Below are 194752 nucleotides of genomic sequence, written 5' to 3'. Positions count from 1 at the left end.
ACCGTCTCGACGGTCAGCTCATGGTCGTCCTCGACGTCGATCGCGTCCTCGAGCTTGCGCCCGAGATGATGGCGGCCTGATACGGCGGCATCGCCGCCGACGATCAATTGGAAGTGTCCCTCACAGGGGACAGGAAGCAGAGGCTCACATGCGAACTTGTCTTGTCGTTGATGATTCCAGCGTCATCCGCAAGGTTGCGCGCCGGATCCTGGAAGGCCTCGACTTCCAGATTCTCGAAGCCGAGGACGGTGAGAAGGCCCTGGAGGCCTGCAAGCGCGGACTGCCCGACGCTGTGCTGCTCGACTGGAACATGCCGGTCATGGACGGCTACGAGTTCCTCGGTCATCTGCGCCGCATGCCGGGTGGCGACCAGCCCAAGGTGGTGTTCTGCACCACCGAGAACGACGTCGCGCACATCGCGCGCGCGCTGCACGCCGGCGCCAACGAATACATCATGAAGCCCTTCGACAAGGACATCGTGACCGCGAAGTTCCAGGAAGTCGGCTTGATCTGACAAACACCGGAGGCTGGACGGCTCCTTCAGCGTTTGTTGTCAACTAAACCGTTTCAGTCTGAGTTGGTGAGTAATGAGTGTGGCGTTCGCAGGAAATTCGATCATGAGCCCGTCGCGTGAGGCCGGGCCGCTACGGGTGATGATCGTCGACGACTCCGTCGTCATACGCGGTCTGATCTCGCGCTGGATCGGAGCCGAGCACGACATGGAGGTCGCGGCGTCGCTGCGCACCGGGCTCGAGGCGGTTAACCAGCTCGAGCGCATCAACCCCGACGTCGCCGTGCTCGATATCGAAATGCCCGAGCTCGACGGCATCTCGGCGCTGCCGAAACTGCTGGCGAAGAAGCGCGATCTCGTCATCATCATGGCTTCGACGCTGACCCGCCGCAATGCGGAGATCAGCTTCAAAGCGCTGTCGCTCGGCGCGGCCGACTATATTCCCAAACCGGAATCGACGCGCGAGACATCGGCCGCCGATATCTTCCATCACGATCTGATCCAGAAGATCCGCCATCTCGGCGCGCGGCTGCGCCGGAAGCCGGCCGTAGCGAGCCCGCCGCTCGCGCCCGCGAGCCCTGCTGTGCCGGCCGCACGGACACCGGTTGTTGCGCGGCCTGCCGCGCCCGCACCGGCTCCGGCCGCGGCCGCCCCTTCGGGTTCGCTCTCCACACGTCCGTTCTCGACCCAGGCGCCGAAGGTGCTGCTGATCGGCTCATCGACCGGCGGCCCGCAGGCGCTGATGGCGCTCGTCACCGAGCTCGGCCCGGTGATTGATCGCTTCCCGGTGCTGATCACCCAGCACATGCCGCCGACCTTCACCACCATTCTCGCCGAACACCTGGCGCGTTCGAGCCGCAAGCCGGCGGCCGAGGCGGTCGATGGCGAGCCGGTGAAGCCGGGCCGCATCTATCTCGCGCCCGGCGGCAAGCACATGCGCGTCGTGCGCAGCGGCGCGGATGCAGCGATCGCGCTCGACGACGGTCCCGCCGTCAATTTCTGCAAGCCCGCGGTCGATCCGCTCTTCACCTCCGCCATCGATGTCTGGCACGGCAACATTCTCTCCGTAATCCTGACCGGCATGGGCTCGGACGGCATGCGCGGCGGCAAGGACATCGTCGCGGCCGGCGGCAGCGTGATCGCGCAGGATGAAGCGTCCAGCGTCGTCTGGGGCATGCCCGGTGCGGCCGCCCACGCCGGCATCTGCGCGGCGATCCTGCCGCTCAACCAGATCGGCGCCAAGGTCAACCGCCTGTTCGCGGGAGACCGCACGTGACGCCGGCGGACTACGACTATCTGCGCAAATTCCTGAAAGAACGCTCCGGTCTCGATCTCTCGCCCGACAAGCAATATCTGGTCGAGAGCCGCTTGCTGCCGCTGGCCCGCAAGGCCTGCCTTGCCGGCATTCCCGATCTCGTTCTCAAGATCAGGAACGGCGACGGCCGCCTTGCCACCGATGTGGTCGAGGCCATGACCACCAACGAGACGTTCTTCTTCCGCGACAAGATTCCGTTCGATCATCTGCGCGACAGCATCGTGCCCGGCCTGATCCAGGCCCGCGCCGCGCGCAAGTCGCTGCGCATCTGGTCAGCGGCCTCATCGACGGGGCAGGAGCCGTATTCGATCGCGATGTGCCTGAAGGAGATGGGCGCGGCACTCGCAGGCTGGCGCATCGAGATTGTCGCGACCGACCTCTCGCAGGAAGTGCTTGAGAAGTGCAAGGCCGGCGTCTACAGCCAGTTCGAGGTGCAGCGCGGCCTGCCGATCCAGCTGCTGATGAAATACTTCACGCAAGCGAGCGACGTCTGGCAGCTCAATGCCGATGTCCGTGCCATGGTGCAATTTCGCCAGCTCAATCTGTTGCAGGATTTCTCCCATCTCGGCACGTTCGACGTGATCTTCTGTCGCAACGTGCTGATCTATTTCGATCAGGACACCAAGGCCATGATTTTCGAGCGCATGGCGAAGGGTCTGGAAGCCGACGGCACGCTGCTGCTGGGTGCCGCCGAATCCGTCGTCGGCATCACCGATGCATTCCGTCCCGTGTCCGATCGTCGTGGGCTCTACCAGCTCAATCCGGCGCGGTCTGGTCGCCCGATGGGCGGCTTGATGCCGCAGCCGCTGAAGATCGCCGCGGCGCGGTGAACTCTCCTCGTCATTCCGGGGCCGCGCGTAAGCGCGGAGCCCGGCATCCATGACCACAAGCCATCGTACCGGGCACGCGGTTGGACGTGGGGCCGTTCGATCCGCCTGTGGTCATGGATTCGGGTGTCTCACAAAATCGCATGCGGCAGAAACCGCGAGCTGTTGCCCGTGATCGGGCTCTCGTCCTCGCGGATCGAAAGTCCGCACGGCTCGTGGTTCACCAGCCAGCTCCCGATCACCGGATAGACGCCGGAAAAATTCGGCAGCGGCGACAGCGCCTGCCGGATAAAGCCTTCGGCGCCGTAGGGACCTTCGTGCTCGTCGAGTGACATTCCGGCATACACCAGCGTGACATTGGCGCCTTCGCGCGACAGCAGCGGCTTGCTGACATAGGAGCTGCCGAGCCCGGCGGCGCGCGGATCGTCCTCGAAATAGGCCGGCAGCAGATTGGGATGGTTTGGAAACATCTCCCAGAGCAGGGGCAGAATGCCCTTGTTGGAAAGCACCGCCTTCCATGGCGGTTCGATCCAGCGCGTCGGCGCGCCCTTGAGCTTCGCCCCGAAGGCGTCGTGGAACATCCACTCCCAGGGATAGAGCTTGAAGACCAGCTCCATGTCGCGGTCATCGAGATCGACGAAACCGCCTGCCTCGTCGCGCCAGCCGATATCTTCAATGTCGAGCAGCGTCGTGGAGAGGCCCGCCTGGCGCGCAGTGTCTTCGAGATAAGCGAGCGTGCCGGCGTCTTCCTCGTTGGCGGTGGTGCCGGTGAGGTGCAGATGCTTGTTCGAGGCAATGTCCTTCCACGCCGCGATCAGCCGCTCGTGGATCGAGTTGAACTGGTCGGCGCGCGCCGGGATGATACGCCGCTCGATCGCCTGCTCGAGCCAGGTCCATTGAAACACGGCGGCCTCGAAGATCGAGGTCGGCGTATCAGCATTGTATTCGAGCAGCTTTGCGGGACCGGCGCCGTCGAATTTCAGGTCGAGCCGGCCATAGAGGCTGCGGTCGTCGCGCTCCCAGCTCTCGGCGATGAGGCCCCAAAATGCTTCCGGAATCTTGAGCCGCCGCAAATGGCGCTCCTCGCCGATCACGCGGCCGGCAAGCTCGAGGCACATCGCATCGATCTCGCCGGTCGGTGTCTCGATGTCGCGCTCGATCTCGGAGAGCGTGAAGGCATAGTAGGCGCGCTCGTCCCAATAGCGCTCGCCGTTGATGGTGTGGAAGGCGAAACCGCATTGTTCGGCGGTCTGTTGCCAGTCGTCGCGCTCGGGACAAAGGATGCGTTGCATGTGTCAGCCGCCGCCGTGTCCGTGACCGCCGCCATGGCCTTGGCCGGGATGGCCGCCATGCATGCGATGCAGCGTGCCGCCGAAGCCGCCATAGCTCGGCCGGCAATAGGGCTTGCCGTCGATGCCGGGAACGGCTTCGAGGCCGGAGCCGCAGGGCCGCTCGCGGTTCACAAATCCCATCGAGACGGCACCGGCCGCCGCGCTTCCCATCAGCGTGAGCATGACCCTTCGCGAGCGCTTCATGTTGTGTCCTCCCGCGCGATTTAGAGCAGTGGTTACTTAAAGCAGGCTCGCGCGCGGCGTTGAATTCAAAACCGCGCGTGTCAGCTGCCGCCCGAGAAGGCATGCGCGAACGAGCCGAAGCCGCCGCGCGTGACGCCGCCGGAGCCTGCATCGGACGAGCCTCCCGAAGAAGAATGACTGGAGGAGTCGCTGCTGTAGAAGCCCGATCGCGACGACCAGTGCGAGCCGCTGCCCGAAGAACCGCTGCTGCAATTTGTGTTGGTCTGCGCTGTCGCCCCGGCGACCGCCGCCCCGGGAGGCGTGGGGTCGCAGTTGCCCCGCGGCACCAGCGTGAAGGCGGTGGTGCCGACCGCGATCGTCCCCATCACCAGCAGCGCGACATGACCCGAGCGCTTGACCGGCTCCCGCGGCGGTAGCGGCAAGTCCGCTGGCAGGCGCGGACGGCGCTTGCCGAACTCCTGGCTGGGAGGTTTGCTGGCCATGTCAGTTCGCCACCATGTCAGTAAATCATGCAGGCGGCGTTGAGCAGCCCCGCGGCGAGCGAGGACAACCCGAGCCAGATGGCAGGCGCCAGCTCGCCGGCGGCGATCCGCCCCGACAGGTTGGGTACCGGGATCTTGACGATGTAGAACACGGCGACCTGCACGATCAGTGCGATGAAAGCCCAGACCATGCAGTCCAGCACGTTGGCCGAATGGGCGATCGCGCTGAACAGCGGCGCCACGAAGCCGAGCAGGCTGAGCCCGAGCGCGATCGCCGCGGCAGGGTCGTTGTCCCGGATCAGCTGGAACTCGTTGTGCGGCGTGATCCGCGTGTAGACGAACAGATATGCCACTATCGCGATCAGCCCGGTGCAGAAATAGACCAGGAAGGCGGGCAGGCCGGCGAGCGATTGCAGGATCATGAGGAGAGGTCCGACGGTTGCGCCGCGAATTCTGGCACGATCGCTTGGTCGCGACACCGGGCGAGCAGGTTCGATCCCCAGAAAGAACCGGCACCGCTTGCGCCCGGGCACCGCACAAAAATTCGGGCCGCATGAGACATGCTTCACAAATGCGTCTCGAGGTTGTGTGTGATAGTCTGAGCCATTGTTTTGCCGCCGCCCGTCAATTTTGATCGGCCGCGCTCATTCGAGGGATGCTTCGTTCAGATCAAGAATTTTGTTGAGTGAGGCTCAAAATGCCCGTTGCCGAATACGAAGATTTCGAGCTCGAGATCGGCTCCGATCTGCCCGTGGGTGGCGGCCCTCAGCAATATTACGGCCGTGTCGTCAGGTCGCCGGCCGGCGAGGCGCCGAAGAGCCAGGTGAAGTTCTGGTTCTCCGCGCCCGGTGAACTGGCCAAGCTGCGCGGCGAACTTGAAAACGCCGTCCTCGAGATCGACGACAAGAAAAGCCAGGGCCCGACCACGCGCGGCGAGCAGGTGCTGCAGGATTTTGGCCGCGGCGTGTTTCGCAGCATCTTCATCGACGTGCCGTCGATCCAGCGGATCTATGAGCGCAGCAAGGGCGCGGCGCAGGATCTGAGGATCAAGCTGCGCATCGAGGCCGCCGACCTCGCCGGCCTGCCCTGGGAATATCTCTACGACGAAGACGACATGCCCCGCTTCGTCGGCCTGACGCGCCCCATCGTGCGCTATCTCGAGACCGCCGGCGGCGTCGGCCGAATGGGCGTCAAGGGACCGTTGCGCATTCTCGGCATGATCGCCGATCCCTCGACCAGCGAATGGCCGAAGCTCAACGTCGTCAAGGAGCGCGACCGCATCAACAAGGGCATCGATGCGCTCCAGCACGCAGGCAAGGTGGATTTCCAGTGGGTCCCCGGCGGGACCGGCAAAGACCTGATGAAGAAGCTGCTGGAAGGCGAGTGGCATATCTTCCACTTCATCGGACATGGCGGGGTCGAGGAAGCCTTGCCCGGCGCGGGGGCATCCGGCTTCGTGGTCATGGTCGACGAGGACGGCAAGCCGGTGAAGAAATTCGCCTCCGACCTGGCGATGATGCTGACGGGAGCGCGGCGCAGCCTGCGCCTGATCGTGCTCAATTGCTGCGAGAGCGCCAGGATCAATGTCGGCGACCGCTTCGGCAATCCGGCGATCGGCTTGATGAAGACCGGATGGCTGCCCGCCGTGGTGGCGATGCAGTTTCCGATCACCGACAATGCCGCGATCTCGATGTCGGAGGGGTTTTACGCCGCGCTTGCGCGCAACCGGCCGATCGACGATGCGGTGACGCTCGCGCGCAAATTCATCCAGGAGAAGTCTCGCGTCGAGTGGGGCATTCCGGTCCTCTACATGCGCTCGCCCGACGGCCGCATCTTCGACGTCGAAGCACCGCAGCCGCAGGCGGCCCCGCCAGAGGCGGCGCGGCCCTCGAAGGAGATGCTGCAGCAGCGCCGCGATGAGTTCATGGAGGCGCTGCTGATTGCCCCGACGACGATCGAGGCGCTGGAGGACCTGACCCGGCGCGGACAGGAGCTTCACGGTCTCCTGGCCGACGATGCCGAGCTCTCGGCCCAGCTCGCAAAGGTCTATTTCGACCTCGGCACGCTCCAGCACAAGCAGAAGCAGATATCGAAGGCCGCGGCGAGCTTCGCCTACATGCTCAAGCTCGACCCTGCGAAGCCGGAATATTTCGTGCGAAGAGCCAATTTCAACGTGACGGTCGGTCTCTACGAGAATGCACTGAGCGACATCACCGAAGCGATCAAGCTGAAGCCGAAGAACCCGGAGTTCTACTGGATCAAAGGCGTCGTCAGCATGACCGCCGCCGGCACCGACGACAAGCGCGGCTATGTCGAGGAGGCGATCAAGGCGTTCGGCACGGCGATCGCGGGCAATGAGAGCGAGCCGAAATATCTGGTGTCGCGCGCCAATGCCTATGCCCTGATCAAGGACGTGGTGAAGGCCCAGAACGATATGGACAGCGCGATTGCGCTGGCCCCCGACAACATCGATCTCCTGGTTCAGAAGGCCAAGATGGTCGCCCAGGCTGCCTGATTTCACGCGGGTTGCCGGATGCGGTGTTGTCCGGCGCGCCTTTCAACAGCGAACCCTAGCAATAGGAGTTCATCGTGCAGATCGCTCATGTCGTCGATCCCTTGAATGCGATCTTCGAGTCCTTCGGTGGACCGCTTCTGGTCGTGCTGTTCTACTGGTTCCGCTTCCATACGATGAAAGGCACGCGCTCGTTCACGACGCGGCCGCTCTTCCTGTTCGGCCTCGCCGTCTTCATCACGCCGTTCCTGGTGATCTACGCCATTCTGCCCGACAAATTGTCGCCGCTCGCCTCGGTCTGGCTCTTGATGTTCGTCTGGCTCATTCCGGTGGCGCCGAAAGCGTGGCGCAAATTCTGCCAGGAACTGGCCGGCATTCCCGTCGGCGCGCTCGCGCTGCGCGAGGCGCTGGCCGCAGCACCGTTCCAGGTCGGTCCGGACGACATGCCGGGCCTGCAGCGCAAGCTGTCCAGGGTCGGCTACCAGATCGACGATTTCCGCGCCACGCAATCGACCGCGATCCAGTCGCGCTTCCTCAAGATTTCCGCGCTGATGCTTCACCTGGAGCGCTGGGCCTGCAAGCATGAGGGCTTCATGGAGCGCAACTCCGATCTCTATGCGGAGCTGCTTGCGGTCTATGACGCGCTCTGCTTCCGCACCGTCCGCGTGCTCAAGAGCAGCACCGAGATCTACGGTGCGATCATGGAGGACAGCCATGTCGAGCCTGACGACTGGCAGGCGCTCGACAAGCTCTCGACCCGCCACACCGTGGTCAGCCAGCTTCAGCTCGCCGCCCAGACCGCGGCCGGATGCATGCTCGAGGATCTGCGTAAGGACATGGATGCGCTGCTCAACAATCTGCTGCTGTTCGCCGCGCGCGCAGCGCTCGCCGGCGAATGGACGTTTGCCCGCAGCCGGCAGCGGCTTGGCGCGATCGGCTTCACGCTGGAGCCGGCTCCGCCTGGCATCGCGAAATTCGTCGCGGTTGCGGCGGGCTTCGGCTTCGTCTGGTGCCTGGCCTGGCTGCTCGGGTCGGGCAAGATCGTGCACATGCCCGGAGACCAGGATGTCGGCATGATGCGGACGCTGCTGATGACGCCGCTCTATCTCATCGTGAATTTCTGGCTGGTGTATTATTTCAAGCGGCAATACGCCTTCGCGAACGAGACCATCTTCGGCCGGCTGCCCGTCGGCTTCATTCTGACGGTCGGCCTCTGGGGCGCGCTGATCCTCTTCCCTGTCCAGGCCGCGTTCGACTTCTACCAGTTTCCGCAAAGGCCCTATCTCGACGTCGTCCTGCGCGAGCTGCCGGTCCTGATCTTCCCCTGGGGGATCGCCGCGATGGCGGCGCTGCTGGTGCAGGATTCGACCTGGGGCAAGCGGTCGCGCAAGACGCGGCGGATGCGCGATGGACTCGTGTTCGGCGGCGGCATGACGGTGCTGCTGTGGGTGCTGCTTGCGATCCACCGGGTCAGCCCGATGCCGGTGATGGAGGTCGTCGACAACGTCTCCGGCTGGACCTTCGTCTGGTCCTTCGTGCTGCCGACCTTCGGCTTCGGCTTCACCATCGGCTACGCCTTCATGGTCTGGCTGCGCGAGGCCGCCTCGCGCGTTCCGGTCAGGAGGCCTGATATGCCAAGTCCTGTGCTCGCGAGCGCCTGACCGAGCCGCAAAAACAAAACCCCTGAATTCCGTCGCAAATATCGCTGCGGACTGTGAACGCGTTCACACGAAAATCCGTAATCGTCGTTAAGGTGAATTGCAACCTATGGTGTTTGCCGCGCGGCGAGGCCGCCGCAGCGTCTCCGGTCATTTCTCAGGCATCGCCCCTGAAGTCTTCGAGGAGAACGACGATGAGGTCATCCGTCAAGATCGCGCTCGGTTGCTGTTGGCTTCTGCTTGGTACCATTCCTGTTGCGGCACAACCGGCGCCCAATCCGGCGATAAATGCGCCGGATCAGCTCGCCTGGCAGTTCTTCATCCAGGTGAATACGCGCGCCGGCGGCAACAATGCGCTATTCGAGACCTGGGCCAGCGACAGCGATACGTTCAAGGTGAACCCGCAATTCCCGACGACGGCGGTGCCGCTCCAGCTGCATGAACCGGCGGTGCCGGAGCTCGGCCGCTTCGCCCTGCAGCGGGCCGGCAAGCTGCTTCCGGCGATTCCGCCCGGCAAGGGTGTGCTGGAGGAATCCCGTCGCAACAAGGACTCGTTCGATTTCATCGTCCAGAACAACCTGTACAAGATATCCGGCCTCCGCGCCGCGTTCGGCAAGACCATCACGTTCCCGGTCGGCGCGATGGAGGTGAAGGCGAACTGGCAGCTGGTGACGGACATTCCCTCCTTCACCAACGGCAAGGTCGCGGTCGGCGACGTGCCAAAATTGTACCACGTCAACACCGGCGCGGACGGCAAGCAATATGCCTTCGTGTCCATGCACATCATCTCCAAGGCAGTGCCGAACTGGACCTGGGCCACCTTCGAGCACAAGTTCAACCCCGGGCGCTGCGACATCATCGGCTGCCGGGACTCGTTCGGCGCGCAGACCAGCCCGGTAGCGCCCAATCAGCAGCCGGGCCAAGGTTACCCTGATTGCGCGAAGACGCCGGCGCTGTCGGCAATGATCGCATCCGCCGACTGGGATCCGGCATTTGCCAATTATTGTCTGAAAGGATCGCAGACCGATTTCACCGATGCCACAGGGCTCGACATTCGCCTCGGCAATTCGGTGACCGAGGACGGTTTCGTCGATCAATCCTCCTGCATCACTTGTCATGGCCGCGCCGCCTGGGACAGCAAGGGTGCGCCGACCAGCGGCGCGGGATTTGACGACAATGGCGCCCCGCTCGGACCGATCCAGCCGAGCTGGTACTGGAGCTTCTCCAGCCAGCCGCCGATCTTCCAGGGCATGAGCGGGCTGTCGCAGATCGCGACCTCGGCGGACTTCGTTTGGTCGATTCCGTTCTGCGCGCTCGACGACACCCAGAACCCGCCGAAGCTCAATCGCAACTGCAAGGGCAAATGATCGACCGGGTGGTGTGGTGACCATGCAAAGGGTCGAGCTCGCCGGCAGCTATCGCGCCCCTCCGCCGGACGCGATCCATGTTGGCGAGGTCGATCCCGACGAATGTATCGTGCTGACGGTCTATCTCAAGCGGCGCACGCCCGACACATTCCAGCCGGGCAGCGCCGGGGACCTTGCCCGGCTGTCGAAACCGATCACGCGACAGGCTCTCGCGGCGCAACGTCGCCGGACCCACGGCCGAGCCGCCGCTCGCATCAAGAAGCTGGCGGCGCAGTTTCACGTCACTGTCCTCAATATCGACCTGTTACAGCGCATCGTCACGCTGGAGGCGACCGCGCGGCTGCTGACCGACATTCTCGGCGCCACATTGCGCATCTATGATGACGGCCGGTGCCGTTTCCGCACGCGGGTGGGTCCGTTGCTTGTGCCAAAGGAAATCGCTCCTTGGACGCGGGCAATCCTCGGTTTCGAGGACCGGCCGCTGTTCAGGCCGGTGCCGCGGCTGCGCGCGCTGGCGGGCGTTGGGGTCGGTGCCGGGCTCTGGCCGACGGAGGTCGCCGCACAGTACGGAATTCCACTCGACCGCGCCGTCTCGAAAATCTGCGTCGGCATCATCGCGCTTGGCGGCGGCTATCTCAAGACCGATCTTGACCAGGCGCTGACGGCGATGGGACGGGAGGCGCCTGTGGTGATCGATCGGGCCGTTAACATCGAGCCGGCCGTGCCTGGCGGCGCGGCTGCACCTCTGACCGGCAGCAATCAGTTCGGCCACGATGCAGTCGCGGACGAGGAGATCGCGCTCGATCTTCAGATCATCGCAAGCTTGTTGCCGAAAGCGCGCGTCGTCGTCTACTTCGCCGGCAACAATATCCGGAACCTGGTCGGTGCGATAAGCCAGGCGATCTTCGATCATGTCAACCGACCCCAGGTGCTGTCGGTTAGCTGGGGCAGCGCGGAGCTGTTCTGGAGCCCTTCGGCGCGCGACGCGATGCAGGGCGTGCTGGCGGACGCCAAGCGATTGAACGTCACGGTGCTGTTCGCTGCCGGCGACCAACTCGCGACTGGCGGACTGAATGACGGCAAGGCGCATGTCTGGTTTCCCGCTTCGAGCCCGTACGCATTGGGTTGCGGTGGCACACAGCCTGCGGACGGCGGGGGAGCTGCGGCCGGTGAGGTGGTCTGGAGGGACGGCAGCAGCGGTACCGGCGGCGGGATCAGCGACGTCTTCCCGGTGCCGGCCTATCAAGCCGGCCTCGCACTGCCGCCGTCGGTCAATGACGGTGCGCTGCGCCGTGGCGTTCCCGACGTCGCCGCCGCTGCGGCGGGCAACCCGGGCTACAAGGTCGTGCTCAACGGCGCCGTGGTGATCAAGGACGGCACCAGCGCGGTCGCGCCGCTCTGGGCGGGGCTGATCGCGATTGCCAATGCCGGACGCGACACTCCGCTCGGCTTCGTCAATTCCGCGCTCTATGCCAACGCGACACTGTTCAAGCCGATTGAGCAGGGCAACAATCGTGTCGACGGCACCGGCTACGATGCCGGACGCGGCTGGAACGCCTGCACCGGACTGGGCGTGCCGAAGGCCGCTGAGCTCATCGCTGCTCTGACCGCCGCTCCGGTTGCCGTAGCCTAGTCAAAAACGAAAACCCCGCCGATGCGGCGGGGTCGAGGCTGGGAGGAGCGAGCCCCCAGGGCTCGCGACGTAAAACCGATCAGGCGGGGATGCGCTCTTCGTGCTCGTGCGGCTCGCGCAGCACGTAGCCGCGGCCCCACACGGTCTCGATGAAGTTGCGGCCCTCGGAGGCGTTGGCGAGCTTCTTGCGGAGCTTGCAAATGAAGACGTCGATGATCTTCAGCTCGGGCTCGTCCATGCCGCCATAGAGGTGGTTGAGGAACATTTCCTTGGTGAGGGTGGTACCCTTGCGGAGCGAAAGCAGCTCCAGCATCTGGTACTCCTTGCCGGTCAGGTGCACGCGCTGGCCGCCGACTTCGACCGTCTTGGTGTCGAGGTTGACGACGAGGTCGCCGGTCTGGATGACCGACTGGGCGTGCCCCTTGGAGCGGCGCACGATCGCGTGGATGCGGGCAACCAGCTCGTCCTTGTGGAAGGGTTTGGTCATGTAGTCGTCGGCGCCGACGCCGAGACCCTTGACCTTGTCCTCGATGCCGGCGAGGCCGGAGAGGATCAGGATCGGTGTCTTGATCTTGGAGACCCGAAGCTGCTTGAGCACGTCGTAACCGGACATGTCGGGCAGGTTAAGGTCGAGAAGGATAATGTCGTAATCGTATAATTTACCGAGATCGACGCCTTCTTCCCCCAAATCGGTCGTGTAGACATTGAAGCTCTCAGACTTCAGCATCAGCTCGATCGACTGCGCGACGGCGCTGTCATCTTCAATCAGCAAAACGCGCATGCCAGTTCCCCATAGTCGCCGCTCCTGGGCGTCAGGTCGGCCGCATTCGCGGCACTCAACAAAACGCCTTTGAACAACTGATTCGGATCCTGACAACAGATGGTTAACAAATCCTGATTCTGGAACGCAAGTCCCCCCGGTGCAATTTTTGTCGAATCGCCCTAAGGTCTTGCGCGAGAAGCAGCTTTCGTTATCCGGCTCCGTTCAAGTTCCACTTTAAGAGACGGGTCTAACCGACTCCCGCGACTCAGCCTTCTTCTGAAGGGGAGCCACGCTCAGTCACAAAGACAGTGACGCAATGATTAATGATGCGGGTAAACACCGAGTTAAGCGCCGTTCAGAAATATGGCGAAATTTAAGGGTTTCCCCGTGAGGGCCCGGATATCGAAGGCGAGCCACCTTGATGAAGGCTATCGCGAAGGCGCGCTCTTGATGAAGGCTGCTCCATGAAAGCCCTTGCCGAACAGATCGGCGATATCGACGGCATCAATATCTATGGCCGCGTGGTCGGGGTTCGCGGGCTGATGGTCGAGGTGGCCGGACCCATTCACGCGATGTCGGTCGGCGCCCGCCTCGTGATCGAGACTGGCGCCAACCGTTCCATCCCTTGTGAGGTGATCGGCTTCTCCGGCAGCAATGCGGTGGTGATGCCGTTCGCCGGCCTCGACGGCGTGCGCCGCGGCTGCAAGGCCGTCATCGCCAACGCAGCCAATCTGGTGCGTCCGTCGCCGGCATGGCTCGGCCGCGTCGTCAATGCGCTGGGCGAGCCGATCGACGGCAAGGGGCCGCTGCCGCAGGGCGCTTCCCCGATGCCGTACCGCAACTCGCCGCCGCCGGCGCATTCGCGCCGGCGCGTGGGCGCACCGCTCGATCTCGGCGTGCGCGCCATGAACACCTTCCTCACCTGCTGCCGCGGCCAGCGCATGGGCATCTTCGCCGGCTCCGGCGTCGGCAAGTCGGTGCTGCTGTCGATGCTCGCGCGCAATGTCGATGCCGCAATCAGCGTCATCGGGCTGATCGGCGAACGGGGCCGCGAGGTGCAGGAATTCCTGCAGGACGACCTCGGCGAGGAGGGCCTCGCGCGCTCCGTCGTGGTGGTCGCAACCTCCGACGAGCCGGCGCTGATGCGGCGGCAGGCCGCGTATCTGACGCTCGCCGTCTCCGAATATTTTCGCGACGAGGGCCAGGACGTGCTCTGCCTGATGGACTCCGTGACGCGCTTTGCCATGGCCCAGCGCGAGATCGGCCTGTCCGCCGGCGAGCCGCCGACCGCCAAGGGCTACACGCCGACCGTCTTCACCGAGCTGCCGAAGCTGCTCGAGCGCGCCGGCCCGGGCCTCGGGGACGGCGCCATCACCGCGATCTTCACGGTGCTGGTCGACGGCGACGACCACAACGAGCCGATCGCGGACGCCGTCCGCGGCATCCTCGATGGCCACATTGTGATGCAGCGCTCGATCGCCGAGCGCGGGCGCTACCCCGCCATCAACATCCTCAAATCGGTCTCCCGCACCATGCCGAAATCGGCCGACCCGCAGTTCTGGCCTGTGATCCAGAAGGCGCGGGCGGTGATGGCGACCTACGCCGACATGGAAGAGCTGATCCGGCTTGGCGCCTACCGGGCGGGCTCCAGCCCCGAGGTCGACGAGGCGATCCGCCTGCACGAGCCGCTGGAAGCGTTCCTGCGCCAGCGCAAGGACGAAAATGCCTCGCTGGCCGACGGCTACCGCCAGTTGGCGCAAATCCTCGATAATTTGGAAACGGAACGCTAACTTTGTCCCGTCATCATCCGTTCCCACAGAGTAGCAGAGCCGGTCTTGGCCCCGACAGGGCCAATGGGGAGACCGGTGCAGTCCCGATGTGTGTATGTCTTGCAGCCAAGGGACTTCTGGGGAGTACGAGTCGATGAAGTCACGTGATACCCTCATCCGCCTGAAGAAGTTTCAGGTCGACGAGAAGCGCCGCCGGGTCGCCCAGATCGAGTCCATGATCGCCGACTTTCAGCGGATGTCGACCGATCTCGATCGCGAGATCCAGACCGAGCAGGACCGCGCCGGGATCAACGATCCCGCGCATTTCGCCTATCCGACCTATGCCAAGGCCGCCATCCAGCGTCGCGAGAACCTGACCCGCTCGGCCGACGAGCTGAAGGGCCAGCTCGAGGACGCCAAGGCCGCGCTCGGCGAGGCCTTTGAAGAGCTGAAGAAGGTCGAGCTGCTGGACGAGCGTGACCAGGCCCGCGAGCGCGCCGAGGAAAACGCCCGTGAGCAGGCCGATCTCGACAGCATCGGCCTGATGCGTTCCCGGATCGGCGCCGTCGCGTAAGCGGCGGTCCGCGCCCAAGCCCGAGAATTTGCGAACCCGGACCCGCAAGGTCCGGGTTTTTGCGTGTCCTGTCCACAGCGTGGCGCGCCGCCTCTTGGTGACGGGCTTGGCCGCGCGCTATGGTGGTGGAGTGACGCGGTCCGCGCGGGATCCGACGGAGGCTTGCGCGTTGGGGGGGCTGAATGCTGACGCCAGCAGAGCTGGTCGGGCTGATTGAGGCGGTGGCGAGGCGCGATTCTGCCGCGTTCGAGCGCCTCTACGCCGCCACGCGCGCGAAACTCTATGGCGTCGTGCTCCGTATCTTGCGCCGACAGGATCTCGCAGAGGAGGTCATTCAGGAGACCTACGTCAAGATCTGGAACAGTGCCGGCCAGTTCAATTCGCAACTGTCCTCGCCGATTACGTGGATGGCCTCGATCGCGCGCAACCGCGCCATCGATATCGTGCGCAGGAAGACCGAAGCCTCGATCGAAGAGGAACCGCAGGCGATGGAAGTCGCCGCCGAAAGTCCCGATCCCCTGGCGCGCCGGGAGATGTCCGAGGAGCTGAAGCGGCTCCTGGAATGTATTGGCCGGCTCGAGCCGGACCGTCAGCGGCTGGTGCTTCTCGCCTATTACAACGGTTGGAGCCGCGAGCAATTGGCGGAGAAATTCGCAGCGCCCGTCAACACGGTGAAGACGTGGCTGCGGCGCAGCATGCTGGATATCCGGGAGTGCCTCGGACTTTAGAGGATGATGAGAGTGCCACGACCCAGAGCGGCAACGGCAGTCCACCTCTCCCCGTCGGGGAGAGGTGAAGGACAGTGATGGCCTACAGCGAGGACCATATCGCGCTCGCCGCGGAATATGCGCTCGGCACACTCGATGCCGACGAGCGTGCACAGGTCGCGACCATGATGGCGGTGGACCAGGAGTTCGCCGCGATCGTGCAGGCCTGGCAATTCCGGCTCGGCGCCCTCAACCAGATGGTCGGCACGATCGAGCCGCGGCCGATCGTGTGGGAGAACATCAAGCGCGAGATCGCGCAGAGGGTATCGACGCAAGAATCACAGCAAGAATCGCAGCAGGATTCGCAGCAAGGCACGATCGAGGCGCCGCCGGTGCTGGTGGATGCGCCGCCACCGCCATTGCCGGAGCTCTCGTCATCGGAGCTTTCAACTCAAGAGCCTTCATCTCCCGAGCCGCCAACGCAGCAAGCTGCCGCGCCGGACGTGCAGCCGCCGGCACCGACCGACTCCGATGTCATTCCTGACATCGCGCCGCAATTCATTCCGCAGACCCACGCGCCCGACCCGCGCATTGCGCCGGTGACGCAGGTGCCGGTCGTCGGCGACACCAGGGTGATCTATCTCGAGGGCCGCGTGAAGCGCTGGCGCACGATCGCCTCCGCGGTGGGCGCGCTGGCAGCCGCGCTGCTGGTGACGCTGTCGCTGCAGATCCTCTCGCCCGATGCGCTGCCGGGCGCGCTGCGCCCCCCACCGCGCATCCAGACCGTCGAGGTCAAGACACCGCAGGCGCCGTCGTCCTTGCCCGCGCAATATGTCGCGCTGCTGCAGGGCCAGAGCGGTGGACCCGCCTTCATCCTCACCATCGATGGCGCGACCAAGAACTTCACGGTGCGCAAGGTCGGCGCGACGCCGGAGCCGGGCAAGAGCTTCGAGCTCTGGCTGATCTCCGACAAGCTGCCGCGCCCGCGTTCGCTGGGTGTGATCGGCAACGGCGACTTCACCGCACGTCCGGTGCTCGCGGGCTACGACGCCGACGTCGTCAACAGCGCGACCTACGCCGTCACCGTCGAGCCCTCGGGCGGTTCGCCCAGCGGCCAGCCGACCTCGGCGCCGGTGTTCTCAGGCAAGCTGATCGAGACCGTGCCGCCGTCGCAGCCGCAGGCTCCCGCCAAGAAGTAGCGCCGCCTGCAAACGCTAGCTGTCATCGCCCGCGAAGGCGGGCGATCCAGTATTCCAGAGACGGCGGTGATAGAACCGATGAGCCGCGGCGTACTGGATACCCCGTCTGCGCGGGGTATGACCGTGGTCGCTCTTGCGCGAGCTTGCGCGATGTCGCCACGGTCCATATGTGCCGTCGCAATCCGACAAGTCCCGCCAAATCCGCATCCGATTTGAACCTCCGTCCATTCCGCGGCGTCAAATGCCCGGAATTTGCAGTCGGCACGGCCGATCAAGGGTGCCGGGAAGGGGCTAGAAACCAGATGGATGCAGCCAAGCCGCCGGGCATTCTTATCCACCAATATACAGGCCTGCCGCAGGGGCCGGCGTTCGAGCATTGGCGCGACCGGGCTCTGGGGGCCTGTGGTCTCGAGATCGGGCCGAGCCATGGCGACAGCATCGATTGCCGGTTGCAGGTCAGCGTGGTCGACAATATCACGCTCGGCATTCCCGAAGGCGCCTCCGCGCAATATTCGCGCACGCAGAGTGGCCTCGCCGACGGCAGCGACGATCTCGTGCTGATCGCAGCCCATGCCGGCCTCGTCAACGTCAGGCAGAACGGCCATGCCGTCGAGCTCGCGCCGGCGCAGATGGTGCTTGCCGACATGAGCATCACCGGCAGCGTCGGTCACACCGACGAGAACCGCTTCACCACCATCCGCATGCCGCGCCGCGCGCTGCTCGACATCAATCCGCGCGCCGAGGACAAGCTGTCGCAGGTGCTGTCCGACGGCGCCGTCGCCGAGACCATCTTTCGCTATCACGCGCTTGCCGCCCATCAGGCGCCGCATCTCGACGCCGTCGGCCAGCGCCTGACCGCGCAGCACATGGTCGATCTCGTCGGTCTGTTGCTCGGCACCGACGCCGAGCACGCCGCGCTCGCGCGTGGCCGCGGCCATGCGGCGGCCCGTCTCGATCTCATGCGCGCCGACGTGATGGCCGCCCTCGGCCGCAACGATCTCTGCCTGTCCGAGGTTGCGACCCGCTCGGGCCTCAGCCCGCGCCAGGCGCAGCGGCTGTTCGAGCAGGCCGGCACCACCTTCACCGAATTCGTGCTGGAGCAGCGTCTGCTGCTGGCGCGAAAGCTGCTCGCCGATCCCCGCGCGCGTGCGCGCAAGATCAGCGACATCGCGCATTCCTCGGGCTTTTCGGATTTGTCCTATTTCAACCGCGCCTTCCGCAAACGCTTTGGCGCGACGCCGTCGGAACTGCGCGAGGCCTGAGCGCCTGCGGCGGCCCCGCTGCCGCATTTGGTCGATCCGTCCGGATGAGCTATATCTGCCCGCGCGGGGCGGATCAGCGGATCGCCGGAAGCAGCGAAGTCAACGGAGATGGCGCGTATCGTCGTGCTTGGCGCCGGGTTTGCGGGCCTGTGGGCGGCCATCGGCGCCGCGCGCATGCGAGAGGCAATCGGTGAGGCCGGCCGCGACATCGAGATCCTCCTCATCGACCGCAATCCCTATCACAACATCCGCGTGCGCAATTACGAGGTCGATCTCCGCGAGGTCGCGTTGCCGCTGGCGCAGCTGCTCGATCCTGTCGGCGTCACGCACCGCATCGCCGAGGTCGAAGCCATCGATCCCGTACGCCGCGAAATCTCGCTGGTCACGAGCAGCAGTGAGGAGACGCTGGGCTACGACCGCCTCGTGCTTGCGCTCGGCAGCGAAGTGATGCGCCCCGATATTCCGGGCCTCGCCGCGCATGCCTTCGACGTCGACAGCTATGCTGCCGCGCTTCGCCTCGAGGGTCATCTCACCTCGCTCGGACGCAGCGCGCCGTCGCCGGGACGGTCGACGGTCGTGGTGGTCGGCGCCGGCTTTACCGGCATCGAGGTTGCCGCCGAAATGCCGGAACGCTTGATGCGCGCCGGCATCACCGGCAGCCGCCGCATCATCCTGGTCGATCCCAATCCCGCGATCGGCACGACCATCGGCGACCACGCACGTCCCGTCATCGAGACCGCCTTGTCGTCGCTCGAGGTCGAGACGCGGCTTGGCGTGCGTGTTGTATCGGTCGAGGCTGCAGGCGTTCGCCTGAGCTCGGGCGAGTTCATCCCGGCGCAGACGGTGATCTGGTGCGCCGGCATGCGCGCGAGCCGGCTCGCCGAAAATTTCCCGGGCGCGCGTGATCGCCTCGGCCGCCTCCTGGTCGATCCCTTCATGCGGGTCGCTGATGTGCCCGGCATCTTCGCCGCCGGCGACGTCGCCTCCAGCGTGATCGACGGCCTGCATCCGACCGTGATGTCCTGCCAGTTCGCCCGTCCCATGGGCCGTTTTGCCGGCCACAATGTGGTGGCCGATCTCGTCGGTCAGCCGCTGCTGCCGCTGCGGATCGACTGGTACGTCACCGTGCTGGATCTCGGCGATTGGGGCGCGCTCTACACCGAAGGCTGGGATCGCGAAGTGCGGACGACCGGCCAGGCCGCCAAAGCAACCAAGCAAACCATCAACCGCAAGCGCATCTATCCGCCGCTATCAGGCAGCAAGGACGAGCTCTTCGCCGCGGCCGCGCCAACGGTGCAGGCGCCGCCGCCGACTTATGAGGCGCGGCGGAATTGAATGAGGCCTGCATCTGCCGCCCTCAAGGTGACACCACCATCTCCCTGCGGCATTCATCGCAGCGCGCGCTCGTCCCGACGATCTCGCAAGTCATATCGTTCGACCCGATATTGCGGCGACATTTGGGGCAGCAATATCCTGAGGTCCCCCGCTCGAAGTCGTACACCGGCCCTACATAGGCACAGATCATGTGATGAAAGATCGGAAAGTGGTGCAGACCTTTGGCGCCACAGGCCGGACACACGATCTGGTTGCCTTCAATCTGCATGCCTTGCCGTTAATACGACAAACACATCTTTGCCGACGGTCGGATCGATCAGACGTTCATTGGGGATGTACCAATCGACAAACGTATCGGTCGGGCCGAGGATTCGGCGATCGAAGTGCCTGCCGTCAAGGACTGGCCGACATGCGCGATGCCGGTCGAGACAACGCCAGCCGTGGGCGCAAAGACCTTCGATTCCGCCACTTCGGCCTCGTGGGAGACCACGGCTTTGCCGGCAGAGGCGCGCTCGCGCAAAACCTCCATGCGGAACGTCACCGTTGCCGAGGTCATCAAGATCAATCGTCTCGATCCCCACGTACCCGATCCGGTCGAAAGCCGGCGCCGCGCAGCGGGACGCGTGGTGCGCTTCGCCTATGCGATGATCGTGTTCGCTGTCGTCGCATTCTTCGTCGTCTATTCGGCGCACCCTTTGTCTATCTCGGCGGACCCGGCATCGTCACGTCGCCGCGCCAGCTCGTGTAGCTGCCTTATACCGTGCTGGGCCCTGGCCAGCGACCAGAACAGCTTGTGCCGGTGGATTATATCGTGACCATGAAGAACCGGGATAGTAAGGTGGAGACCGGAAGGCAATGAAGGCAATAATGCCGATTTCCGCAAACGACATCGGGGTGCCGCAATCAGAAACAAGCACGTCATAATCTGAGGGCTTGCGAGGGTGGGAACCACAGCCTCCCTTGCTTGTGGCGAGCGAAGTGAGAATTAAGCCAAGGAGGAAGGAAATGAAGGGATCAATCGCCCCATTTGCTGTTGCTTCTGGCCTTGCTGTCTTAGCAGCAGCACAAATCCTGTCGAGCGCGGCACCGCAGGCCGCCGAAATGCAAATGAAGCCTCCAGTCAATGTAGGAGACATTAAGTGGGGCGCCGCTCCACCGAACATCCCGCCCGGCGCGCAGCTCGCCGTCATCGCTGGTGATCCCGGCAAGGAGGGGCTGTTCACCTTACGGCTCAAGATGCCAGCCAACTATAAAGTCCCGGCCCATAATCATCCCACCGACGAGTTCGTGACGGTGATCTCAGGTGACTTCCGAGCTGGTCTCGGCGACAAGCTCGATATGGAGAAGGGGCAGTCCCTCAAGGCCGGAGCTTTCGTCGAAATGCCAGCAGGCATGAACCACTATGCCTGGACCACTGAAGAGACCGTGGTTCAGATCGCTGGACCTGGGCCGTTCGCCATCAACTACGTCAACCCTGCCGATGACCCGAGCAAACAGGCCACCAAATAGCGGCTGAGCGAGAAGCAAACATCAATAAACTCTGATGGCCGGGTCGCCACATTCTATCTCAGCTTCGCGTCGAATAGGCGATGTCTGCCAGTCAACGAGTACGCGACAAGGCCCCGACGATGTTGCATCGTCGGGGCCCTTCAAGATCATCGGGCCGGTTACATCCGCCATGCCTTACGATCCTTGACGTCGTCGACGCTCCATCCTCGCCTGGACAAATTGCCGCAAGACATCCATGGCTTTGCTCCGCCACGCCTCCAGCTCGCCGGCATATTTCGACAATTTCCCGCGAAACTCTTCCCCGTCAATGTAGCGAGCAAGGAGTCGCTGCGCATAGGCGGTGAGCGCAAGATCGCGATGGCGGCACAACTCGGCGTTTGCATCGTCTAAAATTTCATTTGGCTCCGCGCTTCACGGCTAATCGCCAAAATTTCCGTCTTCACCCGGCCGAACGCCGTGGTCGCGGGGGATGACAGCGTCACTTGGAGAACAATCTGCCGCCTCATACTCCGTCATTGCGAGCGCAGCGAAGCAATATGGCGCACAAGCACCGCAAATACGCGACACATCCCAGACATGAGAAAGCGCCCGTGGGGGCGGGCGCTTTCTGTAGTCGACTTGGGGTTGGGGTCGTCTACATATCCACGTGGCGACTTTGGGGGGCTGGTAAAGAGCCGCGTGAATTCCTTAAAACTCAAAATCTCCTTAGCGAACGAGCGATGCGTTCGAGCTGGTGATCACGACCGGCTTGCCGGCCTTGATGACGCGAGCAGTCTGTGTGAGGCCTTCATCCGAACCCGAGCGCGCCGAGATGCCGAAACCCGCAACTGCGATGCCGGCGACGAGCGCCACGGCCACCACCTTCAGGTGGGTCGAGCGATCCGCGCTGTAGATCGAGTGGTTCATGGAAGCCTCCTGCCGCCATCTACCCGAAGTAGTCGCCGACCCCTGCAGGCAGGTTCATACTTCCGGTGCCCAACAACCTAGTATGGGCGGGATTCGTTCCCAAGAGGCCATCACAAGAGCGTGATAGGACGTGAAAGATCGCGATCAAAAGCAGTTCTTGATCGGTCGATTTGGCAATTATTTCAACGGTATAATTTGCTCGAAAGGCGCCTTTTCAGCCTTTGGTCGACAAGGCGCCAGGAACTCAAAAACCATTTGCCTGTGGCCGAAAAACACACGGCTTCTTAAGACAAATCAGATGCTTCCGACCGTTTTCAACCTCGCCCTGGGGTGGATTTCGGCCTGCGACAGAACCGTCGTTTGGGCCCGGAACCGCTCGACCAGGGAGCGGACGAAGGGACGAATTGCCGCAGAGGTCACCAGTACCGGCGCCTCGCCTTCGCGGGCGGCGCGCTCGAAGGCCTCGCGCACGGCGGTCATGAATTCCGACAGTTTTGAGGGCTGCATCGCGAGGCTGCGCTCCTCGCCCTGGCCGATGATGGATTCGGCGAACGCCTGCTCCCATTTTGCCGACAGCGCGATCAGCGGCAGGTAGCCGGCATAGGAGGTGTTTTGCGCGCAGATCTGCCGGGCGAGGCGGGCGCGGACATGTTCGACCATGGTCGCGGGGTTGCGCGAGAAGGCGAGCGAATCGGCGATCCCCTCGAGGATGGTCGAGAGGTCGCGGATCGAGATGCGCTCGGCCAGCAGCAGCTGCAGCACGCGCTGGATGCCGGAGACGGTGACCTGTCCGGGCACGATGTCCTTGACCAGCTCGCTCTGCTCCTTCGGCAGCTCCTTGAGCAGTTTTTGCACCTCGCCGTAGGACAGAAGGTCCGACATGTTGGCCTTGAGCAGCTCGGTGAGATGGGTCGAGAGCACGGTGGCGGCGTCGACGACGGTATAGCCCTTGAGCGAAGCCTCCTCCTTGAGGCTGGCGTCGACCCAGGTCGCGGGCAGGCCGAAGGTCGGCTCGGTGGTGTGGATGCCGGGCACCTGCACCTGGCTGCCGCCGGGATCCATCACCATGAACTGGCTCGGCCAGATCTTGCCGGTGCCGGCGTCGACCTCCTTGATCTTGATGATGTAGGTGTTGGCCTCGAGCTGGACGTTGTCGAGAATGCGCACCGCCGGCATCACGAAGCCCATCTCGATCGCGAGCGAACGGCGCAGCGCCTTGATCTGCTCGGTGAGGCGGTCGGTGCCGTCGGGGCCGTTGACGAGAGGCAAGAGCGCGTAGCCGAGCTCGATCTTGAGGTCGTCGATCTTGAGCGCCGCCGAGATCGGCTCCTCCGCGGCCGCAGCGCCCGGTGCGCCGGGCTGACCGGCCGCAGGCGCGGCCTTGGCAACGGCTTCGGCCTTGGCCGTCGCACGGTTGCGGTTACGCGCCGTCCAGGCCAGCGCGCCGGCGCCGGCGCCGAGCGCGAGGAAGGGGAGGGTCGGAATGCCCGGCAGCGCCGCCAGGACCAGCATCACCGCCGAGGACATTGCGAGGGCCTGCGGATAGCCGGAGAACTGCTTCATCAGCGCCTTGTCGGCAGCGCCCGAGACGCCGGCCTTGGAGACGAGCAGGCCGGCCGCGGTCGAGACGATCAGCGCCGGCACCTGGGTGACGAGGCCGTCGCCGACCGTCAGCAGCGTGTAGCTGCGCCCGGCATCGGCAAAGGACAGGCCCTGCTGCGCCACGCCGATGATCATGCCGCCGACCACGTTGATGAAGACGATCAGGAGGCCGGCGATGGCATCGCCGCGGACGAATTTCGAGGCACCGTCCATGGCGCCGAAGAAGCCGCTCTCGTCCTCCAGCGCCTTGCGGCGCTCCTTGGCGACCTTTTCGTCGATCAGGCCGGCGGACAGGTCGGCGTCGATCGCCATCTGCTTGCCGGGCATGGCGTCGAGGTGGAAGCGCGCCGCCACTTCGGCGATACGGCCCGAACCCTTGGTGATGACGACGAAATTGACGATGATCAGAATGGCGAAGACGATGATGCCGATGACGAAATTGCCGCCCATCACGAAGCTGCCGAAGGCTTCGATGACGTGACCGGCCGCATCCGTGCCCTCGTGCCCGTGCGACAGGATCAGGCGGGTCGAGGCCATGTTGAGCGACAGCCGCAGCATGGTCGAGATCAGCAGGATGGTCGGGAAGGCGGAGAATTCCAGCGGCGCCTGGATGAACAGCGAGGTCATCAGGATCAGGATCGACAGCGTGATCGAGATCGCCACGAACAGGTCCAGCACGATCGCGGGCAGCGGCAGGATCAGCACCACCAGAATGGTGAGGATGCCGAGCGCGAGCGCAATGTCGCCGCGCTTGAGGATGGTGACGATGTCGGAGAGGGAGGGGATCCCGGGCTTTGCGCCGCCTACGCCCTGACCCGCGGTGACGTCGACCATGGTAGCTGCCTCCCCGCGCGACTGCCGTCCGCGCGCCCCAAACGCCTGCGCAGCGGCCGAAGGGCCGCCGGTCCGAAAGTGAGGCACCGCACTGGCGTCCACGGGAGCTCCCGTCTTACGCGGCTGACGACACTCGACTTCACCCGGCAATTCTTGCCGGGTGTATGGTTAGCAAAGGGTTAACGAAGGGGGCCGGGGAGGTCGGGCCGGGGGTATTTCGGGGGCTCGGCCGTCATTCCGGGGAGCCCGAAGGGCGAGCCCGGAATCCATTGTGCGGCGGAGTTGGTGGATGAACGGATTCCGCGCTCGCGCAAAGCGCGCCCCGGAATGACCAAGGATCCTACTTCGCCTTTTCCATCTTCGTCACCGTGTACCCCGCCGCCGCCTCCTCGGCTTCGAAGGTCACCTTGTCGCCGACTTTCACCTGCTTGAGCATGCCGGGATCCTTGACGCGGTAGACCATGGTCATGGGCTCGTCCATGCCGAGGTTTTTCGCAGGGCCATGCTTGAGCGTGATCTTGCCGGCGCCTTCGTCGATTTTCTTGACCTCACCGCTGATGGAAGCGGCTTGCGCCAGCGCGCTGATGGTCAGGCCCAGCGCCAGGGCAAGCGCTGCGGCGGTGGTGCGGATGATTGGCTTCATCGATGTCTCCATTGTCTTCATTTCACGGTGACGTGGCCGACCATGCCGTAATCGCGATGGTCGGGGATCAGGCACGAAAATTCAAAGGTGCCTGATTTGGTGAACTTCCAGACGATCTCGGCCGTCTTGTTCGGCGCGAGCCGCACGCCGTTGGGATCGTCGTGCTCCATGTGCGGGTGTTTCTTCATCACCTCGGCATGGGCAAGATTTTCCTTAGGTGTGGCGAGCAGGAATTCGTGATCTTCCCTGCCGACATTGCGCAGCACGAAGCGAATCTGCTCGCCGCGCTTCACCTCGATCTTCGACGGTTCGTAGGACATCTCGCTCATCGCGATCTCGATGGTGCGCGCCGGCTTGCCGGGATCGCCGGGCTCGCCGGCCGAGAAGCCGTGATGGCCGTGCCCCTCATGCGCAAGGGCGGGCGCGATTGAAAGCGTGGCCAGCGCCAGGACGATGCCGATTGTTCTTGTCATTGTAGTCTCCGGTTGGTGGTTGATCGAAACGCGTGGGTTACATCTTCATCTTCGGCATCGGCGCTGCGGGTTGCCGTGCGGGCTCCGCCGCGGGCGAGGCGACCTCATAGGCGACGGTGCCTTGCGGGAATTGATAGGGGCCGGGATCGCGGTAATCGTCGCGCGCGAGGCCCTCGCGGATCTTCATCACCGTGAACATGCCGCCCATCTCGATCGGGCCGAACTGGCCGGAGCCGGTCATCATCGGCAGGGTGTTGTCGGGCGAGGGCATCTCCATGTTGCCCATCGCCATGCCGGTAGAACCCATCGCCATGCTGTCGGGCGCGAGCTTGCCGACCGCCTTGGCGAGATCCTTCCGCGACACGCCGATGAGGGTGCGCACCTCGTGTCCCATCGCATTCATGGTGTGGTGCGATTTGTGGCAGTGAAACGCCCAGTCGCCGGGATTGTCGGCGAGCACGTCGAACACGCGGACGGCGCCGACCGGGACATCGGTGGTCGTCTCGGGAATCTGCGCCGTCTCGGGAATCCAGCCGCCGTCCGTGCAGGTCACAGCAAAGCTGTGGCCGTGCAGATGGATCGGATGGTTGGTCATGCTGAGATTGCCGATGCGCACGCGCACCTTGTCGCCGAGCCGCACCGGCAGCGGATCAATCCCCGGAAACACCCGCGAATTCCAGGTCCACATGTTGAAATCGGTCATCTCGTTGACCTGCGGCAGATAGCTGCCGGGATCGACGCGATAGGTGCTCATCACGAAGACGAAGTCGCGATCGACGGGCCGGAAGTTCGGATCGCGCGGATGCACGACGACCATGCCCATCATGCCCATCGCCATCTGCACCATCTCGTCGGAATGCGGGTGATACATGAAGGTCCCGCTCTTCCTCATCTCGAACTCGTAGACGAAGGTTTTGCCGGGCTCGATATGCGGCTGATTCAGTCCCCCGACGCCATCCATGCCGCTCGGCACGATCATGCCGTGCCAGTGCACGGTGGTGTATTCGGGCAGTTTGTTGGTGACGAAGATGCGGACCTTGTCGCCCTCGACCGCTTCGATCGTCGGCCCCGGCGACTGGCCATTGTAGCCCCACAGGTTCACCTTCATGCCCTCGGCGAACTCGCGCACCACGGGCTCGGCGACGAGATGGAATTCCTTCCAGTCGCCGTTCATGCGGAACGGCAGCGACCAGCCGTTCAAGGTGATCACGGGGCGATAGTCCGGGCCGCTGATCGGGTGCAGCGGCGGCTGCATCACCACCTTGTCCATGGTCGGTGCTTCCGGAATCGATGCGGCCTGGACGCGGCCGCTGATGGCCGACGCGCCGGCAAGGGCAGCGCTGCCCAGAAATCCTCTGCGGGAAAACATGCTGGCCTCCATCTCAGTGGTCGCCGTCGGCAGATGCTGCCGCGGCGATGGTGGTCGAAGTGTCGCCGCCGGAAGCAGGTGCGCCGCCGCCATTTACGGCCGTTTGCAGGTCGGACTGGGCGAGGAAGAATCTTTGTCTGGCATCGATGGCACCGCGCAGCGACGCCAGGCGCTGTCGTGCCTCGGTCAACAGTGCGAAGATGTCGACCTGCATGCTGGAGAAGCGCAGCTGCATCTCCTCGGTGATGATTTTTCGCAAGGGCAGAATCTCGCGCTGGAAGTGGCTGGCGATGTCGTACGTGGACCGATAGGCGCGATAGGCATCGCGCGCCTCCGAGCGAACGTTCACGGCACGCTCGGTCAGGCGGTTGAAGGCGAGATTGTAGGTCTCCGCCGCCTGTCGCACGCGCACCTCGCCGCCGTCGAAGATCGGGATCTGGAATTGAACGTCGAAGCCGCGTTCGCGGAACGGTGCGCCCTCCGGATCCTGGGTGCGGCGGGAGATGCCGGCGAGATCGAGCAGCGTGACGAAGCGGGTTGCCTCGGTCAGGTTCAACGACTTCGCCAGCGCGGTCAGTTCGAGCCGCGCGATCTGCAAATCGATGCGATGGGCGACGGCATCGGCCTCGATCGATGGCAAGGCCTGCGGCCGTCGCGGCAGCGGTGGCAATGCGTTGGGCAGACGGAAGTCGAGGCCGTCGTCCCACAGCCCCATCAGGCGTGCAAGTCGTTCGCGCGTGCTGGTCGCGGCCTGTCGCGCGGTCGCGAGATCGGCGGTGGTCTCGGCGTAGAACACCTGTTCGCGGGCCTGGTCGAGCTTGTTGATCGAGCCCGTTTCGCCGAGCTTGACGGCGAGCTGGGCCGTTGATTCCGCCGTAGCCTTCGCATCCGTCAGCAGCGCCACGAGCTCGTTGCAGGTGACCGCGCGGACATAGGCGCGCCGCACGTCGGCGGCGAGCCGCAACGTTGCCAATGCCGCGCGCAATTGCGCCTGGCGAAAGCGATCCCGCGCGATCTCGGATCGGAACGGCAGTGTTGCGAGGGCGAGGATGTCGCCGACAACCTGGCGTTCGATTTCGTTCGCGCCATCGCCTGAGATGCGCGAGATCGAAAACACCGGATTGGGCGGCAAGCTTTGCTCGACCAGCTCGGTCTCGGCCAGCGCCAGCTCGTTATAGGCGGCTTGCAGCCCCTTGTTGTTGAGCAGCGCGACCTGCACGGCGGTCTCGATGGTCAGCGGGCGCGCCAGCAGCCGGCGGACGGTCGCATCGACGGCCTCGGCGCCTTCGGCTGATCGGACGAAGGCGACGTCCTTATTAATGGTCTGGCTGGTGAGGTCCGAGACCGTCGTCATGCCGCCGTCCGGCGAGAACGCCATGCAGCCGGCAAGACTTATTGATGAGAGTCCGAACGCGGTGAGCATGCGCAAGCCCCGCGCGAGACGATGTGCCATGGCGCGTCCCTACCGGTCTTGCTTCGGTTGCGGCGTCACGGCGTCGTTGCGTTGCCGCCATGGTGCAGGTGTCGCGGGCCGCAGGGTGGTATAGGGCGCGATGGTCGAGCGATAGCCCACGCGTGCCACCTTCGCCGCCGGATCGGCGGGCTCCGCACTGGCCACGTGCGTGGTGGCTGGCATGCAGCCGGACAGCGCCAGCGTAACCACGGCCAGCAGCGGCCAATTCAATAGAAAGAGTCGCCCACCCACCGCAGATGCGGCGGCAGACTTCGCCCCGAAAAGCGCAAGCATGATTCATCCCTGATCTGGAAACCACAGGTTCGCGCGCGCAAACGCGCGCTCGGACCGACGTCGTTGCGTCAGATCAGGCGATGGGGGGACGGTAGTGCCGGGGCGGCGCCGTGCTGTGCAGGCTGGCCACGATCTCCGGCGCGCAGGTCGACGTCGGCTGGACCGGCGTGGCAACGCTGGGCAGATCGGCTGGCAATGCGCTGACGCACATCATCGCGCAGCATGGGCCCACCGTTCCCTTGCCGTCATGGTGATGCGGAGCGGGTGCGTCCTTGGCCGCAATTTGGTGATGCGCGTGGGTTCCCGCGTGTTCATGAGAGGAATCCCCATGCAGATGGCTCGCCATCTGAACCGGCACGAGGTCGGTGAGGAGCGCGTCATCGAGGCATGGCGCGGGACCGCTACCCAAAGCGAGGCTTGCCGCCGGCGCGAGCACGCAGAACAAATAGGCGAGAGCGATGATCCGCCCCACCTTCATTCGTACCGATCGCGTCAACCGCAGCAACATCCGCCGATAGGCTCCTCGCGCGGCAATGTTGCACACGCTGATTGCAAACTAATGGCAAAAGGCGATTTCGCCAAGCTCCTTCTTACCGCAGCGCACCGCGCATGCCCAATATATCGCCACGTTGCTTGACCATGTGGCGATCCGCGGGCGATGGTCCGGCCGTGCACGCGCCAAATCATCCCGAACAAAGACAAGACTCATTCAGCCCTGATTCCCGTCAGGCCTGGATACGGCTCGTCGTTGCGCTGCTGATCGGCTCGATCGGCAGCGTCGGCATGTGGGCCGTGGTCGTCGTGATTCCCGTCGTGCAGGCCGAATTCGCCGCAACGCGCGGCGCAGTGTCGCTGGCTTTCACGCTGATGATGTTCGGCTTCGGGCTCGGCGGCGTCATCGCCGGCAAGATCACGGACCGGTTCGGCATCGTGCCGGCGATGGCGATCAGCATCGGCTTTCTCGGCGTCGCAAATACGCTCGCGGGACTCTCGATCCAGCTCTGGCAGTTCGTCGCCGCCTATTTCCTGATCGGGCTCGGCACGTCGGCGACTTTCGCGCCGCTGATGGCGGAGGCCTCGCACTGGTTCGAGCGCTATCGCGGCCTCGCCGTGACCATCGTCGCGAGCGGCAATTACGTCGCCGGCACCATATGGCCACCGCTGGTCAACGCGGGCATGGAGACGATCGGCTGGCGCTACACGCATGTCGCCATTGCCCTGATCTGCGCGACCTTGATGACGACGCTGGTGCTGGTTTTGCGCGCGCGGATGGGCGACGACAAAGTCCGCAATCACGCCAACGCGCCGCCGCCGCGTGTCGATCTGAAACTCTCGACCAACACGCTGACGGCGCTGCTCTCGATCGCCAGCATCTCCTGCTGCGTCGCCATGGCGATGCCGCAGGTGCATATCGTCGCCTATTGCGGCGATCTCGGTTACGGCGTGGCGCGGGGCGCCGAGATGCTCTCCCTGATGATGGCCTGCGGCATCGTCAGCCGCATTGGCTCGGGCTACCTCGCCGACAAGATCGGCGGCATCCGTACGCTGTTGCTCGGATCGCTGGCGCAAGGCTTTGCGCTGGTGTTCTATCTGTTCTTCGACAGCCTCACCTCGCTCTATCTGATCTCCGCGATGTTTGGCCTGTTTCAGGGCGGCATCGTGCCGAGCTATGCCATCATCGTGCGCGAGGCGATGCCGGCGAGCGAAGCCGCAACTCGCGTCGGCATCGTGATTTTCGCCTCCGTGTTCGGCATGTCCTTCGGCGGCTGGGTGTCCGGCATCATCTTCGATGCCACCGGCTCCTACGCCGCGGCGTTTGCCAACGGCGTGGCATGGAATGCCCTCAATGTCGGCATCGTCTTGACGCTGCTGATCCGTTCGCGGATGAATTCTGTCAGGTCAGGACCGACCCTCGCAACTTAGACCGCCTGTCCCGCCTTCAGCAGTGAGCAGCCGGTGATCTTGTAGCTGCCGTCAGCCTGCTGCTCGAGCGTGTAGAGCGCTTCCCAGGCTTCGCCATTGGCATCGATGATGTGAACGCGCTGGGCAACCGAGCTGCCCTCGGTCTTGACGTCGCCGAACTCAAAACTCTTGTGGCGGTAGACCGGCGCGTAGCCGTTCCGCACCATCGACATGAAGATGTCGGGTGCAGGGAAGATCTGCTTGATCGCCGGCGCGGCGTAGGAATAGGCGGCCGTCGCGTCGTCATGGACGAAGGCCTGCTCCTGGGCGCGGATCACGCCTTGCGCCGCCGAGACATCGTCGGCGCGCGCGGCAAAGGGGCTGAAGACAATAGCGAGGGCGACGACCAAGGCTGCGATGCGCATGACAGGCTCCGCGTTGATATGCCGGCGATGCTGATCCTAGCATGACCATTGGCAAATACGGGCGAACTATCGTGTCCGTTTCACCGCCGCCTTCGCCGGCTTGGCTGTGCGCGCTTTGGCCTTTGCGGCGGGCTGCATGCGCAGTCCGTCCACAAACACGTCGAGCATCCGCAGCACCGAGGATTGCCAGCCGGGCTGGTCGTGCATGTAGCACATGCCGAAGAACGCGCGCAGCAAATCCTCGGGACTGATGTCGGCGCGCATCGCGCCGGCCGTGGCTGCGCGATCAAGCAGCGAGGCGATCGCCTTGGTCAGGCGCTCGAAGGAGAAGGCATGCAGTTCGGATCCGCTCTGCACGGCGAGTGCCAGCGCTGCCACCATGCCTTTCTTGGTGGCAACGAATTCGACACCTGAGCGCAGCCAGCGCCTGAGCGCGTCGACCGGATCCTTGGCGTTCTTCAGCTGTTCGGCAAGCTCGCTGAGCTGCTCGACCTCGCGCCGGTACACCGCCTCGAACAGATCCTCTCGCGTCGGGAAATGCCGGTAGAGCGTGCCGATGCCGACGCCCGCGCGCTTGGCCACGGCCTCGAGGCTTGCTTCGGGGCCGCCTGCGCTGAACACGAGCTTGGCCGCCTCGAGCACACGCTCGCGGTTGCGCACGGCATCGGCGCGGGGCTTTCGGGTCTGGTCGGTATGGTCGTCCATATCAGGCAATGTAGATCACGAATTGGTTAGGTTGAACCCCGAGCCTGCTGCATGGCGTTGTCAGTGCACGGCCTTTTTGACGAATTTCAATATTTTCTGAGGGGGCCCTTGTTAAACGGAGGGTGCCTCCGTATCTTCGCGGGGTGTCGGCTCGGAACATGTCCGCGCTGGCGCGATATCGACAGTGGTCACGGCGGTGACGCGCTGCGCGATGACTCATGTCCATATCTGATCGGAGCCCTGTATGAACCACTCCATCAGCCTCACCGTGAACGGTGCACGGCGCGACTTCGTCCTCGACGATCCCCGCGTCACGCTGCTCGATCTCCTGCGTGAGCGCCTCCATCTCACCGGAACCAAGAAGGGCTGCGACCGCGGCCAGTGCGGCGCTTGCACCATCCTCGTCGACGGCAAGCGCATCAATTCCTGCCTCGCGCTCGCCATCAGCCATGACGGCGCCGACATCCTCACCATCGAAGGTCTCGCACGTGGCGGCCAGCTTCATCCCGTCCAGGCCGCTTTCATCGCCCATGACGGATTCCAGTGCGGCTTCTGCACGCCCGGTCAGATCATGAGTGCGATCGGCATGATGCAGGAGGCGCAGGCCGGCAATGACCCCGAACGCATTCGTGAGTGCATGAGCGGCAATCTCTGCCGTTGCGGTGCCTATGCCGGCATCGTCGATGCCGTGCTCGAGGCGCAGGCCGGTGCCGACGAAACCAACCAGAGGCGTTCCGCATGAAACAGTTCGATTATGTCAGGCCCGCCACGGTCACTGAAGCCGTCGCCGCCGCCGCCCAGCCGGGCGCAATCTATCTTGCCGCCGGCACCAATCTGCTCGATTTGATGAAGGGCAATGTCACCCGCCCGGATCGCCTGGTCGACGTCACCCATCTCGACGGGCTCGATGGAATCGAGCGTCTCGCGGATGGATCGTTGCGGATCGGTGCGCTCGTCAGCAATGCCGATCTTGCGCATGACGTGGAGTTCGCGAAGGCCTATCCGGCCGTCGCGGAAGCGCTGCTCTCCGGCGCGTCCGCGCAATTGCGTAACGCCGCGACCGTGGGCGGCAACCTCCTGCAGAGAACCCGCTGCGCGTATTTCTATGACACCGCCAGCCGCTGCAACAAGCGCGAGGCCGGCTCCGGCTGCGACGCCCGCGACGGCGAGAACCGGTCCCATGCCGTGCTTGGCTGGAGCGACCGCTGCATCGCGACGCACCCCTCGGATTTCTGCGTGCCGCTGCTCGCGCTCGACGCCATTGTCGAGATCGAAGGCAAGAACGGTCGTCGCGAGATCGCGCTCGATGAATTGCACCGCCTGCCGGGCAATACGCCGGAGAATGAATCCGCGCTCGAGCCTGGCGACCTCATCATCGCAGTGCGTCTGCCGCCCGCCGCGCGCGGGTTTGCCGCGCATGCGCGCTATCTCAAGGTCCGCGAGCGGACGTCCTACGCGTTCGCCATTGTCTCGGCCGCCGCGGCGCTGCGGATCGAGAACGGCAAAATCGCGGAGGCACGGCTTGCGCTCGGCGGTGTCGCCGCAAAGCCGTGGCGCGCCCGGGCTGCGGAAGATGTCCTCAAAGGCGTCGCGCCCACCGCAGATGCCTTCCAGAAAGCCGCCTGGCGCGCGCTCACCGACGCAAAGCCGTCCGGCGACAACGCCTACAAGATCGAGCTGGCGCGCCGCATCGTCGGGCGCGCGCTGACCCTTGCCGCAGCCGGGACGCCCGCGCGCATCCCCGCGCTGCCGGCCTCCCCCTTTGCTTCGACCTCTGGAGCCATTCATGCCTGAGCTCAATCTCACCAGCGCTCCCGCCCATCTTCGTCATGGCTCGAGCATCGGCCAGCCGCTGACCCGCCGCGATGGCGTGCTCAAGGTCAAGGGACAGGCAACCTACGCCGCCGACAATCATCCGCCCGGCATGCTGTTCGCGGTGATGGCCGTGTCCAGCATCGCGCATGGCCGCGTGATTTCGCTCGATGTTGCCGCTGCCAAGCGTCATCCCGGCGTGGTCGATGTCATGACGCCGGGTCACAAGCCTGAGCTTGCGATCGATCCTGAAATCAAGACCAATCCGTTCGTGTTCCGGATGGAGGTGCTGCAGAGCAACGAGGTCCGCTACGCCAACCAGCCCATCGCCGTCGTGATCGCCGAGACGCTCGAGGCGGCGACCGAAGGCGCGGTGCTGCTGGCGCCCCGCTATGAGACGCTGCCCGCGCTGGTCGGCCTTGATGCGGGCAAGAGTTACGTGCCACCCGTCGTCGGTGTCGGCAATCCCTCGCAGATTCATCACGGCGATGTCGCGGCAGGCCTTGCTGCCGCCGACAAGCAGATCGATGCGACTTACGAGACGCCGGCGCAATATCACAACGCCATGGAGCCGCATGCGATTGTGGCTCACTGGAACGGCGACCATCTTCAGATCGACATGCCAACTCAGGGGCTCATGCTGTCGCTTGCCCGCGTCGCCGAGCTGTTCGGCCTTGCGCCCGACAAGATCCACATCCGCAGCCCCTTCCTCGGTGGTGGGTTCGGCTCGAAGGGACTGATGGCTGGCCCCCCGGTGCTCGGCATCATGGCGGCCAAGTTGGTCGGAAGACCGGTCAAGCTGGTGCTGCGCCGTGAACAGATGTATGGCCCGGTCGGCCATCGTGCGCCGACGCGTCAGCGCTTGCGCATCGGCGCCGACGCCGAAGGGCGCCTGACTGCGCTCGATCATCACGCGCGGACCGTGTCGAGCACGTTCGACGATTTCTACGAGCCGGCTGCCGATGCCTCGCATACGCTCTATGCGAGCCCGGCGATCCGTACCTCGCATGACGCCGTGCGTGTCAACACCGGCACGCCCCTGTTCATGCGCGCGCCGGGCGAAGCGACCGGTTCGATCGCGTTGGAAAGCGCGATCGACGAGATGGCCTGGGCCTGCGGCATGGACCCGCTCGCCTTCCGCCTGAAGAACTATGCGGAGGTCGAGCCGATCACTGGAAAGCCGTTTTCCTCGAAAGCGCTGCGGGCCTGCTACGATCAGGGCGCGGCGCGTTTCGGCTGGGCGAAGCGCACGCTGCAGCCGCGACAGATGCGTGACGATGCCGGACTGCTGGTCGGCTGGGGCATGGGCACCGCGACGTTCCCCGCGCTGATGTTCCAGGCTGAAGCGCGTGCGGCGATCCGTCGTGACGGCACTGGCGCGATGGAGATCGGCGCGCATGACATGGGGCAGGGCGCCTGGACGGCACTGGCCCAGATCGCGGCCGATGCGGTCGGCCTCGATATCGACCGCGTCACGTTCAAGGCCGGCACGTCCGATCTGCCCGATGCCGGCATTGCCGGCGGCTCGGCGCATACGGCGACGGCGGGAGCTGCGATCCACAGCGCCGGCGCGGCCGTCATCGCCAAGCTTGCCGATCTTGCCACCAATGACGAACGATCGCCGCTGTTCGGTGCCGGCAATACCGGCGTGATTGCGCGCGATGGCCGCCTGATCCGGCGTGACGACGAGAGCCGCAGCGAGAGCTACACCGAGATCCTGGCGCGCGCCGGTATCGCCGAGGTCGAGGCGCGCGGCACTGGCGCGCCGAATCCGGCGGCGATGGAGGAATATGCCATGCACGCCCATGGCGCGGTGTTCGCCGAGGTGAGGGTCGATCCCGAGCTCGGCCAGATCCGTGTCACCCGCATGGTCGGCGCCTTCGCGGCAGGTCGCATCGTCAATCCGCATCTGGTGAAGAGCCAGCTGTTCGGCGGCATGATCTGGGGCATGTCCTTCGCGCTGCACGAGGAGGCCATCACCGACCGCCGCACTGGCCGCATCATGAATGCCGATCTCGGCGAGTACCACATTCCGGTGAATGCCGACGTGCCGCCGCTCGATGTGATCACGGTCGAGGAGCACGATCCGCATGTCAATGCGCTCGGCATCAAGGGTGTCGGCGAGATCGGCATCACCGGCAGCGCCGGCGCCGTCGCCAACGCCGTCTGGCATGCGACCGGTGTGCGGGCGCGACGTTTCCCGATCAGGATCGAGGAGCTGCTGACGCAGCGCTGAGGTCCGACAAATAGATGCTGCCGCAAGGCGCGATGATGATTCACCGGAATTTCATCGCGCCTTAGCGGATCTCGCTCGTCGGCTTGTCGATGTCTTCGGACGGTTTTGCCGGAAACAGCCGTGCCGTCGAGGAGATCGTGGTGTTGCGCTTGCATTTCGGCTCGTCGTCAGCGTTGTCGCTGTTGCCCTCCCGCTTCCTCGCGAAATCGTCGTCGAGCCGGTTGACAACGAGCATGCCATGGTCGCGCTCGAGCGTATCAGGGTTCTTGCGCTGCTCGCTCGAGCGGAACGTGCCGCCCTTGATGTCGCCGCTGATCTCGTAGTCGCAGCCGCCTTTCCAGTCGGCCTGCGACCATTTCCAGCCCTGGGCGTCGACCGAACCGTCCTTGTCCACGGTGATCCTGATGACGGCGTTATAGGCGAGCCAGGTGCCGGCGAGGCCCACGCGCTTGTCATCAAAGCCTTCGAGCAGCGCGATGCGTTCGCGCTGCAAGCCGTTGAGACGGTCGCGCCCGAACACAGTATAATGCATCGCCGACGTCCGCTTCTCCCATGCGGGATGCAGGAATTCGGGATATTGCAGAGCTTGGGCACCCACCCAGTGGCGCTGGTCATCCGTCAGCCCGCGTCGCGTTGCATCGTCCAGCCGCGGCAAGAGCGCTTTCCATGCGCGGTTGAGCCGCTGGTCGTTCGCGGCCAGATCCGGGTCGGCACAGATTTCCTCGTCGGTCGCCGTTTCAGGCCGGATGCAATCGAAGGTCGGCATCACGAAGGCGGTATCGGTCTTATCGGTCCCATTCTGCTTGGCGCTCGCGAAATAGGTACCGGTAACCTGGCCAAGGCGATCGCAATCCGGATCGTTGGAGAACGACCATTGCTCCTCGGTTGCCAGGACCACCACGCGGAGCGTGTCGCCCTGGCGCCGCAATTTGATCGATACCGGACCGGCGGGTTTCGGGCCGGGCTCGGACGGTTGTGTCGGGACTGTGACGCCTGCGAGCCAGCCGTCTGCACCCGGCTTGAGATTAGCCTTGAGCGTACAGTGCCAATGCTTGTCGCTGCCATAGTCGGAGTTCAGCTCCGCAGCGAGACGATAGCTGCCGGTCTCGGTCGCCGTCACGGTGAGGCCACCAAAGGCGTTGGCCCAGGCGCCGGTCAGGCCGCTGCGACCGAAGCCGCGAGCGAGGTCATCCAGCGCGGTCGCGCGCTGGCGCAGCACGTCGGTCAGGTTCTGCCGCAGCTCGGCCTCGTCGGCGTCCTCGACGGTATAGGCGGCTTCCTGGATCATCTCGTTGAACCAGACTTGGTCGCGCTTGAACAGCGCCCGAACGTTTGCCGGCGCCTTTCCGACCGCCGCCGCAAACGATGCGTCGATTGCGGCTGCAAGCTTGTCGTAGCCGTAAGCCTTGCAAAACTTGCTTGCGCCGCCCTCGATCTTGCTGCCGTCGGAGTTTTTCGCGCAGAACGTCATCGTCAGCGGCCCGCTGCTGCTGGCGCGCATGAAATCGTCCATCGCGTCGGCGAGGGCGGGGCTGAGCAACGCGGCTGCAAGCAGCGCGAGGCGGACAGGCCGGGACATGGGCGGCTCTTGGGCAGCTCTTGGGCGGCTCTTGGTCGAAGCAGGTTCGGATCTGCTCCTTGGTCGCCGCTTGCGTCGTTCCGGTTCAGGACGCCGCACGATGTCGCGTCCGCCCCGGTGGCCGGATCAGTTCATCATCCGGCGGAGCGCCTTGATCTGCTCTCTCTGCTCTTGGATGTATTTCTCGATGGCCGCCCGCAGCTCCCGTGAATGGAGCTTTCTTGTATCGCGCTGAACTTCGTCGAGCGCAGCTTCTGCATTGGCGAGGGTGGTCTTCATCGTGCGCTCCGTTACGAAGCGGCCCCGGAGTGCCTAGGAGTCCGGGGCCATAACCTCAACACCTTTGCGCGAGGCTGCTCGGCTACATCTCGTAATATATAGGAGGCCGGCCCGCAGAAATTGAGCTGGCTCAAGTACCGTAAGATGCCGGTGCTCCGTATGATTGCGGATGTCGCGATCGCCCTTCAGAACGTCGGCGGCGTGCAGGCCGAAATCACCTCGCACGGCTTGCCGCCGACACAGCGGAAGCGGTGCGGACGGCGGCTTTCGAAATAGTCTTCGACGGTGACGTTAGGTTTGCGGCGCCTGCGTGCAGCGGGCGCCGCGTTTCGTCCAATCAGGCGGCTGGCCGCTCAAGCAGATAGGTCTTGGCAATCTTCCTTTGGTTCGCGGTGATCGCCAGCGCATCGAGGGTCTTCGCAAACCGTGTTGCGATTTTCCGTGCTGCCGCATCCTTTCCATGCAATTCATCAAACCATTCAGCTTTGCCGACGGTGCCGCGCAAATCCAGATGCGTGAAGACGGCGTTGTACTTCGATGCGAGCGCCTTTAACCGGGTATTATATGCATCGATCATCAATCGAACGATCGCTTGGCAAAGTCCCGCATTGAAAGTCGGATCAAGGCCCCTAGATTGCATCGGCGACCCTAGCCAGGGACCTTGAGGACGAGGAATCACGTAATCGTAGCCGTGCATGATGATCTTCTTGCTGGCATGCCGCGCAGCCATTGGCAGGATCAAGCCGGTTTCGATATTGGATACGACGATATCGAGATTATCGAAGAAGGATTGCCTGACATAGTACGGAGCGTCGGTTGGCTTGGCGTGATCAACGTCAAAGAGGTTCAAGAACGACGCTAGGCTGCCATTGCCCAAGATATCATTGCCACCCGCGGAGAAGAGCTGCAGTTCGTAGCCCGAATCGACATACGGCCAAAACTCTCCAGCCAGCAGCATTTCATCGAGCGTGTCGCCCCAATGAGCCAAGTTCGTTATCGAGTAGCCCCACTCCTGAAGATAATCAATGCAAGTCCTCGGAAAGGGAAATACGTGGGGCAAGCGGAACCAGGAGTCGCCCTCGGCCACGATCGGACGCTTCGTCGGTGCTCCTTTCCTCGCCTTTTTTCCTCTGCCGGGCGAGGGAATGTGGCGGACGAGCTGATCAGCGTCGCGTGCCAGCGACTCGACATTTTTGAGGTCGACATTGTCGGGATTGATGTAGGTATTGAAGTCGAACGGCCGATGAGGGTTCGGTTCGACCAAGAAATAGTCCCGGGCGTCCTGGGGCGTAAGTCTTTGTGATTGGATCTTCTCAACCAATTGAGAAAACGAAATGCGCTTTGTCATTCGAACATTCTCCTTCCCTGCGGGAATATAGCTCTACGGGGCAGCGGGAAGCCGCAGTGAGCGACTTCCTTTTGGAGCAGATCTCTTCTCCGTAGCTGTCACCGGGCGCACGCAGTCGAGGCTCGGCACGATGGACGACGCCTCGGCCTTGTCGGCCACGTCGGACCTGCCGCTCGCGAATACGTGCCGGTGATCTGCCACAGATGGACGACTGTTTAGATGCCCCTGCCGGAACCGCAGGGGCATCTAAGCGGCTCGATGGGGCTCATTTCATTCCGGCGAAAGCTGCCTCCAGCTTCTTGGTAGCGTCAGCCGAGATAGTGGTTTCGACGTAAGCGTAGGCTGGCTCCGCAGCCATCTTCCGGACGGTGGTGACCGGGTGATCGAAGCCAAGTTGGGTCAATTCATCGACCGTAAATATCCCAATCGATACGTGCTGGCGATAGATGTCGACACATTCTCCAACGTGGATAGGACCGATATTCGCGTCGATGCAAAGCCGCAGTACCATGTCAAATTCGATCGAGTGACTGGTGCGGTTGAAGTTTGCCAAGCAGGCTTTCGCCGCGAACACGTAGTACCGCGCCTCTACGCAACTGTTCCCCATCGGGATACGCTGTCGATTTCCAGCGATTTCGATTTCTAGGAAAAGATCACTTCCCTCGGCAATGACCCTAATACAGGCCCTTGCCTCGAGGCATTTGTCTCCGTCGAAGGGAATGTGGATGCACCACTTCTTGCCAGCGCACGCTTCCCAGATCGTAGTCATTGCTCGTTTCTCCACCGTTAGTGCCACCTCAGCGTGGCGCGAACGAAGGATGGCGTCGGTGGCGTGAGGCCCCCGTCAGGCTTACGTCAAGGATTCGTGAAAAGAGACTGGCGTGTAGCTTGATAGTTGAGCAGCGGAGCGGTTCGCGAACGTCGTGGTCTGAGCCGACATCCGTCGGGCAACCCGAATGCATCTCGCGTCACCCGATAGATGTCTTCTTGGTGGTCAGGTCCACCAATATTCCCAATGTGACTGGTTCTCAATTCGTGCATTGAAGCTTTGCCCAAGGCAACCTTCAAGACGCGCCAAGAACGCGGCGATCGCTGCGGGCAGTGCGGCGCCGAGAGTCGCCAAAGCAGCGACGATGGCCGCCAGCAGGCCCGCGGCAATGGCCTCTTCGATGCACGATCGGATGCGTGCTTCATCCGGCCCCGTGACGATCAGCGTGAGATCATGACGGAGCTTTTTCATTTCGACGTGTGGCAAGGGGTCGAATTTGACGCGTCCAGTCGGCTGGAAACTGTCATCATATGAGCCCAAGTGTCGTTGCACGATCACCGTGGCCGGAGCTAGGGTCTTGGACGCGATTCCAGCCAACTCAACGGCCTTGTCCGTCAGCTTGGCCTCGATGTGATTGTTGCGAGCATGGACTCGGATACCGACGCACCAGCTCGGCTTATGCTCGATCGCGTGAGCGGATACTGGGAGGACGACCTGACCGACAATGCCGGTTGGTTCGTCCCCGATCAAGTCGAAGTCCCAGAAACCGTCCTTAGGCGGCACGATGTAGTAGCGTTGCATGAGGCGGACATGGGTCCATCCCGTGGTCGGAACCCGTCCGGTCGCCGCGATCGAAATCAGTGGCTCGAACGGAGCTGGCAGCTTCAGAATATGGGCATGGACAGCGTCGACATCGCTAACGAGGGCCATTTTAGTCTCCATCATGATCGGCTGCGATGTTGCAGCCGCGACGGAGCGTGGAGTACTGGTGTGAGATCAGCGTCAGGAAATCGCCAACCGGCCGTGAAAAAGGAACTATGCGGGAGCGTAGAAGAAGAGATCGTATTTCTCTGACTCGAATCGATCCCCTTGATCCTGTTCACACCGGATATCGCCGCCGGACCGGCGAGACCTGCGGGGCAGGTACGATAACCTCGCCCAGGCGCGCCCGATCGGCCGTGGCCACCGGACTACCCTGCGGCGCCGTGACCGAGCTTGCGGCCAACTGCTCGGCAAGCTGTCGAACCACCTGAGGGGCGGCGACACTCGTTCCTCGCATGAGCGCAGTCGATCCGCTGAAGGTACCCGCGGCGACCACCCCCCAATGAGCATCGCCTTCATCGCCGATGGCGGCGCAATCGGGGCCGGCTCTCAGTTTGGTCGGACCGCTTGAGGTGTAGTCCGCAGGCGGGTATCCGTCGGTCGCCTCTGCGGCGCCGACCACCACAACGTGATCGGGGCCGTCGGCCGAGGACGTCGCGATCGACGACAGTGTGTCGCGGTAGACGATGGGGCAGTCCGCGGCGTGCTGCCGATAATCGCCGGTCTGCGTGTCGCGGGCATAAGCTTGCGGATGATCAAGCCGCGATTGACGCCCGCGGCGCGGGTAGCCGAAGGGCGTGTCGTCCCGCTGAACGTAAAAATGTACCGCGAGAGTTTGACGCGAGCGATTCATGATCGAAATGCCCCATCTGCCCGAAGGCGCCAGATCCCTGGCGTCGTCGTTGCGGACCGTTGGATTGATCGCCAGCAGAATTCGCTCGCGTGTGCCGGGGCCCGTTCCTGTCACTAGATAATAAATTCCCGCGATCGGCCGGCCTTCGCTGGCAAGTTCGCTAACCCGGTTGGCCTTCGGGCGGATCTTGACCGGAGGAAAGCCGCCCGGCGGCGTCAGCTTGATTTCGACGGAGCAGTGTTTTGGCGCCGCGCTGCCCCCGTCGATCCATATTTCCAGGAAATTTGCCGTCTTGTCGTCCGGAAGGACGACCCAATCCAGAGACTGCGCCTCGGCGCTTGCGAGTGTCATGCTGGCGGTCAGGCGCGCCCGATAGTTGTTGCCGGCCGGAACGACCAGACGGGTCGGCGCGACGTGCTTGCTTCGATGGTGAACCAGAGCAAGGAGCGTTCGCTCCAGCAGCAGCGTTCCATCCTTCGGACCCGCCGAGAGCCCATAACTGAAGTTGATGACGAGCGGAACAGGCGCCTTCTGGTCGATACCGAACTGGTCCGCCCAGGCCATGATCATTCTGACCCCCTGCAGCACGTAGCTTCCCATCGTGACACCCGAAGTGTCGATGGTCGCGGCAGACGGCAATTGGACGGCGAAGATCGGTTGGTCCTTGTGCTCGCCACCGGCTGCAAGATCCAGCACGTGCGTGCCATGTGTAACCTGGGATGCCAAGGCGTTATACTGGTTGGCAGCAAAATCTGTGGCTCCGATTTCTCGATAGATGTCATCGTCTCTGTCGTGAGCTGCAAGAAGATCGTTTATCGACTGCCCGTCAAGCCGCTGCCCGAAGAGCACACCGTTATCGCGGTCCCGCCGACGCTCGGTCTCCTGCAACCAGATCGCCGCGATTCGAGAACCATGTCGCGAACTGCGGAACCGGTCGTGAGCGAATGCAATTCCATCGTCGACGATACCAATTGCGACGGTCTTGTTCGTCACGATGGGATGGGGAAAGGTCAGGGGCTGCGCGACCTCATTGCGGTCGTTGAAGCTCAGTCCAACAACGGGCGGTCCGGCAAAAATGGTTTCATAGAAGTCGTACTTACGATAGTCGCCGTTGTCGTAAATGAAGGGTTCGAGCCGATAGATGAAGAATTGCGCTTCGATGCTGTCGATGGGGCTGCCGGACCTGATTCTGCGGGCGAGCACGGCCCTCTCATCGTCCGACATGCGTATGGTGAGGGTGCCTGCCGAAACTTTGTCTTCGGGTTGTCGGCCCTCATCGACTGCGCTCTCAAGCTTGCCGAGGGCCGGCAGGTAATCGTCGCCGTTCGGGACCAGTTGGATCAACACCGGACACCAGATCTCGCCTGTCGACTTTCGCGTCCGATATTCCCAATCGAGGTAGGAATCGGGACGCTTACAGATTGCTTCTTGCCAGAGGGCAGTCATCGTGCGGCCTTCGGACGCGGATTGATCATCAGCGTGCATTCGGCGATTGCTTCATCCCAAAGGCGGCGCAGAAGGCCGGACTCTTCCATGCTGACAGCAGTTCCCTCTTTGATCGTCGGCTCTGGTTTCTGGGTAACTTCCTTGCTCTTGAAGTAGTCCATCTTCAGGACGCGCTCGTACGAGAAATCGCCGTCGAACCCGCGTCCGTCGAACGTTCGTGGCCGAACCTTGGCCGTACGGAAGCGGGCAACGAAAAATTCGGCCAGCGTCCGGCCGAGTACCATTCCGGCGACACTGTCGACCGGGAAGTGGACGCCTGCAACGGTACGATTTATCGCGATCCGCTCCGCGATCCGCATGAGCTGAACGAAGACGGGATCGGTTTCCGATGGCTCGGTCGTGCTTGCCTGGGTAATCAGATCGTAGAACACGAAAGCGGCCGCGAAAGATTCGCATGAATGGCCGCTTGGCAGTGAACCGTGTCCGGGCGTCGAGATCATTGGCTGGATTTGAGGTGAGTATTCGACCGGCCGCCGACAGGCGAGTGCGTGCTTGATCCTCATCTCGATCACGCCGGTGACGCCGAGCACGAGCTTGAGCACTTCTGCGGTTCTCCGCATCCGATCGGGATAAAGGAAGCCGACAGATCCAAGGAAGCCCAGAATGTTGGTCTGCTCGGCCACGATTTCGCCGCTCCGCTCAGATCTGAGCGCTGCGTAATTGTTGACGTAGTTCAGCTGTGCCGCAAAATCTACGTCACGAGGCCTAAGCAGATGAATCAGGGACTTGCTGGCAGCATCCCGGCGGCTCCGATACTCGACGGCAACCGACTCCTTGCCGCTGTCGTCGTAATAGATTCCCGCCAACATCTCTGCCTGCAGCGTCTTCAGTCGAACGGGAGCTGACCAAAGGTCAAGGGCCGAGCTATCCGTGGCGTAGTTCGGAGGCGGGCTCTCGACCTTTTGCCAGGCCCCGACCACGCCTTCACGGCAGGTGATCAAAGCGCGGGCGGTGAAGGCCGAAGTTGGACGAAGGGATTCGCCGCTCTCGCCACTTTCTCCGCTTTCTCCGCTTTCGCCGCTCTCACCGCTTTCCCCGCTCTCGCCACTTAGCCAAGCCATTGCTACCGTCCTCCCTCAGGTGCTTAACCTAGCCTGATGTTCGATTTGCAGTTGACAGGGGTCAAGATGCGCATGGTCAAATTAACGTCCTTTCACGCCGATTTCACGTTGACAGCTTCACCCGCTAAGGTTTCACTAGTACAAGTTGTAGGGAATTGTTTGATCCAGGACTTTTTCGAGCGGGAGGGGTCCCGCCAATCATCGTCGGGCGACCAACGTGGACTCGGGCGGAAAGCTTCGTATTCAAGTAGTCGGTCCATTTCGTGTTCGTGGCGTGGACGGCACCGACCGTACACCTCGGGGACGGAAGGCATGCGCTTTGATGGCGATGCTTGCGCTATCTCCCGACTTCAAGCGAACGCGAGTCTGGTTGCAAGACCGACTATGGGGCAGCCGTGGCGCTGAGCAGGGTGCAGGTAGCCTTCGTCAGAGCTTGTCTGAGATTCGCCGATCCCTGGGCCGTGACCACTCCGTTCTGGTGACTGACCGCTACGTCCTGTCGCTGGAGCGCACGCTTTTCGATCTAGATATCGAACCATCGATGACGATAGCCCCAGGACGCGAGTTGCTCGAGGGGTTGGATATCGGCGAGGAAGGGTTCGAGGATTGGCTGAGGCTCCAGCGTCAAACGATCAACACAGTGCGTGGGCCCCCGGAGTGTTCATCAAGCGGACCATCGCCCCTAGGTCCCGCTGCGCCGCCGCAAAGCTGCCGTCCGCGCGTCGTCCTGATCGGCGGTGAGCGCCCCAGCGATGCGGGCGCCTCGCCAGTTGCCGACAGCCTGATCGATTCTATCGCCAAAAGCATTTCCGAGCTCGGTGCAGCCGACATATTCGATTGTCGTACCAACGTGCCCAGAGAAGGGGCGGTCGAGCCCTGGACGGACGGGGCGGCGCTGTCGCTGCGGTCTGACATATTCACATCTCCTGCACGACAGACCTTGCGATTGGCGTTGCTCCAGCTGCCCGCCAACGCCCTCGCGTGGTCCTCCTCACTGCAATTTGCGACAAAAGAGGGACTTGATCTAAGTGACCCGCGTGTGATGCTCTGCATCAACCAAGTGACCAACGTCGCGATTGATCATTTCGTGAAGATGTGTGGCGCAAGCTCAGACCGCGTGGCAGCGTCGGCCCTGTGTCACTCTGGAATTCTTCATCTCTTTCGGCTAGGCAAGCTGAATTTCGATGCGGCAGACCGGTTGTTTGCGAGCGCGTTTGCGGTCGAACAACGAGGAATTTTCTTGGCTTGGCGCGCCTATTTGAGAACCTTTCTCCTTGCGGAAAGGCAATTCACTTGCCGACAGACAATCGAGGCGGAGGCGCTCGAATTCATCCATCGTGCATTGGAGCTCGATCCTCACAATTCGTACGTAGCTGCTCTGAGCGCCCACGTTCATGCAATGATGCGTCGATCCTATGTGGCAGCCTATGAGTTGGCTGAACGCAGTTTGCAGCTCAACCATGCCAATCCAATTGGATGGGCCTGCCTAGGAATTGCGAAGAGCTATCTCGGGAAGACCAAGGAGGGTTATGAAGATACGCTGTTGGCGCGGTCGATTGCAGGATCGGCCCCGTTCCGATATCAGCTCGATGCTCTCAGCAGCATCGCCGGGACGATCGCCGGCGATCTTCGCTCAGCGATCGATCTGGCGGAGGCGAGCCATGCCCTTGCGCCAACCTTCGCGCCGCCGCTCCGGTACCTCTCGGCGCTTTACGCCCACGATGGTCGCTATGAACTTTCCTCCGAGATGGTGCAGAAGCTGCGGACTACCGAGCCGGATTTTTCTTACGACAAGCTGCGCGACAAGGGCTATCCCGCAGCTGGCCTTCATCGCACCTCCATCATTCAATCCTTGCCGAGGAAGCAGCTCTAGTGCGGGTAGAATGATCGCCCTTCAGAACGTCGGCGGCGTGCAGGCCGAAATCACCTCGCACGGCTTGCCGCCGACACAGCGGAAGCGGTGCGGGCGGCGGCTTTCGAAATAATAGGCATCGCCGGGATTGAGGATGCGCCGCTCGTCCTCGACGGTGACTTCGAGCTTGCCTGAGATCACGATGCCGCCTTCCTCGCCGTCATGGACGAGGTGCACGCGTCCGGTGTCGCTGCCGGGCTCGTAGCACTCCTTCAGGATTTGCAGGCTGCGGCCGAACAGATTGTCGCCGACTTGCCGATACGAGATCGGCTTCTTGCCGACCTCGGTGAGCTCGTCGCCGCGGTAGAAGATCTTGCGCCTGGACTCCGGCTCCAGCGCGAAGAACTCGGCAAGCCCCATCGGGATGCCGTCGAGGATGCGCTTGAGCGCCCCGACCGACGGGTTCATCTGGTTGGATTCGATCAGCGAGATGGTCGAATTGGTGACGCCCGCGCGCTTTGCCAGCGCGCGCTGCGACAGCTTGTGGCGCGCCCGGATGAATCGCAGCCGTCCACCGATGTCGACGCTCATGCCTCTGGCCCTGTTTCAGGTGTTGCGGATCGCGCAAATATGGACCGGCTGCCCCAGGGAAATCAATGGCTTGCAGCTCACCAGAAAAGGACTTGTTGCGCTATCGAAGCCGTGGCTCTGCTATGCCGTCAGCAAAGGAGCGTGGCCCGTGACCCTTCATCAGATTCCGAACACTATCAAGACCGACTCGTTCTGGATGCCGTTCACGGCCAACCGTCAGTTCAAGAAGGCGCCGCGGCTGTTCTCCTCGGCCGAGGGCATGCACTACACCACCGTCGACGGCCGCAAGGTGATCGACGGCTCCGCCGGCCTCTGGTGCGTCAATGCCGGCCACGGCCGCAAGCAGATCGCCGCCGCGGTCGAGCGGCAGCTGATGACGCTCGATTTCGCTCCGACCTTCCAGATGGGCCATCCGCTGGCGTTCGACTTCGCCGAGCGTCTCGCCGAGATCGCCCCTGATGGCCTCGACCGGGTCTTCTTCACCAACTCCGGCTCTGAATCGGTCGACACCGCGCTGAAGATCGCGCTCGCCTATCATCGTGCCACCGGTCAGTCGAGCCGTACACGTCTCATCGGCCGCGAGCGCGGCTATCATGGCGTCGGCTTCGGTGGCATGTCGGTCGGCGGCATGGTCGCCAACCGCCGCGCCTTCGCCACGCATCTGCCGGGCGTCGACCATATCCGCCACACCCATGATCTGTCCCGCAACGCCTTCGCCAAGGATCAGCCCGAGCACGGCGCCGAGCTCGCCGACGATCTCGAGCGCCTCGTCGGCCTGCATGGCGCCGAGACCATCGCCGCCGTCATCGTCGAGCCGGTGCCGGGCTCGACTGCGGTGCTGCCGCCGCCGAAGGGCTATCTGCAACGCCTGCGCGAGATCTGCGACAAGCACGGCATCCTCCTGATCTTCGACGAGGTCATCACCGGCTTCGGCCGCCTGGGCACGCCGTTCGCCGCCAATTTCTTCGGCGTCACGCCGGACCTGATGACGACGGCCAAGGGCATCACCAACGGCACCATTCCCTGCGGCGCGGTGTTCGCCAGCCGCAAGGTCCATGACGGGTTGATGGTCGGCCCCGAGAACCAGATGGAGCTGTTCCACGGCTACACTTATTCCGCGCATCCGACCGCCTGCGCGGCCGGCATCGCGACGCTCGACATCTACAAGGACGAGGGCCTGCTGACGCGCGGTGCCTCGATGGCCGAATACTGGCGCGATGCGCTGCATCAGCTCAAGGGTCTGCCGAACGTCGTCGATATCAGAAATTGCGGCCTGATGGGCGCGGTCGAACTGGCACCGCGCGACGGCGTCGTCGGCGCACGCGGCTACGACGTCATGGTCGACTGCTTCAACACCGGCCTTTACCTGCGCATGAGCGGCGACAGCTTCGCGATGTCGCCTCCGCTCATCGTCGAGAAGAGCCACATCGACCAGATCGTCTCGATCCTCGGCGACGCCATCAAGAAGGTGGCCTGATAATTGCTCTTACAGCGGCGAGCGTGATGCCGCGGAGTTTGACCAAGCGTGAAAGTTCTGATCCTCGGCAGCGGTGTCATCGGTGTCACCTCTGCCTACTACCTCGCCCATGCCGGCCACGAGGTGACGGTCGTCGACCGTCAGCCCGAGCCGGCGCTGGAGACCTCGTTTGCCAACGCCGGCGAAGTGTCGCCCGGCTACTCCTCGCCATGGGCAGGCCCCGGCGTGCCGGTGAAGGCGGTCAAGTGGCTTCTGATGAAGCACGGCCCGCTGGTGATCCGGCCGAAGCTCGATCCGGTCATGTGGGTCTGGCTGCTCAAGATGCTGCGCAACTGCACCAGCGCGCGCTACGCGGTCAACAAGAGCCGGATGATCCCGATCGCGGAATACAGCCGCGATTCCTTGCGTGATCTCCGCCGGGACATCGGCATCCAATATGACGAGCGCTCGAAAGGCACCCTGCAGCTGTTCCGCTACCAGGCGCAGCTCGATGGCACCGGCGAGGACGTCGCCGTGCTCAAGCAGTACGGCGTGCCTTACGAAACGCTGAGCCGCGAAGGCTGCATCGCGGTCGAGCCGGCGCTTGCGGGCGTGAAGGAGAAATTCGTCGGCGGCCTTCGCCTGCCGCAGGACGAGACCGGCGACTGCCACATGTTCACGCAGGCACTGGCCAAGCACGCGCAGGCCCTCGGCGTTCGCTTCCTGTTCAACACCGGCATCGACCGCATCGTCACCGACGGCGCGCGCGTCAGCGGCGTTGCGACCAGCGCCGGGATGCTGCAAGCCGACGCTTACGTGCTCGCGCTCGGCAGCTATTCGTCGCGCATGGCAGCGCCGCTCGGCATTTCACTGCCGGTCTATCCGGTGAAGGGCTATTCGATCACTGTTCCGATCAAGGACGCCTCCGGCGCGCCGGAATCGACCGTGATGGACGAGAGCTACAAGGTCGCGATCACGCGCCTCGGCAACCGCATCCGCGTCGGCGGCACCGCCGAGATCTCGGGTTTCTCGACCAAGCTCTACGGCGCTCGTCGCGCCACGCTCGATCACTCCCTGACCGATCTGTTCCCGCGCGGCGGCGATCTCTCCAGGGCGACGTTCTGGAGCGGCCTGCGCCCGATGACGCCGGACGGCCCGCCGGTCATCGGCCCGACCAAGTATGCCAACCTCCACCTCAACACCGGCCATGGCACGCTTGGCTGGACCATGTCCTGCGGCTCCGGCCGCGTGCTCGCGGACATGCTGTCGGGCAAGAAGCCGGAAGTGGATGTGAGCGCGCTGACGGTGGATCGGTATCAGCATAGGTTCGGGTAAGACTCTATCCCTCGTCATTGCGAGGAGCTCTTGCGACGAAGCAATCCAGACTGTCTCCGCGGTGAGAATCTGGATTGCTTCGCTTCGCTCGCAATGACGGGGGAGAGAGCCTACGCCCCCGTCACGCAATTCACCCACAGCACGACGCTCTTCGCATCCCGCGCCGGATTGGAAAACCGGTGCGGCCTGCGGCTCGCAAAGCGAAAACTGTCGCCCGTCTTCAGCGACCACGTCTGGCTGTCCACCGTGAGCATCATCTCGCCCTCCAGCACGAGGCCCGCTTCCTCGCCGTCATGGGTGTAGAGCTCGTCGCCTGTCGAGCCGCCGGGCTCCAGATGCACGAGGAATAGGTTGAGCTTGTTGTCGGCGCTGGCCGGGCTCAGCAATTGCTTGGATACGCCGGTGCGCCAGAGCTTCAGCTCGGGCCGCTGCAGCCCTCGCGTGACGACCTGATCGGATGTGCCGTCGGCGCTGGGGCTGGCGCCGAACAAGGCGGCGATGCCGACGCCGAGCACGTCGGCAAGTGTCGCCAGCACGCGCAAGGACGGCGATGAGAGACCGCGCTCGATCTGGCTGAGGAAGCCGATCGACAGATCGGTGCGCGCCGCGACCGTTTCGAGCGAAAATTGCCTGGCACGGCGGAGATCGCGGATGCGACGGCCGACCGCGACGTCCATTGCGGGCTCCGTCGGCTTCGCGGTAGCCTTCCTGACCCTCTTCGCCGGCTTTGCCGCGGCCGGTTTGCGCATTCTTTTGCCACCGCTCACGTCAAACCGCTTCCTTCATGTGCATGAAAACCGCTTGCATCATCAGCGAAAGTGTGACCAAATTTTCATATTGGTGAAAATAGGCCGAAACGGCTTGGCCCGCAACGTCTGATCCACGACATGCGCGAGCGCCGCCATCGGTCGGGACCCAAGGGGGATGCGATGAAGCGTTTTGGTCTGGCCGCGGTCGCGGCGCTCGCAATGGCAGCGGTGACGCCGGTCTCGGCGCAGCAGGTGCTGAAGGTCGGTTCGACGCCGACGGGCATTCCCTTCACCTTCCTCGACACCAAGACCAATTCCATTCAGGGCATCATGGTCGATCTCGTCACCGAAGTGGGCAAGGATGCCGGCTTCAACGTGCAGATCGAGCCGATGCAGTTCTCGGCGCTGATCCCGTCGCTGACCTCGAGCAAGATCGACATCATCGCGGCCGCGATGTTCATCACGGCGCCGCGCAAGGAGGTCGTCGATTTCTCCGACCCGATCTACACCTATGGCGAGGGATTGGTCGTGCCGAAGAGCGACACCAAATCCTATGCCACGCAGGATGATCTGAAGGGCGAGACTGTGGGCGCCCAGGTCGGCACCGCCTTCGTCGATGCGTTGAAGAAGTCCGGCCTGTTCGCCGAGGTGAAGGCCTACGACACCATCCCCGACATCCTGCGCGATGTGAACACCGGCCGCCTCAAGGCCGGCTACGCCGACTATCCGATCCTGGCCTACAATCTGAAGCAGGGTGGGTTCCCCGAGGTGCGTCTCGTCGACGGCTACAAGCCCGTCACGGTCGGCTCGGTCGGCATCGGCGTCCGCAAGGGCGACACCGAGTTGCTCGGCAAGATCAACGCCTCGCTGGCGAAGCTCAAGGCCAACGGCACCATCGACAAGATCCTCGAAAAATGGGGCCAGAAGGCGCAGGGCTGATAGAGCGCTCATAGGGCTGCACGATGAAAGGCTTCTGGCACGACGCCGCCGAGTTCTTCCCGATCCTGATGAACGGCGTCGCGCTGACGGTTATCGTCACGATCGGCTCGCTGCTGCTCTCGACGGTGCTCGGCCTGATCTGGGCGATGATGCGGGTCTCCGGCATAAGAGCGCTGTCGATGCTCAGCGCCAGCCTGATCAACGTGATCCGCGGCATCCCGATCATCGTGTTGCTGTTCTACCTCTACTTCGTGATGCCCGATCTCGGCGTCACGCTGTCGGCCTTGCAGGCTGCCATCCTTGGCCTCGGCATTGCATACTCGGCCTACCAGGCCGAAAACTTCCGCGCCGGCATCGAAGCCATCGACAAGGGCCAGATCGAGGCCGCGCAGTCGATCGGCATGGGTTGGTGGCTGACCATGCGCCGTGTGGTGCTGCCGCAGGCCGTGCGCATCGTGCTGCCGCCCTACGGTAACGTCATGATCATGATGCTGAAGGATTCCTCGCAGGCCTCGACCATCACGGTCGCTGAGCTTGCCCTGCAAGGCAAGCTGATCGCGTCCTCGACCTTCAAGAACACCAGCGTGTTCACGCTGGTCGCATTGATGTATCTCACCATGAGCATCCCGCTGATCCTGCTGGTCCGCCACTTCGAGAAGCGGGCGGGCAAGAAATGATCGAGCTGAGCGACGTCCACAAGAGTTTCGGCAAGGTCGAGGTGCTCAAGGGCATCACGGCGAAGGTCGAGAAGGGCGAGGTGGTTTGCATCGTCGGCCCGTCGGGTTCGGGCAAGTCCACCATCCTGCGCTGTATCAACGGGCTGGAAAGCTACGATCGCGGCGAGATCAACGTCGAAGGCCTGAAAGTCGACCGCGACGCGCCGTCGATCGTCAACATCCGCACCCAGGTCTCGATGGTGTTTCAGCGCTTCAACCTGTTCCCGCATCGGACGGTGCTGGAGAACGTGGTCGAGGGGCCGCTGTTCGTGAAGAAGGAGCCGCGCACTGCGGTGACCGAGCGCGGTCGCGCGCTGCTGGCGCAAGTGGGCCTCGCCGAGAAAGCTGACGCGCATCCGCCGCAACTCTCCGGCGGCCAGCAGCAGCGCGTGGCGATCGCTCGTGCGCTCGCGATGCAGCCGAAGGCGATCCTGTTCGATGAGCCCACCTCGGCGCTCGACCCGGAATTGGTCGGCGACGTCCTCGGCGTGATGCGCAAGCTCGCTGATGACGGCATGACCATGGTCGTGGTCACCCACGAAATGGGCTTTGCCCGCGACGTTGCCGATCGTGTGCTGTTCATCGACGGCGGCATTATCGTCGAGCAGGGGCCGGCGAAAACGCTGCTCAACCAGCCCCAGCATCCGCGCACGCAGGACTTTTTGCGCCGCGTGCTGCATCCGCTCTGACCGGACTTTTACAATGACACGCCTGCCTCTGCCGCCATCGCTCTATGCCGACACGGCCGTCGCGCCGGTTGCGACGCCGGCGCTCGATACGGACAGGAGCGTTTCCGTTGCGATCGTCGGCGGCGGCTACACCGGTCTGTCGACGGCGCTGCATCTGGCCGAGCAGGGCGTCGAGGCGCTGGTGCTGGAGGCACAGGAGCCGGGCTGGGGTGCGTCCGGCAACAATGGCGGCCACACCAATCCCGGCCTGAAGCACGACCCCGATCAGATCGAGGCCGATTTCGGCCCCTCGCTCGGCCGCCGCATGATCGCGTTCTCCTACGGCTCGCCGAACTTCACCCACGATCTGATCCGCCGCTACCAAATCCCTTGCGAGGCGCGCCAGAACGGCACGCTGCGCGCGGCCTACAACGAGGCCAGCGCCGCCGCGATCGAAAAGACCGCGCAGCAGTGCGTCCGCCGCGGCATGCCGGTGTCATATCTGAACCGCGAGCAGTTGCGCGAGATGACCGGTACGGATCGCTACATCGGCGCGATGCTCGATACGCGCGGCGGCGACCTGCATCCGCTCAGCTACGCCCGCGGTCTCGCGCGCGCGGCAATTTCCGCTGGCGCCAAGGTCCATGGCGAAACTCCGGCGCTATCGCTCCGTCGCGACGGCGCGCGCTGGCGCATCGAGACTCCGCGCGCGGTCGTGCATGCGGAGAAGGTGCTGCTCGCAACCAACGGCTTCACCGACGATCTCTGGCCCGCACTCCGCCGCACCATCGTGCCGGTGTTTTCCTCGATCGCGGCGACTGCTCCACTCTCTGACGAGATCGCCCGCTCGATCATGCCGACGCGGCCCGTGCTCTACGAGAGCGGCCACATCACCGTCTATTACCGCATCGACCAGCAGAACCGCCTGCTGATGGGTGGTCGCGGCCCGATGCGCTGGATCAAGTCGCCAACTGATGTCGCCTATCTCATGCGCTACGCCGAGCGGCTATGGCCGCAGCTCAAGGGCGTGGCCTGGACGCACGGCTGGAACAGCCGGCTCGCCATCACCGCGGATCATTATCCGCATGTGCATGAGCCGGCGGAAGGCATCTTGATCTCGCTCGGTTGCAACGGTCGCGGCGTCGCGCTCTCGACCGCGATGGGCGCGCAGCTTGCGCGCCGGCTGATCGGCGGCGCCAAGGCCGAGATCGACATGCCAATATCAGGCATTAAGCCGATCCCGATGCACGCGTTCTGGCCGGTCGGCGTGACCACGGCGGTGATTGCCGGTCGGGTGCGAGACCGGCTGGGCATTTGAAAAAAGGCGCCGCCTCGTTACGGGCGGCGCCTCGCAAGAACTGCAGATCGTGTCAGCAGCGGCCCTGTTTCCAGAGGCCGGGCGGGCAACCGTGCCCGCGCCAGCCGACCTTGCGCCCGTGTGACCATCCCGGCGGTGTGCCGTAGTATCCATGGGCCATGGCGAACGAGCCGTGTCCATGACCGTGGCCACCTTTGGCATAGGCAGCTTGGGTCAAGCCTGCCGCCAGAATCAGCGACAGGGCAATTGCGAGCATCTTCATAACGATAGTCCCTCCTCTTGAACGAACGCATTTGTCCATTCAAGGAACGGACACCGCCAAGCTAAGTTCCTGGCAAATGTGGAGGAGTCGTGACGCTCAGGATTCGGCGACCGCATCGGCCCAGGGCTGGAAGATCTCGACCGCGCCGGAATTGATATCGCCATCGCGCATCACCACGCTCGGGAAGGCGAACTTCATCGGCAGGGTCTGCACCGGCGCCTCCCTGTAATCGAAGCGCGCGGCGAGCGCTTTGCGCACATCGGCCGGCAGCCTGATGTCGCCGAGCACGATCGCACCTTCGCTGCAATCGATGCGGGGCTGGTGGATGGCGGCATCGAGGTCCATGCCAAAATCCATCGCAAAGGACACGAGCTGCAGGACGGAAGGCAGGATGCGGCGGCCACCGGAGGCACCGACCGCGAGGCGTTTGCCATCCGGGGTCTCGGCAATCACAGGGGTGTAGTTGGTGAGGCAGCGCTTGCCGGGAGCAAGCGAATTGGTGGTGCCTGGCGTCGGATCGAACCACATGATGCCGTTGTTCATGGGAATGCCGCTCTGCGGTGTCACATATTTCGAGCCGAACGAGGACAGCAGTGTCTGCGTCACTGCGGCGATGTTGCCGTCGCGGTCGACCGCGGAGAAATGCGTGGTGCAGGCCGGCGCGAGATACTCGGCGCCGAGCGCGCGCCTGCCGTCGACATCGCCCATGTCCTTGAGTCGCTCGCGATAGGCCGCCTGCAGAGCCACTGCATACTCGCTGTAGGCAGCGGCGTCGGGCGTGCCCGCCGGCTTCAGATTCTCCTGCAACAGGCGCAGCGCATGCGCCATTGTCGGCCCGGCGGTGAGCTCCGGCGACGCCAGCACCTTGCCGCCGCGATAGGGGATCGCCAGCGGCTCGCGCAGCTGGGCGCGGAACGCGGCGAGATCCTCTGCAGACAGCGAGCCGCCATCGGCCTTGATGTCGGACGCGATGCTCCTGGCGAGGTCGCCCTGATAGAAGTCTCGTGGCCCGGCCTCGGCGAGGTGCAACAGCGTCGCCTTCAACTTGTCCTGCGGCAGTCGCGTCTCGGCCTCGATGCTCCAGGGCGGGCTTGGGGGCAGGCCGTCCTTCAGGAAGGCGGCCGCGCTTGCCGGATAGCGCCGCAGATCTGCCGCCGCGCCCGCGATCGTCAGTGTCGTCCACCAGTCGACCAGCAGGCCTTCACCGGCCAGTGCGGCTGCCGGAGCAACCAGGTCCTTCCACGGCATCCTGGCGTAGCGTCGGTGTGCCTCCTCCATGCCGGCGACGACACCCGGCACGGCGATCGCGGCGGGACCGTGAACGTTGCGATCGTCCTTCACCCGCGGCCACGGAAACAGGTCGGTCGCGAGGCGGTCCCCAACGATGGGATAATCCGAGGCGCGCAGGCTTTGCGGCGCGCTCATGCCGTAGTCGATCACCTCATAGCGATTTTCCTTGGCGCGGTAGAGCACCATCGCGCCGCCGCCGCCGACGCCGCTATTCCAGGGTTCCAGCACGTTCAGTGCGAAGGTCGTGGCCACGATCGCGTCGACGCAGTCGCCGCCTGCCGCCAGCACCTGCGCTCCCACCTCAGCCGCCCGCCGCGACTGCGAAGCCACAATGCCGACCTTGGACGTCACGGCGGGTTTGCGGAAGGTTTGGTTGAGGCTGAACTGATGAGGCATGATGTCGTCTTCCGATGGGCGAAGCTCGCCGAGAATGGCACATCGCCATCGGCGGAAACATCTGCTGCGAGACGCAACATGGCAGGTGTGAAACAGGCGCAGGATGGCACGATCAGCATTTTGACGCTGCGTCTTACGGTTCTCCAAAAACGTGGATGGCCGGGACAAGCCCGGCCATGACGAAAGATACAAATGTCTGAAAAATGCGGTAAGCGCCGCCTCAGCGCATGCGGTCCAGCCGGCTGGCCTGATATTTGGCGCGCCATTTTGGGCCAGGCCCGCGCATGTAATGCAGCTCCGGGCGGTAGGGATTGCCGGCGACCCGGATCAGGGTCTGCCATTTGGTGGCGACGAAGGTGAGCGGCTGGCGGAGCAGGGTACGAACAGCATGGCATCACCTCAATGCGGCTTGCCGAGCATGGCGGTGAAGGGGAGATCGAAAATCTCTTCGCCGTCATCGTCGCTGATATGGATCACCCAATCGCGCCAGTCCTCGGCGCCTGGCGTCTCGATCATGGAGCGCATGATCTGGGCAGCACGATCGCGCGCTTCGGTCAGATTGGCGACGGCAGCGCCGTAGCGGTCGATCAGCGTGCCCTCGGTGTTGGAGCAGTGAAAGTAGACCTGGACCATAAGCGCCTCCTGTAGAGAGCGATTGGGACGGCAAAACGATACCACCCCAAGCATTCCCAAAATATTCGGGTTGAACCCGGTAAGGGAATTTACGGAGGTTGGTCGCCACGAAGATCGTTACAGGTTTAATCACAGGCGGGTGATGGCTGGACGGCCCCTGCACGACATGGAACAACCCTCAGCCGAAAATCGGGGGAGGCCGCTGTGAATCATCTCACTTTGCAGAATGGACGCCGAGGCTTGTGCGCAGCTGCCGCCGTCACCGCGGTCTTGCTCGGCCTTGCCTTGCCAGCGGCGTCCGATCAGTTGCGGAAAAGCGGCTATGCGGTCGGACCAGAGACCTGCGGCAGCGGCGATTTCGCCTTCCCAAGAGTCCAGATCGACATGAAGGCTGGCTTCTGCGCTGGCCTCGTCGGCAGCGAGGAAGACCATCTGAAATTTCCGCGGTCGATCATCCAGGTGCCCGGCCGCGAGCTGTTCGTGGTGGCCGACATGGGCGGCTGGGGCCACACCGACGGCCGGCTGCTGCTGCTCGATCCTCACGCCGCCAGCGGCCATCGCTTCAAGGAGCTGCTGACCGGGGTCGAATATCCGTTCGGCCTCGTGATCGGGCCGGACAAGAAGCTCTACGCCTCGACCGCCGAGACGATCTTCCGCTTCGATCCGCTCGCCGATGATCCGCGCAGCACGGTCGAGACCATTATCCGCCACATGCCGGGCCGCCGCATCACGCTGCCTGACGGGACGAAGCTCGAGGAGGCTGCGCATCCGCTCAAGCAGTTCGTCTTCGACAAGAACGGGCGGCTGTTCGTCAATGTCGGTGCCCACAGCGATGATTGCATTGCGCCGGCGCCGATCACGAAGCCTTGCGTACCGGCTGAAGGCGCTTCCGCCATGGCGGCACTCTGGCTGTTCACGCCACCGTCAGGCGGCGTCTTCCTGGCCTTGAAGCCTGGCGATCCCGATCCCGCTCACACGATCTACGCGCGCGGCTTGCGCAACTCGCTGGCGCTGGCACTGCACCCGAACTTCCCCGATGCCGGCTACGCCTTCCTGCAAGGCGAGAATGGTCGGGACCTGCCCGATATCTTCAAGCCGAACGAGGAGATCAACGCGATCGAGCAGGGAAGGCATTATGGCTGGCCCTATTGTTACGATTTGTCGACGCCTAGTCCCGAGTTCAAGCTCGTGCTGCAATCCGGCGTCTACAAATCGCTCTGTACGGCGAGCGCGCTCTACAAGCAGCCCTTCTCGCTGCTGCCGCCACACGGTGCGCCGCTCGCGATGCTGTACTATCACGGTGCCAGGTTCCCCGAGTTGGAAGGGAAGTTGCTGATCGGGCTCCACGGCTACCGCCCGACCGGCAGCCGCGTGCTGATCTACGACGTCGACGATCACGGCTTTCCAAAGCCTGCTCCGCCGCCGGTGCGCTACCACGTCAGCTGCGCGGCCGATCCGACCCACAATTTTCAGACCGACGCCGGCGACGTCGCCGCTGCGCCTTTCGACGAACTGATCGCCGGCTGGCACCGCGTCAACGGTGCGCGGCCGCAAGGCGCGCCAGTTGGCATGACGGTCGCGGAGGACGGTGCGATCTGGCTGGTCGAGGACAAGAACCAGACCATCATCCGCATCGATCGCGCCGCCGGCGATCCGCCGTCGCCACTACCCTGCGACGTCAGAAGCCAGGTGTTGATCGATCAGCTCGCCGCCTTCGTCGCCAAGGATCCGCAGAACAAGCTACGGCTCACCACGCTGCGCAAGAACCTCGTTGAAAAGCACTGCGTCGGCTGCCACTCCGATTTCGGCCTCAACGCAGGGCAGTCGGACGCGGACAAGGATGCGACCGTGCTGAGGTTCATGCTGTCGCAGGATGGCTGGATCTATCCGGGCGATCCCGCCTCCGGCAGATTGCGCACGCGCCTGCGCGGCATCGGCGCGGAGAAGCTGATGCCGCCCGGCGGCGAGAGTCTGCCGAAGACCGAGCCGGGTTACGCGGCCTTGCTGACCACAGCGGATCTGCTCGTTGCCAAGATGGTTCCGGGAACGCCGATGCGCATCAAGCTCGGCCTGCCGCAGCGCAAATTCTTCAGCAAGGCGAACAAGGAATGCGGCGAAATACCGGCTGCCAAGGTCGTCGTCGTGACACAAAGGAACGCTGTAGACAAACCCGGCTTCAGCCGGTTCTTCCGGCCGGCTGATCCCTATCTGAATGGTGAGTGCAGCGACGACGATGGCTATTACATCCGGCAGGACTTTCTGGTGCCTGTGCAGTAGCATTCTGCTTGTCGTTGCAACGCCGCTCATCGCGGCCGAGACGAAGCTGTTCGAAAGCGTGCAGGTCACGCCTTCAGGTGAATATACGCACGGTATCGAGGGCCCCGCCGCCGATCTGGATGGCGATCTCTTCGTCGTCAATTTCGGCAAGCCCGGCACCATCGGCCGATTGCGCGCGGGCGCTGCGGCGTCCGAAGCTTTCGTGGAACTTCCCGAGGGAAGCGTCGGCAACGCGATCCGCTTCGATCGCAATGGCACGATGTTCATCGCCGACTTCAAGAAGCACAACATCTTTGCGATCCCGAAGGGCGGAACCGAGCCGGCCGTCTGGTTTCACTCCGACGAGATGAACCAGCCCAACGACATCACCATCGCACGCGACGGCACGATCTATGCGAGCGATCCGAACTGGAGGGGACGGGAAGGCCACATCTGGCGCATTGCCAAAGCCGCCGATGGCGTGGTGCAGGGACAGATCATGTCGGCGCCGCGCGCGATGGGCACCACCAACGGCATTGATCTCAGCCCCGACGGCAAGACGCTCTATGTCGGTGAGTCCAGCAACGGCCAGGTCTGGTCCTACAGTATCCGGGGCAGCGAGCTCACCGATGCGAAGCTGGTCAAGACATTCCAGCCCGACACCATCGACGGTCTGCGCACCGACGTCGCCGGCCGCCTTTACGTCGCGCGCATTCTCAAGGGCACGATCGCGCTGATGAAGCCGAGTGGTGTGGTCGAGCGCGAGATCACGCTGAAAGCGAAAGAGCCGACCAATCTCGCTTTCGGCGGCAGCGACGGCAAGACCGTCTTCGTCACCCAGCGCCAGGGCGGCTTCATTGAATCCTTCCGCACCGATCAGCAGGGCAGGGAATATTGTCTTCAGCGCGGGCGCTGCTGAACTTCGCGGGCGATCTGCTGCTGGCGCAGAGCGGTGCGGCATAGGCCGGCATTCTTCTTGCTTGCATCTAGCCGCCGCAGCGATCAAAAAACTCTGTGGCACTATCAAAGCGTTTTCGAGCGAAGTGGATACCGGTTCGCGTCAAGAAAACGCGTCAATTCAAAAAGCCGCTGAAGAGCACGGAGTGTTGAGTGAAAGCCGTCCATACCGAACTGCACCGCAGCCACGATCCGCAATTCTTCCTGGTTCGCGGCGTCGTCAAGCGCACCACCGAGCAGCCCGAGCGCGCCGATCGCCTGCTCAAGGGCTTGAAGGACGGCAAGCATCAGCTGGTCGAGCCGACCGAATTCGGCCAGGGCCCGCGGGCGCGCATTCATAGCCCGGAATATCTGTCGTTCCTGAACGAAGCCTGGGACGCCTGGACGGCGCTCGGCGATTCCGGTCCGGAGATGATCGGCAACGTTCATCCCGTACGCCACGCCGCTACCTATCCGGCCCACATCGTCGGCAAGCTCGGCTGGCACACCGCCGACACCGCAGCTCCAATTGGGCCGGGCACATGGGCCGCGGCCTGCGCGGCGACGGATGTCGCTGTCACCGCGGCGCAGATGGTGATGGACGGCGAAGATGCTGTTTACGCGCTCTGCCGTCCGCCCGGCCATCACGCCTATCGCGATATGGCCGGCGGCTTCTGCTTCCTCAACAACAGCGCGATCGCGGCCGCGCATCTGCGGTTGAAGCACGAGCGCGTCGTGATCCTCGACGTCGACGTCCACCACGGCAACGGCACGCAAGGCATCTTCTACGCGCGGCCGGATGTCTACACGGTTTCGATCCACGCCGATCCGGTCGCCTACTATCCCTATGTGTGGGGCTATGCGCATGAGCGCGGCGAGGGCGCCGGCCTCGGCGCCAATCTCAACATTCCCCTGCCGATCGGCACAGGCGACGATGGCTACCTCAGGGCGATGGAGAGCGCGCGCAAGGCGATCGAATCCTTTGCGCCGGGCGCAATCGTGATCGCGCTCGGCCTCGATGCCTCCGAGCACGATCCGCTGAAGGGGCTTGCCGTGACCACGCCCGGTTTCCGCCGCATCGGCCAGGCCATCGCGAGGCTGGGCCTGCCGACGGTGTTCGTGCAGGAGGGCGGCTATCTCTCGGATATCCTTGGCGCCAACCTGACCTCGGTGCTTGCGGGATTCGAAGAGGTGCGGTGATTTTCGCTGGATGGACCGTCGTTCTCCGTCATTGCGAGCGAAGCGAAACAATCCAGACTGCCTCTACGGAAAGATCCCGGATTGCTTCGCTTCGCTCGCAGTGACGATGCGGATGCAGTGTTGATCAGTAGTCAAAACATGCCGCTCGCCTTCAGCGCCTTGCAAACATGCTGCATCTCGGCCTCGTCAGCGACCGTGTCGAGCATGACAGTGGTCAGCCCCTTCGCCGCAAACTCCTTCAGCTGGGCGCCGATCTCGGCGTAGCTGCCGACGAGATAAGGACAGTCGGCCTGGAATGTGAGGTAGGGCAGCAGCCAATAGCCATTTTCGGCGAGCTCCCCGCTTTGCCCCTCGTACAATCGCCGCTTCCAGACCGAATCGGAATTTTCGACCGTGAGCGCGAGCAGTTCGCGATCATCAGGGTTGTCGCGGAAACGAGCCTTCGCCGCCTGCCGCGCTTCGTCGGCGCTTTCGCGTGCGAAAATGCCAAAGTTCATGCCTGATGCGCCGAGGCCGCGATCGAGATCGGGCGGCAGCATCTGCATCCTGATGCAGCCGGTCTCCTCGGCGACGCGCCTGGCTGGGTCGGATTGCCCCGCGATCAGAAATTCCGGCATCAGCTCGGCGGGCAGGCGCGGCCGCAGTTGCAGATTACTGGCGCAATAGAATCGGCCGTCGACATTCACCGGGCGGGGGCTCGAGAGCAGCTGGCGCATCAAGGTGACGAACTCGCCGAGCCGGACATAGCGGTCGGCGTGAGACTGCTCGTCGCCCAGCCCCCGCAGATCGCTGATCGCGGTCCCCGTGATCATGTTGAGATAGACCTTGCGGCCGTAGAGCTGCGCAAAGGACGAGACGAACTTCGCCGCCGTGAACGGATGCATGTAGACCGGATTGACCGCGATGAGCGGCGAGGATCGCGTCGTCGCGGCGAGGATGTGCTGGGCCATCGCCCAGGGCTCGACGAACACGTCGTTGCCTTCGAACAGCAGAATACCTTCGAAGCCGTTGCGGTCGGCGAAATCAGCCACCCGCATCAGCTCGCCGACGTATTTTTCGGGATCGCGGTTGCGCGAGATCGCCGGAAAGACGCGCAGCCGCGTCGGCATCATTCCGCCGCTTCCTGGAGTGGCCAGGCGTTGCAAGTGATGCGCAGGCCGCCGGCCGCGCGCGAGCCGTCGGCGATCGCAAGGCGATGCGAGGGCGATGGCGAGCACAGCGAGAAGCGCCAGCCCGCAGGGTCGTCGGCAATATCGGGCTTGAAGCTGATCTTGATCGCCTCCCGCGACACCTGCATCGCGAACGCATCCAGCGGCAGATTGAGCCCGAAACCTCTGGCCTTCAGATAGGCTTCCTTCAGCGTCCAATAGTCGAAGAAGCGCTCGATCGCGGCGGGTTCCGGCAGCGTGCGCAGCGTCTCCACCTCTTCCGGCGCAAAGAAGCGAAGCGCGGTCGACAGCGGTGCGACGCGCCGCGACACGGTCTCGACATCGACGCCGACGGTCTCATGCTTCGATACGACGCAGGCGACGCAGCCATCGGCATGGGACAGGCTGAAATGCAGCGGCGTCGCGGGCGCCGCGACAAAGGGTCGCCCGTAGCGGCCGGTCGAAAACGACCAGTCGGTCGGTTCGACCTCAGGGGCCGCACGCGTCAACGCGAGGCGCAGCATCGCATGCGCGAAGACATATTGCCGCTGATGCCGTTCAAACTTGAAGCGGTCGGCGCGTATCTGCTCGTCGACCGAGAGCAACCCTCGGCACACATCCACTGCACCGGGCGTATCGATGCTCTCGATCAATCCGATAAACAGTTCAATTCCGTCGTCTGCCATCAATTGGGCCCATAGCGTCAGGGGGAGGCCAAATCCGGCCCTGACTGAAGGATCAACCGAACAGGAAGCAACTCGGCGGACCATTTCTAGCGGTCCACCCAGGCAAATTCTTGTCAATCGCTGGCCGGTTTGCAGGAGCAAGCTTGTGCGAGACCTCAACCCGACAGGCGAGCGGCTCAAATCGAAAATGATACGTGAAGATCCGCGCGGCGTCCCGGCCGCCGAATCTTATTTCTTCTTCTTGGCCTTCTTCGCGCCACCCAGCGTCGCAAGGCTGGCATCGACGTCCTTCAGGGCGGACTGAAGTTTTTTCTTCTCGCCCGTCAGCAGCTTTAACAGGGCCTTGCGGTCCTTGTCGCTGAGCGAGGTGCCTTTGGTAAATTTGATAAAACCCATAATGACACTCCCCCGGTTGAAAATATCGTCCAAATCAAAACGCGAGAATAATCTTGCGCGCTGCAGCCGAATAATCAAGATGCAACTTGTGTCTTCACAGCTTTGACGAGTGAACTCGTGTTCGCCTGTCCTGTGCGGCTGGTCATGCCGCCCTGCGGGCGAGCAAGCGCTCTAGCGGCGTGTTTGGCCGGAGGATGGCAGCCTCAAGCAGCGCGACGAGATCCTCCATCCATGCGCCGACCGTGGCGCCGTCGAGCAGATCGTCTTTATAATTGCACGAACCTGTCATCCCGGTTGGGCGCTCCTTCAGCATCAGCGATAGCCAGGTCTGGTCGACCGGCAGCACCGGCTGGCCTTCCCGCGCGACGTTGCCGATCGATTGCACCGTGACATCAGGCAGGTCGAGCGGCTGGCGCAGCGGGTTTTGCAGCGTGAAATAGACCTGAAGCAGCGAAGCCGGGTCGATGCCCTCCTGCTCCAGATGGTCGGCCAGGATGTTGAACGGCAGCTCCTGCCGCGCATGCGCGTCGAGCACGCTCTGGCGCACCCGGGCCAAGGCCTGGGCGAACGACAGATCCGGCGTGATTCGGCTGCGGACGATCACGGTGTTTTCGAACGGGCCTATGATGCGGTCGGTGTCCGGCTGGGCGCGGTTGGCCATCGCGGTGGCGACCGAAATGTCGGTGCGCCCGGTCCGCGCCAGCAGCAGGGCCTTCAGGCCGGTGAGCAGACACATGAACAGCGTGCTGTTGCGCTGGCGCGCATAGAAGGTGAGACCGGCGACGAGATCATGCTCTAGGCTGAGCGGATGATGGCCGGTCGACGCGCCCGCGCGCGCTTCGCCGTCAAACACGGGGGCTGCACCGCGCAGATTGTCGGCCCAGTCGGCGGCCTGCCGGCGGGCCGCCGCAGTTCCGCACCACCAGCGCTGCCAGCGCGCGACGCTGGAAAACGCCAGCGGCGTCCCCGGCAGGGGCGGCGACGGATGGCCCGACAGCGCGGCAAAGCGGCCCGACAATTCCTCGAACAGCACGCCGATCGACCAGCCATCCGCGATGGCATGGTGCAGCGTCAGCAGCAGGACGTGATCCTCGGCATGAAGGCGCAGCAGGCGCGCCCGCAGCAGCGGTGCCCGCGCGGTGTTAACGGGGGTATAGGTCTCCTGCGCGATCAGGAGCTCGATCTTCCTGAGCTCGAGCGCCTTGCGCCGCTGATTGTCGTGGGGTCGCCCGTCACCGATGGTTTCGACGGTCAGGACCGGACCGAGCGTGGCTGGCGCGATGACTTGGCTGACCGGCTGCTCGCCATTCCAACCGAATGCCGTCCGCAAGGATTCGTGGCGACGCATGATGTCGTCAATGGCTTGCGCCAAGGTGAGCGGATCGACCGGGCCTTCGAGGTGGAACGCGAAGGGCAGGTTGAACAGCGGCAGATCGGGCAGGTTCCGCTCGATCCGCATCATCTGGTCCTGCGCGATCGACAGCGTGGGAGGAGCGCTTTCGGCCAGGCGTGGAACGCCGGCCGCAGGCTTTTGCGGTGCCGTGGCCACGGCCTCGTCGACCCGCCGGGCGAGCTCCGCGATCGTCGGTGCCTCGAAGATGGTCTTGATCGGCAGCGATACGCCAAGCGCTCGGGCGATGCGCGCCATCGCTTGCCCGGCCAGCAGCGAATGGCCGCCGAGGTCGAAGAAATTGTCGGTGACACCAAGGCTCTCGACCTTCAGCAGATCGATCCAGATGTCGGACAGGACCTTTTCCGTGAAGCGCCGGGCCGGCACGGTCATCTCAGTCGCGGCGCTCTCCTGTTGCGGAGGCGCCAGCACGGCGGAGCGATCGAGCTTGCCATGGGCGTTGAGCGGGACCTGATCCCGGAACAGGAACGCCGACGGGATTGCATGAACAGGCAGCCGGCTTTTGAGAAAATCGCGCAACTCGCTGGCGCTGATCTTGTTGCCGGCTTTGGCAACGACGTGGGCGATCAGCCTGACATCGCCATTGGCATCGTGCCGCGGCTCGACGATGCCGGCCCGCACGCTTGGGTGGTCGGCCAGCGCAGTCTCGATCTCCTTGAGCTCGATGCGATAACCACGGACCTTGACCTGAAGGTCGGCGCGGCCGAGGCATTCGATCGTCCCGTCGGCGCGGCGCCTGGCAAGGTCGCCGGTGCGATAGAGCCGGCCGCCTTTCCCTCGCGCGAACGGATCGGGGGTGAAGCGCAGCCGGCTCTGCGCGGGATCGTTGACATAGCCACGGCCGACGCCGGCGCCGCCGATGCAGAGTTCGCCGACCACGCCGATCGGCTGCGGCTCCAGATCCGGATCGAGCACGTAAAGCTGGGTGTTGGGCAGGGGCGCGCCGACCGGGACATTGGTGGTCGCAGCATCGGGTGCATGATTCAACCGGTGCAGCGAGACGTCGTCTGAGCATTCCGAGGCGCCATAGGCATTGATCAGCGGCACCTTCGGGCAGCGGGCGAACCAGGCGCGGCAGAGATCGACCGGCAGCGGCTCGCCGGTCGAGATCAATAGTCGCAACTTCGCAAAAGCGCGCAGCATCGGCGCCTCGTCCATGCGTTCGAGGATCACGCGAAGCAGCGAGGGCACGATCTCCAGCACCGTGATGCCTTCGCGCTCGATCTCCCCGGCCAGCAGCATCGGATCCTGCACGATCAAATGGCCGCAGACATGGACCCGCGCGCCAACCATGGGACCGGCGAGGAACTGCCAGACCGAAATGACAAAGCTCTGCGGCGCGGTCTGCGCGATCACGTCCGTGGCCGTAAGGCCGAGCTCATCGATGAGCGAGGCGAGATGGTTCGACAGCCCGCGCTGTTCGATCATGACGCCTTTCGGTGCGCCGGAGGAGCCGGACGTATAGATGAGATAGGCCAGTCTCGAATCCGCCCGCCGCGCAGGGCGGCCCGGCTCGCTCGATTCGCCTGCGATTATATCGTCGAGTACGGCGACCCGGATGCGTGCGACCAGCGGTTCGAGTAGCGCGTCGACCACGGCGGACTGCGCGGGTCCCGTCAGCAGCAGGTTTGCGCAGCTCGAGCCGAGGATGGTTGCGAGCCTCGCCGGTGGCTGCTCGGGATCGAGGTTCAGGAACGCTGCGCCCACACGCTGCACCGCGATCATCGCTGCGAGCAGGTCCGGTCCGCGATCCGCCAATAGCGCGACCACGGTCTCCGCACCGGCGCCTTCGCTGGCAAGCCAGCGCGCGATCGCCTGGCTGCGGTGCGCTAGTTCGCGATAGCTCCGGGACTGATGTCCATCTGAAATCGCGACGGCATTCGGCGCCTTTTTCGCCTGCCGCTCGAACCATTCGCAGACATTTCCGCGCGCTGCGAAATTGGCTGGCCGGCCCTTCGTCAGCAATCGCCGGCGCTGCGCGGCCGTCAGCAGCGGCAGGCGCGAGATGCGCTGCTCGGGACTGGTGATGGCGGCCTTGAGCAAGGTCTTGAGCTGATCCGCCATGGCCTCGATCGTCGCCGCATCGAACAGATCGGTGGCGTATTCGAAGAAGCCGGTGAAGCGGCCCTCGGCCTCGACCAGCTCGAGCGTGATGTCGAAGCGTGCGACTTGCGGATCGATCTCCAACCGCCGCGTCGACAGGCCGGGAAAGCGCGCGGTCTCGATCGATGCGTTCTGCAGGATGAACATGATCCGGAACAGCGGATTGCCGTCGCTCCTGCGCGTGATCTGCAAGGCACGCAGCACTTCCTCGATCGGAAGGTCCTGGTTGCGGTAGGCATCGAGCGTGGCCTGACGCACCCGGCGCAGCAGCTCGCCGAAGGTCGGGTCGCCGCTGAAATCGTTGCGCAGGATCAGCGTGTTGGCAAACAGCCCGATCAGGCGCTCGCTCTCGATCTGGTTGCGATTCGCGATCAGCGAACCCGTCGCGACATCCTCGTGCCCGGTGTGCCGGAACAGCAGACACTGAAACACCGCGAGCAGCGCCATGTAAGGCGTCACGCCCTGGTCCCGGCTCAGCGAGCGGATGTCGGCGGAAAGGGCCTTTGAGAATTCGAAATAATGACGGGCGCCGTGGCCGCTCCAGAGCTCCGGCCGTGGCAGATCGGTCCGCAGCGGCAGCGTGGTGACGCCGTCGAGCTGGGTCCGCCAATAGTCGAGCTGCTCCCTCGCGGCCGGGGTCTGCGCCCAGCTCTGCTGCCAGCGCGCGAAGTCGCGATATTGAAAGCTGGGCGAGGCGAACGCCGTCACACTTCCCTTGCGCGCGGCAGAATATCCGGCGGCAAGTGCCTCCCAGAGCAGCCGTTGCGACCAACCATCGGTGACGAGGTGATGGACATTGACCACCAGCGCGTGGCTGGATTTGTTGAAAGAGAGCAGCGTGACCTTCAGCGGCGGCTCACCGGCAAGATCAAATTCGTACTGCGCAAGCTTGAGCGCCTCGCGCCTGACGACCGCAACCTGCCTCTCAGCAGGGCAGGGCTCGAGCTTGATCCGCTCGAACTGTGGCGATGCCTGAAGCACGCGCTGCACGGGCTCGCCCTCGCGTTCGACGAAGATCGAACGCAGCGCTTCATGACGTCTGCAGATCGCGTTGAGGCTTGCCTGAAGCGCGGCAATATCGACCTCGCCCTTCAGCAGCGCGACCTCGACCACGTTATAATTGTAGCGCGTCGGGTCGAGCCTTGAGAGCACGTACATCCGCTGCTGCTGGAACGACAGCGGCGCGTCCGTTTCGGAAGCCTCCCGGCGCCAGGCCGGCAACGTCGCATCGCGGTGCGCCGTGGTCTCGATCCGGGCGGCAAGAGCACCGACCGTGGCGCAATCGAAGATGTCCTCGAAGGAGAAGTCGGCGTTGAAGCGTTCGCGCAGGCGGGACCGCATCTGCGTGACCGCGAGCGAATCTGCGCCGAGCGCAAAGACGTCCTGGTCGATGCCGACCTGCGGAAGCTCGAGCAGACCGGCCCAGATTCCGGCGAGCTGGGTCTCCAGCTCGTTGCGCGGCAGATGCGTTTCGTCATCGTCATGGGGGGCTGAAATCAGCTCGGCCAGCGCGTTGCGCTTGACCTTGCCGCTGGCGCCCTTCGGCAGCGCGGCCACATTGCGGATCAGGCTCGGCACCTTGTAGGCGGCGAGCCGCTTGCGTGCGAATTGGCGCAGCTGGTCTGATGTCGTCTCGGCGTTGTCCCTGAGCACCACGACGGCGGCGACATTCTCGCCGAGCGTGGCATGGGGAACGGCGAACACGCCGGCTTCCAGCACCGCCGGGTGGGCCAGCAGCACCTCCTCCACCTCCAGCGGCGAGATCTTCTGGCCGCCGCGGTTGATGACGTCCTTGATGCGGCCGACGATGAACAGATAGCCGTCGGCGTCGAGATAGCCGAGGTCGCCGGTCCTGAACCAGCCATCGCGGAACGCGGCCTGCGTCGCCGCTTCGTCATTACAATAGCCGCGGCTCATGTTGGGCCCGCGCAGCATGATCTCGCCATGCTGGCCGTGCGCCAGCGGGCGGCCCGTTTCGTCCATGATCGCGATCTCGGGGCCGGCGGCGCGGCCGACCGAACCGATCTTACGCAGCTCGAACGGATTGGCGGCAATCTGCGAGGCCGCTTCCGTCATGCCGTAGGTTTCCAGCACGGGGACGCCGAACATCGCCTCCAGCCCGTTCAGGATCGCGGGTGCAAGCGAGGACGAGGCCGAGCGGATCACCCGCAGCGACGACGACCGGACGCGCTCCGGGCTCGCTTCCGCGGCGGTGAGCAATGCGCGATGAATGGTCGGCACGGCCGTGTACCAGGTCGGTTGCAGGTCCCGCATCCAGCCGAAAAAGGACGGTGCGTCGAAACCGCCTGTTACGATCACGCTGGAGCCCGCAGCGAGTGCGGTCAGGAGGCCGGAGATCAGGCCGTGGGCATGAAACAGCGGCAGGACGTTGAGCAGGCGATCATGCGGCGCGAGCGAAAGCACCCGGCCGGCATTCTGCGCGGAGAGACACACATTGCGGTGCGTCAGCGGCACCATCTTCGGGCGCGCGGCCGTGCCCGATGTCAGCAGGATGAAGGCGTCGTCCTCCGCGCGAGCGGTGCCGTCGGCACAGGCTGGCCCGATCGTTGGGCCCACGAACTTGCAGCCGCCGAGATCCGTCTCCGGTCCCGGCACGAAATCGATCACCGCGATATCAAGTGCTCTGGCGACGTCGCGGCTCGGCGAGTTCATGTCGGCCCGTGTGACGAGTGCCGTGAGCTTCAATTCGCTGAAATAACGTTGCAGCTCGTCCGCGGTGAAGTCGGGATTGACGGGGACGCAGGCGCAGGTCGATGCCACCGCGATCAGCGCCAATGCACTGTCGGCCCCGCGCGGCAGTGCGACGGCGATTCGGACGGCAGGTGTAATGCCGAGCCCGCGCAGCGTGCGGACGCGATGCGCAATCGAGGTGCCGAGCGCGCCGTAGGTCAGAGGAGGCCGGCCGGGCGCGAGCAGGGCGGGCGCCGCCGGCATCGCGCGCGCGTGAAAAGCGAGAAGGCTGCCGATATCGGCAAGGTTCTCGGTTTCAACGCCCGCGCCGGCTGGTCTATCTCCCGGCTCGGATGCAATCTCCGACAATGCCATTCCCTTTTGATCCGATTGGGCTATTCTTCCCTGGAGTTTGGGAACGCGTCCAGTCTGAGGTGAAGTTTTGGCCCCAAAATCTGTGGTTGAGGGACCTTAAGCCCTTTGGCGGAGGGAGTGTAGGGCGGGATCACCATGCTGGAGAATGAGCCGGGGACTGAAGTCGGGTTGAAGCGTTGGCTCGAAGGCATCGGTCTCGGTCACTATACCGATCTGTTCGCGCAGCACCGCCTCGATCTCGACGTCATCGGCGACCTGACCGAGGCGGATCTTGCCGAGCTCGGGTTACCGCTTGGCGATCGCAAACGGTTGCAGCGGGCAATGGCCGCGCTGTTCAAGGCGGAGACGGTGGAGGCTCCGGCTCCCCCGGCGCGTCCGCCGGCCCGCACCGAGGTTGGCGCCGAGCGTCGCCAGCTCACCACCATGTTCTGCGACATGGTGGATTCCACGGTGCTCTCGGCCCAGTTCGATCCGGAAGACGTGCGCGACATGATCGCCAGCTTTCGCGAAACCTGCGTTCGCGTCGTCAAGCATTATGAAGGCTTTGCCGCCCGCTTCGTCGGCGACGGCATTCTGGTCTATTTCGGCTATCCGACCGCACATGAGGACGATGCCGAGCGCGCGGTGCGCGCCGGGCTCGAGATCGTGCGGGTGCTGTCGACCGCGCGCGCGATCGAGCCGCTCGGCGCGCTCAGCCACGCGCCCGCGGTCCGCATCGGGATCGCGACCGGCCTCGTGGTGGTCGGTGACCTCGTCGGCCAGGGCACCGAAGAGCGCGACTCCGCCGTCGGCGAGACCGTCAATCTCGCCGCGCGTCTGCAGGCGCTGGCGCCTCCCAACGGCGTGGTGATCTCCGCCTCGACGCAGTCGCTGCTGAAGGGCAAGTTCGATTACCGCGATCTCGGCGCCCAAACGTTGAAAGGCATCTCGGAAAAAACCCAGGCCTGGCACGTCGTGCGCGCCACGCGCGTGGAGACCCGCTTCGCCGCCGCGATGGGCGCGCGGCTGACCCCTCTGGTCAACCGCGAAGAGGAAATCGCGCTGCTGATGGCGCGCTGGCAGCAGGTCAAGGACGGCGACGGCCAGGTCGTCGTCAAGTTCGGCGAGCCTGGGATCGGCAAGTCGCGCATCATCCAGGAGATATTTGAGCGGATCGCAGGTGACCGGCACGGGCATGTCGCGTTCCAGTGCTCGCCCTATTACACCTCCACTGCGTTCTATCCCTTCGTCGAGCAGCTCAAATTCTCGCTCAGTCTCGATCGCGAGGATGCCTCCGCGCTGTCGCTGGCGAGCCTGGAGAATGCGATCGCCGCAGCCCACGGCGATATCGAGCAGGTGGCACCGCTGTTCGCCGCGCTGCTGTCGATCCCGACTGGTGGGCGCTATCCGCCGCTGGACCTGTCGCCGCAGCAACACAAGGACGCGACCGTCGCGGCGCTGGTCAATCACTTCCTGGGACTCGCGCGCGAGATGCCGCTGGTGATGGCCTTTGAGGATCTGCACTGGATCGATCCGACGTCCCGCGAGGTGGTCGATTTGCTGGTCGACCAGGTGCAGAACCGGCCGATCCTGGCCATCATCACGGCGCGTTCCGAATTCCAGCCGAGCTGGAACGCGCATTCGCACATCACAACGCTGGTGCTGAACCGGCTGAGCCGGCCGCTGCGCACCACGCTGGTCGAGCGCGTTGCCGGCAGAGAGCTTCCCAAGGAGGTCGTCGAGGAGATCATCGTCAAGACCGACGGCGTGCCGCTGTTCCTTGAGGAATTGACCAAGACGGTTCTCGAATCCAACCTCCTGACCGAGCGGCACGGGCGCTACGTGCTGTCGGGTCCGTGGCGGCAGCTCGCGATCCCGGCGACCTTGACGGACTCGCTGATGGCCCGTCTCGACCGGATGGGGCCGTTCAAGCGGATTGCACAGATCGGCGCCACCATCGGCCGCGAATTCTCCTACGAGACCCTGCACGCGGTCGCCAACACGCCGGCGGAGCAGATCGAGGCGGCGCTGACCCATCTGGAGGAGGCCGGCCTGATCATGCGCCGGGGACATCCGCCAGACGCGGTTTACTCCTTCAAGCACGTGATGATCCAGAATGCGGCGCATGCCAGCCTGTTGCATAGTGAGCGGCGCAAGCTGCATGCCAGCATCGCCCAGGTCCTTGCCGAGATGTATCCGGAGAAGACCGATCGCGAGCCGGAGCTGCTGGCCCACCATCTGACCGAGTCCGGACAGAGCGAGGGCGCGGCGAGCTTCTGGCTCAAGGCCGGCAAGCAGGCGGCAAAGAGCGGCGCCAATCTCGAGGCCATCGGCCATCTTCGCCGGGGCTTGAGCGTCGTGCAGGCCAACGCACGCATGCAGGGCGCCGACGAGGTGGAGCTCGAGCTGCGGATCGCGCTCGGCAACGCACTGATCGCCGCCAAGGGCTACGCCGTGCAGGAGGTCGAGGAGAATTACATCCGCGCCCTCGAGCTTGGCCAGCAACTCGGCGACGACGAAAAGGCCTTTGCGGCCACGCGCGGGCTATGGGTGTGCCATTTCATCCGCGCCGACCTGACCCGCGCGCATGATCTCAGTGTCGAGCTGCTGAAATTCGCCAAGCGCGAGCGGTTGAACGAGGACGCGGCGCAGCAGACCGGCTACCTGATCGAGGCGCACCGCTCGATCGCGATGACCATGCTCTATCGCGGGCGCTTCGCCGCCGCGCAACATCATCTGCATCGCTGCATCGATCTCTACAGTCCCGAGCTGCATTCCGACCTGATGGAGCGCCACGGCACCGATCCTGGCGTCGTCTCGCTGTCCTATCTCGGCTATCTGCTCTGGTTCCTGGGCCAGCCGGACGCGGCGCGCCAGCACAGCGAGCAGGCGATTGCGCTCGCGGAGAAGATCCGCCATCCGTTTTCGCTCGCCTTCGCGCTCGTGTTCGGCGCCTATCTCTGCCAGCATCTGCGCGATATCGAAGGGACGCGCGATCACGCCAACCGCGCCATGATCATCGCCACCGAGCACAATTTCCTGCACTGGAAGCAGCAGGCCGCGATTCTGCGCGGCTGGGCGCTGGCCCAGCTCGGCGACCTCGACGAAGGCATCAGCCAGATGCGCTTCGGCCTCGACGAGTATGAGGCGATGGATTCCTGGCTCGCCGGCTGCTGGTTCCGTTGCCTGCTCGCGGAGGCCTATGCCAAGGTCGGCATGCGCGATGCCGCCTTGCGCGCGCTGGACGGTGCGCTTGCGACCGCAAGGCGCACCGGCGATCATTCCTACCTCGCCGAGGTGTACCGCCTGCAGGGCGAGATCACCTTGTCGGATGGAAATCCGGCCTCGGTGCAGGAGGCGGAAGATCTGTTCGAGCTGTCGCTGGAGACGGCGCGCAAGCAGGGCGCGTTGTCCTGGGAGCTCAGAACCGCCGTGAGCCTCGCGCGGCTGTCGCACGCATCGGGCAAGCGCGAGCACGCAAGCCTTCTGCTCGTGCCGATCGTCGGCAAATTCAACGAGGGCTTCCTGACGCCCGACCTGAAGCTGGCCATGCAGCTGGTGCACGAGCTCGGCGGCGATACACCGGCTCGTCCGCAGGCTAATCCGGTGAAATGAGCGATCTGTCCGCCGCGCGGGCGCGCTTCGTCGAGCTGATCGCGAAGCGCGAGCGGATTGCTTCGTCGCGCCTGCTTGCGGCGCTCGCGGCGGTGCCGCGTGAAAATTTTCTGGCGAAGGGCCCCTGGCGCGTCAAGAGCGGGGCGGCGCGCAACTACCGGCTGACGCCCAGCGCCGATCCCGTTCATCTCTACGATAACGTGCTCGTCGCCATCGACGCGCGCCGCAAGCTCGACACCGGGCTGCCGAGCCTGTGGGCCCATTTCATCGATGTGCTCGACATCCGAGCGAAGGACCGTGTGATCCAGATTGGTTGCGGGCTCGGCTATTTCTCGGCGATCCTGTCGGAGATCGTGGGGGCGAAAGGACAGGTGCGCGCAATCGAATGCAACGCGCTGCTCGCGGCGCGCGCTGCGAATTACCTGCGCGCCTATCACAATGTCGAGGTCATCTACGACGACGGCTGTTGCGATATCGGCGAGCCGGCCGACGTCATCATCGTGCATGCCGGCTTCTCGCATCCGCATCCGCTCTGGCTTGCATTGCTTCGCCCGCGCGGCCGGCTGCTGGTGCCGCTGACGCAGCGCGACCGTGAAGGCGCCGCACTCAAAATCTCGCGCCGGGGCAAGGGGTTCGTCGCCGAAGCGGTACAGCAGATCCGGATCTTTCCAGGCTACGGTCGCGGGGTGACCGCGCTCGACGACCGAGTCGCCGACTGGTGGCAACGCGCATCCGCCCTGGCGCCGCTGCGCTTTCGCGGGATCGAGCAGGGACTGCCGTCGGATGGCTAACGAAGGGTCGAGGCGTTCACGCGCCAGTCCTCACACGTCCTTCGTGAACTTGCTGATGACATCCATGAACGGCTTGGGCTTGAACTCGCCGTCGAGCGGCAATGGCCGGTTCGGCTGCTTGTCCGGTCGTTTGACGTAGCCGTTGATCCAGCTGTAGCGATCGGAAATGCCCCAGGTCAGGACCGAGCGCACGGGGCCGCTGCTCGCGATCGCCGTCAGGAGATCGTCGACGCGCTTGGCGACGATGGCGTCGCGCTGCGAAGGACTTCCGGTCAGCTTCTGATCGTCGACGTCGAGCTCGGTGACGAAGACCTCGAGGCCCCATGAGCGGATGTCGGTGACGAATTCGGCAAGCCCGTGGGTGTCAATCTCGAGCTCGGCATGCAGATGCGATTGCAGCCCGACCGCGTGCAGCGGCACGCCTTGATCCAGCAGCTCCATGATGAGGTTGCGGTAGGCCGCGCGCTTGGCGATGAACGAATCCTTCGCCGACTCGATATCGTATTCGTTGATCGCGAGCTTGACGTAGGGATCGGCGGCGGCTGCGGTGCGGAACGCCAGCGGAATCCAGCGGTCGCCGAGATGCTGCGTCCAGAAGGTGTCGCGCCGGTCCTTGACGTCCCTGGGATTGTCGGGGATCGGCTCGTTGACGACGTCCCACGAGGTCAGCTTGTCCTTGTAATAGGACACGACGGTCGAGATGTGATCGACATAGGCGCGCTCGACGCCCTTCGAATCCTTGATCCGCTTGGTCCAGTCAGGAATGTCGTGATACCAGGCGAGCGTATGGCCGCGCATGGTCAAATCGTTCTTCTGTGCAAAGTCCAGAATTGCGTCGGCGCGTTCGAAGGCGAAGGTGTGCGCGTCCGGTCGCAGCACCGGCCATTTCAGCTCGAGCACCGGCACCACCTGCGTGCAATAGGTGCTGATGGCCTCGCCCAGCCGTGGATCTGACTGCAAATCCCAGAGCGTGGCCGCCGCGCCATAGCCCTGATGACGCCGGGCAAGTTTCGACGCCGGCAGCGCCGCGGACGTCGATGCGCCCGCCGCGAGCGTTGCGGCGCCGCCGAGGATAAATTCGCGTCTGTCGAGCTTGATCACGTGGGCAGCCCTTTCGGAACCAACGCGCCATCGTACCAAGCGGCGCCGTGCAACGCCGCGGTTTCCTGTTGTTGGGTTAATTGCCGCGAATGTTTGGCTCAGCGCGCGTGGCGCTGCATCACCGCTTCGGCGATGTCGTAATAGTGCAGCGCGCCCTTTTCGAGCGTGAGGTTGTCCATAACATAGTCGCGAGGCGCGAAGCCGCCCGCGCTCACCCGCGACCAGAAGCCGCTCCAGCCGGAGATGAAGCCATCGGCATCGATAAATGTGCTGCCGCAGCGTGCGTCGAAATAGGGCACGGAGGACACGCCGCCTTCGTATCTCACCCTGTCCGGGAAATATTCCGGATCCTGCCACGGGCCGCCACGATCCCAGGCGAATACGGGCACGCCGCTGGACAGCGCCTGCTGGCAGGCGATGCCCTGGCTCTCGTGTTCGCAGAGGAAGACCATGCTGCGGCAGCGCGCCAGCGCTGCCTTGTAGTCGTCTTCCTTGTAATGGCCGTAGCGGATCACCTCGACCGTGCGACCGCTCGCTTCGAGATGCGATCTTATCGGTTCGATCAGCTCGCTGTCGTAGCGGTCATGTTCCCAGCGAACCTTGTCGTAGAGCAGCACGTCGAGGCTTTTTTGCGCGGCCGGCGTTGGCGTCCACAAATCGGTTTCGATGCCGACCGGCCACACCTGGACGTCAGGCCAGTAGGGCCGGCACATCTGCGCATACCAGTCGCAGGGCACCAGGATCGTGTTCTCGTGAACAACCTTCAGACGCTCGGGCGCGTCAACAGGATGATTGTACATGACGACGCCGAGCAGCAGCGGGTTCTTCCATGCGAACCAGTCGAGCACGAACGGACGCCCGAGAATGCAGGCGAGCTCCTCCGGGTGCTTGCGGATGTAGCTGTAGTCGTTGACGCGATAAGGAATTCCGACCCGGTCGAGCCCGGCGCAGAGATTGAGGAAAACGCGCCGCTGGCCGCTGATCCAGGATTTTCCGAGCAGCATCCGCCGCACCAGCGGCCGGACGTGGCGGTCGCCCGGAAACCAGCGGTCGTCACGCTCCTCGAAGAACAAATTGAGCGTCATCCGCTCGCCCCCGTCCCCGGGGGATGCCGGGACCAGGGACGCGCTCGTCCCGGCATGGGGCAGGGCGTTCGGGTTGGCCCCTATGCGTTCGACAACGTCCATCTTAGCCACGTCCACACATTAACCAAACGTCGGGCGACGTCTTTAAAATCATGGTTTCCTTTCGGTGATCGCGGCGGCGCGTTCAAGGACAGGGCAAATTTAACGCTAACGCGCGAAAGCGGTGGGGCCATCCCATCCGGCGGCCGATTTGCAGACTTAAATGACTATCTTGGGGGATGCTGCGGCGCAGCCCGATCACCAAGCCTTTGTTCGCCAAGTCTTCGTTCACCACGCCAAGGTCCAACTGAATAACGGCCGCTCGATTTCAAGGCCGCCGGTCCCGTGCACGCATGCTGAACCGCCATTTCTCCATCTACCTCGTCAGCTACCTCCTGTCTGCTGCGATGGGTTTTTTCGCGGTCACCGCCTACACGCGGCTGCTGACGCCGGCGGAGTATGGCGTCTATGTCGTCGGCATGAGCATGGCCGGCATTCTGGGCGCGATCTTCTTCGCCTGGATCAAGCTGTCGGTGTCGCGCTATCAGGCGATGTCGGCGGACGTGGATTTTCGCGGCACGGCGATGGCTGGCTTTGCGCTGACCGTCCTTGCCATGTGCGCGGCGACCCCCCTGGTATTCCTGTTCCGTAGCGATGTCAGTGTCGAGCTGGTGCTCGCCAGCATGTTCGTCGCGATCATGTCGAACGGGTTCGACGTCGGCCAGGAGTTCGAACGCGCCAAGTTTCGGCCCTTTCGGTTCGCGGCGATCTCGATGGTACGCAGCGTGGCGAGCGTCGGATTTGGCCTGCTCGGGATCTGGCTTGGCTGGGGCGGCATGGGCCTGCTCGCCGCCTTTGGCCTCGGCTCGCTGACCGGGGTCATCCTTAACCTCGTCAGCGATCGCGCCAGGGTCGCAAGCTTTTCGCGCAGCCAGTTCATGCAGCTGGTGCGCTACGGCCTGCCGTTGACGCTGGCCGGACTTTCCGTCGCGGTCTACTCGGCCAGCGACCGGCTCATCGTCGCCTATCTGCTCGGCAAGGATTCCGCCGGCATTTTCGGTGTCGCCGCCGACCTGCCGCGCCAGTTCATGGTCATGATCGCCACCAGCGTTGCCGCGGCCACCGTGCCAATGGTGTTCCGCTCGCTGTCGGAGAGCGGCACGACGCGGGAGCGGCTGACCGAGAGCCTCGAGCTGCTGCTGGTCGTCGTCGCCCCCGTCGCGGTCTGGCTTGCGCTTGCCGCCGATCAGGTCACGGGCACGCTGGTCGGTGTCGATTTTCGCGGCGGCGTGGCCGCGCTGCTGCCGACGCTCGTGCTCGCCCGCTTCTTCGGCATTGCCAATCAATTCTACGTCCAGCTCAGCTTCCAACTCGCCGAACGCCCTTTCATGCTGGCGGCACAGTCGTTTCTCACGCTGGTGGTGAGCGTGGCGCTGATGTTCGCAATGGTTGCGGGTTACGGCATCTACGGCGCTGCGCTGGCGACGCTCGCAACCGAGGTGATCGGCTTCGTCGTCGCCGTCGTGCTGATGCACCGTGCCCATCCCGTGCCGTTCGACGTCGTCAGCCTGGCCGGCGTCGCCGCTTCCGCCGCCGCGATGGCAGCTGCGATCCTCCTCGCGCGGTCGCAGGTCCATGGCAACGGTATCGCGGCGCTGATCATCGTGAGCGTTGCGGGCGGCCTCGCCTACGTCGCCGTCGCGTGGCTTCTCAATGTCGCGAATGTGCGGACGCTGTCGCTGCGCGTCCTGCGGACGTTCAACCGCAAAGCGCTGGGCGTCTAAGCCGCCGAAGGTCACGAACCGGTCACGCGGAACGGCTGCGGCTTGCGCATACGCATCTGAATTCTACGCCACATCTCGCGCCTGACAATCCATGTATCGTCTCACGTCCTCCAGCCACGGTGAAGCGACGATGGCACCATCAGGCCCTCTCAGCGGCATCCGCGTCCTCGATCTGACCAGCGTGCTGTTCGGTCCCTATGCCGCGCAAATGCTCGGCGATTGGGGCGCCGACGTGATCAAGATCGAGCCGCTCACCGGCGACATCTGGCGCTACGCCGGCCTGTTCCGGAATCGCGGCATGAGCGGCCAGTTCATGGCGGTCAACCGCAACAAGCGCAGCCTCGCGCTCGATCTGAAGCATCCTGATGGCAAGGCGGTGCTGGCGAAGCTGGTCCCGACGGTCGACGCGCTCGTCACCAATGTGCGCCCGGCCGCAATGGCCCGGCTTGGCTTCGGTTACGCCGACTGCGCAAAGCTCAATCCGGGGCTGATCTATGCGGCCGCGACCGGCTTCGGCCAGGACGGCCCGTGGGCGGCGCGCCCGGCCTTCGATGAAATCATCCAGGCGGCCTCGGGCCTCGCATCGTCGATCGGATCGGACGATGAGCCGCAATTCGTCCCGAGTCTGATCGGCGACAAGATCTGCGCGATGGCGATGGTCGGCGCGGTCTCGGCAGCGCTGTTTCGCCGCGAGCGCACCGGGCAGGGGCAGATGGTCGAGGTGCCGATGCTGGAGACGATCGCGGGCTTCAACAGCATCGAGATGCTGGGCGGGCATGCGTTCGATCCGCCGATCGGCCCGACCGGCTACAAGCGCATGAAGAACCGCCGTCCGGTGAAGACCAAAGACGGCTGGCTGACGATGCTGCCCTATTCGGGGGAGAATTGGTGCGCCTTCTTCGAGGCCGTCGGCCGCCCCGAACTGATCGAGGAGCTCGGTGTGCGCGATCCCGTGCTGCGCTCGCAGAACATCGACAAGGTCTACGACCGCATGAGCGAGATCGGGCCGACCCGCACCACCGCGGAGTGGGAGGAGCTATTGCTGCGGCTCGACGTGCCGCACACCGCTTTCGCCAGGTTGACCGAGATCGGCGAGCAGCCGCATCTTAAGGCGGTCGGCTTGTTTGCCGATATCGATCACCCGACGGAAGGTCGCATCCGCCAGGCGCGTCCTGCGACAAAATTTTCCGAGAGCCCGGCCGGCATCCATCGCATGGCGCCGCGGCTTGGCGAGCATTCGCGTGAAGTGTTGCGCGAGGCCGGCATGAGCGACGCCGAGATCGAGACCCTCGTCGCGGACAAGGCCGTCGGCGCGCCGTAACGCGGCGCACCATGATGACGTTTCGCTTGATGGCTTGCCGCTGGCAGATGCCGTCACAGTGGCCAGTCCGCGATCTTCTGTGATTCTGGTCACATCCGGTCGGACTGCTTCCCAGGGCGGACATTGGGTCGGGGCGGTCACCGCCATCGCCAGCTCCGGGCCAGCCTCGGCCGCGGACCGCCCTTCCGCCCGCACGGACCCTCGTATAAGAGGGTTTCGTCGCCGGAACGGACCGAATAATGCCGGAAACGGAACAGATGGTGGCTGCGAAATCTTAATCCGAAGATCGCAATCTGACGGATCATCGATGCAAGTGCGGACAGGCAACCGGGGAATGGCATGAAAGACCTGATGACGACGGCGCAATCCAATCGAGCGGCGCGACGTTGGGGGGCTCCCGGAATCGTGATGTTCGCTCTAGCGCTGGCGCTGGCCGCCCCGGGCCAGGCGCTGGCCGCCAAGCAGCCGCGCCAGACCGTTGAGGCGGTGGCGCCGCGCGAAGCGGGCGAGCCGATCATGGCGATCGTGTCGATCAAGAGCCAGCAGGTGACGTTCTACGATTCCGAGGGCTGGATCCTGCGCGCGCCGGTCTCGACCGGCACGACGGGACGCGAGACGCCGGCCGGCGTCTTCGCCGTCATCGAGAAGGACAGGGATCACCACTCGACCATGTATGACGATGCCTGGATGCCGAACATGCAGCGCATCACCTGGAACGGCATCGCGCTGCATGGCGGACCGCTGCCCGGCTACGCGGCCTCGCATGGCTGCGTGCGCATGCCCTTCGATTTCGCCGAACGCTTGTTCGACAAGACCAATATCGGCATGCGGGTGATCATCTCGCCGAACGACGCTGCCCCGGTCGATTTCTCGCATCCCTCGCTGTTCGTGCCGAGCAAGGAGGCCATCGCGGCGGCCCCGGCGCGTGCGGACAAACTCCTCCTGGAGGAGGAGGAGGCCGTCAGGGCAGCCGATGAAGCCAAGAAGGCCGCCGCGGCTGCGGCGAAGGAGGCGCAATCGTTGCCGGCCACGCTGCGCAAGCTCGAGCAGCAGAAGGCGCGCGCCGACGCGGAGAACGCCTATGCCGACAAGCTGGTTGCCAATGCCAAGAACGACCAGGCCAAGGCAAAGGCCGACGAGCTGAAGCAGAAGGCCGCCACCAAGGCCGCTGATGCCGCAACCCAGCTCGACGCCGCAAAGGCCGCGGCACAGCCGAAGCGCGACGCGGTTGCCGCGACCAAGGAGGCGGCCAAGGTCGCCGCGGCCAAAAAGGTCGAGGCTGTGAAGGCTGCGACCGACGCCAAGCTCGCGATGGAGCCGGTCTCGGTCTATATCAGCCGCGCCACGCAGAAGCTCTATGTTCGGCGCAACACCCACAAGCCCGCGCCGGATGGCGGCGGTGAGGTGTTCGATACCAGCATCGAGGTTCCCGTCACCATCCGCAATCCCGACCAGCCGATCGGCACGCACATCTTCACGGCAATGGCGAGGAGCGGCGCGGGCCTGCGCTGGAGCGTCGTCAGCATCGACGAGGGCGACGACGCCAAGGACGCGCTCGACCGCATCACGATCCCGCAGGACGTGTGGGATCGCATCGCGCCGACCGCGTTGCCGCGGTCCTCGATCATCATCTCGGACGAGCCCTTGAGCGCCGAGACCAACTACCGCACCGAGTTCGTCGCGGTCCTGAGCAATCATCCGCAAGGCGGCTTCATCACCCGCAAGCCGACCGCGCCGCCGGTGGAGATGGCCAGTGACGACGGCTGGGGCGGCAACGGCTTCTTCTTCTTTGGGCAGCGCGATCCCTACGCGCAGCCGGTCAATCCGCGCCGCCGCGCCGGCCAGTACCAGTATTATCAGCCGGCACAGCCGATGCCGATGCAGCGGAGTCTTTGGTAAGGGCAAGGCTGAAGCATAGCTGCCCCGGTATCACGGCCGGGCCGTGATCACCAGCGCCTGAATCTTTGCTTCGACCGGTCCCGAGCCGTGGCGTTTCCGGATCGCTTCGGCGACCGCGTCGGTCGCGGCCTGAAGCCTGCTCGCATCCCTGGCCTCGATCTCGCCGCGCAGCGGCGTTCCCTGGCAATACGCGATCGCGACATATTCGGCCGATGGCGCGCGGCTCATCGCCGTCAGGGTTTCGATCGATATGTCCCTGAAGCCTGCGCGCTCGAGATCGGCCTTGATGATCGCCTTGTCGTGATAGCCGTGCGGCGTCCGCGCCAAGAACAGCGGCGGATCGTCGGGGAACACCTTGCCGAGCGTGGCGGTCGCCTCATCCGCGAACACATTGTCCGCGATACGGTCCCACACGTTGAACAGATAGGTGCCGCCAGGCTTCAACACCCGCCTCGCCTCGGCGTAGCCCTTGCTCCGGTCCGGAAAAAACATGGCGCCGAACTGGCAGAAGACTACGTCGAACGCGGCGTCGTCGAAGGGCAGCGTCAGCGCATCGGCCTGACGCCAGGTCATGCGGGGATCGTCACCCTGACGCTGCCTGGCGACCGCGAGCATCGGCTCGTTGAGGTCGGTCGCGACATAGCGGACATCCGAAGGCAGCAGCGCCGCCACGGCCCGTGTCACCGCGCCGGTGCCCGCGGCGATCTCGAGCAGGTCCGAGGGCGACAGCGCGGCGATGCGCCTGGCCAGGTCGTCGGCATAGACGGAGAAGATCAGCGGGACCAGATATTCGTCATAGAGCTTGGGGACCGAGCCGGCGAAAACCTTGTCAGTTGCAGACATGCTTGCCTCTCTGAAGGTTGGACCGTCGCGGGCACGATAGCACGGTTCGAGACGGCAATCCGAAGATCGTGGCCACTTGCGAGCTCGGGCGTCCGCCTCGACGCCGAGGCGTGAAACGACTAATGATGCGTGGGTGATCTCCTGCTGGACGCCTGCACGCATGAAAACCACGCTGCTGAAACCGGAAGACTACACCCGTGCGCCCTGGAAGAACGGCGGCGGCATCTTTACCGATATCGCCGATGCGCATCGGCCCGGCACGGTGGTGAAGAACTGGGACAGCCTGCTGTGGCGCTTTGCCTCGACGCCGATCGTCGCGCCCGGGCCGTTCTCGCACATGCCAGGCATCGACCGGCTGCAGATGGTGATCGGCGGGCGCGGGCTGGTGCTGAAAGCCGAGGGACAGGAGTTCGACGAGCGCGAGCCGTTCACGACCGTTCGCTTCACCGGCGAGATGGAGATCGTGACCGAGCTCGAGGCCGGCCCGGTCGAGGTCGTCAATCTGATGGCGCGGCGCGGTGCGGCGGAGATCGCGCTGGTGGCGCTGAAGGAGCCCGGCGAGCGGTCGTTGCCCGACGGCACGCATCTGGTGTACGCATTATCAGGCGATTGCGGCATTCGGATCAGTAGCGAGGAGTTTCTCGTTCCCGGCGGCTGCACGCTGAAAATCGAGCTGGCCGAGGCGTCCAGGCTGATATTCGTTTCGGGACTTGCCGTGCTGGGATCGATTCGGCTCACCGGCTAGGCCGCGGTCGTGCGAATGCGCACAATCCGTGCAACTGGCTAGGTTGACGCAGCCAATCCGGAGCACGATATGTGCCAGCATGAAGACCGCCGCTGAAGGCCAGAATATGGACGCGTCAGACAAGATTCCCGCTGCCACGCTGGCCGACGGTGTCGTCGATTGGCTAACCACGGGGACGCATAACGAGCGCTTCATCGACAACATTTTTGCCGAGATGTGCATCCGCGTCCAGCAAGCGGGCATTCCGCTGAAGCGGTCGACGCTTCACGTGCTGATCCAGCACCCGCAATGGCTGGGGGCGCGTTTCATGTGGGCCGACGGCATGCGTGAGGCCGAGATCGCACGGGTCGATTTCGACGTGCGGGAGCGCTCCGAATATATCGGCAGTCCCGCCAACGAGATGCAGAACGGCGCAACTGAAGTGCGCGAAAATCTCGAACGGGATCCGACGCTCGGCCGCAAGCACGCACTCTACGACGAGATGCGCTCGAAGGGCCTGACGGACTATGTCGCCTGGCCGCTCTATCACACGCTTGGCAAGCGCCATCTCGTCACCTTTGCTACAGACCGCCGCGGCGGCTTCGAGGACGCGCACATTGCGGCCCTGAAGAAGCTGTTGCCGGTGCTGGCGCTGGTCAGCGAAATCCGCATCAAGAACCGCCTGGCGCGCACGCTGCTGGAGACCTATGTGGGCTCCCATGCCGGCGAGCTGATCCTCGCCGGCGCCACGCGCCGCGGCACCGGCACGACGGTGCGCGCCGCGATCATGATCTGCGACCTCAGGGATTTCACAAAAATCTCCGATAACTGGCCGCGCGACGACGTCATCGATCTGCTCAACGATTATTTCGACGCGATGTCGGACCCGATCGCCAAGCATGGCGGTGAGATCCTGAAATTCATCGGCGATGGCCTGCTCGCGATCTTCCCGCTCAGCCAGCCCAACGCCTGCGCCAATCTCCTGCGCGCCGTCACCGAAGCCCGGCAGGCGATGGCTGCCCTGAACGCGCGCAACAACGGCACCGGTCGCGCGCCGCTGAATTACGGCATCGGCGTCCATGTCGGCGACGTCATGTACGGCAACATCGGCTCGAAAAGCCGGCTCGACTTCACCGTGATCGGCCCCGCCGTCAACATGGCCTCGCGCCTCGAGGCGCTCACCAAGCAGATCGGCAAGAAGGTGCTGCTGTCGCGCGACTTCGCCGAGCTGGTCGATCGCGAATTCGAGCTGGAGCGTGTCGGCAAGCATGTCGTGCGCGGCTTCAGCGACCCGATCGAGCTGTTCGCGTTTGAACCGGCCGCGGGGACCTAAACCGCGCCACGCGAGCGCGCGCTGTTGCCAAGGCGCGGGCGTCGAATTACGCTTCAGGTCCGCCACATCAGTTCAGCATCAGCCGCGTCGTCATGCCCAAGTTCCTTCGCGTCGGCCTGCATCAGTCGAACGTATCGGGGTACACGTCGAAGGCGTGGTGCGTGCGGCGGGTCGGCTCGGTGGTGTTCCTGAAATGGGGCGCCGTCGAAGTGCAGGGCGCCGGCAAGAGCCGCAAGGTTTACTGGACGCGCCTGCCGCAGGAGAAAACGATCCGCTGCCGCACGGCGCAGCGCGCCCAGGACTACACCAGATCCGCCATCGCACGGCGGCGCAGCCATGACTATGAACCTCTCAGTGGTGCCATTGGCGTCAGGAGAAATTCCGCCAACGGCAGCGCCGAGCTCAAGCAGGCGCTCGCGACGATCCTGATCGTCGACATCGTCGGCTCCACGGCAAAGGCCGCAAAGCTCGGCGATGCGCGCTGGACCAAGGTGATGGGCCTCTACTATGCCGCGGTCCGCAACCAGCTGAAGTCGTGCCGCGGCAAGGAGGTGGTGACAACAGGCGATGGCGTGCTGGCAACCTTCAAGACGCCGGCCGCTGCCATCAGCTGCGCGACCGCGATCCAGAAAGCCGTGCGCACGCTGGGCCTCGAGATCAGGGTCGGCCTGCACGCCGGCGAATATACGATCAGCGGCGGTGAGATGGTGGGGCTAGCCTTCCACATCGGCACCCGCATCGCCGCCAAGGCCCGCGCCGGCGAAGTGCTGGTCTCGAGCGCGGTGAAGGACCTGCTCGCGGCGCAATCCCAGATCCGCCTCAGGGATCACGGCAGCCACCAGCTCAAGGGCGTCCCGGCTCGGTGGCGGCTTTATCGGGTGGAGGGCTAACCGCGAAGATGCTTCCGCTCTGCCGGGCCCGCCACGCAGCGATTTTTCCTTCCAGCTCTCGCCGAACGCTGTCCACCACGCTGGCCCAGTCGTCCCGCTTTGGCTGCCTGAACAGCCGCATCGACCGATACCACGGGCTGTCGTCGCGATTGAGCAGCCAGCGCCAATCCGGGTTGAAGGGCAGCATGGTCCAGACCGGTGCGCCAAGCGCCCCAGTGAGGTGAACGACGCTGGTGTCGACCGAGATCACCAGGTCGAGGCAGGACACCAGCGCCGCGGTCTCGCTGAAATCGGTAAGCTGCTCGGTCAGGTCGACAATATCGGAGCGCTCGGCGAGGAAGGCGCGATCCGCATCGCGGATGCCCTTCTGCAGGGAGACGAACTGGACGTCGCAATCCAGCAGCGGCACGAGCGCGCGCAGTGCGATCGACCGATTGTGATCGTTCTTGTGACCGGAGTCTCCCGACCAGACCAGACCGACGCGAAAGCGGGTGCGGGGGCCGAGCCGGCTCTCCCACGACTCCACACGCGCTGGCGGCGGTGCCGGAAGATAGCCGTCCGCGAACGGAATCGTATCGGGGCGCGTCCCGAACGCCAGCGGCAGGCTACCGAGCGGGCAGTGCAGGTCGAACGCCAGCGACGGCGTCGACGACCGGTCGATACAATCTGCGACGCCGCTGATCCCGGCCAGCAGCGGCCGGACTGCAGGCTTGACCTCCAGAATCACCCGAGCCCCGAGAGCGGCCACCATGGGCGCGTAACGCGCAAACTGGATGGAATCGCCCAGGGCCTCGTCGGCATGAAGCAGGATGGTCCTGCCCTCGAGCGGGTGGTCGCCAAGCCAGCGTGCTTGCGAAAAGCCGCGCTCCGCAAGGCCCAAGGAGGGCGCTTTCCAGCGGGCCTCGCGTCCCAGCCAGCCCCGCTCGAAATCTCCAGTCAGCATCTGCAGCAGCGCGAGATTCCAGATCGTGTCCGCATTGTCAGGGGCGACGGCGAGCGATCGGTGAAACGTCGCGAGCGCATCATCCAGCAAGTGCAGGCTCCACAGCGCCCGCGCTTTTTCGTTGAGTGCCGCGGAAAAGTCAGGACGAAGCGCGAGCGCGCGACCGAAGCTTGCGAAAGCCTGGTCCATCCGGCCCAGTCTCGCATGTAGCGTGCCGAGATTCTTGTGCGTCTCGGCCTCAAGGGGGTTGAGCGCGATCGACCGCTCGAAGTCCGCCTGCGCCTCCGCGAACCGGCCGAGCCGCTGCAGGCAAAGCCCGCGCGTCTGATACAGAGGTGCGACATCGGGATTGAGCTTGTCGAATGCGTTGAAGCATTCCAGGGCTTCGGTGTAGCGGCCGAGCTTGAACAGCGCTTGGCCCTGCTTTGCGGCCTCCAGGCTCTTAGCGGTCACCAGATGCTGCGACGCGACTTGTGGAGATTGCCTGGCCGCGGCCCGGCGCTCTTGGCGGTTCATGAGCTGACCAGAAATGGATACGAGGTCCCGTCGTACTATTTTCTGGTGCCAGGCTGGTGCGAGGCTGGCGCAGCCTGACAGGCTCGCGCAACGAAAGAGGCCGCCTTCGCGGCGGCCTCAGTTCTGTTGTTACCAGCGACCGGGACCGACGCCGATCGTGACGCCCGGCCCGTCATATCCGCCGTCGTAATAGCCGCGGTCATAATAGCCGCGATCATAATAGGTGCGGGCCGGTGCCTGATAGTAGCCGTAGCTGTCGCGCCACCTTGCGTGGCGGTGACGGCAATTTCCAACGCCGGCCATCAACTGGCCACCACTCATGGCGGGCCCTTCGGCTCCGACCGCGTTGTTGCCTGAGCTGGTGCAGGGACCCGGGCCTTGCGCGAAGCTCGGGGTCGCCATCGCAGTCACCGCGATGGTCGCGGCAATCACGGCAATGCTTGGAACGATCTTCATGTCTGTCCTCCAGTTTCGAGACGGATCAACGACGCGTAGCTGCCGACGTTCCCTGCGATGCGGCGATGCGAGGGATGCGAAACATGGGAGCCTTTCGTCTTCGCTGCCGGGCGGTTCCAGCTCAGTCCAAAATCCTGCGCGACGTCAGCCTGGTGGGGTTCCGTACGGATCGCGTTCGGCCAGGAACTGGCTGATGGCGTCGAAGGCCTGCATGCGGTTCTTTTCGAGCAGCACCATATGGGTGCCCTCGCCGATTTCCACCCATCGCCGATACGGCGCCCGTTTCAGCGAGCCGAAGAAATCCTGCATCGTGGCCGTGGTGACGTCGCGGTCCCATTCGGCGTGAACCAGGAGCACGGGGACGCGAATGTCGCTCGCGTCGTAGAACGCCTTGCCGGCGCCCCAGTAGTCGCGGATATCCTGGATCGGGCCATTGACCGCGCGCATCATGCGGGGGCGCTCGGTGTTGCCTTGCGGATCTGACGCGAGCGAGACTTCCGCCCAGCGCTCGAACCAGCCCTGCGGAATTAGGCTCGCGCGCGCCTCTTCCGGCGCCGCGGCGAGCCAGCGTTCCCTGAAATCGAGCACGGCGACCTTGCGGTAGCCACCGAGCGCGCCGCCGGAATCAATCGGGGCAGGGCTGTTCAGCAGCCACAGCGGCGCCACCAGCGCCAGCCGCACGACCTTATCGTTGTTGCCCGCGGTATAGGCCCCCGCCACCGAGCCGCCCCAGGACATGGCGACGAGATTGAGGCGCGGCAGGCCGCGGTGCGCGAGGATATGGTCGACCGCGCTGGCGAGGTCGCGTACCGCGACATCGGTGCGAACGAGCGGCGCGGAGTCCTGCGCCGGCGCGTTCATTTCCGGCGGCCGGGTCGATCCGCCATAGCCGCGCACGTCGAGTGCGAACACATCAAAGCCCTGCGCGGCGAGATGATCCATGAAGGAGCGGCCACCGAGCGGCACGTCGAACAGACTGGCCGACGAATAGGTCGCGCCATGGACCATCAAAATGGTCCGCTCGGCGGAGAAAGTCTTTTGCGCAGCGGCGCGCTTGTTGCGCAGGTGAAGCGAAATCCCTACTGTGTCGCTCGGGACAGTGAAATCCTCGACCACGAGGTCGGGCCTGTATCCATGTGCAGGAATGATCTGGTCCATCGTCATTCTCCTTCTGTCAGAGGAATTGCCAGGCGAAGCGCTCGCCGCTGCGCGTAATGCGCCCGGTGGAGGACTGCGCGAAATGGGTGGTGAAGACGGTTGCGCCGCTCTCGGCGGCGTCCTCCAGCACGAATTTGCGCGAGCGAAGTGCTGCGTCGGGGAATTCGCAGAAGCAGGAATTGAGCGAGGGCTCATAGACCTGGAGCGGGTGATGCATCACGTCGCCCGCGAACAGGCCTTGCTCGCCGCGAGAGACGAGGCGGATGGAGGCGTGGTCGACACTATGGCCCGGCGTCGGGATCAACGAAATTCCCTCCAGGACCTCGCCCCCGTCGACGGTGACGAGCCGTGCCAGGCCGGCATCGATCACCGGCCGTACGCTATCGTCATAGACGCGGTCGGCGGGCTTGCGCAGGGCAGGGCCCAAGGCTGGATTCGTCGCTGGTTCCTCGCCATTGGCCAGGCTCTCGCCATAGGCCTGCTCGATGCGCGAGAAGATGTAGGTCGCGTTGGGAAACGTGGGCAGCCAGCGGCCGTCGATAAGGCGCGTGTTCCAGCCGACGTGATCAGCATGGACATGGGTGAGGAGCACATAGTCGACCTCCTCGGGCCTGACGCCGGCAGCTTGCAGCCGCGCGAGGAAGGGCTCGTTGAGCCGGTGCAGCGGCGGAATGTCGGGCCTGTTCTTGTCGTTGCCGGTCGCCGTATCGATCAGGATGGTGTGGCGCGGTGTCTTGACCAGCCAGCTGTGGATGCTCTGGATGAACGTGCCGGTCGCAGCATCGAACGAGCCGGCCTCGAGCCGGGCGCGCTGGCGCTGCAGCGCCTCCGGGTCCGCGCCCGGATAGAGCATGTCGAACTGAAAGGCCGCGAGCGACAGTTCGTCGATCCGGGTGATGGTGGCATCGCCGACGCGATAAATCTTCGTCTCCTTCGTCACTGAGCGTCCTCCGCTTCCGTCGGCGCCGGATCCGGCGAGATTGCCGAGATCCCGGACCTGCCGCCGTGGGCGGTGAGGTACGCGCCTGACTCCGCGTCCGGGAGGGCCGTGGGCTCGATACGTCTTATCGATGCCGGTGATATCAGGGCCTTGCGGCGGGCTGCTTTTCATGCCCGCGTGAAGGCCTTAACCTCTCTCGGTGCGGCTCATGCGGCCGCGATTTTCTTCCCTTGAACGGAGGTGCCGCGATGGCGGATGTCGAACGCGGTCCGGGCCGGCCGGCCGACGATGCCGACCTCGCCGAGATCGACCTCGGCCTGTTGCTCGCGCTGGAGGCGCTGCTGCGCGAGCGCAACGTCACCCGTGCGGCATTACGGCTGAACATCGGGCAGCCGGCGTTGTCGGCCCGGCTGAACCGGTTGCGGCAGGTGTTCGACGATCCGCTGTTCGCGCCGGCGGCGGCGGGACGGGGCGTGGTGCCGACAACGCGAGCCCTGGAGCTGCAGACGGAACTCGCCGAAGTACTCGGCAGGTTGCGCCGCATGGTGGAAGGGCCGGCCGCCTTCGACCCGGCGCGGGACCAGCGCACCTTTGTCGTTGCCATTCACGAGAACCCGGCGGTGACACTGGCGCCGGGTTTCGTCGCTCAATTGACCGCGATGGCGCCCCGCACGCGGCTCGCCCTCGTTCATCCCACGCCCGACATCGTCGATCGCCTTGAACGCGGCGAGATCGATATCCTGGTCACGGGGCCCGGCGGGACCAGCGGCGAACTGATGCAGCGTCCGCTGTTCGAGGACAGCTTCCTGACCGCGCAGCGCAAGGGCCACCCGCGCGGCACAGACGCGCTCGATCTCGACGCGTTTTGCGCATGCGATCATCTGCTGATCTCCGCAGATGGCGGCGGCTTTGCGGGCCTGGTCGACGACGCGCTATCGGCGCTCGGCCGCAGCAGACGTGTCGCGGTCTCGATCCAGACTTATGCGCTTGCCCCTGTCATCCTCGCGCACAGCGATTGCATCTGCACCCTGCCGCGGCGATTCCTGATGCGCTTCGCCCACGAGCTCGATCTGGCGCCGCCACCGCTCGAACTGCCGCCCGCCCGCATCGTCGCGCTCTGGCACCCGCGCAACCAGGAGGACGCAGGCCACGCCTGGTTGCGCGATCGCCTCTACCAGGCGGCTGCCGCGACGTGATGCCCCTAATCAATCTCAAGGTCCAGCAAGCGCGCGAATTGCTGCCCGGCATGCATGTCGCGTTCCTGCATCCAGCCTTGCGGATGCGGGCGCGGATAGGAAATCTTGATCACGTGCAGATTGTCGACCGGGATGCGTTTGACCAGGTCGGGATTGGTGCCGAACAAGCGCGCAAATGTCTGCGGTGACAGCGCCGGCGTATCGCGATAGCGCCTGAAATTCTCCTCGCCATCGAAGAAAAGGTCGACCGTCACCCAAAATGGCCCGGCGTTCTTGGAGCGGACGTGGCGACAGATGTCGCTGAGCTTAGGCATGGAGTGTCCCCTTGTTCGCATCCGCCGGGTCGATGCTCACGCTGCGCACGAGCTCGAAGGCGTCGCTTGTTCGCACGACGTGGTTGAGAACGAACTCATACACCTGGCCGCGCGGAATTTCGGCTGGCGTAAACGGGAACGCATAGCTCGGCATCTCGATGCCCGGGCGCAGCGGCGTGTGGAAGAAATAGGGGTTACACGCCTTCGCCATCCGGTTGGCGAGGTCTTGCGTCGGCGCCGTGACCACGAACATCACGCCGACATCGCGCGGCGGGACCGTGTCCCGCGGCACCGGTCGGCCGGACGTGCCGTTCCACCCATAGATGCGCAGCGACACATCGAAGCGAGCAGCTTCGTCACCAAAGGTCTTTCTGATGCGCCCCGTCAGTGTCTTCAGCATGAGATCGTGGAATTCGTCGAGATTGGCGAGCACCTCCGGATCTTCGATGCCGATCAGCATGATGGTCTGGAAATCACCGCCGCGGGCGCCTTCGAGCTTCATGGTGTAGGGTTTCGGCGTCCAGCGCGAGCCGGTGACGCGGGTGATGCGGTTATCGACCCAGCGATAGTCCGCATCCCGGGCATCAAGCACGCCGCCGGGCTCGGTCAGCGTGAAAGGGTCGCTGTTTTCGTACAAGAGGTGCGCGGACACGGTCTCCGGCGAACACTGGTTGTCGATATCGAGCGGCTCGATCTCGAACGCGTCGCGGCCGACCCGCATCAGCACGCCGCCGAGCCCGGGATTGACCGTACATTGACCGCCGCATTCGGCGATCTTGGCGGCGTGCCAGGCTTGCGCGACGCCGGCGCCGCGCATCAGGGGAACCGCGGCGAGCACCGCCGTGTCGGTCGTGCGTCCGCCGAGCACGATGTCTGCGCCGGCCTCCAGCGCTGCGATGTACGGCTCGGGCCCCATCAATGCGACAATATGCTCGCAGGATTTCAGGTCGGCATCGCTGACCGGGCCCAGCGGCGGCAACGGCGTGATCTCTCCTTTGTCGTTCTTCCTGACGAGATCGTCCGCCTTCTGCTCGCTATAGAGACAAACGATCTTCGGGGCGATGCCGAGCTCGGCCGCCACTTCGAGCGCAATGTCCCGGGTCCAATCGACGCCGCTGTCGGTGCCGCTGGTGCCGCAGCTCCCGACTAGCAATGGAATTTTCGCCGCATAGGCTTCCGCCATCAGGATCTGCAGGTCGCGTTTGATGGATTCGCGGTTCATCTTCGATACGCCGCGCGCCAGGTAGGCCGGTCCGCTATCGGTCGATCCGGAGTCCACCGCGATGGCGCTGGCGCCGCGGTGGAGGCCGTACTGGATTTGCGTGCGATTGACGCCGGCGCCCAGCATTCCTGTCGGGACGATGACGCTCACCGCGTCGGACGGCTTTACACTCTCGGTCATGTACCTGATCACCTCTTGCCACAATTGAAGTTGCGCTAGCGCGCAATGTCTTCAAGCGAACGTCCGCGTGTCCGCGGACCGTAGATGCCAATCGAGCCCATCACCACGAACATGCTGAGCGAGATGGACAGGAAGACCCATTGTGCGCCGAAGTCCCTGAGAAGAAACGCGATGATGAAGCTCGTAAACACCGTCGACAGGCGACTGAATGAGTAGACGAAGCCGACCGCGCGGGCTCGCACCTCGGTTGGATAGAGCTCGGCCTGGTAGGGGTGGTAGGCATACGACATCAGTGTGTTGGCGCCGACGATCAGCGTACCGCACAGGATCAGCAGCGAGGGAACCGTCAGCATGGCAAAGATCAGGCCGAGCACGGCGGTGGCGCCTGAAGCGACGACGATCTGCCATTTGCGCTCGTAGCGTTCGGCGACGGTAAAGCCCCATAGCACAGCCCAGAGCGGATAGGCCACCGCAATCACGGCGGAGTAGAGCAGGCTCCTGGTGATCGAGTGCCCTTGCGCAGCGAGCAATGTCGGCAGCCAGTTGGTGAAGCCGAAGAAGCCGATCGTCTGAAAGAAATTGAACGCCATCAGCATGATGGTGCGCTGCCGATAAGGCGGCTGCCAGATTTCCGCAAAGCTTGCGCGACGCGAGACGTCGACAATTTCAGGCGCAGGCGCCGGCAGCGCATGGCCAAGGTCCTGCTCGAGCTGCCGTTCGATTTCGCTGACGATCCGATCGGCGGCCTCTATGTTGCCATGCTGCGCAAGCCAACGCGGTGACTCCGGCAGATTGACGCGCAACCACCACACGAAGGCAGCGCCACCTGCGCCGATCAGGACAACCCAGCGCCAGCTCGCAACGCCAAGGGGATCGAGCGGAATCAGCAAATAGGAAACGAACGCAACCAGCGGGAGCGCAAGATAGGCGATCGCGTGCATGATCGCCGCCGCCTTGCCGCGCATCTGCTTCGGCACGATTTCGACGAGGTAGGCATCGATGGTGACCAGCTCGACTCCCAATCCAATTCCGGCGAGCAGGCGGCACGCGAGGATGCCGTTTGCGGTCGATTGCAGCGCCATCACCAGCGTCGCGATGCTGTAGCCGACCAGCGCCCACAGGAAGATCGTCTTGCGGCCGAAGCGATCGGCGACCGAGGCAAACCCGATCGCGCCGATGAACAATCCCAGGAAGGTTGAAGACGCAAACGCGGCCTGGTCCGGCAGGCCGAACAATCCTTTGGCGCCTTCCGAGAAGATGCCTGATCGCACCAGGCCGGTTGGGACGTAGGCGGTCTGATAGAGGTCGTAGACTTCGAACATTCCCGCCAACGAGATCAGGGCTGCGAGGCGCCATGTGTGCCTGTTCTCCGGCAGCCGATCGATCCGCGCGGTGATCGCCGCGGCGTGCGCATGCGGCAACGGCTCGGCTGGCCGATCGGCGATAGCCGTGATGCTCACTTGAACTCCCCTGCAGAAATGACGTTTTTCCCCCATCAGATTGAATACAATAAGACAGATTGTCAACAATATCTCATATTGGCAACAATTTGTTGGCCCATGACTGTAATTCTGGTAGTCTTTGCAGGAGACAATTCCGGATCAGAATCATGACGTTACAGCCAGCCAGCGGCGCGCTCGTCGACCAGATCGTCGCCCGCCTCGAACAGGCGATCCTCACCGGCGAGCTGGCGCAGGGGCAGAAGCTTTCGGAGCAGGCCCTGTCCGACCGGTTCGGCGTCAGCCGGGGTCCGCTCAGAGAGGCGATCCGCACCCTCGAGGGGCGCCAGCTGCTCGAACGCACGCCGTTCTCTGGCGTCCGCGTCGTGCAATTGTCGCTCGACGATCTGGAGCAACTGCTCTCCACGCGCGAAGCGCTCGAGGGCATGGCGAGCCGGCAAGCCGCCGAGAACATGACGCTGCACGAGACACGGCAGCTGCGCGCTTGTCTCGCCGCGTATGAGGACAGCTTTCGTCGCGAAGGCGTGGGCGGCGTGTTCCGTGTCCGCAGCGTCGGCGACGATTTGCACATGCTGATCGTGCGCGGCAGTCGCAACCGCTGGCTCATCGACATCGTCTGCAACGAGCTCTATCCGTTGCTGCAGATCTGCAGGTTTCAGAGCACGACGGTGACTCTACGAACCCCGCAGCGGATCGAGGCCGTGCGTCGCGAACATGAAGCGATCATCGTCGCGATCGAGCGCCGCGATGCCGATGCGGCAGAAGCCGCAATGCGCGCCCATCTCGTCGCCTCGCGGACGATTCTGATGGCGCAGTTGCGCGGCGAGCCGCCCGCGACCGCCGCAGCCGGAGCTTGAGGCGCAGGCGCGGCGTCAGAGGACGACGTCGCGGTTGACGTTCTTGTAGAGCAGATAGACCGCGTGATTGAGCCCGGTGGGATAGAATTGCTGGGGACAGAACGATCCCATCCAAATGAAATCATCAACCCAGATTTCGTGCCAGCTGCCGCCAAGATAATAGAGGCCTTGCCCCTCCAGCATGAACAATCCGTGCTCCATGATGTGCGTTTCCACTGCCGGGAAGCAGACGCCGGGCTGGAAAAACATCAGGTTCATCTCGAAGTCGAACCTCAGATCGCCCGTTGGCAGCAGGTGCTTGAACCCGCGACCCTGCAATCCGGTATGGTTCGTCATCGGCATGGATTGCTGCTGGCCGATGATCGCCGTTGGGGCGGCAATGCCTTCGGCTTCCTCATAGCGTTTCTTGACGGCGATGATGCGCGCCGGCGCAGTGGGACGACACGTCATCGCAAATGACAGGCCGGGCGGTACATAGACAAACGCCCCCGCTCCGAGCGGCACTGTGGAGTCGGAGCCGATGGTCACGTCCACTTCGCCTGCCACGACATAGAAGAAGTGCTGCAGATCCACACAGATCGGCCGGGCTGTACCTCCCGCCGGTTCGATTTCCAGCACGAACTGAACAAAGCCGGCGCCGAGCGATGGTGCCGCCAGAAAGCGCACGACTGTCGATCTCCAGGCCGGAAGCCTGCTGACCAACACACCTTCCGGAGGGATGAACGCGAAGTTGCGGCCGACAACGCCGCGATTGTGGCCGATCGCTCCGGGAGGAACGACACCGGGTTGGCCGGGCAAATCGGTGGGGTGCATATGATGTCCTCGATCAATTCGCGGGAGTCCGATTCAATGGAAAGCCCTAACGAGAGGCGCCCCCCGGTTTCGGAAACATATGGCGGACGCTGGAGCCGGCTTCGCGTTGCAGCCAGTTTCGGACAGTCATCATCACGGGGTCCTTGCGGCGAACGCGCGAATGCAGAAGGTACCAGCCCGTCCCTCGCATCAACGGGGGGAAAGACAGCGGAGCAATCAGCCGGCCGAGGTCGAGCTCCGACGTCACCAGACTGGGATCGATCAGTGCAAATCCAAGACCGTTCATGGCGGCATGCGCGGACAACACGCTGCTGGCGAAATGCAGCATGCGTTGCGGTTGTTCGCCATGCAGTCCGACCATCGCAAACCAGGCGGCCCAATCCTGCGCCGTGTCGTCGGTGGAGATCAGGGTCTCGGTGAGCAAATGGGCCGGTTCGATAAGCCGTCGCTGCGCGGCGAGGTAGGCCGGACTACACATCGGTATCAGCCGGTCGGCGAACAGGAAATGGGCGTTCAGTCGCGGCCATTCGCCTCGGCCGTGGGCAATCGCCGCGTCGGGAGCACCCTCGCGCAAAAGATCCGGCAGATCGGTTTGGGTGAGCAACTTGATGGTCAACTCCGGCTGCTCACGATGGAAGCGGGCAAAGCGCGGCAGCAGCCAGCCGGTGGCGAAAGCCGTCGGCGCATTCAATGCGAATGTCGCGCGCGGGCGCTCCGACAGCAGCCGGGCGGTTCCGCTTTCGAGCGTATCGAAGGCTTCGGACACCACGGGCAGCCAGGTCCGGCCAAACTCCGTCAGTTCGAGCGACTGCGGGTAGCGATCGAACAGCTTGCGGCCGATCTGGGCCTCCACTGCCTTGACGTGCCGGCTGACCGCCCCCGGCGTCACCGCCAGCTCATCTGCGGCAAGCGCAAAGTTGACGTGACGAGCAGCCGCCTCGAAAGCGCGCACCGCGTTGAGCGGCGGCAGACGGCGGCGGGCCGGAGGTTCGCGTTTCGACAGACGTGACACCGGCTGACCTGCCCTTTCACCCGCTTCGGTGCCGTTTCGAAGCGGAGTCCATGAGGCTTAGTTTTTATCATGCTCAGCCGTAAAACAAGTGGTTTGCCGAAAAAACGCTGAGGACGATAGGTTCATCGGGTCGATGCTGCGGCCTGATGAGCTCGCATCATGGGCCAACGATGCAAATCGGCCGGGAGGCGACCGAACACTGATCAGTCCTGTGATAGATGATGCTTCGCTCCAGAGCTGCAGCGAAGTATCTGGCAACAAAAGAGGTCCTCCGTGGGATTGCGCCATTTTGTGCTGTCAGCCGCTCTTTCACTTGTCGGTCTCCCCGGCGCTTCTGCGACCGCGCACGCTGAAGACCGCGTGCTGAAAGTCTCGTTGCAGACCGAACTTCAGGTTCTCGATCCGATCATCACCACAATCAATGCGACGCGCGTGTTCGCGTACCTCGTTTTTGACGAGCTCGTGGCGATCGACAGCGAAGGCCACTATAAGCCGCAAATGCTCTCCGGCTGGGAGGTCAGCTCCGACCGCCTGACCTACACCTTCCATCTCCGTGACGGGCTGAAGTTCAGTGACGGCGCGCCCGTGACATCGGAGGATTGTGTCGCCTCGATCGAGCGCTGGGCCAAGCGCGAGGGCTTCGGTGCCCAACTGATGGATGCCGCGGACCGATTCACGGTCGTCGATTCCAAGACGTTCGAGTTGAAGCTCAAGCGGCCGTTCGCCTTCGTCATCGAGGCCCTTGGCAAGCCCGGCCATCAGATACCCGTCATGATGCCGGCACGCTTGGCCCGCCTGGACGCGAACACCGCGGTGCCGGAGGTTGTCGGCTCAGGGCCTTTCATTTTCCTGAAGGATGAATGGCGCCCGGGCGTCAAGGCGGTCTTCGCACGCAATCCTGGCTATGTACCCCGCTCCGAGCCGGCAGATGGTCTTTCCGGCGGAAAGGTCGTGAACTTTGACCGCATCGAGCTCTTGAGCATCCCTGATCAATCGACGCGTGCCGCGGCCCTGCAAAAGGGCGAGGTCGACCTGCTTGAGGTCGTGCCGTACGACTACATCGATGTGCTGCGCAAGAATCCGAAGGTGACGATCGGCAAGCAGCCCGCGATCGCCCAGAACATGATCGCCATCAATGTCGACCATGCGCAGCCGCCGTTCGACAATCCGCTTGTTCGCCGAGCATTACAGGCTGCGGTCGAACAGAAGGACGTCATGGCTGGTCTTGGACTGCCGGCCGACATGTACCGCACCTGCTATTCAATCTACATGTGCGGCAACGAGGGAAGTTCGGATGCCGGCACGGAATATTCCCGCGACATCGGGCCGGAGGCTGCCCAGAAGCTCCTGAAAGAGGCCGGCTACAAGGGCGAGCCCGTGGTGTTTCTGCATGCGGGAACATCCGCCATTCTCAATCCGGTCGGCTCCGTGCTGGCCGACCAGTTGAAGCAGGCGGGCTTCAACGTCGATCTGCGGACATCGGACTACGCGACGGTTGCGGCGCGACGCCTGAAGAAGGCGCCGGTGGCGGAGGGCGGCTGGAGCGTGACCCCGCTGGTGATGGCGGGTATCGATCTGGTCAATCCGCTCGCGCAGCAGATGGTGTCGTTGAATTGCCTGGAGAACAATCCCGGCTGGTATTGCGATCCGGCGATGAACAAGCTGCTGAAGGCGTATTCCCAAGCGTCGAGTCCTCCCGAGAGCAAGACATATCGCGACGAGATCCAGGCTGCCTTCCACTACAACGTCAACTACGTTCTGGCCGGACAATTTGCGACACCTCCGGCCTACCGTTCGGATCTCAAGGGCATGATCCCGTTCAGCTTCCCGGTGTTCTGGAATGTTCGCCGCGAGTAGCAGGAAGGTACGACGCAATCCGACTGTCGTCGTCCTGCGTCTTGCTCGGGAGCAACGGTGACATGAAGCCCAGGATTCTCTATCAGTTGACCAGTCCCATGCACCGTACCCTCGGGGTCGAGGAGATCGAGCGGCGCCGAGTATATTTGTCGGAGGCCGCCGCGTCCGATGTCGTCATTGACGTCTGGCCGCTCGCCGACGGGCCGTCGGCGGTGGAGTCCAACGCCGATGCGGCCCTGGTTGTGCCCGAGCTTCTCCGTGCTGTTCCGAAATGGATCGCAGAGAGCTACGACGCCGTCGTCATCGGCTGCTTCAGCGACCCCGGTATTGCCGCCATTCGCGACCTCGCCGATATTCCCGTCATCGGGCCCGGCGGCAGCGCGATGCACCTGGCGGCTCAATTCGGCGAACGTTTCGCTGTGCTGTCGTCCGATCCCACGCCCAAAGGGCTGCCCGCGCGCCTTCGTTCTCTTGGGCTTGCCGACCTCTTCGTCTCCGAACGCATGGTCGGCTGTTCGGTGCTCGACCTCGTCCGGAGACCGGATGAAGCCTTCAATGGAATTTTGGCAGCAGCACGCGCCTGTGTCGACGACGGCGCAGACATTCTCGTCATGGGCTGCACGGGGATGGGGTTCACACCGCGACTGACGGAACGTCTGCAGGATCGCGTCGGCGTGCCCGTCGTCAATTCCGTCCTCGCCGGTCTCAAAATCGCTGAAGCAGCCGTCCGCCTGAATCTTCGCCCTGCCAAAATCTCCGGGAGCAACCGATGACCAGCGCCGTGCTCGCCGATGAGCTCGAACAGTTGAAGGCCGCAGCGCTTGCCTATGAGGCGCGACATCTTCCGATTCCGGACTTGGTGCTTCCGCCCGGCATGCGGATGGCGGTGAACTTCACGCTGGATTTCGATGCCATGCTGGCCCGCCGGCTTGCGAATGAGCCGCCGATGCAGCTCGCCAAAGGGGAGTTCGGCGGCCGCATCGGGATTTGGCGCCTGTTGGAGATGTATGAAGCGCACGACATCAAGGTCACGGTCTTCACGCCGGGGCGCATTTGCGAGCTCTATCCACAAGCCCTGCGCCGCGCGGCCAGAGCCGGGCACGAAATCGCCGATCACATGTGGGAGCATCACGTTCCCAAGGACAAGGCGCTCGAGGAGGACCATCTGCTCAAGACCGTCGCCGCGCTTGAGCGCGTCGCCGGCCGCCGTCCCGTTGGAACCCGCAGCGAGCACAGCCCCGCGCTGCTGCGGCGGGAGGGCTTCATCTACAATTCCTCGACCTCCTGCACCTACACACCGCTCTATCAGGGCGACGAGAACGGGATGAACAGGATGGTGCAGCTGCCGGTGCACTTTGCTGTCGATGACGCGATGTATTTCAGCGCGAATTGGGCTGGCAGCAAGACCGCCGCGCAAAGGCTGCTCGATCCGGATGAAGTGTTCGAGATGTGGCGAAGTGCCTTCTGGCACCAGTACAGGCTGGGCGGCTATCTCAACTTCATGCTGCACCCATTCGTGTCGGGCCGTGCCTCCAGAGTCGATATGCTGGAGCGCCTGATCGTCGAGATGAAGAAGCTTCCAGGCGTGTGGTTCCCGACCTGCGAGGATCTGGCGCGGCACGTGCTCGCCCGGCATCCAGCCTGAAAATCGACGACAGCCCCGTCAGGACCAGCTCAATGCCGTGGAAGCAGAACTACACGATCTCGGACGAAATCGGGATGAAGGATTCGGAAGTCCGCTGGCCGGACGGCAAGCGTTGTTGCTTCAGCGTGGTCGTCGATCTCAGTCCTGCCTCGACACCTTCAGGGATTACCGCCGCTGATATCACGCATCCGACCTCGCTGTTCGGTATCACGGTCGGGCTGCAGAACATCATGCGGCTGCTGCGGCGATATGGTCTGCGCGCGACCTTCGTCGTCCCCGCCGTGATGGCGGAGATCTATCCCGACCGCATCAAGTCCGTCCGCGACGACGGGCACGAGATCGCCGCCGGAGGATGGAAGCACGAGGATGTCAGCGTGTTGAGCGTGGACGAGGAGAGAGAACGGATCGCGCTGACGACATCGACGCTGGAGCGGGTCCTCGGACGCCGGCCGAAGGGATGGTTTTCCCTGCCTCGGCAGCAGGACGCGTTCGCCGTCGGCAGCGTCGGCGGCGCGACGATGGGTCTGTTGATTGATGCCGGTTACGGCTACATGGGCAACGGGCTCGCGGACGATGCTCCGCACTATTGGGTCGCGGACTTCGTGCAGCGCAAGGCTCTGCTGACGCTGCCATACCATTACAGCTGCGACGATCAGTTCTTTCTGATGTTTCCGACGGAAGGCACAGGCCTTGATCGGGTCAATGCGCTGAAGCGAAACTGGCTTCGCGAGTTCGAGGCCCAGTATCGACGCGGTCGGTACTTCTCGATGACGCTGCATCCGAAAGGGAGCGGCTGGGGACACCACGCCGAGGCGCTCGAAGAGGTGCTTGCATACATCGCGAGTTTTCCTGGCGTATGGAATGCTACGGGAGCGGAATGTGCGGATTACTGGTCCGCGACCTATCCCGCGGACACCCATCTTCGCCTCTCGGCTTCGATCTGGCGGGACTATGAGGGCAGCCTGAGCTGACTCCTCGCGAATATTGATGCGGGCGTTGTAATTATTTTGCGGGAGCATGATGCCGAACCAAACACAGTCAACCGAAGCGGAATCGATTCTCGCCGGCCTGCGTCGCTGGGTCGAGATCGAAACGCCAACCGGTGACGTCGACAACATGGCGCGACTGCTCGACGTGGTTGCCGCAGACTTTGTACAACTCGGCGCCAGCCTGGAGCGAATTCCGGGGACCGATGGGATGGGCGACCATCTGCTGGTCCGGCTGCCGTGGGGGCGCGGGCGGGGCATCCTCTCCGTTTCGCATCTCGACACCGTGTGCCCGCCGGGTGCGGTCGCCATGCGTCGCGACGGCGATCGCTTTCATGGACCCGGCATCGCAGACATGAAGGCGGGCGGCTTTCTGGCATTCAAGGCCGCTCAACACATAGCCGGCTTGGTCCATCAGCCGCACCTTCCGCTGACGCTTCTCTACACCTCGGACGAGGAGATCGGTTCTCCGACCTCTCGCCGCATCATCGAGCGGCTGGCGCGGGAATCCCGCTACGCGCTGATCGCCGAGCCGGCCCGTAAGGATGAGGTCATCACCTTCCGCAAAGGCCGTGCGAAATACCGTCTCGACGTCCAGGGCCGGGAAGCGCATGCCGGCTCGGCTCACGCGAGCGGCCGCAGCGCCATCTCGGAGCTTGCTCGCCAGGTCGTGGAGCTTGACAAATTGACCGACTATTCCATGGGGACGACGGTCAATGTCGGGGAGATCGGGGGCGGGACAGCGTTGAATGTCGTCGCGGGCCGCGCCTTCTGCACCATCGATGTCCGCTTCTCCTCTGCCGAAGCGGGTCGATTAGTCGATGAGACGATCTTGTCCGTCGGGCCGATCGGCAGCGACGTCACGGTCACGCCCAGTGGGGAAATCGAAAAGCCCTGCCTCGAACGGACTGCAGGTGGATTGGAGCTGTTCTCGCTCGCAAAGTCCATCGCGCGCGAGCAGGATATCGACCTCGTCGAAATCTCGAGCGGCGGTGGCAGCGACGGCAATTTCACCTCGGCTGTTGGCACCCCGACCCTGGATGGCCTTGGTGCGATCGGCAATGAGTGGCACTCGCCGAACGAATATGTTGTGGTGTCCGCGCTTCCACGCCGCGCCGAGCTGTTGCGGCGAATGATCACGGAGCTTGGATCATAGATGAGCAGCGTAGCGTGCTCAGCTCGACATCAGTGCGCGCGCGGCGCGGGCGAGGCGGCGGCTGACGGTCTTCTGCCGCAGCGCCTCCGTCCAGTCGAACATGCTTGAATTGATATCATAGTCGCCGCGCTGGGCGTCCGGGATCGCACCGGCCACGATACGTGCGATCAGTTGCGGCAATTCCCGATAGAAAGCCTCGGTGCGATACGGCGGATGCAGCGAGTAAAGCCCGGCGCCCGAACCGAGAAAGTCGATGCGGGAAAGCCCGTTGCGCATCATGGCCGCGGAGATGATCTCCTCCGCCGGCATCGTCAGCGGCGACTGGTGAAACAGTCTTGCCCGGATCCGGCGCTTGAGATTCGGTCGCACCAGCTCCAGCGCTATCGACGCATCGAACTTGTTCTGATCGAGCACGAAGATCCGCGTGCTCACGGTGCGAAAACGGTAAGCCGGGTAGGCGGCGGCGAGCCGCTCGGGCGGCTGGATCCCGGTCAGTCCGGGGAACCCGCCATGCAGATCGCCGAGCGTGCCGTCAGCGCGGGGCGGACCGGGAAGCGGTCCGGCGAACAGTGCACCCGGCGTTGCCGTGAGCCAGCCGATCGCTTCCTCCAGCCAGACCTGGCTGCCGCCGCCGAACAGCATGTCGCTGTCCATGTGCACCACATAATCCGCATTCGCCTGCAACAGACCGTAGAAATAGGCATGGAACGGTCCGCCATCGAAGGCCTTTTCCGGATAGTCGCTGGACGTGGAGAAATAGCGCTGCCGCACGGCCGCGAGCGCCGCCGGCGAATAGTCGACCTCGGCGACCTCCGCCTTCGGCGACTTCCGCGCGATCGCCTCCAGCGATGCGAACAGGCGCCGGCGGCTCTCCTCGTAGGCGCTGCCGGCATAGCGGCCGCTCTTGCTCTGCCTGGTGTCGACGGTGAAGACGATACGATCGACCTGATCGCCCCACACGTCGAGCTGATGTGGAAGTGTGTGGACCGCATGGCGCACGTCCAGCGGATGCAAATTGATCTGAAGCGCGGATCTGACCTGCATCTCATCTCTCCTTGCCGGTGAACGGGCCGGTCACGTCCAAGAGCAGCCCGCGTCTGAAATCAGCTGTTCGAGGGAGGCGGCCTCGGCGGATCGGCCTGGATTTGCACCTTGCGTGCTTCTATCCGCAATTTATCAAACATGGTCCTCGGCAGAAGCCAATTCGCCCTGCGTCGTTAATGAACCGCAGAGCGTCAATGATTGAGTAACCATTCTTGTTAGGCAAGCACGGGAGCTGCGGTCCGCATTCGAGCGCGTTCAGCCGAAATCAGCTCTTTCTGACCAACCGCCAGCGACCGGGAGTCGTCCCAACCCGCGCTGAGAAAGCTCTCGTGAAGTGGCTTTGATCGGAGAAGCCGCATTTGATCGCAATGTCTATGAGCGGCAGCGAGGTGCCGACGAGCAGGCGCTTGCTTTCCTCGATGCGCTGATCCATCAGCCAGCGATGCGGCGGAGTGCCGGTACTGATCTTGAAGGCCCGGGCAAAATGGGCCGTCGACAAGCCACATTCGGTCGCGATGTGTGCCAGGGAAACCTCCCCGTCGAGATGAGCGCGTATCAGGTCCTTCGCGATGCGAAGCTGCCAGGGCGTCAATCCACTGCGTTGCAGGCGATCGACGGGAAGAATGCTGGTGTAGGTGTGAAGGAAATGCGCGTTGAGCGCCATCGCAACAGAGCCAACGAACAGCTCGTTGGCCTCGTGCGGCCGTTCAAGCGCGGGCAACAGGCACTTGCCGAGATGCGCCACGACAGGATCGCGGATGTTCGTACCCGCCGCAATGTCGAACTGAACGTGCGCAGCCTCAAGCTCGCTCGCAAGGCCACTCAACGCGCTGTGCGGCAGATACAGATAAAGAAAATCGAACGGATCCTGGAAGCGAACGATCGTCTCGCATCGCAGATCGTAGATGCTGGTCTCGTCCTTCGCGGCGCCTTTGCGGGCATGGCGTCCATCAACCCATGCCTCCGCCCTTTGACGTCGCAGCCGCAGACACAGCGCGAACGCTGCATCGGGCGGTGACGGTAAGGTTGGATCGCTGGACGGCCCGAAATGGGTCATCCGCACCGCGGCGAACGTTCCCTTCTGGAGTGACTTGACGAGGCCCGTGCCGGGCTGCCGGATCATCGGGAATAATGTGGCAAGCCGCTCGCCATAGAGTCCGCAATCGTCCATGCTCTACGTTCGACGCTCCGCCGGCAACGATCCCCAGTCATTGCCGTCGGCGTATACTCCCTTTGCCCGCGCCCATTGCGGGTCTTGATGTGCCGGATTGCTGTATCTCAGAATGACAATCGTCGCGCAGTCAAAAGTTGCATGAAGGTATCTTATTCCCGTCGCCGGCTCGTGAGGGGCCGATCCCGGGTGACACGCGCGACAACGGAAGGCCGGATCCGAGTTGTCGACGATGTGAAACTACTGGACCGGGGCAAGGTCGACCGAGCAGTCCTCGCTGTTGCCGCTTGTGCGCTCCTTCTTGACCGGTCTCAGGTCAGCAAATGCCTCTTCCAAAATCGTGGCCACCTCCAGCAGCGAAATCATCAGCCGGGGCGTTCGCCGAAGCTTTTCTTCGACGGCGGCCGCATGGAGATCGCTGAGCGTTCGCCCGCCGCGCAGTCGCCGCCGCCCAAAGGCGATCTTGTGGACGTTGCCGGAAATATATCCGACCGACTCCCACGACTGTTTCGACTCCTGCAACAGCTCGTCCGCCATTCGCTGCATCACCTTGATGATGGCAATCATATCCCGCCTGGCACCGATGAGGCCGCCATGGCCGTCGCGCTCGATAGAGGAGGCCGCCACGGATTGGCTTTGCAGATCGGCGAGTTGGTCCAATAGCGTCGTGAATTGCGTCCGCGCAACGCCGGCGAGAGCCTCGAGCAAGGACAGATTGCTCTGCATCGACGCGGTTGCGACCTCCGGCTTGATCAGCGTGAAATACATCAAATACCCCAGAGACAACAAAGCAAACAGCTAAAGTGCAATTCTAGGAGGCTTCAATCGAGGGCGCTTGAACGTCTTGAGCCACGATTGATCATTGCAAGCCTCAAGAACAAATTCGGGAACAATAGGCAACAAGGTCGCGCGCGAGCACCCGGTGCGTAACTATCTGTTCATCTTCCAGCGGGTCTTTGTGGGAACGACGCCCGGTTTGAGGCGAAGGGACTTTACCTGCTTCCCCCAGCCACCAAGACCGTGCTCGTGTGCCAGGAGCCAGGGCGCAAACTCGGGTGCGGCGTGCGCGACATTCGCCCGGAGCGGCGCTGAACGCGAGGGGTTACGATGGTGTAGCCCCTTCTCCTCGTTGTCAGAATGCCTTAGGACGTGGCGAGGACGAGGGGTGAGATGGCAAAGCAGACCGTGAAGAAGCCGCCCGCACTCAAGGGCGTATCGGCAGCCGAACGGGCACTCGCGGTGTTGACCGCGTTCCGCCGCGGCGATGGCGCCTTGAGCCTGGCCGAGCTCGCGGAGCGCACGGGCCTCGTCAAGAGCACGATCCTGCGGCTGGCCGTGTCGCTGCAGCAATACCGGCTGCTCGCGCGCCTGCCTGACGGCTCGTACCGGCTCGATGCGGAGACCTTGCGCCTCGGCACGGCCTATCAGCAGGCGTTTCGTCTGGCCGACCACGTCATGCCGGTGCTCGAGCAGCTCGCGGCAAAAACCGGCGAGACCACGTCCTTCTATGTCCGCAATGGCGAGGAGCGGCTGTGTCTGTTCCGGGTGGAGAGCAGCAATCGTATCCGGATGACGGTGCAGCCGGGCGATACGCGTCCGATGGACAAATCTGCCATCGCGCAAACGCTGCGGCGGTATGAGTCCGGGCCGCCCGGGCCGGATGACGAGCTGCCGCTGTTCACCTCCGGCATGACGGATCCTCATGCGGCCGCTCTCGCCATGCCCGTCTTCGGCATCGGCGACTCCCTGATCGGGGCGTTGGCGATCTCGGGGCCGGTCAGCCGGCTCACGAGCGCGCGGGCGGAGCAGATCAAGCCGGCGCTGGTCGAGGCCGCAAGCAGGCTGACCCTGGCCTGCGGCGGAACTCCGTCCTCCGGCACGGCGAAAAGCGGACGCCGGCGAGTCGGTTCCGCGTAAAACGAAACGCGGTTTCGTTTCAGCTTGCGACGGCGGCTTCGGCGGGCGACAATCCTGTCGAACTCTATGTTCTGCCAAGCGCGTCCCAAAGGCCAGCCCATGACATTCTTCAGCCCGCCGCGCCGGATCGAGACCAGCATCTTCACGCGACTTCCTGACCATCTTCGCAAACCGCGCCGCACCGCCTGGGCCGATGCCAACCAAGGCGGACGCGAGATCGATTCCTTCCTCGAAGGGCCGTCCTTCGATCGGCAGGGGCGGCTCTACGTCACCGACATTCCCCATGGCCGCATCTTCCGCGTCAGCGCAGACGGGGGGTGGGAGCTGGTGTCCGAATATGATGGCTGGCCGAACGGCCTGAAGATCCACCGCGACGGCCGCGTGTTCATCACCGATTACAAGCGCGGGATCATGCTGCTCGATCCCGCCAGCGGCAACGTCACGCCATTCCTGGAGACGGCGGCGAGCGAGAGCTTCAAGGGCGTGAACGATCTCGTCTTCGCATCTTCAGGCAATCTCTATTTCACCGACCAGGGCCAGACCGGGATGCATGATCCGACGGGCCGGGTCTGGAAGCTCACGCCGGATGGCCGGCTCACCTGCCTCATCAACACGATCCCGAGCCCGAACGGCATCGTCGTCGATCCCGAGGAAAGCTTTCTGCTGGTCGCGGTGACGCGCGCCAACCAGATCTGGCGCGTGCCGCTGCCGGCGAGCGGCCTGACCACCAAGGTCGGCATCTTCTCGCATCTGCACGGCGGCCCGGGTGGTCCCGATGGACTGGCGCTCGATGACGGCGGCAACCTTCTGGTCTGCCACACCGGTTTCGGCTCGGTCTGGCGGTTGTCGCCGCTGGCCGAACCGCTCGACCGCATCGTCTCCTGCGCCGGCGTCGGGACCACCAATCTTGCCTTTGGCGGACCGCAGCGAAAGAGCCTCTTCATCACCGAGAGCCGTACTGGAACACTGCTCCGGGCCGAGCTCGAAACGCCGGGCCTGGCGATGTTCTCGCACGCCGATTAACGGCGGGAACCGGCGCCGTAACCAACGGCCGCCGCTTCACTTTCTCCTGGGCACACCCTCGTCCGGCGGACATGGACGCCGCTTTGGCTTTTCATGAAATGAAACGCCGTTGCAAAATGAATTGCAACGGCGTTCTGTTTTTGCTAAGGCGCCTCCCATGGCCGGGACAACACCGGCGCCCCCGGGAGGGAACCCATGGCAAGCGTCGCTGCCGCTTCAGTCCAACAGGGCTTCACAGCCGAGGAGGAGAAGATCCTCTCGAAGGTGCTGTGGCGGATCGTGCCCTTTCTGCTGCTCTGCTACATCGTCGCCTATCTCGACCGGGTCAACGTCGGCATCGCCAGCCTGACGATGAACGGCGATCTCGGCATCTCGCCGTCCGCATTCGGCTGGAGCGCCGGACTGTTCTTCTTCGGTTATTTCCTGGCGGAAGTGCCGAGCAACCTGGCCTTGCAGGCCGTCGGCGCCCGCAAATGGATCGCCCGCATCCTGATCACCTGGGGCCTGATCTCGGCAGCAACGGCGTTCGTGGTCGGCCCCGTCAGCTTCGGCGTGATGCGCTTCCTGCTCGGGCTTGGCGAGGCAGGCTTCACGCCCGGCGTGTTCCTCTATTTCACCTACTGGTTTCCGGCGCGCATCCGCGGCACGGCGACGGCGGCATTTCTGCTCGGCATCCCGATCGCGAACATCATCGGCGCACCGATCTCGAGCTCGCTGCTCACCCTCGATGGCCTCGGCGGCCTGCATGGCTGGCAGTGGCTCTTGATTCTCGAGGGCCTGCCGGCGACCCTCCTGGGAATCGTGTGCTTCTTCACGCTCACGGACAAGCCAGAGCAGGCCAAGTGGTTGAGCCCTGACGAGCGGCGTTGGCTCGCCGAGGTGCTGGCAGCAGAGCGCGAGGCCATTGCCACAAAACATCCCTCGCGGCTCAGGGACGCCTTCATCAATTGGCGGGTCCTCGTCTGCGCCGCCGTCAATTTCTGCGCCATCATCGGCTCGGTCGGTCTCGGGCTGTGGATGCCGCAGATCATCAAGGGCTTCGGCTTCGGCGTCGTGACCGTCGGCTTCATCGCCGCCATTCCCTATATCTGCGGCGCCATCACCATGATGCTGTGGGCGCGACTGTCGGACAACGGCGGCGAGCGCAGCTGGTTCGTGGCATCGGGCCTGCTCGTCGGCGCGGCCTCGCTGATCGTCTGCGGCTATGCGACATCGTCCGCGCTGATCTCGATCGTCGCGCTCTGCGGCGCCGTGATCGGCATCATGTGCTACCAGTCGACCTTCTGGCCGATCCCGTCGAGCTTCCTCACCGGCAGCGCCGCCGCCGGTGGCCTCGCGATCATCGTCTCGATCGGCAATCTCGGCGGCTTCGTCGGTCCTTATCTCATCGGCATGATCAAGCAGTCGACCGACAGCTTCTCCTGGGCCCTGATCTCGGTGGCCGCGTTTCTTGCCCTGGCCGCCATCCTGATCCGCCTGGTTGGCGCCAGTCTGCAGCGACAGGCCGGAACGGCTGACGGCCGCACCGGGCCCATCGCATCCCTCTCGAAAGGAATTTGAAATGAGCGAACGAAAGCAGTTCCGTCTCGGTCTGGTCGGTTATGGCGAGATCGGCAGCACGCTGGGCAAAGGGCTGCGCGAGGCCGGCCTGCAGCAGATTGTCTGCTATGACAAATACGCCTTCGACGGTCCGTATGCCGATCTGATCCAGGGCCGCGCCAGGGCCGCGGGCGTGACATTGGTCAGGTCCAATCGGGAATTGGCCGATGCGGCGGAGCTGATCTTCAGCGTCACGCCGGGCTCGAGGTCACTCGAAAGCGCTGATGCCTTCGCGCCTGTTCTCGATGGCCGCCACACCTTCCTCGACTTCGCCTCGGCCACGCCGAAGGTGAAATACGGCGTCGCCGAACGGCTCGCCGGCACCGGCGCCACACTCGGTGACGGCTCCATCATGGGCACGCCGAAGCACGGCTATGCGATGCACATGATGTCGAGCGGTCCTGCGGGGCAGCGCGTGGTCGACCTGCTGGTGCCCTGGGGCATGAGCATCGAATTCGTCGGCGAGAAACTCGGCACGGCCTCCGGCATCAAGATCCTGCGCTCCGTCCTGATCAAGGGCATCGAGGCGCTGATCGACGAGACGCTGCTGGCGGCCCGATCCTACGGCCTCGATGAGACGGTACTGGCCTCGGCCTCGAAGACGCTGACGCGTCCGTTCATGGACACGGTCGAGAGCCTGACACCGTCAGGCGTCATCCATGCCAAGCGACGTACCGAAGAGGTCGAGATGGCGGCCGAGGCGGTCGAGGATGCCGGCATCGAGCCATTGATGGCGCGCGCGACCGCGGCGCGGCTGCGCTGGAAGGACAGCCTCGGCCTGAAGGAGCATTTCAGGGGCGTCGTTCCCGGGAATTACAGGATCGCGATCGATGCGATCGCGGCCAAAATGCAGGCCAGCGCGAAAGCAGCCGAATAAACCAACACAAAAAGCAAAAAGGGAGAGAAACGTGACGGCTGCTCGAACGGACATCGACCCGATAGAGAAGGCGACGATGCGCAGGGTGATCCTGCGCCTCGTGCCGTTCCTGATGATCTGCTACTTCTTCGCACTGCTCGATCGCGTCAATGTCGGCTTCGCGGCGTTGCAGATGAACAAGGATCTCGGCCTCACGCCGGCGACGTTCGGCTTTGGCGCCAGCCTGTTCTTCGTCTCCTATTTCCTGGTGGAAGTCCCCAGCAACCTGGCGCTGCAGAAAGTCGGCGCTCGGCGCTGGATCGCCCGGATCATGATCACCTGGGGCCTGGTGACGGCGTGCATGGCGCTCGTCGTGGGGCCGTATTCGCTGTACGCGATGCGCTTCATCCTGGGCGCGGCGGAGGCCGGCTTCTTTCCCGGCGCGATCCTTTATCTGACCTACTGGCTGCCATCCGAATATCGCGCGCGCATCCTGGCGACCTTCACGGTCTCGATCCCGCTTGCGACCTTCCTGGGGTCACCGCTTTCCGTCGGCCTGCTCGAACTTGACGGCGTGCTTGGCCTGCGCGGCTGGCAGTGGCTGTTCATCCTGGAGGGATTGCCGACCGTTTTCCTCGGGCTCGCCTGCCTGTTCGTCCTGACCGACAGGCCCGAAGGCGCGGCCTGGCTGACCAATGAGCAGCGCGATTGGTTGACGGCCCGCATGGCGGCGGATGCAGCCGCGCGCAAGCCGGTCGGGCATCTCTCGCTCTGGCAGCTTGCCACCAATAAATATTTCCTGGTCATGGCCCTGGTCTGCTCCGGGGCGTCCGCCACCGGCAGCGTGCTGTCGGTCTGGCAACCGCAGCTGCTGAAATCGTTCGGCCTGTCGAATCTGCAAACCGGCTTCGTCAACGCGATCCCCTACGGCATTGCGACCGTGCTCATGGTGCTGTGGGGACGGCATTCGGACAAAACAGCCGAACGGCGCTGGCACACGGCCATTCCGCTGCTGTTCGCCGCCGGCGGCTTCACGGCATTGAGCCTGACCGGAACGGCAGTCGCGCCGACCATCGTCATGGTGACGTTCTGCCTGGTCGGCGCCTATGCCTTCAAGGGGCCGTTCTGGGCGCTGTCGGCGAGCTGGCTTTCGACCAGCACGCTCGCGGCCGGCCTCGCCGGCATCAACGCGATCTCCAATCTGATCGGCGGCGGCCTGATGGTGAACGTAGTCGGCCTCGTCAAGGAGCAGACGGGCAGCTTCGTGCTCGGGATGCTGCCGCTGGCCCTGCTGTGCGCCGTGGCGGCGACCTTGGTCCTCGTGCTCGGCCGCAACGTCGCGCGCGCGGCCGACATGGTGGCGGTGAAATCATGAGCGAGCACGGCAAGTCATCACAGCACGCCATCACCCGGCGCGGCGTTCTCGCCGGGGTGTTGGCCGCGAGCACGGGCGCCTGGGCCGGCGGCATCGAGCAGGCGGTGCCCAACAGCATGGGGTCGGCGCCGCCGCGCTTGAACGCGCCTGCGGATGCGTGCGATTGCCATCACCATATTTACGACCAACAGTTTCCTGTTTCGCCGCATTGGCACCAGGGCTTTCCGCCCGGTGCGACCGTCGCCGATTATCGAAATCTCCGGCGCCGGCTCGGCATCACCAGGAGTGTGGTGGTGCAGCCGTCGACCTACGGGGTCGATAACCGGTGTCTCGCGGACGCGCTGGGCCAGCTCGGCTCATCGTCGCGCGGCGTTGCCGTCGTCCATACCGATGTCGAGGAAGCAGAGCTGCGCGCGCTGGCCGAGGCCGGGGTCCGCGCCATCCGCGTCAATTTCGTGTCGCCGCAGAGCTGGGGCACGACAACGCCGCAGATGCTTGCCGCACTCGCCAGGCGCGTCGGCCCGCTGGGCTGGCACGTGCAGATCCTGATGACCGGCGACCAGATCGTCAATCATGAGAAAGTCATCCGGTCGCTCCCCACCAAGGTGGTGATCGACCATCTCGGGCGTATTCCCCAGCCAGATGGCCTCAAGCATCCTGCGTTCGCAGCTGTCCGCCGCATGCTCGATGAGGGCCGCACCTGGGTGAAGGTCACCGAGCCGTACGAAGACAGCAAGCTCGGTCCGCCCTATGCCGATTCCAGCGAGGTGGCGCGTGCCTACGTGCAGGCAGCGCCGGAGCGCATCCTGTGGGGTACGGACTGGCCGCATCCGACCCAGCGCGGCACCAAGCCTGACGATTCTTTGTTGCTCGATCTTCTCGCCGACTGGGCGCCGGACGAAAAGACGCGCCGGCGGATTCTGGTCGACAATCCCGCCGAACTGTTCGGATTCTAGAGCTCATCGCATATGGTTGCGCGATGCTGCGGCATCGGCACTGGGCTCCCTCTCCCGCAAGCGGGAGAGGCGAGAAACGAGGCTCTCAATCCACGCCTTCGCACTTCAGCTCGCGCAATTGCTTGTCCACCCAGGAGGCGTCGTGGGTGCCGGCCTCGATATTGGCCATCTGCTTCTGCTCGGCCTCGAACTTCGCGGTGGCCGCCTTGAACACCGGCTCGGTCTGATCGAACGGCACGCAGAGCAGGCCGTCATCGTCGCCGATGATGAGGTCGCCGGGCTCGATCACCATGCCGTCGATCGCGATCGCAACGTTGATTTCGCCGGGCCCGTTCTTGTAGGGGCCGCGATGCGTCACGCCGGCCGCGAAAACCGGAAATGTCTGGCCGCGGATGAAGCCGGCGTCGCGGATCGCGCCGTTGATGACGAGGCCGGCCACACCGCGCTTGACCATCTGCATCAACATCATCTCGCCGGTAATGGCGTTGGTGAGATCGCCGCCGGCATCGACGACGATGACGTCGCCGGGCTCGGCCAGCGCGATCGCCTTGTGCACCATGAGATTGTCGCCCGGCGCCGTCTTGACCGTCAGCGCGGGACCCGCGAGCCCGCCACTCCTATGCATGGGGCGAAGCCGCGCACCGCCGGCCGTCAGGCGCGACATGCTGTCGCTGACATTGGCGACCGGTAGCTGCGCGAAACGCTCGACCACCTCAGTGCCGATCTTCCTGGTGCGCTTCAAGATTCTGAATCCGACGGGCATGAACGGTTCTCCAAATTGGTTCAAATTTATAGAACGCCGTTTCATTATTCGCAATGCGCGTCATCGATCGCTTGGCACGCCGCGCGAATTGCCGAGTTGGGCCGGTGGGACGATCGAATGACGGGCGGCAAAATCGATCAGGGCGCCGCGCGCGGGACTGTCCGGCTGCAGCAAGCCCCTGTGCGTGCCGAACAAGGTCACGGCCACTTCGATCTCGCCCTGCCAGTTCGTGATCGCGGACGAGATCGCGACCAGGCCCGGAATGTAGCGTCCGTCGACATAGGCAATGCGTTCGCGCCGGATCTTCATCGTCACGGCCTCCACACTTGCCATGTCGGGATTGAGATCCGGCCAGCTGACGCCGACGGAGGCGGCACGCTCGAGTTCGTTTTGCAGCCGCACGGCCAGTTGCGCCGCCGGCAGATAGGAGAGGAAGACGCGTCCGGTCGCGGAGTCCAGCAAGGGAAACGTGCTGCCAAGACCAATCGACGTGGTCGTCAGATGTGGGCCCCGCTCCAGTCTGACCACGGTCGGGCCGTTGTGACTCCAGACAGCGAGCAGCGCGGCATGCCCTGTCGTCGCGGCCAATTCCTCGAGCTCGTCGGAGGCGCGGACGACGAAATTGTTCCGGCTGATGGCCGCGACCCCCAGTTCGGCGGCTTCGCGGCCGAGGTCATAGCGGCCGGACCGCTCCTTCTGCACGGCAAGGCCGGCATGAATGAAGCTCGCCAGATAGCGATGCACCTTGCTCGGCGGCATGCCGGCTTCGCGCGCGATGTCCGATAGCGTCGCCGGACCATCGAAGGACCTGAGGACTCGCAGGACCGAAAGTGCGGCGTCGAGAGCCTGGATACCGCCGGGGGCCGTCCCGCCGCTCTCGTCGTCAGTCTCTTTCGCCCGCGTCCGTTTCATCTCAACATGTCCTTGAACTCCTGCGGCACGCTCGCACCGCGGAGTTCGCCCGTATCAGTGACAGCGGCCCAGGCGCGCTGTTCGAAGCCGCTCGCAATCTGCACGTTTCCGCTCGACAGCTTGTAGTCGATTCGAAACCGCCGCTCTTGCCACTCGGCCACCTCTGCACGGATCACCAGCTCGTCGTCGTAGCGGGCAGGCCCCATGAACTGGGCCCCGACATTGACCAGCGGCGTGACGCTGCCAAAGCGCCGCTTGAGCTCCCGCTGGCTCAATCCGCGGTGACGCAGCCAGCGCTGCCAGGTGCAGTCAAACCAGTAGAAGTAGTTGGGATAAAAGACGATTCCGGCTTCGTCGCAATCGCCCCATTCGATCGTGAAAGCTGTCTCGAACATCCAAGGACCCTCCCGGCAAGCCTGTCGGCGCGAAGCCTAAACGCGTCGCGTCCATTCCTCATAAGAAAAATGATTCCTCAATGTGCAAGAAATATGTTGCATCAGGTGAAATCTATTGCATAATAGGAAAAATAGAAGCGGACAACAAACGCAACAGGGAAGGGAAGGTCATGCGGCTCAGTCGCATTGCGGTGATGGGAGGAGGTCCTGCGGGCCTGTATTTCGCCGCCCTCTGGAAGCGTCGGCATCCCGAGGCCGATGTCGATGTCTTCGAGCAGAATCCCGAGGGAGCAACCTGGGGATTTGGTGTCGTCTTCTCCGACAAGGCGCTCGACTTCCTTCGCGCCGATGATCCTGACACGGCCGAGGCCGTTGCGGCCCGCATGGAGACGTGGCGCGACATCACGCTCGTCCATCGCGGCGAACGCATCGTGCTCGACGGTGTCGGCTTCTCCGCGGTCGGGCGGCTCGATTTCATCACGCAATTGACCGAGCGCGCGCGATCCGCCGGCGCAAATCTGCACTTCGGCAAGCTCGTGCGTTCCGTCGACGAGCTCGCGGGATACGATCTGATCGTCGCCGCCGACGGCGTCAACTCGCTGGTGCGACGGAGCTACGAGGGCGACTTCAACACGTCGCTTTCCTATGACGACAACAAGTTCGCCTGGTACGGCACCACCAAGCGCTTCGAAACGCTGACCCAGACCTTCGTCGAAACCGAGTTCGGCTGTTTCAACGCCCATCACTATCGCTATTCACCGACGATGAGCACCTTCATCGTGGAGTGCGATCGTGCAACCTGGCTCCGCGCCGGCTTTGCCGAGAAGACCGAGGAAGAGAGCAGGGCGCTTTGCCAGAAGGTGTTCGCCGATACGCTCGAAGGGCATCCTCTCGTCGGCAACAAATCGGTCTGGCGCAATTTTCCCTGGCTGTGGAACGACCGCTGGTCGCACCGCAACATGGTGCTCGTCGGCGACGCGCTCCACACTGCGCATTTCTCGATCGGATCGGGCACGCGCCTCGCCCTCGAGGACGTCATTGCCCTTGTCAACGCGCTGGACGGCGAACCGCGCAATCTCCGCCATGCGCTGGAGCATTACGAAGCCACGCGCCGCCCGGTGGTGGAGAAGCTGGTCAAGGCCGCAAGGACCAGCGCGGCCTGGTACCAGCGCTTTGCCGAACACATGAAGCTGGCTCCGCTGGATTTCGGCTACAGCTACATTACCCGTTCCGGCCGGATCGACGACAGCCAGCTCCGCGCGATGTCACCGCGCTTCATGGCGCGTTACGACGCCGGTTCATTGGTCCCCAGCACGTAGCGATGATGAGGAGCGCTGCCATGACGGACGGAATCGACCAAACGCTCTCGAATGCGATCGTGGACCATGTGCCTGATGATGCGCCCTGCGCGCAGGAGATCGGCTTCGATATTGCCGAGCGCTACAACGCCAGCGAAATCCTGTTCGGCAATCTCGGCGCCGGCCGCGCCGACAAGGTCGCGATCTACACCGCGGCCGGCAACACCAGCTATGGCGAGTTGTGTGCCAGGGCCGCCCAATGCGGCAACGCGCTTCGCTCGCTCGGGCTTCGCCGCGGTGACCGCGTGCTCCTCCTGCTGAACGACACAGCGTCCTATCCCGCGGCGTTCTTCGGCGCGGTCCGTGCCGGCTTCGTGCCGATGCTGATCAACACGTTGTCGCCCAAGGACCTCATCGGCTTTTACCTGCAGGACTCGGCCGCGCCGGTCGCGGTCGTCGACGCCGAATATGCTGCCCTGTTCGACCGGGAGACGGTCGCAGCAACGCAGCTGCATACGTTGGTCGTGCTCAACGGCGAGGTCGCGGTCGAGTCCCCGGTCAAGGTTCTGGGCGGTGACCATTGGTTCGACCAGTTTCCTTCAGAGCTGGATGCTGCGCCGACGTCCCGCGACGACATGGCGTTCTGGATGTACTCCTCGGGCAGCACCGGCCGGCCGAAGGGCATCGTGCATCTGCAGCACGACATGGCCTACACGGCCGACAGTTTCGGCCGTCACATCCTGGCAATCGAAGAGAGCGATATCTGCTTCTCGGTGCCAAAAATCTTCTTCGCCTACGGGTTCGGCAACTCGATCACGTTCCCGTTCTCGGTCGGCGCCAGCACGATCCTGCTCGCCGGGCGGCCCGAGCCGGGCGCCGTCCTGGACCTGATCGAGCGGTTCAAGCCGACACTTTTCTTCGGCCTGCCGACGCTCTACAACGCGCTGCTGCATCATCCGCGCATCGAAACTGCCGATCTGTCGAGCGTGCGCCTCAGCCTGTCGGCCGCCGAAGTGCTGTCGCAGGACATCTTCAGCGACTGGAAGCGACGCTTCGGGCTCGAGATCGTCGAAGGGCTCGGATCGACCGAAGTGTTGCACATCTATCTGTCGAACACGCGCGCGCAGAGGAAGACCGGCACCGCGGGCAAGCGCGTTCCCGGCTATGAGATTCGCCTGACCTCGCCCGAAGGGCAGCCCGTCGCGCAAGGCGAAGAAGGCGTGATGTGGGTCCGCGGTCACTCCAACGCGCCGTGCTACTGGAACAGGCCTGACAAGACCGCGCAGACCATGCGCGAGGCGGGATGGATCTGGACCGGCGACAGGCTCGTCGAGGATGCCGACGGCTTCTTCACCTTCGTCGGCCGCGTCGACGACCTCATCAAGGTGAGCGGCCAGTGGATCTACCCGGTCGAGATCGAGCTCTGCCTGTCGGAGCATCCCGCGGTCCGGGAATGCGCGGTCCTGGGCCTCGAGCTTCCCGACCGCCGCATGACCACGAAAGCGTTCGTGATCCTTCGGGACGGTCATGCGGCGAGCGAGACGTTGACGCGGGAGCTGCAGGATCACGTCAAGTCGAAGCTGCTTCCCTACAAATATCCGCGCCTGATCGAATACCGGTCCGAACTGCCGAAGACGGGAACGGGCAAGATCGACCGGCAGAAGCTGCGCAGCGCCCCGCTGGTGGCCTGAACGGGCCTCCTCCTTCTCTCAAAGTCTCCTGAAGGTCACAGCCTAGAAACCCACGCTCACTGGAGTTCGTGATGTCCGCTGCTGATGTTGTAGACGTTACCGAGGCTATCGAAGAGGCGCGGTTCGGACGCCTCCAGCTTCTGATCCTGGTTCTTTGCGCATGGATCGCGCTGCTCGACGGTTTCGACACGCAGGCGATCGCCTATGTCGCACCTGTGATCGCCGAGAAATGGGGGATCGCCATGGCCGGCTTCGGTCCGATCTTCGGCGCGGGCCTCGCCGGCCTAGCCGTCGGTGCATTCGTCCTCAGCCCGGCGGCCGACCGGTTCGGCCGCCGGAGCGTGATCCTGCTGTCCGTGCTGCTGTTCGGGATGTTCGCACTCGTCACGGCGCGTGCGACCACGCTGAACGAGCTCTTGGTCTACCGTTTCCTGACCGGCCTTGGCCTCGGCGGCGCCATGCCCAACATCGTCGCTCTGACCAGCGAATACGCGCCGAAACGGATGCGCGCGCTGCTCATCGCCATCATGTTCTGCGGCTTTCCGCTGGGCTCGACCATCGGCGGCCTGATCAGCGCGCCTCTGATCGGAGCGTTCGGCTGGCAGGCGGTTTTCGTCGTCGGCGGCGTGCTTCCGCTTCTCACCCTGATCGCGCTGTTCGCCTGGCTGCCCGAGTCGATCCGCTATCTCCTGACGCGCGAGGTCGCAGATATCAGGGTTGCGACATTGCTCGCAAGGCTTGATCCTGATATCTCGGCGACCGCGGCGAGCCGCTACGTCGTGCATGGTTCGCAAGGATCGGGCTTCCAAGGATCTGGCTTCCCCGTGACGAAGCTCCTCGCCGAAGGCCGCGCATCCATGACGGTCCTGCTCTGGATCGCGTTCTTCATGAACCTGCTCGTCATGTACTTCCTCGTGAACTGGATGCCCTCGCTGCTCAAGGCGAGCGGCCTGCCCCTCAACATCGCGATCCTCTCGACGGCGGTGCTGAATGCCGGGGGCGTCGTCGGCGCGATCGTCCTCGGCCGCTTCGTCGACCGGCTCGATCCCTATCTGGTGCTCGGCGGCGCCTATCTGGCTTCGGCCCTCTTCATCGCGGGGATTGCCTTCGGATCGACCAGTGTCTGGACGTTGATGATCTCGACCTTCCTCGCCGGCTTCGGCGTGGTCGGTGCGCAGATCGGCATGAACGCGCTGGCCGCCGGCCTTTACCCGACCGAGATCCGCTCCACCGGCGTGGGCTGGGCGCTGGGTGTCGGCCGCATCGGCTCGATCATCGGCCCGGTCGCGGGCGGCGTGCTGCTCGGCTTCGGATGGGACGCGCAGTCCGTCGTCCTGACCGCGGCGGTGCCGGCGGTGCTGGCGGGCCTTGCGGTGATCGCGCTGCGCCGACGCGAGCCGTCGCTCAAGCTCGTGCCGTCGGCGGCGACACTCCATCACTAACAGCGAGACAGACCATGTCCCATCAAGCCATCATGGCGCCCACCGCCGACACGCCAGAGCGCCGGGCGTTCTACGACAAGATCGACAAGAGAAACCTGACGGCCCTGTGGCTGTCGCTGGCCGATCTGGTCACGCCGGAGCCGAGAAGCGCGTGCCGCCCTGCATCCTGGCGCTTCGACGAGATCCGCGCCTACATGCTCGAGGCCGGCAGTCTCATCACTGCGAAGGAGGCGGAGCGGCGGGTTCTCGTGCTCGAAAATCCCGGTCTTCGCGGCCAGTCGAAGATCACGACGGATCTCTACGCCGGCGTGCAGCTGGTGATGCCGGGCGAGGTTGCGCCGGCGCACCGCCATACGCAATCCGCTTTACGGTTCATCCTCGAGGGTGAGGGCGCCTACACCGCGGTCAACGGCGAACGCACCATCATGCATGAGGGCGATTTCATCATCACCCCACCCTGGGCCTGGCACGATCACGGCAACCCCGGCTCGAAGCCGGTGTTCTGGCTGGATGGTCTCGACATCCCCGTCATTCAGATGCTGGATGCATCCTTCGCCGAGCATCTCGACGTCGACGAGCAGCCGATCACGAGGCCCGTCGGCGACAGCGACGCCCGCTATGGCCACAATTTGCTGCCGGTCGATCACAGGGGAGGTGGCGGCACCTCGCCGGTGTTCAACTATCCCTATGCACGCACGCGCGAACAGCTCGAACGCTTGCGGCGCGCCGCCGCCTGGGATCCCTGCCACGGACTCAAGATGCGCTACACCAATCCGATCACGGGCAATCACGCCATGGCCACCATGGCGACTTTCATCCAGCTGCTGACGAAGGGCTTTTCCACCGCCGCCTACCGCTCGACGGATGCCACCGTGTTCGTGCCGATCGAGGGCAAGGGCCGCAGCGTCATCTCGTCTCGGACAGGCGAGGACATCGTGGTCGACTGGAGCAAGCGCGACATCTTCGTCGTTCCGTCCTGGCATCGCGTGCGTCATGAGGCGATCGGCGGCGACGCCGTGATCTTCTCCTATTCCGACCGACCCATTCAGGAAGCTCTGCATCTGTTCCGAGAGGACCGTGGCAATGCCTGACACCATCTCTCACCCCGACTTCGTTCTGCCTGTGCCGCCGCAAGCCTCCGTTGCCGTCCATCGTTCCCTGGCGCGCTTTCCGGTGCGCCGGATCATCTGCGTCGGTCGCAACTACGCGGCGCACGCCCGCGAGATGGGGCGCGATCCCGACCGCGAGCCGCCGTTCTTCTTCATGAAGCCCGCCGACACGGTCGTCGACGACGGCACGACGGTTCCTTATCCGCCGCAGACCAGCAACTTCCACTACGAGATCGAACTGATCGTCGCGATCGGGCAGGGCGGCACGGACATCCCCACGGGGCGCGCGCTCGATCATGTCTGGGGCTATGGCGTCGGCATCGATCTGACCCGTCGCGATCTCCAGCTTCAGGCCCGCGAGCAGGGCCGTCCCTGGGACTGGGGCAAGGGTTTCGATCTCTCGGCGCCAATCGCGCCGCTGCGACCGGTCTCGGACGTCGGCCATCCCAACGCCGGGCGCATCTGGCTTGCCGTCGACGGCACGCTCAAGCAGGATTCCGACATCTCAAAGCTGATCTGGCCTGTGTCTGATATCATCTCGATCTGCTCGCAGTCGATGGCGATCAAGCCCGGTGACATCATCATGACGGGAACGCCGGAAGGCGTCGGCCCCGTGCGGCGAGGCCAGGTGATGACAGGAGGAATCGAGGGGCTGGGCGAAATCAGGATACCCGTCAGATAGGATTGTCGGGGCGGAAGAGCGGACCTTCGATCGGTGGTCGACGATGCAAGCGCAGCACCGGCGCGCGTCGACCTGCGCTCTTTCACCTTAAGTTGTTGTAAATGGTCATGGACTATCTGGGTGGCATGCCCGTACTTGTCATGCCCTCCAGTCGCGCCGCTCTTTCAGACAGGGAATTCTCCGCAACAGAACGCGTCGGCGGGCCGTATCCGCCGTCCGCCTTAAGGCGGTGGTCGTGATGGTTGCTCTGGACACGAACGCGGGCGCGGTCATGCGCCGGCCGATCGGCACGCCAACGATGCCGTTGGTTGTCGGCGGCTTTGTCATCCTGACCATCCTGCTGTTCTGGCCATGGCTCGGGCATTTGTCGTCGGCGCTGATCGGGCCGGAAGAAGACAATATGCAGGATTTCTGGAACAGTTGGCACGCGGCAACAGCCCACGGCTGGCGCGACTTTCTGTTCACGAACCAGATCCGCTACCCCGAGGGTACATCGCTCAGCTATCACGGTTTTGCCTGGCCGCAGGTCGCAGCCGTGATGCTGCTTGGCCAGATATTCGGCACCAGCCTTACCGATCTGATCCTCTTCCAAAATTTGACGTTGCTGGCGTCTTTTCCGCTTTCTGCTGCGGCGATGTTCCTGCTGGCACGGCATCTCCTGGGCGAGCGCGCGGGATGCGATGCGGGGGCGGTGTTGGCCGGCTTCGTCTTTGCCTTCAACCCCTGGCACGTGGCGCAAGTGATGCACCACGCTCATGTCGCGACGATCGAATTCCTGCCGCTGTTTGTGCTGTTTTATCTGAGGTCAGTCGAAGAGCGGAATTACCTCCATCTCGCCGCGGCAAGCGCGATGATGGCGCTCAGCGCGCTGTCATGCTGGTATTATCTGTTCTACGCGTTCTACTTCATGGCTTTTGATCTTGTGTTTCGATGCAACCGGGATCGGAAATGGCCGGACAAATGGCAGCTGGCTGCGCCGATGCTTTGCGTGATCGGCAGCATTCTCTTGCTTTCGCCGTGGCTGATACCGATGATCATCGCCCGCGGTCCCACCAATGCAGGCACCAACGCGTTCGTCGCCGATCTTTTTGCCTTGGTCGTCTTTCCACCCAGCCATTTTCTGGCTCGGCTCGGGGAGAGCCTCTATGCCCGCCTGACCGGCAATCCCTGGGAGGCCACGGTTTATCTGGGCCTCGCCAATCTCGCGGTGCTGGCCTGGGCGTTCGCCTGCAGAACGGAGACCGACAGGCGGATCATGCACTACGCGCTGGCCGGGATGCTGTTCTTTCTCGTGCTTGCCGCGGGCGAGACGCTGCACATCGCAGGGCGTCCTTCCGGGCTGCCTCTGCCCTATTTCATCCTGGCCAAGCTGCCTTTCTTCGCGAATGTGCGCACGCCTGCCCGTGCCGTTGTCATGGTCTACATGTTCCTGGGGCTCGGCCTGGCACAAGCTTGCGTGATTGCTGCCCGCCGGGTCGGCATCAGGCAACGCGCTTGCATGGCGCTTGCCGCGATTGCGATCCTGTTCGACTTCTTTCCGATGAACCTCGCCGCGACATCGATACGCTGCTCGCCCGCGCTCGCTGCGATCGCCGGCGATTCCGACAGCTTCGGCGTACTGGATCTGCCGCGCGGCTACATTGCGGGAAACATCGCCATGGCACTGTCGGTCTGCCATGGTCATCCTATCGTTGCCGGCGAAACATCACGCAAATTGGCTGTCACCCTGGCCGATCAACTCGAGACCGGCAATCTTGCTGCCCAGCAGCGTCAACTCGCAGCAGCACATGTCAAATATATCGTGCTGCGCCGCTCCACGGGCCACTCCTTCGTCTGGAACGAGACTGACGGCAGTGTTGACGACTATCTGCGAACCTACCGGCAGGTCAGCTCGGACGACGACGCGATCGTCTTGCGCGTCTATTAAGGTGCCATGCCAGGTCTGACATAGACGCTTTCGTAGACGCCGGTGTGGGCCTCTTTCCACCCGCGTTTTCCTACCAGAAACCGCCTGAGTTCTTCATGTCCCCTGAGCCATAGCACGGCGTCGATGTGATATTTTTCGAGCACGTCGTCCCAGGTGTTTTCGTCGATCTCCCAGTGAACCAGCCTGAAGTAATCTCGCAACAGTTCGTCGGGATAGGCGGTGGCCGCCCGTCCGTCCACAAACAGGGGGACCGTTCCATGAGTCAGGAGGATCAAATATCCTCCGACGTTCCAGTGATTGAGCACCCGCGCATGCGAAAGATGCGTTTGCAGATATTCGGCGTCCTGCTCCGACATCATCTCGGGTAACGCCAGAGCGGGCCTGATCTGAATGAATGTCAGAGGGAGCACACATGCGCCAAGAATCGCCGCGCTCACGAGCGCCCGCTGAATTTGCAGCTGAGGCAACTGCCTGGGGATCATCCGATCGAGGTGCAGAGCCATCGGGATGGTCGAGAAGATGAAGAAAAAGGACATGTATCGAAATTGATGGAGGCCGAGGGCCAGGAAGACCCAGGACAGAATGCGTGCCTCCGTGCGGATTTCCGTCGACGCTCCGTAGCGCAATTCGAGCGCAACAAACGCGACAATGTAGACCATTCCGGGAATGCTGCCCGGGATTTCGATGTTGTGAGAGTACGGAAGCCACTCGCCGATATTGCCTTGGACGAAGTGTCCCAAGGTCGCGGTCACACCCTCATAGATTTGCCAGCCCAATGGATTGACGAAGGTCACGGCAAAGCAACCCAGCCCCGCCAGCATTATGGCTTTGAACCTTCTCAAGTCGCGGCGCCATAGGGCCCCTGCGCCAAAGACTGCGAGGATCATGAAGCCCAGCACGAACCCTCCGTGCAGGTTGACCCACAACATCATCATCAAGGGCAACAGCCACAGCTTGGTCGACCGCAGGCATTCCCGGTAGAAAACGACGCTGAACAGCATTGTCGAAACGTTCGGAGATGCTGCCAGGTATGTATTGGGAGCAGCCTCATAGGCCGGGTACAAAAGGCCTGTTGCGAAAGTCGCGACGCAGACGGCGAGCGCCGAAGCCCCGGTCTCCAGGCAGGCTGACGTCAGATACCGAATGATCAGCGCGCCGCACACGACAACCAGGCCGACGAGACCGCCGTAGCCGGCATACTTGAAAATCAAGCTGGCGATAACATCCCATAACCAGGAGAGGTTGAACCATTGCTTGGTCCCGAGCGTGAACGACCAGGGGTCCTGGAACGGAACGTGCGCTTCGCTTCTGATCAACTCACCGGCGGCCAGGTGCCAGCCGAGGTCGTAGTGACTCAAGATGAGTGACGCGTTGGACAGGTAGAATACGCTCAAGAGCGAGATCAGGAAGACGTACGTTCCCAACGTCGATGACGGCGTTGCTCCGGATGGTTCAGCAAGATTCTGCAGCATCCGGACATTCCGATCGGTCATTCCAAAACATAGGTCGGAGGTGCGTCGGCGGTCCGCCGTTGGTTGTCGTCCATTCCCTCACAGCCTAGCGGCGAATAATCTAAGGTAGAATGAAGGTCGATTGTGCAATCGAGGTTCCGCAAGCAGAAGGAAGAGATGGTTAATGCCAGGTATCGGTCTGGAGCGATGGTCCGATGCCCGGTCTTGTCAGAACGCAACGTTGACGCTGGTTTCGCAGGTTTTGACCATGGCTGCCGCCAGCAGCGACCGCGCCGCTGCAACGGCGTCCGGTGCTAGCCGCCCCATCGCGCAAACGGATTGTGACCTGGTTCTGGCTGATCATCGTAATGCGGGAGCGGCTGAGGGTGGGCCGGCCCTGCTGGTGAATAGGCCCAGGCCCCGGCGGGCCCTCTCGTCAAGGCCCGGGCCGAGTGAGCAGTTGCATGATGCCGGTGTCCCTGGGCTGCCATGGCGGCGCCGACAGGCGCACACAGGAAAATCAAAAGACTGAGGATCAGACCTGATCGCATGGTCGTCGCTCCGGCGGACTTGCGGTGAACCATCAAGTGAGCCTCGGTCGATGTCCACGCAATCCGTCATCGCCCGGCGGCGGGTCACATCCGCGGCATCATGATCGGGTTGACGGTGGAATTCGTGCGAATCTGTAAGCCCATACTGGATGAGCCCGCGTCGCCGCGCTGGGCGACCGCTCTACAAAGGCCCAGCCTTGCAGAGGCGACACTCAAGATCTTGAGGTCTTCCGATGGGCCGGCCGGTGTCCGTCAGGGGTGCTGCCGAATATTTGTGCCAGAGGGCGTGCCTACGGTCTGTATCGGTTCACCGGGAGCGCGGTCGAGCGGTGGGTGTGGCCGCGCCAGCCCGACCGTTCCGGGAGGCGTGTCATTGCTGGACGGACGAGTATTGACGCGCTCCAACGTAATTGCCGATGCGGCGACAATGGCGATGGCAAGGGCGATCGTGGATAGGGCTAAGGCTGCTCGATCATTCGGGTCCATCGTCAGACCTCCGCGCTCCATAGATAACGCCGGGTCGTCGATTTGGTTCTTGCTCAGGGGCAGTCCAGCACTGTCGCGGTCATCCGATCGGCCTCTCCTAAGGTCTGGCCTCAGCGCCCGAGCGCCACCGACGCCTGGATCGTCCAATCGGCGATGGGAATGTCCTGTCCTGAACGGACGACGCAAATCCTGTCGAAGCTGATGGTGCGGCCGGCGAGACGCTGCCCGAATTCGACTGATGCCGGCGCCTTCACCCTTTCCGGCAGGTTGCCATAGAGCAGCGAGACATGCGGCATGAAGCGTCCGGCTTCCTGCGGATCGAGGCGTCGCTTCAGCCCGAAGAGCGGCACGGAGACGGCGAAGCGCGCGTAGAAGGCGCGGAAGAACGCCTGCGTCGTCTCGATCCCGGTGATCGGCTCGGTGAAGGGCTGCATTGCTGCGGCTGCTGCCCGCGCGTCGTCGTGGAGCTGCTCGAACGTTGCATTGGTGTCGCCGCGCAACGTCAGATGCGGCGCAAAAGTCGGCGTGCCGAAGCGCGCCGCAAGCTCACCGATGAGCGAAGCGAGAAACGCATCGTCTTCGGGGCACGGCATCAGCCAGAGCGATCGGATCTCGACGGTCATCGCAAGTCATAAATCTGTTGCACGAGCGAGCTAGGGGTCGGTATGTTTATTCCACGCTGATCGCAGAATGGAAGAACAATTCCATCTGAACAAATCGGGCAGCGTGGAGGAGCGGAAGGTGCGGGCGGGCTCGCAAGCTATGTCGGGTGTCGGCGCGGCAATCGAGGTGCGCGGCCTGCACGTCGCCTATGGCGGCACCAAGGTGCTTCACGGCGTCGATCTCGATTTCGCGCCGGGGTCTTTCACGGCGTTGCTGGGCTCCTCCGGCTGCGGCAAGACCACGCTGCTGCGCGCGCTCTCCGGATTTGTGCCGGTCTTGTCCGGCTCGATCGCCGTCGGCGGCAAGGACGTCGCGGGTCTGCCGCCCGAGAAGCGCGGCATGGCGATGGTGTTCCAGTCCTATGCGCTCTGGCCGCATATGACGGTGCTCCAGAATGTAGGCTACGGCCTGAAGCTGCGCGGGGCGTCCAAGCGCGACATCGCCGCCAAGGTGTCCTCGCTGCTGGCGATGCTGGGGCTCGCCGGCTACGAAGATCGCAAGGTCACGGCGATGTCGGGCGGGCAGCGCCAGCGTGTGGCGCTGGGACGCGCGCTTGCGGTCGACCCCGGCATCCTGCTGCTGGACGAGCCGCTCTCGAACCTCGACGCCAAGATCCGCATGACGATGCGCCACGAGATCCGCGCCATCCAGCAGCGGCTCGGCGTCACCACAATCCATGTCACGCATGACCGCGAGGAGGCGATGACGATGGCCGACAGGCTGGTCATCATGAATGCCGGCCGCATCGCACAGATCGGCACGCCCGAGGAGGTCTACGACCGGCCGAACAGCGCCTTCGTCGCCAATTTCATGGGCGCCGAGAACGTCCTGCCCCTGCATGTCGTCACCGGTGCGGGCCGGACCACGATCACGGCTGGCGAGGCGCGCCACGTGCTCCCCCGTGAACGCGACCTTGCCCTGCCGGCGGGCGAAGCACTCGCTTATTTCCGCGACGACGCAGCCAGTCTGGATGCCCCCGACGCCGCACCGGGCGAGGATCTGGTGGTGCCGGGTCGCATTGCGGCGCGCAGCTATCCGGGTGGGCTCTACCGCTACAGGGTCGAGGCCGCCGGCCGTCAGCTGACCGTGGATCACACCATCAGGCATGAACCCGGCGCGGCCGTCGGCCTCCGTATCCCGCTTTCACGCCTTCACATCTTCCCGGCCGCACCGGCCTCCATACAGGCCTCCATCCCTGCGTGAGTCCTTCCAACGATCCGACACGGAGCCAGACCATGCGCCTTCTCACGATCGCCACCTCGCTCGCCGCGCTGATCGCGGCTTCGCCGCTCGCAGCGCAAACGCTCAACGTCGCCTCCGCGGGCGATCAGAACATGGTCGATTACGTCAAGGATTACCTTGCTCCGATGTTCGAGAAGGCTCATCCGGGCGTCAAGATCGTCGCTGTCGGCACCGGGCCGGGCGATGCCGGCTCGCAGAAGATTTACGAGAAGCTCAACGCCCAGAAAGGCGCGACCGCATCCGATTTCGATGTGGTGGTGATCCACCAGAAGGCCGCCGGCCAGATGGTCAGGGAAGGCCTGCTCGACAAATATTCGGCCAATGTCGATACTGCCAGGCTCGCCACGGGCGATTCGTCCAAGAACGCGCTCGGCACCGACGTGAGCGGCTACGTCATCCCGATGTTCCAGTCGCAGACCGCGCTCGCTTACAATGCCGACATGGTCAAGACGCCGCCGGCAACCTTCGCCGAACTCGCCGATTGGGCCAAAAAGAATCCGAAGCAGTTCGGCTATAACGGCATCAAGGGTGGCATGTCGGGCGTCGCCTTCGTCGCCGGCTGGGTCTACGCATTCGGCGGCGATGCCGACAGGCTGATGAAAGGTCCCTACGACGCCGCCACCAAGGCCAATTGGGACAAGGCCTTCGCGGATCTGAAGGCCTTCAACGCCGTTGCGACCATCACCCCCGGCAATGCCGGCACGCTTGACATGTTGAACCGCGGCGAGATCGCGATCGGCCCGGTCTGGGTCGACATGTTCTATTCGTGGCAGGCCGACGGCAAGCTGCCGCCGAACATGAAGCTGAAGCTGATCTCGCCCGGCATGCCCGGCCAGCCGATGTATTATTCGATTCCCGAGAAATCGGCACAGAAGAAGCTGGCCGAGGCCTTCATTGCGCTGGCAACCTCGCCGCAAGTCCAGGCCGACGGCATCGTCAAGAAGTTCAACTGGTATCCCGGCATCGACGCCAGGAACCTTGAAGGCAAGCTCGACAAGGCCGCCTGGGACAAGCTCTTCAGCGACGTGACGCCGGCAGAGCTCGCCAGCAACGGCAAGCCCTTTCCGATAGCGCCCTACTTCAACGACATCCTCGAGGGCTACGAGAAGAAGGTCGCGAATTGAGGTTGGTTGCGGCGCGCCGCTGTCGGCAGGTTCGATGTCCATCTCCCAACGCCAGCTCGCTCTGCTGCTCATCGCGCCTGGCCTCGCGCTGGTGGCGGCGCTGTTTCTCTATCCGCTGAGCTTCTCGCTGATTTCGGCCTTCACCGGGCCGAACGGAGGTTTCTCGCTGGATGCCTTTCGAAAGGCCTGGGAGCTCTATTCCGGCGACATACTCTTCACCGTCGTGATCGTGCTCGTTTCCTGCTCCTTCACAGGGCTCGCCGCCATCGTCATCGCCGGTACGCTGACGCTGGGCGAGAACCGTCTGATCGTTGGCACGCTGAAAGCGCTCTATCGCTGGCCGCTCTTCATCCCGTTCATCGTCGCGGCACAATGCATGCGCACCTTCCTCGCCAAGAACGGGCTGATGAACAATTCCTTCGTCGCCATGGGGCTCATGGAGCCGCTCCAGGCGGTCAGCTTCCTCGACTGGCGCGGCATCATCGCCACCTTTGTCTGGAAGCAGACGCCCTTCGTTGCCCTGCTGCTCGCGGGCGCGCTCGCCGCGATCGACCGCGCGACGCTGGAGGCGGGCCGCAATCTTGGGGCCTCTCGCTTGCGCGTGCTGGTCGAGCTCGCCTTGCCTCAGGTGATGCCGCAGCTGCTCGTGGCGCTGGTGCTGTCGTTCGTGACGATGCTCTCGGTGCTGTCGGTACCGATGATGGTGGCGGGATCGCAGCCCACCTTGCTGACCGTCGACATGGCCTTCCGCATCAACGCCTATGGCGATTACGCCACGGCGAATGCGCTCGGCGTCATCACCTATCTGCTCTCGGCCGGCGCTGCGATCATCTATCTGAAGCGCGGCATGGCGAAGGAGGGCGTGCCATGATGCGCCTGGCATCCTCGTTGCGCACGGTGCTGGCCGCGTTCCTGCTCGCGGCCTTTGCCTTCGTCCTGATCGGCCCGCTCGCCAACCTCGCGCTGTGGTCCGTGGCCGAGCGCTGGTACACGCCCTATAAGCTGCCGGTGAGCTACGGCACGCGCTATTGGGAGCAGGTCTTCCGCCCCACGGGCGATGCCATGGCCTCGCTCGGCACATCGGTCTTTATCGCGGTGCTGACGGTCGTCGTCGCGCTCGCGCTCTCGATCCCGGCCGGCTACGCGCTGGCGCGCTTGAGGCTGCCGGCGCGCGCCTTGTTCATGGTTGTGTTCCTGCTGCCGCAGGCCTTTCCGTCGGTCGCGATCTACATCAACGTCGCCCGCGTCTTCTACCAGCTCGGCATCAACGGCACGGTCCTCGGCGTGGTGCTCGTCCATGCCGCGCACGGGCTGGTCTATTCGGTCTGGATCGCGGCCGCCGCCTTCGGCGCGGTCGACAGGGATCTGGAGCTGGCGGCGCGCAACATCGGCGCCTCGCCGCTCAAGACGTTTGTCTCGGTGACGCTGCCGCTGGCCGCGCCCGGCATCGTCGCCAGCGGCATCTTTGTCTTCCTGGAATCGCTCGACGAGTTCACCGGCACCTTCTTCGTCGGCGTGCCGCAGGTCAGGACCCTGCCGCTGCTGCTCTACAATGCGGCGATGGGCGGCAACTACCAGGTTGCCTCGATCACGGCGCTGATCCTGCTCGTGCCCTCGGTGCTGTTCATGCTCTTCATCGAGCGCTTCCTGCGCGCCGACGTGCTGGCCAAGGTGGGCGCCTGAAAGGGCGAAGCGACAAACGCGGAACGCGTTTGAGCGGAGATCATGCCTAAAGCGCGAACAGATGAGACTCGATTAGTCCCCCCGACGGAGGTGCATTCCCTCCCCCCTTGTGGGGGAGGGTAGGGAGGGGGGTAGCCCAGGAAAAGGTGTTGGTTGTTGATAATTTACCTAGAGGGCGCGATGGAAAGAGTCCCCGAGTGCCACCCCCTCCCTGACCCTCCCCCACAAGGGGGGAGGGAACGGAGACAGCGCTGCGGTTGGTCAAACTCGATTCAAGCTGAACCCGCTCTAAATCGACGATTCATCCTGATCTTATCGCGCTTGATCCCGATCCCTGGCGAGCTCTGCAAACACCCGCCGGAGATTGCCGTCGCCGTCCTTCAGAATGGTCTCCGCTTCGGCCCTGTCGACGCCCAGCGCCAGAAGCACCGCCATCTTGACGTTACCTTCGGCCTGCTCCAGCGCGCGTGCCGCGTGCGATGGATCGCGCTCGGCGATTTGCGCCACCATGGCTTCGGCGCGCCGCTTCAGCTTGGCATTGGTCGGCTGCATGTTCACCATCATGCCGCGATACACCCGGCCAAGACGCAGCATGATCCCCGAGGAGATCAGGTTGAGCACGACCTTCTGCGCCGTGCCCGCCTTCATCCGCGTCGAGCCGGCGATCAGCTCGCGGCCGGTCTCGATCAGGATCGGAAACTTGGCCGATGCCAGCAGCACAGTGCCGGGATTGTTGGCGACACCGATCGTCACTGCACCGCAGGAGCCTGCCTGCTGCAGCGCCGCTACGGTGAACGGCGTCGTGCCGCTGGCGGCGACCGCGATCACCACATCGTGCGGCGTGAGCCGCGCGGCGTTGATCTGCGCGACCGCATCGTCGATGTCATCCTCCGCGCCCTCGATGCTGGTGACGAAGGCACTGTCTCCGCCGGCGACGATGAAGCGGACGCGCTCTTTGGGCCAGGCGAAGGTCGGCGTCAGCTCGGCGCCGTCCTGGACCGCCACGCGCCCCGAGGTGCCGGCGCCGACATAGACAAGGCGACCCTGATCGCCCAGCGCGGTCTTGGCCGCTTCGGTCGCCGCGGTGATCGAGGGCAGGGCATGACCGATTGCGGCAATCGCCGCAAGCTGGCCCTCCCACATCGCTTCCATCGCCGACGCCAGCGGCCAGGCATCAAGGTCGGCAAATCTGGGATCGACGTCTTCGGTTGCCATATTGCTGATCCCAGCCTCAAACGCGGAACTTCGGAGCCTGTTCATGGTCAGTTTCTCTCTCCTGGGCAGGTCCAGGCAGGTCAGAGCGGCAGCGGGTTCCGCGGCCATCGATGCCGAGATGCCTGGTACCTTATGTTCCCATGGGACCTTAACGCGAGGATTTGGCTCCGGGTCCCTGAAACTGCTGTGTGCTGGAGATGGGGCGGGAGGTGCCTTACTGGTGCGTGACCGCGTTTCTCGGATCAGCGCCGATCGGCCAAGCCGGATCTCTCGATAGCGGTCGATCGTGGAGTGCACTTCAGGGGTGCAGTCCAGCACTGTCACCGTAATTTCCGTAATTTCGATCACCGAACCTTATGGTGGGAAACGATCGTCGCTCCCCGGGATGAATGTTGCGATCACTTGGTGGGGTCTTCGCGAAGGCAATAGAAGCTTGTTGTCGGTTGGGTCTTCTTGTCGATTTCGCGCTCCATGTCCTTGTTCACACGGCCGCCTTCGGTTTTGCACGCCTCAAGGGTGCTGTATGTTGCGGCCCGGATGACGTGCCACTGCTTGTTTAGGTCGTAAAGAAAGAGGATCAGCACACAGGGCGAACACTTTTCGTCTCCTCGCACGCTCGTTGAATGATCAATCGCAGCGGAAGCGCCGGGTGCGGGGCTGATGGCCCCAGCCAGGAACAGTGCCGCGACCACACCTGCGGCTATCGATCTGATACCGTTTTGTCTCAACTGAGCACTCCTTTATACATTATGGATTCGCCGGCGATACCAGAGAGGGCAGCGGCAATGGGTATTCCAAGCGCACGCCCGGCCCCCGCCGTGGCGACGGAGCTGCGGCTCCGCCGGCGCCCGGTGCCGGCTGCCTTGGTACCGGCGCGTGAGAGCCCGGCGGGGGCGTCGTCGGGGGTCCCCAAACCTGGAAGGCGACCGGCGCCGGCGGTGGACCGATATCGGACGCTATAATCGCGCTGCCATTCCTGGCACCGGCCGCCGCCACGACATGCAGCGTGTTCAGATCGAGCGTAAAAGTGCCGGAGTTCTCGCGCGAAGCCGACAGATCGGGGACAAGCGGAGAGATCGTGCTGGCGACCAGAGTGTATTTGAGGTCGATGCCCGGCTTGATATCGAGCGCGAAGGAGTATTGCAGTTGGCCCGCATAGACGGCCTCCATATAATCGCCTTTGGCGAGCCAGCTCTTGGCCATCTCGCGGCTGATGGTTATCTCGAGCCACTGAGCCAGCGTGGCTTTACCATCGACATAGATGCGGTCAAACTTTTCGACTTCGGGAACCTGATGCGCCACGAGCAATTCGACGTCGGCCAGTGTACGTATCAAAGGCGTAGGCGTTTGAGGCTCCAGATAGCAAAAGAAGCCGGCATCTTCGTCGCCCACGCCTCCGGCCAGGTTGGCCGCGGGTCGTTTGTTTCGCTTTGAAGGCCCGAGCTTCGCATCCTGGGGGAGGGCAAACGTCGTCGTGCGCGTATAAGTCTTGAAGCCGGTGTAAGAGGGACCGAGATGCCATGTCTCGGAATTGCCAGAAGGAACCGAAGACGCCTTCCAATCGACGCCCAAAGTGAGACCGACCGTATCGATGGTTTTCAAATCCACCTGTAACGCGCCAAATTTCGTTTCATCTAAGTCAATGAACGAATAGTGCTCGATCGCGGTCTCGTATCCATAGTCCTTGAGAGCGCGGGCAAACTGGGCGCGGCGCATCCGGTTGGCTTCGAGAAAGGTGATGATCTCGCAGCGTAGCGCTTTGAACACGACATTCACGGGGACCGTCGAGCCGGGATCGACGGAAGTCTCGTAAATGCTACTGCAATCGGCCAACCCGAGGGACGCAATTGACAACGCAACCAGCGAAATGACTCTCACAATACATACTCCAGTTCATTGCTGCGCCTGCTCCCCAAGCGCGGCTTTGAGCGCCGAAATGGCGCCGGGATATTTCTTCAGCGTATCGATGTCGCTTTTGACGTGACGCTCCTCATCCGTCACCATCGATGTCGGTATCGGACCAAACTTTCGTTTGATGTTGGCCGCGGCCAGCACGTCCTGGCGACCGAGCGCTGCGCTGGAGAGCCGCTGCTTCAGCTGCGTATCAAGCCCGCCCGGCGTATCCTGCAGATTTTGCGCAATAGCCGAGACCGCGACCAGCGGCTCGCCGTAAGCTTTTGCCATACCGGCGCGATCAAATTTGGTAAGATTGGACACCCAGCCCGCCCGATAGCATCGCGACTTCTCTCCGTCGGCGTAAATGCCGGGGTCGTCGCCGCTTGGGCTGGATTTGGTGCTGAGATTATACTTCATCACGGAGTAATTGTCGTACTTGGTCGTGATGAATTCGCCGTCGATCACCGCCTCATTGTTAGGATAGGCCTGAATAGTGGAACTAAAGATCTTGCCCATGCTGGCTTTGGCATCGGCGACGCTGGCGAAGTTGAAATGATCGGCGACATACTGCCAGTCAAAATCACAATCGACGCGCTGGTGCTCGTGCTCGAAGCCCAACGCATGCCCAAACTCATGCAGGACGTAGAAGCGAAAGATCTGCGTCTGATCGAAATATTTGCTCTGCTCGGGGAACAGCAGCGTCATCGAGTAGGGCTGATAACCATCGAGCGAAGATGTCTTCGACTGGTTACCGACTAGCGAGGTGAAGTAGGCGCTGTTGTCATCAGCAGCAGCGGCGATGTCGACGCGAACCGCCGCACTGTCCTTGTTTTCGCAGACCCGATAGGGCTTCGCGCCCCAATCGAACGTGACCTTGGTCCCGATGGTCCATTCATTCGCAACCGGGATGATCTTTTCGATCAGTGCTTGGCGGGCGGTCACCGCATCCTTCGGCCCGAAACAAACAGAAATACTTCGGTCAGCCCACACACTATCGCGCCGGACAATGGAAAAGAGCGCCATCTGGCCGGCGGGCGGCAGATTGAGCGCGTTGAGTTTGTCGAGCGCTGTCGTTTTGGGCGGATTGAGGCCCTTTGCGCCGTTCACCGCATCGTGCGCAACGGCTTCCCGCCCAACCAGGAGCAGGATGCACACGGCCATACTCGTACGCATATCCAGAGCCCCCGCCCGATTGCGTGTGCTCTATTCACACCACAACCACGCGAGGCGGTCAAGCGCCGGAGCGCCCGGATGCCTCGCCCTTGTGATTGTTGGGTAGCATGCAGCGCCCGTTCGTGAATCTCGCAGAGCGCGCGAGAGGATGCCAACCTCTTCCTCGAGCATCTTCTGGCGGGCGCAGGCACCGGACACGCCAACGCCGAGCGCGCGAAGCCCGTTGGCGCAGGTGGATGCACTGTCACCGCAGTCGAGGCGGGAAACGCAGGTATTTTCACCGGAGAGAGCGATCAATAACCAATAGTAGTGTGAGGGGTCTGGTGTTCACGCGGCTTACGCTCCTGGGCGAGCCTGCGAAATGTCGATCACATGGCGGTCCGACCCGACACTTAAGATGATCGTGTAAGTCTTGGGTCCGCCATCACCTTGGTCTGTTGGCGGCGCGACATGCAGTTGCCCCCCATACCATTCGCCGGGCATCAACGTGTTGTCCTTGATCACCGATTGCTCGAGCGCAACCATATTGCGCTGGCCGGTCTCCACGGTCGCTGCAATCATGGCATCGTTCTGCGCTGCGGCATTACCCTGTGCGATGGCTGCTGCTGTTGGGCTATAGAAGGTCCCCGTGCGGCCGTTCGGCGTCGTATATGTGCCGTACCCGGCGCGAGAAGCGCTGTACGCGTTCGCACCCGCCGCGACACCGGTCAGCAAAGCCGCGGCTACTTGGCGATTCTTCTCCTCCTGAACCAACATTTCATAGGTGACGATCTTCATCTCGAAGTCGGAACCAGCAACGTGTTGTGTGGCCTCGACCTGAGCAACCCGGAAATCGATCGGCTGACGGCCTAGATTGTTGATGCCGATCACAAATACGGGCCGACCATTCGCCTGGAGCTGCCGCGAGGCGGGTCGAACCAAAACGAGTGAATTCTTCTGGCGAGAGACAAGCGCGGGTTGCCCGTCTCGCATGAGCGCCTGCTGCTGTGGATTGGACGCCTTGAAGGAAACCGTCTCGCCGGTCGTCATGCAGCCGGTCAGCGTGATGCAAGCGACTGCTATCACCAGAATGCGCATACTGAAATTCCCCCCGAGGAAAGAGACTAAACAAACGCAGCCTGTGCGCGAGGGCAAGATGAGTTTGTGCTTGTAGGTATCGGGGCCCACCGTCAAAAAGTCTAAGGCGAGTTTGATGTGTGGCACCGGCTCGCCCAGCCAAAGCTCGCCGCGGCAGTCCGTCTTCGCTTCCGCTGCGCTCCAGCTACACCAGACACCACGCTTCGCCCTTCGGCTCCTGCGTGGCTGCTCAGCCCGCCTTCGCCCTCCGGGCTTCGGCGCGGCAGCCTTTGCTCGCTTCGCTTTTGATGTGTGGCACCGGCTTGCCGAGCCGAGGCTCGTCGCCGCCGTCCGTCTTCGCTTTCGCTGCGCTCCAGCTACGCCGGACACCACGCTTCGCCGTTCGGCTCCTGCGTGGCTGCTCAGCCCGCCTTCGCCCTCAGGGCTTCGGCGTGGCAGCCTTCCCTCGCTTCGCTTTTGATGTGTGGCACCGGCTTGCCGAGCCGAAGCTCGCGAAGCGAGCGAAGGCTGGTGGGCCCGGCAGGACTCGAACCTGCAACCAGACCGTTATGAGCGGCCGGCTCTAACCATTGAGCTACAGGCCCCGCCGCGGGACGGCCCGCGGGAACGCGCGGCCGGCAACGGTGCGCGGTTCGTTTACAGGGATGGAGGCGGGGGTGCAATGCCAGGGCACGCGAGGCGGAACGTCAGCGCGGCATCGAGGGCAATTTCCAAATTACCGAATTTTGCGATCATGCCCTTATACGCCTGTTTTGCCCGACGGAACAAGGGTTTTTCCCGTGGTCTTGATTTTTGCTGTGGTAACCCGTTGAAATCGGCCCACTTTCTACTGTGCATGGGGTTGTTTTGGTGTTTTTGACGTGACCCGCTCAGTCCACCGAGACCCCGGCGAATTCCACCACCTTGCGCCACTTCTCGGTCTCGTCTGCGACCAGCTTGCCGAACTCGGCCGGCGTCATCGGCCGCGGGATGCCGCCGTTCTCGGTCAGCCGCGCCACCACCTTCGGGTCCTTCAGCGCCTCGTTGACCGCCTTGTTGAGGAGCTCGACGATCTCTGCTGGCGTACCCTTCGGCGCGGAGATGCCGTAGAAGCCGACCGATTCGAAGCCCGGCACGGTCTCGGCGATGGCGGGCACGTCGGGCAGCGCGGGCCAGCGCTGCGGCGAGGTGACGCCGAGCGCGCGGACATTGCCGCCGCGCGACTGCTCGAGCGCGGAGGGCAGGTTGTCGAAGATCAGCTGCACCTTGTTGGAGATGATGTCGGGGAAGGCGATCGCCGAGCCGCGATAGGGCACGTGCACCATGTCGCACTTGGTCATCGCCTTGAACAGCTCCGCCGACATGTGCACCGAGGTGCCGTTGCCTGACGAGGCAAACGAGATCTTGCCGGGATTGGCCTTGCAATAGTCGATGAACTCCTGGACCGTCTTCACCGGCATCGCGTTGGAGACGACCAGCATGTTGGTGAGCTGCATGATGCTGGCGACCGGCGTGGTGTCGCGCAGGAAGTCGAACGGCAGCTTCTTGTAGAGCGAGGTCGAGATCGCATTGTTGGGCGCGACGAACAGCAGCGTGTAGCCGTCGGGCGGCGAGTTGATCGCCGCCGCGGCTGCGATGTTGCCGCCGGAGCCGGTGCGGTTCTCGACGATGAACTGCTGGCCGAGATGGTCCGACAAAAACTGCGCCATGATGCGCGCGACGATGTCGACCGGGCCGCCGGCGGCAAAGCCGATCAGCCAGTGCACGGGGCGGTCCGGGTAGGCGGCGGAGGCGGGAGGGGCGGCGTTGAGGAGACCTGACAGCAAGACCAGCCCGAAAACAGCGCACCGCAAGATTCGCAACATGTCGCCTCCCATTGCCTTATTGTTTGGGGGCATGCTTTCACAAAAACCGCCCGCTGCCTACATCGCCTCAAGTCGATGTTGACGCAGGCGCAGCCGGGCCGATGATGAAATTACTAAGTCGTATCCTTCTCAGTGTCGCGAGATCGGCGTGGTGAAGTGACGATAGCTCCAAGCGATCATCACTTCTTCAGCATCGCGCACGCCGGGTCCGGCGGGCCGAAGGCCTTGTCGCCGGGTATCGTCGTGAGGATCTTGTAATAGTCCCACGGATATTTGCTCTCCTCCGGCGTCTTCACCTGTACCAGCCAGAGGTCGTGCACCATCAGATTGTCATCGCGAAGCTTGCCGTGGCGGGCGAAGAAATCCTCGACCGGCGTCTCGCGCATTTTCGCCGCGACCTTGAGCGGATCGTCGGTGCCGGTTTCCTTGATGGCGTTGAGATAGTGGATCACGCTGGAATAGACGCCCGCCTGCCACATCGACGGCATCTTGTTCATCTTGGCGAAATAGCGCTTCGACCATTCGCGGGTCTTGTCGTCCATGTCCCAGTAGAACGAGGTCGTCAGCAGCAGGCCCTGCGCGGCCTGCAGGCCGAGGCCGTGGATGTCGGTGATCAGCGCCAGCAGCGCCGCCATCTGCTGGCCGCCCTTGAAGACGCCGAACTCCGAGCCGGTCTTGATCTCGTTCATGTTGTTGGGGGGACCTGCCGCAATGCCGATGATCTTGGCCTTGGAGGCCTGCGCCTGCAGCACAAAGGAGGAGAGGTCGGGCGTCGCCAGCGGCGGCTTCACCGAGCCCAGCACCTTGCCGCCATTGGCGGTGATGACGCTGGAGGCGTCGCGCTCCAGCGAGTGACCGAAGGCGTAGTCGTCGGTGATGAAGAACCAGCTGTCGCCGCCGCGCTTGACCACCGCATCCGCAGTGCCGACCGCGAGCGCACGGGTGTCGAACACCCACTGCATCGCATAGGGCGAGCAGAACTTGCCGTGGAAGTCCGCGGTGCCGGTGGAGTGGGTGATGAACAGCCGCTTCTTCTCGTTGGCGATGTTCTGCACCGCAAGGCCGACGGCCGAGACCGGCACGTCGACGATCAGGTCGACCTGGTCGACATCGTACCAGCGCCGCGCGATCGCAGCGCCAATATCCGCCTTGAGCTGGTGGTCGCCGATCACGATGCGGATCGGCTTGCCGAGCACAGTGCCGCCGAAATCGTCGATCGCCATCTGCGCCGCCGTCACCGAGCCCTGGCCGGTCGGCGCGGAGGCGGGGCCATTCATGTCGGTCAGCACGCCGATCTTGACGACGTCGTCGGACACCTGCGCCATCGCGGCACCCGACAACAGCGCCGCCGCCAAGGCGGCCGCAACCGGCAGTCCAAATCTCATTGGATTCACGCTTGTCCTCCCCTGATCCGGCGCGTTGGCCGAAACTTGCCGGGTACGGCCCGGCTGAATTGGTTTCTTTTGCAACTATTTGGGGGTGGGCGTCAATCTCAGGCCGCGAAACGGATTTGGCCTGCGGGCGAGGGATCGTAACCGGTCAGCTCCTCGGCGCGTTGGCACAGCCGCCGTTCGTCCAGGAACCGGATCAGGGCCTGCATGGCGGGGCGGAAATAGCTGCGCTGCCGCATCGCGAGGTCAAAATTCTCCCAGACCAGCGGCACGAAATCGAGCCCGGCCGAGCGCGCCGCCGCGCGCGTCGCGACGCCGCAATCGGCTTGTCCGGCGCGGACCATCTCGGCGAGGTCGGGCCCGGTGAGGGCCGGCGTCTCCACCCGCCGCAGATCGCGCGTCGAGGCGCCGGCGCGCTTCAGCAGCACGTCGAGCAGCATCTGCGCGCCGGTGCCTTGCTGTCGCATCGCCACCCGCGCGCCGAGCGCGAGCACGTCGGAGAGCCCCTGCAGCTGCTTTGGATTGCCGGGCGGCAGCACCAGCCCTTGTTCGCGGCGCACGAAGGCGACCAGCAGCGCATCATGCAAGTCAGGTGCGTCCCGCAGCGCCGTCAGGCTGGCGTCGGAGGCAAGGTTGCCTTCCGCGTCGAGGCTGTGGAAGTGCACGGCGACCGCCATCACCTCGTTGCGTTGCAGCCGCTCGAGCCCGCGCGCGCTGCCTTCTGTCATCGATCCGAGGCCTGAACCGGACTCGCGGAGGCTCCAGTCCAGCAGCTCGTCCTGGCTGCCGCCCACCACCGGCGGCGGCTCTGCCGTCAGCATGCCGGCAGGGCGCGCCAGGCCCGAAAGCACCCAGAGGTCGAGCTCGTGTCGCGGGAAGAGCCATTTGCCTGTGACCTTGGTGCAGGGGATCGCGCCGTTGGTTACGAGTTCGTAGAGCTTGCGTTCGCCGAGGCGGAGATAGTCCGCGGCTTCGCTGGTCGTCAGGAATTCCATCCTGCATTCCTATGCAAATTCTTGCTTCCTTTTTGACGTTCAACGCAGGGGAATTCTGCATTTCAGTTTTTGTCCGCGGGAACCATGCCTGATCATCTCGCTGCTTTGCAACACGTCCGCACGCCGGTTTTCACTGCTTTAGTGAACGATCTTAAAGCGTGCGCGTGCTTGCCGAGATTTCCCGAAAGACCTTCCCAATGGGTATCGCGTCACGAGTGCGGCGCAATCGATCATCATCATGATCGCGTCATAGCAATGGGAACCTGATATGGGCCGCCTGTCCGTCGCTTTCGCGCTTTCCTGCGGCCTCACGGCGGCCGTTGCGGCCGCGTCCGCGCAGGACCGCAGTATCGTCCTCGCGACAACGACGGCGACGCAAGAATCCGGCCTCATGGATTATCTGCTGCCGATTTTCCGCGACAAGACCGGCATCGAGATGACGGTGATTGCACGCCGAAGCGACGAGGTGCTCGATGTTGCCCGGAGAGGCGAGGTCGACGTGGTGTTGATGCATGCCCGGCCGCAGGAGGAGAAATTCGTCGCTGACGGTTTCGCCAGCAAGCGCTACGACGTGATGTACAACGATTTCGTGCTGATCGGGCCGAAGAGCGATCCCGCCGGCGTGAAGGGCAAGGACATCGCCACTGCGCTGAAAGCCATCGAAGCCAAGGGTGCGCCGTTCGTGACGCGCGGCGATCGTTCCGGCACTCATGCGGCGGAGCTCGCACTCTGGATCGTTGCCGGCATCGACATCGCCAGTGCCAAGGGCGCCTGGTATCGCGAAAGCGGGCAGGGCATGACCGCGGCGCTCGATGCCGCACGCAAGGCGAATGCCTATATGCTTGCAGATCGCGCCAGCTGGATCTCGTTCAGGGAACGCGGCGATCTCGACATCATCGTCGAGGGCGACAAGCGGTTGCTCAACCAATATGGCGTGATGCTGGTGAACCCGGAAAAATTTCCGGACGTGAAGAGAGAGCTGGGCCAGACCTTCATCGAGTGGCTGATCTCTCCGGAGGGGCAAGCGGCGATCGCCGGTTACAAGGTCGACGGGCAGCAGGTGTTCTTTCCGAACGCGGACAAATCGGGCGGCTGACGGCCGAGGTAGGAGCGGTTGCCAAACCGCGCGATGCGTGGTCCATCATGAGACATGATCCAGCGCCTGCCGCGTTCATTGACGCCGCTCGAGACCGGGCTCGCCGCACTGCTGCGTGGCGTCGATCCGGTCGTGCCGGTCGAATTGCCGCTGATTGAAGCGGCCGGCTGTGTTTCCGCGGGTATGCCATTGCTGCCGGCCTCTCCGCCGCGCGACATCGCTGCAGCGGACGGCTGGGCGCTTTGCGCCAGCGATCTCGTCGGCGCGTCCTCCTATTCGCCGCTGCCTCTGGCCGGGCTTCCGGTGTGGGTCGAGGCCGGCGGCGCGATGCCGGCGGGCTGTGATTGCGTGCTCGACGTTAACGCAGTTGAGGTGTCGGGCCCGCTCGCCCAGGTGCTGATGGAGGGCGTTCCGGGACAAGGTGTGGCGCGTGCGGGCAGCGATATCGACGAGAACGCGCCCGCGGCCGCAACGGGATGTCCCGTCGATGCAACAGCTCTGTTGCTCGCGCGCGTTGCGGGTGCGGACAGGCTGAGCGTCAGGCGGCCGCGCCTGCGCATCGTCAACGTGCCGGGCGGAAGCGCGACGCTGCAGATGATCGCCGAGCTTTCAAGCGCGGCAGGGTTGGATGTGAGCGCGCATGAAGCCGCTTCGCGCGATGCGCCGTCGATTGCGGCGGCGCTCGATGTGTCCGCCTGCGATCTTCTGCTGACGATCGGCGGCAGCGGCGTCGGTCGCGCGGATGCCGCGGTGACGGCGCTGGCCGAGTGCGGGGCGGAGCTCGCCCACGGTCTTGCGCTCCAGCCTGGACGGACCGCAGCCGCTGGTCGGCTCGGAAACGTTCCGGTCGTCGCCTTGCCCGGTTCGCCGGCTCAAGCGCTTGCGGTCTGGATTGCGCTGCTGCTTCCGCTGATCGATCGATTGTCGGCACGGCAACCACGTCGCACGGTGACCTTGCCGCTCGCGCGAAAAATTGCTTCCAGCGTCGGCATTGCCGAAATCGCGCTACTGGCGGAGGAACATAAAACGTGGATGCCGCTTGCCATGGGCGAATGGCCGCTGCACGCGATCGGCCGATCCGATGCATGGTTGCTTATTCCCGCGAGCCGCGAGGGATTTGCTGCGGGCGAACCGGTCGATGCTTGTTTGATGCGGGAATGATATGGGTTCCGGCATGACGATGATCCCAAGGCCGCCAGATCGCAGCACGCTCGAGCAGGAGCAATTTCTCAAAATCCTTTCGCGCGAGGAGGCGCTGGCGCGCTTCGACGCTGCGCTGTTTCCGCGTCCGGTCCCGAATGAGGCGCGCAAGCTTGCCGATGCGCTCGGTGCGGCCCTTGCTGAAGACGTCACCGCGCCGATCGACGTGCCGCCGTTCGATCGCTCCAATGTCGACGGCTTTGCCGTGCGCTCGGCGGATCTTTCAGTCGCCGGCGAAGGCGCGCCCGTGCGGCTGGCGCTGAACGGCGAGACCATTCACTGCGGCACCGCACCTGTGCTGCAAGTGACGACGGGAACCGCAACGCCAATCGCGACTGGCGGGCCGCTGCCGCGCGGCGCCGATGCCGTCGTCATGGTCGAGCACACCCAGCCGTCCGGCCTCGCTGCGATCGATGTCCGTCGCGCAGTCTCGCCGGGGCAGTTCGTCTCGTACGCCGGCTCCGACATCGCGCGCAGCGAAGCGCTGCTGCGCGCCGGCACAATCATCGGCTCGCGCGAGATCGGCATGCTGGCGGCCTGCGGCATCGCCGAGGTGAGAGTTGCACGGAAGCCCCGGGTTGCCGTGATCTCCACTGGCGACGAACTCGTGCAGCCCGGCGAGCCGCTTGCTCCGGCCACGATCTACGATACCAATGGTGCGATCGTCGCAGCCGCGATCAACGAGAACGGCGGCGAGGCGATCTTCCTCGGTGCGATTCCCGACGACGAAGTCAGGCTCGAAGCGGCGATGCGTCAGGCGCTGGCGTATTCCGACATGCTAGTGCTGTCGGGCGGCACATCGAAGGGCGCGGGCGACCTGTCCCATCGCATTATCGACCGGCTCGGCCTGCCCGGCGTCATCGCGCACGGCGTGGCGCTCAAGCCCGGCAAGCCGCTATGCCTTGCCGTGTGCGACGGCAAGCCGGTGGTGATCCTGCCAGGCTTTCCGACCTCGGCGATGTTCACCTTCCACGACATGATCGTGCCGGCGCTGCGCAAGATGGCCGGATTGCCGCCGCGCTCCGACGCCGAGGTGAGTGCGACCGTGCCGGTACGCATTGCCTCCGAGCTTGGCCGTACCGAGTTCGTCATGGTCTCGCTGGTCGAGGGCAAGGACGGGCTGATCGCCTACCCTTCCGGCAAGGGCTCAGGTGCGATCACATCCTTCGCGCAGGCCGATGGCTTTCTGCGCATCGATGCGCTCGCCGACCAGATGCCGGCGGGGACGAAGGCCGAGGTGACACTGTTCACGCCGCATGTGCGGGTGCCTGATCTCGTCATCGTCGGCAGCCATTGCACCGGCCTCGATCTCGTCACCGCGCCGCTCGCCCATGCGGGCCTCACTGTGCGCTCGATTGCCGTTGGCAGTCTCGGGGGCCTGGCGGCGGCCAAGCGCGGTGAATGCGATCTCGCGCCGATCCATCTGTTCGACGACAAGACGGAGACCTACAACGCGCCTTATCTCGTCGAGGGGCTCGAGCTCGTGCCGGGATGGCGGCGGATGCAGGGCATCGTCTTTCGCAGAGGCGACAAGCGTTTCGAGGGGCTCGGTGCAAAGGAGGCCGTTGCTGCCGCGGTCGCTGATCCCGCCTGCATCATGGTCAACCGCAACCAGGGCGCCGGCACGCGTATCTTGATCGACCGCCTGCTCGGCGGCGCGCGCCCGGAGGGCTATTGGAACCAGCCGCGCTCCCACAACGCGGTTGCTACGGCCGTCGCGCAGCACCGTGCGGACTGGGGCATGACCATTGCGCCGGTCGCCCATGCGGCCAATCTCGGTTTCATTCCGTTCGCGGAAGAGCATTATGATTTTGCCTTGGTGACCTCGCGCAAGCAGCGTCGGGCCGTGCAGGCCTTCATCAAGGCCCTCGGCTCGGATGAGGCGCGTGCGGCGCTGCAGCGAGCCGGATTCCGGCCCGCCTAGACGACCGGGTCGATGCCGTTGGCTTGAGTGGCGCGCTCTCTTGCGCGTTCCCGTTCCTCGGCTTCCGCAAGCGCACGCTGCGCTGCCGGCGGGAGCGGCTTTGGGTCCGGCGGGACGTCGACGATTTTGTCGCTGCCCGTGGCCTGTTGGCTCAGCCGCCTGGTGCTGTCGATTGCTTTCCAGAGATCGAACACGAAATCGACGACTGCGAATATGGCATTCAGAAGAGAGTCGGCCATGGCTGATCCGGAGTGCGTCCCGATCAGTAGTCGCAGCTCGTCTCGATCCGGTTCGATGTTCCGTTAAATGCTAGGATGCCCCATCCAGCGCCGCGAGACGCTCGGCTTCAGTGATGTCCTCGACCGTGTTGGCATTGAAGAACGGATCGAGCGGCTCGGCCGGCCATGTGACTGTCGCAAGCGGATAGCGCGCGGTCCAGCGGTCGATCTTGCGGAGATCCTCGACAACCAGGGCGTGGCGCAACTCGTCGCGCAAGGCGATGCGCCACAGGCCAATCACCGGATGCGACTGGTCGCCCGAGGCTGCGACCGCGAGCTGCGCGTGCTCTCGCGCCCGCGCCCCGTGGAGCCGCGCGACGAGGTCACGTGGCAGGAACGGGCAGTCCCCGGCAGCGCTGAGCACCCATTCGATCTCCGGCCGGTTTGCCGCGGTCCAGTCCAGTGCGGCCAAAATGCCGGCGAGCGGACCGGGGAAGCCGGGCACGTCGTCGGCAACAACCGGCAAGCCGAATGTAGCGAAACGTGCCGGATCGCCATTCGCGTTGAGGATCAATCCATCGCACTGGGGCGACAGGCGCGCGATCACGCGCTCCAGAATGGTGCGGCCGCCGATGGTGCGCATCGGCTTGTCACCACCGCCCATGCGACGTGCCAGGCCGCCGGCGAGCAGCACGCCAAGAGTCGGTGGAACGCTCGTTGGCGGAATGCTAGTCGTCACGACTTTCGCCCTTGCGCTTGTGCCTCGCTGATTCCTCTTCGACGTAAGCGAGATTCTGGTCGTAGACAATCCGCTCCTCGCCGGCGAGTGCGATGAAGCGTTTTCCGCGGGTGCGTCCGACCAGCGTCAGGCCGACTTGCCGCGCGAGATCGACGCCCCAGGCGGTGAAGCCGGAGCGCGACACCAGGATCGGAATGCCCATGCGTACGGTCTTGATCACCATCTCCGAGGTGAGGCGGCCCGTGGTGTAGAGGATCTTGTCGCCGGGATCGACGCCGTGGCGGTACATCCAGCCTGCGATCTTGTCGACCGCATTATGGCGGCCGACATCCTCGGTGTAGCAGAGCGGCTCGCCTTCCTTGCACAGCACGCAGCCATGGATCGCGCCGGCCTCGAGATAGAGCGATGGCATGGTGTTGATGGTTTGCGTCATCCGGTAGAGCCAGGAGGTGCGCAGCTCCGCCTTTGGCAGCGCGACGCTCTCGACCGCTTCCAACAGATCGCCGAAGGCGGTGCCCTGCGCGCAGCCGGAAGTCTGCGTGCGCTTCTTGAGCTTGGCTTCGAAATTGGTGTGGTGTGAGGTGCGCACGACAACCACCTGGAGGTCGTCGTCATATTCGACCTCGGTGACCGCGTCGTTATATTTCAGCATATTCTGGTTCAGCAAATAGCCGAGCGCCAGATATTCCGGATAGTCGCCGATCGTCATCATGGTGACGATCTCCTGGGAATTCAGGTAGAGCGTCAGCGGCCGCTCCATCGGCACCTTGATTTCGACCCTGGCGCCGGTCTGGTCAGTCCCGCTCACGCTCTGGGTCAGGCGCGGGTCGCCGGGGTCGGGGATAATCAGAGGCGCCGGGGCCTTGTCGATCTTCATCATGGCCGCGACGTTAGCATGACATTCGCCTCAAGCCGATATAAGCATGCCGGGGAATGGGCAAAATGCCTCCGCTCGCCAGTGCGAGCGCAGCAATCCGGAATCTTTCGGCGGCAGCAGTCTGGATTCGCCGCGCTCGCAATGACGGGAGAGGCCGGAGGTTCCATCTGCTCGCGAGCCGGTGGCGGAGATCGAATGGTTATGAAAGTCATCGGCCTTGCAGGCTGGAGCGGCGCGGGCAAGACCACGCTGTTGACGCGGCTGATCCCGCATTTCAAGGCGCAGGGCCTGCGTGTCTCCGTCATCAAGCATGCCCACCATCGGTTTGACGTCGACGTGCCCGGGAAGGATTCGTGGCGCCACCGCGAGGCCGGGGCGGCCGAGGTGCTGGTGGCGTCGTCGAACCGCTGGGCCTTGATGCACGAGTTGCGAGGCGCAGCCGAGCCGCGGTTGCCGGAACTTCTCGGCAAGCTGTCCGCGGTCGATCTCGTCGTGGTCGAAGGCTTCAAGCGCGAGCCGCATCGCAAGATCGAGGTGCATCGCGCTGCCAACGGCAAACCGCCGCTGTTTCCTGATGATCCCGGCATTGTCGGGATTGCGACCGACACTGCGGTTGAAACCCGGCTGCCGACCGTCCATCTCGATGACATCGAGGCTGTAGCGGCTCTCATGCTGCGTGCCGCGATAAAGCTCGAGGATGTGATGGCAAGGAGCGCGGCGGCGCGCTGACGAGGCACCATGGCGCAACTGTCGGACGATTGCTTTGCTTTCGGCGGATCGATGATGTCGGTCGACGAGGCTGTTGGCCTGATCACGACCCGCGTCCACGCGATTGCCGACCTTGAGACGGTGGCGCTCGTGGATGCCGACGGGCGCGTGCTGGCGCGCGATATCGCGGCGCCGCTGCCGTTGCCGCCTTTCACCAACTCTGCCGTCGACGGCTACGCCGTCGGCGATGCGGATCTTCCGCGGGACCGGGAACAGGCCTTCCCGCTCGATGGCCGTATCCAGGCCGGCGGCCTTGCGCAGGCGCCGATCAAGCCCGGCCACACCGCACGCATCTTCACGGGCGCGCCGATGCCGCCGGGGGCCGGGACCGTGTTCATGCAGGAGGATGTCCGGATCGATGTATCAGGAAAGATCGTGCTGCCATCAGGGCTGAAGTCGGGTGCGAATGTCCGGCCGGCGGGCGAGGATATCCCCCTTGGCCACATCGCGCTGCGAGCAGGTCTGCGACTGCGGCCGCAGCATGTTGCCCTTGCCGCCGCCTTTGGTCTGACCCGACTCGATGTGGTCAGGCGCATTCGCGTCGCCGTGTTCTCGACCGGCAACGAGTTGGCCTCGCCGGGCGAGCCGCGTGCGGCCTCGCAGCTGTTCGATTCCAACCGTTTCATGCTGATGGCGATGCTGCGCCGGCTCGGCTGCGAAGTCTCCGATCTCGGCATTCTCCGCGACGAGCGCGCCTCGCTCGCGAACGGATTGAAACAGGTGGCGGGCCACCATGATCTGATCCTCACCACCGGCGGCGTCTCGACCGGCGAGGAGGACCACGTCAAGGCAGCGGTCGAGAGCGTCGGCTCGCTCGTGCTGTGGCGGATGGCGATCAAGCCCGGCCGGCCTGTGGCGATGGGCATCATCGGCGGCACGCCGTTAATCGGGCTGCCCGGCAATCCCGTCGCAAGTTTCGTCACATTCGTTCACGTGGTGCGGCCAACCGTGCTCGCGCTCGCCGGCGGCCTGCCGGAGCCGCTAGCGCCGATCCCGCTGCGTGCGGCGTTCACCTATAGGAAGAAGCTGGGTCGCCGCGAATATGTTCGCGCCTCCTTGCGCCGCGGACAGGATGGCGCGCTGGAGGCAATCAAGTTCCCGCGCGAAGGAGCAGGCCTGCTGTCGTCATTGGTGGAGACCGACGGCCTCATTGAACTCGGCGAAGATATCACGCGCGTCGAACCCGGCGACCTCGTGGGTTTCCTGTCCTACGCCAACCTGCTCTGAGTCCCTCGCGTTGACGCAATCGATCCCTCCCGCCATGTTGCCCTGATGACCAGAACGACGCTTGATCTCACCGGGCTCAAATGCCCGTTGCCGGCCCTCAAGACGCGCAAGGCGCTGAAACCATTGCAGCCGGGCGATCAGCTCGAAGTCCACTGCACGGATCCCTTGTCGGTAATCGACATTCCGAACCTGATCCGCGAGACGGGCGACACGGTAGAGATCACCGAGCGCAACGAGGCGCGCATCGTGTTCTTGATAGAAAAGGCGAATGGCTCGATAGAAGGCGCCAATGGTGCGCTGCGTGCTTAGGCGCGTTACCGCGCTGATACCGACCTTTTGTCTATCGACATCGATCCCGGCTTCTGCCCCAATTGACTTTGTCCGCGCGGGCGCGGAGGTTGAGTCTTGTCCGCGATACGCGGATCAGCGGGCTACGCACAAAGCCTGCAAATGGTATCGGGCATAGAGTCCCGGTCGAGGGGTTAACTTTTCAGACACGCGTGACAATCCTGGCGCGTGTCGGGTGATCGTGCGGAGCAGCAGGGACGCTGCGCCGCAATGGGCTGAGGAACAGGATCGTAGCGGCAGTCTCGCTCAGAAGGGCGACTGCAGGGGAGGAGTGCATGACGACAATCGAGAGCGCGGGAAGGATTTCAGGCGCTGGCGCTGGAATTTTCGATCGCGAACATACGGTGGCAAAGGCAGGCTTCAACCGTTGGCTGGTGCCGCCGGCTGCGCTCTGCATCCATCTCTGCATTGGCATGGCCTATGGCTTCTCCGTGTTCTGGCTGCCGCTGTCGCGCGCGATCGGCATCACGCAGAGCAAGGCCTGCCCGGACATCTCGCTGTTCCAGGAGCTGTTCACCACCACCTGCGATTGGAAGGTCGCGAGTCTGGGTTGGATGTACACGCTGTTCTTCGTGCTCCTCGGCGTCTCCGCCGCGATCTGGGGCGGCTGGCTCGAGCGCGCCGGCCCGCGCAAGGCGGGTGCCGTCGCGGCCTGCTGCTGGGGCGGTGGTCTTCTGATCGGCGCCTTCGGCGTCTATATCCACCAGCTTTGGATCATGTGGCTGGGGTGCGGCGTGATCGGCGGCGTCGGTCTCGGCCTCGGTTACATCTCCCCGGTGTCGACGCTGGTGAAATGGTTCCCGGACCGTCGCGGTATGGCGACCGGCATGGCCATCATGGGTTTTGGCGGCGGCGCCATGATCGGCGCTCCGCTCGCCAACCTCCTGATCAACTATTTCAAGACGCCGACCTCGGTCGGCGTCTGGGAGACGTTCGTCGCGATGGGCGTCATCTACTTCGTCTTCATGATGATCGGCGCGTTTGCCTATCGCGTGATCCCGGTCGGCTGGCAGCCCGAGGGCTGGACGCCACCGAGCGAAAAGAAGTCGATGATCACCGAGCATCACGTGCATCTCGACAATGCGCACAAGACGCCGCAGTTCTGGCTGATCTGGTGGGTGCTCTGCCTCAACGTCTCGGCAGGCATCGGCGTGATCGGCATGGCCTCGCCGATGTTGCAGGAGATCTTCGCCGGCAAGCTGATCGGTCTGCCCGATCTCACTTTCAGCCAGCTCTCGACTGAGCAGAAGACCGTCATCGCCGGCATTGCGGCGGGATTTGCCGGTCTGTTGTCGCTGTTCAACATCGCAGGGAGGTTCTTCTGGGCCTCGCTGTCCGACTACATGGGCCGCAAGAACACCTACTACACGTTCTTCCTGCTCGGCATCGCGCTCTACGCGCTGGCGCCGACCTTTGCGGCGATGGGCTCGAAGCTGCTGTTCGTGGTCGGCTTCGGCATCATCCTGTCGATGTATGGCGGCGGCTTTGCGACCGTGCCCGCCTATCTCGCCGACATGTTCGGCACGCAGTTCGTCGGTGCCATTCACGGCCGGTTGCTGACGGCGTGGTCGACAGCGGGCATTATCGGCCCCGTCGTGGTGAACTACATACGCGAGTTCCAACTCGCCGCCGGTGTGCCGCGCGATCAGCTCTACAACACGACGATGTACATCCTCTGCGCCATGCTGATCGCCGGCTTGATCTGCAACTATCTGATCAAGCCCGTCGATCCCAAGTGGAACATGAGCCAGGAGGAGGTCGCCCGCTTGCAGGCGGCCAGCGCGAAGAACGAAGCGGCGATCCAGCACGGCTCGTTTGGCATCGGCAGGGGCGGTCTGGACGCCAAGGCGGCGCTGTTCTGGGCTTTCGTCGGAGTTCCCTTGGCCTGGGGCGTCTGGAAGACGCTGGAGAGCGCGGTCAAGATCTTCTGATCACAGATCCATGCCGCCGCGGAAGGTCACATGGCCTTCCGCGCGCTTCTGCCGAACTGTTCAAGAACAGAATCCAGGGGGATTTCATGCTTCGCACCCGTATCTGCCTTGCCGTCATGATGCTGGCAGCAAGCCTTCACACTGCGTCCGCGCAGACCGCGACGACGCCCGCCGCGTCTGCACCTGCAGCGACGACCGACGCCAAGCCGCCGGGCAAGATCAAGCTCACCATGCAGAAGCTGAAAGACATGAAAGCCAAGTGGGCCGCCAATAAGCCGAAGCTGAAGGCGTGTCGCGCCGAGGTGAAGGCCAAGGGGCTGATCGGCGATGACCGCTGGTTCTATATCCAGGACTGTATGGACAAGTCCTGAGCGGGTTCTGCCCGAAGAAGTATCGCGAAGCGGCGGCCTCCCCCGTAAAGCATTACAGCGTCTTTCTAAATTCTCTCTTGCATCTGGCATACCAGAGACTAGAGTTCTGTTCAGTCGGGTTCGATCCACTCTGCCGCGGGAGCCGCGGTTCCCGGATGATCGTTCCTAGAAATCAGGGCGGTCCACGATGGTGGCGCCTCTGAGATCATCGCGCTTTTGAGGAGAACGCGACGTTTCCATGAGCAGCAACGACGACGTTCACAAGGTCAGGGAATTCGAGCATCCGGGCGAGGGGCGCCGGCGCGCCAAGGCGACGCCCAAGGGGCGTCAGGTCGATCCGACCGCCGCGCATGAGATCGAGCAATTGCTCGGAGATCGCCCGCGGCGGCGCGATCTCCTGATCGAATATCTGCACCTGATCCAGGACACATATCACCAGATCTCGGCTGCGCATCTCGCCGCGCTTGCCGACGAGATGAAGCTGGCCTTCGCCGAAGTGTTCGAGACCGCCACCTTCTATGCGCATTTCGACGTGGTGAAGGAGGGCGAGCCTGATATTGCGCCGCTGACGATCCGCGTCTGCGATTCGCTGACCTGCGCGATGCTCGGGGGCGAGAAGCTGCTTGCGGATTTGCAAGAAGCCTCAGGGCCCGGCATCCGCGTGGTGCGCGCGCCCTGCGTCGGCCGCTGCGATACCGCGCCTGCCGCGGAAGTCGGCCACAACTTCGTCGATCACGCGACCGTTGCCAATGTGATGGCTGCGGCGAAAGTCGGCGATACTCACGCGCATCTGCCTGATTATACCGATTACGACGCTTATGTTGCCGGCGGCGGCTACAAGCTGCTCGGCCGCTTGCGCTCGGGCGAACTGTCGACGGACGATCTCTTGAAGTCGCTCGACGATGCTTCGCTGCGCGGCCTCGGCGGCGCGGGCTTCCCGACGGGACGCAAATGGCGTGCGGTGCTGGGCGAGCCCGGTCCGCGGCTGATGGCGATCAATGGCGACGAGGGCGAGCCCGGCACGTTCAAGGACCGCTATTATCTCGAAACCGATCCGCATCGCTTCATCGAGGGCATGCTGATCGGCGCGCATGTGGTGCAGGCCTCCGACGTCTACATCTATCTGCGCGACGAATATCCGGCCTCGCGCGAGATCCTGGCGCGCGAGATCGCAAAGTTGCCTGCGGGCGGCCCGACATTGCACATGCGCCGCGGCGCCGGCGCTTACATCTGCGGCGAAGAGTCTTCGCTGCTCGAAAGCATCGAAGGCAAGCGCGGGCTGCCCCGCCACAAGCCGCCTTATCCGTTCCAGGTCGGCCTGTTCGGCCTGCCGACGTTGATCAACAACATCGAGACGCTGTGGTGGGTGCGCGACATCGTCGAGAAGGGGGCTGACTGGTGGAAGGGCCATGGCCGCCATGAGCGTCATGGCTTGCGCAGCTTCTCGGTCTCGGGGCGCGTCAAGAATCCGGGCATGAAGCTTGCGCCTGCGGGCATCACCGTGCGCGAGCTGATCGATGAATTTTGCGGCGGCATGGCCGATGGCCACAAGTTCTATGCGTACCTTCCGGGCGGCGCCTCCGGCGGCATCCTGCCGGCGTCGATGGACGACATCCCGCTCGATTTCGGCACGCTGGAGAAATACGGCTGCTTCATCGGTTCGGCCGCGATCGTGATCCTGTCGCAAAAGGACAGCGTGCGCGCGGCCGCACTGAACCTGATGAAGTTCTTCGAGGACGAGAGCTGCGGCCAGTGCACGCCGTGCCGCGTCGGAACCCAGAAGGCGGCGCTGCTGATGCAGAAGCCGGTCTGGAACCGCGCATTGCTGGAAGAATTGAGCCAGGCGATGCGCGATGCCTCGATCTGCGGACTTGGCCAGGCGGCATCGAATCCGCTGTCCTCCGTGATCAAATATTTCCCTGACGAGTTCAAGGAAGCGGCCGAATGACCAAGATTACGTTCGAGCTCGACGGCAAGCAGGTCGAGGCCAGGCCCGGCGAGACGATCTGGCAGGTCGCCAAACGCCAGGGCCGCGACATCCCGCATTTGTGCTATTCGCCCGCGCCCGACTATCGCCCCGACGGCAATTGCCGCGCCTGCATGGTCGAGATCGAGGGCGAGCGGGTGCTGGCGGCTTCGTGCAAGCGCACGCCGTCGGTCGGCATGAAGGTGAAGACCGAATCCGCGCGCGCGACCGCCGCGCAAAAAATGGTGATGGAGCTGCTGGTCGCCGATCAGCCGGCGCGCGAGACCAGCCACGATCCGGATTCGAAATTCTGGCACTGGGCCGAGACCACGGGCGTCACCGATAGCCGCTTCCCGGCTGCCGAGCGCTGGGAGACCGACGCCAGCCATCCGGCGATGCGGGTCAATCTCGATGCCTGTATCCAGTGCGGCCTCTGCGTGCGCGCTTGCCGCGAGGTCCAGGTCAACGACGTCATCGGCATGGCTTATCGTAGTCACGGCTCGAAAATCGTGTTCGACTTCGACGATCCGATGGGTGAGTCGACCTGCGTTGCTTGCGGCGAATGCGTGCAGGCCTGTCCGACCGGCGCGCTGATGCCGGCTGTGATGCTCGACGACAAGCAGACCCGCGTGACTTACGCCGACAGGAAGGTGGATTCGCTCTGCCCGTTCTGCGGCGTCGGCTGCCAGGTCACCTACGAGGTCAAGGACGAGAAGGTGATCTACGCCGAGGGCCGCGATGGTCCGGCCAACCACAACCGTCTCTGCGTCAAGGGCCGCTTCGGCTTCGACTACATCCACCATCCGCATCGCCTGATCAAGCCGTTGGTGCGGCTGCCGAATGCGAAGAAGGATGCCAACGACCAGGTCGATCCGGCCAATCCGTTCACGCATTTCCGCGAGGCCAGCTGGGACGAAGCGCTCGACATCGCCGCCAAGGGCCTCGTCAAGATCCGCGACGAGAAGGGCGTGAAGGCGCTCGCCGGGTTCGGCTCGGCCAAGGGCTCCAATGAGGAGGCCTATCTGTTCCAGAAGCTGGTCCGCACCGGCTTCGGCTCGAACAACGTCGATCACTGCACCCGGCTATGCCATGCCTCGTCGGTCGCCGCGCTGTTCGAAGGCCTGAGCTCCGGCGCGGTGTCGGCGCCGTTCTCGGCGGCGATGGACGCGGAAGTGATCTGGGTGATTGGCGCCAATCCGACCGTCAACCATCCGGTGGCCGCGACGTTCATCAAGAACGCGGTCAAGCAGAACGGCGCAAAACTGTTCGTGATGGATCCGCGCCGGCAGTCGCTGTCGCGTCACGCCACCAAGCATCTGCAGTTCAAGCCCGGCTCCGACGTTGCCATGCTGAACGCGATGATCAACACGATCATCACCGAAGGTCTGACCGACGATCAGTACATCGCCGGCTACACCGAGGGCTTCGAGGACCTCAAGGAGAAGATCAAGGAGTTCACGCCGGAGAAGATGGAGCCGATCTGCGGCATCCCGGCGCAGACGCTGCGCGAAGTCGCGCGTACCTTTGCACGCGCCAAATCGTCGATCATCTTCTGGGGCATGGGCATCAGCCAGCACGTCCACGGCACCGACAATGCGCGCTGCCTGATCGCGCTGGCGCTGATCACCGGCCAGGTCGGCCGGCCCGGCACCGGCCTGCATCCGTTGCGCGGCCAGAACAACGTGCAGGGCGCCTCCGACGCCGGCCTGATCCCGATGTTCCTGCCGGACTACCAGCCGGTCGGTCGCGACGATCTGCGCGGGGCTTTCGAAAAGCTGTGGCAGCAGGATCTCGATCCCGTCCGCGGCCTGACCGTGGTCGAGATCATGAACGCGATCCATGCCGGCGAGATCAGGGGCATGTATATCGAGGGTGAGAATCCCGCGATGTCCGACCCTGACTTGCAGCATGCGCGCCAGGCGCTCGCGATGCTCGATCATCTCGTGGTGCAGGATCTCTTCGTCACCGAGACCGCGTTCCACGCCGACGTCATCCTGCCGGCCTCGGCGTTTGCCGAGAAGGACGGTTCCTTCACCAACACCGATCGCCGCGTCCAGCTCGCGCGTCAGGTCATCAAGCCGCCGGGCGATGCGCGGCAGGATCTCTGGATCATCCAGGAGATCGGCAAGCGTATGGGGCTGCCGTGGAATTATTCCGGCCCTGGCGACGTCTACACCGAGATGGCGGAGCTGATGCCGTCGCTGAAGAACATCAGCTGGGAGCGGCTGGTGCGCGAAGGCGCCGTCACCTATCCGGCCGATGCTCCCGACCAGCCCGGCAACGAGATCATCTTCACCACGGGCTTCCCGACCGCGAGCGGTCGCGGCAAGATCGTGCCGGCCAAGGTCATCCCGCCGGATGAGCTGCCGGACGATGAATATCCGATGGTGCTGTCGACCGGCCGCGTGCTGGAGCACTGGCACACCGGGTCGATGACCCGCCGCGCCCAGGTGCTCGATCAGATCGAGCCCGAGGCGGTCGCGTTCATGTCGCCGAAAGACATGCGCAAGAAGCAGCTGGTGCCGGGCGATTTCATCCGCCTTGAAACCCGCCGCGGCGCGGTCGAGGTCAAGGTGCGGTCGGATCGCGACGTGCCCGAGAACATGGTGTTCATGCCGTTCTGCTATGCGGAAGCGGCGGCGAACCTGCTCACCAATCCGGCGCTCGATCCGTTCGGCAAGATCCCGGAGTTCAAGTTCTGCGCGGCGAGGGCCGAGCGCGCGGAGATGCGGGACGCGGCGGAGTAGGGCGGCGGTCGGGAGCTTGCTGCACAAACCGGTGTCATGCCCCGCGAAGGCGGGGCATCCAGTACGCCGCGGCCAATCGGCTCAATCACAGCTGTCTCGGAGTACTGGATCGCCCGGTCAAGCCGGGCGATGACAGTGATCGTGTAGTACCGGCTTGCCGCTCACCTCTTCGTTCCGCGCCGCGACGGTGCTAGACGTACCCCATGTCCAAGGTCACTCCCGCCACCCGCGCGCTCACCGCCGCCGGTGTCGCCTTCACCGTCCACACCTACGACTACGACCCCGATGCCGAAAGCATCGGCCTGCAGGCGGCCGCCGCGCTCGGTGAAGACCCGGCGCGCGTGCTGAAGACGCTGATGGCGCTTGTGGATGGCAAGCCGGTTTGCGTCATCGTCCCGTCCGATCAGGAAGTTTCGATGAAGAAGCTCGCAGCGGCCGCGGGGGCCAAGTCGGCGCAGATGATGAAGCCGCCGGAAGCCGAGCGCGTCACCGGCTACAAGGTCGGCGGCATCAGCCCGTTCGGGCAGCGCAAGCAGGTCGCCACCGTGATCGAGAGAAGCGCGCTCGCGCATGACCTCGTCTATCTCAACGGCGGCCAGCGCGGCTTGCAGGTGCGGATGAAGCCGACCGATGTGCGGGATGTTCTGAAGGCGGTTGCCGTGGATGTGCTGGCCTGACGGCAATTGAAAGAGATCCGGCGGTTACGACGGCGTGGCACCCTGGCTCCGGCCGGGGCGCTTGAGTTCACGCTGCAAATAGAAAGATGCATATCGAGGGACGACCGGCATCACCGTCGCTTGTGTTTGGGCAGAGGTTCGCTTCGGGGCCAGAAGCTGACTACTCGGCGGGCCCTTGGTATCGCAGAAATTCAATTTCAGCCAGTGTAGTTGCAACTCCCGTAGGCGTAAAGACGGCCTACAGCTTAGCTCTTATGCTTGCCTCTCGCTTGACGATCGACGTCGCCCGAACGACCCTGCGCGTGCGACCACTGGCAAGTCGATTTGTTCTGAGAATGCATGGGATGTGCGTTGCGGTCGCTACAGAATGGAGCTGCGCGTGAAACAGTCATCTCCCAGGGGCGCAGCGCTTGCTGGAAAGATTGAGATCGGCGACCTGACGGTTAAATTACAGCGCATGACTAGGTTCATTTGCCTCGTTGCGCTGGGTCTCGCTTGCACCGGCATCACTGAAGCTCAAGAGTTGAGGTCTTCAAACGTGGTGTACCCCAGACCTCAATGGGAAGCAGTAGAACCGAAGGTAGCAGGTTGGTCCGAGGATTTGCTTGAGAAAGCACGTATCTATTCGGCGGCGGCCGGCTCAAGCGCCGTTATGGTAGTTCATCATGGACGCGTGGTCGCGGAGTGGGGCGACACGCACCGTAGGCTGGATGTCGCATCGGTGCGCAAGAGCTTGCTCAGTTCGCTGCTAGGGATCGCTATCGAAGAAGGACAGGTCAAGCTTTCGGATACGCTTGGTCAGCTCGGGATCGACGATAAGGCACCCAGCCTAACGCCCACCGAAATGCAAGCCACGCTTGCCGACCTTCTGACGTCTCGCTCGGGAGTCTACCACGCGATCGATCTGGAGCCTCCGGCTGTGGCGGCAAAGCGGCCACCTCGCGGCAGCCATGCCCCGGGTGAATTCTGGTATTACAACAATTGGGACTTCAACGCCGCTGGCTCAATTTACGAAAAAGTGGCCGGTGCAGGCATCTTCAACGCATTCAAACAACGCATCGCCGATCCCATCGGAATGCAAGATTTCAGTGTAGAAGCCTGCTACTACGGCGAGACCAACGTTTCCAACCACAGGCACTATGGGTTTCGCCTCAGCGCACGCGATCTCGCACGCTTCGGGCTGCTCTACCTGCGCGATGGCCGTTGGAATGAACAACAAATCGTCCCTGCCAATTGGGTTCAGGATAGCGTCAAGCCGCGAGCAAAGCCGCACAGCGAGCTTTTTCCGGGCCGAGGATATGGCTACTTGTGGTGGTCGGGCTTTGCCAGCGACTGGGCACCCACGGTTACTTTGCCAAAGAGCACGTTCTATGCCTTGGGCTTCGGCTCGCAATATCTTTTCGTGCTGCCGGCCCAAGACATTGTCATCGTGCACCTGGTTGATATGGAGCGGGAGCACTGGTCATGGGTGAGCGACTTTCAAATCGGCAGGCTGCTTTGGCTGATACTATCGGCTGCGCGCGTCGATGACATAGGCCCCGATACGTCCGTTGCAAGGGCAATCTTGGCATCGGCCGACCTGCTGAAAGACTCTCTACCCGGCAAGACTCTCCGCTACGCTGAAACGGCTCTCGACGGGCCGTATTTCATGCGCCTCGCCACTGACGGTACGGCGTCTTTGCAAAAAGGCGAAGCACGCAAACAGGTCTACTCTGGTAAGTGGTGGGTCGATGGCAACAAACTCTGCCGTGGCTGGGATAAGTTTCTTCCTCGTTTTGACTGCTGGCCCGTCTCGAAAGGCGGCTCCACCATCAGCCTGTACGGCGACCACGACACAATGTTCTTGCAGGGGTCTCTTGAAACTGAATGAGCGTGTTCAAATGCCCTCCGCTGTGGGTCATTAGCAGTAGATGCCGACCAGTCGGAGCGAGTTCCGCTTCACCCGCGGAAGCTGACGTATAAGTGCAAGCCCTACTGCTTCTGCAACAGCTTCAGCCGGCAGCGCAGCGCCTCGCGGATGTGGGCGCGGGCGAGCTGCTCGGCCTTGTCACCGTCGCGCGCGGCGATGGCATCGATGATGGCTCGGTGCTCGCCGTGGCTGGTCGAAGGGCGCCCCGACACGGTGAAGGTGGTCGGGCCGAGCAGAGCGATCCAGTCCTGCAATTCGCGCGAGGCGTTGTCGAGATAGCGGTTGCGTGCGGCGCGGCAGATCGCTTCGTGGAAAGCGCGATTGAGCCTTGCCATTTCTCTTGCCATCTCGGCGGCGTCGGTCTCGGCGGCCTCGGCGGACGCCTGTTCGATATCCCTGAGCGCGTCGATCTCCGGTGCCGAGGCGTGCGCGGCGGCGAGGCGCGCGGCGGCGCCCTCCATGATCTCGCGCATGGCGTAGAGCTCGAGCACCTCCGAGATGTCGAGATTGCGCACGATCAGCCCGCGCCCGCCGGCGGGCTCGACAAAGCCGCGCGCCGCGAGGCGGCTAAGGGCTTCGCGCACCGGCGTGCGGCTGACCTTCAGCCGTTGAGCGACCTCTTCCTCGCGCAAGCGGTCCCCGGCGCGGTAGTTGCCGGCCTGGAGCGCCTCGCAGAGCGAGCGGAACACGGCTTCGCCCAGCGCGACGCCGCCGCCGCGCGCGATTGCTCCGCCTGACTTTGCCGGGCGTTTGGCCATGGTCCCTCGAAGCGCCGCGCGCATCCTGCCCATGCAGAGATGCCGCTTGCATCAACTCAGTATATCTTTGTATACAAAGGTACGCAAGCGGGAGCCGGGTTGACTGGATTTGCCTGCGGGCAGAATGTTTCCAACTTCGTCGCATCGGACGGACCGTATGGGCAGCAAATACGATGTGCTGGTGATCGGCGGCGGCAATGCGGCGCTGTGCGCGGCGATCGCGGCGCGCCGCGGCGGCGCCTCGGTGCTGGTGCTGGAAGGCGCGCCAAAATTCTATCGCGGCGGCAACACCCGCCACACCCGCAACATGCGCTGCGCCCATGACGCCGCCACCGAAATTCTGACGGGCCCCTACACCGAGGAGGAGTTCTGGGAGGATCTGCTGCGCGTCACCGGCGGGCAGACCGACGAGTTGCTCGCCCGTCACATGATCCGCGAGTCCAAGGACATCCTGAACTGGATCGTGGAGCAGGGTGTGCGCTGGCAGCCCTCGCTCGGCGGCACGCTCAGCCTCGGCCGCACCAACTCCTTCTTTCTCGGCGGCGGCCGCGCGATGCTGAACGCGCTTTACCTCACTGCCGAACAGCTTGGCGTCGAGGTCGAATACGATGCCGAGGTCACCGACCTCGTGATCGAGGACGGCATGTTCCTCGCGGCTCGCCTCAAGCGGCCGATCAGGGGCGAGGCCGAGATCCGCGCCACCTCGCTGGTGGCCGCCGCCGGCGGCTTCGAGGCAAACATCGAATGGCTGAAGCAATATTGGGGCGAGGCGGCCGACAATTTTCTGATCCGCGGCACACCGTACAATCGCGGCTCGATCCTGAAGATGCTGCTCGACAAGGGTGTGCAGGAGGTCGGCGATCCCACCCAGTGCCACGCGGTCGCGATCGATGCCCGCGCGCCGAAATTCGACGGCGGCATCATCACGCGGCATGACTCGGTCGTGTTCGGCATCGTCGTCAACAAGCACGCCCAGCGCTTCTATGACGAGGGCGAGGACATCTGGCCGAAGCGCTATGCGATCTGGGGGCGGCTGGTCGCGGCGCAGCCCGACCAGATCGCTTACATCATTTTCGATTCCACCGTCGTCACGAGCTTCATGCCCACGCTGTTCCCGCCGATTGGCGGTCAAACCGTGGCAGAGCTCGCCGGCAGGCTGGGGCTCGATCCGGCGGCGCTGGAAAAGACCATCACCGAATTCAACGCGGCGGTGCGGCCGGGTACCTTCGATCATACCATCCTGGACGACTGCCGCACCGAAGGCGTCACGCCGCCGAAGACGCATTGGGCGCGCAAGATCGAGACGCCGCCCTATCTCGCCTATCCGGTGCGGCCGGGCATCACCTTCACCTATCTCGGCACGCGCGTGAACAAGGAGGCGCGGATGTTGATGGCCGACGGCAGGCCGTCGGCGAACATGTTTGCAGCCGGCGAGATCATGGCCGGCAACGTGTTGGGTAAAGGCTATGCCGCTGGCATGGGCATGACCATCGGCAGCGTGTTCGGGCGGATCGCAGGACGGGAAGCGGCGAAACATGCACGGAACTAGAATTCTTGATGAGGCCGACCGTCTGATGACGGTCTGCAATTCCTGCCGCTATTGCGAGGGCCTGTGCGCAGTGTTTCCCGCCATGGAAATGCGGCGCTCCTTCTCGGACGGCGACCTCAACTATCTCGCCAACCTCTGCCATTCCTGCGGTGCCTGCTATGTCGACTGCCAGTTCTCGCCGCCGCACGAGTTCAACGTCAACGTTCCCAAGACGCTGGCGGTCGCGCGCGCCGAATCCTATGCGGCCTATGCGTGGCCGCAGGCGCTGTCCGGCGCCTTCGCCCGCAACGGCCTCGTCATCAGCATCGTTGCCGCGCTTAGCATGGCGGCCTTTATCCTCGGCTTCGCCGCGCTCAACGACCGCGGCGTGCTGTTCGGTGTGCACACCGGGCCCGGTGCGTTCTACAAGCTGATGCCACACAGCGCGATGGCCGTGCTGTTCAGCGCCGCGTTTCTTTATGCCGTTCTCGCGCTGGTGATGAGCGTGCGCGCGTTCTGGCGCGACATCGGCGCGCCAATCGGTGGGCACGCCGACGGCGGCTCGATCTTTCAAGCGATCCGTGATGCGGGCGAGCTGCGCTATCTCCATGGCGGCGGCGTCGGCTGCTACAACGAGGACGACAAGCCGACCGACCGGCGCAAGCTCTATCATCACCTGACGTTCTACGGCTTCCTGCTGTGCTTTGCCGCGACTTCGGTGGCGACGCTCTATCACTATCTGCTCGGCCGGGAGGCACCGTATCCTTGGTGGGATCTGCCGGTCGTGCTCGGCACGCTCGGCGGCGTCGGCCTCATCGCCGGCCCCATCGGCCTGTTCATGGCCAAGATGCGGCGCGATCCCGCGCTGCTCGACGAGTCCAGCTACGGCATGGACGTCGGCTTCATCGCCATGCTGTTCCTGACGGGTCTTACCGGCATGCTGGTTCTGATCTTGCGCGAGACAGCCGCCATGGGCCCACTGCTGGCACTGCATCTCGGTGCGGTGTTCGCATTGTTCATCACCATGCCCTACGGCAAGTTCGTGCACGGCATCTATCGTTTCGTAGCGCTGGTGCGCTACGCGCAGGAACGGCGCAGCGAAGCCGGCTCTTGAGGGGCGCGCGGGTCTAACGTATCTCTTGAGCCGTTCGCGTTGTCCTGCGAATCGCTTGGGAGCCCGCGCTCATGTACATGTTTCTGCCATTTCTGCTGGCGCTCGCCGGCTGCGCGAGCGTCTGGCGTTCCCACGCGCGACTGGGCTACGGACTGTGGGCCGCAACGATCGTCGTCACCGTCGCGTGGTTCTTCCATCACGCGACCGATCCGCTGAAGTTCTCGTTCTGACGGTGTCGAGATGAGCGCCACGGAGATGAGCCAGCAAAGATCGGTCGGCGCAATCCTGAACATGCTCGGCCTGCTCGGGATCTCGCTGATCCTGACCGTCGCGTTCTTCTACCAGCTTGCGCTGGGCGAGTTGCCCTGTCCGCTGTGCCTGCTGCAACGCGCCGGGTTCATCGCGATCGGCATGGGCTTTCTGTTCAACATGCGTCTCGGTGAGCGGCCGTCGCACTACGCGATTGTCCTCCTCGCCTGCCTCGTCACTGGCTTCATCTCGATGCGGCAGGTGTCGCTGCATCTCGCGCCGGGAGATCCCGGCTACGGCTCGGCGCTGCTCGGCTTGCATTTCTACACCTGGGCACTGATCGCGGCCATCGGCATCGTCTGCTATGTCGCGCTCATCTTGGTCCTGAAGGATGTGGTCGGCGAGCGAGATGGCGTCGTGTCCCTGCGCGGTCCGGCGTCGAGCGCGGTCTTCGCGATCTTCGCATTGCTGGTTGCCGCAAATCTCCTGTCCACCGTGCTGGAGTGCGGCGCAGGTCAGTGCGACGACAACCCGGTCCGCTATCTCCTGCTCAAGTGAGTATGTGGAGAAGGCCGTCGCACCGGGCATCCGCCGATGCGACGATCCTGACCCTTACGCCACCTCGCGCTCCGGCGCGGAGGCCTGCTCGCGCGCCATCGCCGTGGCGGTGACGTAGTCGGTCTTGCCGGTGCCGAGCAGCGGCACCTTGTCGACCACCATGATCGTCGCGGGCACGGTCAGCTCGGAGGCGCCGATCGCCTTGGCCTGGGCCTGCATCGCGCTGCGCTCGGCATTCTTCTCCGTCGTCAGCAGCACGATGCGCTCGCCCTTGCGCTGGTCGGGGATCGACACCGCGACCGAGGCGGCCTGCGGCCACAGCGTGGCCGCGATGCTTTCGACCGCTGACAGCGAGACCATTTCGCCGGCGATCTTGGCAAAGCGCTTGGCGCGGCCCTTGATGGTGATGAAGCCGGCGGCGTCGATCGAAACGATGTCGCCGGTGTCGTGCCAGCCCTCGGGCAGCACTTCCAGCACGCCCGGATTCTCGGCCCTGAGGTAACCGAGCATGACGTTCGGCCCGCGCACCGACAGGCGTCCGCCGTCCTCGATGCCGGGGACCGGATCGAGGCGGCTTTCCATCAGCGGCGACAGGCGCCCGACGGTGCCGGGGCGGTTGGCCATCGGCGTGTTCATCGCCAGCACCGGCGCGGTTTCAGTCACGCCATAGCCTTCGAGGATGCGGATGCCGTAGCGCTCCATGAACACTTGCCGCGTGCGGTCCTTGACCGCCTCGGCGCCGGCGATCACCAGGCGCAGGGTGCGGAAGTCGTAAGGGTGGGCCGAGCGGGCATAGCCTGACAGGAACGTATCGGTGCCGAACAGGATGGTGGCACCGGTCTGGTAGATCAGCTCGGGCACGATGCGGTAGTGCAGCGGCGAGGGATACATGTAGATCGGAATGCCCGCCAGCATCGGCATCATCATCCCGCCGGTCAGGCCAAACGAGTGGAACACCGGCAGCACGTTGAACACCTTGTCATTGGCGTTGGCATCGACCCGCGCCAGCGCCTGCGCCGCGTTGGCGAGGATGTTGCGGTGGGACAGCACCACGCCCTTGGGCGTGCCTTCCGAACCCGAGGTGAACAGAACGACGGCCGGATCGTTGGCCTGGCGGGCAACGCGTGGCGCGGTGCCTGCGAGCAGTCCCTTGATCTTGTCGACCGTGCCGATCGAGGCTCTGATGTCCTCGAGATAGACGACGCGAGCTTCGGCGGAGATCGCGGCCATCAGCTTGTCGAGCTTGCCCTTCTCGATAAACGCCTTCGACGTCAGCACGGTGTTGACCTGCGCGGCCTTCATGGCGGCGAGCACGTTGACCGGGCCGGCCGAGAAGTTGAGCATGGCCGGAACGCGGCCGATGCTCTGCAGCGCCATGAAGACGACGGCGACGCCGGCGGAGTTCGGCAGCAGGACGCCGACATTCTCGCCGGCCGCGGTACCGGTCTCCAACTTGCGGCTCAACACCTGCGCGCCGAGGATCAGCTTGCGATAGGTCAGCCTGGTGCCGAGCGCATCCTCGATGATGACCTTGCCGGTGTCGCGGTCGCGATAGGCATGGCCCAGCGCTTCGAACAGCGTGTGATCGAGCATGGCGTTCTTGACCATCGCGTCGATCATGACGTCCTGCAGCGCAGCACCCGCGGCATTGCGGCGCGCCTTGCCTTTCAGCTCCGAGGCGACCGGCAGCTTGACGGGCGGCAGGATCGTCACCGTCACCCGCGGGAACCAGGAGCGCTTGATCTGGCTGCTATTGAGATAGCTGAGGTGGGAACGCTGCGCACCTTCGATGCGAACCGGCACGACCACGGCGTCGGCCTTGTCGGCGATCATCGCGGTGCCGTCATAGACCTTCATCAGCGAGCCGGAGACGGTGATGCGTCCTTCCGGGAAGATCACGACCGGCTCGCCGGCGGCGACCAGCTTGATCAGGTCGCGCGCGGCCAGCGGCTTGCTCGGGTCCATGGTGTAGTGCTTGACCACCCGCAGGAAGGGCTTGGCCCACCAGGCCTTGGCGATGCCGGTGTCGACTGCGAAGCTCGCGTCGATCGGCAGCACGGCGTGCAGCAGCGGACCGTCGATCAGGCTGACGTGATTGGGCGCGATCAGCATGCGCGTGCCCGGCGGCGGCAGGTTCTCCAGCCCGCGCACCTCGGTGCGAAACAGCGCACGGAATAATAGTCCACCGAAATCGCGGACGCCTTCCTTGCCCCACTTCGTCAGCACGAACCAGACCGCACCGAAGCTGGCGAGGCCGAGCCCGAAGAAGATCCAGCCGACATGCAATCCGCCCGCCTGCAGCAGCGCGACGAACAGCGAGCCCACCACCATGAAGGCGGCCTGCAGCACGTTGCCGGCGGCGATGATGCGGGCGCGTTCGTTTGGCTCCGACCAGGCCTGCACGGCTGCGAAGGAGGGAACGACGAAGAGGCCGCCGCCGAAGGCAAAGGCGACGAAGTCTGCCAGCATGCGCAAGCCCGCGAAGGAGGTTGCGAAATCGACCGCAGCGATGTCCTGGCCCTTGCTGGTCACCGCGATGGCCAAGGCGAGGTCAAGGCCGGCACAGCCCATGATGATGGCGCCGATCGGCACCAGCGCGAGGTTCGGGCGAACGTGGCTGAGGCTGGCCGCGAACAGCGAGCCGATGGCGATCCCGATGGCGAAGATTGCCAGGCACAGCGTCACCACGCCTTCGCTGCCACCGACGACGTCCTTGACCAGCGCCGGCAAGAGCGACAGCACGATGGCGCCGACCAGCCAGAACCAGGAGACGATGACGGTGCCGTCCCAAAGCCGGTGATCGGCGTGCAGCGTCTTCAATAGGCTGAGCGTCGAGGTCCAGGGATTGGCATCGACGGGCAGATCGGGCGCGGACGGCGTCGTCTGGGGAATGCGGGAGGCAAAGGCCCAGGACAGCAGGGCCAGCACGACGACGGCCGATGCGACCCAGCCCATATGGGCGGAGCCTGCGATGAACTGGCCGCCGGCAACGGTGCCGAGCAGGATCGCCATGAAGGTCGCGCCCTCGACCAGCGCGTTGCCGGTCGCGAGCTCGCCGAGCTCGAGCTGGTCCGGCAGCATGGCATATTTCACGGGGCCGAACAGCGCGGCGATGATGCCGAACAGGGCCAGCGCGGTGAACAGCAGCGGCACCGAGTGCATGAAGAAGCCGGCAGCGGCGAAGCTTGCTGCGAAGATCTCGACGAACTTCAACCGCCGTGCCACGACCGATTTGACGTATTTGTCGGCAAGCTGGCCGCCGAGCCCGGACAGGATGAAATAGGGGAAGATGAAGACGGCGCCGGCCACCGTCACCAGCGCATCACCGTGGCCGGTTGCGGCACTGTAAAGCAGGATGATGACGAGCGCGTTCTTGAGCACGTTGTCATTGAGCGCCGAGAAGAACTGCGCCCAGAACAGCGGCGCGAAACGGCGTGACGACATCAATTCCCTGATCATGACGAGTCCTGTTGTGGAAAGGCAGCCTGAGATTGTTACGTTGCGGGTCGAACGTCACGACCGGAAGGCCGTGGGAAGCGATTGCAGGCGACGATGGTTGCCGGCCTGTGATGTCCCCTTCCGTCCCTCCGATCCTGTTGGTCTCCAGCTTGTCTCGTTTGGTTCGCGAATAATCCGGTCGCGGACCGCTTTTCGGGCAGAAATGGACCTGCGTTGCGCATCGGCTTGTCCGCTAGGTGAGGTGAGCCAGATGGCGAAACGGGTTGAGGCGGCCAAGCAGGCCGACGCGGCGACCCTCGCGGCGGACGCGGCTGGTCCGCCACATCCGAAACGTGGCGCGGCGCTCGGCGAGCACACCGGTAATATCGCAGGCATTGGCAATCCGATCGATCGGCGCCATCGCGAGCCGCAGGACAGCGCGGCCAAAGCCGGTGACGAGAGCCGCGGCGTCATCGATGAAGGTGGAGGCGATATCAACAACGAGGGTTTGCATTTTGCAGGTCTCCCGGTTAATTTGAACAATGTTCACGTGAGTAGCCCTAAAATGAACAATGTTCAAGAGGAATCGGTCCGAGATCAAAAAAAATTGCGTAGGCGGCTCCAGATCCTGGAGATCGCGCGCGGTATCATCGCCTCTAAGGGATTGAGAGCGTTGAAGGTTCGGGACGTCGCGGACGCCGCCGGCTGCTCCGTCGGCAGTGTCTATAACGAGTTCGGCGACTTCGACGGGGTGATCCTGACCGTCAACAGGGAGACGGTTCAGGCGCTCACAGCGCGGCTTGGCGCGGTCCCGGCTGAGGATCCGGTTCGCCAACTCTATGGCTTGGCCGAGACCTATCTCGATTTCTTCGCCGAGAACGCCAATCTGCTCCGCTCGCTGTTCGAGCATCGGATGGAGGACGACCGCCCGTATCCCGACGACATCCTCCAGATGGTGATGGACGCCTTCGCGCTGATGCATCCACCCCTGGTGCGCGTGCTGCCCGATGCGGACGACGTGAAGATCGCGCTGTTGTCACGCACGCTGTTTTCCGCGGTCCACGGCATCATCTCGCTCGGCCTCGAAGAACGGATGGTCGCGGTGCCGCCGCAGATGCTACGCCAGCAGGTCAGGCAGTTCCTCGATGCGCATCTCGTGGGGCTCGGAGTCTTGCCGGCGCGCTAGACTAGACCAGCACCGGCTGACGCACGCGCCCGGCATCGCCGAACACGCGCAAATAGCGCTCGATCTCGGAGGGCATTCCGGTCGCCTTCTCCGGATTGTCGGAAAGCTTGACGGCGGGACGTCCGTCGACCGACGACACCTTGCAGACCAGCGAGATCGGATCGAGATTGAACGAGCCGTCCGGCGCACAGCCGACAAAGTCGTTGGTCAGGTTGGTGCCCCAGCCGAAGGAGAGCCGCACGCGACCGGCGAAGTGGTGATAGGTCTCCTCGATCGAGCCGACGTCCATCGCATCCGAGAACACCAGCAGCTTGTCCTTGGGGTTGCGGCCCTTCTTCTGCCACCAGGCGATGATCTCTTCACCGGCCTGGATCGGCGGCGCGCTGTCGGGGCGGAAGCCGGTCCAGTCGGCCACCCATTCCGGCGCATCGCGCAGGAACGCCTTGGTGCCGAAAGCGTCCGGCAGGGCGATCAAGAGATTGCCGCCATAGGTCTGGCGCCACTGATCGAGGATGCGATAGGGCGCCCAGCGCAATTCCTCGTCGTCCTTGGCGAGCGCGGCCGCGACCATCGGCAGCTCGTGCGCATTGGTGCCGATCGCTTCGAGATCGTTGTCCATCGCCAGCAGCACGTTGGACGTTCCGATGAAGGACGGGCCCAGCCCTTCCTTCACCGCCTCCACGCACCAGCGCTGCCAGAGAAAACCGTGGCGGCGGCGGGTGCCGAAATCGGACAGCCGCAGATTCTCCAGCTTGCGCAGCCGCTCCACCTTGGTCCACAGCTTGGCCTTGGCGCGGGCATAGAGCACATCGAGCTCGAACCGGCCGCGGCCCTTGCATGCCGCGCGGGAGCGCAATTCGTTGAGGATGGCGAGCGCCGGAATCTCCCACATCGAGCTGTGGGTCCAGGGGCCTTGGAAATGCAGCTCGTACTGACCGTCGACCTTGCGCAGATCGTATTCGGGAAGGCGGAATTCGGCGAGCCAGCGGATGAAGTCCGCCGAGAACATGTGGGTCTTGCCGTAGAAGGTGTTACCGGCAAGCCAGATCAGCTCCTTCTTGGTGAAGCGGATGGTGCGGGCATGGTCGAGCTGGGCGCGCAGCTCGGCTTCGTCGATGATTTCGGCAAGGCGCACATGGCGCGAACGGTTGATGACTGAGAAGGTGACTTGCTGATCCGGGTAATCCTCCCGAATCATCTGCAACATCAACAGCTTATAAAAGTCGGTATCCAGCAGGCTGCGGATGATGGGATCCAGCCGCCAGCTGTGATTGTAGGTTCGGCTCGCAATGTCGGTCACTGTCATGGCCGAATTCTAGCGTGGCCGCCCGCGCGCAACCAGTGGGTTTGGCGAGGGCCAGGCCCCGGCCGGCGTCAACAGCCGGCGGGCAACGACCGATTCAGGCGGCTGCCGTCGCCGCTACGTGTTCCAGTTGTGTCCTGATCCAGCGGTGGGCCGGGTCCTTCTGGTAGCGCTGGTGCCAGACCATGAACATCGGCAGCTCGGCCAGAGTGCGCGTGCGTGAGGCCAGCGGAATCTGCACGTGCGCGAAGCCGCGCATGACGCCGGACGCCAGCAGGCTCGGCATGCTCGCGAGCATTTGCGAGCCACGCAGGAACGAAGGCACGCCGGAAAAGCTCGGCACCGAAATCGCGATGTCGCGGTGGAAGCCGTTGGCCGCGAGCCGGCGGTCGAAGTCGAGCCGCTCATTGTCGGTATAGACCACGGTGATGTGGCGCGCCGCGAGATAGGCGCCTCGTCCTGATGGGGCGGCGCGCGTCTTGGGATCGTAGTAGCAGACGTAGTGGTCGCTCAGCAGGCGCTTCTGCACGATGTCGATGCCAACGGGCGGCAGTGGCGTGATCATGAGGTCGCAGCGATTTTCGCGCAGCATCGCAGGCGAAGGCGATTGCGACGGGATCACGCGCAGGTTCAGGCTCTTCACCTGCGCGACAACATGGCCGAAGAAGTGCGGCAGCAGCAGGTCGCGCTGGAAATCATTGGCGGCGATCGTCAGCGACAGCTGCGCGCTTCCCGGCTCGAAGGTGACGCCGCCGGCGAAGCTGCGCATCTCGTCGATCAGCGCGCGGGCCTTGGCCGCCAGTGCCTGGGCATGGGCGGTCGCGACGATGCCGCGGCCGGATTTCGCGAACAGCGGATCGCCGACGATCCGTCGCAGCTTGTTGAGGTTGTGGCTGACGGCGGATTGCGTCAGGCCGAGTCGCGTCGCGGCCGCCGTGACCGAGCCTTCCTCCAGTACCGCGAGAAACAATTCGAGGGCGTGGCCGTCCAGCGCCAAATGATCGATTTTATTCATGGGATTGATTATAATCAATCTATTTATCTTGAGAATAGGGAGCGGCATTGTCGTGCAACAAGCCGCGCACCCGGACCCGGGGCGCCCAAGGGAGAGACAACGCCGATGAATGCCCAGGCGACAGCCCTGCAGGATCCCCGCCTCAACCGCCCCGAGCCGTTCACGCCGCCACTCGGCGATGGCGGCTTCTTCCAGCGCGACCGCTCGATTCATCCGCCGGCCTATGCGCCCGGCTACAAATCCTCGGTGCTGCGCTCACCGCGCCAGTCACTGCTGTCGATCGAGAATTCGGTCTCGGAGATCACGGGGCCGGTGTTCGGTCACAACGATCTCGGGCCGCTCGATAACGATCTGATCCGCAATTACGCCAAGGAGGGCGACCCGGTCGGCGAGCGCATCATCGTCCACGGCCGCGTGCTCGACGAGACCGGCCGCGGCGTGCCGAACACGCTGGTGGAGTTCTGGCAGGCCAATGCCGGTGGCCGCTACCGGCACAAGAAGGACACGTATCTCGCACCGATCGATCCGAACTTCGGCGGCTGCGGCCGCGCGCTGACCGACGACACCGGCTACTATTATTTCCGCACCGTGAAGCCCGGCCCCTATCCCTGGCGCAACTTCGTCAACAGCTGGCGCCCCGCCCATATCCACTTCTCGGTGTTCGGCTCCGGCTTTGCGCAGCGGCTGATCACGCAGATGTACTTTGAGGGCGATCCGCTGATCCCGGTCTGCCCGATCCTGACGACGATCCCGGACAAGGACGCGCTCGACCGCCTGGTCGCGCCGCTCGACCTCAACGCCTCGACGCCGTTCGACTCGCTCGCCTACCGCTTCGACATCGTGCTGCGCGGCCAGCGCTCCACCTATTTCGAAAATCGTCCCGAAGGGAACTGAGCACATGCCGCAGCCGCTCAACTATCTCAAGGAAACCGCCTCGCAGACCGCCGGGCCGTACGTCCATATCGGCCTGATCCCGGCCATGGCCGGCTTCGACATCTTCGAGAAGAACTTTTCCAACGTGCTGGTAACGCCGAACACCAAAGGCGAACGCATCACGCTGGAAGGCAAGGTGCTCGACGGTAGCGGCACGCCGCTGCGCGACGTGCTGCTTGAAATCTGGCAGGCCAATGCGGCCGGCCGCTACAACCATCCGGCCGATCGCTCGGCCGGCGCGCTAGACCAGGATTTCCGTGGCTGGGGCCGCGCCGGCTCGGATTTCGAGAGCGGCCTCGTGACGTTCGAGACCATCAAGCCGGGCGCCATCACCGACAAGACAGGGCGCAAATGCGCGCCGCACATCAATGTCTGGATCGTCGCGCGCGGCATCAATATCGGTCTCAACACGCGGCTCTATTTCTCCGACGAGGAAGCCGCCAACGCCGCAGATCCCGTCCTCAACCTGATCGAGCAGCCGGTGCGCCGCGCGACACTGATCGCCAAGCGCGGCGAGCGCGCAGGAAAGGTCGTCTATTCCTTCACGATCAATTTGCAGGGCCCGGACGAGACGGTGTTCTTCGACGTGTGAGGCCTCAGCCCTCATCGCCATGGAGCTGCGTGCGAAAGGCGCGCGGCGACAGGCCGGTGGCCGCGGCGTAGACCCGGCTGAAATAAGCGGGGTCCTCGAAGCCGAGGGCGTAGGCGATCGTCGAGACCGGCAGGTTGGTATAGACGAGGTTGCGCCGCGCCTCGCGGATCAGGCGGTTCAGGATCAGGTGCGAGGCGGTGTCGCCGGTCGCCGCGCGCGTGACGCGGTTGAGATGGGTCGGCGTGATCGCCAGCGACTTCGCGTAGTCCGCCACGGTCCAGCGTTCCAGGTGATGCTGTTCGAGCAAGGCCTCGAAGCGGCGGAACAGATTTGTCTCGGCATTGCCGCCAGCGCCGCTCGCGCCGGCGAGCGCACGTGCGACGAGGCCGATCATGGCCGCCGACAATGCCCGCAGCACATGCGCGCGGCCGAAATCGCGCGCGGCATGCTCGGCAAAGATCTGCTTCATGATGGCGCGGATCTGCGGCGTGCCGCGCACCACTGATGATCGTGACAGCACGCTGCGCAGACCTTCGGCAGCGAGCAGCGCCTCGTCGAGCATTTCCGCGGCGATGGTCAGCACCCAGCCTTCGGTTCCTGGCACGAAGCGGAAGCCATGGACATGGCCGACCGGCACGTTGACGATCTGCATCGGCTTCAAGGGCACGACGCGTCCGTCGAGCGTCGCTTCGCCGCCGCCGCGCTCGATCAGCAGCACCTGGTGCAGACGAGCATGCCGGTGCACGGCGAGCTTCCAGTCATGCAGCACCGAGCGCGACGCAATCGTCTCGCAGTGGACGACGTCAGGCAGATCGCCGGCTTCGCCGAACAGATTGTAGACCCGGATCGCCGGGGCGGGGGCTGCGTTCCTCATGTTCGAATAGTACAAGACATTGGCGAAACCCTCCATCGGTCTTCTGCATTGAATCTGCAAAAAAGCGCCGTCGGGAGGACGCAAAAATGAAAGTTCAGGTCTGCATCATCGGCGGTGGGCCGTCCGGGCTGCTGTTGTCCCAGCTTCTGCACCTCAAGGGCATCGACACCATCGTGCTGGAGAAATACAGCCGCGACCACGTGCTGGCGCGCATCCGTGCCGGCGTGCTCGAGCATGGTTTCGCCAGGCTGATGCGCGAGGCGCAATGCGGCGAGCGGATGGACCGCGAAGGCGAGATCCACAACGGATTCGAGATCGCCCATGACGGCGTGCTCTCCCATATCGATCTGCACAAGTATTCCGGCGGCAATTCGGTGCTGGTCTACGGCCAGACCGAGCTGACGCGCGACCTCTACGAGGCGCGCGACCGGCTCGGCGGCAAGGTCATCCACAACGCCGAGGATGTGACGCCGCATGATCTGACCTCGGACCGGCCCTACGTGACGTATCGCTCGAACGGCGCGACGGTTCGCGTCGACTGCGACTACATCGTCGGCGCCGACGGCTTTCACGGCGTCAGCCGCAAGTCGATCCCGAAGGACGTGCTGCGCGAATATGAGAAGGTCTATCCGTTCGGCTGGCTGGGCGTGCTGTCGCGCACCAAGCCGGTGTCGCCGGAGCTGATCTATGTCAAGCACGAACGCGGCTTTGCGCTATGCTCGCTGCGCTCACAGGTGCTGAGCCGCTACTACGTCCAGGTGCCGCTGACCGACAAGGTCGAGGACTGGAGCGACGATGCGTTCTGGGCCGAGCTGAAGCGCCGCCTGCCCGACCACGTCGCCGCGCGATTGATCACCGGTCCCTCGATCGAGAAGAGCATCGCACCGCTCCGCAGCTTCGTTGCGGAGCCAATGAGCTACGGACGCCTGTTCCTCGCCGGCGACGCTGCCCACATCGTGCCGCCGACCGGCGCGCGCGGGCTGAACAGTGCCGCCTCCGACATCTACTATCTCTATCACGCCATGCTCGCGCACTATCAGGATGGCGACGATTCCGGGTTGAAGGGCTATTCGGCCAAGGCCCTGGCGCGGATCTGGAAGGCGCAGCGCTTCTCGTGGTGGATGACGATGATGCTGCATCGTTTCCCCGGTCGTTCCGAATATGAGGACCGGCTCCAGCAGACCGAGCTCGAATACCTCTTCTCGTCCGAGACGTCGCAGCGTCTCCTGGCGGAGAATTATGTGGGGCTGCCGTTCTAACAGCCGCTACTTCGCTTCCAGCGTGTTCACCGGCGTCCAGTCGGCCGGCGGTGGATTGGCTGCCATAGACCGCGCGCGCTTGGCAAAATATCGGGACGGCGGATCATCGCCAGCGACGCTTTCGAACAGTTCGGTCGCTTTCGCGAACTCGCGCGCACGCCAGCATGCAAGTCCCCTGGCGTAAGTTGCCGCGCGCATGCCCTGCTCCTGCGTCTCCTGGTTCTTCTCGGCGAGCGGCTCGTACACCCTGATCGGCTCGTCGCGTCCCTGCACCTTGACCATGTCCAGCTCGCGCCAGGTATAAGCGCTGCGGCTCTGGTTCACCGTCGCCTCGGAAGCCATGATCACGGTGCCATAATATTTGTTGGCGCCCTCAAGGCGAGATGCGAGGTTCACGGTGTCGCTCATGACGGTGTAGTTGAAGCGCCGGCGGGAGCCGATGTTGCCGACGACGGCTTTGCCGCTGTTCAGCCCGATGCGGTGGGCAAGGCCACGGCCCTGAAAGGCGGGGTGGCTGCTGTTGAGCTCCTTCAGCCTCTCGCGGCATTGCAGCGCGGCGGCGACCGCGTGCCGCGCGTGGTCGGGATCGTCGGCCGGCGCGCCGAACATGGCGACGACGGAATCGCCGATATATTTGTCGACATAACCGCCATGGCTTTCGATGATGTCGGTCATGGCCGACAGATAGTCGTTCATCAATGCGACCAGCTCGGCCGGCGTCATCTTCTCGGCGATCGAGGAGAAGCCGGCGAGGTCCGAGAAGAACATGGTGATGTCACGCATCTCGCCGCCGAGCGCGGGCATCTTGCCGGAGGCAACCATGCCGTCGATCACTTCGGGCGCGAGATAGAACGCAAAGCTCTTGCGCAGAAAGCGCTCCTCGCGGTCGGCGATCACGAAGCGGTAGCCGATCATCATCGCGATGGCGGTGAGGCCTGCCAGCACAGGCTCGGTCAGGGGAAGTGCGAGCGCATGGACGAATGCGCTGACAGCGACGGTGGTGTAGGCCGCAGTGAGCGCCAGCCAGCTGAGTATCGCACCGGTCGGGGCGAGCATGCAGGCCGCGAAGGCAATGACCATCGCGAACCCAATCGCCAGGATCGTGCGCTGCGGGACGCCGAGCTCGGTGACAGCGTCACGCTCGATCAGGTTGCGGACCGCCGTGGCATGCACGAGGACGCCGGCGATGTCATTACGGGCCTTTTGTGCCGTACTGGCAGGCGTGGGCAGGGCGCATCGCGCCGCCGGGCTGCCGTCATAGCCGCCGGAGAGGTGCATCGAGGTGAGCTTGCGGTCCTCGAAATTGAGGATGGTGCCGAGCAGGACGACCTTGCCGTCAAAGGCGCGACGGAAGAAGTCCGTGTCACCTTTCTCGATGCAAGCGCGCAGGTCCGCGAAGGAATAGGCCGGGACGTCGCGGCCCATGCCGCGGAAGTTGAGCGTCAGTGTATTGGGCTCGGCGCTCGGAATAGCATAGCCGGACAACGACATGAGGCCGGACGGCCGGGTCTCCGGCGGTAGGGCGAGTGCGCGCGAAGCGAGCTCGACAGCCATGGCCGGGATCGGCTGGCCGCCGATGGAAAAGCTGAGCGGCATCCGCCGGATCACGTCGTCGTCATCGGTGTAGACGTTGAGGGCGCGGACATTGTTCTTCACGGCAAGTCGCTGCGCGGCGAAAGGACTGTCCGGATGGTCATTGCTGAGAATCTCACCGAGCACCAGCTTGCCGCTGTCGGACAGCTTGCGCAGCGCGATCAGATAATCGCGGTCAAATCCCTTCATCCGTGCGCCGACCGGCGCGTCGCCGAAAGGAATGTCCGACTGCTCGATCGAATTCTTGAAGATGACGTCGAATCCGATGACCTTGGCGCCCCCCTCGGTAATGCTGCCGAGCACGCGGCCGACCTCGCGCGTCCAGGTCTGCGTCGGCGATCCCTTGAAAGGCGGCGTCTCGTAGGTCTCCCCGTCGATCGCGACGACGACGACCGGCGATGTCGCGGGATCGCGCCGGTCGCCGATCAGCGTCCAGCGCAAGGCCGTGAGAATATCGAGCGAGAGACCTTGCAGTCTGTGGAGCGGCGGGGACGTGAAAGCAGCGCCGGTCACGAGCGCAATGGCGACCGCTGCAACGATGTCCCGCCTGCCGATCCGCCGCATCGTTATAGTCGCGGACCGTCTATTCGAACCGCAGCAGACGCCCGACGATCGGCGTCGGCGACGCGGTGGCGCTGGCATCGACCTGGAAGGTGTAGCGCTTGTTGCCGAGTTTTGCGAGATAGCTGCCGCCCGGCGTCAGCGACTTTCCGGCCTTCGAGAGGTCGAAGAATTTGCCGGCGACCATGATGTCGCTCTTCAGCGGCAGGCTGATCGCGGGCTCCTTGCCGTCGGTGCGTTCGATCACCAGCGTGCTGCCGCTCTTGGCCTGGACCAGCGGCGCGGTGCCGTAGATCGTCGGCAGCTTCGCCGGCGCGCTGCCAGCATCGGATCGCATGGTGCGAAACGTGGTCGCCGCGCTCTGGTTCGCCTCGCGCTCGGAGAGCTGCGCGGCGTTGGCATCGCACGATACCTTGACGCGCTGGACGTTGCCGAGTTGCACGGTGCTCTGCTCGGCGCCGACCAGCACCACGCCTTCGGTGATGGTCTCGCGCAGGCAGGATTTCAGATAGCTGAGCGTGACGCCGGCCTTGGGGCCGAGCTTGATGATCTTGCCCGGCGCCACGTAGTCCATGAATTCGATACCGTCGACCTTGCCCTGCACGTCCTCGACGATCGCGGCCGGTGTCTCCGCGACGGCGGGGGCGGCGAGGCAAACCGCGCCGACAATGGCGCCGATCAGGGTTCTCATGACTGTCTCTTCCAGTTCGAACGGTGTGTGACTGACCCAGGTCCCTACGCGAGCCTAACAGGGGATGGCCGAGCCAAGTGTGATCAGAATCACTCCTGGTGTTGATGCAGCCTAGCAGGAACAGGTTCAAGCCTGTGATGACAGAAATGGGCGGCGCCGCAAATTCCAGCCGTGGGGACGATGTCAGACCGCCGTTGCGGCGGCGCGGTCCTGGGCCTGGCGGCTCCCGGTCACCCCTGGTATATAGGTGAAAGGGCGGCCTCGGATTTCTGCAGCGGCAGCGTCGTCTGCCCGGTGGCGATCCCGAGCACTTCATCCCAGCCACCACCACCCGCGATCTTCAACGCGCGCGCCGGTTTGCGAGCGGGCACAGGCTTTTTCGCGCTGCGTTCCGCCGCCTGCATCTGCCCCGCCTTGCTGCGAAGCTGAGTGACGGCGCGATCGATCGGCGCGGAGGAGGTGCGCTCACCATGTCGGATCTCCTCGATCCGGAAGAACGAGATCGTCGACTGCAGCTGTTCGGCCTGCGAGGCGAGCTCTTCCGAGGTGGAGGACACTTGCTCGGAGGCGCTGGCGTACTAGGGCTTTGCCGTGGTCGCGTCCGAAGTGCGCAAGCTCGCCCAGCGCAGCCAGGCGGCCGCCGCCGAGATCGGCACGCTCTCCGCCGACACCGTCAAGGTCGCGCAGGAAGCGATTGTTTCGCTCGGCGGCCCAGCGCCAACGCGCTCGGCATCATCATGACCGGCATGGGCGATGACGGCGCGCGCGGCATGCTGGAGATGTGCACGGCATAGAATTGTTTTGAGCTTGCCGCCGTCGCGGCGCAGCCCTGCGCCGCAATTTTAGGAACCGGCTTTGCAGCGCGTTAACCGTGGCGGAACACGCGCCATATCGGTCATTGTCGCGCCCCACGGATCATTGCAAGTACGTCTGAATTCACGACGGATGTCTTCATGCTGAGAGACGGCAAATACGCTGCCTGGTTCAGAACTCCGCGTGGCCAGGGCACTGGCCTTGTCGATTTGACCGAGGGACGAATCTCCGGCAGGGACAGCTTCTTCACCTATGGTGGTTCCTATCAGGTCGATCAGCAACGCTTCACGGCTGTCCTGACCGTGAAGCGTCATACCGAGGGCAATCCGAGCGTGTTTGGCCCAGACGAAGTCGAGGCCAATCTCTCTGGTGATTGCAGCGGCGCGGTTGCAAAGTGCTGGGGCACGGCAAAGGAGGCGCCTGACGTCAGCTTCGAGTGCACCTTGATCTACAGCCAGGAAGACGTCGTGGCGGCCGACGCCAAATGCGCGGTCGTGAAGCTCAATTCCGACAAAGTGCCCAAGGGGCTCGACGGCTGGTCCCGGCCGCGCCGTCCGCTTGCGCCCGGGCCATTCGGATCGCCGCGCGATTAGCGCTCGGGCGGCTGCAGCCTCTCGAGCGCAAGCTTTATCAAGAATCCCTCGTGCTTATTTGGGCGGATGCGCCTTCTGGTGCCAGGCCCAGGCGGTGCGGATCACGGTCGGCAGGTCGGAATGGCGCGGCACGAAGTCCAGCACTTTTCGCGCAGCAGAAGGATCCGCGACGAGATAGGTCGGATCGCCAGGGCGGCGCGGCTTGACGGTGTGAGGGACCTCGCGTCCGGTCTCTTGCTTGATGGCGTTCAGGATCTCGCGCACCGAGAAGCCTGAACCGGTGCCGAGATTGAAGCTGCCGCCGGCATGTCCTGTCTCAAGCAGCTTCAGCGCTGCGACGTGGGCTGCAGCGAGGTCGGTGACGTGGATGTAGTCGCGGATCGCAGTGCCGTCGGGCGTGTCGTAATCGTCGCCGAATACGGCAAACTCGACATGGCCCTGCAAGGCCATCATGGCGCGCGGAATGAGATGGGTCTCGTTGTCGCGCAACTCGCCGATGCCGCCGGCCGGATCGGCGCCGCTGGCATTGAAATAGCGCAGGCAGAACGCGCCGAATCCGTAAGCTGTGCGATAGTCCGCCAGCATGCGCTCGATCATCCATTTCGAGGCGCCGTAAGGATTGATCGGTACACAGGGGAAATCCTCGGACAGCGCCTTGGAATCGGCATTGCCATAAACCGCGCCGGTCGAGGAGAAGACGATGCGATGGCAGCCCGCATTGCGCATCGCCTGCAGCAGCGACAGCGTACCCTGGACGTTGTTGACGTAGTATTTCTGCGGGTCGGTCATGGACTCGCCGACGAGGCTTGCCGCCGCAAAATGCATCACCGCCGTCACCTTGTGGTCGGCAAAAGCGCGCGCCAGCATCGCGCCGTCGAGCAGATCGCCCGTCACCAGTTCCCCGGCGACGAAGCCGCGATGTCCCGTCGTGAGATTGTCATAGACGACGGGCCGATAGCCTGAAGCGGCGAGGGCGCGGCAAGCATGCGCGCCAATATAACCAGCGCCTCCCGTGACGAGGATAGTGGGTCGGTCTGTCATGTCCTTTTACCCTAACGCAAATGCAACGACCCATCCAGGCTGAGGCCGCCAGCAGCAAGTCCACGCAAAGCGCAAGTGGCGCAATCGTCGACCGATTTCGTTATATCGTGTTTGATCATCCTGGATAGCTGCAAGCCTTGGTCCGTCAAGGCCACGAAAGAACCTGGCTAGTCTCGCTTCGGCGCAGGCCCGGAGGCTGATATCCCAGATCGTTCGAGGTTCCGCCATCGCACCCTTGGCTTCGCATGCAAACCGCTCCTGATTCAGCTTCAATTGACCATCGTGCGACGAAAATGTCGACGGATTGAGCGCGCAGCAACAATACTTTTAGAGCCGAAAAATTAGGCTGAGGTCCATAACAAGGGACGGACGGACATGGCTCAGATCTGGATGACATATGACGAACTCGCCACGCTTTGTGAATGCAGCAGCAGCGAGGCGAGATTGCGGGCCATCCACCTGTCGCTGGACCGTCGCAAAAGCCGCGACGGGGCAACCCGCGTGAAACTGGATCTGGCGTTGACGGCCAAGTTTTTTGCCTCTGTCCGCGAGTCGGATTTTGACCTCGACAGCGCCATCGAAGCGCTCCAGGCCACACACCGGCGGATGGCGGAACTGCTGGCCCCGAACGAGGTCCATAGGCGCGGGGTGGCTTAATCGCCGGGCACTCCTGAGGATGGGATCAGCCGGCTTGGCCGTACGCCGTGATTCCCGCGATGGTTGTCGTCTCGAATCAGGCATAAATCCGCATCCGGAATTTCCGGCTGCGGTCGGTGTTTCAACCGAGTTGGGCCGAAGAGCCTGCAGGAGGATGCCATGAGGAAAGCCAATCATTGGGTCTGCGTGAGAGTTTTGGGAGTGGCGACCCTGGGAGGGCTGCTCATCACGACAGCTGCTCCCGCAAGAGCAGAGGTCGTGAAGCTGCAGGCCGATCTGAAAGGCAGCAACGAGGTGCCTCCGAACAATTCGGCCGGCTCTGGTAAGGCAGAGGCCACCTACGACACCGAGACCAAGACGCTGACCTATACGATCACCTTTACCGGTCTGTCGGGCCCCGCGATGGGCGCCCATTTCCACGGGCCCAGTGAAGCCGGCAAGAACGCCGGCATCGCACTGCCGTTCAAAACGGCGCAAAGCCCCATTCAGGGCACGGCGACACTCACTGAAACCCAGGCGACGGATCTGCTGGCCGGAAAGTGGTACGCGAACATCCATACGGCCGCGAACCCTGGTGGTGAGTTGCGCGGCCAGATGGTGAAATAGAGAACCGATACCTTGGCGCGTTGCCGGCTTCGGCCGCGCCAGGTTTTCCCGAGGTCAGGACGGCGGACGGGGAAGGAAAGCCAGGATGGTCTGGGCAAGGATGACCCCTACGGTGCCTCCTGCGGCCTTTTGCAGCACGTCCAGCAGACCGGGATCGCGATCGGGTGTCAGGGCCTGAAGCACTTCCAGCCCCATTGCGACCGCCACGACGAGAGAGCACGCCAGAACGAAGCGGCCCGGGAGCAAGAAGGAGAGAAGAAATCCCAGGAGGCCATAAGCACTGAAGCGCTCGATGACGACGACCCAATAGGCCTCGTGGTGGCCCATGAGCGCGGGCCGCCCCGCCAGCCGCGCCAAAGTGGCGTAGGCGATGAGGGCAAGGCAGATTGCCGAGGCTGCGATGAGGTGATTTCGGCGCATGGCGGCATCATAGTCGGCCAATCGGCGTACTGCTCTCAAAAGCGGAAAGTATCGTTAAAGCTCGAAGATTGCTAATGCAGCGTTCATGACTGGTGGTTCGCACCGGAACGCATCCATGCAGGGTGGTTGGGCGCCTGTCCGAATTCGAGCCAGCCGCCTCGGTCAAGCCACCAGCGCAGCGTCGTTTGCCTGCGCTGCCGCGGCATGACGCGGCGCCATCAATTCGCTGAACTTCGCAAAGGGCAGCGGCGCGGCGACAAGATATCCCTGCCCGGTCTCGACACCGGAGGCGACCAGGGCGCGGAGCTGTTCTTCCGTCTCGATTCCTTCCGCAACAACCGTCATTCGGAAGTCCTTGGCGAGTGCGACCAGCATCTCGACGATCGTCGTGGTCGATGCATCCACGGTGATCGTGTCGACGAAGAATTTGTCGATCTTGATCGTGTTGGCGCCCAGACCCTTCAGTCGCGACAGTCCGCTGTGGCCGACCCCGACGTCGTCGATGGCCACGTGGAAGCCATATTCGCGCAGCTCGGCCACGACGGCGGCCGCGCGCGCGAGATCGTCGAGCTCGTCGCGTTCGGTCACCTCGATCACGATTTGCCGGGTCGCAACTTTTGCCGCCAAGACGGTACGCCGAAGCGTTTCGACGAAGCCGGCGCTCAGGAGATGCTTGGGGACGACGTTGAAGGAGAGCTTGAAATCCTTGTCTGCTTTCAACAGCGGCCGGAGGTCGGACAATGCTGATTTCAGGATCTGCCAGGTCATGGCCTGGATGCGGCCGCTGGACTCGGCAAGCGGAATGAAATTCATCGGCGGGATGACCGAGCCGTCTTCGCGTACCCAGCGCGCCAGGATCTCGCAGCCCTTGATCTCTCTCGTCCTGAGATCGAAGACGGGCTGATAGTACGGCTTGAATTCGCCTGCGGTCAGGCCGCGATCGAGATCTGCGACCGGTCCCTCCGTGCGGCGGCTTCGTCCCAGCAGGATCCCGAACAGCGCGCCAAGCCCGGCGGCGACGGCTAGTGCCGGCCAATAGGCTTCGCTATTCCAGGCCGAGAGGACGGCGCCGTCGACCTCGATGGTCGTGTGAAGGGGATAACGGTCCGAAGACCTGTCGAAGCGCTTCGAATTTCCCCGAGGCTGGTCGGCATCGAGCTGGAACTCACCAAGCTTCTCTCCATTGCTCAAGGAGAGGGTCACCTCGCTGTGCCCGCGCAGCTCGGACGGCATGATATCAAACAGGCTCGCATTGATGCCGAGAATGGCAACCAGTGCAGCGCTGCTGTTGATATCCCTGAGAACGCCAAGCGCGTCGCCACCGAACTGCTGAACGCGGAACAGTGAGAGTTTCCCGTCGCGCGAGGCGAGCATGTCCCGGCGATCGACCCATCCCTTGTCGAATTCCAGCGTTTCGGAATAGGCCGAGCAGATCACCGAGCCGTCCGGATTGACAACGCGGACGTCCTTGATTGCCGAGCGCTGGTAGACATGCAGGCGGATGGCCTGGAGCGTCGCAGGCTCGCAGTTCACAGCGTCACGCTTGCCGAGTTCGGTCAGACTTGCGGCCGCGAACTCGACCGCAAATTCGGAGCGACGCAGGACGACCTCGGTCAACTCGTCGAGCTGGCGGGCCTGCTGGTGCCGGATGAAGCTCTTCGCCGCAAGGTGTCCAGCCAGGCCGAACACGACCGTGCTCGCAAGCACGAGCGCTGCAAATGCGAAGGTCGGTCGCTGTAGTCTCATCCTGCCCGGGCGGAAGTTGAGGAGGCTTCCAGCAGATCCTAGCCCGGACGCGCTAAGATAGGGTTTAATGAAGCCAGCGGAGCGGAGGGATGGGAACGGGTTTTGCCGATTTGGTAGGCTGTGTGGGGGCGTTACTAGTTATTGGGGGCCGCAGATGCCGCGGCTCTGGCACAGGGAACCAAGGATCGGGCCCTAGGCCCCTGAGATCGCTGGTAAATCCATGAACCTAGAGGCCGTAATCCTTCGCAGCTTCAAAGCTTTATCGCCGCATGTGGCGGTGCAGGGAAACGATCTCGGGGCGATAAGCGGCGATCGAACTGTTCCGGTTCTTTCCGCCGTGCGGGGATCGCGTCGCTCTCATTCTCAGCGCGACGTAGGCGATGTTGATAGCCAACCAGACCAGCATGACGGAAATGGCAAGATGCAGCACGGTCTGACCTCGCTAAAAGCGTAGGGCAAACGCCGAGTCTCTGCCTATGTTCCCCGCTGAATGCGCCGGATGCCGCGCACCTCTATAACCCTGTCTGACACGTCAAAGGAGACATGCCGGGATGGTCCCCGATCTGCCAAAGATTCTGAAGGTCGAGTGAGTTTCTCGCGCGACGGTCCGGAGGAAACCTATTACGCAATTGCTCAGCCTGATTACGTGGCCGTCCTGGCCGTCACGCCCGACTCGCGTGTCCCCCTGGTGCGTCAATATCGCCCCGCGATCCAGCGCTTCTCACTGGAGTTGCCGGCTGGAATTGTCGACCCGGATGAAGATCCGCTGGAGACTGCCAGGCGCGAGCTTCTGGAAGAGACCGGCTATCACACTGTTAGCATCGAGCGTATCGGTCAATGCGCAACATGCTCGAGCCGGATCAGCGTGACCGCGTCGTCGATTTTGTCGAGGAGCAGGGCGTTCGGGTCGGCCTTGTTTCACCAGGCGAGCTTCGCCGGCTGGTCCTCGCGGGCGAGTTCGGCGAGCTGACGCACCTGGGCGTGCTGGCGCAGGCATTCGCAAGAGGGCTGCTGGCTCCTTAGTTCGTAAGGCTAGCTCTTCTTGCCAGCCTTCGACTTCAACGTCAGACCAAGCCGCATCGCCATGCGCTTGATCGCGTCAGGCGATCGCCCGAGTTGCTTCGCTGCTTCTTCCACCGACGTGGAAGACTTGGCCAGCTCCATGAGCCGGCGATCCTCTTTGAACGACCAGGGCTTCCGCGCCATAACCGAAACGTTCCTCTTCGCATAGACACAACGACAAAGCCGCCAAGCGGACCCATGTTCGCTCGACGGCTTTGCTTGGGTGGGGCCGGGCTTGGGGGAGCCCGGTGCGAGAAGTGGATAGGATATTGACAAAACTTCGCAACAAACACCGCGGATTAAGCTAACTGCTCAACCTTACCAGGAGGAAGTTGACGCATCTCGCCCCGTATAATCACGGAGGTTGCGTCAGCCGTCGGAGACGAAGGCTGATGGGATCGCCGTGCGGAGTGCCTCAGGCGGCAATTCATTGAGCAGACCGCAGGTGCGCTCCACAACCCCGCTCGCAGCGCGCGCCGATGTTGTCGGTATCGCAGACCCTGCTGTGCTCAAAGTATCAAGGTCAGCGCGTCCGGCGTGCTCGGCGACATCAAGGCAGTCGCAGATATTGCCGCCATCGCCGTAGACCAGCAGCGATTCGCCCGCCAATCCGCGAACGATCATGTGAAAATGAGCTTTCCTGAAAGTGACAGGGCCCGTCATCGTTCGAGCAGTTCGTCACCATGATGGGAAGACCGGAGGTCCTATGCGGGCGCCGGTGTTCGCCAAGATGTCGGATCACGGCCGGGCCGATGAAGCCTGCACGCTGGTGCAGAATCTCTCGATCGTGATTTTCCATCTACACGCGAGCGTTGACTTTGGTCCCATCCCGTAGATCCGCAGCCGAGCTGCGTGGGCTCACTACCGAGGGGCAGACCTGTGTGGTGATCCCGTCTTATTTGCCGGAGGTGCAGGCGGTGTCCGATCGCATCCTGTTCGCGCCTCAGGCGCATCGTGGGCGAACCTGAGGGCCGCGGAACCAACGGAGAAGATTTTCTTCGCCGGATTAAGGAAATTCGAGAATCTTCAACGCTGCCGACGGTGAATAAAATAGAAACAATTTGTGACCGAAATTTATTCGTGGAGTTCCGTGAGTTAATTGAGGTAGGATTTAATGTTAATTCGATCCGGCGGAGGAAGAAATGTCCGAAAATTGGGAGCTGGCGCCTTCTTCGATTCACAATGATATGGCTGAAATGCAGCGGAAGCTGAGGAGCATCGGCGAGATGGAGCGCGTCTTGACCGAACGGAGTGCCGGCCGCGAAGCCTATCGATATCTGCTGGATGCCCACCGAATTTTATCACGAGAGGCATTTGAGTCCACTCGGCTGGTGGATCTCCACCAGCTCACGACGCTCCGAGTCAGTCAAATGGCAGCCTAGCAGCGGCGGCGGGAGTGCCGTGCTGTAGGAGTGGCCCAAGGATCTTTATCGCTCGACGCAAACTCGGCAAACTCGACTTTGGATTGAGCGCGGCGCGCGGCTGCGCCGTTAAACACCAATGCGAGTGACGCCCGGGGCAACTAAGCGCGCGCTTCACGAATGCTCCTGCTCGTTCGTGCTCGTATCAGTAACCTCTGTTTTTTCCGGAATTTTGAATTCCTCGAGCGCATGTCCCGATTGCAGCGCCGCAACCAACCATCGCGGTTGTTTTCCGCGCCCGGACCAAGTCTCGGAAGGTCTAAGCGGGTTGTAATATTTAGGTATGACCTTTGGATATTTGCGTCGAACTGGTGTACTCGGGTCGAGAGTTCGTTCGTCCGGAGTTGCTTGGTCTAGACGATAGAGCTGCGAAAGGCGCTTTTCGAGTTCTTGTTTCTCCGCTGTAATCTTTTCGGCAAGCACCTTCGTTAGCTCCTCGTGAAGGAGCCAGAGTTCCTCGAAGTCCATTGCCTCAAGATCTTCCTTACGCATCCTGCCCTTATCGATGTTCTGCTGCCTCCAACTTCATCGTGCCGATGTCGACATGAAGCGTGCTCCGATGGAAAGTAGGCAAGCAAGGAAATCCCATTTCAAATTGACGTCCTGAATAGATTTAAATATAATTGATTTAAGAGAATATGCGATAATTATTTTTTAGATAATGGCAGTGCGAGGTTTGCCGTGTTGCACAGCGCAAAAATAAGAGTGGTCGATCTGCCCCTTTCGCAATTGAAGGCCTGCATGGCGGAGTTGATCATGCCTCCGGCGCGTTGCAGGGACATCGAGTTACTGGAGGTGCAAATCCAATTGCGGCTCCGGGCCCTCAGGGATATGGCGATCATTCGATCACGGCTGCGGTCCTGTAGAGGCTGCGCGCCCCAACAAGCGCCACGGACAATGGCCCGGCGCCGCAGTCGAGTGCACCGAAGGCCTTTGGCAGGCTGGCCTCCGCAACTCCCCGGCCCGCGGATCTAGGCATTCCATTCGGACGGTGACTTTTCAGGCCAAGGGGCGCACGTGACATATGTGCCTTGCGCTGTTAATATGCGGGCCTCGGCATTTTTTTGCCCTTGATTAATCGACGGGCCGCCGGTATTTCACTTGGGCATTTCTTTTGGTTCCATAGTTCGCTTTGGATAATGCTTGTCTGTCGCTTGATTAATGTCCTCTCTGGGGATATAAACGAGGCACAACTACAGGGTGGTGACATGTCCCCGAAGAAGCTTGAATTAGAGATCATGTCCCTTGACGATCTTTGGGTGCTCCACGAAGAGATCAGTGGCATTTTGTCAGCCCGGATCAAGGCCGAAAAGCAGGAGCTGGAAAAGCGTTTGGCCGTGCTTAATGGAGAGGCCCGAGGGCCGCGGGACCCGAATTCTTTTGAAAGAGTTCCGGACGACAAGCCGCGACGCAGGTATCCTCGGGTACTTCCAAAATATCGGAATCCTCAGACGTCGGAAACTTGGTCCGGTCGTGGCAAGCGGCCGCGCTGGTTGGTGGCTGCAATGAAATCCGGACGCAAGATCGAAGAGTTCCAGATCAGCGACGCAGGCGGGAAAGCCCGCCAGCGAGCTTAGGTACCGGTCGGCGCGCGGTCTCTGCGGTACTGACGTGGTGCGTGGATAATGTTGGCTAGAGGGCATTGCGTCCTCTGAACACTTCAAGGGGCGTCCGCAACAATATTGCCAGGTCGAGTTGCAAACTCCAATTGTCTATGTACCACAGGTCATATTCAACGCGTCGTTCGATTGCAGCTGAATTGGGCGTGGGACCCCGACACCCATGAATTTGGGCCCAGCCGGTCAAGCCGGGCTTGACGCGGCGCCGGAAAGCATAATTCCGCAAGAGTTTATTGAACTGCCCGTCGTGCGCCAAGGCGTGAGGGCGCGGGCCAACGAGCGACATGCTTCCATCGAGCACGTTAAGCAACTGCGGCAACTCGTCCAGGCTGGTGCGGCGCAGCCATTTTCCAACGCGTGTGACGCGGTGATCTGCGGGGATCGCTTGAACTACAGTAGGCCCGTCCTCCATCACATGCATGGTACGGAACTTGCGGATTAAGAAGTGGTGGCCGTTAAAACCGCAGCGCCGTTGCCTGAATAGAACGGGCCCGGAAGAATCAACCTTAATTGCAAGCGCAACCAAGGCCAGGAAAGGAGCCAGAATAATCAAGGAAAGTCCGGCGCCGAATAGGTCGATAGCGCGCTTTGTTGCGTTTGCCACAAACGACAAGGGGCCATGCTGGAGTTCTATGCAGACGGCACCACCGATGCGCCGCGTAGGATGACGGAGCAAATCTGAAGTCGCGCCGACCGGCACAAAGAAAATCGGAATTGGCAGAACTTTCAGGTCGGCCAAAAGCGTGCGCCACTCAGGCCACCGGTCCGGATTTGCCTCCAGGACGATTTCATCGATCGTCGAACCGCGAATGTGCTCAATCACTCGCGCACTCAGTCGCTTTCGAGAAGCGGCACTGGAGCCGATCGGAGGTAGGGTGAATCGGCCAGCTACGCTAAAGCCGAGTATTGCAAGACTCTGTGACAGCCCAGCATATTCGGACAGCGGTTGATCCGTAATGAGAACGATGGTTGTCCCGGCAAACTTTCGGCCACTCAGACCTTTAAGTAGAAGGGCCCTGAACAGGCATCGCTCGGCAATCAGGCAAGCGAGCCCGAAGACAGCGAAGAATGGACCAGCGCCCCGGCAGAATTGCGGAGAGATGCTCAAGGCATCCACCGCGAATGCCAACAGAACCAACCATGTCCAGGCTAGACAAACACCCCGAATCTGCGTGCCCAGCACGAGCAATTCGGGGGGCGCATAAAGGCCCTTCAATTTTGATATGGAACCGAAAAAGCTCGCCGCAAGCAGCGCGTGTGCAACGCTCTGCTCCACTTCACTCACGGTCCAGCCAGTGCGGATGCCGCTGATCAGCGAGGACAAAAGGCTCGCGACCAAAATAGCCATGAGGTCGGCAGCGACGACCGCAAGTTCGATGGAGTCGTACCGGATCGGCCACTTTCGCCCGGAAGATAGCGAGGAGGGCAAGCGCTTCCGGGCCGCCTCGCAATCTTGTTCCGCAATATGCCGGTTGACGAAGTTCATCACCAGGAACACAAAATTTTAAATGTCGAAAATTTAAATTTATATTAACCAATTGATTTAATTTGTTCAAGCCAAAAATTGGGAATCATCGCCGGCGCCGCCTGGCGCTAGTCCGTTTTCTTCTGCTGTGCGTAGCTGGCATTCAGTCCGGACATGAGATTCTCGGCGAAAACTTTGCCGCCCGCTGAGGCGGATCGATAGGCCGCCATGAGCGCTGGTTCGAGAGTCCGCTGCCGCGTTAGGACAATTTCAATGTCCCTCTTGATGAGGTCACGCAATTCTGCGTTTCTAACGAGTCCATCGCGAGACAGTGCTAAAGAAAGCCGCAGTGGAAACAACTCGACCTCGTTAGGGGCCGTGTAATACGACATCTTAAGGAGCCCGGCCATGTCATACCTGGGCTTCTCGGTCTCGGCCGAGGCAGCCGCAAGGAGGAGCCAGAGCTCGCCACGCAGCGGCGAAGAGTGCAGCTGCGATATGAGCAGGTGGAGCGCTGAGGGACTCGCCGTCACGCGAGATTTCGTTGACACCAGATCGCCTGCGCTGAAATTGCGGCGGACAAGCCAGCGGCCGGATTGTTCCTCCTGCGCTGACGCGCTCAAACTCGCCGTAGGCATAACTGTTCTCAGGATGTGGCCGGCCGAAACAGGGATCGCCTCGTCGGAATATCGCGGGTCCGCAAGAAGCCAAATCGTTTGCGACAGGAGCGCTACGGCCAGCAAAACCAGCAGGACGCGATGCCCCATCTGCGCCGGAAGAATTGATCGGAGGTGCTTACGATCGATCGGCTCTTGCGGCGGCGAACAATTGGTTTCATGCCCCGCGCCTGCCAAGCTCCGCCCGAATGCCAACCCAAAGAGGCCGGCCAGCAGCAGTGATGGGCCTAAATCCGTCAGCCCTCCAGTAGAGAAACTTATTACCGCTACCGATACCGCTGCTGCTGCGCCTAGCGTAGGATACAAGTAGTCGCGCCCGCGCGACAGAGATCGCTTCACCAGCGTCCAGGCAGTCACCGCCACGACCAGAAGCAGGCCGCAGAAGAATATCCGTCCCATATCTATTGCGATTGAGGCCGCGTCGGTCGGGCGCTCGCGAATGGAACTTACGCCAATGTCCCGATAGATTGGTAGCAATGAACCGAACGAGCCCGCCCCGAACCCCGTCAGTCGAATATCCTGGAGCATCCGCTCGGTTGCGCTCTGGCTTTGGGTCGCTATCGCGATCGTCAGATCCGTATCCTTCTTGGCCGGGATGGCTGTAAAAAACGCGACGAAGATCAGCGTAGCTGCTGCGAAGACGCCGGTACTGCCCCAGATTCCCAAGAACCATTTGCGAATGATTGGAATCGCAAGCAGTAGCTCCGCTCCAAGCAAAGTGGCAATGAAGATGGTGGGGGTCTCGCGGAGAACAAGAGTCAGCAGGCAGACCAACAAGGACGCAAGGGCGACGGGCAACGCCCAATTGGCGGGCATAAAGGCTGGTCGGGGCTCGCGCCGGTGACGCGCGTCGTCCAATTCGCGCAGGATAACCGCGCACGACAGCAAAGTACCTAACACGGCGGCGACATGACCGCCCTCTGTTGCGGGCGCGAACTCGTTTCGGAACTCCATGGCCCACGACAGCAGTGATATCGCCGCCCCGCCGGTCGCGATGCACAATAGGACGTAGAGGAAATCGGCAGCCCGCTGTCTGTCGAGCGCCACTATCACCGCGACAAGACCGGTGGCTAAAACGGCACTGTACTGAACAAGCGAGAGCACCGTGGCCCGGATGTCTACCGTGATTCTTTCGGCCAGCGGTTCGTTCAATGCAGCCGATGCAGTTATCCAGATTGAGTTACCCCAGCCCTGCACCGGAATAGGAACTAGCTGCAAAATCATCCAAAGGATCGGCGCCGCAAGGATCGCAATCGAGAGGGGATTCAGCACCTTCGCAAAGCGAGCGAGTAGAGATGACGGGACCAAAATGCTCGCTGCCAGAAGCGAGGGGGCCATGATGACCGATGCGACAATCGGGCTTTTCAAGCCCTCGGACGCGACGATGGCCGAGGATAACGCCACGAGTAGCGCAAAGAATGTGAATCGGGAAATCATGAGAGACCATCCCCGTATTGCTGGCGGAGGTCGGCTTAATCAACGATAACCGGACTTCGCTCTGGCCTTGTTTGCGGTTTCAGGAGTCGGAAAAGCCATATCGAATGTAATGACTGTCGTTGTAGTAGTCGCTGCGAGACGCGTCGTAGCGAGCCATTGCCTTGATGTTGGTTTTGTTGAGAACCGCTCCGATCACCGAATCCGAAATGGTCGGTGCAGTGTGCAGGGCGTGCTGAACGACATCGGTCTTCGTGCGCCCCCATTCGACCACGAGAATGTAACAGTCAACCAGCGGAGATGTTACACGCACGTCGACCAGAGGAGTGAGTGGTGGAAGATCCACGATCACATAATCATACGCCTGTCGCAGACGCTCAAATAGCTTGCAGATGGCTTCCGTGGAAAGAATTTCGCTTGTATGGAATAGTGCTCCGCGGCGCACGGCCGGAAGGAAGACGAGATTGGTCTTCGGATCTCGCCAGATGACTTCCTCAAGCGAGCGACTGCCATTGGAAACCTCGATGAGGCCTGCGGAAGCCTTTGGACAGATACTTGCGGTCAAGGACGGGTTCCTCAGGTCGCAATCGACAATGATGGCCCGTTTTCCGCTGTGCCCAATCAGCTGGGCCAGAGATGCTGCGATGGTTGTCTTGCCTTCATTGGGAAGGGCCGAGGTTATCCCGATCACCTGGTTCGAAGTCTTCGCCGGGCTGTGGTCCACCGCAAGCTTGATGGATCGAATAGCTTCGGTGAAGCGGGAGAGCGGCATTTCGACTACCGCGCGATGAATCGCCGGCACGTTGGAGATCGTCCTTGAGCGCAGGTCTTCCTCCGCTTGCGAAGACTTGGCAGGCGATTTCGAGGGCTTTGGAGCTTGTAATGCCGGTACGAGGCACAAGCAGGGTAGCTCGAGGCTGGCTTCGATCTGGGATGACGTACGAAAGACCCCGTCCATGACATCTCGCAGGAGCCCCAGGAGGACTCCGAGAGCGATCCCTACGAACATCCCGAGGCCCAGCACGAGGTTGGTTTTTGGTTTGCTCCTGCTTTGAGGCGGGGAGGCGCCAAAGATCACCCGCGTCTCCGAAATTGGAAATGTCTCCTGCTGCGTTGAACCCATGTAGCGCTGCAGAAAGCTCTCGTACAAGCTGCGCAAGCCCTTTGCACGGCTTTCCAAATCTCTAATCGTGAGTTCAGCGGAATTCACCGATTGAGATTTTGACACGGCTTCGGCAAGTTGCTTCTCAATCTCCAGTTGTCTTTGCTTGGCGAGCTCGGCCTCACTTCGGCTGATTTCGGCGAGGCGCCGGACCTCATCGAACATGGAGGTTCGATACTCCCGCATTCGGTTGCGGATGTTCACGACAGCTAGGTGGTCGCGACCGACCCGACCAGCTAACTCGGCCTCGCGGCGCCCGAGTTCAAGATATTGCTGGCGGAGATTCGTTAGAATTGTACTGTTTGTTGCGTCGGTTCCGATACCATCGAGATTGCCGAGCGCTGCTGGCCTTGCTGGATCTGAGCTGAGAAGAGATTCGTAGCGGGTCAACTTCGCGCTGGCTTCAGAGGTTTGAGCCCGCGCGGCGGCCAATCGAGTGTTGAGCTGGGTGATCAGTTGGTCGTCGATCGATTTGCCGTCGGAGGCGATGATGTTGTTCTGGGCCTTGTAGGTATCGACTGCGCGCTGGGCAGTGAGAGCCTGCTCGCCAAGATCGTGCATTCTCTCCTGTAACCAACTCGTTGCCCTCCGATTGGCATCGAACCTCGCGTCCAGCTGATCCGTGACATAGGCGTTGGCAATCGCGTTCACGATCTCAGCCGCCCGTGGAGCGCTACTCGAACTGAAGCTGATTTCGATTACGTTGCTCACGCCGACGCGAGTTGCCGAGAGTCGATTTAGAAAAACCCCGAGAGCCGCTTCGGACGGATCGTCCTCTGTATCCGATGGAGGAGGATTGTTCGAAGACGAAATCTGAGCTCGAGCCCACTGCCACGACGCAAGCAGTGATGAACTTGATCCGCTGAAGTCCGGGTCGTCGGCAAGCTTCAATTGATTGAAGACCTTGGTCGCGATCGCCTTTGATTTCAGGATCTGAAGCTGCGTCTCAATTTGAGTGACGTCGAAGGCCGGTTCGGCAAGCAGAGACTGTTGCTGCACGAACTGTGCCCTGGGAATTCCAAGCAGAACCTGGGCCTGCGCCGTGTAGGTAGGAGGGGCCAATCGCAAGTAAAGCACGCTGGCGGCGCATGCAAGGACGGCAGTAACAGCGATCACGATGTACTGCCTCCTCAAAAAGCTAACTGCAAGCTTTACAAGGTCTCCAAATCCGCCGCTGTCCGGCTGATCGAACGAACTCTGACCGCTCAGCGCGACGCGCGTTCTCTCGGTGTGTAGAAGATTGCTCTGGAGCATCGGGTACCTTTGAAGCGGATGGCGCCGTCATTGCGACAGCGCAGGAGGAGGTTGCTGCCCATTTGGTATTTAAAATATATATTATAAAAATCCAGTTGCAAAATTAAATATTAATCTGTTATTAAGATCGCCATCCAATGACGAAGTCACGCCGAGCTTCGTTGAGATTGCGTCAAGTATCGGTGTTTTCTGGACTATTTTGTTTCCTGATTGGATTTAAAGAGCGGCGAAATTCAATGAGGTCGGGGCTCGCGTGGGTTAATGGTGTCGTGAGCCTCATTATTTTACGGCTCCGACCGGAGCGCGCATCTCGGGAAGGTGTGAAATGATCGATATTCAATCTCCGCCGGCTGCCTGGATTGCACCCGCTCCCCCCGGGATGGTGGAGCTGGAGTTGTCTCTTCCGCAAATCGATTCGCTCTGTCGGACCCTTGGTGCGGCAGCCGCCGAAGGAAAGCAGATCTTCGGCTGCTCTCTGTGGGGCTCTGGAGGATGTTTGATTATTGTTCCCAAGATCGGCCGGGTGAGCTCAATGGAAGACCAGGCGCGCGTGCGTGAACACGAGGTTGCGCACTGCAACGGCTGGAAACACGAAGACCGATGATGGCCAAGCCGAGAGTCGCGTTTTTCCTTCAACTCGTCGAGTGATTGGAGAGCCTGCGATGCCTGTCTTGGTAACGGAGGGCCAGGCTTTATCGCCTCAGCAGTGTGTCAGTTGGTACTGCAGAAGGTTGCCGCAATCATCAACGCCGACAAATCGACTTATGCTGACAATGTGGCTTCGATGGCTTCAATTCCAAGAGGCTGAATTCTACGCATTTGAGCAGCACGATATTCGTGACTGCGATGCCGTTAATCTTGTTATCGCGAATTATGCGCCCGACGCCATCATTCAGCTGGGTGCTGAGAGTCACGTCGACCGGTCCATCACCGGTTCAGCCCCGTTCATCAAAACGGTTATCGTTGCCACGTCCGCATTATTGGGGGCGGCCAGGAGATATTGCGACCGACGTTCAATTGCGCGGCAAATCCGGTTCCGACTACGCACGTGTCGACTGATGAGGCGCGCCCGCTGGGCGATCTATGGCGGAGAACGTCCAGGTCTCCCGGCTGGCCAAGATTGAGGACGCAAAATGGCGCAGAGACCCATTCTAGTCACGGGCCGCAAAGGACAGTTGGCCAGGTGTCTTCGTGAGGTTGCTTGCCAGCAGGGGCGGCCGATAGTGGCACTCGGGCGGCCGGACCTCGATCTAGAAGCCCGCCAGGACATCGACAAGCTCGTCGCGTCGATCTGGCCATCCGTCATCATCAATGCGGCTGCATATACTGCGGTTGACCAAGCAGAAAGCGAAGTTGCCAAAGCGTTCAGCGTCAATCGCGACGGTGCAGCTGCGTTGGCTGACGTCGCTTGGCAGATGAACATTCCGTTCGTACATCTTTCGACCGATTATGTATTCAGCGGCACCAAGCCCGACGCTTACGATGAATCCGATATTCCAGCCCCATTGAATGTGTATGGCGCCTCGAAGTTGGCGAGCGAAGCGGCGGTGCTGGCAGCGCATCCACTAGCAACCATCGTCAGGTGCTCGTGGCTGTACAGCCCGTACGGTGCCAATTTCGTTCGCACCATGCTGCGCCTAGCTGAAACGCGACCTGTCGTTCGGGTTGTCCGAGACCAAGTTGGCAACCCAACCTCTGCGTTCGACTTGGCGACGGGCCTTCTCCAGCTGATTGCGCGGCTATCGTCGATCGATCGAAGGACGAGCGCGGGAATATTTCATCTCGTCGGACAAGGTGAAGCGTCTTGGTATGGGTTTGCAGAGGCGATCTTTGATGGCCTCTCCCGTCGCGGAATCCCGGTTCCCAAGCTCGAAGCGGTCACGACGGACGAGTACCCGACCTCGGCGCGCAGGCCACGGAATTCGCGCCTAGATTCGTCCAAGGCTGAACGCCTGTTCGGGGTCAGGTTGGGAGCTTGGCAGCATTCGCTTGATGTCTGCCTCACTGAACTACTTAGCACAGCGGGAGAAGCGGATGCTGAAAGGAATTGTTCTAGCTGGAGGCAGCGGAACGCGGCTGTATCCGATCACACGGGTGGTCAGCAAACAGTTGCTCCCGGTTTATGATAAGCCGATGATCTACTACCCGCTATCAACTTTGATGTTGGCGGGCATTCGGGATATCTTGCTGATCACCACACCTTCCGATCGCCCCCAATTCGAGCGACTGCTGGGCAGCGGTCGACAATGGGGCATTCAGCTCAGCTACGCGGAGCAGCCCCGGCCGGCCGGCCTTGCCGACGCCTTTATCGTGGGCGCCGACTTCATCGGAAGCGATCGTGTAGCGATGATTCTCGGCGACAACATTTTTTTCGGAAATAGTCTCACCCAGCTGCTCGCCAGGGCCGCGGAACGGGAGCAAGGAGCAACCGTCTTCGCGTACCATGTCCGAGATCCAGAGCGGTACGGGGTCGTGACATTTGATGAAGCGGATCGCCCGGTGCGGATTGAGGAGAAGCCCAAACGGCCTGTTTCGAATTGGGCGATTACGGGACTTTATTTCTTCGACAGCCGGGTCGCGCAGTACGCCCGACGGATTGAGCCCTCAGCGCGTGGAGAGCTCGAAATAACCGATCTGCAGATGCGCTATCTTGCGGCCGGCGCACTTCACGTGGAGCGCATGGGGCGAGGCTTTGCCTGGCTAGACACTGGGACTGTCGAGTCGCTCACTGAAGCCGCCGGCTTTGTGCAGACGCTGGAGCATCGACAGGGAATGAAAGTGGGCTGCCCGGAAGAAGTGGCGTTCAGACAAGGTTTCATCGACCGGAACGAGCTCATCACCCTGGCTGCACCGCTGGAAAAGAGTGGCTACGGCAAGTACCTCACCGAACTGGTGAGCGTCCACGGCATGTCCTAACTCAACACAAGGAATGTTGGTCCGGTGGAAAGAACTCAGAACGGCTGCGCCATCCCCTTGAGACACCCGGTCAACCGACCGGTCTCGCGCAACGCGCCCATGATCGATTATGCTCTCAGGGGTCTACGACAGTGCTGGATCTCCGAGAAGGGCAGATGGTCTCACATCTATCATCTCGATGGACGCGCTTCGCCGAATGAGTCTCTCCCGCACAGCGACGTGTTTTACACGCTCAACGTCCTCCTTGGCATGTCGCGCGTACGGGACATTCCGGACGATATCAATCTGGCAGAAATATTCGATCGGAACGTCGATGAGCTCACTCGGCTTCCGGTTGCGAAATATGCTTTTGGCATGGCGCTTTGGGCTGCGGCCGAGCTCGGATTCGCGCTACCTGGGCCGGTGAAGCAGCATGTGAGAGCGATCTTGACCGATCAGGCGCGCTGGAAGAGCTTCCGGGCCCAAGATTTGGGAATGCTGCTGATAGGGGTGGTGGCGCAAACGCGAGCTGGTGAGAACGAGTGGGCTGTATTTGCCGATCCGCTGTTCCGTTTTCTCAGCCATCGCTTTCGGAGCGAATCAGGATTGTTTTTTGACACGCCATTCGGCTTTCGGCGGCGCTTCGCTTCGTTCGCGACACAGATTTATCTCGCGATGGGCTGCTATGAATACGGAGATTTCATCAGAGATGGTTATGCCATTCATTTGGCCGACAAGTGTGTACGCAAGCTGATCGCCCTCCAGGGGCCCCAAGGCGAATGGCCCTGGTTCTTCGATGCGACGACTGGCCGCGTACTCGACTTCTACGAAATCTATTCCGTTCATCAACTTGGCATGGGCCCCGCGCTGTTGGAATGGGCGGAGCGCCACAATGTACGAGGCGCACGAGAGGCACTAGCGAACGGCTTCAAATGGGCTCTCGGGCAGAATCAACTCGGCCGCTCCATGCTTGTGCCCAAACTCGGATTGACGGTGCGCTCGCACGTTCGCACGCGGGAATACACAACTAGGATACCGAGGATGTGTCGCGCGTTGAAGAACGCCTACTTGGGACGCGAGACGGCGTTGATCGACAATTTAGATGTGCGACTCCGCCTCGAATGTCGCAGCTACGAACTTGGCTGGATCTTGTGGTCGTTTGGTCAACGTGTCGACGCGGGCGAGCTTACGCACGATCGGGCGTTTAGCGATATCTCCGTGGAACGAGACACGATCTAGCGGTTCCAAATCACAGACCGTCTGCTGCGCAGGTGTGCAAACATCGCAATGGCGCGATGCGTTCTCACCGCGCAGAGAACGGCGGCCGCCTTGAGGCGGGCCGCGCCACCCGCGAGACGGTCAGTCATCATGATGGTCACGACGCCCGATGCGGGGGAGGCTAAGACCAGCAGCGCCTGTGCAATCCAGCGCAGTCGCCATGCCGGATCTCGTTCTCTCATGTTTCGATAGTGAGCAATTTGCCGATCCCATTTGGCGTACAATTCCCGCAGGGAATCGCGTGCGGGGTGATAGACGATCATGCCTGGAGTGTATTGAAAGCGAAGGCCGGCGCAGACCGCACGCCGTCCCCATTCCATGTCTTCGGCGACGTCGACTCCCGCGAAGCGGCCCACGCGCTCGAAGTCGCGACGAAATACCGCCATGTTGCCTGTCCCGGAGTAGCCGTGCCGTTCGATATATAGTTTGAACCGGTAGGCAAACACGCTTTCATATGCGGCGATAGCGCTGACGGCAGTGTCTGCCGGGCGCCAGATCCGAACGTCTCCTCCCAAGATCGTGCCAGGTGGAGACACGATCAGTGCGTCGACAATGCTGCTCAGCCAATTCGGGTCTGCCCTGCAATCGGCGTCGATGAATGCAAGGATTTCGCCTCTTGCGAAATCCACGCCGGTGTTGCGTGCAGGTCCTGGGCCC

General features: G+C 63.3%; 172 protein-coding genes, 1 tRNA gene and 6 pseudogenes (1 of these 179 only partly in view). 96 read left to right on the top strand and 83 right to left on the bottom strand.

Annotated elements, in window-relative coordinates:
* From HYH07_RS36260 to HYH07_RS06800, 4 genes and pseudogenes are all read left to right on the top strand, one after another.
* Positions 1-80 (top strand): annotated as a pseudogene (locus HYH07_RS36260) (chemotaxis protein CheW); the annotation flags it as partial.
* A 68-nt stretch (positions 81-148) separates the two neighbouring features.
* Positions 149-514: a PleD family two-component system response regulator gene (locus HYH07_RS06810; RefSeq protein ID WP_007600538.1), complete on the top strand. Its 366-nt coding sequence runs from the start codon at positions 149-151 to the stop codon at positions 512-514.
* Between the two features lie 73 nt (positions 515-587).
* Positions 588-1787: a chemotaxis response regulator protein-glutamate methylesterase gene (locus tag HYH07_RS06805; protein WP_220001752.1), complete on the top strand. Its 1200-nt coding sequence runs from the start codon at positions 588-590 to the stop codon at positions 1785-1787.
* Positions 1784-2656, top strand: a complete 873-nt coding sequence (locus HYH07_RS06800) for a protein-glutamate O-methyltransferase CheR (RefSeq protein ID WP_220001751.1) — start codon at positions 1784-1786, stop codon at positions 2654-2656. The genes HYH07_RS06805 and HYH07_RS06800 overlap by 4 nt, the downstream gene beginning before the upstream one ends.
* 128 nt (positions 2657-2784) lie before the next feature.
* Here HYH07_RS06800 and HYH07_RS06795 read toward each other — a convergent pair whose 3' ends face one another.
* From HYH07_RS06795 to HYH07_RS06780, 4 genes are all read right to left on the bottom strand, one after another.
* Positions 2785-3945 carry a glutathionylspermidine synthase family protein gene (locus HYH07_RS06795; protein WP_220001750.1) on the bottom strand — a complete coding sequence of 387 codons (1161 nt, stop codon included), beginning with the start codon at positions 3943-3945 and terminating at the stop codon, positions 2785-2787.
* A 3-nt stretch (positions 3946-3948) separates the two neighbouring features.
* A complete protein-coding gene (locus HYH07_RS06790) occupies positions 3949-4188 on the bottom strand; it encodes a hypothetical protein (protein ID WP_220001749.1) in 240 nt (79 codons plus the stop codon).
* A gap of 80 nt (positions 4189-4268) precedes the next feature.
* A complete protein-coding gene (locus tag HYH07_RS06785) occupies positions 4269-4670 on the bottom strand; it encodes a hypothetical protein (RefSeq protein WP_220001748.1) in 402 nt (133 codons plus the stop codon).
* Positions 4671-4687: 17 nt separating this feature from the next.
* Entirely contained in the window at positions 4688-5092 is a 405-nt protein-coding gene (locus tag HYH07_RS06780; RefSeq protein WP_220001747.1) for a DUF350 domain-containing protein, read from the bottom strand.
* Between the two features lie 275 nt (positions 5093-5367).
* Between HYH07_RS06780 and HYH07_RS06775 the strand changes: the two genes are divergently transcribed.
* From HYH07_RS06775 to HYH07_RS06760, 4 genes are all read left to right on the top strand, one after another.
* Positions 5368-7185: a CHAT domain-containing protein gene (locus tag HYH07_RS06775; RefSeq protein WP_220001746.1), complete on the top strand. Its 1818-nt coding sequence runs from the start codon at positions 5368-5370 to the stop codon at positions 7183-7185.
* A gap of 74 nt (positions 7186-7259) precedes the next feature.
* A complete protein-coding gene (locus HYH07_RS06770) occupies positions 7260-8843 on the top strand; it encodes a hypothetical protein (protein ID WP_220001745.1) in 1584 nt (527 codons plus the stop codon).
* A 191-nt stretch (positions 8844-9034) separates the two neighbouring features.
* On the top strand, positions 9035-10207 hold the full coding sequence (locus HYH07_RS06765) for a hypothetical protein (RefSeq protein ID WP_220001744.1): 1173 nt from the start codon (positions 9035-9037) through the stop codon (positions 10205-10207).
* A gap of 22 nt (positions 10208-10229) precedes the next feature.
* Positions 10230-11840 (top strand): S8 family serine peptidase, encoded by a 1611-nt coding sequence (locus HYH07_RS06760; protein ID WP_409363884.1) that lies wholly within the window; start codon positions 10230-10232, stop codon positions 11838-11840.
* Positions 11841-11919: 79 nt separating this feature from the next.
* Here the strand turns inward: HYH07_RS06760 and ctrA are convergent, their stop codons facing one another.
* Complete coding sequence (ctrA, locus tag HYH07_RS06755) at positions 11920-12621, bottom strand: response regulator transcription factor CtrA (RefSeq protein ID WP_008138878.1); 702 nt, start codon at positions 12619-12621, stop codon at positions 11920-11922.
* 446 nt (positions 12622-13067) lie between these two features.
* On the opposite strand from ctrA, the gene fliI reads away from it, so the two are divergent.
* From fliI to HYH07_RS06705, 8 genes are all read left to right on the top strand, one after another.
* Complete coding sequence (gene fliI / locus HYH07_RS06750) at positions 13068-14393, top strand: flagellar protein export ATPase FliI (RefSeq protein ID WP_220001742.1); 1326 nt, start codon at positions 13068-13070, stop codon at positions 14391-14393.
* A gap of 133 nt (positions 14394-14526) precedes the next feature.
* Positions 14527-14946, top strand: a complete 420-nt coding sequence (gene fliJ, locus HYH07_RS06745) for a flagellar export protein FliJ (RefSeq protein ID WP_057747978.1) — start codon at positions 14527-14529, stop codon at positions 14944-14946.
* A gap of 182 nt (positions 14947-15128) precedes the next feature.
* Complete coding sequence (locus HYH07_RS06740; RefSeq protein WP_220001741.1) at positions 15129-15674, top strand: sigma-70 family RNA polymerase sigma factor; 546 nt, start codon at positions 15129-15131, stop codon at positions 15672-15674.
* 77 nt (positions 15675-15751) lie between these two features.
* Positions 15752-16852 (top strand): anti-sigma factor domain-containing protein, encoded by a 1101-nt coding sequence (locus HYH07_RS06735; protein ID WP_220001740.1) that lies wholly within the window; start codon positions 15752-15754, stop codon positions 16850-16852.
* 302 nt (positions 16853-17154) lie between these two features.
* On the top strand, positions 17155-18114 hold the full coding sequence (locus tag HYH07_RS06730; protein WP_220001739.1) for an AraC family transcriptional regulator: 960 nt from the start codon (positions 17155-17157) through the stop codon (positions 18112-18114).
* Positions 18115-18222: 108 nt separating this feature from the next.
* Complete coding sequence (locus HYH07_RS06725) at positions 18223-19449, top strand: NAD(P)/FAD-dependent oxidoreductase (protein WP_220001738.1); 1227 nt, start codon at positions 18223-18225, stop codon at positions 19447-19449.
* Positions 19450-19832: 383 nt separating this feature from the next.
* A complete protein-coding gene (locus tag HYH07_RS36255; protein WP_228749277.1) occupies positions 19833-20264 on the top strand; it encodes a hypothetical protein in 432 nt (143 codons plus the stop codon).
* Positions 20265-20454: 190 nt separating this feature from the next.
* Positions 20455-20958, top strand: a complete 504-nt coding sequence (locus HYH07_RS06705) for a cupin domain-containing protein (RefSeq protein WP_220001735.1) — start codon at positions 20455-20457, stop codon at positions 20956-20958.
* Between the two features lie 705 nt (positions 20959-21663).
* Here the strand turns inward: HYH07_RS06705 and HYH07_RS06700 are convergent.
* The 8 genes from HYH07_RS06700 to HYH07_RS06665 all read right to left on the bottom strand — a co-directional run bounded on the left by HYH07_RS06700 (position 21664) and on the right by HYH07_RS06665 (position 29040).
* Positions 21664-21864, bottom strand: a complete 201-nt coding sequence (locus tag HYH07_RS06700; protein WP_057747956.1) for a hypothetical protein — start codon at positions 21862-21864, stop codon at positions 21664-21666.
* A 294-nt stretch (positions 21865-22158) separates the two neighbouring features.
* Positions 22159-24300 (bottom strand): flagellar biosynthesis protein FlhA, encoded by a 2142-nt coding sequence (gene flhA / locus HYH07_RS06695; protein ID WP_220001734.1) that lies wholly within the window; start codon positions 24298-24300, stop codon positions 22159-22161.
* Between the two features lie 340 nt (positions 24301-24640).
* Complete coding sequence (locus HYH07_RS06690; RefSeq protein WP_220001733.1) at positions 24641-24943, bottom strand: copper-binding protein; 303 nt, start codon at positions 24941-24943, stop codon at positions 24641-24643.
* 17 nt (positions 24944-24960) lie between these two features.
* The gene (locus tag HYH07_RS06685) at positions 24961-25416 is read right to left on the bottom strand and encodes a cupredoxin domain-containing protein (RefSeq protein WP_220001732.1); all 456 of its coding nucleotides are present in this window, start codon (positions 25414-25416) and stop codon (positions 24961-24963) included.
* Positions 25417-25453: 37 nt separating this feature from the next.
* A complete protein-coding gene (locus tag HYH07_RS06680; RefSeq protein ID WP_220001731.1) occupies positions 25454-26785 on the bottom strand; it encodes a multicopper oxidase family protein in 1332 nt (443 codons plus the stop codon).
* Positions 26786-26798: 13 nt separating this feature from the next.
* Positions 26799-28238 carry a TolC family protein gene (locus tag HYH07_RS06675; protein ID WP_220001730.1) on the bottom strand — a complete coding sequence of 480 codons (1440 nt, stop codon included), beginning with the start codon at positions 28236-28238 and terminating at the stop codon, positions 26799-26801.
* A gap of 9 nt (positions 28239-28247) precedes the next feature.
* Entirely contained in the window at positions 28248-28532 is a 285-nt protein-coding gene (locus HYH07_RS06670; protein ID WP_220001729.1) for a hypothetical protein, read from the bottom strand.
* A gap of 73 nt (positions 28533-28605) precedes the next feature.
* Positions 28606-29040 carry a hypothetical protein gene (locus HYH07_RS06665; protein WP_220001728.1) on the bottom strand — a complete coding sequence of 145 codons (435 nt, stop codon included), beginning with the start codon at positions 29038-29040 and terminating at the stop codon, positions 28606-28608.
* 131 nt (positions 29041-29171) lie between these two features.
* Between HYH07_RS06665 and HYH07_RS06660 the strand changes: the two genes are divergently transcribed.
* Positions 29172-30455 carry an MFS transporter gene (locus HYH07_RS06660; protein ID WP_228749276.1) on the top strand — a complete coding sequence of 428 codons (1284 nt, stop codon included), beginning with the start codon at positions 29172-29174 and terminating at the stop codon, positions 30453-30455.
* Here the strand turns inward: HYH07_RS06660 and HYH07_RS06655 are convergent.
* Together HYH07_RS06655 and HYH07_RS06650 are read right to left on the bottom strand one after the other, a co-directional pair.
* Positions 30452-30859 carry a DUF4864 domain-containing protein gene (locus HYH07_RS06655; RefSeq protein WP_220001727.1) on the bottom strand — a complete coding sequence of 136 codons (408 nt, stop codon included), beginning with the start codon at positions 30857-30859 and terminating at the stop codon, positions 30452-30454. The two genes, HYH07_RS06660 and HYH07_RS06655, sit on opposite strands and share 4 nt — an antisense overlap.
* A gap of 66 nt (positions 30860-30925) precedes the next feature.
* Positions 30926-31564 carry a TetR/AcrR family transcriptional regulator gene (locus tag HYH07_RS06650; protein ID WP_220001726.1) on the bottom strand — a complete coding sequence of 213 codons (639 nt, stop codon included), beginning with the start codon at positions 31562-31564 and terminating at the stop codon, positions 30926-30928.
* Between the two features lie 244 nt (positions 31565-31808).
* Here HYH07_RS06650 and HYH07_RS06645 point away from each other — a divergent pair, with 244 nt between their 5' ends.
* The 3 genes from HYH07_RS06645 to HYH07_RS06635 are packed head-to-tail and all read left to right on the top strand — an operon-like array spanning position 31809 to position 35612.
* Positions 31809-32306, top strand: a complete 498-nt coding sequence (locus HYH07_RS06645) for a (2Fe-2S)-binding protein (protein ID WP_220001725.1) — start codon at positions 31809-31811, stop codon at positions 32304-32306.
* Complete coding sequence (locus tag HYH07_RS06640) at positions 32303-33358, top strand: xanthine dehydrogenase family protein subunit M (protein ID WP_220001724.1); 1056 nt, start codon at positions 32303-32305, stop codon at positions 33356-33358. The genes HYH07_RS06645 and HYH07_RS06640 overlap by 4 nt, the downstream gene beginning before the upstream one ends.
* Positions 33351-35612, top strand: coding sequence for a xanthine dehydrogenase family protein molybdopterin-binding subunit (locus tag HYH07_RS06635; RefSeq protein WP_220001723.1), 2262 nt, complete (start codon positions 33351-33353; stop codon positions 35610-35612). The genes HYH07_RS06640 and HYH07_RS06635 overlap by 8 nt, the downstream gene beginning before the upstream one ends.
* A gap of 61 nt (positions 35613-35673) precedes the next feature.
* On the opposite strand, the gene HYH07_RS06630 is transcribed toward HYH07_RS06635, so the two are convergent.
* The 8 genes and pseudogenes from HYH07_RS06630 to HYH07_RS06595 form a co-directional block, all read right to left on the bottom strand.
* Positions 35674-37191, bottom strand: a complete 1518-nt coding sequence (locus HYH07_RS06630) for a lysozyme inhibitor LprI family protein (protein WP_220001722.1) — start codon at positions 37189-37191, stop codon at positions 35674-35676.
* 126 nt (positions 37192-37317) lie between these two features.
* Positions 37318-37470 carry a hypothetical protein gene (locus HYH07_RS06625; protein ID WP_220001721.1) on the bottom strand — a complete coding sequence of 51 codons (153 nt, stop codon included), beginning with the start codon at positions 37468-37470 and terminating at the stop codon, positions 37318-37320.
* Between the two features lie 185 nt (positions 37471-37655).
* Positions 37656-37745: pseudogene (locus HYH07_RS06620) on the bottom strand (cupin domain-containing protein); the annotation flags it as partial.
* A gap of 62 nt (positions 37746-37807) precedes the next feature.
* The gene (locus tag HYH07_RS06615; protein ID WP_220001720.1) at positions 37808-38818 is read right to left on the bottom strand and encodes a hypothetical protein; all 1011 of its coding nucleotides are present in this window, start codon (positions 38816-38818) and stop codon (positions 37808-37810) included.
* A 265-nt stretch (positions 38819-39083) separates the two neighbouring features.
* The gene (locus tag HYH07_RS06610; protein WP_220001719.1) at positions 39084-39587 is read right to left on the bottom strand and encodes a hypothetical protein; all 504 of its coding nucleotides are present in this window, start codon (positions 39585-39587) and stop codon (positions 39084-39086) included.
* Between the two features lie 225 nt (positions 39588-39812).
* A complete protein-coding gene (locus HYH07_RS06605) occupies positions 39813-40517 on the bottom strand; it encodes a hypothetical protein (protein ID WP_220001718.1) in 705 nt (234 codons plus the stop codon).
* A 169-nt stretch (positions 40518-40686) separates the two neighbouring features.
* Positions 40687-42747, bottom strand: coding sequence for a hypothetical protein (locus tag HYH07_RS06600; protein WP_220001717.1), 2061 nt, complete (start codon positions 42745-42747; stop codon positions 40687-40689).
* The gene (locus HYH07_RS06595) at positions 42705-43829 is read right to left on the bottom strand and encodes a phosphatase PAP2 family protein (RefSeq protein ID WP_220001716.1); all 1125 of its coding nucleotides are present in this window, start codon (positions 43827-43829) and stop codon (positions 42705-42707) included. The genes HYH07_RS06600 and HYH07_RS06595 overlap by 43 nt, the downstream gene beginning before the upstream one ends.
* Before the next feature lie 322 nt (positions 43830-44151).
* Here HYH07_RS06595 and HYH07_RS06590 point away from each other — a divergent pair, with 322 nt between their 5' ends.
* Positions 44152-45702 carry a hypothetical protein gene (locus HYH07_RS06590; RefSeq protein ID WP_220001715.1) on the top strand — a complete coding sequence of 517 codons (1551 nt, stop codon included), beginning with the start codon at positions 44152-44154 and terminating at the stop codon, positions 45700-45702.
* 21 nt (positions 45703-45723) lie between these two features.
* Here HYH07_RS06590 and HYH07_RS06585 read toward each other — a convergent pair whose 3' ends face one another.
* Positions 45724-46272, bottom strand: a complete 549-nt coding sequence (locus tag HYH07_RS06585; protein WP_220001714.1) for a cupin domain-containing protein — start codon at positions 46270-46272, stop codon at positions 45724-45726.
* A 148-nt stretch (positions 46273-46420) separates the two neighbouring features.
* On the opposite strand from HYH07_RS06585, the gene HYH07_RS06580 reads away from it, so the two are divergent.
* Both HYH07_RS06580 and HYH07_RS06575 read left to right on the top strand, forming a co-directional pair.
* A complete protein-coding gene (locus HYH07_RS06580; protein WP_220001713.1) occupies positions 46421-47749 on the top strand; it encodes an aspartate aminotransferase family protein in 1329 nt (442 codons plus the stop codon).
* Positions 47750-47797: 48 nt separating this feature from the next.
* Complete coding sequence (locus HYH07_RS06575) at positions 47798-49063, top strand: D-amino acid dehydrogenase (protein WP_220001712.1); 1266 nt, start codon at positions 47798-47800, stop codon at positions 49061-49063.
* A gap of 110 nt (positions 49064-49173) precedes the next feature.
* Here the strand turns inward: HYH07_RS06575 and HYH07_RS06570 are convergent, their stop codons facing one another.
* Positions 49174-49812 (bottom strand): helix-turn-helix domain-containing protein, encoded by a 639-nt coding sequence (locus tag HYH07_RS06570; protein WP_220001711.1) that lies wholly within the window; start codon positions 49810-49812, stop codon positions 49174-49176.
* Between the two features lie 180 nt (positions 49813-49992).
* Here HYH07_RS06570 and HYH07_RS06565 point away from each other — a divergent pair, with 180 nt between their 5' ends.
* The 4 genes from HYH07_RS06565 to HYH07_RS06550 are packed head-to-tail and all read left to right on the top strand — an operon-like array spanning position 49993 to position 53453.
* Positions 49993-50751: an ABC transporter substrate-binding protein gene (locus HYH07_RS06565; protein WP_220001710.1), complete on the top strand. Its 759-nt coding sequence runs from the start codon at positions 49993-49995 to the stop codon at positions 50749-50751.
* Positions 50752-50774: 23 nt separating this feature from the next.
* Complete coding sequence (locus HYH07_RS06560) at positions 50775-51428, top strand: amino acid ABC transporter permease (RefSeq protein ID WP_057747902.1); 654 nt, start codon at positions 50775-50777, stop codon at positions 51426-51428.
* Positions 51425-52156, top strand: coding sequence for an amino acid ABC transporter ATP-binding protein (locus HYH07_RS06555; RefSeq protein WP_220001709.1), 732 nt, complete (start codon positions 51425-51427; stop codon positions 52154-52156). Before HYH07_RS06560 ends, HYH07_RS06555 begins: the two co-directional genes overlap by 4 nt.
* A gap of 13 nt (positions 52157-52169) precedes the next feature.
* Complete coding sequence (locus tag HYH07_RS06550; RefSeq protein WP_220001708.1) at positions 52170-53453, top strand: FAD-binding oxidoreductase; 1284 nt, start codon at positions 52170-52172, stop codon at positions 53451-53453.
* A gap of 52 nt (positions 53454-53505) precedes the next feature.
* Here HYH07_RS06550 and HYH07_RS06545 read toward each other — a convergent pair whose 3' ends face one another.
* The 3 genes from HYH07_RS06545 to HYH07_RS06535 form a co-directional block, all read right to left on the bottom strand.
* Complete coding sequence (locus HYH07_RS06545) at positions 53506-53715, bottom strand: hypothetical protein (protein ID WP_220001707.1); 210 nt, start codon at positions 53713-53715, stop codon at positions 53506-53508.
* 96 nt (positions 53716-53811) lie between these two features.
* The gene (locus HYH07_RS06540; RefSeq protein ID WP_220001706.1) at positions 53812-55401 is read right to left on the bottom strand and encodes a gamma-glutamyltransferase family protein; all 1590 of its coding nucleotides are present in this window, start codon (positions 55399-55401) and stop codon (positions 53812-53814) included.
* A gap of 399 nt (positions 55402-55800) precedes the next feature.
* Positions 55801-56034: a DUF6894 family protein gene (locus HYH07_RS06535; RefSeq protein ID WP_057747891.1), complete on the bottom strand. Its 234-nt coding sequence runs from the start codon at positions 56032-56034 to the stop codon at positions 55801-55803.
* A gap of 240 nt (positions 56035-56274) precedes the next feature.
* On the opposite strand from HYH07_RS06535, the gene HYH07_RS06530 reads away from it, so the two are divergent.
* The 3 genes from HYH07_RS06530 to HYH07_RS06520 all read left to right on the top strand — a co-directional run bounded on the left by HYH07_RS06530 (position 56275) and on the right by HYH07_RS06520 (position 60426).
* Complete coding sequence (locus HYH07_RS06530; RefSeq protein WP_228749275.1) at positions 56275-58311, top strand: sorbosone dehydrogenase family protein; 2037 nt, start codon at positions 56275-56277, stop codon at positions 58309-58311.
* Positions 58268-59209 (top strand): SMP-30/gluconolactonase/LRE family protein, encoded by a 942-nt coding sequence (locus tag HYH07_RS06525; RefSeq protein WP_220001704.1) that lies wholly within the window; start codon positions 58268-58270, stop codon positions 59207-59209. Before HYH07_RS06530 ends, HYH07_RS06525 begins: the two co-directional genes overlap by 44 nt.
* 191 nt (positions 59210-59400) lie before the next feature.
* Positions 59401-60426: a histone deacetylase family protein gene (locus tag HYH07_RS06520; protein WP_220001703.1), complete on the top strand. Its 1026-nt coding sequence runs from the start codon at positions 59401-59403 to the stop codon at positions 60424-60426.
* 131 nt (positions 60427-60557) lie between these two features.
* Here HYH07_RS06520 and HYH07_RS06515 read toward each other — a convergent pair whose 3' ends face one another.
* The 4 genes from HYH07_RS06515 to HYH07_RS06500 form a co-directional block, all read right to left on the bottom strand.
* Positions 60558-61538 (bottom strand): LLM class flavin-dependent oxidoreductase, encoded by a 981-nt coding sequence (locus tag HYH07_RS06515; RefSeq protein ID WP_220001702.1) that lies wholly within the window; start codon positions 61536-61538, stop codon positions 60558-60560.
* On the bottom strand, positions 61535-62260 hold the full coding sequence (locus HYH07_RS06510; protein WP_220001701.1) for a 4'-phosphopantetheinyl transferase superfamily protein: 726 nt from the start codon (positions 62258-62260) through the stop codon (positions 61535-61537). Before HYH07_RS06510 ends, HYH07_RS06515 begins: the two co-directional genes overlap by 4 nt.
* A gap of 228 nt (positions 62261-62488) precedes the next feature.
* Positions 62489-62656, bottom strand: a complete 168-nt coding sequence (locus HYH07_RS06505; protein ID WP_220001700.1) for a hypothetical protein — start codon at positions 62654-62656, stop codon at positions 62489-62491.
* Between the two features lie 142 nt (positions 62657-62798).
* Complete coding sequence (locus HYH07_RS06500) at positions 62799-69236, bottom strand: non-ribosomal peptide synthetase (protein WP_220001699.1); 6438 nt, start codon at positions 69234-69236, stop codon at positions 62799-62801.
* Positions 69237-69371: 135 nt separating this feature from the next.
* Between HYH07_RS06500 and HYH07_RS06495 the strand changes: the two genes are divergently transcribed.
* Both HYH07_RS06495 and HYH07_RS06490 read left to right on the top strand, forming a co-directional pair.
* Positions 69372-72830: an AAA family ATPase gene (locus HYH07_RS06495; RefSeq protein WP_220001698.1), complete on the top strand. Its 3459-nt coding sequence runs from the start codon at positions 69372-69374 to the stop codon at positions 72828-72830.
* A complete protein-coding gene (locus HYH07_RS06490; protein WP_220001697.1) occupies positions 72827-73621 on the top strand; it encodes a protein-L-isoaspartate O-methyltransferase in 795 nt (264 codons plus the stop codon). Before HYH07_RS06495 ends, HYH07_RS06490 begins: the two co-directional genes overlap by 4 nt.
* Positions 73622-73651: 30 nt before the next feature.
* Here HYH07_RS06490 and HYH07_RS06485 read toward each other — a convergent pair whose 3' ends face one another.
* Together HYH07_RS06485 and HYH07_RS06480 are read right to left on the bottom strand one after the other, a co-directional pair.
* On the bottom strand, positions 73652-74722 hold the full coding sequence (locus tag HYH07_RS06485; RefSeq protein WP_220001696.1) for an endo-1,4-beta-xylanase: 1071 nt from the start codon (positions 74720-74722) through the stop codon (positions 73652-73654).
* A gap of 98 nt (positions 74723-74820) precedes the next feature.
* Positions 74821-75909, bottom strand: coding sequence for a glycosyltransferase family 1 protein (locus HYH07_RS06480; RefSeq protein ID WP_220001695.1), 1089 nt, complete (start codon positions 75907-75909; stop codon positions 74821-74823).
* A gap of 290 nt (positions 75910-76199) precedes the next feature.
* Here HYH07_RS06480 and HYH07_RS06475 point away from each other — a divergent pair, with 290 nt between their 5' ends.
* The 3 genes from HYH07_RS06475 to HYH07_RS06465 all read left to right on the top strand — a co-directional run bounded on the left by HYH07_RS06475 (position 76200) and on the right by HYH07_RS06465 (position 80850).
* Positions 76200-77630 (top strand): oligosaccharide flippase family protein, encoded by a 1431-nt coding sequence (locus HYH07_RS06475; protein ID WP_220001694.1) that lies wholly within the window; start codon positions 76200-76202, stop codon positions 77628-77630.
* 91 nt (positions 77631-77721) lie between these two features.
* A complete protein-coding gene (locus HYH07_RS06470) occupies positions 77722-78951 on the top strand; it encodes a CaiB/BaiF CoA-transferase family protein (RefSeq protein ID WP_228749273.1) in 1230 nt (409 codons plus the stop codon).
* Between the two features lie 339 nt (positions 78952-79290).
* A complete protein-coding gene (locus HYH07_RS06465; protein WP_220001693.1) occupies positions 79291-80850 on the top strand; it encodes a L,D-transpeptidase in 1560 nt (519 codons plus the stop codon).
* Between the two features lie 30 nt (positions 80851-80880).
* Here the strand turns inward: HYH07_RS06465 and HYH07_RS06460 are convergent, their stop codons facing one another.
* On the bottom strand, positions 80881-81693 hold the full coding sequence (locus tag HYH07_RS06460) for a class I SAM-dependent methyltransferase (protein ID WP_220001692.1): 813 nt from the start codon (positions 81691-81693) through the stop codon (positions 80881-80883).
* Positions 81694-81853: 160 nt separating this feature from the next.
* Between HYH07_RS06460 and HYH07_RS06455 the strand changes: the two genes are divergently transcribed.
* From HYH07_RS06455 to HYH07_RS06445, 3 genes are all read left to right on the top strand, one after another.
* The gene (locus tag HYH07_RS06455; RefSeq protein ID WP_220001691.1) at positions 81854-82438 is read left to right on the top strand and encodes a HutD family protein; all 585 of its coding nucleotides are present in this window, start codon (positions 81854-81856) and stop codon (positions 82436-82438) included.
* A gap of 79 nt (positions 82439-82517) precedes the next feature.
* Positions 82518-83750 carry an adenylate/guanylate cyclase domain-containing protein gene (locus HYH07_RS06450; RefSeq protein ID WP_409363883.1) on the top strand — a complete coding sequence of 411 codons (1233 nt, stop codon included), beginning with the start codon at positions 82518-82520 and terminating at the stop codon, positions 83748-83750.
* Between the two features lie 92 nt (positions 83751-83842).
* Positions 83843-84640, top strand: coding sequence for an adenylate/guanylate cyclase domain-containing protein (locus tag HYH07_RS06445; protein WP_220001690.1), 798 nt, complete (start codon positions 83843-83845; stop codon positions 84638-84640).
* On the opposite strand, the gene HYH07_RS06440 is transcribed toward HYH07_RS06445, so the two are convergent.
* The 4 genes from HYH07_RS06440 to HYH07_RS06425 form a co-directional block, all read right to left on the bottom strand.
* Positions 84594-86099, bottom strand: coding sequence for a tetratricopeptide repeat protein (locus tag HYH07_RS06440; protein ID WP_220001689.1), 1506 nt, complete (start codon positions 86097-86099; stop codon positions 84594-84596). The genes HYH07_RS06445 and HYH07_RS06440 overlap by 47 nt on opposite strands.
* Before the next feature lie 129 nt (positions 86100-86228).
* Entirely contained in the window at positions 86229-86555 is a 327-nt protein-coding gene (locus HYH07_RS06435) for a hypothetical protein (RefSeq protein WP_057747848.1), read from the bottom strand.
* Positions 86556-86699: 144 nt separating this feature from the next.
* Positions 86700-87713, bottom strand: a complete 1014-nt coding sequence (locus tag HYH07_RS06430; protein WP_228749272.1) for an alpha/beta hydrolase — start codon at positions 87711-87713, stop codon at positions 86700-86702.
* Positions 87714-87729: 16 nt separating this feature from the next.
* Positions 87730-88653, bottom strand: coding sequence for an MBL fold metallo-hydrolase (locus HYH07_RS06425; protein WP_220001687.1), 924 nt, complete (start codon positions 88651-88653; stop codon positions 87730-87732).
* A gap of 248 nt (positions 88654-88901) precedes the next feature.
* Here HYH07_RS06425 and HYH07_RS06420 point away from each other — a divergent pair, with 248 nt between their 5' ends.
* Positions 88902-89849, top strand: a complete 948-nt coding sequence (locus HYH07_RS06420) for a LysR family transcriptional regulator (protein WP_220001686.1) — start codon at positions 88902-88904, stop codon at positions 89847-89849.
* 5 nt (positions 89850-89854) lie between these two features.
* Here HYH07_RS06420 and HYH07_RS06415 read toward each other — a convergent pair whose 3' ends face one another.
* Genes HYH07_RS06415 through HYH07_RS06405 form a run of 3 tightly spaced genes read right to left on the bottom strand, consistent with a single transcriptional unit; the run spans position 89855 to position 93025 of the window.
* Entirely contained in the window at positions 89855-90163 is a 309-nt protein-coding gene (locus HYH07_RS06415; RefSeq protein ID WP_057747838.1) for a DUF4387 domain-containing protein, read from the bottom strand.
* The gene (locus tag HYH07_RS06410; protein ID WP_220001685.1) at positions 90156-91565 is read right to left on the bottom strand and encodes an acyclic terpene utilization AtuA family protein; all 1410 of its coding nucleotides are present in this window, start codon (positions 91563-91565) and stop codon (positions 90156-90158) included. Before HYH07_RS06410 ends, HYH07_RS06415 begins: the two co-directional genes overlap by 8 nt.
* 35 nt (positions 91566-91600) lie before the next feature.
* On the bottom strand, positions 91601-93025 hold the full coding sequence (locus HYH07_RS06405) for an MFS transporter (RefSeq protein ID WP_312016650.1): 1425 nt from the start codon (positions 93023-93025) through the stop codon (positions 91601-91603).
* Between the two features lie 149 nt (positions 93026-93174).
* Between HYH07_RS06405 and HYH07_RS06400 the strand changes: the two genes are divergently transcribed.
* The gene (locus tag HYH07_RS06400) at positions 93175-93882 is read left to right on the top strand and encodes a GntR family transcriptional regulator (protein ID WP_220001684.1); all 708 of its coding nucleotides are present in this window, start codon (positions 93175-93177) and stop codon (positions 93880-93882) included.
* Between the two features lie 15 nt (positions 93883-93897).
* On the opposite strand, the gene allE is transcribed toward HYH07_RS06400, so the two are convergent.
* Together allE and HYH07_RS06390 are read right to left on the bottom strand one after the other, a co-directional pair.
* A complete protein-coding gene (gene allE, locus HYH07_RS06395; protein WP_220001683.1) occupies positions 93898-94695 on the bottom strand; it encodes a (S)-ureidoglycine aminohydrolase in 798 nt (265 codons plus the stop codon).
* Between the two features lie 46 nt (positions 94696-94741).
* Positions 94742-95707, bottom strand: coding sequence for a LysR substrate-binding domain-containing protein (locus HYH07_RS06390; protein WP_220001682.1), 966 nt, complete (start codon positions 95705-95707; stop codon positions 94742-94744).
* 360 nt (positions 95708-96067) lie between these two features.
* On the opposite strand from HYH07_RS06390, the gene HYH07_RS06385 reads away from it, so the two are divergent.
* The 5 genes from HYH07_RS06385 to HYH07_RS06365 all read left to right on the top strand — a co-directional run bounded on the left by HYH07_RS06385 (position 96068) and on the right by HYH07_RS06365 (position 101351).
* On the top strand, positions 96068-97564 hold the full coding sequence (locus tag HYH07_RS06385) for an ABC transporter substrate-binding protein (protein WP_220001681.1): 1497 nt from the start codon (positions 96068-96070) through the stop codon (positions 97562-97564).
* Positions 97565-97626: 62 nt separating this feature from the next.
* On the top strand, positions 97627-98337 hold the full coding sequence (locus tag HYH07_RS06380) for an aspartate/glutamate racemase family protein (RefSeq protein WP_220001680.1): 711 nt from the start codon (positions 97627-97629) through the stop codon (positions 98335-98337).
* A complete protein-coding gene (locus HYH07_RS06375) occupies positions 98334-99209 on the top strand; it encodes a polysaccharide deacetylase family protein (RefSeq protein WP_220001679.1) in 876 nt (291 codons plus the stop codon). Before HYH07_RS06380 ends, HYH07_RS06375 begins: the two co-directional genes overlap by 4 nt.
* Before the next feature lie 32 nt (positions 99210-99241).
* On the top strand, positions 99242-100180 hold the full coding sequence (locus HYH07_RS06370; protein ID WP_220001678.1) for a polysaccharide deacetylase family protein: 939 nt from the start codon (positions 99242-99244) through the stop codon (positions 100178-100180).
* 49 nt (positions 100181-100229) lie between these two features.
* On the top strand, positions 100230-101351 hold the full coding sequence (locus HYH07_RS06365; RefSeq protein ID WP_220001677.1) for a M20 family metallopeptidase: 1122 nt from the start codon (positions 100230-100232) through the stop codon (positions 101349-101351).
* Positions 101352-101369: 18 nt separating this feature from the next.
* Here HYH07_RS06365 and HYH07_RS06360 read toward each other — a convergent pair whose 3' ends face one another.
* From HYH07_RS06360 to HYH07_RS06350, 3 genes are all read right to left on the bottom strand, one after another.
* Positions 101370-102395 carry a glycosyltransferase family 2 protein gene (locus HYH07_RS06360; protein WP_220001676.1) on the bottom strand — a complete coding sequence of 342 codons (1026 nt, stop codon included), beginning with the start codon at positions 102393-102395 and terminating at the stop codon, positions 101370-101372.
* Positions 102396-102660: 265 nt separating this feature from the next.
* Positions 102661-103566, bottom strand: a complete 906-nt coding sequence (locus HYH07_RS06355; RefSeq protein ID WP_220001675.1) for a helix-turn-helix domain-containing protein — start codon at positions 103564-103566, stop codon at positions 102661-102663.
* 240 nt (positions 103567-103806) lie between these two features.
* A complete protein-coding gene (locus tag HYH07_RS06350; RefSeq protein WP_220001674.1) occupies positions 103807-104334 on the bottom strand; it encodes a hypothetical protein in 528 nt (175 codons plus the stop codon).
* Positions 104335-104736: 402 nt separating this feature from the next.
* On the opposite strand from HYH07_RS06350, the gene HYH07_RS06345 reads away from it, so the two are divergent.
* The 6 genes from HYH07_RS06345 (at position 104737) to HYH07_RS06320 (ending at position 111292) form a co-directional block, all read left to right on the top strand.
* Positions 104737-105483 carry an IclR family transcriptional regulator gene (locus tag HYH07_RS06345; RefSeq protein ID WP_220001673.1) on the top strand — a complete coding sequence of 249 codons (747 nt, stop codon included), beginning with the start codon at positions 104737-104739 and terminating at the stop codon, positions 105481-105483.
* A 99-nt stretch (positions 105484-105582) separates the two neighbouring features.
* Positions 105583-106506: an SMP-30/gluconolactonase/LRE family protein gene (locus HYH07_RS06340; protein WP_220001672.1), complete on the top strand. Its 924-nt coding sequence runs from the start codon at positions 105583-105585 to the stop codon at positions 106504-106506.
* Between the two features lie 195 nt (positions 106507-106701).
* Positions 106702-108066 carry an MFS transporter gene (locus HYH07_RS06335; protein WP_220001671.1) on the top strand — a complete coding sequence of 455 codons (1365 nt, stop codon included), beginning with the start codon at positions 106702-106704 and terminating at the stop codon, positions 108064-108066.
* Position 108067: 1 nt separating this feature from the next.
* Positions 108068-108982 carry a DUF1932 domain-containing protein gene (locus HYH07_RS06330; RefSeq protein WP_220001670.1) on the top strand — a complete coding sequence of 305 codons (915 nt, stop codon included), beginning with the start codon at positions 108068-108070 and terminating at the stop codon, positions 108980-108982.
* Positions 108983-109013: 31 nt separating this feature from the next.
* Entirely contained in the window at positions 109014-110336 is a 1323-nt protein-coding gene (locus tag HYH07_RS06325) for an MFS transporter (protein WP_312016649.1), read from the top strand.
* The gene (locus tag HYH07_RS06320) at positions 110333-111292 is read left to right on the top strand and encodes an amidohydrolase family protein (protein WP_220001669.1); all 960 of its coding nucleotides are present in this window, start codon (positions 110333-110335) and stop codon (positions 111290-111292) included. The genes HYH07_RS06325 and HYH07_RS06320 overlap by 4 nt, the downstream gene beginning before the upstream one ends.
* 85 nt (positions 111293-111377) lie before the next feature.
* Here the strand turns inward: HYH07_RS06320 and HYH07_RS06315 are convergent, their stop codons facing one another.
* Genes HYH07_RS06315 through HYH07_RS06305 form a run of 3 tightly spaced genes read right to left on the bottom strand, consistent with a single transcriptional unit; the run spans position 111378 to position 113362 of the window.
* On the bottom strand, positions 111378-112055 hold the full coding sequence (locus HYH07_RS06315) for an RraA family protein (RefSeq protein ID WP_220001668.1): 678 nt from the start codon (positions 112053-112055) through the stop codon (positions 111378-111380).
* 60 nt (positions 112056-112115) lie between these two features.
* The gene (locus HYH07_RS06310; protein WP_220001667.1) at positions 112116-112967 is read right to left on the bottom strand and encodes an IclR family transcriptional regulator; all 852 of its coding nucleotides are present in this window, start codon (positions 112965-112967) and stop codon (positions 112116-112118) included.
* The gene (locus HYH07_RS06305) at positions 112964-113362 is read right to left on the bottom strand and encodes a thioesterase family protein (RefSeq protein WP_220001666.1); all 399 of its coding nucleotides are present in this window, start codon (positions 113360-113362) and stop codon (positions 112964-112966) included. Before HYH07_RS06305 ends, HYH07_RS06310 begins: the two co-directional genes overlap by 4 nt.
* 170 nt (positions 113363-113532) lie before the next feature.
* On the opposite strand from HYH07_RS06305, the gene HYH07_RS06300 reads away from it, so the two are divergent.
* The 6 genes from HYH07_RS06300 (at position 113533) to HYH07_RS06275 (ending at position 121511) form a co-directional block, all read left to right on the top strand.
* Entirely contained in the window at positions 113533-114681 is a 1149-nt protein-coding gene (locus tag HYH07_RS06300; RefSeq protein WP_220001769.1) for an FAD-dependent monooxygenase, read from the top strand.
* A 20-nt stretch (positions 114682-114701) separates the two neighbouring features.
* The gene (locus tag HYH07_RS06295; protein WP_220001665.1) at positions 114702-116351 is read left to right on the top strand and encodes a benzoate-CoA ligase family protein; all 1650 of its coding nucleotides are present in this window, start codon (positions 114702-114704) and stop codon (positions 116349-116351) included.
* Positions 116352-116422: 71 nt separating this feature from the next.
* Positions 116423-117793 carry an MFS transporter gene (locus tag HYH07_RS06290; RefSeq protein WP_220001664.1) on the top strand — a complete coding sequence of 457 codons (1371 nt, stop codon included), beginning with the start codon at positions 116423-116425 and terminating at the stop codon, positions 117791-117793.
* Positions 117794-117807: 14 nt separating this feature from the next.
* The gene (gtdA, locus tag HYH07_RS06285; RefSeq protein ID WP_228749271.1) at positions 117808-118884 is read left to right on the top strand and encodes a gentisate 1,2-dioxygenase; all 1077 of its coding nucleotides are present in this window, start codon (positions 117808-117810) and stop codon (positions 118882-118884) included.
* Positions 118877-119584: a fumarylacetoacetate hydrolase family protein gene (locus HYH07_RS06280; RefSeq protein ID WP_220001663.1), complete on the top strand. Its 708-nt coding sequence runs from the start codon at positions 118877-118879 to the stop codon at positions 119582-119584. The genes gtdA and HYH07_RS06280 overlap by 8 nt, the downstream gene beginning before the upstream one ends.
* Positions 119585-119855: 271 nt before the next feature.
* Entirely contained in the window at positions 119856-121511 is a 1656-nt protein-coding gene (locus HYH07_RS06275; RefSeq protein ID WP_220001662.1) for a hypothetical protein, read from the top strand.
* Here the strand turns inward: HYH07_RS06275 and HYH07_RS06270 are convergent.
* Positions 121508-122983 (bottom strand): hypothetical protein, encoded by a 1476-nt coding sequence (locus tag HYH07_RS06270; protein WP_220001661.1) that lies wholly within the window; start codon positions 122981-122983, stop codon positions 121508-121510. The genes HYH07_RS06275 and HYH07_RS06270 overlap by 4 nt on opposite strands.
* Before the next feature lie 1126 nt (positions 122984-124109).
* Positions 124110-124622 (bottom strand): 2'-5' RNA ligase family protein, encoded by a 513-nt coding sequence (locus tag HYH07_RS06265; RefSeq protein ID WP_220001660.1) that lies wholly within the window; start codon positions 124620-124622, stop codon positions 124110-124112.
* 67 nt (positions 124623-124689) lie between these two features.
* On the opposite strand from HYH07_RS06265, the gene HYH07_RS06260 reads away from it, so the two are divergent.
* From HYH07_RS06260 to HYH07_RS06245, 4 genes are read left to right on the top strand one after another with little or no spacing between them, the layout of a single operon-like run.
* Entirely contained in the window at positions 124690-125865 is a 1176-nt protein-coding gene (locus HYH07_RS06260) for an ABC transporter ATP-binding protein (protein WP_228749270.1), read from the top strand.
* A gap of 32 nt (positions 125866-125897) precedes the next feature.
* A complete protein-coding gene (locus tag HYH07_RS06255) occupies positions 125898-127028 on the top strand; it encodes an extracellular solute-binding protein (protein WP_220001659.1) in 1131 nt (376 codons plus the stop codon).
* 34 nt (positions 127029-127062) lie between these two features.
* Positions 127063-127899, top strand: coding sequence for an ABC transporter permease (locus HYH07_RS06250; protein WP_220001658.1), 837 nt, complete (start codon positions 127063-127065; stop codon positions 127897-127899).
* Positions 127899-128711, top strand: a complete 813-nt coding sequence (locus HYH07_RS06245) for an ABC transporter permease (RefSeq protein WP_220001766.1) — start codon at positions 127899-127901, stop codon at positions 128709-128711. Before HYH07_RS06250 ends, HYH07_RS06245 begins: the two co-directional genes overlap by 1 nt.
* Before the next feature lie 312 nt (positions 128712-129023).
* On the opposite strand, the gene HYH07_RS06240 is transcribed toward HYH07_RS06245, so the two are convergent.
* The 9 genes from HYH07_RS06240 to HYH07_RS06200 all read right to left on the bottom strand — a co-directional run bounded on the left by HYH07_RS06240 (position 129024) and on the right by HYH07_RS06200 (position 138302).
* Complete coding sequence (locus tag HYH07_RS06240) at positions 129024-129971, bottom strand: N-acetylmuramic acid 6-phosphate etherase (protein WP_220001657.1); 948 nt, start codon at positions 129969-129971, stop codon at positions 129024-129026.
* 353 nt (positions 129972-130324) lie between these two features.
* The gene (locus HYH07_RS06235) at positions 130325-130654 is read right to left on the bottom strand and encodes a hypothetical protein (RefSeq protein ID WP_220001656.1); all 330 of its coding nucleotides are present in this window, start codon (positions 130652-130654) and stop codon (positions 130325-130327) included.
* A gap of 19 nt (positions 130655-130673) precedes the next feature.
* Positions 130674-131702, bottom strand: coding sequence for a hypothetical protein (locus HYH07_RS06230; RefSeq protein WP_220001655.1), 1029 nt, complete (start codon positions 131700-131702; stop codon positions 130674-130676).
* A 117-nt stretch (positions 131703-131819) separates the two neighbouring features.
* Positions 131820-132977: a hypothetical protein gene (locus HYH07_RS06225; RefSeq protein WP_220001654.1), complete on the bottom strand. Its 1158-nt coding sequence runs from the start codon at positions 132975-132977 to the stop codon at positions 131820-131822.
* A gap of 354 nt (positions 132978-133331) precedes the next feature.
* The gene (locus HYH07_RS06220; RefSeq protein WP_220001653.1) at positions 133332-134072 is read right to left on the bottom strand and encodes a hypothetical protein; all 741 of its coding nucleotides are present in this window, start codon (positions 134070-134072) and stop codon (positions 133332-133334) included.
* Positions 134073-134580: 508 nt separating this feature from the next.
* Positions 134581-134656, bottom strand: a tRNA-Ile gene (locus HYH07_RS06215).
* Between the two features lie 285 nt (positions 134657-134941).
* Complete coding sequence (locus tag HYH07_RS06210; RefSeq protein ID WP_220001652.1) at positions 134942-135916, bottom strand: tripartite tricarboxylate transporter substrate binding protein; 975 nt, start codon at positions 135914-135916, stop codon at positions 134942-134944.
* A 179-nt stretch (positions 135917-136095) separates the two neighbouring features.
* Complete coding sequence (locus tag HYH07_RS06205) at positions 136096-137310, bottom strand: ABC transporter substrate-binding protein (RefSeq protein ID WP_220001651.1); 1215 nt, start codon at positions 137308-137310, stop codon at positions 136096-136098.
* Between the two features lie 98 nt (positions 137311-137408).
* Complete coding sequence (locus HYH07_RS06200) at positions 137409-138302, bottom strand: helix-turn-helix transcriptional regulator (RefSeq protein WP_220001650.1); 894 nt, start codon at positions 138300-138302, stop codon at positions 137409-137411.
* Positions 138303-138570: 268 nt separating this feature from the next.
* Here HYH07_RS06200 and HYH07_RS06195 point away from each other — a divergent pair, with 268 nt between their 5' ends.
* From HYH07_RS06195 to HYH07_RS06185, 3 genes are read left to right on the top strand one after another with little or no spacing between them, the layout of a single operon-like run.
* Positions 138571-139398: a substrate-binding domain-containing protein gene (locus tag HYH07_RS06195; protein ID WP_220001649.1), complete on the top strand. Its 828-nt coding sequence runs from the start codon at positions 138571-138573 to the stop codon at positions 139396-139398.
* A gap of 54 nt (positions 139399-139452) precedes the next feature.
* A complete protein-coding gene (locus HYH07_RS06190; RefSeq protein ID WP_220001648.1) occupies positions 139453-140559 on the top strand; it encodes a molybdopterin-binding protein in 1107 nt (368 codons plus the stop codon).
* A 13-nt stretch (positions 140560-140572) separates the two neighbouring features.
* Positions 140573-142522, top strand: a complete 1950-nt coding sequence (locus tag HYH07_RS06185; protein ID WP_228749268.1) for a molybdopterin biosynthesis protein — start codon at positions 140573-140575, stop codon at positions 142520-142522.
* On the opposite strand, the gene HYH07_RS06180 is transcribed toward HYH07_RS06185, so the two are convergent.
* From HYH07_RS06180 to HYH07_RS06170, 3 genes are all read right to left on the bottom strand, one after another.
* Positions 142519-142761, bottom strand: coding sequence for a hypothetical protein (locus tag HYH07_RS06180; protein WP_220001646.1), 243 nt, complete (start codon positions 142759-142761; stop codon positions 142519-142521). The genes HYH07_RS06185 and HYH07_RS06180 overlap by 4 nt on opposite strands.
* 70 nt (positions 142762-142831) lie before the next feature.
* Positions 142832-143467 (bottom strand): molybdenum cofactor guanylyltransferase MobA, encoded by a 636-nt coding sequence (mobA, locus tag HYH07_RS06175; protein WP_220001765.1) that lies wholly within the window; start codon positions 143465-143467, stop codon positions 142832-142834.
* A gap of 1 nt (position 143468) precedes the next feature.
* Complete coding sequence (locus HYH07_RS06170) at positions 143469-144359, bottom strand: formate dehydrogenase accessory sulfurtransferase FdhD (RefSeq protein ID WP_220001645.1); 891 nt, start codon at positions 144357-144359, stop codon at positions 143469-143471.
* 198 nt (positions 144360-144557) lie between these two features.
* Between HYH07_RS06170 and mobB the strand changes: the two genes are divergently transcribed.
* From mobB to HYH07_RS06125, 9 genes are all read left to right on the top strand, one after another.
* Positions 144558-145085, top strand: coding sequence for a molybdopterin-guanine dinucleotide biosynthesis protein B (gene mobB / locus HYH07_RS06165; RefSeq protein WP_220001764.1), 528 nt, complete (start codon positions 144558-144560; stop codon positions 145083-145085).
* A gap of 9 nt (positions 145086-145094) precedes the next feature.
* A complete protein-coding gene (glp, locus tag HYH07_RS06160) occupies positions 145095-146351 on the top strand; it encodes a gephyrin-like molybdotransferase Glp (RefSeq protein ID WP_220001644.1) in 1257 nt (418 codons plus the stop codon).
* 45 nt (positions 146352-146396) lie between these two features.
* Entirely contained in the window at positions 146397-146660 is a 264-nt protein-coding gene (locus tag HYH07_RS06155) for a sulfurtransferase TusA family protein (protein WP_220001643.1), read from the top strand.
* A gap of 314 nt (positions 146661-146974) precedes the next feature.
* Positions 146975-148630, top strand: coding sequence for an OFA family MFS transporter (locus HYH07_RS06150; RefSeq protein WP_220001642.1), 1656 nt, complete (start codon positions 146975-146977; stop codon positions 148628-148630).
* A gap of 86 nt (positions 148631-148716) precedes the next feature.
* Positions 148717-149001 (top strand): hypothetical protein, encoded by a 285-nt coding sequence (locus tag HYH07_RS06145; protein WP_220001641.1) that lies wholly within the window; start codon positions 148717-148719, stop codon positions 148999-149001.
* 238 nt (positions 149002-149239) lie between these two features.
* The gene (locus HYH07_RS06140; protein WP_220001640.1) at positions 149240-150949 is read left to right on the top strand and encodes an NADH-ubiquinone oxidoreductase-F iron-sulfur binding region domain-containing protein; all 1710 of its coding nucleotides are present in this window, start codon (positions 149240-149242) and stop codon (positions 150947-150949) included.
* Positions 150946-153714 carry a formate dehydrogenase subunit alpha gene (gene fdhF, locus HYH07_RS06135; protein WP_220001639.1) on the top strand — a complete coding sequence of 923 codons (2769 nt, stop codon included), beginning with the start codon at positions 150946-150948 and terminating at the stop codon, positions 153712-153714. Before HYH07_RS06140 ends, fdhF begins: the two co-directional genes overlap by 4 nt.
* Positions 153715-153917: 203 nt before the next feature.
* Complete coding sequence (ybaK, locus tag HYH07_RS06130) at positions 153918-154391, top strand: Cys-tRNA(Pro) deacylase (RefSeq protein ID WP_220001638.1); 474 nt, start codon at positions 153918-153920, stop codon at positions 154389-154391.
* Between the two features lie 379 nt (positions 154392-154770).
* Entirely contained in the window at positions 154771-156261 is a 1491-nt protein-coding gene (locus HYH07_RS06125; protein ID WP_220001637.1) for a serine hydrolase, read from the top strand.
* 101 nt (positions 156262-156362) lie between these two features.
* On the opposite strand, the gene HYH07_RS06120 is transcribed toward HYH07_RS06125, so the two are convergent.
* The gene (locus HYH07_RS06120) at positions 156363-157058 is read right to left on the bottom strand and encodes a GntR family transcriptional regulator (protein ID WP_220001636.1); all 696 of its coding nucleotides are present in this window, start codon (positions 157056-157058) and stop codon (positions 156363-156365) included.
* A 157-nt stretch (positions 157059-157215) separates the two neighbouring features.
* Here HYH07_RS06120 and tcuA point away from each other — a divergent pair, with 157 nt between their 5' ends.
* From tcuA to HYH07_RS06100, 4 genes are all read left to right on the top strand, one after another.
* Positions 157216-158607 carry an FAD-dependent tricarballylate dehydrogenase TcuA gene (gene tcuA / locus HYH07_RS06115; protein WP_220001635.1) on the top strand — a complete coding sequence of 464 codons (1392 nt, stop codon included), beginning with the start codon at positions 157216-157218 and terminating at the stop codon, positions 158605-158607.
* Positions 158594-159700 (top strand): tricarballylate utilization 4Fe-4S protein TcuB, encoded by a 1107-nt coding sequence (gene tcuB / locus HYH07_RS06110; RefSeq protein ID WP_220001634.1) that lies wholly within the window; start codon positions 158594-158596, stop codon positions 159698-159700. Before tcuA ends, tcuB begins: the two co-directional genes overlap by 14 nt.
* Before the next feature lie 71 nt (positions 159701-159771).
* Positions 159772-159930 (top strand): DUF5993 family protein, encoded by a 159-nt coding sequence (locus tag HYH07_RS06105; RefSeq protein WP_220001633.1) that lies wholly within the window; start codon positions 159772-159774, stop codon positions 159928-159930.
* A gap of 25 nt (positions 159931-159955) precedes the next feature.
* Positions 159956-160507, top strand: a complete 552-nt coding sequence (locus HYH07_RS06100; protein ID WP_228749267.1) for a disulfide bond formation protein B — start codon at positions 159956-159958, stop codon at positions 160505-160507.
* Positions 160508-160561: 54 nt separating this feature from the next.
* Here the strand turns inward: HYH07_RS06100 and HYH07_RS06095 are convergent, their stop codons facing one another.
* Positions 160562-163966: an acyl-[ACP]--phospholipid O-acyltransferase gene (locus HYH07_RS06095; RefSeq protein ID WP_220001631.1), complete on the bottom strand. Its 3405-nt coding sequence runs from the start codon at positions 163964-163966 to the stop codon at positions 160562-160564.
* A 544-nt stretch (positions 163967-164510) separates the two neighbouring features.
* On the opposite strand from HYH07_RS06095, the gene HYH07_RS06090 reads away from it, so the two are divergent.
* Complete coding sequence (locus HYH07_RS06090) at positions 164511-165131, top strand: TetR/AcrR family transcriptional regulator (RefSeq protein WP_220001763.1); 621 nt, start codon at positions 164511-164513, stop codon at positions 165129-165131.
* Position 165132: 1 nt separating this feature from the next.
* On the opposite strand, the gene pncB is transcribed toward HYH07_RS06090, so the two are convergent.
* Both pncB and HYH07_RS06080 read right to left on the bottom strand, forming a co-directional pair.
* A complete protein-coding gene (gene pncB / locus HYH07_RS06085; protein WP_220001630.1) occupies positions 165133-166437 on the bottom strand; it encodes a nicotinate phosphoribosyltransferase in 1305 nt (434 codons plus the stop codon).
* A 94-nt stretch (positions 166438-166531) separates the two neighbouring features.
* A complete protein-coding gene (locus HYH07_RS06080; protein ID WP_220001629.1) occupies positions 166532-167449 on the bottom strand; it encodes a LysR family transcriptional regulator in 918 nt (305 codons plus the stop codon).
* Positions 167450-167554: 105 nt separating this feature from the next.
* Between HYH07_RS06080 and pcaH the strand changes: the two genes are divergently transcribed.
* Together pcaH and pcaG are read left to right on the top strand one after the other, a co-directional pair.
* Positions 167555-168343 carry a protocatechuate 3,4-dioxygenase subunit beta gene (gene pcaH / locus HYH07_RS06075; RefSeq protein ID WP_220001628.1) on the top strand — a complete coding sequence of 263 codons (789 nt, stop codon included), beginning with the start codon at positions 167555-167557 and terminating at the stop codon, positions 168341-168343.
* Positions 168344-168347: 4 nt separating this feature from the next.
* Positions 168348-168974: a protocatechuate 3,4-dioxygenase subunit alpha gene (gene pcaG / locus HYH07_RS06070; protein ID WP_220001627.1), complete on the top strand. Its 627-nt coding sequence runs from the start codon at positions 168348-168350 to the stop codon at positions 168972-168974.
* A 4-nt stretch (positions 168975-168978) separates the two neighbouring features.
* On the opposite strand, the gene HYH07_RS06065 is transcribed toward pcaG, so the two are convergent.
* The gene (locus tag HYH07_RS06065; protein ID WP_220001626.1) at positions 168979-169884 is read right to left on the bottom strand and encodes a helix-turn-helix domain-containing protein; all 906 of its coding nucleotides are present in this window, start codon (positions 169882-169884) and stop codon (positions 168979-168981) included.
* A 50-nt stretch (positions 169885-169934) separates the two neighbouring features.
* Here HYH07_RS06065 and pobA point away from each other — a divergent pair, with 50 nt between their 5' ends.
* Positions 169935-171107 carry a 4-hydroxybenzoate 3-monooxygenase gene (gene pobA / locus HYH07_RS06060; protein ID WP_220001625.1) on the top strand — a complete coding sequence of 391 codons (1173 nt, stop codon included), beginning with the start codon at positions 169935-169937 and terminating at the stop codon, positions 171105-171107.
* 6 nt (positions 171108-171113) lie between these two features.
* Here the strand turns inward: pobA and HYH07_RS06055 are convergent, their stop codons facing one another.
* From HYH07_RS06055 to HYH07_RS06045, 3 genes and pseudogenes are all read right to left on the bottom strand, one after another.
* The gene (locus HYH07_RS06055) at positions 171114-173264 is read right to left on the bottom strand and encodes a CHASE2 domain-containing protein (RefSeq protein WP_220001762.1); all 2151 of its coding nucleotides are present in this window, start codon (positions 173262-173264) and stop codon (positions 171114-171116) included.
* Between the two features lie 19 nt (positions 173265-173283).
* Entirely contained in the window at positions 173284-173952 is a 669-nt protein-coding gene (locus HYH07_RS06050; protein ID WP_220001624.1) for a hypothetical protein, read from the bottom strand.
* Positions 173953-174182: 230 nt separating this feature from the next.
* Positions 174183-174527: pseudogene (locus HYH07_RS06045) on the bottom strand (hypothetical protein); the annotation flags it as partial.
* A 7-nt stretch (positions 174528-174534) separates the two neighbouring features.
* Here HYH07_RS06045 and HYH07_RS06040 point away from each other — a divergent pair.
* The 3 genes and pseudogenes from HYH07_RS06040 to HYH07_RS06030 form a co-directional block, all read left to right on the top strand.
* A pseudogene (locus HYH07_RS06040) lies at positions 174535-174645 on the top strand (methyl-accepting chemotaxis protein); the annotation flags it as partial.
* A gap of 26 nt (positions 174646-174671) precedes the next feature.
* Positions 174672-174734 (top strand): annotated as a pseudogene (locus tag HYH07_RS06035) (chemotaxis protein CheB); the annotation flags it as partial.
* Between the two features lie 171 nt (positions 174735-174905).
* Positions 174906-175358: a hypothetical protein gene (locus HYH07_RS06030; protein ID WP_220001623.1), complete on the top strand. Its 453-nt coding sequence runs from the start codon at positions 174906-174908 to the stop codon at positions 175356-175358.
* A 54-nt stretch (positions 175359-175412) separates the two neighbouring features.
* On the opposite strand, the gene galE is transcribed toward HYH07_RS06030, so the two are convergent.
* A complete protein-coding gene (galE, locus tag HYH07_RS06025) occupies positions 175413-176399 on the bottom strand; it encodes a UDP-glucose 4-epimerase GalE (protein ID WP_220001622.1) in 987 nt (328 codons plus the stop codon).
* A 375-nt stretch (positions 176400-176774) separates the two neighbouring features.
* Here galE and HYH07_RS06020 point away from each other — a divergent pair, with 375 nt between their 5' ends.
* Both HYH07_RS06020 and HYH07_RS06015 read left to right on the top strand, forming a co-directional pair.
* Complete coding sequence (locus HYH07_RS06020; RefSeq protein WP_220001621.1) at positions 176775-177056, top strand: hypothetical protein; 282 nt, start codon at positions 176775-176777, stop codon at positions 177054-177056.
* Between the two features lie 159 nt (positions 177057-177215).
* Positions 177216-177662, top strand: a complete 447-nt coding sequence (locus tag HYH07_RS06015; RefSeq protein WP_220001620.1) for a CHRD domain-containing protein — start codon at positions 177216-177218, stop codon at positions 177660-177662.
* 54 nt (positions 177663-177716) lie between these two features.
* On the opposite strand, the gene HYH07_RS06010 is transcribed toward HYH07_RS06015, so the two are convergent.
* The 3 genes from HYH07_RS06010 to HYH07_RS06000 form a co-directional block, all read right to left on the bottom strand.
* On the bottom strand, positions 177717-178082 hold the full coding sequence (locus tag HYH07_RS06010; protein WP_057748044.1) for a VanZ family protein: 366 nt from the start codon (positions 178080-178082) through the stop codon (positions 177717-177719).
* Positions 178083-178244: 162 nt separating this feature from the next.
* A complete protein-coding gene (locus HYH07_RS06005; RefSeq protein WP_220001619.1) occupies positions 178245-179828 on the bottom strand; it encodes an EAL domain-containing protein in 1584 nt (527 codons plus the stop codon).
* A 259-nt stretch (positions 179829-180087) separates the two neighbouring features.
* On the bottom strand, positions 180088-180258 hold the full coding sequence (locus HYH07_RS06000; RefSeq protein ID WP_220001618.1) for a hypothetical protein: 171 nt from the start codon (positions 180256-180258) through the stop codon (positions 180088-180090).
* 60 nt (positions 180259-180318) lie between these two features.
* Between HYH07_RS06000 and HYH07_RS05995 the strand changes: the two are divergent.
* Positions 180319-180639 (top strand): annotated as a pseudogene (locus HYH07_RS05995) (NUDIX hydrolase); the annotation flags it as partial.
* Positions 180640-180665: 26 nt separating this feature from the next.
* Positions 180666-180851: a hypothetical protein gene (locus HYH07_RS36250; RefSeq protein ID WP_228749296.1), complete on the top strand. Its 186-nt coding sequence runs from the start codon at positions 180666-180668 to the stop codon at positions 180849-180851.
* Positions 180852-180860: 9 nt separating this feature from the next.
* Here the strand turns inward: HYH07_RS36250 and HYH07_RS36555 are convergent, their stop codons facing one another.
* Positions 180861-180992 (bottom strand): hypothetical protein, encoded by a 132-nt coding sequence (locus HYH07_RS36555; protein WP_283842800.1) that lies wholly within the window; start codon positions 180990-180992, stop codon positions 180861-180863.
* Positions 180993-181259: 267 nt separating this feature from the next.
* On the bottom strand, positions 181260-181514 hold the full coding sequence (locus tag HYH07_RS05990) for a hypothetical protein (protein ID WP_220001616.1): 255 nt from the start codon (positions 181512-181514) through the stop codon (positions 181260-181262).
* Positions 181515-182032: 518 nt separating this feature from the next.
* Between HYH07_RS05990 and HYH07_RS05985 the strand changes: the two genes are divergently transcribed.
* Positions 182033-182272, top strand: coding sequence for a hypothetical protein (locus HYH07_RS05985; RefSeq protein ID WP_220001615.1), 240 nt, complete (start codon positions 182033-182035; stop codon positions 182270-182272).
* Between the two features lie 153 nt (positions 182273-182425).
* Here HYH07_RS05985 and HYH07_RS05980 read toward each other — a convergent pair whose 3' ends face one another.
* Positions 182426-182803 (bottom strand): H-NS family nucleoid-associated regulatory protein, encoded by a 378-nt coding sequence (locus tag HYH07_RS05980; RefSeq protein ID WP_220001614.1) that lies wholly within the window; start codon positions 182801-182803, stop codon positions 182426-182428.
* A gap of 716 nt (positions 182804-183519) precedes the next feature.
* On the opposite strand from HYH07_RS05980, the gene HYH07_RS05975 reads away from it, so the two are divergent.
* Positions 183520-183888 (top strand): H-NS family nucleoid-associated regulatory protein, encoded by a 369-nt coding sequence (locus tag HYH07_RS05975; protein WP_220001613.1) that lies wholly within the window; start codon positions 183520-183522, stop codon positions 183886-183888.
* Between the two features lie 55 nt (positions 183889-183943).
* On the opposite strand, the gene HYH07_RS05970 is transcribed toward HYH07_RS05975, so the two are convergent.
* The 3 genes from HYH07_RS05970 to HYH07_RS05960 all read right to left on the bottom strand — a co-directional run bounded on the left by HYH07_RS05970 (position 183944) and on the right by HYH07_RS05960 (position 189922).
* On the bottom strand, positions 183944-185416 hold the full coding sequence (locus HYH07_RS05970) for an exopolysaccharide biosynthesis polyprenyl glycosylphosphotransferase (RefSeq protein WP_220001612.1): 1473 nt from the start codon (positions 185414-185416) through the stop codon (positions 183944-183946).
* 107 nt (positions 185417-185523) lie between these two features.
* Complete coding sequence (locus HYH07_RS05965; protein ID WP_220001611.1) at positions 185524-187509, bottom strand: hypothetical protein; 1986 nt, start codon at positions 187507-187509, stop codon at positions 185524-185526.
* 79 nt (positions 187510-187588) lie between these two features.
* Complete coding sequence (locus HYH07_RS05960; RefSeq protein ID WP_220001610.1) at positions 187589-189922, bottom strand: Wzz/FepE/Etk N-terminal domain-containing protein; 2334 nt, start codon at positions 189920-189922, stop codon at positions 187589-187591.
* A gap of 137 nt (positions 189923-190059) precedes the next feature.
* On the opposite strand from HYH07_RS05960, the gene HYH07_RS36790 reads away from it, so the two are divergent.
* The 6 genes from HYH07_RS36790 to HYH07_RS05930 all read left to right on the top strand — a co-directional run bounded on the left by HYH07_RS36790 (position 190060) and on the right by HYH07_RS05930 (position 194056).
* Positions 190060-190251, top strand: a complete 192-nt coding sequence (locus HYH07_RS36790) for a DUF3953 domain-containing protein (protein ID WP_220001609.1) — start codon at positions 190060-190062, stop codon at positions 190249-190251.
* Positions 190248-190526, top strand: a complete 279-nt coding sequence (locus HYH07_RS05950; RefSeq protein ID WP_220001608.1) for a hypothetical protein — start codon at positions 190248-190250, stop codon at positions 190524-190526. The genes HYH07_RS36790 and HYH07_RS05950 overlap by 4 nt, the downstream gene beginning before the upstream one ends.
* A 58-nt stretch (positions 190527-190584) precedes the next feature.
* On the top strand, positions 190585-191046 hold the full coding sequence (locus tag HYH07_RS36785; protein ID WP_220001607.1) for a GDP-mannose 4,6-dehydratase: 462 nt from the start codon (positions 190585-190587) through the stop codon (positions 191044-191046).
* 9 nt (positions 191047-191055) lie between these two features.
* Complete coding sequence (rfbD, locus tag HYH07_RS05940; protein ID WP_220001606.1) at positions 191056-192048, top strand: dTDP-4-dehydrorhamnose reductase; 993 nt, start codon at positions 191056-191058, stop codon at positions 192046-192048.
* Positions 191957-192838 (top strand): glucose-1-phosphate thymidylyltransferase RfbA, encoded by an 882-nt coding sequence (rfbA, locus tag HYH07_RS05935; protein ID WP_220001605.1) that lies wholly within the window; start codon positions 191957-191959, stop codon positions 192836-192838. The genes rfbD and rfbA overlap by 92 nt, the downstream gene beginning before the upstream one ends.
* A 99-nt stretch (positions 192839-192937) precedes the next feature.
* On the top strand, positions 192938-194056 hold the full coding sequence (locus HYH07_RS05930; protein WP_228749265.1) for a hypothetical protein: 1119 nt from the start codon (positions 192938-192940) through the stop codon (positions 194054-194056).
* Here the strand turns inward: HYH07_RS05930 and HYH07_RS05925 are convergent.
* On the bottom strand, positions 194053-194752 hold the 3' portion of the coding sequence (locus tag HYH07_RS05925) for a glycosyltransferase family 2 protein (protein WP_220001604.1). Its footprint extends 254 nt past the window's final position; 700 of the gene's 954 nt are visible here — the last part of the coding sequence; the start codon falls outside the window, past its right edge; its stop codon occupies positions 194053-194055. The genes HYH07_RS05930 and HYH07_RS05925 overlap by 4 nt on opposite strands.

This window comes from Bradyrhizobium sp. BR 10261, from assembly GCF_019455395.1.
GTDB classification, from domain to species: Bacteria; Pseudomonadota; Alphaproteobacteria; order Rhizobiales; family Xanthobacteraceae; genus Bradyrhizobium; species Bradyrhizobium manausense.
The sequence above is the reverse complement of the archived record's forward strand: the minus strand, read 5'-3'. Positions and strand labels throughout refer to the sequence as shown.

Coding starts and splice junctions, on each gene's coding strand:
- HYH07_RS06810 (WP_007600538.1), top strand. CDS start 149: ATGCGAACTTGTCTTGTCGTTGATGATTCCAGCGTCATCCGCAAGGTT.
- HYH07_RS06805 (WP_220001752.1), top strand. CDS start 588: ATGAGTGTGGCGTTCGCAGGAAATTCGATCATGAGCCCGTCGCGTGAG.
- HYH07_RS06795 (WP_220001750.1), bottom strand. CDS start 3,945: ATGCAACGCATCCTTTGTCCCGAGCGCGACGACTGGCAACAGACCGCC.
- HYH07_RS06790 (WP_220001749.1), bottom strand. CDS start 4,188: ATGAAGCGCTCGCGAAGGGTCATGCTCACGCTGATGGGAAGCGCGGCG.
- HYH07_RS06785 (WP_220001748.1), bottom strand. CDS start 4,670: ATGGCCAGCAAACCTCCCAGCCAGGAGTTCGGCAAGCGCCGTCCGCGC.
- HYH07_RS06780 (WP_220001747.1), bottom strand. CDS start 5,092: ATGATCCTGCAATCGCTCGCCGGCCTGCCCGCCTTCCTGGTCTATTTC.
- HYH07_RS06775 (WP_220001746.1), top strand. CDS start 5,368: ATGCCCGTTGCCGAATACGAAGATTTCGAGCTCGAGATCGGCTCCGAT.
- HYH07_RS06765 (WP_220001744.1), top strand. CDS start 9,035: ATGAGGTCATCCGTCAAGATCGCGCTCGGTTGCTGTTGGCTTCTGCTT.
- HYH07_RS06760 (WP_409363884.1), top strand. CDS start 10,230: ATGCAAAGGGTCGAGCTCGCCGGCAGCTATCGCGCCCCTCCGCCGGAC.
- ctrA (WP_008138878.1), bottom strand. CDS start 12,621: ATGCGCGTTTTGCTGATTGAAGATGACAGCGCCGTCGCGCAGTCGATC.
- fliI (WP_220001742.1), top strand. CDS start 13,068: ATGAAAGCCCTTGCCGAACAGATCGGCGATATCGACGGCATCAATATC.
- fliJ (WP_057747978.1), top strand. CDS start 14,527: ATGAAGTCACGTGATACCCTCATCCGCCTGAAGAAGTTTCAGGTCGAC.
- HYH07_RS06740 (WP_220001741.1), top strand. CDS start 15,129: ATGCTGACGCCAGCAGAGCTGGTCGGGCTGATTGAGGCGGTGGCGAGG.
- HYH07_RS06735 (WP_220001740.1), top strand. CDS start 15,752: ATGGCCTACAGCGAGGACCATATCGCGCTCGCCGCGGAATATGCGCTC.
- HYH07_RS06730 (WP_220001739.1), top strand. CDS start 17,155: ATGGATGCAGCCAAGCCGCCGGGCATTCTTATCCACCAATATACAGGC.
- HYH07_RS06725 (WP_220001738.1), top strand. CDS start 18,223: ATGGCGCGTATCGTCGTGCTTGGCGCCGGGTTTGCGGGCCTGTGGGCG.
- HYH07_RS06705 (WP_220001735.1), top strand. CDS start 20,455: ATGAAGGGATCAATCGCCCCATTTGCTGTTGCTTCTGGCCTTGCTGTC.
- HYH07_RS06700 (WP_057747956.1), bottom strand. CDS start 21,864: ATGAACCACTCGATCTACAGCGCGGATCGCTCGACCCACCTGAAGGTG.
- flhA (WP_220001734.1), bottom strand. CDS start 24,300: ATGGTCGACGTCACCGCGGGTCAGGGCGTAGGCGGCGCAAAGCCCGGG.
- HYH07_RS06690 (WP_220001733.1), bottom strand. CDS start 24,943: ATGAAGCCAATCATCCGCACCACCGCCGCAGCGCTTGCCCTGGCGCTG.
- HYH07_RS06685 (WP_220001732.1), bottom strand. CDS start 25,416: ATGACAAGAACAATCGGCATCGTCCTGGCGCTGGCCACGCTTTCAATC.
- HYH07_RS06680 (WP_220001731.1), bottom strand. CDS start 26,785: ATGTTTTCCCGCAGAGGATTTCTGGGCAGCGCTGCCCTTGCCGGCGCG.
- HYH07_RS06675 (WP_220001730.1), bottom strand. CDS start 28,238: ATGGCACATCGTCTCGCGCGGGGCTTGCGCATGCTCACCGCGTTCGGA.
- HYH07_RS06670 (WP_220001729.1), bottom strand. CDS start 28,532: ATGCTTGCGCTTTTCGGGGCGAAGTCTGCCGCCGCATCTGCGGTGGGT.
- HYH07_RS06665 (WP_220001728.1), bottom strand. CDS start 29,040: ATGTTGCTGCGGTTGACGCGATCGGTACGAATGAAGGTGGGGCGGATC.
- HYH07_RS06660 (WP_228749276.1), top strand. CDS start 29,172: ATGTGGCGATCCGCGGGCGATGGTCCGGCCGTGCACGCGCCAAATCAT.
- HYH07_RS06655 (WP_220001727.1), bottom strand. CDS start 30,859: ATGCGCATCGCAGCCTTGGTCGTCGCCCTCGCTATTGTCTTCAGCCCC.
- HYH07_RS06650 (WP_220001726.1), bottom strand. CDS start 31,564: ATGGACGACCATACCGACCAGACCCGAAAGCCCCGCGCCGATGCCGTG.
- HYH07_RS06645 (WP_220001725.1), top strand. CDS start 31,809: ATGAACCACTCCATCAGCCTCACCGTGAACGGTGCACGGCGCGACTTC.
- HYH07_RS06640 (WP_220001724.1), top strand. CDS start 32,303: ATGAAACAGTTCGATTATGTCAGGCCCGCCACGGTCACTGAAGCCGTC.
- HYH07_RS06635 (WP_220001723.1), top strand. CDS start 33,351: ATGCCTGAGCTCAATCTCACCAGCGCTCCCGCCCATCTTCGTCATGGC.
- HYH07_RS06630 (WP_220001722.1), bottom strand. CDS start 37,191: ATGTCCCGGCCTGTCCGCCTCGCGCTGCTTGCAGCCGCGTTGCTCAGC.
- HYH07_RS06625 (WP_220001721.1), bottom strand. CDS start 37,470: ATGAAGACCACCCTCGCCAATGCAGAAGCTGCGCTCGACGAAGTTCAG.
- HYH07_RS06615 (WP_220001720.1), bottom strand. CDS start 38,818: ATGACAAAGCGCATTTCGTTTTCTCAATTGGTTGAGAAGATCCAATCA.
- HYH07_RS06610 (WP_220001719.1), bottom strand. CDS start 39,587: ATGACTACGATCTGGGAAGCGTGCGCTGGCAAGAAGTGGTGCATCCAC.
- HYH07_RS06605 (WP_220001718.1), bottom strand. CDS start 40,517: ATGGCCCTCGTTAGCGATGTCGACGCTGTCCATGCCCATATTCTGAAG.
- HYH07_RS06600 (WP_220001717.1), bottom strand. CDS start 42,747: ATGCACGCTGATGATCAATCCGCGTCCGAAGGCCGCACGATGACTGCC.
- HYH07_RS06595 (WP_220001716.1), bottom strand. CDS start 43,829: ATGGCTTGGCTAAGTGGCGAGAGCGGGGAAAGCGGTGAGAGCGGCGAA.
- HYH07_RS06590 (WP_220001715.1), top strand. CDS start 44,152: ATGGCGATGCTTGCGCTATCTCCCGACTTCAAGCGAACGCGAGTCTGG.
- HYH07_RS06585 (WP_220001714.1), bottom strand. CDS start 46,272: ATGAGCGTCGACATCGGTGGACGGCTGCGATTCATCCGGGCGCGCCAC.
- HYH07_RS06570 (WP_220001711.1), bottom strand. CDS start 49,812: ATGCGCAAACCGGCCGCGGCAAAGCCGGCGAAGAGGGTCAGGAAGGCT.
- HYH07_RS06565 (WP_220001710.1), top strand. CDS start 49,993: ATGAAGCGTTTTGGTCTGGCCGCGGTCGCGGCGCTCGCAATGGCAGCG.
- HYH07_RS06560 (WP_057747902.1), top strand. CDS start 50,775: ATGAAAGGCTTCTGGCACGACGCCGCCGAGTTCTTCCCGATCCTGATG.
- HYH07_RS06555 (WP_220001709.1), top strand. CDS start 51,425: ATGATCGAGCTGAGCGACGTCCACAAGAGTTTCGGCAAGGTCGAGGTG.
- HYH07_RS06550 (WP_220001708.1), top strand. CDS start 52,170: ATGACACGCCTGCCTCTGCCGCCATCGCTCTATGCCGACACGGCCGTC.
- HYH07_RS06545 (WP_220001707.1), bottom strand. CDS start 53,715: ATGAAGATGCTCGCAATTGCCCTGTCGCTGATTCTGGCGGCAGGCTTG.
- HYH07_RS06540 (WP_220001706.1), bottom strand. CDS start 55,401: ATGCCTCATCAGTTCAGCCTCAACCAAACCTTCCGCAAACCCGCCGTG.
- HYH07_RS06535 (WP_057747891.1), bottom strand. CDS start 56,034: ATGGTCCAGGTCTACTTTCACTGCTCCAACACCGAGGGCACGCTGATC.
- HYH07_RS06525 (WP_220001704.1), top strand. CDS start 58,268: ATGGCTATTACATCCGGCAGGACTTTCTGGTGCCTGTGCAGTAGCATT.
- HYH07_RS06515 (WP_220001702.1), bottom strand. CDS start 61,538: ATGATGCCGACGCGGCTGCGCGTCTTTCCGGCGATCTCGCGCAACCGC.
- HYH07_RS06510 (WP_220001701.1), bottom strand. CDS start 62,260: ATGGCAGACGACGGAATTGAACTGTTTATCGGATTGATCGAGAGCATC.
- HYH07_RS06505 (WP_220001700.1), bottom strand. CDS start 62,656: ATGGGTTTTATCAAATTTACCAAAGGCACCTCGCTCAGCGACAAGGAC.
- HYH07_RS06500 (WP_220001699.1), bottom strand. CDS start 69,236: ATGGCATTGTCGGAGATTGCATCCGAGCCGGGAGATAGACCAGCCGGC.
- HYH07_RS06495 (WP_220001698.1), top strand. CDS start 69,372: ATGCTGGAGAATGAGCCGGGGACTGAAGTCGGGTTGAAGCGTTGGCTC.
- HYH07_RS06490 (WP_220001697.1), top strand. CDS start 72,827: ATGAGCGATCTGTCCGCCGCGCGGGCGCGCTTCGTCGAGCTGATCGCG.
- HYH07_RS06480 (WP_220001695.1), bottom strand. CDS start 75,909: ATGGACGTTGTCGAACGCATAGGGGCCAACCCGAACGCCCTGCCCCAT.
- HYH07_RS06475 (WP_220001694.1), top strand. CDS start 76,200: ATGCTGAACCGCCATTTCTCCATCTACCTCGTCAGCTACCTCCTGTCT.
- HYH07_RS06470 (WP_228749273.1), top strand. CDS start 77,722: ATGTATCGTCTCACGTCCTCCAGCCACGGTGAAGCGACGATGGCACCA.
- HYH07_RS06465 (WP_220001693.1), top strand. CDS start 79,291: ATGAAAGACCTGATGACGACGGCGCAATCCAATCGAGCGGCGCGACGT.
- HYH07_RS06460 (WP_220001692.1), bottom strand. CDS start 81,693: ATGTCTGCAACTGACAAGGTTTTCGCCGGCTCGGTCCCCAAGCTCTAT.
- HYH07_RS06455 (WP_220001691.1), top strand. CDS start 81,854: ATGAAAACCACGCTGCTGAAACCGGAAGACTACACCCGTGCGCCCTGG.
- HYH07_RS06450 (WP_409363883.1), top strand. CDS start 82,518: ATGAAGACCGCCGCTGAAGGCCAGAATATGGACGCGTCAGACAAGATT.
- HYH07_RS06445 (WP_220001690.1), top strand. CDS start 83,843: ATGCCCAAGTTCCTTCGCGTCGGCCTGCATCAGTCGAACGTATCGGGG.
- HYH07_RS06440 (WP_220001689.1), bottom strand. CDS start 86,099: ATGAACCGCCAAGAGCGCCGGGCCGCGGCCAGGCAATCTCCACAAGTC.
- HYH07_RS06435 (WP_057747848.1), bottom strand. CDS start 86,555: ATGAAGATCGTTCCAAGCATTGCCGTGATTGCCGCGACCATCGCGGTG.
- HYH07_RS06430 (WP_228749272.1), bottom strand. CDS start 87,713: ATGGACCAGATCATTCCTGCACATGGATACAGGCCCGACCTCGTGGTC.
- HYH07_RS06420 (WP_220001686.1), top strand. CDS start 88,902: ATGGCGGATGTCGAACGCGGTCCGGGCCGGCCGGCCGACGATGCCGAC.
- HYH07_RS06415 (WP_057747838.1), bottom strand. CDS start 90,163: ATGCCTAAGCTCAGCGACATCTGTCGCCACGTCCGCTCCAAGAACGCC.
- HYH07_RS06410 (WP_220001685.1), bottom strand. CDS start 91,565: ATGACCGAGAGTGTAAAGCCGTCCGACGCGGTGAGCGTCATCGTCCCG.
- HYH07_RS06400 (WP_220001684.1), top strand. CDS start 93,175: ATGACGTTACAGCCAGCCAGCGGCGCGCTCGTCGACCAGATCGTCGCC.
- allE (WP_220001683.1), bottom strand. CDS start 94,695: ATGCACCCCACCGATTTGCCCGGCCAACCCGGTGTCGTTCCTCCCGGA.
- HYH07_RS06380 (WP_220001680.1), top strand. CDS start 97,627: ATGAAGCCCAGGATTCTCTATCAGTTGACCAGTCCCATGCACCGTACC.
- HYH07_RS06375 (WP_220001679.1), top strand. CDS start 98,334: ATGACCAGCGCCGTGCTCGCCGATGAGCTCGAACAGTTGAAGGCCGCA.
- HYH07_RS06370 (WP_220001678.1), top strand. CDS start 99,242: ATGCCGTGGAAGCAGAACTACACGATCTCGGACGAAATCGGGATGAAG.
- HYH07_RS06365 (WP_220001677.1), top strand. CDS start 100,230: ATGCCGAACCAAACACAGTCAACCGAAGCGGAATCGATTCTCGCCGGC.
- HYH07_RS06360 (WP_220001676.1), bottom strand. CDS start 102,395: ATGCAGGTCAGATCCGCGCTTCAGATCAATTTGCATCCGCTGGACGTG.
- HYH07_RS06355 (WP_220001675.1), bottom strand. CDS start 103,566: ATGGACGATTGCGGACTCTATGGCGAGCGGCTTGCCACATTATTCCCG.
- HYH07_RS06350 (WP_220001674.1), bottom strand. CDS start 104,334: ATGTATTTCACGCTGATCAAGCCGGAGGTCGCAACCGCGTCGATGCAG.
- HYH07_RS06345 (WP_220001673.1), top strand. CDS start 104,737: ATGGCAAAGCAGACCGTGAAGAAGCCGCCCGCACTCAAGGGCGTATCG.
- HYH07_RS06340 (WP_220001672.1), top strand. CDS start 105,583: ATGACATTCTTCAGCCCGCCGCGCCGGATCGAGACCAGCATCTTCACG.
- HYH07_RS06335 (WP_220001671.1), top strand. CDS start 106,702: ATGGCAAGCGTCGCTGCCGCTTCAGTCCAACAGGGCTTCACAGCCGAG.
- HYH07_RS06330 (WP_220001670.1), top strand. CDS start 108,068: ATGAGCGAACGAAAGCAGTTCCGTCTCGGTCTGGTCGGTTATGGCGAG.
- HYH07_RS06320 (WP_220001669.1), top strand. CDS start 110,333: ATGAGCGAGCACGGCAAGTCATCACAGCACGCCATCACCCGGCGCGGC.
- HYH07_RS06315 (WP_220001668.1), bottom strand. CDS start 112,055: ATGCCCGTCGGATTCAGAATCTTGAAGCGCACCAGGAAGATCGGCACT.
- HYH07_RS06310 (WP_220001667.1), bottom strand. CDS start 112,967: ATGAAACGGACGCGGGCGAAAGAGACTGACGACGAGAGCGGCGGGACG.
- HYH07_RS06305 (WP_220001666.1), bottom strand. CDS start 113,362: ATGTTCGAGACAGCTTTCACGATCGAATGGGGCGATTGCGACGAAGCC.
- HYH07_RS06300 (WP_220001769.1), top strand. CDS start 113,533: ATGCGGCTCAGTCGCATTGCGGTGATGGGAGGAGGTCCTGCGGGCCTG.
- HYH07_RS06295 (WP_220001665.1), top strand. CDS start 114,702: ATGACGGACGGAATCGACCAAACGCTCTCGAATGCGATCGTGGACCAT.
- HYH07_RS06290 (WP_220001664.1), top strand. CDS start 116,423: ATGTCCGCTGCTGATGTTGTAGACGTTACCGAGGCTATCGAAGAGGCG.
- gtdA (WP_228749271.1), top strand. CDS start 117,808: ATGTCCCATCAAGCCATCATGGCGCCCACCGCCGACACGCCAGAGCGC.
- HYH07_RS06280 (WP_220001663.1), top strand. CDS start 118,877: ATGCCTGACACCATCTCTCACCCCGACTTCGTTCTGCCTGTGCCGCCG.
- HYH07_RS06275 (WP_220001662.1), top strand. CDS start 119,856: ATGCGCCGGCCGATCGGCACGCCAACGATGCCGTTGGTTGTCGGCGGC.
- HYH07_RS06270 (WP_220001661.1), bottom strand. CDS start 122,983: ATGCTGCAGAATCTTGCTGAACCATCCGGAGCAACGCCGTCATCGACG.
- HYH07_RS06265 (WP_220001660.1), bottom strand. CDS start 124,622: ATGACCGTCGAGATCCGATCGCTCTGGCTGATGCCGTGCCCCGAAGAC.
- HYH07_RS06260 (WP_228749270.1), top strand. CDS start 124,690: ATGGAAGAACAATTCCATCTGAACAAATCGGGCAGCGTGGAGGAGCGG.
- HYH07_RS06255 (WP_220001659.1), top strand. CDS start 125,898: ATGCGCCTTCTCACGATCGCCACCTCGCTCGCCGCGCTGATCGCGGCT.
- HYH07_RS06250 (WP_220001658.1), top strand. CDS start 127,063: ATGTCCATCTCCCAACGCCAGCTCGCTCTGCTGCTCATCGCGCCTGGC.
- HYH07_RS06245 (WP_220001766.1), top strand. CDS start 127,899: ATGCGCCTGGCATCCTCGTTGCGCACGGTGCTGGCCGCGTTCCTGCTC.
- HYH07_RS06240 (WP_220001657.1), bottom strand. CDS start 129,971: ATGAACAGGCTCCGAAGTTCCGCGTTTGAGGCTGGGATCAGCAATATG.
- HYH07_RS06220 (WP_220001653.1), bottom strand. CDS start 134,072: ATGCGCATTCTGGTGATAGCAGTCGCTTGCATCACGCTGACCGGCTGC.
- HYH07_RS06210 (WP_220001652.1), bottom strand. CDS start 135,916: ATGTTGCGAATCTTGCGGTGCGCTGTTTTCGGGCTGGTCTTGCTGTCA.
- HYH07_RS06200 (WP_220001650.1), bottom strand. CDS start 138,302: ATGGAATTCCTGACGACCAGCGAAGCCGCGGACTATCTCCGCCTCGGC.
- HYH07_RS06195 (WP_220001649.1), top strand. CDS start 138,571: ATGGGCCGCCTGTCCGTCGCTTTCGCGCTTTCCTGCGGCCTCACGGCG.
- HYH07_RS06190 (WP_220001648.1), top strand. CDS start 139,453: ATGATCCAGCGCCTGCCGCGTTCATTGACGCCGCTCGAGACCGGGCTC.
- HYH07_RS06185 (WP_228749268.1), top strand. CDS start 140,573: ATGACGATGATCCCAAGGCCGCCAGATCGCAGCACGCTCGAGCAGGAG.
- HYH07_RS06180 (WP_220001646.1), bottom strand. CDS start 142,761: ATGGCCGACTCTCTTCTGAATGCCATATTCGCAGTCGTCGATTTCGTG.
- HYH07_RS06170 (WP_220001645.1), bottom strand. CDS start 144,359: ATGATGAAGATCGACAAGGCCCCGGCGCCTCTGATTATCCCCGACCCC.
- mobB (WP_220001764.1), top strand. CDS start 144,558: ATGAAAGTCATCGGCCTTGCAGGCTGGAGCGGCGCGGGCAAGACCACG.
- glp (WP_220001644.1), top strand. CDS start 145,095: ATGGCGCAACTGTCGGACGATTGCTTTGCTTTCGGCGGATCGATGATG.
- HYH07_RS06155 (WP_220001643.1), top strand. CDS start 146,397: ATGACCAGAACGACGCTTGATCTCACCGGGCTCAAATGCCCGTTGCCG.
- HYH07_RS06150 (WP_220001642.1), top strand. CDS start 146,975: ATGACGACAATCGAGAGCGCGGGAAGGATTTCAGGCGCTGGCGCTGGA.
- HYH07_RS06145 (WP_220001641.1), top strand. CDS start 148,717: ATGCTTCGCACCCGTATCTGCCTTGCCGTCATGATGCTGGCAGCAAGC.
- HYH07_RS06140 (WP_220001640.1), top strand. CDS start 149,240: ATGAGCAGCAACGACGACGTTCACAAGGTCAGGGAATTCGAGCATCCG.
- fdhF (WP_220001639.1), top strand. CDS start 150,946: ATGACCAAGATTACGTTCGAGCTCGACGGCAAGCAGGTCGAGGCCAGG.
- ybaK (WP_220001638.1), top strand. CDS start 153,918: ATGTCCAAGGTCACTCCCGCCACCCGCGCGCTCACCGCCGCCGGTGTC.
- HYH07_RS06120 (WP_220001636.1), bottom strand. CDS start 157,058: ATGGCCAAACGCCCGGCAAAGTCAGGCGGAGCAATCGCGCGCGGCGGC.
- tcuA (WP_220001635.1), top strand. CDS start 157,216: ATGGGCAGCAAATACGATGTGCTGGTGATCGGCGGCGGCAATGCGGCG.
- tcuB (WP_220001634.1), top strand. CDS start 158,594: ATGCACGGAACTAGAATTCTTGATGAGGCCGACCGTCTGATGACGGTC.
- HYH07_RS06105 (WP_220001633.1), top strand. CDS start 159,772: ATGTACATGTTTCTGCCATTTCTGCTGGCGCTCGCCGGCTGCGCGAGC.
- HYH07_RS06100 (WP_228749267.1), top strand. CDS start 159,956: ATGAGCCAGCAAAGATCGGTCGGCGCAATCCTGAACATGCTCGGCCTG.
- HYH07_RS06095 (WP_220001631.1), bottom strand. CDS start 163,966: ATGATCAGGGAATTGATGTCGTCACGCCGTTTCGCGCCGCTGTTCTGG.
- HYH07_RS06090 (WP_220001763.1), top strand. CDS start 164,511: ATGAACAATGTTCAAGAGGAATCGGTCCGAGATCAAAAAAAATTGCGT.
- pncB (WP_220001630.1), bottom strand. CDS start 166,437: ATGACAGTGACCGACATTGCGAGCCGAACCTACAATCACAGCTGGCGG.
- HYH07_RS06080 (WP_220001629.1), bottom strand. CDS start 167,449: ATGAATAAAATCGATCATTTGGCGCTGGACGGCCACGCCCTCGAATTG.
- pcaH (WP_220001628.1), top strand. CDS start 167,555: ATGAATGCCCAGGCGACAGCCCTGCAGGATCCCCGCCTCAACCGCCCC.
- pcaG (WP_220001627.1), top strand. CDS start 168,348: ATGCCGCAGCCGCTCAACTATCTCAAGGAAACCGCCTCGCAGACCGCC.
- HYH07_RS06065 (WP_220001626.1), bottom strand. CDS start 169,884: ATGGAGGGTTTCGCCAATGTCTTGTACTATTCGAACATGAGGAACGCA.
- pobA (WP_220001625.1), top strand. CDS start 169,935: ATGAAAGTTCAGGTCTGCATCATCGGCGGTGGGCCGTCCGGGCTGCTG.
- HYH07_RS06055 (WP_220001762.1), bottom strand. CDS start 173,264: ATGCGGCGGATCGGCAGGCGGGACATCGTTGCAGCGGTCGCCATTGCG.
- HYH07_RS06050 (WP_220001624.1), bottom strand. CDS start 173,952: ATGAGAACCCTGATCGGCGCCATTGTCGGCGCGGTTTGCCTCGCCGCC.
- HYH07_RS06030 (WP_220001623.1), top strand. CDS start 174,906: ATGCTGAGAGACGGCAAATACGCTGCCTGGTTCAGAACTCCGCGTGGC.
- galE (WP_220001622.1), bottom strand. CDS start 176,399: ATGACAGACCGACCCACTATCCTCGTCACGGGAGGCGCTGGTTATATT.
- HYH07_RS06020 (WP_220001621.1), top strand. CDS start 176,775: ATGGCTCAGATCTGGATGACATATGACGAACTCGCCACGCTTTGTGAA.
- HYH07_RS06015 (WP_220001620.1), top strand. CDS start 177,216: ATGAGGAAAGCCAATCATTGGGTCTGCGTGAGAGTTTTGGGAGTGGCG.
- HYH07_RS06010 (WP_057748044.1), bottom strand. CDS start 178,082: ATGCGCCGAAATCACCTCATCGCAGCCTCGGCAATCTGCCTTGCCCTC.
- HYH07_RS06005 (WP_220001619.1), bottom strand. CDS start 179,828: ATGAGACTACAGCGACCGACCTTCGCATTTGCAGCGCTCGTGCTTGCG.
- HYH07_RS36250 (WP_228749296.1), top strand. CDS start 180,666: ATGCGCAACATGCTCGAGCCGGATCAGCGTGACCGCGTCGTCGATTTT.
- HYH07_RS36555 (WP_283842800.1), bottom strand. CDS start 180,992: ATGGAGCTGGCCAAGTCTTCCACGTCGGTGGAAGAAGCAGCGAAGCAA.
- HYH07_RS05990 (WP_220001616.1), bottom strand. CDS start 181,514: ATGATCGTTCGCGGATTGGCGGGCGAATCGCTGCTGGTCTACGGCGAT.
- HYH07_RS05985 (WP_220001615.1), top strand. CDS start 182,033: ATGTCCGAAAATTGGGAGCTGGCGCCTTCTTCGATTCACAATGATATG.
- HYH07_RS05980 (WP_220001614.1), bottom strand. CDS start 182,803: ATGCGTAAGGAAGATCTTGAGGCAATGGACTTCGAGGAACTCTGGCTC.
- HYH07_RS05975 (WP_220001613.1), top strand. CDS start 183,520: ATGTCCCCGAAGAAGCTTGAATTAGAGATCATGTCCCTTGACGATCTT.
- HYH07_RS05970 (WP_220001612.1), bottom strand. CDS start 185,416: ATGAACTTCGTCAACCGGCATATTGCGGAACAAGATTGCGAGGCGGCC.
- HYH07_RS05965 (WP_220001611.1), bottom strand. CDS start 187,509: ATGATTTCCCGATTCACATTCTTTGCGCTACTCGTGGCGTTATCCTCG.
- HYH07_RS05960 (WP_220001610.1), bottom strand. CDS start 189,922: ATGCTCCAGAGCAATCTTCTACACACCGAGAGAACGCGCGTCGCGCTG.
- HYH07_RS36790 (WP_220001609.1), top strand. CDS start 190,060: ATGACGAAGTCACGCCGAGCTTCGTTGAGATTGCGTCAAGTATCGGTG.
- HYH07_RS05950 (WP_220001608.1), top strand. CDS start 190,248: ATGATCGATATTCAATCTCCGCCGGCTGCCTGGATTGCACCCGCTCCC.
- HYH07_RS36785 (WP_220001607.1), top strand. CDS start 190,585: ATGCCTGTCTTGGTAACGGAGGGCCAGGCTTTATCGCCTCAGCAGTGT.
- rfbD (WP_220001606.1), top strand. CDS start 191,056: ATGGCGCAGAGACCCATTCTAGTCACGGGCCGCAAAGGACAGTTGGCC.
- rfbA (WP_220001605.1), top strand. CDS start 191,957: ATGCTGAAAGGAATTGTTCTAGCTGGAGGCAGCGGAACGCGGCTGTAT.
- HYH07_RS05930 (WP_228749265.1), top strand. CDS start 192,938: ATGATCGATTATGCTCTCAGGGGTCTACGACAGTGCTGGATCTCCGAG.